The 175,743-nt window shown below is 70.5% G+C and carries 162 protein-coding genes (1 of these 162 cut by a window edge); 75 read left to right on the forward strand and 87 right to left on the reverse strand.

Annotation, left to right across the window (positions count from 1 at the left end):
* The 5 genes from ACFY1U_RS42365 to ACFY1U_RS42385 all read left to right on the forward strand — a co-directional run.
* Positions 1-670, forward strand: partial view of an AIM24 family protein gene (locus ACFY1U_RS42365; RefSeq protein ID WP_390699412.1) — the 3' portion only. Its footprint begins 8 nt before the window's first position; only the last 670 of its 678 coding nucleotides appear in the window; its start codon lies off the left edge, out of view; its stop codon occupies positions 668-670.
* 173 nt (positions 671-843) lie between these two features.
* Positions 844-1,884 (forward strand): tetratricopeptide repeat protein, encoded by a 1,041-nt coding sequence (locus ACFY1U_RS42370; protein WP_390699413.1) that lies wholly within the window; start codon positions 844-846, stop codon positions 1,882-1,884.
* Complete coding sequence (locus ACFY1U_RS42375; protein ID WP_390699414.1) at positions 1,881-2,918, forward strand: polyprenyl synthetase family protein; 1,038 nt, start codon at positions 1,881-1,883, stop codon at positions 2,916-2,918. The genes ACFY1U_RS42370 and ACFY1U_RS42375 overlap by 4 nt, the downstream gene beginning before the upstream one ends.
* Positions 2,919-3,061: 143 nt before the next feature.
* On the forward strand, positions 3,062-4,021 hold the full coding sequence (locus ACFY1U_RS42380; RefSeq protein ID WP_390699415.1) for a threonine/serine dehydratase: 960 nt from the start codon (positions 3,062-3,064) through the stop codon (positions 4,019-4,021).
* Positions 4,022-4,220: 199 nt separating this feature from the next.
* A complete protein-coding gene (locus ACFY1U_RS42385; RefSeq protein WP_390699416.1) occupies positions 4,221-5,867 on the forward strand; it encodes a serine/threonine protein kinase in 1,647 nt (548 codons plus the stop codon).
* Here ACFY1U_RS42385 and ACFY1U_RS42390 read toward each other — a convergent pair.
* Complete coding sequence (locus tag ACFY1U_RS42390; RefSeq protein ID WP_390699417.1) at positions 5,859-7,304, reverse strand: serine hydrolase domain-containing protein; 1,446 nt, start codon at positions 7,302-7,304, stop codon at positions 5,859-5,861. The two genes, ACFY1U_RS42385 and ACFY1U_RS42390, sit on opposite strands and share 9 nt — an antisense overlap.
* A 74-nt stretch (positions 7,305-7,378) precedes the next feature.
* Between ACFY1U_RS42390 and ACFY1U_RS42395 the strand changes: the two genes are divergently transcribed.
* On the forward strand, positions 7,379-8,350 hold the full coding sequence (locus ACFY1U_RS42395; RefSeq protein ID WP_390699418.1) for an LLM class F420-dependent oxidoreductase: 972 nt from the start codon (positions 7,379-7,381) through the stop codon (positions 8,348-8,350).
* Positions 8,351-8,434: 84 nt separating this feature from the next.
* Positions 8,435-9,451: a hypothetical protein gene (locus tag ACFY1U_RS42400; RefSeq protein WP_390699419.1), complete on the forward strand. Its 1,017-nt coding sequence runs from the start codon at positions 8,435-8,437 to the stop codon at positions 9,449-9,451.
* A gap of 80 nt (positions 9,452-9,531) precedes the next feature.
* Here the strand turns inward: ACFY1U_RS42400 and ACFY1U_RS42405 are convergent, their stop codons facing one another.
* Positions 9,532-10,029, reverse strand: a complete 498-nt coding sequence (locus tag ACFY1U_RS42405; protein ID WP_390699420.1) for a DUF6328 family protein — start codon at positions 10,027-10,029, stop codon at positions 9,532-9,534.
* A 161-nt stretch (positions 10,030-10,190) separates the two neighbouring features.
* On the opposite strand from ACFY1U_RS42405, the gene ACFY1U_RS42410 reads away from it, so the two are divergent.
* Positions 10,191-10,535: a hypothetical protein gene (locus ACFY1U_RS42410; RefSeq protein ID WP_390699421.1), complete on the forward strand. Its 345-nt coding sequence runs from the start codon at positions 10,191-10,193 to the stop codon at positions 10,533-10,535.
* A 13-nt stretch (positions 10,536-10,548) separates the two neighbouring features.
* Here ACFY1U_RS42410 and ACFY1U_RS42415 read toward each other — a convergent pair whose 3' ends face one another.
* Positions 10,549-11,532: an aldo/keto reductase gene (locus ACFY1U_RS42415; RefSeq protein ID WP_390699422.1), complete on the reverse strand. Its 984-nt coding sequence runs from the start codon at positions 11,530-11,532 to the stop codon at positions 10,549-10,551.
* A gap of 190 nt (positions 11,533-11,722) precedes the next feature.
* On the opposite strand from ACFY1U_RS42415, the gene ACFY1U_RS42420 reads away from it, so the two are divergent.
* Positions 11,723-13,402 (forward strand): cholesterol oxidase substrate-binding domain-containing protein, encoded by a 1,680-nt coding sequence (locus tag ACFY1U_RS42420; protein WP_390699423.1) that lies wholly within the window; start codon positions 11,723-11,725, stop codon positions 13,400-13,402.
* Positions 13,403-13,671: 269 nt separating this feature from the next.
* Here ACFY1U_RS42420 and ACFY1U_RS42425 read toward each other — a convergent pair whose 3' ends face one another.
* Together ACFY1U_RS42425 and ACFY1U_RS42430 are read right to left on the reverse strand one after the other, a co-directional pair.
* On the reverse strand, positions 13,672-14,274 hold the full coding sequence (locus tag ACFY1U_RS42425) for a TetR family transcriptional regulator (protein WP_390699424.1): 603 nt from the start codon (positions 14,272-14,274) through the stop codon (positions 13,672-13,674).
* Positions 14,271-15,749 carry an MDR family MFS transporter gene (locus tag ACFY1U_RS42430; protein WP_390699425.1) on the reverse strand — a complete coding sequence of 493 codons (1,479 nt, stop codon included), beginning with the start codon at positions 15,747-15,749 and terminating at the stop codon, positions 14,271-14,273. Before ACFY1U_RS42430 ends, ACFY1U_RS42425 begins: the two co-directional genes overlap by 4 nt.
* A 405-nt stretch (positions 15,750-16,154) precedes the next feature.
* Between ACFY1U_RS42430 and ACFY1U_RS42435 the strand changes: the two genes are divergently transcribed.
* The 3 genes from ACFY1U_RS42435 to ACFY1U_RS42445 all read left to right on the forward strand — a co-directional run bounded on the left by ACFY1U_RS42435 (position 16,155) and on the right by ACFY1U_RS42445 (position 17,923).
* Positions 16,155-16,526, forward strand: a complete 372-nt coding sequence (locus tag ACFY1U_RS42435; protein ID WP_390699426.1) for a tyrosinase cofactor — start codon at positions 16,155-16,157, stop codon at positions 16,524-16,526.
* A gap of 34 nt (positions 16,527-16,560) precedes the next feature.
* Positions 16,561-17,385 carry a tyrosinase family protein gene (locus ACFY1U_RS42440; protein WP_390699427.1) on the forward strand — a complete coding sequence of 275 codons (825 nt, stop codon included), beginning with the start codon at positions 16,561-16,563 and terminating at the stop codon, positions 17,383-17,385.
* Between the two features lie 85 nt (positions 17,386-17,470).
* A complete protein-coding gene (locus ACFY1U_RS42445; protein WP_365837715.1) occupies positions 17,471-17,923 on the forward strand; it encodes an SRPBCC family protein in 453 nt (150 codons plus the stop codon).
* 40 nt (positions 17,924-17,963) lie between these two features.
* Here the strand turns inward: ACFY1U_RS42445 and ACFY1U_RS42450 are convergent, their stop codons facing one another.
* Both ACFY1U_RS42450 and ACFY1U_RS42455 read right to left on the reverse strand, forming a co-directional pair.
* A complete protein-coding gene (locus ACFY1U_RS42450; protein WP_390699428.1) occupies positions 17,964-18,662 on the reverse strand; it encodes a ribonuclease H in 699 nt (232 codons plus the stop codon).
* Positions 18,663-18,714: 52 nt separating this feature from the next.
* Complete coding sequence (locus tag ACFY1U_RS42455; protein ID WP_390699429.1) at positions 18,715-19,509, reverse strand: VOC family protein; 795 nt, start codon at positions 19,507-19,509, stop codon at positions 18,715-18,717.
* Positions 19,510-19,671: 162 nt separating this feature from the next.
* On the opposite strand from ACFY1U_RS42455, the gene ACFY1U_RS42460 reads away from it, so the two are divergent.
* The 7 genes from ACFY1U_RS42460 to ACFY1U_RS42490 all read left to right on the forward strand — a co-directional run bounded on the left by ACFY1U_RS42460 (position 19,672) and on the right by ACFY1U_RS42490 (position 27,962).
* Positions 19,672-20,676 (forward strand): zinc-binding alcohol dehydrogenase family protein, encoded by a 1,005-nt coding sequence (locus ACFY1U_RS42460; RefSeq protein WP_390699565.1) that lies wholly within the window; start codon positions 19,672-19,674, stop codon positions 20,674-20,676.
* 255 nt (positions 20,677-20,931) lie between these two features.
* Complete coding sequence (locus tag ACFY1U_RS42465) at positions 20,932-22,374, forward strand: family 2B encapsulin nanocompartment shell protein (protein WP_390699430.1); 1,443 nt, start codon at positions 20,932-20,934, stop codon at positions 22,372-22,374.
* 14 nt (positions 22,375-22,388) lie between these two features.
* Positions 22,389-23,438, forward strand: a complete 1,050-nt coding sequence (locus ACFY1U_RS42470; RefSeq protein ID WP_390699431.1) for a family 2 encapsulin nanocompartment cargo protein terpene cyclase — start codon at positions 22,389-22,391, stop codon at positions 23,436-23,438.
* 47 nt (positions 23,439-23,485) lie between these two features.
* Positions 23,486-24,364: a geranyl diphosphate 2-C-methyltransferase gene (locus tag ACFY1U_RS42475; RefSeq protein WP_390699432.1), complete on the forward strand. Its 879-nt coding sequence runs from the start codon at positions 23,486-23,488 to the stop codon at positions 24,362-24,364.
* A 233-nt stretch (positions 24,365-24,597) separates the two neighbouring features.
* Positions 24,598-25,272: a response regulator transcription factor gene (locus ACFY1U_RS42480; RefSeq protein ID WP_390699433.1), complete on the forward strand. Its 675-nt coding sequence runs from the start codon at positions 24,598-24,600 to the stop codon at positions 25,270-25,272.
* A 28-nt stretch (positions 25,273-25,300) separates the two neighbouring features.
* Positions 25,301-26,971: an ATP-binding protein gene (locus ACFY1U_RS42485; protein WP_390699434.1), complete on the forward strand. Its 1,671-nt coding sequence runs from the start codon at positions 25,301-25,303 to the stop codon at positions 26,969-26,971.
* Between the two features lie 82 nt (positions 26,972-27,053).
* Complete coding sequence (locus tag ACFY1U_RS42490) at positions 27,054-27,962, forward strand: SGNH/GDSL hydrolase family protein (RefSeq protein ID WP_390699435.1); 909 nt, start codon at positions 27,054-27,056, stop codon at positions 27,960-27,962.
* Positions 27,963-27,988: 26 nt separating this feature from the next.
* Here ACFY1U_RS42490 and ACFY1U_RS42495 read toward each other — a convergent pair whose 3' ends face one another.
* Positions 27,989-29,536: a putative glycoside hydrolase gene (locus ACFY1U_RS42495; RefSeq protein ID WP_390699436.1), complete on the reverse strand. Its 1,548-nt coding sequence runs from the start codon at positions 29,534-29,536 to the stop codon at positions 27,989-27,991.
* A 221-nt stretch (positions 29,537-29,757) separates the two neighbouring features.
* On the opposite strand from ACFY1U_RS42495, the gene ACFY1U_RS42500 reads away from it, so the two are divergent.
* On the forward strand, positions 29,758-30,795 hold the full coding sequence (locus ACFY1U_RS42500) for a polysaccharide deacetylase family protein (protein WP_390699437.1): 1,038 nt from the start codon (positions 29,758-29,760) through the stop codon (positions 30,793-30,795).
* 112 nt (positions 30,796-30,907) lie between these two features.
* Positions 30,908-31,084: a LamG-like jellyroll fold domain-containing protein gene (locus ACFY1U_RS42505; RefSeq protein WP_390699438.1), complete on the forward strand. Its 177-nt coding sequence runs from the start codon at positions 30,908-30,910 to the stop codon at positions 31,082-31,084.
* 72 nt (positions 31,085-31,156) lie between these two features.
* Here ACFY1U_RS42505 and ACFY1U_RS42510 read toward each other — a convergent pair whose 3' ends face one another.
* On the reverse strand, positions 31,157-31,639 hold the full coding sequence (locus ACFY1U_RS42510) for a VOC family protein (RefSeq protein WP_390699439.1): 483 nt from the start codon (positions 31,637-31,639) through the stop codon (positions 31,157-31,159).
* A gap of 123 nt (positions 31,640-31,762) precedes the next feature.
* Between ACFY1U_RS42510 and ACFY1U_RS42515 the strand changes: the two genes are divergently transcribed.
* The 3 genes from ACFY1U_RS42515 to ACFY1U_RS42525 all read left to right on the forward strand — a co-directional run bounded on the left by ACFY1U_RS42515 (position 31,763) and on the right by ACFY1U_RS42525 (position 34,322).
* Positions 31,763-32,971, forward strand: a complete 1,209-nt coding sequence (locus ACFY1U_RS42515; RefSeq protein WP_390699440.1) for an epoxide hydrolase family protein — start codon at positions 31,763-31,765, stop codon at positions 32,969-32,971.
* A 108-nt stretch (positions 32,972-33,079) separates the two neighbouring features.
* A complete protein-coding gene (locus ACFY1U_RS42520; RefSeq protein WP_390699441.1) occupies positions 33,080-33,718 on the forward strand; it encodes a ClpP family protease in 639 nt (212 codons plus the stop codon).
* 1 nt (position 33,719) lies between these two features.
* Complete coding sequence (locus ACFY1U_RS42525; RefSeq protein ID WP_390699442.1) at positions 33,720-34,322, forward strand: ClpP family protease; 603 nt, start codon at positions 33,720-33,722, stop codon at positions 34,320-34,322.
* Positions 34,323-34,345: 23 nt separating this feature from the next.
* On the opposite strand, the gene ACFY1U_RS42530 is transcribed toward ACFY1U_RS42525, so the two are convergent.
* Complete coding sequence (locus ACFY1U_RS42530) at positions 34,346-34,735, reverse strand: helix-turn-helix domain-containing protein (protein ID WP_390699443.1); 390 nt, start codon at positions 34,733-34,735, stop codon at positions 34,346-34,348.
* 189 nt (positions 34,736-34,924) lie between these two features.
* Between ACFY1U_RS42530 and ACFY1U_RS42535 the strand changes: the two genes are divergently transcribed.
* Positions 34,925-35,812 carry an RNA polymerase sigma factor SigF gene (locus ACFY1U_RS42535; protein WP_390699444.1) on the forward strand — a complete coding sequence of 296 codons (888 nt, stop codon included), beginning with the start codon at positions 34,925-34,927 and terminating at the stop codon, positions 35,810-35,812.
* Positions 35,813-35,869: 57 nt separating this feature from the next.
* Here ACFY1U_RS42535 and ACFY1U_RS42540 read toward each other — a convergent pair whose 3' ends face one another.
* Positions 35,870-36,325, reverse strand: coding sequence for an ATP-binding protein (locus ACFY1U_RS42540; protein WP_390699445.1), 456 nt, complete (start codon positions 36,323-36,325; stop codon positions 35,870-35,872).
* Between the two features lie 397 nt (positions 36,326-36,722).
* Between ACFY1U_RS42540 and ACFY1U_RS42545 the strand changes: the two genes are divergently transcribed.
* Together ACFY1U_RS42545 and ACFY1U_RS42550 are read left to right on the forward strand one after the other, a co-directional pair.
* Positions 36,723-38,000: a streptophobe family protein gene (locus ACFY1U_RS42545; protein ID WP_390699566.1), complete on the forward strand. Its 1,278-nt coding sequence runs from the start codon at positions 36,723-36,725 to the stop codon at positions 37,998-38,000.
* Positions 38,001-38,053: 53 nt separating this feature from the next.
* Entirely contained in the window at positions 38,054-38,470 is a 417-nt protein-coding gene (locus ACFY1U_RS42550; protein ID WP_390699446.1) for a nuclear transport factor 2 family protein, read from the forward strand.
* A gap of 242 nt (positions 38,471-38,712) precedes the next feature.
* Here the strand turns inward: ACFY1U_RS42550 and ACFY1U_RS42555 are convergent, their stop codons facing one another.
* Both ACFY1U_RS42555 and ACFY1U_RS42560 read right to left on the reverse strand, forming a co-directional pair.
* Entirely contained in the window at positions 38,713-41,052 is a 2,340-nt protein-coding gene (locus ACFY1U_RS42555) for an FHA domain-containing protein (RefSeq protein WP_390699447.1), read from the reverse strand.
* A 59-nt stretch (positions 41,053-41,111) separates the two neighbouring features.
* Positions 41,112-41,522 carry a hypothetical protein gene (locus ACFY1U_RS42560; protein WP_390699448.1) on the reverse strand — a complete coding sequence of 137 codons (411 nt, stop codon included), beginning with the start codon at positions 41,520-41,522 and terminating at the stop codon, positions 41,112-41,114.
* Positions 41,523-41,845: 323 nt separating this feature from the next.
* Here ACFY1U_RS42560 and ACFY1U_RS42565 point away from each other — a divergent pair, with 323 nt between their 5' ends.
* Both ACFY1U_RS42565 and ACFY1U_RS42570 read left to right on the forward strand, forming a co-directional pair.
* The gene (locus ACFY1U_RS42565) at positions 41,846-42,229 is read left to right on the forward strand and encodes a nuclear transport factor 2 family protein (RefSeq protein WP_390699449.1); all 384 of its coding nucleotides are present in this window, start codon (positions 41,846-41,848) and stop codon (positions 42,227-42,229) included.
* Positions 42,230-42,299: 70 nt separating this feature from the next.
* Positions 42,300-42,587, forward strand: a complete 288-nt coding sequence (locus ACFY1U_RS42570; protein ID WP_390699450.1) for a DUF1905 domain-containing protein — start codon at positions 42,300-42,302, stop codon at positions 42,585-42,587.
* Here the strand turns inward: ACFY1U_RS42570 and ACFY1U_RS42575 are convergent.
* Complete coding sequence (locus tag ACFY1U_RS42575) at positions 42,577-43,494, reverse strand: AraC family transcriptional regulator (protein WP_390699451.1); 918 nt, start codon at positions 43,492-43,494, stop codon at positions 42,577-42,579. The two genes, ACFY1U_RS42570 and ACFY1U_RS42575, sit on opposite strands and share 11 nt — an antisense overlap.
* Positions 43,495-43,595: 101 nt before the next feature.
* Between ACFY1U_RS42575 and ACFY1U_RS42580 the strand changes: the two genes are divergently transcribed.
* Complete coding sequence (locus ACFY1U_RS42580; RefSeq protein ID WP_390699452.1) at positions 43,596-44,579, forward strand: oxidoreductase; 984 nt, start codon at positions 43,596-43,598, stop codon at positions 44,577-44,579.
* On the opposite strand, the gene mgrA is transcribed toward ACFY1U_RS42580, so the two are convergent.
* Positions 44,569-45,561, reverse strand: coding sequence for an L-glyceraldehyde 3-phosphate reductase (gene mgrA / locus ACFY1U_RS42585; RefSeq protein WP_390699453.1), 993 nt, complete (start codon positions 45,559-45,561; stop codon positions 44,569-44,571). The two genes, ACFY1U_RS42580 and mgrA, sit on opposite strands and share 11 nt — an antisense overlap.
* A gap of 138 nt (positions 45,562-45,699) precedes the next feature.
* Between mgrA and ACFY1U_RS42590 the strand changes: the two genes are divergently transcribed.
* Both ACFY1U_RS42590 and ACFY1U_RS42595 read left to right on the forward strand, forming a co-directional pair.
* Positions 45,700-46,593 (forward strand): LysR substrate-binding domain-containing protein, encoded by an 894-nt coding sequence (locus tag ACFY1U_RS42590; RefSeq protein ID WP_390699454.1) that lies wholly within the window; start codon positions 45,700-45,702, stop codon positions 46,591-46,593.
* A gap of 17 nt (positions 46,594-46,610) precedes the next feature.
* The gene (locus ACFY1U_RS42595; RefSeq protein ID WP_390699455.1) at positions 46,611-47,126 is read left to right on the forward strand and encodes a DUF664 domain-containing protein; all 516 of its coding nucleotides are present in this window, start codon (positions 46,611-46,613) and stop codon (positions 47,124-47,126) included.
* Here ACFY1U_RS42595 and ACFY1U_RS42600 read toward each other — a convergent pair.
* Complete coding sequence (locus tag ACFY1U_RS42600; protein WP_390699456.1) at positions 47,108-48,178, reverse strand: adenosine deaminase; 1,071 nt, start codon at positions 48,176-48,178, stop codon at positions 47,108-47,110. The genes ACFY1U_RS42595 and ACFY1U_RS42600 overlap by 19 nt on opposite strands.
* 48 nt (positions 48,179-48,226) lie before the next feature.
* The gene (locus tag ACFY1U_RS42605; RefSeq protein WP_390699457.1) at positions 48,227-48,619 is read right to left on the reverse strand and encodes a VOC family protein; all 393 of its coding nucleotides are present in this window, start codon (positions 48,617-48,619) and stop codon (positions 48,227-48,229) included.
* Between the two features lie 289 nt (positions 48,620-48,908).
* Between ACFY1U_RS42605 and ACFY1U_RS42610 the strand changes: the two genes are divergently transcribed.
* Together ACFY1U_RS42610 and ACFY1U_RS42615 are read left to right on the forward strand one after the other, a co-directional pair.
* Positions 48,909-50,006 (forward strand): sodium-dependent transporter, encoded by a 1,098-nt coding sequence (locus tag ACFY1U_RS42610; protein WP_390699458.1) that lies wholly within the window; start codon positions 48,909-48,911, stop codon positions 50,004-50,006.
* A 48-nt stretch (positions 50,007-50,054) separates the two neighbouring features.
* Positions 50,055-50,513 (forward strand): pyridoxamine 5'-phosphate oxidase family protein, encoded by a 459-nt coding sequence (locus ACFY1U_RS42615; RefSeq protein ID WP_390699459.1) that lies wholly within the window; start codon positions 50,055-50,057, stop codon positions 50,511-50,513.
* Between the two features lie 562 nt (positions 50,514-51,075).
* Here ACFY1U_RS42615 and ACFY1U_RS42620 read toward each other — a convergent pair.
* The gene (locus ACFY1U_RS42620) at positions 51,076-51,513 is read right to left on the reverse strand and encodes an Lrp/AsnC family transcriptional regulator (RefSeq protein ID WP_390699460.1); all 438 of its coding nucleotides are present in this window, start codon (positions 51,511-51,513) and stop codon (positions 51,076-51,078) included.
* Between the two features lie 171 nt (positions 51,514-51,684).
* Here ACFY1U_RS42620 and ACFY1U_RS42625 point away from each other — a divergent pair, with 171 nt between their 5' ends.
* Positions 51,685-52,959 (forward strand): ArgE/DapE family deacylase, encoded by a 1,275-nt coding sequence (locus tag ACFY1U_RS42625; RefSeq protein WP_390699461.1) that lies wholly within the window; start codon positions 51,685-51,687, stop codon positions 52,957-52,959.
* Between the two features lie 178 nt (positions 52,960-53,137).
* Here ACFY1U_RS42625 and ACFY1U_RS42630 read toward each other — a convergent pair whose 3' ends face one another.
* From ACFY1U_RS42630 to ACFY1U_RS42655, 6 genes are all read right to left on the reverse strand, one after another.
* A complete protein-coding gene (locus ACFY1U_RS42630) occupies positions 53,138-54,046 on the reverse strand; it encodes an oxidoreductase (RefSeq protein ID WP_390699462.1) in 909 nt (302 codons plus the stop codon).
* Positions 54,047-54,199: 153 nt separating this feature from the next.
* Positions 54,200-54,865 carry an SRPBCC family protein gene (locus ACFY1U_RS42635; RefSeq protein ID WP_390699463.1) on the reverse strand — a complete coding sequence of 222 codons (666 nt, stop codon included), beginning with the start codon at positions 54,863-54,865 and terminating at the stop codon, positions 54,200-54,202.
* A complete protein-coding gene (locus ACFY1U_RS42640; RefSeq protein ID WP_390699464.1) occupies positions 54,846-55,223 on the reverse strand; it encodes an ArsR/SmtB family transcription factor in 378 nt (125 codons plus the stop codon). The genes ACFY1U_RS42635 and ACFY1U_RS42640 overlap by 20 nt, the downstream gene beginning before the upstream one ends.
* Before the next feature lie 101 nt (positions 55,224-55,324).
* Positions 55,325-56,647, reverse strand: coding sequence for an aldehyde dehydrogenase family protein (locus tag ACFY1U_RS42645; RefSeq protein WP_390699465.1), 1,323 nt, complete (start codon positions 56,645-56,647; stop codon positions 55,325-55,327).
* Between the two features lie 121 nt (positions 56,648-56,768).
* Positions 56,769-57,965 carry an RNA polymerase sigma factor gene (locus tag ACFY1U_RS42650; RefSeq protein WP_390699466.1) on the reverse strand — a complete coding sequence of 399 codons (1,197 nt, stop codon included), beginning with the start codon at positions 57,963-57,965 and terminating at the stop codon, positions 56,769-56,771.
* Entirely contained in the window at positions 57,965-58,321 is a 357-nt protein-coding gene (locus tag ACFY1U_RS42655; protein ID WP_390699467.1) for a YciI family protein, read from the reverse strand. Before ACFY1U_RS42655 ends, ACFY1U_RS42650 begins: the two co-directional genes overlap by 1 nt.
* A gap of 98 nt (positions 58,322-58,419) precedes the next feature.
* Here ACFY1U_RS42655 and ACFY1U_RS42660 point away from each other — a divergent pair, with 98 nt between their 5' ends.
* Together ACFY1U_RS42660 and ACFY1U_RS42665 are read left to right on the forward strand one after the other, a co-directional pair.
* Positions 58,420-59,475, forward strand: a complete 1,056-nt coding sequence (locus tag ACFY1U_RS42660) for an acyl-CoA dehydrogenase family protein (RefSeq protein ID WP_390699468.1) — start codon at positions 58,420-58,422, stop codon at positions 59,473-59,475.
* Positions 59,475-59,825, forward strand: a complete 351-nt coding sequence (locus ACFY1U_RS42665; protein WP_390699469.1) for a nuclear transport factor 2 family protein — start codon at positions 59,475-59,477, stop codon at positions 59,823-59,825. Before ACFY1U_RS42660 ends, ACFY1U_RS42665 begins: the two co-directional genes overlap by 1 nt.
* Here the strand turns inward: ACFY1U_RS42665 and ACFY1U_RS42670 are convergent.
* The 6 genes from ACFY1U_RS42670 to ACFY1U_RS42695 all read right to left on the reverse strand — a co-directional run bounded on the left by ACFY1U_RS42670 (position 59,822) and on the right by ACFY1U_RS42695 (position 65,413).
* Positions 59,822-60,967 (reverse strand): LLM class flavin-dependent oxidoreductase, encoded by a 1,146-nt coding sequence (locus ACFY1U_RS42670; protein WP_390699470.1) that lies wholly within the window; start codon positions 60,965-60,967, stop codon positions 59,822-59,824. The two genes, ACFY1U_RS42665 and ACFY1U_RS42670, sit on opposite strands and share 4 nt — an antisense overlap.
* A 43-nt stretch (positions 60,968-61,010) precedes the next feature.
* Complete coding sequence (locus ACFY1U_RS42675; RefSeq protein WP_390699471.1) at positions 61,011-62,195, reverse strand: SfnB family sulfur acquisition oxidoreductase; 1,185 nt, start codon at positions 62,193-62,195, stop codon at positions 61,011-61,013.
* Positions 62,196-62,200: 5 nt separating this feature from the next.
* The gene (ssuE, locus tag ACFY1U_RS42680; RefSeq protein ID WP_390699472.1) at positions 62,201-62,755 is read right to left on the reverse strand and encodes an NADPH-dependent FMN reductase; all 555 of its coding nucleotides are present in this window, start codon (positions 62,753-62,755) and stop codon (positions 62,201-62,203) included.
* 94 nt (positions 62,756-62,849) lie between these two features.
* Positions 62,850-64,067, reverse strand: a complete 1,218-nt coding sequence (locus tag ACFY1U_RS42685) for an acyl-CoA dehydrogenase family protein (protein WP_390699473.1) — start codon at positions 64,065-64,067, stop codon at positions 62,850-62,852.
* A 29-nt stretch (positions 64,068-64,096) separates the two neighbouring features.
* Positions 64,097-65,218 (reverse strand): dimethylsulfone monooxygenase SfnG, encoded by a 1,122-nt coding sequence (gene sfnG, locus ACFY1U_RS42690; protein WP_390699474.1) that lies wholly within the window; start codon positions 65,216-65,218, stop codon positions 64,097-64,099.
* 111 nt (positions 65,219-65,329) lie between these two features.
* Positions 65,330-65,413, reverse strand: coding sequence for a putative leader peptide (locus ACFY1U_RS42695; protein ID WP_350760414.1), 84 nt, complete (start codon positions 65,411-65,413; stop codon positions 65,330-65,332).
* A 138-nt stretch (positions 65,414-65,551) separates the two neighbouring features.
* Between ACFY1U_RS42695 and ACFY1U_RS42700 the strand changes: the two genes are divergently transcribed.
* Entirely contained in the window at positions 65,552-66,469 is a 918-nt protein-coding gene (locus ACFY1U_RS42700) for a LysR family transcriptional regulator (protein WP_390699475.1), read from the forward strand.
* Between the two features lie 12 nt (positions 66,470-66,481).
* On the opposite strand, the gene ACFY1U_RS42705 is transcribed toward ACFY1U_RS42700, so the two are convergent.
* Positions 66,482-66,673, reverse strand: coding sequence for a hypothetical protein (locus tag ACFY1U_RS42705; protein WP_365842278.1), 192 nt, complete (start codon positions 66,671-66,673; stop codon positions 66,482-66,484).
* A gap of 207 nt (positions 66,674-66,880) precedes the next feature.
* Here ACFY1U_RS42705 and ACFY1U_RS42710 point away from each other — a divergent pair, with 207 nt between their 5' ends.
* The gene (locus ACFY1U_RS42710; RefSeq protein WP_390699476.1) at positions 66,881-67,324 is read left to right on the forward strand and encodes an SPW repeat protein; all 444 of its coding nucleotides are present in this window, start codon (positions 66,881-66,883) and stop codon (positions 67,322-67,324) included.
* A gap of 76 nt (positions 67,325-67,400) precedes the next feature.
* On the opposite strand, the gene ACFY1U_RS42715 is transcribed toward ACFY1U_RS42710, so the two are convergent.
* On the reverse strand, positions 67,401-68,171 hold the full coding sequence (locus tag ACFY1U_RS42715) for an ArsR/SmtB family transcription factor (RefSeq protein WP_390699477.1): 771 nt from the start codon (positions 68,169-68,171) through the stop codon (positions 67,401-67,403).
* 169 nt (positions 68,172-68,340) lie between these two features.
* Complete coding sequence (locus ACFY1U_RS42720; RefSeq protein WP_390699478.1) at positions 68,341-69,798, reverse strand: APC family permease; 1,458 nt, start codon at positions 69,796-69,798, stop codon at positions 68,341-68,343.
* Between the two features lie 157 nt (positions 69,799-69,955).
* On the opposite strand from ACFY1U_RS42720, the gene ACFY1U_RS42725 reads away from it, so the two are divergent.
* Both ACFY1U_RS42725 and ACFY1U_RS42730 read left to right on the forward strand, forming a co-directional pair.
* Positions 69,956-71,140, forward strand: a complete 1,185-nt coding sequence (locus ACFY1U_RS42725) for an ROK family protein (protein WP_390699479.1) — start codon at positions 69,956-69,958, stop codon at positions 71,138-71,140.
* A gap of 104 nt (positions 71,141-71,244) precedes the next feature.
* Positions 71,245-73,947: a sugar-binding domain-containing protein gene (locus ACFY1U_RS42730; RefSeq protein WP_390699480.1), complete on the forward strand. Its 2,703-nt coding sequence runs from the start codon at positions 71,245-71,247 to the stop codon at positions 73,945-73,947.
* 39 nt (positions 73,948-73,986) lie between these two features.
* On the opposite strand, the gene ACFY1U_RS42735 is transcribed toward ACFY1U_RS42730, so the two are convergent.
* Positions 73,987-75,447: a hydrolase gene (locus tag ACFY1U_RS42735; protein ID WP_390699481.1), complete on the reverse strand. Its 1,461-nt coding sequence runs from the start codon at positions 75,445-75,447 to the stop codon at positions 73,987-73,989.
* A 284-nt stretch (positions 75,448-75,731) separates the two neighbouring features.
* Here ACFY1U_RS42735 and ACFY1U_RS42740 point away from each other — a divergent pair, with 284 nt between their 5' ends.
* Complete coding sequence (locus ACFY1U_RS42740) at positions 75,732-75,995, forward strand: GlsB/YeaQ/YmgE family stress response membrane protein (protein ID WP_390699482.1); 264 nt, start codon at positions 75,732-75,734, stop codon at positions 75,993-75,995.
* A gap of 362 nt (positions 75,996-76,357) precedes the next feature.
* On the opposite strand, the gene ACFY1U_RS42745 is transcribed toward ACFY1U_RS42740, so the two are convergent.
* From ACFY1U_RS42745 to ACFY1U_RS42755, 3 genes are read right to left on the reverse strand one after another with little or no spacing between them, the layout of a single operon-like run.
* Positions 76,358-77,278 (reverse strand): NAD-dependent epimerase/dehydratase family protein, encoded by a 921-nt coding sequence (locus ACFY1U_RS42745; RefSeq protein ID WP_390699483.1) that lies wholly within the window; start codon positions 77,276-77,278, stop codon positions 76,358-76,360.
* Positions 77,279-77,334: 56 nt separating this feature from the next.
* Positions 77,335-78,111, reverse strand: coding sequence for a GNAT family N-acetyltransferase (locus ACFY1U_RS42750; RefSeq protein WP_390699484.1), 777 nt, complete (start codon positions 78,109-78,111; stop codon positions 77,335-77,337).
* A 40-nt stretch (positions 78,112-78,151) separates the two neighbouring features.
* Positions 78,152-78,526: a MerR family transcriptional regulator gene (locus tag ACFY1U_RS42755; RefSeq protein ID WP_390699485.1), complete on the reverse strand. Its 375-nt coding sequence runs from the start codon at positions 78,524-78,526 to the stop codon at positions 78,152-78,154.
* A gap of 57 nt (positions 78,527-78,583) precedes the next feature.
* Between ACFY1U_RS42755 and ACFY1U_RS42760 the strand changes: the two genes are divergently transcribed.
* From ACFY1U_RS42760 to ACFY1U_RS42770, 3 genes are all read left to right on the forward strand, one after another.
* A complete protein-coding gene (locus ACFY1U_RS42760) occupies positions 78,584-79,876 on the forward strand; it encodes an MFS transporter (RefSeq protein ID WP_390699486.1) in 1,293 nt (430 codons plus the stop codon).
* 175 nt (positions 79,877-80,051) lie between these two features.
* Entirely contained in the window at positions 80,052-84,347 is a 4,296-nt protein-coding gene (locus ACFY1U_RS42765) for an aminotransferase class I/II-fold pyridoxal phosphate-dependent enzyme (RefSeq protein WP_390699567.1), read from the forward strand.
* A gap of 7 nt (positions 84,348-84,354) precedes the next feature.
* Complete coding sequence (locus tag ACFY1U_RS42770) at positions 84,355-85,083, forward strand: class I SAM-dependent methyltransferase (RefSeq protein ID WP_390699487.1); 729 nt, start codon at positions 84,355-84,357, stop codon at positions 85,081-85,083.
* On the opposite strand, the gene ACFY1U_RS42775 is transcribed toward ACFY1U_RS42770, so the two are convergent.
* Positions 85,080-85,934, reverse strand: a complete 855-nt coding sequence (locus tag ACFY1U_RS42775) for a GNAT family N-acetyltransferase (protein WP_390699488.1) — start codon at positions 85,932-85,934, stop codon at positions 85,080-85,082. The two genes, ACFY1U_RS42770 and ACFY1U_RS42775, sit on opposite strands and share 4 nt — an antisense overlap.
* Positions 85,935-86,061: 127 nt before the next feature.
* Positions 86,062-86,709, reverse strand: a complete 648-nt coding sequence (locus ACFY1U_RS42780) for a chaplin (RefSeq protein ID WP_390699489.1) — start codon at positions 86,707-86,709, stop codon at positions 86,062-86,064.
* Between the two features lie 298 nt (positions 86,710-87,007).
* On the opposite strand from ACFY1U_RS42780, the gene ACFY1U_RS42785 reads away from it, so the two are divergent.
* Positions 87,008-88,594 carry an alpha/beta hydrolase gene (locus ACFY1U_RS42785; protein WP_390699490.1) on the forward strand — a complete coding sequence of 529 codons (1,587 nt, stop codon included), beginning with the start codon at positions 87,008-87,010 and terminating at the stop codon, positions 88,592-88,594.
* Between the two features lie 4 nt (positions 88,595-88,598).
* On the opposite strand, the gene ACFY1U_RS42790 is transcribed toward ACFY1U_RS42785, so the two are convergent.
* On the reverse strand, positions 88,599-89,024 hold the full coding sequence (locus ACFY1U_RS42790; protein WP_390699491.1) for a MarR family winged helix-turn-helix transcriptional regulator: 426 nt from the start codon (positions 89,022-89,024) through the stop codon (positions 88,599-88,601).
* A gap of 79 nt (positions 89,025-89,103) precedes the next feature.
* On the opposite strand from ACFY1U_RS42790, the gene ACFY1U_RS42795 reads away from it, so the two are divergent.
* From ACFY1U_RS42795 to ACFY1U_RS42805, 3 genes are all read left to right on the forward strand, one after another.
* Positions 89,104-89,526: a PaaI family thioesterase gene (locus ACFY1U_RS42795; protein WP_390699492.1), complete on the forward strand. Its 423-nt coding sequence runs from the start codon at positions 89,104-89,106 to the stop codon at positions 89,524-89,526.
* A gap of 81 nt (positions 89,527-89,607) precedes the next feature.
* The gene (locus ACFY1U_RS42800; RefSeq protein ID WP_390699493.1) at positions 89,608-90,705 is read left to right on the forward strand and encodes a chemotaxis protein; all 1,098 of its coding nucleotides are present in this window, start codon (positions 89,608-89,610) and stop codon (positions 90,703-90,705) included.
* 452 nt (positions 90,706-91,157) lie between these two features.
* Positions 91,158-91,766: a DJ-1/PfpI family protein gene (locus ACFY1U_RS42805; RefSeq protein WP_390699494.1), complete on the forward strand. Its 609-nt coding sequence runs from the start codon at positions 91,158-91,160 to the stop codon at positions 91,764-91,766.
* An 18-nt stretch (positions 91,767-91,784) separates the two neighbouring features.
* Here ACFY1U_RS42805 and ACFY1U_RS42810 read toward each other — a convergent pair whose 3' ends face one another.
* Positions 91,785-92,198: an SsgA family sporulation/cell division regulator gene (locus ACFY1U_RS42810; RefSeq protein ID WP_390699495.1), complete on the reverse strand. Its 414-nt coding sequence runs from the start codon at positions 92,196-92,198 to the stop codon at positions 91,785-91,787.
* A gap of 396 nt (positions 92,199-92,594) precedes the next feature.
* On the opposite strand from ACFY1U_RS42810, the gene ACFY1U_RS42815 reads away from it, so the two are divergent.
* On the forward strand, positions 92,595-93,989 hold the full coding sequence (locus ACFY1U_RS42815; RefSeq protein ID WP_390699496.1) for a PP2C family protein-serine/threonine phosphatase: 1,395 nt from the start codon (positions 92,595-92,597) through the stop codon (positions 93,987-93,989).
* Positions 93,990-94,039: 50 nt separating this feature from the next.
* Here the strand turns inward: ACFY1U_RS42815 and ACFY1U_RS42820 are convergent, their stop codons facing one another.
* Positions 94,040-95,530 carry a hypothetical protein gene (locus tag ACFY1U_RS42820; protein ID WP_390699497.1) on the reverse strand — a complete coding sequence of 497 codons (1,491 nt, stop codon included), beginning with the start codon at positions 95,528-95,530 and terminating at the stop codon, positions 94,040-94,042.
* A 244-nt stretch (positions 95,531-95,774) separates the two neighbouring features.
* Between ACFY1U_RS42820 and ACFY1U_RS42825 the strand changes: the two genes are divergently transcribed.
* Both ACFY1U_RS42825 and ACFY1U_RS42830 read left to right on the forward strand, forming a co-directional pair.
* Positions 95,775-96,917, forward strand: a complete 1,143-nt coding sequence (locus ACFY1U_RS42825; protein ID WP_390699498.1) for an aminoglycoside phosphotransferase family protein — start codon at positions 95,775-95,777, stop codon at positions 96,915-96,917.
* Positions 96,918-97,207: 290 nt separating this feature from the next.
* Positions 97,208-99,178 carry an N-acetylmuramoyl-L-alanine amidase gene (locus ACFY1U_RS42830; RefSeq protein ID WP_390699499.1) on the forward strand — a complete coding sequence of 657 codons (1,971 nt, stop codon included), beginning with the start codon at positions 97,208-97,210 and terminating at the stop codon, positions 99,176-99,178.
* Between the two features lie 6 nt (positions 99,179-99,184).
* Here the strand turns inward: ACFY1U_RS42830 and ACFY1U_RS42835 are convergent, their stop codons facing one another.
* On the reverse strand, positions 99,185-99,682 hold the full coding sequence (locus ACFY1U_RS42835) for a hypothetical protein (RefSeq protein ID WP_390699500.1): 498 nt from the start codon (positions 99,680-99,682) through the stop codon (positions 99,185-99,187).
* A 234-nt stretch (positions 99,683-99,916) separates the two neighbouring features.
* Between ACFY1U_RS42835 and ACFY1U_RS42840 the strand changes: the two genes are divergently transcribed.
* The gene (locus ACFY1U_RS42840; RefSeq protein WP_390699501.1) at positions 99,917-100,312 is read left to right on the forward strand and encodes a VOC family protein; all 396 of its coding nucleotides are present in this window, start codon (positions 99,917-99,919) and stop codon (positions 100,310-100,312) included.
* On the opposite strand, the gene ACFY1U_RS42845 is transcribed toward ACFY1U_RS42840, so the two are convergent.
* Positions 100,309-103,221, reverse strand: a complete 2,913-nt coding sequence (locus ACFY1U_RS42845) for an AAA family ATPase (protein WP_390699502.1) — start codon at positions 103,219-103,221, stop codon at positions 100,309-100,311. The genes ACFY1U_RS42840 and ACFY1U_RS42845 overlap by 4 nt on opposite strands.
* A gap of 263 nt (positions 103,222-103,484) precedes the next feature.
* Between ACFY1U_RS42845 and ACFY1U_RS42850 the strand changes: the two genes are divergently transcribed.
* Positions 103,485-103,916 carry a plastocyanin/azurin family copper-binding protein gene (locus tag ACFY1U_RS42850; protein WP_390699503.1) on the forward strand — a complete coding sequence of 144 codons (432 nt, stop codon included), beginning with the start codon at positions 103,485-103,487 and terminating at the stop codon, positions 103,914-103,916.
* Between the two features lie 573 nt (positions 103,917-104,489).
* Here the strand turns inward: ACFY1U_RS42850 and ACFY1U_RS42855 are convergent.
* The 7 genes from ACFY1U_RS42855 to ACFY1U_RS42885 form a co-directional block, all read right to left on the reverse strand.
* Positions 104,490-104,672, reverse strand: coding sequence for a hypothetical protein (locus ACFY1U_RS42855; RefSeq protein ID WP_390699504.1), 183 nt, complete (start codon positions 104,670-104,672; stop codon positions 104,490-104,492).
* 43 nt (positions 104,673-104,715) lie between these two features.
* Positions 104,716-105,621, reverse strand: a complete 906-nt coding sequence (locus ACFY1U_RS42860; RefSeq protein WP_390699505.1) for a universal stress protein — start codon at positions 105,619-105,621, stop codon at positions 104,716-104,718.
* Between the two features lie 150 nt (positions 105,622-105,771).
* A complete protein-coding gene (locus tag ACFY1U_RS42865) occupies positions 105,772-106,014 on the reverse strand; it encodes a DUF397 domain-containing protein (protein WP_151478766.1) in 243 nt (80 codons plus the stop codon).
* Between the two features lie 93 nt (positions 106,015-106,107).
* Positions 106,108-107,274, reverse strand: a complete 1,167-nt coding sequence (locus tag ACFY1U_RS42870; RefSeq protein ID WP_390699506.1) for a thiolase domain-containing protein — start codon at positions 107,272-107,274, stop codon at positions 106,108-106,110.
* Positions 107,271-108,317, reverse strand: coding sequence for a thiolase domain-containing protein (locus ACFY1U_RS42875; protein ID WP_390699507.1), 1,047 nt, complete (start codon positions 108,315-108,317; stop codon positions 107,271-107,273). Before ACFY1U_RS42875 ends, ACFY1U_RS42870 begins: the two co-directional genes overlap by 4 nt.
* Positions 108,317-109,258, reverse strand: coding sequence for a Zn-ribbon domain-containing OB-fold protein (locus tag ACFY1U_RS42880; protein ID WP_390699508.1), 942 nt, complete (start codon positions 109,256-109,258; stop codon positions 108,317-108,319). The genes ACFY1U_RS42875 and ACFY1U_RS42880 overlap by 1 nt, the downstream gene beginning before the upstream one ends.
* A gap of 138 nt (positions 109,259-109,396) precedes the next feature.
* Positions 109,397-110,197: a crotonase/enoyl-CoA hydratase family protein gene (locus ACFY1U_RS42885; protein ID WP_390699509.1), complete on the reverse strand. Its 801-nt coding sequence runs from the start codon at positions 110,195-110,197 to the stop codon at positions 109,397-109,399.
* 203 nt (positions 110,198-110,400) lie between these two features.
* Between ACFY1U_RS42885 and ACFY1U_RS42890 the strand changes: the two genes are divergently transcribed.
* Positions 110,401-112,035 (forward strand): acyl-CoA synthetase, encoded by a 1,635-nt coding sequence (locus ACFY1U_RS42890; protein WP_390699510.1) that lies wholly within the window; start codon positions 110,401-110,403, stop codon positions 112,033-112,035.
* A 150-nt stretch (positions 112,036-112,185) separates the two neighbouring features.
* Entirely contained in the window at positions 112,186-114,237 is a 2,052-nt protein-coding gene (locus ACFY1U_RS42895) for a sulfatase (RefSeq protein ID WP_390699511.1), read from the forward strand.
* Positions 114,238-114,268: 31 nt separating this feature from the next.
* Here ACFY1U_RS42895 and ACFY1U_RS42900 read toward each other — a convergent pair whose 3' ends face one another.
* The gene (locus ACFY1U_RS42900; protein ID WP_390699512.1) at positions 114,269-115,060 is read right to left on the reverse strand and encodes a helix-turn-helix domain-containing protein; all 792 of its coding nucleotides are present in this window, start codon (positions 115,058-115,060) and stop codon (positions 114,269-114,271) included.
* Positions 115,057-115,803 carry a peptidoglycan-binding protein gene (locus ACFY1U_RS42905; protein WP_390699513.1) on the reverse strand — a complete coding sequence of 249 codons (747 nt, stop codon included), beginning with the start codon at positions 115,801-115,803 and terminating at the stop codon, positions 115,057-115,059. The genes ACFY1U_RS42900 and ACFY1U_RS42905 overlap by 4 nt, the downstream gene beginning before the upstream one ends.
* A gap of 320 nt (positions 115,804-116,123) precedes the next feature.
* Here ACFY1U_RS42905 and ACFY1U_RS42910 point away from each other — a divergent pair, with 320 nt between their 5' ends.
* Positions 116,124-116,501 (forward strand): peptidoglycan-binding protein, encoded by a 378-nt coding sequence (locus tag ACFY1U_RS42910; protein ID WP_390699514.1) that lies wholly within the window; start codon positions 116,124-116,126, stop codon positions 116,499-116,501.
* Between the two features lie 131 nt (positions 116,502-116,632).
* Here ACFY1U_RS42910 and ACFY1U_RS42915 read toward each other — a convergent pair whose 3' ends face one another.
* Positions 116,633-117,490: an alpha/beta fold hydrolase gene (locus ACFY1U_RS42915; protein ID WP_390699515.1), complete on the reverse strand. Its 858-nt coding sequence runs from the start codon at positions 117,488-117,490 to the stop codon at positions 116,633-116,635.
* A 171-nt stretch (positions 117,491-117,661) separates the two neighbouring features.
* Here ACFY1U_RS42915 and paaK point away from each other — a divergent pair, with 171 nt between their 5' ends.
* Positions 117,662-118,951 carry a phenylacetate--CoA ligase PaaK gene (gene paaK / locus ACFY1U_RS42920; protein ID WP_390699516.1) on the forward strand — a complete coding sequence of 430 codons (1,290 nt, stop codon included), beginning with the start codon at positions 117,662-117,664 and terminating at the stop codon, positions 118,949-118,951.
* 122 nt (positions 118,952-119,073) lie between these two features.
* Here the strand turns inward: paaK and ACFY1U_RS42925 are convergent, their stop codons facing one another.
* Entirely contained in the window at positions 119,074-119,742 is a 669-nt protein-coding gene (locus ACFY1U_RS42925) for a Type 1 glutamine amidotransferase-like domain-containing protein (RefSeq protein WP_390699517.1), read from the reverse strand.
* Between the two features lie 161 nt (positions 119,743-119,903).
* Between ACFY1U_RS42925 and ACFY1U_RS42930 the strand changes: the two genes are divergently transcribed.
* The gene (locus ACFY1U_RS42930; protein ID WP_390699518.1) at positions 119,904-121,115 is read left to right on the forward strand and encodes an RNA-guided endonuclease InsQ/TnpB family protein; all 1,212 of its coding nucleotides are present in this window, start codon (positions 119,904-119,906) and stop codon (positions 121,113-121,115) included.
* A 169-nt stretch (positions 121,116-121,284) separates the two neighbouring features.
* Positions 121,285-121,989 carry a DinB family protein gene (locus tag ACFY1U_RS42935; protein WP_390699519.1) on the forward strand — a complete coding sequence of 235 codons (705 nt, stop codon included), beginning with the start codon at positions 121,285-121,287 and terminating at the stop codon, positions 121,987-121,989.
* On the opposite strand, the gene ACFY1U_RS42940 is transcribed toward ACFY1U_RS42935, so the two are convergent.
* Complete coding sequence (locus tag ACFY1U_RS42940; RefSeq protein ID WP_390699520.1) at positions 121,986-123,482, reverse strand: acyl-CoA synthetase; 1,497 nt, start codon at positions 123,480-123,482, stop codon at positions 121,986-121,988. The two genes, ACFY1U_RS42935 and ACFY1U_RS42940, sit on opposite strands and share 4 nt — an antisense overlap.
* 113 nt (positions 123,483-123,595) lie before the next feature.
* On the opposite strand from ACFY1U_RS42940, the gene ACFY1U_RS42945 reads away from it, so the two are divergent.
* Positions 123,596-126,004, forward strand: a complete 2,409-nt coding sequence (locus ACFY1U_RS42945) for a penicillin acylase family protein (protein WP_390699521.1) — start codon at positions 123,596-123,598, stop codon at positions 126,002-126,004.
* A gap of 274 nt (positions 126,005-126,278) precedes the next feature.
* Here ACFY1U_RS42945 and ACFY1U_RS42950 read toward each other — a convergent pair whose 3' ends face one another.
* Positions 126,279-127,832: an acyl-CoA synthetase gene (locus ACFY1U_RS42950; RefSeq protein WP_390699522.1), complete on the reverse strand. Its 1,554-nt coding sequence runs from the start codon at positions 127,830-127,832 to the stop codon at positions 126,279-126,281.
* On the reverse strand, positions 127,829-128,938 hold the full coding sequence (locus tag ACFY1U_RS42955; protein WP_390699523.1) for an NAD(P)H-dependent flavin oxidoreductase: 1,110 nt from the start codon (positions 128,936-128,938) through the stop codon (positions 127,829-127,831). The genes ACFY1U_RS42950 and ACFY1U_RS42955 overlap by 4 nt, the downstream gene beginning before the upstream one ends.
* A gap of 158 nt (positions 128,939-129,096) precedes the next feature.
* Here ACFY1U_RS42955 and ACFY1U_RS42960 point away from each other — a divergent pair, with 158 nt between their 5' ends.
* Both ACFY1U_RS42960 and ACFY1U_RS42965 read left to right on the forward strand, forming a co-directional pair.
* Positions 129,097-130,848 carry a serine hydrolase gene (locus ACFY1U_RS42960; RefSeq protein ID WP_390699568.1) on the forward strand — a complete coding sequence of 584 codons (1,752 nt, stop codon included), beginning with the start codon at positions 129,097-129,099 and terminating at the stop codon, positions 130,846-130,848.
* Positions 130,849-130,926: 78 nt separating this feature from the next.
* Positions 130,927-131,388 carry a hypothetical protein gene (locus tag ACFY1U_RS42965; protein WP_390699524.1) on the forward strand — a complete coding sequence of 154 codons (462 nt, stop codon included), beginning with the start codon at positions 130,927-130,929 and terminating at the stop codon, positions 131,386-131,388.
* Here ACFY1U_RS42965 and ACFY1U_RS42970 read toward each other — a convergent pair whose 3' ends face one another.
* From ACFY1U_RS42970 to ACFY1U_RS43000, 7 genes are all read right to left on the reverse strand, one after another.
* A complete protein-coding gene (locus ACFY1U_RS42970) occupies positions 131,389-132,513 on the reverse strand; it encodes a hypothetical protein (RefSeq protein WP_390699525.1) in 1,125 nt (374 codons plus the stop codon). It abuts the gene before it with no gap.
* Positions 132,514-132,727: 214 nt separating this feature from the next.
* Positions 132,728-133,762 carry a TAXI family TRAP transporter solute-binding subunit gene (locus tag ACFY1U_RS42975; RefSeq protein WP_390699526.1) on the reverse strand — a complete coding sequence of 345 codons (1,035 nt, stop codon included), beginning with the start codon at positions 133,760-133,762 and terminating at the stop codon, positions 132,728-132,730.
* Positions 133,759-135,159, reverse strand: a complete 1,401-nt coding sequence (locus ACFY1U_RS42980) for an ATP-binding protein (protein WP_390699527.1) — start codon at positions 135,157-135,159, stop codon at positions 133,759-133,761. The genes ACFY1U_RS42975 and ACFY1U_RS42980 overlap by 4 nt, the downstream gene beginning before the upstream one ends.
* A gap of 19 nt (positions 135,160-135,178) precedes the next feature.
* On the reverse strand, positions 135,179-135,838 hold the full coding sequence (locus ACFY1U_RS42985) for a response regulator transcription factor (protein WP_390699528.1): 660 nt from the start codon (positions 135,836-135,838) through the stop codon (positions 135,179-135,181).
* A gap of 26 nt (positions 135,839-135,864) precedes the next feature.
* On the reverse strand, positions 135,865-137,211 hold the full coding sequence (locus tag ACFY1U_RS42990; protein WP_390699529.1) for an MFS transporter: 1,347 nt from the start codon (positions 137,209-137,211) through the stop codon (positions 135,865-135,867).
* A 424-nt stretch (positions 137,212-137,635) separates the two neighbouring features.
* Entirely contained in the window at positions 137,636-137,893 is a 258-nt protein-coding gene (locus tag ACFY1U_RS42995; RefSeq protein WP_390699530.1) for an anti-sigma factor family protein, read from the reverse strand.
* Positions 137,894-138,246: 353 nt separating this feature from the next.
* Positions 138,247-138,720 carry a pentapeptide repeat-containing protein gene (locus ACFY1U_RS43000; protein ID WP_390699531.1) on the reverse strand — a complete coding sequence of 158 codons (474 nt, stop codon included), beginning with the start codon at positions 138,718-138,720 and terminating at the stop codon, positions 138,247-138,249.
* A 383-nt stretch (positions 138,721-139,103) separates the two neighbouring features.
* Here ACFY1U_RS43000 and ACFY1U_RS43005 point away from each other — a divergent pair, with 383 nt between their 5' ends.
* Entirely contained in the window at positions 139,104-139,226 is a 123-nt protein-coding gene (locus ACFY1U_RS43005) for a hypothetical protein (protein WP_390699532.1), read from the forward strand.
* Positions 139,227-139,396: 170 nt separating this feature from the next.
* Here the strand turns inward: ACFY1U_RS43005 and ACFY1U_RS43010 are convergent, their stop codons facing one another.
* The 3 genes from ACFY1U_RS43010 to ACFY1U_RS43020 all read right to left on the reverse strand — a co-directional run bounded on the left by ACFY1U_RS43010 (position 139,397) and on the right by ACFY1U_RS43020 (position 140,932).
* Positions 139,397-139,978 carry a hypothetical protein gene (locus tag ACFY1U_RS43010; RefSeq protein ID WP_390699533.1) on the reverse strand — a complete coding sequence of 194 codons (582 nt, stop codon included), beginning with the start codon at positions 139,976-139,978 and terminating at the stop codon, positions 139,397-139,399.
* 169 nt (positions 139,979-140,147) lie between these two features.
* Positions 140,148-140,450 (reverse strand): anti-sigma factor family protein, encoded by a 303-nt coding sequence (locus ACFY1U_RS43015; RefSeq protein ID WP_390699534.1) that lies wholly within the window; start codon positions 140,448-140,450, stop codon positions 140,148-140,150.
* The gene (locus tag ACFY1U_RS43020; protein WP_390699535.1) at positions 140,447-140,932 is read right to left on the reverse strand and encodes a sigma factor; all 486 of its coding nucleotides are present in this window, start codon (positions 140,930-140,932) and stop codon (positions 140,447-140,449) included. The genes ACFY1U_RS43015 and ACFY1U_RS43020 overlap by 4 nt, the downstream gene beginning before the upstream one ends.
* Positions 140,933-141,359: 427 nt before the next feature.
* On the opposite strand from ACFY1U_RS43020, the gene ACFY1U_RS43025 reads away from it, so the two are divergent.
* Both ACFY1U_RS43025 and ACFY1U_RS43030 read left to right on the forward strand, forming a co-directional pair.
* Positions 141,360-141,926 (forward strand): RNA polymerase sigma factor, encoded by a 567-nt coding sequence (locus tag ACFY1U_RS43025; RefSeq protein ID WP_390699536.1) that lies wholly within the window; start codon positions 141,360-141,362, stop codon positions 141,924-141,926.
* A 475-nt stretch (positions 141,927-142,401) separates the two neighbouring features.
* Entirely contained in the window at positions 142,402-142,977 is a 576-nt protein-coding gene (locus ACFY1U_RS43030) for a hypothetical protein (protein WP_390699537.1), read from the forward strand.
* A 205-nt stretch (positions 142,978-143,182) separates the two neighbouring features.
* On the opposite strand, the gene ACFY1U_RS43035 is transcribed toward ACFY1U_RS43030, so the two are convergent.
* The 5 genes from ACFY1U_RS43035 to ACFY1U_RS43055 form a co-directional block, all read right to left on the reverse strand.
* A complete protein-coding gene (locus tag ACFY1U_RS43035) occupies positions 143,183-143,602 on the reverse strand; it encodes a DUF5133 domain-containing protein (protein WP_390699569.1) in 420 nt (139 codons plus the stop codon).
* The gene (locus ACFY1U_RS43040; protein ID WP_390699538.1) at positions 143,596-143,826 is read right to left on the reverse strand and encodes a hypothetical protein; all 231 of its coding nucleotides are present in this window, start codon (positions 143,824-143,826) and stop codon (positions 143,596-143,598) included. Before ACFY1U_RS43040 ends, ACFY1U_RS43035 begins: the two co-directional genes overlap by 7 nt.
* A 334-nt stretch (positions 143,827-144,160) precedes the next feature.
* Positions 144,161-144,556 (reverse strand): hypothetical protein, encoded by a 396-nt coding sequence (locus tag ACFY1U_RS43045; protein ID WP_390699539.1) that lies wholly within the window; start codon positions 144,554-144,556, stop codon positions 144,161-144,163.
* Between the two features lie 442 nt (positions 144,557-144,998).
* Entirely contained in the window at positions 144,999-145,271 is a 273-nt protein-coding gene (locus ACFY1U_RS43050) for an anti-sigma factor family protein (RefSeq protein ID WP_390699540.1), read from the reverse strand.
* Between the two features lie 32 nt (positions 145,272-145,303).
* The gene (locus ACFY1U_RS43055; RefSeq protein WP_390699541.1) at positions 145,304-145,870 is read right to left on the reverse strand and encodes an RNA polymerase sigma factor; all 567 of its coding nucleotides are present in this window, start codon (positions 145,868-145,870) and stop codon (positions 145,304-145,306) included.
* Between the two features lie 201 nt (positions 145,871-146,071).
* On the opposite strand from ACFY1U_RS43055, the gene ACFY1U_RS43060 reads away from it, so the two are divergent.
* Positions 146,072-146,542 (forward strand): hypothetical protein, encoded by a 471-nt coding sequence (locus ACFY1U_RS43060; RefSeq protein WP_390699542.1) that lies wholly within the window; start codon positions 146,072-146,074, stop codon positions 146,540-146,542.
* 60 nt (positions 146,543-146,602) lie between these two features.
* Here ACFY1U_RS43060 and ACFY1U_RS43065 read toward each other — a convergent pair whose 3' ends face one another.
* The 7 genes from ACFY1U_RS43065 to ACFY1U_RS43095 all read right to left on the reverse strand — a co-directional run bounded on the left by ACFY1U_RS43065 (position 146,603) and on the right by ACFY1U_RS43095 (position 154,520).
* Positions 146,603-147,328, reverse strand: a complete 726-nt coding sequence (locus tag ACFY1U_RS43065) for a response regulator (protein WP_390699543.1) — start codon at positions 147,326-147,328, stop codon at positions 146,603-146,605.
* On the reverse strand, positions 147,325-149,211 hold the full coding sequence (locus ACFY1U_RS43070) for a PAS domain S-box protein (protein ID WP_390699544.1): 1,887 nt from the start codon (positions 149,209-149,211) through the stop codon (positions 147,325-147,327). The genes ACFY1U_RS43065 and ACFY1U_RS43070 overlap by 4 nt, the downstream gene beginning before the upstream one ends.
* A complete protein-coding gene (locus tag ACFY1U_RS43075) occupies positions 149,208-149,645 on the reverse strand; it encodes a hypothetical protein (protein ID WP_390699545.1) in 438 nt (145 codons plus the stop codon). Before ACFY1U_RS43075 ends, ACFY1U_RS43070 begins: the two co-directional genes overlap by 4 nt.
* A 63-nt stretch (positions 149,646-149,708) precedes the next feature.
* Positions 149,709-151,172 (reverse strand): hypothetical protein, encoded by a 1,464-nt coding sequence (locus ACFY1U_RS43080; RefSeq protein ID WP_390699546.1) that lies wholly within the window; start codon positions 151,170-151,172, stop codon positions 149,709-149,711.
* 24 nt (positions 151,173-151,196) lie between these two features.
* Entirely contained in the window at positions 151,197-152,867 is a 1,671-nt protein-coding gene (locus tag ACFY1U_RS43085) for an ArnT family glycosyltransferase (protein ID WP_390699547.1), read from the reverse strand.
* Complete coding sequence (locus ACFY1U_RS43090) at positions 152,857-154,176, reverse strand: glycosyltransferase (RefSeq protein WP_390699548.1); 1,320 nt, start codon at positions 154,174-154,176, stop codon at positions 152,857-152,859. Before ACFY1U_RS43090 ends, ACFY1U_RS43085 begins: the two co-directional genes overlap by 11 nt.
* Positions 154,149-154,520: a GtrA family protein gene (locus ACFY1U_RS43095; protein WP_390699549.1), complete on the reverse strand. Its 372-nt coding sequence runs from the start codon at positions 154,518-154,520 to the stop codon at positions 154,149-154,151. The genes ACFY1U_RS43090 and ACFY1U_RS43095 overlap by 28 nt, the downstream gene beginning before the upstream one ends.
* A 444-nt stretch (positions 154,521-154,964) precedes the next feature.
* On the opposite strand from ACFY1U_RS43095, the gene ACFY1U_RS43100 reads away from it, so the two are divergent.
* From ACFY1U_RS43100 to ACFY1U_RS43115, 4 genes are all read left to right on the forward strand, one after another.
* A complete protein-coding gene (locus ACFY1U_RS43100; RefSeq protein WP_390699550.1) occupies positions 154,965-156,113 on the forward strand; it encodes a S8 family serine peptidase in 1,149 nt (382 codons plus the stop codon).
* A 125-nt stretch (positions 156,114-156,238) separates the two neighbouring features.
* Positions 156,239-157,186, forward strand: coding sequence for a glycoside hydrolase family 6 protein (locus tag ACFY1U_RS43105; RefSeq protein ID WP_390699551.1), 948 nt, complete (start codon positions 156,239-156,241; stop codon positions 157,184-157,186).
* A 205-nt stretch (positions 157,187-157,391) separates the two neighbouring features.
* Positions 157,392-157,745, forward strand: coding sequence for a DNA-binding response regulator (locus ACFY1U_RS43110; protein ID WP_390699552.1), 354 nt, complete (start codon positions 157,392-157,394; stop codon positions 157,743-157,745).
* Positions 157,742-159,010 (forward strand): glycoside hydrolase family 5 protein, encoded by a 1,269-nt coding sequence (locus tag ACFY1U_RS43115; RefSeq protein ID WP_390699553.1) that lies wholly within the window; start codon positions 157,742-157,744, stop codon positions 159,008-159,010. Before ACFY1U_RS43110 ends, ACFY1U_RS43115 begins: the two co-directional genes overlap by 4 nt.
* Before the next feature lie 58 nt (positions 159,011-159,068).
* Here the strand turns inward: ACFY1U_RS43115 and ACFY1U_RS43120 are convergent, their stop codons facing one another.
* From ACFY1U_RS43120 to ACFY1U_RS43150, 7 genes are all read right to left on the reverse strand, one after another.
* Complete coding sequence (locus ACFY1U_RS43120) at positions 159,069-160,922, reverse strand: glycoside hydrolase family 15 protein (protein WP_390699554.1); 1,854 nt, start codon at positions 160,920-160,922, stop codon at positions 159,069-159,071.
* 315 nt (positions 160,923-161,237) lie between these two features.
* Complete coding sequence (locus tag ACFY1U_RS43125) at positions 161,238-161,918, reverse strand: response regulator (protein WP_390699555.1); 681 nt, start codon at positions 161,916-161,918, stop codon at positions 161,238-161,240.
* A 90-nt stretch (positions 161,919-162,008) separates the two neighbouring features.
* The gene (locus tag ACFY1U_RS43130) at positions 162,009-162,932 is read right to left on the reverse strand and encodes a phosphatase PAP2 family protein (RefSeq protein ID WP_390699556.1); all 924 of its coding nucleotides are present in this window, start codon (positions 162,930-162,932) and stop codon (positions 162,009-162,011) included.
* A gap of 293 nt (positions 162,933-163,225) precedes the next feature.
* Positions 163,226-163,990 carry a class I SAM-dependent methyltransferase gene (locus ACFY1U_RS43135; RefSeq protein WP_390699557.1) on the reverse strand — a complete coding sequence of 255 codons (765 nt, stop codon included), beginning with the start codon at positions 163,988-163,990 and terminating at the stop codon, positions 163,226-163,228.
* The gene (locus tag ACFY1U_RS43140) at positions 163,987-165,555 is read right to left on the reverse strand and encodes a phytoene desaturase family protein (RefSeq protein ID WP_390699558.1); all 1,569 of its coding nucleotides are present in this window, start codon (positions 165,553-165,555) and stop codon (positions 163,987-163,989) included. The genes ACFY1U_RS43135 and ACFY1U_RS43140 overlap by 4 nt, the downstream gene beginning before the upstream one ends.
* Before the next feature lie 184 nt (positions 165,556-165,739).
* Positions 165,740-167,980 carry a tetratricopeptide repeat protein gene (locus tag ACFY1U_RS43145; RefSeq protein ID WP_390699559.1) on the reverse strand — a complete coding sequence of 747 codons (2,241 nt, stop codon included), beginning with the start codon at positions 167,978-167,980 and terminating at the stop codon, positions 165,740-165,742.
* 62 nt (positions 167,981-168,042) lie between these two features.
* Positions 168,043-168,840, reverse strand: coding sequence for an oxygenase MpaB family protein (locus tag ACFY1U_RS43150; RefSeq protein WP_390699570.1), 798 nt, complete (start codon positions 168,838-168,840; stop codon positions 168,043-168,045).
* 643 nt (positions 168,841-169,483) lie between these two features.
* Between ACFY1U_RS43150 and ACFY1U_RS43155 the strand changes: the two genes are divergently transcribed.
* The 4 genes from ACFY1U_RS43155 (at position 169,484) to ACFY1U_RS43170 (ending at position 175,682) form a co-directional block, all read left to right on the forward strand.
* Positions 169,484-170,365 carry a TnsA-like heteromeric transposase endonuclease subunit gene (locus ACFY1U_RS43155; protein ID WP_390699560.1) on the forward strand — a complete coding sequence of 294 codons (882 nt, stop codon included), beginning with the start codon at positions 169,484-169,486 and terminating at the stop codon, positions 170,363-170,365.
* A gap of 270 nt (positions 170,366-170,635) precedes the next feature.
* Positions 170,636-172,666, forward strand: a complete 2,031-nt coding sequence (locus ACFY1U_RS43160; protein WP_390699561.1) for a transposase — start codon at positions 170,636-170,638, stop codon at positions 172,664-172,666.
* Positions 172,663-173,925, forward strand: a complete 1,263-nt coding sequence (locus tag ACFY1U_RS43165) for an AAA family ATPase (RefSeq protein ID WP_387861829.1) — start codon at positions 172,663-172,665, stop codon at positions 173,923-173,925. Before ACFY1U_RS43160 ends, ACFY1U_RS43165 begins: the two co-directional genes overlap by 4 nt.
* Complete coding sequence (locus ACFY1U_RS43170) at positions 173,922-175,682, forward strand: TniQ family protein (RefSeq protein ID WP_390699562.1); 1,761 nt, start codon at positions 173,922-173,924, stop codon at positions 175,680-175,682. Before ACFY1U_RS43165 ends, ACFY1U_RS43170 begins: the two co-directional genes overlap by 4 nt.
* The last annotated feature ends 61 nt before the right edge of the window (positions 175,683-175,743 follow it).

A 175,743-nucleotide genomic window follows, 5' to 3' on the forward strand; every position in this document is an offset into this window, starting at 1 on the left:
TTCTCTCTTTTCCAGCGAGCACATGGTCCAGCCGGCCACCGCGCCCGGCATGACGATCGAGAACGCCAAGTGCGTCAAATACGCGGTGAACGGCGAGATGCTCGCCCGCCAGGGCGCGATGGTCGCCTACCGCGGCAACCTCCAGTTCGAGCGCAAGGGCCAGGGCGTGGGCGGCATGCTCAAGCGCGCGGTCACCGGGGAGGGGCTGCCGCTGATGGCGGTGCGCGGGCAGGGCGAGGCCTGGTTCGCGCACGAGGCGCAGAACTGCTTCATCGTCGAGGTCGACCCCGGTGACGAGTTCACCGTCAACGGCCGCAACGTCCTGTGTTTCGACACCTCGTTGTCGTACCGGATCGCGACGGTGAAGGGCGCGGGCATCGCCGGCGGCGGCCTGTTCAACAGTGTCTTCACCGGCCAGGGCCGGCTGGGTCTGGTGTGCGAGGGCAATCCGCTGGTCATCCCGGTCTCGCCGCAGTTCCCTGTGTACGTCGACACGGACGCGGTGGTCGGCTGGACGACCGGTCTGCAGACCTCCCTGCACCGTTCGCAGTCCATCGGATCGATGCTGCGCGGCGGCAGCGGGGAGGCCGTGCAGTTGATGCTGCAGGGCGACGGATACGTGGTCGTACGGCCGAGCGAGGCGACGCCGCAGAAGGCCCAGCAGCACTGAGCCCCATGGAGTGATCTGCGCCTCAGGAGCAACCTCTCCGGCGCCGACGACGTCTTGATCCCCAACAGGTGACGCCCTGACTCACGGGTCAGGGCGCATTTTTCGACCTCTATACACACCATGTATACGCACAATGTATAGATGGGGTGTATACCGGCCACCGAAAGGGATCCATGTACGGCAAGGCATTCGCCCCGGAATACCAGGGCGCCCTGACCACCCTCTCCGTGAACTCCTCACTGACCGACGTACTGGCCGCCGGCACACGGGAGTTGAGAGCGGCCGAGCGAGCCGGGCGGCACGCGGAGGTGGCCCGCTCCGGCCTCGCGGTCGCCGAGGCGCACCGCCGGCTGGGACAGGTCGGGGACGCCGACCGGGCGTGGAAGGCCAGCTACCGCGCGGCCCGGGCGGCCGGGGACACGGCGGCGATGGCGTGGGCGCTGTGGAGCGGCGGCACCCTGGCCCGGCAGCGCGGCGCCTTCCCGCTGGCCTGGCGGCTGCTGGGCCTCGCGGCCGAACTCGGCGAACGCGGCGGCGACGTCGTCGTACGCGGCTACTCCCTCGCGGGACTCGCTGAGACCGGCCGCATCCAGGGCGACTACCAGGCCGTGCGCCGGCTGCACGAACAGCTGCTGGCGGAGGCCCGGCGGCGCGGCGAGGCGCGGCACACGGTGTGGGCTCTGGAGGGCATCGCGCAGATCCACCGCAACACGGGTGAGTACGACACCGCGTACGCGCTGTTCGAGGAGGCGGCCGGGATAGCCGCGCGCGCCGACGACCGGCGCGGGCACGCCTGGGCGCTGCGCGGCCTCGCCGACCTCGTGTCCGTGCGGGACGGGAACGTCGAGCGTGCGCTGACGCTGCTGTCCGAAGCGGAGACGACCTGCCGGACGATGAAGCTGTCCAGCGCGCTGGCCTACAACCACAAGATGCGCGGCAACGTCCTGTACCGGGCGGGGCGCTGGGCCGAGGCCCGGGACCTGTACGAGCAGGCTCTTGCGGAGTTCCGTGCGATGAGCGAGCCGCGCGGCCAGGCGCTGGCGCGGCTGGGGCTGGCCAAGTCCCTGGCCCGGCTGGGCCGCGACCGCGCCGAGACAGCTGCCGAACTCGCCGACCTGGCCGTCGAGTTGGAGCGGATCGGGCTGCGGCATGCGCGGGAGATGGTGGCGCGGGCGCAGCAGGAGTTCGGCGTGACTGCGGAGGTCGTACGGTGACGGCGCTTCCCTCGACCCTGCGGGCGCCGACCGAGGCACCCCAAGTCCTGCGCCGTTGCCGCGAGTTGGTACGCCCCGCGCTGGTGGAGGCCGTGGGGCGCATGCATCCGTGGGTGGGCGAGATGGCCGCCTATTCCTTCGGCTGGTGCGAGGTGGGCGGTGCGCCGACCGGCGGGTCCGGCGGGAAGGGCGTGCGGCAGGCGCTGGCCGTGCTCGGAGCCGAGGCTGCGGGCGCGGACGGGCGGGCCGGGGTGCCCGCGGCGGTCGCCGTGGAGCTGGTGCACACCTTCTCCCTCCTGCACGACGACATCATGGACGGCGACGCGGCCCGGCGCCGCCGCCCCACCGTGTGGAAGGCGTACGGCACCGGGCCGGCCGTCCTCGCGGGCGACGCGCTGTTCGCGCTGGCCGTGGAGACCCTCGCCGCGGCACCCGGCGGGCCGCAGGCGGTGCGGGTGCTGTCGGCGGCGCTGGGTGACCTGGTGCGCGGTCAGGCGGACGACCTGCTGTTCGCCACGCGCCCGTGGGCGGGGCCGCAGCGGGTGCGAGTGGAGGAGTACCGGGCGATGGCCGAGCACAAGACGGGCGCGCTGCTCGGCTGCGCCGCCTCGGTCGGTGCCCTGCTCGGCGGCGCGGCGCCTTCGGTGGTCGAGGCTCTCGACCGTGCCGGGCGGCACCTCGGGATCGCCTTCCAGGCCGTCGACGACGTCCTGGGCATCTGGGGCGACCCCGCGGTCACCGGGAAGCCCGTGCACGGCGATCTGCGGGAACACAAGAAGACGTTCCCGGTGCTGGCCGCACTCGGCTCCGGCGCCCCCGCGTCCCGTCGGCTCGCCGCGCTTCTGGACTCCGGCGGGGAGCCCGGGGAGGCGGCCGCGCTGATCGACACGCTGGGCGGCCGGACGGAGGCGCTGGCCGAGGCGCGAGCGCACATCGCCGCGGTGGAGGCGGCTCTGGCCGACGTGGCCCTGCCGGCACGGCCGGTGGAGGAGCTGCGGTCCTTGCTGGAGTATCTGATGCTGCGGGATCTCTGAGGCGCCGGCGGCGCCCGCTCGCGGTGCGCCGCCGGCCTTCGCCTGCCACGAGACGCCAAAGTGTTTGACCTACGCCGTCTCCGGCGGCAGGGTGCGAAGGGGTGCGGGCCCTCGTCTCCCCCGTACCGGGAAGGGTGACTGTCTTGATCGGGATCTCCGAGGTCGAATCCGCGGCCGAGCTCATCGCCGGGCACGTCGTGCGTACGCCGACGCTGCCGAGCCCGGGCCTGGCCGCCCTGCTCGGAGTCCCGGTCACCGTCAAGCTGGAACTGCTGCAGCGCACCGGTTCGTTCAAGGCGCGCGGGGCCATGGCGAAGCTGCTCTCGCTGAGTGCCGGTGAGCGGGCCGCCGGAGTCGTGGCGGTCAGCGGCGGCAACCACGGGATCGCCCTCGCGGTCATGGCAGCCGCCCTCGATGTGAAGGCCACGGTGGTCATGCCGCGCTCGGCACCCGCCCGCGCGGTCGAGATCGCCGAGGCCGCGGGAGCGTCGGTACGGCTGACGGATGCCATGGACGAGGCGTTCGCGCTGATGAAGCGGCTGCAGGAGGAAGGGCTGACGCTGGTCCATCCCTTCGACGACCCGGTGGTGGTCGCCGGGCAGGGCACCGTCGGCCTCGAGTTCGCCGCCGACGCGGGTGACGTCACCGATGTGCTCGTCAGCATCGGGGGCGGCGGACTGATCTCCGGCGTCGCGACGGCGCTGCGCGACCGCCGGCCCGAGGTGCGGATCTGGGGCGTGGAGACCGAGGGCGCCCAGGCCATGTCGGAGGCGCTGGCGGCCGGCGGCCCGGTGCCCGTCGCCCTGTCGTCCGTCGTGAGCACCCTCAGCGCCCCCTCCGTTTCGCAGCTGACCTACGACCATGTGTCCGCGCTGGTCCACGAGGTGCTCGTGGTTCCGGACCGGGAGGCGGTGCAGGGCACGCTCGACCTCGCCGACCATGCCAAGGTGTGGGCAGAACCCGCGGCCGGCTGTCTGCTGCCCGCGGCCCGGCAGGTCCTGGAGCGGGTCGGTGAGGGCGCACGGCTCGGACTGGTCGTGTGCGGGGGCAACGCGACGACCGGCGATGTCATGGGGTGGGCGGAACGCTTCGGAGTGCGCTGAGTTCGAGTCGTTTCCCGGTGAACGCACCCCACCGAATGGCTTTCTTGAAATCCGGTCGGGGTCAGGGGACTTCCGCGAATTGGGCGAACCGCTCATGAACAAATGGCCGCGGGCGCCGATGATTTGCGGATCCTTTGAACACACCCCGTCGTGCTCCCCGTACCTCTGTGAAAGCTGAGATGCAGGGGTACGACGAGGGATGGCCATGGTCAAGGCGCATGTCTTCACGCACGAGTTGGTCGCCGGAAGGTACCGGCTCGTCGATGTCGTCCACCAGGAGACGAACCGCATCTGCTGGTACGGCAAGGACGTCAACGTCGGGCGGGCCTATCTCCTCACCCAGATCGCGCTCCCGGTCGACCCGGACGCCGAGGCCGCGCCCCGTGCGACCGCCCGTGTCATCCGCATGTCCGAGACCATGGGGCTGATGTGCCCCGGCGCGGTCGCGACGGTCGTCGACGCCGTGGAGCAGGACGGCACGCTGTGGACCGTGACCGAATGGATCGACGGGACGCCCCTGAGCGAACTCGTCGCCCAGCAGGGCACGTTCAACTATGTGCGGGCGGCCCGTATCGGGCTGGAGCTGCTCGATGTGCTGGAGGCGGCGCACAGCGAGGGCATCACGCACGGCGAACTCAGCCCCGGCCAGGTCTATGTACAGGAAAGGGGTGGCGTCGTGGTCGCCGGCTTCGGTCTGGCCGGCGCGACCCTGGCCCCGAGGCTCTCCGCGCCGTCATACGCCTCCCCCGAGCAGGCCCGTGACGAGCGCATCGGGCCGGCGGCCGACCTGTGGGCGCTGGGCGCGATTCTCTACACGATGGTCGAGGGACGCCCTCCGTTCCGGGACCGGGACCGGCCCGAGGCCACCTTGAAGGGCGTGGACCGGCTTCCGCTGCGCACCCCGGTGCACGCCGGCCCCCTCACCCCGACCGTGCAGGGGCTGCTCCGCAAGAACTCCAGGGAGCGGTTGACCCGTTCTGTGGTGCGCGAGGCCCTCACCCGCGTCCTGACCGAGGACCCCGACACGCTCTCGGCCAACGTGGCGCGGCCCCGGCTGCGCGGTGTCTACACCGCCGCCTGCCATGCCGCCCCCGGCTGGAGCAGACGCACCATGGCCCTCGGGACCGCGCTGGCCGTCGTGACCGTGACGGCCGCCGTGCTGGCCGCCACCGATCAACTGCCGGGCACCGGCACGTCCTCGGCCGACACCGCGCCGAAGCCGTCGGTGTCCGCCACCGCGTCCGCCACGCCGCCGGACAGCCGCACCGACGGCAAGAGGTCCAGCCCGCCCGCGACACCCACGCCGACCGCATCACGGACGACCTCCGCGCCCTCGCCCTCGCCCTCCTCCCCCTCCTCCTCCGCGTCGGCCGGCGCGCTGCCGCCGGGTTTCCACCGCTACACCGCACCCGAGGGTTTCTCCGTCGCCCTCCCCAAGGACTGGAAACGGGTGCACACCTCGCGCGTCGGCGACCTCTCGACCCGCGTGACCTTCGGCGCGGACGGCGATCCCCGCACCCTGGCGATCACCTACAGCACCGTCGTGGGCCCCGACCCGGTCGCCGTCTGGCGCGACGACGTCGAACCCCAGCTGGAGAAGGACGGCGGCTTCCAGCGGATCGGCGAGATCAAGGCCACGACCTACCAGGGCCACAAGGCCGCCGACATGGAGTGGCTCTCCGATGCCGACGGCACGCGGGTGCGCACCTTCGGGCGCGGTTTCCTGCTCGGCGGCGGCCGTGGCTTCTCGCTGCGCTGGACGACTCCGGCCGCCGACTGGAACGACGCCGCGAACCGGCAGGCGCTGGACACCTTCCTGCGGACCTTCCGGGTGACGTCAGGCTGAGGTCCGGGACGCGCGCATCGCGCGCAGTGGGGGGCTGTGCAGCGGAGTGGTGTGCCAGCGCGCCGTGAAGGTGCGCTCCGGCAGCGAGCACGTCACGGTCAGCCGGTGCGGGGTCTCCAGGAACACGACGTCCACGGCGAGGGTGTCCGCGTCGGTCCATCCGCCGCTCACGGCGGTCGGCAGCGGCTCGCCGGTGACGGTCCAGTCGCCCTCCCCGACCCGCAGGCCGAGCTCGTGCCCGTCCTCGGTGAGGCGCAGGGTCCAGCCGTCCGCGCTCCTCGTCACCACGGCCCCCGTCAGCCTCGGCTGGTCCGCGCAGACACCGCCGTACGGCGTGAACTCGGCGCCCGCCCAGTCCTGCGTCCGCTCCCGCGGTGCGGGCTTTCCCGCGGCCAGGGGCAGCGCGAGCCGCGTCAGCCGCTCCCGCAGGGCCGTGTCCTCGTGTTCGCGCCCCGGCAGCGCTGCGGGGGCGAAGGCAGGCAGAAGGTGCCGCCAGACAAGATCGAGCAGCTGCTGCATCTGCTCGGTCGCCGCGGTGGTCGCGATCACGGCGTCGTGCTCGGGCAGCACCAGGCAGAACTGCCCGTACGCGCCGTCGCCGCGGTAGCCGTGCCGGGAGGTCCAGAACTGGAAGCCATAGCCCTGCTGCCAGTCGGACCGCGCTCCCGCGGCCGTACCGTCGCCGTTGGCGATGTGCGGGCGCGTGGCCTCGGCCACCCACCCCGCGGGCAGCAGGCGCCGCCCCTCCCACACCCCGTCCTGCAGATACAGCTGGCCGAGCCGGGCGATCGCGTCGGTGCTGGCGTGCAGCCCGCTGAAGCCCAGTTCGCGGCCGGTCCGGTCGCGCAGCCAGGCCGCCTCGCCCACTCCGAGCGGGTCCAGCAGCCGCGGGCGCAGGTACTCGGTCAGCGGCTGACCCGTGACACGCTGCACGATCGCGGAAAGGGTGTAGGTGGTGGGCTGGTTGTAGGCGAAGACGGTCCCCGGCTCCCGCTCGGGCGGCAGCAGCAGGAAGCCGCGCACCAGGTCCGCAGGGTCGGTGGCGAGCGCCCGGTCGAGGGTCTCGGCCTCGTGCCCGCTGGCCATCGACGCCACGTGCGGTACCAGCATCGCGCGGCTGCGCGGATCGGTGATGTCGGCGTCGAACTCGGGAAAGTACGAGATCACCGGGTCGTCGAAGCGCAGCAGGCCCTCACCGGCGGCGATCCCGGCGGCCGTCGCCGTGAAGCTCTTGCTGAGGGAGTACAGCAGCTGCGGTCGTTCCAGGGTGTACGGCGCCCACCAGCCTGAGGCCACGAGCCGGCCGTGCCGCATGATCATCAGGCTGTGCGGTTCGATGTCCGCAGCGGCTTCGAGGGCGTCGAGGAAGGCATGGACACCGGTGGAGTCGACACCTTGGGCGGCGGGGCTGCCGACGGGCAGCGGGCGAGCGCTCATGAGGGCATCCTCCCTGGTGATCGGCGCCCGATCGAGGGCTGTTTTCCGCTGCCCGTACCGGGGACTCGGCGGTCATGGTGCAAATCGGATACACGATGATGACCGAGCAGGCCGGCCCCCGTGACCTTGTCGACCATCTGGTGCGGGCCGAGGGCGCCGGCTACGACTTCTCCGTGACCTCGGACCACTACTTCCCCTGGCTGCGCTCGCAGGGGCACTCGCCGTACGCGTGGAGCGTGCTGGGCGCGGCGGCGCAGGCGACCTCGCGCATTCCGCTGATGACGTATGTGACGTGTCCGAGCGTCCGCTACCACCCGGCGGTGGTGGCGCAGAAGGCGGCCACGATGCAGTTGCTGTCCGAGGGCCGCTTCCGGCTGGGGCTGGGCTCCGGCGAGAACCTCAACGAGCATGTGGTGGGAGGTGGTTGGCCGTCCGTCGACGTGCGCCACGAGATGCTGGAGGAGGCGGTGGAGATCATCCGGGCGCTCTTCAAGGGCGGCCATGTCAACCACCGCGGCACGCACTTCGACGTGGAGTCGGCCCGGCTGTGGGACCTGCCGGACGAACCGCCGCCCATCGGAATCGCCGTCTCCGGCGAGCAGTCCTGCGCCCTCGCGGGCAGGCTCGCCGACCTGGTCATCGCCACCGAGCCCAAGGCGGGCCTGCTGACCGCGTTCGACCAGCACGGCGGTGCGGACAAGCCGCGCGTGGGCCAGCTGCCCGTCTGCTACGACCCGGACCGGGACACGGCGGTGAAGCGTGCGCACGCGCAGTTCCGCTGGTTCGGCAACGGCTGGAAGGTCAACTCCGAGTTGCCGCACCCGGATGCGTTCGAGTCGGCGACCCAGTTCGTCACCCATGACGACGTCGCGTCCGCGATCCCGTGCGGCGACAACCCGGACGACTTCGTCGAGGCCGTACGCCCGTACGCCGAGGCCGGCTTCGGGGAGGTCGCGCTGGTGCAGATCGGCGGCGAGTCCCAGCCGGCGTATCTGGACTGGGCGGAGAAGACGCTGCTGCCGACGCTGCGGGACGCGTTCGGCTGATCGCGAAAGTCCGGCGGACGGGTCCGGATAGGCTGCCGGTCTGCACTTCTGCAGTCCGACCAGCTTTGCACAGGAGAGTCGTCCGTGACCCTAGCGATCGTCCCGTCCGAGTCGTCCCCCGTCCCGCTGTCCGACCTCGTCGCGCGGGACGCGCGCGAGTTCGGGGTGTATGCGCGGACCGGAGGGTGGGCCTTCGGCCTGATGGTGGCGCGCAGCGTACGGCCCGGTGGGCAGGGCGCGGAGGAGACGCCGAAGGTGTCCGCGAAGGAGTTCGCGGAGCTGGCCGGGTGCTCCCCCGAGCGCGTCATGCGCTACTACAAGGCCTGGGACCGGGCGGCCGACGACGGCATGGTTCCGCACTTCGAGGCGCTGGCGCCGGGCCAGGAGGTGGAGCTGCCGGACGCGGACGTGTGGCTGAGCTACTACGTGTCCCGCAACAGCGCGACCTCCGAGCGCGGCACCGCCATCGCGGAGGCGGCCGAGGCGGAGGGCATCCGGCCGACGAAGGCGCTGGAGGTCGCCGAGAACCCCACCGCCCTGCGTGCCGCGATCCTCGCCGACCCCTCCACCGCCCGGGCGGCCCGCCAGGCACTGCTCGACCGGGTCCGTGAGGACCCGGAGCTGCAGGCCGAGCTGGCGCGGGACGTCGTGCGCACGGACGACCTGAAGAAGGCCGTGGCCACCGAGAGCCGGGCCGCCGACCGGATCGGCTATGTGCGGCAGATCGCCGAGTCGGGGCAGGTCAAGACGCCGGCGGGGCAGACCATCGAAGCGCCGGTCGACCTGCGCCAGGAGGCCGAGCGGCATCTGTCGCTCATCGACGAGCTCGAGGACCACGAGGACACCGGCGAGTGGGCCGGCGAGGCCTACGAGACCATGAAGTCCCTCGTCGCCGAAGCGGTGGAGGCCGATCCCGAACTGCGTGTGCAGGAGCGGCGGACGAAGTTCTACAGCAGTCTGCAGAAGGCCACGAAGGCGTTCGAGGAGCTGACGTTCGACGATGTGCAGGACTTCGTCGAGGACGACATGGTCCAGCGCCTGGAGGAGCTCCAGCAGGCCATCGTCATGTGCCTGAGCGCCTTGCGCGGCGACAAGGGCTGAGGATCCGGGCCCGGGCGGGGCTGAGTGGCCGCACTCATGCCTCGCCCACCCGCTCGACCGGCAGCCCGACGCAGTGGATGTCACTCCGTATCGCGGCGCCGGGCCCACAGCGGCACCCCGTACCAGCACAGCGCGTACCACGCGACCACGGCCGTGACGATCCAGGTCACGGACCCGTTGTGGGTGGCGACCCGCAGGATCAGCACCAGTGAGGAGGTCATGGTGGCGAGCAGGAGCGCCAGGCCGACGAAGGTCATCCGGGAGGCCCACTCGACGGCCTGCGGCTTGACCCGCCGCCCGGACACCAGGCGGTGCAGGGAGACGGGCCCGATCAGCGCGCCGGTCGCGGCGGCGCCGAGCACCACGGTCACGATGTAGATGGTCTTGTCGGTGTGTGTCAGCGAGTCGTACTTCTGCTGGAACACCACGGTGAGCAGGAAACCGAACAGGATCTGCACCCCGGTCTGGGCGACCCGGACCTCCTGGATCAGCTCACCCCACTTCCGGTCGGCTCTCTCCTCCTCGGTCTCGTGCCGCCCCCACTCGTTCACTTCTGCTCTGCTGTTTGTGGCCGGCAAGGTTCCTCCCGGCTCGATCGCCCCGGACGTCTGTCCTGCTCCGGGTTCCCTGTTCGCGCGGGATTGACCGGGCGGTGCGCAATCGGCCCCGGTTTGGGCGATCAACGGGCGGTTACACGGAGCGCATGGCGTACGACGACCACCCGAGGAGTCCGACGACCATGTCCGGCACCGAGCTCACGGTCACCGTCAGCGGCGGCACCGCCGCGGACGCACGCGCGGTTCTGCGGGTCCTGGAGCCCGCCTTCGGAATGCCGAAGGAGGAGCTTCCCGCCGACGACGAGGTCACCGTCCACACGGCGAGGTTCGAACACGATCCGGCAGGCCGCCCGTCCGAGGCCGCTCCCGCCGGCCGTCTGTCCGGGGCGGTGACCCTGACCGTGCAGGGCTCCCCGGTGGCGGTCGCGCAGGCGCGCGAGACGCTCACCCAGGCCTTCACCGCCCAGGACCAGGGCTCGGTCTCCGGCGACCAGGAGCAGGAGTGGCAGCTGCTCCTGGAGCCGTGAGCCGATGGCCGCGTTACCAGCGGGCTTCCACCTGGTCCTTGATCCGGCGGTCGTAGAGGTCGCGGATCGCGGTGAGTGTCTCGTCCGTGAGCGGCGGCAGCTTGGCGGCGGCCGCGTTGGCACGGGCCTGCTCGGGTGAGCGGGCGCCGGGGATCACGGTGGTCACGCCGGGCTGCTGCACGATCCAGCGCAGCGCGAGCTGGGCCGGGGTGTACCCCTCGGGTGCGAGCGCGGAGAACTCGGCGGCGGCCTCGACGCCCGTCGTGTAGTCGACGCCGGAGAAGGTCTCGCCGACGTCGAAGGCCTCGCCGTGCCGGTTGTAGGCGCGGTGGTCGTTCTCGGGGAAGACGGTGTCCTTGGTGTACTTGCCCGACAGCAGACCGGAGGCGAGCGGGACACGGGCGATGATGCCGACGCCGGCCTCCTGCGCGGCCGGGAGTACCTCGCGCAGCGGCTTCATGCGGAAGGCGTTGAGGATGATCTGGACGCTCGCCACGTTCGGCCGGGCGATCGCGGTCAGCGCCTCGGCGCAGGTCTCCACGCTGACTCCGTAGGCCGCGATGCGCTCCTCCTCGACCAGGGTGTCCAGGGCGTCGAACACCTCGTCCGTGGAGTACACGGGCGTGGGCGGGCAGTGCAGTTGTACGAGGTCGATGCGGTCGACCCCGAGGTTGCGCCGTGAACGGTCGTTCCAGGCACGGAAGTTGTCGAGGACGTAGTTCTCGGGGATCTGCTCGACGCGCCGGCCCATCTTCGTGGCGACCAGCACATGCAGGTCCGGCCTGCCGCTGAGGAACGCTGCGATGGTCTGCTCGCTGCGCCCGTCGCCGTACACGTCGGCGGTGTCGAAGAAGGTCACCCCCGACTCGGCCGCCGCCTCCAGCACCGCCAGGGCTTCCTTGTCGTCGACGTCTCCCCAGTCGGCGCCCAGTTGCCATGTGCCCAGACCGACGACGGATGCGTGCTGACCCGACCTACCGAATGTGCGCTCGTCCATGGCGTCAGTCTGTCATTCGTCACGCCTGTGCGCGGAACCGGCCACTCCGGAGCGCCACCTAGGAAACATTCACTCGGACGAGTGACGGTGTTGGACAGGAAGCCTGGATGTGTCAACGGCCCCCTAGCGTGAACCCGTGACTGATTGTTCAGCGAGCAACTTATCGTCCGGGCCGTCCGAGAACACGTCGTTGAGCCGTCGCGGCTTCCTGGCGGGCGCGGCGGCGCTGGCCGCCGTCCCCGTGCTGATCGCGGCCGATCCGGCGGTCGCCGCGCAGGAACTGCCGGACTTCCCGGCGGATGTCGCCCTGTACCGCTCGGCGTACCGCAACTGGGTCGGTGAGATCACCGCGGACGGGCTGTGGGCCTGCGCCCCGGCCGACGCGGATCAGGTGGTCGAGGTCGTCAACTGGGCCTGGCGGCACGGCTGGAGGGTACGCGCCCGGGGTTCCGCGCACGGCTGGTCGCCGCTGACGATCACCGAGGGCACCGCCTCGGACGCTCCCGTTCTCCTCGTGGACACCGCCTCTCATCTCACCGGCCTCGCCCTGAAGTCGGCGACCGCGGTACGTGCCGGCACCGGCGTCACGATGGAGGCCCTGCTCACCTACCTGGAGGAGCACGGCCTGGGGGTCACCGCCGCGCCCGCTCCCGGTGATCTCACCCTGGGCGGCGCGCTCGCCATCGACGCGCACGGCACGGCCGTACCGGCGCAGGGCGAGCAGCGACCGCCCGGGCACACCTACGGCTCGCTCAGCAATCTGGTGCTGTCACTGACGGCGGTCGTGTGGGACGAGAGCTCCGGCGCGTATGTGCTGCGGACGTACGAGCGCGACGAGGCGGACTCGGCCGCGCTGCTCACCCACCTGGGCCGGGCGCTGGTGACGGAGGTCGTGCTGCGGGTGGGCGCGAACGCCAATCTGCGGTGTGTGAGCCGTACGGACATCCCGGCCGCCGAACTCTTTGCGGCGCCCGGCACCGAGGGGCGCACTCTCGCGAGTTACCTCGAAACCTCGGGGCGGGTGGAGGCGATCTGGTTCGCCTTCACCGAGTTCCCGTGGTTCAAGGTGTGGAGCGTGGCGCCGACGCGGCCGCTCACCTCGCGGCATGTGACATCGCCGTACAACTATCCGTTCTCCGACAACGTCCCGACCGTGGTGGCGGACCTGGTCGGGCGGATGACCTCGGACGCGGCCTGGTATCTGGCCCCGGTGCTGGGCAAGGCGCAGTACGACGTGGCGGCGCTCGGGCTGGTGGCGACGCTCGCCGCCGACATCTGGGGGCCGTCCAAGAACACCCTGCTCTACATCAAGCCGACGACGCTGCGGGTGACCGCGAACGGCTACGCCGTACTCACCATGCGGGCCCAAGTTCAGCGCGTGGTAGCCGAGTTCACGTCCTTCTACCGCGAGCGGCTCGCCGCGTACGCTGCGCTGGGCCGCTTCCCGGTGAACGGTTCGGTGGAGATCCGGGTGACCGGCCTCGACGACCCGGCCGATGCCGGACTCGACGGTGCCCGCGCCCCGTTGCTGTCGGCGCTGCGGCAGAGCGACACGCACCCGGAGTGGGACACGGCGGTGTGGCTGGACGTTCTGACGCTGCCGGGCACGCCGTACGCGGAGGCCTTCCTGCGCGAGCTCGAGCAGTTCCTGCTGCGCACGTTCGACGGGGAGCACGCGCTCACCCGGGTCGAGTGGTCCAAGGGCTGGGCCTACACGGACGAGGCCGCCTGGAGCGACGAGCAGGTGCTGGGCACGACGGTGCCCGCGTCGCTGGGCGAGGCGGCCTGGGGGCAGGCGGCCGGCATCCTGGACCGCCTCGACCCGCACCGCGTCTTCGGCAACGGGTTCCTGGACCGGTTGCTGCGTTGAGCGGTGCCGTTGCGGGACACCCCTGAGTCGGCAGGAACAGGAGGCCGCACCCTGGGCGCGCTCGGGCCCCGTCCGCGCACCGGCGCCTGATCGTGCCGGGCCTTGGGGGCACCGAGGCGGCTCTCGGCGTCGGCGCCGACGGATGCGGTCGGTTTCGGTTCGCCGCCGGCGGCGGTGTCCGAGTTCGCCGGGCTCTTCCCGTGTGCCGGTCCTGTGGAGCAGCCGGTGGCCGGCCGTGCCCCGGCTCGGTGAGCCCGACCGCTTCGTGGCTACGGCCGCCGGGTTCCGCCCGGTGTGAGGTGCGCCTGGAGCGCGGGTGCGTAACGGTCCACGGTCTCCTCCAGTGCGGCGCCCCGCACATGAGTGCCGCGCGCGATGCCGTACATCACCCCCAGGCCCAGCAGGTGCGCGACGGCCAGCTCGGCGCGCAGGCCCGCTTCGGGGCCGTCGAGGCGTGCGGTGAGTCGGTCGGTGACCTGGGTGCGGAAGTTGGCCCGCAGGATGTCGCCCTGGGCGCCGTGCAGGGGCGCGAACACGATCCGCAGGAGCGGGTCGGCGCCCTGCTGCGACTGGCTGACCAGCACATGGCGGACCATGTGCCGGCCGAGCTCGTCCAGCGGAGCGTCGAGCAGGGCCTCGGCGTCGGTCTCGAAGGACATGACGCGGGCGAAGAGGGCGTCCTTGTTGCCGAAGTACTTCAGGATCAACGGCGCGCTGACACCGGCCCGTTCGGCGACCGCCTTGAGCGTGATGTCGGCGTGGGCGTGGCGGGCCAGCAGGTGGCGGGCCGCCTTGAGGATGGCCGCCTTCGTCGCCTCGGCGTCCCGGCGGGCGGGCGCGGAGGTGGCGGGGGGAGTGCTCACGGCACTCATGCTCCCTCCAGCGCCTCGTCACGGGGATCCTGGGTCCGCCCGCGGGCTCGGGGTGTCCCGCCCGTCGCGTCGCCCGGGATGGTCAGGGCCGCGGCGCCGGCCGTCAGGGCGACCGCGCCTGCGATGCCGAAGGCGAGCAGATAGCCGTGCAGGGTGGGCACGGGGGCTGAGCCCACCAGGCTGGTGTGGTGGACCAGTACGGCGGCGACGGCGGCGCTGGAGACGGCCTGGCCGATGGTGCGCATCAGGACGTTGACGCCGTTGGCGGAGGCGGTCTGCTCGGCCGGTACGGCACGCAGGATCAGGGTGGGCAGGGCCGAGTAGGCGAGGGTGGTGCCGGTCGACACCACCGTCGCGCCCAGGATGATCATCCAGAGGTCGCGGCTGTCGGCGATGCGCACCGCGTAGCCGCAGGCGATGACCGCGGCCCCGAGGGCGAGGGTGATGCGGGGGCCGCGGGCCGCGGAGATGCGGGCCGAGAGGGGGGAGAACAGCAGCATGGTGACGCCGCCGGGCAGCAGACACAGGCCGGTCTGCACGATCGACAGCCCGAGCCCGTACCCGGTGGCCTTGGGCGCCTGCACGAGCTGGGCGGTCACCAGGGAGTTGGCGTAGAAGGCGAACCCGGTGAACAGCGCCGCCACATGCGACAGGCCCACCCGCGGTCTGGACACCAGCCGCAGGTCGACCAGCGGGAGTTCGGTGCGCAGCTGCTGCCACCACCACAGGGCCAGTACGACGACGGCGCCGAGGAAGAGGCCGACGACACGCGCGCTCCCCCACCCCCACTGTCCGCCCTGCGAGACGCCCAGCAGCAGGCACACCAGTCCTGCGGCCAGACCCAGCGTGCCCGGTATGTCGAAGCGGCCGGGCTGCCGCACGGGCGACTCCTTCACCGCCCACCACACCCCCGTCACGCCGAGCGCGCCGAGGGCGCTGGTCAGCCAGAACATGGTGTGCCAGTCGGCGTACTGCACGACCAGCGCGGCCAGCGGCAGGCCCAGGGCGGCGCCGATGCCGACGGTGGAGCTCATCAGCGCCACCGCGGAGCCACGGCGCTCCGGCGGCAGCTCGTCGCGCAGGATGCTGATCGACAACGGCACCACGGAGGCGGCGGCGCCCTGCAGGGCGCGTGCGGCGATCAGGACGACGATGTCGGACGACAGGGCGCACATCACCGAGCCGACGGTCATCAGGACGAGCGCCGAGGTCAGCACCTTGCGCTTGCCGTACATGTCGCCGGCCCGGCCGAGCACCGGGGTGAGCACGGCACCGGACAGCAGGGTCGCCGTGACCATCCAGGAGACCGTGCCGGCCGAGGAGCCCGTCAGGCGCGGCAGATCGGGCAGGAGCGGTACGACGACGGTCTGCATGACGGCCATGAGGATGCCGCCGAACGCCAGCACCGGAATCGTGAGCCGGTCACGCAGGGCTCCCCTTCCGGCGGTGCGGGGTATCGGGCCTGGCTGGTCCATCGGCACTCCAGCGACGCTGCATCGAAAATACGGGTGAATGGCAATTCACCATAGCCGGTGAATTGCCATTCACCCAAGAGGGACGCCGGTCCGCGACGGCGGGTGCCCTTGGTCCGGTTACGGAGGCCGGGCGACCGGATCGCGTCAGCTTCCCGAGGTGAGGCAGGCCACTGACGGCGCGCTCACCCGCCAAGGACCACCCGGAACACCAGGGGCGGCCAGAAGGAATTTCCCCTTCCGGGCGTTGCGGGGCAGCCCCACGGCAAGATCATCTTGGTTCAGCCTTGTACAACATGTCGGCAATTGTCCTGATCACAGCCAACCGCTCTCGACGGATTTCTCCTGCTCTCGGCGGGGCCGATAGGCATTCCGGGTCGTCAACCGAACGCACCCTGGAGATCCCGTATGCCGGCCCTCACCCGACGCCGCGCGCTCACCGCGGCGGCCGCCCTCACCGCGGCCGCCGCCGCCCACACCGCCGCCGCCCCTGCCGCGACCGCCGCGGACCACCAGCACCCCGGCTCCCCCGAACCCTTCGACGAGGTCTACAAAGGCCGCCGGATACAGGGCCGGCCGGCCTCCGGGGGCGGTCACCACCACGGCATGAACTACGCCGTCCTCGTCGACGGGGTCGAACTGCACGTCATGCAGAACGCCGACGGCACCTGGATCAGCATCGTCAGCCACTACGCCCCGGTGCCCACGCCGCACGCGGCCGCACGTGCCGCCGTCGACGAACTGCAGGGCGCCCGGCTCCTCCCCTTCCCCGCCAACTGACCCGTCCCGCAAGCATCTTGGGAGCATCCGCACCATGACCGTCCGCAAGAACCAGGCGAGCCTGACGGCCGACGAGAAGCGGCGCTTCGTCGCCGCCGTCGTCGAACTCAAGCGCAGCGGCCGCTACGACACCTTCGTCACCACCCACAACGCCTTCATCCTCGGCGACACCGACAACGGCGAACGCACCGGGCACCGTTCGCCGTCCTTCCTGCCCTGGCACCGAAGATTCCTGCTGGAGTTCGAGAGCGCACTGCAGTCGGTGGACGCCTCGGTCGCGCTGCCCTACTGGGACTGGAGCACCGACCGCTCGCCGCGTTCCTCGCTGTGGGCACCGGACTTCCTCGGCGGCACCGGGCGCTCCCGTGACGGCCAGGTGATGGACGGCCCCTTCGCCGCGTCCGCGGGCAACTGGCCGATCAACGTGCGGGTCGACGGGCGTACCTTCCTGCGCCGCCAGCTCGGAGCGAACGTACGGGAGTTGCCGACCCGGGCCGAGGTCGAGTCGGTGCTGTCCACGGCGATATACGACATGCCGCCGTGGAACAGCGCCTCGGACGGCTTCCGCAACCATCTGGAGGGCTGGCGCGGCGTGAATCTGCACAACCGGGTCCATGTGTGGGTCGGCGGGCAGATGGCCACAGGGGTCTCCCCCAACGACCCCGTGTTCTGGCTCCACCACGCCTACATCGACAAGCTGTGGGCCGAGTGGCAGCGGCGCCACCCCGGCTCCGGCTATCTGCCGACCGGCGGAACGCCGGACGTGGTCGACCTCGACGAGACGATGAAGCCGTGGAACGACGTTCGGCCCGCCGATCTGCTGGACCACACCGCCCACTACACCTTCGACACCGACTGACGGCCGCGTCCGGGCGGTTTGCTCCGCAGGTCAGGGGTACCCGCGCCGGACGCAACCGATGTCAGAGCGAAGGAGGGGTTCACCCGTGTCGCAGGTCGAGGAATCCATCGAGGTCGGCGTCCCGGTGCACACCGCCTACAACCAGTGGACTCAGTTCGAGACGTTCCCCGAGTTCATGAACGGGGTGGACCGCATCGAACAGCGCACCGACACGCTCACGCACTGGGTGACCAGCGTCAACGGCGTGCACCGGGAGTTCGACGCGGAGATCACCGAGCAGATCCCGGACGAGCGGGTCGCCTGGACGACCGTCGCCGGTCAGGCCCGGCAGGCCGGGGCGGTGACCTTCCACCGCCTCGACGACAACCACACCAAGGTCATGCTGCAGATGGACTTCCATCCCGACACCGTCGCCGAACAGGTCGGCGACAAGCTCGGCTTCGTGAAGCGGCAGACCAAGGGCGACCTGGAGCGCTTCAAGAAGTTCATCGAGGCGCGCGGCCAGGAGACCGGCGAGTGGCGCGGCGTGGTCACCTGACCTGCGCCCGGTCCTGAACGGTGTGCCGTACGGCCCGGCCCTAACCGGCCTCCGCCGTACGGCACTCCGGGTGCCCCCAGCCCTGCCCGTTCTTGGCGATGGGCTCACCGGCCGCATAGGAACGGCCGCACAGGCAGCGGCCCGGGAACTTCGCCTTGATGGTGCGGGACGACGAGCCCGTACGCTGCCGGGACGCGGCCGGCTTGCGGCGCGGGGCGCTCGAGGACGGCGTGTCCGGGGAGGGCGGCGGCGCCGGTGAACCGAGGTCGCTGCCCGCGGGCTCCTGGACCTTGGCGGCCTGGCTGGCGGCGCGGTCGGCGAAGTCGTTGAGCGGGTCGCCGTCGACCTGGTGGGCGGGCACGTAGCGGAACTCGACCGTGCGGCCATCCAGCAGTTCGTCGATGCGGACGACCAGTTCCTGGTTGGCGACCGGCTTGCCGGCGGAGGTCTTCCAGCCGTTGCGCTTCCAGCCGGGCAGCCAGGTGGTGACGGCCTTCATGGCGTACTGCGAGTCCATGCGGACCTCGAGCGGGACGCCTGGGTCGGTCGCCGCCAACAGGCGTTCCAGGGCGGTGAGTTCGGCGACGTTGTTGGTTGCCGTACCGAGCGGCCCCGCCTCCCAGCGGGCCGGGGTCGCGGAGTCGTCGGAGACCACCCATGCCCAGCCCGCCGGTCCCGGATTTCCCTTCGAAGCCCCGTCGCACGCGGCCACCACACGTTCACGCATGGCCTCGATCATGCCACGGGCGGGAGGGGACCTCGACCATCGTCCGGGAGGCGCCTCGTACGCCCTAGACGTCCTTCGTCTTCGGCAGCTCTCCCTCGGTCCTCGTGATGTCGATCACCGAGAAGTTCGCGCCCTGCGGGTCGCTGATCGCCGCGAACCGGCCGTAGGGGCTGTCCATCGGCCCGAAGCGCAGGACGCCGCCGAGCTTGGTGGCCTTGGCGACCGCGTCGTCGCAGTCGGGGACGACGAAGTAGAGATTGATGTAGGACGGCACCTCGGGCGGGAACTCCTCGCCCATCTTCATCCGGCCGAGGACCGTGGTGTCGCCGAGGTTGAACATGCGGAAGTCGACATTGTCGTCGACGATCTGCTGGGCCGTGTACGGGAAGACGGCGCTGAAGAACGCGTCGGCCTTCTCGGGTTCACGGGTGAAGACCTCGGCCCAGCCGTAGGCGCCCGGCTCGGCGGTCGCCTCGAAGCCCTCGTGGGTGCCGCCCTGCCAGACGCCGAAGACGGCGCCGCTGGGTTCGCGGGCGAGGCACATGGTGCCGAAGTCGCCGACCTGCATGGGCTCCATCAGCACCTCGCCGCCGTTCTCCCTGATCCTGGCGGCGGTGGCGGCGGCGTCCGGTGAGGCGAAGTACAGGCACCACTGCGACGAGGCCTCCTGACCCGGCATCGGCGGCACGACGGCGGCGACCGCCTTGCCGTCCGCGTAGGCCTGGGTGTAGTTGCCGTACTCCGACGACGCCTCGCCGAAGGTCCAGCCGAGGACGTCACCGTAGAAGCTCTTCGCTCCCTCCACGTCGCCGAACATCGCGTCGGCCCAACAGGGGGTTCCCTCAGGTTGTACGGCCATGGCTGCGGCCCTCTCCCGAATCGGCGGATGGTCCGTTTCCTCACGCTAGTCATGCGTGCGGCGAAGCGCGCGCCGAACGCCCGGGTCCGTTCCAGACTGGACGAGGAGGGCCTCGGCACACTTTCGACACGGCGGACGGGGTGCGGTATGGCGGACGGGACGATGCGTGCGTGGTCGGTGGTGACACCGGGGCCGGTCGAGAAGAACGGCCTGCGGCTCGTGGAGAAGCCGCTACCCGTGCCGGGCGAGGACGAGCTGCTCGTGCAGGTGCGCGCCTGCGGGGTGTGCCGCACCGACCTGCATGTCAGCGAGGGCGATCTGCCGGTGCGCCGGGCGGGGGTGACACCCGGCCACGAGGTCGTGGGCGTGGTGGCCGGGTCCGGGGCGCAGGTCGCGGGCTTCGCGGCCGGGAACCGCGTGGGGGTGGCGTGGCTGCGGCGCACGGACGGCACCTGCGGGTACTGCGCGCGCGGGGCCGAGAACCTGTGCCCGTCCTCGCGGTACACCGGCTGGGACGCGGACGGCGGCTACGCCGAGTACACGACCGTGCCCGCCGCGTTCGCCCACCGCCTGCCGGAGGCCGTGGACGACGTGGCGCTCGCGCCGCTGCTGTGCGCCGGGATCATCGGCTACCGCGCGCTGCGGCGAGCGGCACTGCCGCCGGGCGGACGGCTCGGTCTGTACGGGTTCGGCGGCAGCGCCCACCTGTGTGCGCAGCTGGCGCTGGCCGAGGGCGCCACCGTGCACGTGATGACCCGCGGGGCGGCGCCGCGGCAGCTCGCGCTCGGCCTGGGCGCCGCCTCCGCGCAGGACGCGTACGCCATGCCACCCGAGCCCCTGGACAGCGCGATCCTGTTCGCCCCTGTCGGCGACCTGGTGCCGGTCGCGCTGCGGGCCCTCGACCGCGGCGGCACCCTCTCGATCGCCGGCATCCACCTCAGCGACACACCACCCCTGCACTACGAGAGCGACCTGTTCTACGAGAAGCAGATCCGCAGCGTCACCTCCAACACCCGCGAGGACGCCCGCGAGTTCCTGGCCCTGGCCGCCCGGCACGGCATCCACGCCACCACCCACACCTATCCCCTGACACGGGCCGACGAGGCCCTGCGGGACCTCAAGGCCGGGCGCTTCGACGGGGCGGCCGTACTGACGAACGACCTGTAGGGACGGGCGCGACGGCGGGGGCGCACGGGATCGAGTGAGGGGCGCGGGAGTGTGGAGGCTCCGGTGCGCTGCCTCGTTCGCGAGGTTTGCGTTACCAGGAGCTGAAACCGCCCCCTTCGCGCCGTACCGGGGCATCCGTGGGGCTGTTTGCCTTGTACATGCGACGCCGAGCTGTCGTCCATCGCGGCGTCGCCTTCATCCCCGACCACTCCGCCCACTCCTGTACATGGCCGTGTATGTCCCCAAGGAGGGAATGTGTCCGCCCCCGAAAGCGCCACCGGACCCGCCACCGACGAACCCGTCCCCGAACCCGTCGGCGAGGGGCAGCTGACCAGTCTCAGCACCCAGGCGGCGCGCCAGCTCGCCACGACGACCAAGTCCGAACCGCAGATGCAGGCCATCAGCTCGCGCTGGCTGCTGCGGACGCTGCCGTGGGTGGACGTCAAGGGCGGCACCTACCGGGTCAACCGGCGTCTGCAGCTGCGGATCGGCCGCGGGCGGGTGCAGTTCGAGCAGAACGGCGCCGACGACATCAAGGTCATCCCCGAGACACTCACCGAGCTGCCGGTGCTGCGCGGCTACTCCGACACCGACGTCCTCAAGGAGGTCGCCAACCGCTTCCGGGTCCGGGAGGTGCGGGCGGGACAGGTGCTGTTCCAGGCCGGGCAGCGGGTCACCGAGGCCTATCTCGTGGTGCACGGCAGGTTCACCCGCTTCACCGAGGGCAAGTACGGCGAGGAGGAGATCATCGGAGTCGTCACCGACGGCGACCAGATGGGCGACGAGGCCATCGGGCAGTCCAGCCCGCTGTGGCTGAGCTCGGTACGGGCGGAGACGGCCGGCGTGCTGCTGGTGCTGCCCTGGGACGTGGTCAGGGAGTTCACCGACCGGGTGCCTTCCCTCGCCGCGCATCTGGAGGCGTTCGCGGCGCGCCAGAAGCTGCCGATGAACCGCAAGGGCGAGGCGGACGTCCCCGTACAGGCCGGCCATGTCGGCGAGCCGACGCTGACCGGCGGCTTCGTGAACTACGACCTGGCGCCGCGCGAGTACGAGCTGTCGCTCACCCAGACCGTGCTGCGGGTGCACACCCGGGTCGCCGACCTCTACAACAACCCGATGAACCAGACCGAGCAGCAGCTGCGCCTGACGGTCGAGGAGATCCGCGAGCGCCAGGAGTGGGAGCTGGTCAACAACCGGGAGTTCGGGCTCCTGCACAACGTCGACTACGGCCAGCGCGTCAGCACCTTCACCGGGCCGCCGACCCCGGACGACATGGACGAACTGCTGGCCATGCGCCGCAAGACCAAGGTGTTCCTCGCCCATCCGAAGGCGATCGCGGCCTTCTTCCGGCAGTGCAACCGGCGCGGCCTGGTGCCGGGCACGGCGAGCGTCGAGGGGCACGAGATCCCGGCCTGGCGGGGGGTCCCGATCTTCCCCTGCAACAAGATCCCGATCAGCCGCGATCACACCAGCAGCATCATCGCGCTGCGCACCGGGGAGTCCGACCAGGGGGTGATCGGGCTCTACCAGACCGGCATCCCCGACGAGTTCCAGCCTGGCCTGAACGTGCGGTTCATGGGCATCGACACGGCCGCGATCATCCGCTACCTGGTGACCGCCTACTACTCGCTGGCCATCCTGGTGCCGGACGCCGCCGGGATCCTGGAGAACGTCCAGATCGGCCGGACGGCCGACTGAGGGTGGAGTACGCAATGAGCACGCCCGCCGCCCCGTCCTCGCTGCCGGGGCCGCCCAATCTGGCCCGCGCCGTGCGCACCCGGCGCGGCGGGGCGATCCCCGGCCTCAAGTACCGGCAGGTCGCCCCCGCCGACCCGGCGAAGGTGGAGGAGGTCGACCGCAGGCTGGAGGCCTGGGCCCACGGCCTCGACCTGTTCCCGAAGGCCTGGTCCGGGGACTTCTCGGGCTTCCAGTTCGGCCGGGCCGTGGTGCTGCAGCATCCGGCGGCGGCCGACCTGGACCGTCTGACCGCCGCCGGCAAGTTCCTGCTGGCGGAGAACCTCGTCGACAGCTGCTACTGCGAGGAGGACGAGGGCAGGGGCGGCGCCCGCCGCGGCCTGGGCGGCCGGCTGATCCTGGCCCAGTCGGCGCTCGACCCCTTCCACAGCACACCCGCGCTGCAGGAGCAGTGGGCGCACGGAGTGCAGGCCGACGGACCGCTGCGCTCCTACCACTGGGCGATGAAGGACTTCGCCGCCGTCGCCACCCCCAGCCAGACCGACCGGTTCGTGCACGACATGGCGCGGCTGCACCTGGGTTATCTCGGCGAGGCCGCATGGGCGGAGATCCGGCACATGCCGCAGGTGTGGGAGTACCTGGTGATGCGGCAGTTCAACAACTTCCGCCCCTGTCTGTCGATCATCGACGCGGTGGACGGATACGAGCTGCCGGAGGCCGTCTACGCCCGCCCGGAGATCCAGCGCATCACCGCACTCGCCTGCAACGCCACCACCATCGTCAACGACCTGTACTCCTTCACCAAGGAGCTGGCGAGCGACCCCACCCACCTCAACCTGCCCCAGGTCCTCGCCGCCAACGAGCGGTGCGGGCTGAAGGCCGCCTATCTGAAGGCCGTCGAGATCCACAACGAGATCATGACCGCGTTCGAGGACGAGTCCGCCCTCCTGTCCGCCACCTCGCCCCTGGTGGAGCGCTACGCGCGGGGCCTGTCCGACTGGGTGGCCGGAAACCACGAGTGGCACGCCACCAACACCCACCGCTACCACCTGCCCAACTACTGGTAACAACCGCTGTGCTGACATCCCGTCAGACGCACCACGAGGAGTCCTAGTTGACCATCGCCCCCCACGCCGACACCAAGGCGGCACCGGTGCCGACCCAGTCCACGTACCAGAACCGCGTCGCGGACTACTGGAACGCCGAGGAGAACCCGGTCAACCTCGAACTGGGCAAGATCGACGACCTCTATCACCACCACTACGGCGTCGGGGACGTCGACTGGACCGTGCTCGACGAGCCCGACCCCGACCTGCGTCGGGGACGGATCACCACCGAACTGCACCGCCTGGAACACGCCCAGGCGGAGCTCCTCGCCGGCCACCTCGGTCCGCTCTCCCCCGCCGACCGCGTCTTCGACGCCGGCTGCGGGCGCGGCGGCGGCAGTGTCGTGGCACATCTGCGCTACGGCTGCCACGCGGACGGTGTGACGATCTCCGCCAAGCAGGCCGCCTTCGCGAACGAGCAGGCCCGCAAGCGGGGCATCGACGCCCAGGTGCGCTACCACCACCGCAACATGCTCGACACCGGCTTCGCGACCGGCGCGTACGCGGCGTCGTGGAACAACGAGTCGACCATGTACGTCGAGTTGGAGCTCCTGTTCGCCGAGCACTCCCGGCTGCTGCGCCGGGGCGGGCGCTATGTGGTGGTCACCGGCTGCTACAACGACACCTACGGGCGGGCGTCCCGCGAGGTGTCCCAGATCAACGCCCACTACATCTGCGACATCCACCCGCGCTCGGAGTACTTCCGGGCGATGGCCCGCCACCGTCTCGTGCCCGTCCACGTACAGGACCTCACGGCCGACGCCATCCCGTACTGGGAGCTGCGCCGGCAGGCGGACCATCTGGTCACGGGCATCGAGGACACGTTTCTGACCGCGTACAAGAACGGCAGTTTCCAGTACCTGCTGATCGCGGCCGACCGGGTGTGATCCCCTCGGTCGCACCGTAGCGGCTCACACGCGCCGGGGCGCACGTGCCGGCACGGGCCTGTGCGATCAATGCGGCATCCCCGCATCGCACAAGCCCGTGCCGGAACCCCCCCGAGCGGCTCCCCCTTGAACCGTGGGCATTTACTGTTCTACCTTCGCCACATGGTCGGGGCATCAACGCCCGCTCATCAGCGGCACAACGGGCGGACGCCAGACGGTCCGGGTGATGCGGTATGCGACCGCACCTCGCTCTGATCGAGGACGACCCCGACTTCGCACTGATGTGCCGTTCCTATCTGGAGCGGGCGGGTTTCACGGTCACCTGGGCCATGGACGCGCGCGCCGGGAAGGCCGCCCTGTACGAGGGCGGTGTCGATCTCGCCGTTCTCGATCTGGGGCTGCCGGACGGCAGCGGCCTGGAGCTGCTGCGGGCGCTGCGGTCCACGAGCCGGCTGCCGGTCATCGTCGTGTCGGGCCGCGGCGCGGAGGCCGACCGGGTGGCGGGCCTGGAGATCGGTGCGGACGACTACCTGGTCAAGCCGTTCTCCCAGCGGGAACTGGTGGCCCGCATCCACGCCGTGCTGCGCCGCTCGCAGCCGCCCGAGATGCCGAGCGTGCTGCAGGTCGGCGTGCTGCGCGTCGACTCCGCCGCCCGCCTGGCGTCCGTCGACGGTGTCCAGCTGATGCTGCGGCCCAAGGAGTACGCGCTGCTGGAGATGCTGGCTGCCGCACCGGGCCGGGTGTTCTCGGCGGAGCAGCTGCTGGAGCGGATCTGGGGCACGTCCTGGCAGCAGGCGGCGACCGTGGTGGAGCACGTGTACCGGCTGCGCGGCAAGCTCGCCGGCCTGCCCGCGCCCGCGCCGCGGATCACCACCGTCCGCGGCTACGGCTACCGCCTCGACCCGTAGTCACCGCTTCGGCCGCGGAGGTCCGACCATGCCCGATGCGCCGGACTTCCGGAGCCTGTTCGACGCGACGCTGTCCCCGCTGCTCATTCTCAGCCCCGACTTCACGATCGTCGAGGTCAACCGCGCCTATCTCACGGCGACCCGCACCGAGCGGAGCATCGTGGGCCGCCCCGTCTTCGACGTGTTCCCCGACAACCCGGACGACCCGTCGGCCGACGGTGTCGCCAATCTGCGCCGTTCGCTGCAGACGGTCGTGGCGAGCGGTCGTACGGACACGATGGCGCTGCAGCGCTACGACATCCTGGCGGGCGAGGAGGGCGGCTTCACCGAGCGGTACTGGAGCCCGGTCAACACACCGGTGCTCGGTGACGACGGGCAGGTGCGCTACATCATCCACCGGGTCGAGGACGTCACGGAGTTCGTGCGTCTGCGGCGGGTGGGACGGGAGCAGCAGCGGGCCGTCGCCGAGGCGGAGATGCGGGCCGAGGGCATGGAGATCGACCTCTTCGTACGGGCGCGGGAGATCCGCGAGGTGAACGAGCAGCTGAGCCGGGCCAATCACGAACTGGACGCGGCAGGCCGCAGGCTGCGGGAGGAGCAGCAGGCCAAGGACCGGTTCATCGCGACGCTCTCGCACGAGCTGCGCAACCCGCTGGCGGCCGCCACCGCGGCCACCGAGCTGCTGGCCCTCGACATGCCCGAGGGTCATCCTGCGCTGTCCGTCCTGGAACGGCAGCTGAGCACGCTGGCACGGATGAGCAACGACCTGCTGGACGGTACGCGCGCGGTGACCGGGCGGCTGGAGCTGGTGTGCGATCCGGTCGACCTGCGGTCCGTCGTGCACGGTGCGTGCGCCGACATCCGGGGACTGTTCGGGCACGAGGGCCGCACGCTGGCGCTCGTGCTGCCCGCGGAGCCGGTCATGGTGGACGGCGACCGGCTGCGGCTGGCCCAGGTGCTGACGAACCTGCTGTCGAACGCGCTGAAGTACACCCGGCCGGGCGGCCGCACCGAGGTGGGTCTGACGTCCGCCGACGGACAGGCCCGGCTGACCGTGCGGGACGACGGCATCGGCTTCTCCCCCGCCCAGGCCGAGGAGCTGTTCGGGGTGTTCATGCGGGCCGCTCCGGCCGGTCCGGACACCCCCGAGGGCCTGGGGCTCGGGCTCGCGGTGGCGCGGACCGTGGTGGAACTGCACGGCGGCCGCATCTCCGCGCACAGCGACGGGCCGGGCAAGGGCGCGATGTTCACGGTGCTGCTGCCGACGACCGACGCCGTGAGCCCGCGCCCGTCACGGCCGCCGGCCGTCCACGGCTCCCCTCGCAGGCTGTCCCTGCTGATCGTCGAGGACAACGCGGACCTGGCCGCCACCTACCGCACCCTGCTGGAACGCCAGGGCCACCGGGTCACGGCGGTGCACACGGGCCGGGACGCGCTCACCGCCACCGAGGCGCACGCCTTCGACGTCGTCCTGTGCGACTTGGGGCTGCCGGACATCGACGGCTACGCGGTCGCACGGGCCCTGCGTACGCGGCCGGACGGCGGCAGGCCGCGTCTGATCGCGGTGTCCGGGTTCAGCCAGGGCAGCGACCGTGCCCAGTCGCGGGCGGCCGGGTTCGACGCCCACCTCGCCAAACCGCTGCCGCTGACCGACCTCCTGGACCTGCTGGAGCGGCTGGAGGGCCCGGACGGCGCCTGAACTCACCCTCGTGTCTTCCGCCTTGGGCCCGGCTGTGCTTGCCTGGGGAGCCGTTTTCGGTTGCCGGGGCTGGAGTTGCCGTATGCGGAAGCCGTGGATCGTGGGGATGCTGCTGACCGGAGTGCTGCTGCTCGGCGCGTGCGGCGACCCGTCGTCCGGCCCGCAGGAGGCACCGCCCTCCCCCGCCGTAACGGGAGCGTCGGCGTCGACGACCCATCAGCAGGCCCCGGCCTCCCCGGGCGCCCCTGCCGTGGCGCCGCGCGTGCTCTATCTCGGGGATTCGCTCGCGATGGAGGCCCAGAACGTGCTCGGGCAGCAGCTGCGCCGGGACCTGAGGGCAAAGTACACGAGTGCTCCGTACTCGGGCACCACCCTGTGCGACTACCTGGAGGGCACCGGGGCGAAGTCGCTGGTGCCGGACGCGGACAAGGCGGCGGCACTGGTCCGTGCGCAGCATCCGGACTATGTGGTCATGCAGTTCTGGGGCAACGCGTGGGGCTACACGTGGTGCATGGACGGCATCACCTACAACGCCTCGCAGCAGAAGTACTTCACCCGCTACCGGGCCGATCTGCGCAGGCTCACCGAGCAGATCGCCGCGGCGGGGGGCAGCAGACGTCCGCGGATCGTGTGGGTGCTGCAGGGCCCGGACCCGATCACGCCCGACCGCGTCCGGCGCGTGAACCGGATGTACGAGCAGCAGGCCGCCGCCTCGGGCGACCTGGTCGCCGACGCGGGCGCGACGGTGAGCCCCGCCGGCGCCCGCTACACCTGGTCCCAGTACCTGCCGTGCACGGCCTACGAGCACGAACACCGCGACTACTGCACCCAGCCGGGCCGCGACCGCACCGCCCTCCACCTCGACCAGGACTATCTGCACTTCTGCCTGGCGCCCACCACCGCCACCCCGAAGCCGTGCCCGGTGCGCTCGCCCGGCATCCTGCGGATCGCCCAGGAGATCACGCGGGTGATCGGGGAACGAGCCCGTTGAGGATCTTCCGATGCGGCAGGCTCTCGTCATCGCAGGGTGGCCAGCGCCGTTTCTTGATACGTGGCTCCGGCGTTCCAGAGAAGGAAGGAGTTCATGCCGTCCCCCGCCGCGGCTCTGATCTGGTCGGCGACTTCGGTGGGGCCGTAGTGGACGCCCAGGGAGAAGTCCTGGAGCCAGGGGACGATCGCGGCCCTGGTGCCCTTGACCTGCTTGGCGAAGTCGGCCAGCGACCGGCTGACGATCTCGTACGGGCTGGCGTTCGGACTGGCGACCCCGTACTCCCCGGCGGCCCAGTGCGAGGGGTAGACCATGGGAGCGATGTAGTCGGCGTGCTGGGCCATGGCGGGGATGTCCTGGGCGATTTCGGTGGGCCGGGTGGCGGCGATGCCGAAGACGGAGACGCCGAGGTACTTGCCTTCGGGCTGGATGCGGCGCTGGGTGTCGGCGACGAACTCGGCGATGGACTCTTCGGGGGTCTCGTCGCCCAGGCCGGGGAAGCGCAGTGTGGAGAGCTTCCCGTCGGGGCGGCGCACGTAGTCGTACAGGATGTCGTCGAAGCCCAGCTTGGCCGCTTCGGTGGCCAGGGCGATGTTGTACTGGCGGACCTCGGGATCGGCGAAGTTCGTGAACGAGAGTGTGCCGTAGTGGCCGCCGTCGTACGGGCTGCCGTCAGGGGCCTGGACCAGGCGGTGGTCCTTGCCCTGGCGGTAGGACGCCTGGGCCAGGATGGGGTCGCGGAAGGCGACGATGCGGCCGATGACGCGGGCTCCCATGCCGTGCAGGGTGTCGATCACCTTGTGTGCGTCGTAGCGGTTCTTCACGGCGCCGATCTCACGGGCCAGCGGCACGGAGGAGTCGTAGCCGACCTCGCCGTTCTCGTCCTTGACGTCGAGTTCGACGGCGTTGAGCTTCTTGTCCTTGACGAGCTGGAGAACCGGGTTGCGGACCTCGGTCGAGGACCAGCCGATGGCGGTCAGGTGCGCGGCCCGGGTGAGGGGGTAGGGCGCTACCGCATTCACGTGCTCACGGGTGACGTTGCCTGCCGCGTCGGTGGCCGCCACCTCGATACGGGTGGGGGGCTTTTCGAACCGGCGGGAGAAGGTGCCGTCGTCGCCGACGGTCACGGGGGCGCCGGCTATGGACACCTTCACCTGGCTGGCGTCCTCGACCCGGCCGCTTACCGTCACCGGTGCGCCGGGCCCGGTGGCCCGGCTGCGGGACAGCCGCAGTTTCGGGGCGGTGGTGTCCACGGTGAACGTCCGGGACATGTCATCCAGGAACGGCAGGCCGTTGCGGGAGGTTGCCGTCAGTTCGTGCTTCCCCTCGGCGAATGAGCGGATGTCGAGTATGAGGCGGCCGCCGGCTTGGTGGGTGTGCACCGGTTTACCGTCGAGCCGCACCTCCAGCCCGGCCAGGTCGGCCCCCTCCTCGGCCGTGATCGCAAGGTGCGGGTTGCGGACGTCGGCTCGGCCCAGCACATCCTTGCCGCCGAGCCCTTCGACCTGGAGCCGGCTGGAGGAGGCCTGCATCGCGAAGGCCCCTACCGCCGCGCAGACCGGGACCAGCAGGGACATGGCTATGACGGTGAATCGCGTTCGGAGTCGTTTTCCGCGCATGTTCACTCTGCCGTTCTCGAAAGAGGGTTCCTTGCGATATGACATAGCCGCCACGCCGTCCACCCGAGAGGTTTCGGGCGGGTAATCATGCATTCGGCCCATCGTGCCGGGGTGTGCGTCGCGCTGTTGCCCGAGGCTGGGAGGCGACGGGAAGCGTCTCGTTCACATCCGGAGGCATCATGCGCCCATCCCGCCGAAGCGGCGGCGCGGTCATCGTCGCATCGGTCATCCTGCTGGCCACGGCCTGCTCGGCAACCCCATCCCCGCCGGAAGGGGGCCAGGACGGGCCGTCAGTACGGGCGCGCAAGGCCGGCGGGCAGGCAGCGGTTGCCGACCCGGCGGCGGTGCAGGCCGACGAACTCGGTGCGGTCCCGGTGCTGATGTACCACCAACTGGTGGCCGAGCCCAGGAGTGTGTACGACCGCACGCCGCAGGATTTCCGCGCCGAGCTGGAACGGCTGGCACGGGAGAGCTACGTACCTGTCACGGCACGGGAGTTCAGCAGCGGGAAGATCGACATTCCCGCCGGTACCCACCCTGTGGTGCTGACCTTCGACGACTCGACCGTCACCCAGTTCCGTCTGGACGCGGATGGCCGGCCCGCGGCCGACACCGCGGTGGGCATCCTGCTGGACGTCGCCCGGACGCACCCCGGATTCCGCCCCGTAGCCACCTTCTTCGTCAACGCCGACCCGTTCAGCGAGCCAGGCGGCCGAAAGTCGCTGGACTGGCTCGTCAAACACGGATTCGAGATCGGCAACCACACCCTGCGGCACACCTCGCTGGGGAAGGTGGACGACGACACCGCCCAGAAGGCCATCGCCGACAACCAGAGGGCGATCACCCAAGCCGTGCCCGGCTTGTCGGTGGTGTCGATGGCCCTTCCCAACGGTTCGATGCCCCACTCCCGGCAACTGGGGCTGCGGGGAACCGCCAACGGCGTGCACTACCAGCATCAGGGCGTCTACCTGGTGGGAGCCGACCCCGCCCCGTCCCCCTTCTCGACCGCCTTCGACCCGGGTGCCATCCCGCGGATCCGCTCCCAGGCGGCGACCGGCCCAGAAGCCCAGTTCACCTCGACGGTCTGGCTGGACAAGCTCCGCGACGGGACGGTCAGGCGTTACACCTCGGACGGAGACCCGAAGAAGATCAGCTTCCCCAGGTCCGAGGCGTCCCGCCTCGCCCCGGCTCACCGGCAGGCCGCCCAGCCGTACTGAACGGGGAAACAGACGTGACTGCGAGCGCGGGCTCCGAGCCCATCGGCAACTCATGTCCCATTAAGCGCTGTTGACATCACACAGCAGGCGCCTAGCGCGTCCATTGCACAGCATGTCGGACAACATTCGGTATTTCGAACCGCGGTGGAGCGGCGGAGGGACGCCGCCGCCCCGATACGTCGGCCGCTCCCAGTACGCCGATCCGTATCTGAAGGGCGCGGTCGACGACTTCCGGGTGTACGGCAGGACGCTGAGCGCCACCGAGGTGGCGGCGCCGGCACAGGCCTAGGTCAGGAGCAGCTGCGGCCGGCCCGCCCCCAACCCCGCGGAGGGCGGACCAGCCGTCGCACAGGGGCGGCCGTCACTCGCCCGCGTAGGCCCGCTCCAGGGCGGCGATGTCGAACTTGCTCATGGCCATGAACGCCTTGGTCGTGCGGGACGCCTTCTCCTGGTCGGCATCACTGATCATGTCGATGAGCCTGTCGGGCACGACCTGCCAGGACAGGCCGTACTTGTCCTTGAGCCAGCCGCAGGGACCGGGCTCGCCGCCGCCCTCGGTGAGCTTGGCCCAGTAGTAGTCGATCTCCTCCTGGTCCTTGCAGAAGATCTGGAAGGAGACCGACTCGTTGAACTTGAACATCGGGCCGCCGTTCAAGGCGACGAACTTCTGGCCGTTGGCCGTGAACTCCACCGCCAGCACCGAGCCGGCGGGGCCCGCGCCTCCCTCGACGTTGCGGCCGATGCGACCGACGCTGGAGTTCTTGAAGATCGACACGTAGTAGTGCGCGGCCTCCTCCGCCTGGCCGTCGAACCAGAGACACGTGGTGAATCCGTCGGTGGTCATGAGCACCTCCTGGGGCGTGGAACGCGGTCGTCTGTGTCGACTGATCCTCGCGCCGGAACTCATCGGTCGGGCGGCCGATTAATCCGGGTGGCCGCATCCCCGTCCGGAACTAGGCTCGCGGCCATGACGTCTTCGCCTGCACAGCCCGCGGACAGCATCCGTCCCTTCCGGATCGACATCCCGCAGAGCGACCTCGACGACCTCCACGAACGCCTGGACCGCACCCGCTGGCCGGACGAGCTGACCGGCACCGGATGGGCCTACGGCGTGCCGGCCGACTATCTGCGCGAGCTCCACCACTACTGGCGCACCTCCTACGACTGGCGAGCCGCCGAGGCGCAGCTCAACGAGTGGCCCCAGTTCATCACCACGATCGACGGATCGACCGTCCACTTCGCCCACGTCCGCTCCCCCGAGCCGAACGCCACACCGCTGATCATCACGCACGGCTGGCCGGGGTCGATCGTCGAGTTCCTGGACGTCGTCGGCCCGCTCGCCGACCCCGCCGCGCACGGCGGCGACCCGGCCGACGCCTTCCACGTCGTCGTACCGAGCATCCCCGGGTTCGGGCTGTCGGGGCCTCCCGCCGACACCGGCTGGGAGGCGGGCCGGGTCGCCGACGCCTGGGCCGAGCTCATGCGACGGCTCGGCTACGAGCAGTTCGGCGCGCAGGGCGGCGACTGGGGCTCCGTCATCTCCCGCGAGCTGGGGCGCGCACACCCGGACCGGGTGATCGGCGTGCATCTGAACCTGCTCCCGGGTGCGCAGCAGGCCACCGAGCCGACGCAGGAGGAGCTGGACGAGCTCGGCACGGAGGAGCAGGAGCGTGCGCTGCTGTCCTGGCGCCGGTGGAGCGAATGGTCGCGCGAGGGCACGGGGTACGCCGTCCTGCACTCCACGCGGCCGCAGACCGTGGCGTACGCGCTCAGCGACTCGCCCGTGGGCCAACTCGCCTGGATCGTGGAGAAGTTCCGGGAGTGGACGGACTCTGGACTGCTGCCCGAGGAGGCCGTGGACCGGGACCGGATGCTCACCAACGTGATGCTGTACTGGCTGCCCGGGACCGCCGGTTCCGCCGCCCGCATCTACTACGAGCGCGCCCACGCCACGGGCCGTGTCGCCCAGCCGGCCGAGCCGTCGACCGTACCGACCGCGCTCGCCCTCTTCCCCGCCGAGCTCCAGATCCCGCTGCGCCACAAGGCGGAGCGCACGGAGAACATCGTGCGCTGGACGGAGTTCGACCGGGGCGGGCACTTCGCCGCGATGGAGGAGCCCGACCTGCTGGTCGAGGACGTGCGGGCGTTCTTCCGGCAGCTGCGCGAGAAGGGCTGAGAGGTTTCTCTGCCCGTGGCGAATCTGCCGCGGGCAGAGAAACCGCGTGCGGGGCCGGTGCAGGGCCAAGAGTGGAGTCGACGGCATCACCGCTCGACGGGAGAGACCATGACTCCACTCACCACGCTCGCGCCCCGCGCCGAGGAGGGCGACACCCCGCCCAGCCGGCACGACGACCATCTCGCGGCCCAACTGCTGGGCCAGCGCATCGTGTTCCTGGGCACCCAGGTCGACGAGGTCTCCGCGAACCGGGTCTGCGCGCAGCTGCTCCTGCTGTCCGCGGAGGACCCGCGCACCGACATCAGCCTGTACATCAACAGCCCGGGCGGCTCCGTGCACGCCGGCCTCGCGATCTACGACACGATGCGCCTGATCCCCAACGACGTCTCGACGCTCGCCATGGGCTTCGCGGCCAGCATGGGCCAGTTCCTGCTGTGCGGCGGCACACCCGGCAAGCGGTACGCCCTGCCGAACGCGCGGATCATGATGCACCAGGGGTCGGCGGGCATCGGCGGCACCACGGCCGACATCGAGATCCAGGCGGAGAACCTGGAGCACACCAAGCGGACCATGGAGCGGCTGATCGCCGAGAACACGGGCCAGAGCCCCGAGACCATCGCCCGGGACGGCGACCGTGACCGCTGGTTCACGGCCGAGGAGGCCAGGGAGTACGGCATGGTGGACCGGGTTCTGGAGTCCCTCGCGGATGTCCGCCCGGCCGCCTCGAAGCGACGGATGGGGCTGTGACATGGGCAACTACACGATTCCGTACGTCGTGGAGCGCACCGCGCACGGCGAGCGCTCCTCCGACGTTTTCAGCCGGCTGCTGTCCGAGCGGATCATCTTCCTCGGCACCGAGATCGACGACGGCGTGGCCAACGTCGTCATCGCGCAACTGCTCCATCTGGAGTCGTCGGCGCCGGAGAACGAGATCTCGGTCTACATCAACTCGCCCGGCGGCTCGTTCACTTCGCTGATGGCGATCTACGACACGATGACCTTCGTGCAGGCGCCGATCTCGACGGTCTGCGTCGGCCAGGCGGCCTCCACGGCGGCCGTACTGCTGGCCGCCGGGGACCCTGGGCGGCGGATCGTGCTGGAGCACGCGCGGGTGCTGCTCGGGCAGCCCGCCGCCGGTGGCAGCCGGGGCATGATCTCCGACCTCACGCTCCAGGCCAAGGAGATGGTGCGGATCCGCTCCCAGGTCGAGCAGGTGCTGGCCCGGCACACCGGGCACGACATCGCGACGCTGCGCGCGGACATGGACCGCGACAAGGTGTTCACCGCCGAGGAGGCGGTGGCCTACGGGCTGGCCGACGAGGTGCTGAGCCGGCGCCTCGCCGCAGTCTGAGGCGCCGGCCCACAACCCGTCCGTCAGGCGGCCAGGCAGAGTCCGTTGTACGGCGACGTGGACGTCCGGCGGCTCCGGTCGGCCTGCCGGCCGGCGATCCGGACGAGCTCGCCCTGCGCCCGTGACAGCAGGTCACCGAGGCCCAGTCCGAGGGCGTGGGCGGCGGCCGCGAGGACCTCGGAGGAGGCCTCCTTGCGGCCGCGCTCCACCTCGGAGAGATAGGGCATGGAGATCCGGGCCTGATCGGCCACGTCCTTCAGGGTGCGCTCCTGGGCGAGGCGTTCGCGCCGCAGGACGTCGCCGACGAGGTCCCGCCACAGGGGCTCCCTGGGCGGCGGAGGCGAGGCGGCGGGCCGGCCCTGCGGGCGGCGCAGCGGAATGACATCGGCTTCGTTCGGCGCTTGGCTGCTCACGGCTTCAGACTAGATTTTCCCGCCTCGATGGGAAGAGATCGGCATTCCGCTCTGGGGGGAATCCCCGAGGCGAGGTCCGCGGTGCAGGTCCGGTCCCGGTCGTGGGCATGTCCCGGCGCAGAGCGGGTACACGCATGCAGAAGGGCGCGACGTAGACGGACGTCGAACCGTGACTTCGTGGGAGAGGACATGGACACCGCCGTGGAACGGTCGGAGGCAGAGGTCGTCGAGAAGACCGCCGGGACCTGCACGGGTGATGGACCACTGCCGGGGATCGCGGAGCCACGCACCGTGGCTCCGCGTGACGCACGGGAGCTTTCTCGTCAGTTCTTCCAGCGCCTCTCGGAGCTCGAGGAGGGCACGCACGAATTCCAGTACGCGCGCAACACGCTCATCGAGATGAACATCTCGCTGGTGCGGTTCGCCGCCGGGCGGTTCCGGGGACGCGGCGACGACATGGAGGACATCGTCCAGACCGGGATGATCGGTCTGATCAAGGCGATCGACCGGTTCGAGCTGTCTCGTGAGGTCGAGTTCACCTCGTTCGCGCTGCCGTACATCGTCGGTGAGATCAAGCGTTTCTTCCGTGACACCACCTGGGCAGTGCATGTGCCCCGCAGGCTGCAGGAGCTGCGTGTCGAGCTGGCCAAGGCACGCGAGGAACTCGCCAGCCGGCTGGACCGGGAGCCGACGGTTCCCGAGCTCGCCACCTTGATGAACATCCCCGAGAACGAGGTGATCGAGGCGCAGATAGCGTCCAACGGCTACAACTCCTCCTCCCTGGACGCGGCGCTCACCGGCGAGGGGCCGGAGGGCGGCGAGGCGGTGCTCGCCGACTTCATCGGGGTGGAGGAGGACGGGCTGCGGCTCGTCGAGGACTTCCAGTCGCTGGCCCCGCTGATGGCGGAGCTCGGCGAGCGGGACCGGCAGATCATCCACATGAGGTTCGTGGAGGAGGCCACCCAGGCGGAGATCGGCGAACGGCTCGGCTGCTCGCAGATGCATGTGTCCCGACTGATCAAGCGGATCATCGCGCAACTGCGCGAGGGAATGCTGGGCGAGCTCGGCTGCGCCTGAGAGGCGGCCGGTCGCATCCTTGACCGCCGCGGTCGCCGATACCGGCGACCGCGGCGGTCACGCGCTGGTCAGGCCCACCACGGCAGACACCCGCTTGCCGACCGGCACCCGCTCCACGGTGACCTGCCTCGCCAGGACATGGACTATTTCCAGGCCGTGCCGACCGACGCGCTCGGGGTCGCGCGGGAAGCGGCGCGGCAGGGCCGCGCTGCTGTCGTAGACACACACCGTGACCGAGGTGTCCGTGCCTTCGAGCTCCAGGATGTACGGCCCGTTGCTGTGCCGGTCCGCGTTGGTGACCAGTTCGCTCACGACCAGCAACACCTCGTCCTCGATGCGGTCGTCGATCTTGGCGCACCATTCGGTGCGGAGCCGGCCCACGAAGTGCGCGGCGAAGGACCGGGCCTCGGCGATGCATCCCGGTTCGCCGGTGTAGTGTGCCGCCCGCCGTAGCGGTTCCACGGGCACGTCGAAACCAGTCGGTATCACTGCCCCGCCCACGTGCTCGATCATGCATGTCTCTCTCGGAAGCCGGCCAGGCCGGACGCTGCTGCATCAGTGCTGCTACCCCGAGCCGCGCCCGGCAGTCCCCGTCCGGACCGATGTGTCCGCCAACACGTGGAACGCCGGTCATGTGGTGCTCGGCCCCGGAGCACTGTACGTCCCGGTCTCCCCTGGTGGCGCCGGTTCCGTCGTGCCCGGCCGGATGGCGGGCGACTCGGAGCTCGGCGACGGGACGGACGGTGAGGTCGAGGTCGACCACGGTCAGGGGCCCGGCGTGCCGGGAGAGGAGGCGCACGTGGACGACGGCGACGAGGGTGCCGTTGCTCCGGTGCGGTGGCGCCCGCAAGCCGACGCGGACGGCCCTCCCGGCGGGCGGGGCGGGCGAGCGCTGCTTAGCGTGGCGAGAGTGAGCCCGCGAACCCCCTCCGACCTGGCCGTCGCCCGCCACGGCTGGGTGCAGGCCCTCGCCGGGGTGCTGGCCACGCTGATCGTCATGGGCATCGTGGCCGGTCTGGGCCTGTGGGCGGCCGGGGCGGCGGATCTCCCGGACGGCGCGTTCCCTCGGGTGGTCGCGGCGACGGTGGTGACGGCCGTCGGCGGGACGATCGAGCTGTCGGGGAACGCCGGAGCGCTGGCCCGGTCCGAGGCCGGCATGACCGTGATCCCGCTGTCGGTGACGCTGGCCGGGGCCCTCGTCCTCGCGGCGGGTTTCCTGCGCCCGTTGCGGCACCGGGCGGTCGCCGGCGCCCCGGAGCTGGCCGGGTGGGCCTCGCGCCTCGCCGTGGTGTGGCTGCTGGCGCTGCTCGGCCTGGCCCTGGGCGCCCGCCAGACCTTCGCGGTCGACCTCGGCAACGGGACCCTCAGCGCCATCGGCGACCTGTTCGGCGTCACGCCGAAGGTCGGCTTCGAGACGGATGTGCCGCTGACCCTGTTCTTCGGTGTGCTGTGGCTGGCGGGTGTGCTGGTGGTGGCGCTGCTGGTCTCGCGCGGGGCGCCGCTGCCGGGGCGGCTGCTGCGCTTCCAGGAGTCGGTGCGCCCGGCCGCGTACGCCATGGTCGTGCTGCTGCTCGCGTACGTCGCCCTGGGTGTCGTCGTCGCGCTGGTCGTCGCGGCGACCCGCGGCCACGCCACGGAGACCCTGGCGGTGATCCTGCTGGGTCTGCCGAACCTGGTCTGGCTGGCGCTCACGCTCGGTCTCGGTGCCACCTGGACGGGGCGGGTGCAGGGGCCCTTCGGGCTGCCCATGCCGCATGTGCTCGACGAGGTGCTGCGGACGAAGGAGGTCTCCACGCTCAACCTCGGCACGCTCGCCGAGCACGACGGAAGGGTGTGGTGGCTGGTGGCCGTCGACGCGGTGCTTCTGCTGGCCGCCGGGTTCGTTTTGGCGGCACGCTCCCCGGCCCGGATGCGGGCCTGGCAGCACGCCCTGCACATGGCCGCCGCCCTCGCGCTGACGGTGCTCATGATCTGCCTGGTGGGCCGGGTCGACGCGCACTACGGGCTGTCCCTGCTCGGCGTCGGGGACCTGGGCGGGGGTCTGTCCGGGGATTTGTTCCTGAAGCCGAAGGTGTGGTCCGCGCTGGGTTTGGCCGTGTTGTGGGGGCTGGTGACCGGTTTCCTCGGCGCGCTGCCGGCGCGGCCGGTGCGGCGGCGGGGGAAGACCGAAAAGGAGTGGGAGACATGATGCCGTCCGTGGCAGTGTCCGGTCAGTCGAGGTGTCGAGGGGAAGGAGACGCCGTGGCGTTGGCTCTCGAAGACCGTCTGGCCGTCACCGAGTTGATCGCCCTGCACGGTCATCTGGTCGACGGCGGAGAACTGGACCGCTGTGACGAGGTGTTCACCTCGGACGTCGTCTACGACCTGTCGGATTTCGGCCAGAGCGAGGTCACCGGGCTGACCGCCTTCAAGGAGGCCGCGCTGGCGCTGGGCCCGAAGAACCCGGTGGCGCATCACGTGACCAACGTGGTGATCGAGGAGGTGGCCGACGGCCGGGTCCATGCCCGGTCCAAGGGGCTGGGGATCATGACGGACGGCTCGTGCGGGTCAGTGACGTACGAGGACGTCGTGGTGCGCGTCGAGGTGGGCTGGCGCATCTGCCGGCGCAAGGTCGTGGCGCGCCGTGTACCGCTGGGCGGGCTCGGTCAGGAGGCCTGAGCCGGTCGCGCCCTGAAGGGGCGCGAGGCTGCGTCGAATATGCGGCTTCCATCGCGTGGGCGCAACCAGCCACGACGTGCCGGAGGGAAAAGCGGGCACGGAACAGCACACACTCCAGGTGGGGGGTGGGTGGCATCCTCCCGCCGGAAGGGCGGGCGGCCCGCCAGGCGGATCCGGGTGCTCCCCGGCGGGCATGCCGTGCGGGGGGATGGCGTGGGTGGGCCGGAAGTCGGGGAGCGCCGTCACGGCTTCCGCAGCACGGCGGGTTCGTGGCGGCGCAGCAGCCGGGAGACGGCGAAGCAGAAGACCGCCGAGAGCACCACCAGCATGGCGATGTTCAGCAGCCACACCCCGGCCGAGTGCTTGAACAGTGGATCGCCGGTCAGGTCGCCGGGCACGATCCGCGCCAGGCCGACGGTGCCGGCCATCGCGCCGAGCGCCCACCGCGAGGGCACCAGCCAGGACAGCTGCTCCAGACCCGGCACTCCGTGGAGCTTCAGGAGGGCGCCGCAGAAGACGACCTGGACGATCGCGAGCAGCACCAGCAGCGGCATCGTCACCTCCTCCTTGCTCACCAGGGCCGACACCAGCAGCCCGAGCGTCATCGCCGTGAACGCCAGCAGGGCGACGGCGACGGTGATTTCGACAAGGGGCGGCATCAACACGCCTTCGCCGCCGGGCGCGTTGAGGTCGACGCCCAGGAGGGCCACGAGGGTGAGCACCACGGCCTGCAGCACGGTGATCGTGCCCAGGACGACTACCTTCGACATCAGGTACGCCGATCTGGACAGGCCCACGGCCCGCTCGCGCCGGTGGATGGTGCGTTCCTTGACGAGTTCGCGCACCGCGTTCGCCGCGCCGGTGAGGAATCCGCCGACGCACAGGATGAGCAGCGCGTTCATCGCGGTCGCCTGCGTGAGCCTGCTGCCGGCCAGGGCGCGGGCCATGGCGCCCATCACGAACGGCAGGGCGATCATGACGGCGAGGAAGGTGTGGTCGGCGCCGAGCGTGGCGGTGTAGCGGCGCACCAGCGTGCCCAGCTGGGCTCCACGGCTGCGGGGCCGTGCGGGCGGAGTGATCACGACCGGGCCCGAGCGGGGTACGCGGGGCTGGGCGGTGGCTTCGGTGACATAGTGCCGGTGGAAGGGCGAGAAGAGGTAGTCGCCGGCCCAGTCGCGGTCGTCGTATTCGAAGGCCTCGAAGGCCTCCGGCCACTGCTCGAAGCCGAAGAAGGCCAGGGCGTCCTCGGGCTGGCCGTAGAAGGCGGTCCTGCCGCCGGGTGCGAGCACCAGGAGCCGGTCGCACACGTCGAGGCTGAGCACGCTGTGGGTGACGACGATGACGGTGCGGCCGTCGTCGGCGAGGCCGCGCAGCATGTGCATCACCGAGCGGTCCATGCCCGGGTCGAGGCCGGAGGTCGGTTCGTCGAGGAAGAGCAGCGACGGCTTGGTCAGCAGCTCAAGGGCCACGCTGACCCGCTTGCGCTGCCCGCCCGAGAGACTGTGCACCGGCTGGTCGGCGCGCTGGCCGAGGCCCAGTTCGCGGATGACCTCGTCGACCCGGGCCCGGCGCTCGGCCTTCGCGGTGTCCTGCGGGAAGCGCAGCTCGGCGGCGTAGGACAGGGCGCTGCGGACGGTCAGCTGGGCGTGCAGGATGTCGTCCTGCGGGACCAGTCCGATGCGCTGGCGCAGCTCGGCGTAGTCGCGGTAGAGGTCGCGGCCGTCGTAGAGCACGGTGCCGTGGTCGGCGGGCCGCTGTCCGGTGAGGGCGTTCAGCAGCGTGGACTTGCCGGCGCCGCTCGGGCCGACGACCGCGAGCAGGCATTTCTCCCCCACCGGGAACGACACATGGTCGAGCAGGGTCTTGCGGCCGTGGTCGACGGCGACGGTGAGGTCCTGCACGTCGAGGGAGATCTCGCCGGTGTCGACGTACTCCTGCAGCTGGTCGCCGATGAGGCAGAAGGCGGAGTGGCCGATGCCGACGATGTCGCCGGGGCCGATCGGGGCGGCGGTGACGGGTGAGCCGTTGAGGAAGGTGCCGTTGTGGCTGCCGAGGTCGGCGATCTCGTAGGTGCCGTCGGGCAGGGCGCGCAGTTCGGCGTGGTGCCGGGAGATCACCAGGTCGTCGATGACCAGGTCGTTGTCGGCTGCGCGGCCGATGCGGACGGTGCGGGTGGGCAGCGGCCGTACGGTGGTGGGCCGCCGGAAGGTGCCGGTCAGGCCGGGCATGGACACCGCGGCGGGACGCCCGGGGGCCGGTGCCGAGGGGCTGAGGAGGACGGCGCACGGGCCGTCGGAGGGGTTGCCGAAGCGGATGACGCTGCCGGGGCCCACGCCCCACTCGTGGATGCGGCGGCCGTCGGCGAAAGTGCCGTTGGTGCTGTTCTCGTCCTCGATGGTCCAGTGGTCGTCCTCCGGGCGCAGCACCGCGTGGTGCCACGAGACCCGGGCGTCGTCGATGACGATGTCGCTCAGCGGGTCGCGTCCCACGTGGTAGTCGCGGCCCGGGCTCATCACCGTGGAACCCGCCTCGGTCTCCAGGACGAGTTCGGGCGCAGTCGGCGCCGTCGGCCGCTCTGCCATGACGAGAATTCTACCGATTCGTGTACATCTGCGCCCGGGGTGACAGGCGCCGACGATGCTCAGCCGACGGGCAGGACGAGCGCCGGAATGGTCCGCTGCATACGCAGGGCGTCGACGGACTCGGCCAGCAACTCGTACTCGGTGGTCTCGTCACTGGTCGCGATCCGCACCAGGTGTCCCGCGGCCAACTCGTCGGCGACCAGCTCCTGTTGGGCGATATTGGCGCACCACGAGCGCAGTACGGCCGGTACGTCGGGTACGGTGTCGGCGACGGGGACGAGCGAGCTCGGCGGGAAGTGCTCCGCTTCCGGCTGGGGGTCGAGACGGTCGGCGATCCAGTTGGCGCGGTCACGCAGCCACCACAGGGCGAGGGCGAGCGTGGGAGCCCGGTAAGTGCCTAAAGGCACACCGATACGCTCGCCTCCGCAGGTCCCGTAAGCCGTGACATGGCATAAGAACTCGTCGTGCACGTTCTCTCCCCCGCTGCTCGCTCGCCTGTCGGCCGGCCTCTCTTTCGGTGCGGCTCAAGTGCTGTGCGTGATGGCGTCTTCGCTCGCCGTGAAGTCCCTCGACTGTTGAGTATGTTCACTACTGAACCACTGTCACCACGACTTTCCGGCCAGTCTCCTGGCATATTCACAGGGGCAGTTGGCCGAAATCCTGCGAGTGCTTCATTACCCGAGGGGTAATCGACGGTCCCGCGCGGGCCGGGCATGGTGGTCGTACCGGGTCGCCGCAACCGCGAACCCGGGCCCTGACCAGCAGCTACGACCTCGATGGAGGCTGATTTCCCATGTCCGCGAACACCGACCGTCACGAGAACGCCGTCGCCCGCTACTTCGAGGCCTGGAACGCGGGCGAACCGGAGGCACTGGCGAAGGCGGTCGCCGCCGCCTGGGCGACGGACGGCACCTACACCGACCCGCTCGCCGCCGTCAGCGGCCACGACGAGATCGCGGCCCTGATCACCGCGGCGCACGGGCAGTTCCCGGGTTTCGCCTTCCGGCTGACCGGCGCCGTGGACGGCCACCACGACACGGCGCGGTTCTCCTGGGAGCTGGTGAGCGAGGCCGACAGCTCGGCGCCCGTGGCCGGCTTCGACGTGATCACGCTGGACGCGGACGGCCGTATCCGCTCGGTGCTCGGTTTCCTGGACCGGGTGCCCGCCGGGGCGTGAGCCGCGCGATGAGTTTCCGCGCTCGCGGCGGTCTCTTCGGTAGGTGACCACCGCGAGCGGAGGAGCAGTCATGACCACGACCACCGAGCTGGACGAGAGGTTCACCGCCGTCCTGCGCAAGAGCCCGAACGACGGCGGCTGGACCTATCTCGTCTGGCCGAAGAGCGTCGAGTTCTTCGGCACCCGCGGGCTCGTCAAGGTCCGCGGCACCATCGACGGGCACCCCTTCCGCAGCTCCTTCATGGCCCTGGGCGACGGCACGCACAAACTGCCGGTGAAGGCCGACCTCCGCAAGGCCATCGGGAAGGGCGAGGGCGACCGGGTGACCGTGCACCTGGAGGAGCGGCTCAGCTCCTGACCGACTCCCGGTAGCGCCGGGGCGCGACGCCGACCGCCCGCTTGAAGGCGTTGCTGAAGGCGCTTTCGGAGGTGTAGCCCACGGAGCGGGCGAGGGCCGCGACCGGAGCCGTGTCCTGGCGCAGGGCGCGGGCAGCCAGGCTCATGCGCCAGTTGAGCAGGTACGTCAGGGGCGGCACCCCGGCCGCCTCCTTGAACCGTACGGCGAAGGTGGTCCGCGACATCGAGACCGCCCTGGCCAGCTCCTCGAGCTGCCAGGGATGTCCGGGGTCGCCGTGCATCAGCCGCAGGGCCGGGGCGAGCCGCTCGTCGGCCAGGGCCCGCAGCCAGCCGGGCGGCAACCCGTCGGACTCGCTGAGGCAGACCCGCAGGACCTGCACGAACATCAGCTGCGCGAGCTGATCCGAAGCGAACTCGACTCCGGCCCGGCGGGTCTTCATCTCCCCCACCAGCTGATCGATCAGCCAGCGCAGCACCGGCGCCTCCGCCGCGTCGGCCCGCACGTGGATCAGCTCGGGCAGGGCCCGGCGCAGCAGTTCTCCGCTGTCCCGGCTCAGGTCGATGTGCCCGGAGACGCAGGCGACCTCCTCGCCGTGGCCGAGGCTCGCCATGCGCGTGCCGGGCTCCATCGAGACGTCGCCGGAGTCCAGCGGCTCGACGCCGAGCGCGCTGCACAGCACGTATGACTGCCGCCCGTCGGAGACGACCACGTCCCCCTCGGACAGCTTCACCGGCTCCCCGCCGCCCTCGCGGACCAGCAGACAGCCGCCCCGCACGACGGCGTTCACCTTGAGCTTGTCGCGTCCGCGCAACCGGATCGCCCAGGCCCCGCCGGCCGTGAAGCCGCCGGAGAACACACTGCGGGCGTCGGCGACTGCGAGGGCGTCGGAGAGCGGATCTGCGGACACGCTCGAACTATCACGCAAGTAATGCCGATTCTCAAGCATTCATCGTACAGATCTCCGACTCTACGTTGGTCTGGACGGCTCACGTTGAGGAGATACGCACCATGGCCACCGCCCAGCATCCCCTGCCTTCCGGCTTCGGCGCCGCGACCACCGCGGAGGAGGTGATCAAGGGGATCGACCTGACCGGCAGGGTCGCGATCGTCACCGGGGGATACTCCGGCATCGGGCTGGAGACGACCCGGGTCCTGCGGGGCGCGGGCGCCGAGGTCGTCGTACCGGCGCGCGACCTGGAGCGGGCCCGGACGGCGCTCAAGCACGTGCCGGGGGCCGAGGTCGAGTACCTGGACCTGCTGGACCCGGCCTCGATCGACGCCTTCGCGGAGAAGTTCCTGGCGTCCGGGCGCCCGCTGCACGTCCTGATCAACAGCGCCGGGATCATGGCGACGCCACTGACCCGGGACGCACGCGGCTACGAGGTGCAGTTCGCCACCAACCACCTGGGGCACTTCCAGCTGGTCGCCCGCCTGTGGCCCGCGCTGGTCGCGGCCGGCGGGGCGCGCGTCGTGGCGGTGTCCTCACGGGGCATCCGCTTCGGCGGCATCGGCTTCGACGACCTGCACTTCGAGCACCGGCCCTACGAGCCGTTCGCCGCCTACGGCCAGTCGAAGACGGCCAACGCGCTGTTCGCCGTGGAGCTGGACCGGCGCGGGCGGGCCGAGGGCGTACGGGCCTTCTCCGTGCACCCGGGGATCATCATCGACACGGGCCTGATCAAGCACATCGACCCGGAGATCGTCCGGGCGTCGGGCACGGTCGACGACGAGGGCAGGCCCATTATCGATCCCGAGCGTCAGTGGAAGACGGTGCAGCAGGGCGCGGCCACCAGCGTCTGGTGTGCGACCAGCCCCCAACTCGCCGACACCGGCGGGGTCTACTGCGAGAACTGCGACATCAGCCCGCTGGTGACCCCCGAGACCGAGGCCGCCTGGTACGAGAGCGAGCAGACGCCCGGCGTCCTGCCGGGTGCCGTCGACCCAGAGGCGGCGGCCCGCCTCTGGGAGGTCAGCGAGCGTCTTACGGCTTGACGATCTCGTCGATGCGGGCCAGTTCGTCGGCGTCGAAGTCCAGGTTGCGGGTGGCCGCGACACTGTCCTCGATCTGCTGCGGGCTGCTCGCACCGACCAGGGCGGAGGTCACCCGGCCGCCGCGCAGCACCCAGGCCAGGGCCAGCTGGGCGAGGGTCTGGCCGCGGCCCTTGGCGATCTCGTCGAGGGCGCGCAGCTTGCCGACCAGGTCAGCGGTGACCGCGTCCGAGTTGAGGAAGGGGCTGTCGCTCGCCGCCCGCGAGTCCTCCGGGATGCCGTCGAGGTAGCGGGAGGAGAGCAGGCCCTGCTCCAGCGGGGAGAAGACGATGGAGCCGACCTGGAGCTCGTCGAGGGCGTCCAGGAGGCCCTCCTCCTCGGGCCGGCGGTCCAGCATCGAGTAGCGCGGCTGGTGGATCAGCAGCGGAGTGCCCAGCTCACCGAGGATGCGGGCGGCCTCGCGGGTCTGCTCCGCCGAGTAGTTGGAGATGCCGACGTACAGCGCCTTGCCCTGCTGGACCGCCGAGTGCAGGGCGCCCATCGTCTCCTCCAGGGGAGTCTCCGGGTCGGGGCGGTGCGAGTAGAAGATGTCGACGTAGTCCAGGCCCATCCGCGCAAGGCTCCGGTCCAGTGAGGACAGCAGGTACTTGCGGGAGCCCCACTCGCCGTACGGGCCGGGCCACATCAGGTAGCCGGCCTTGGTGGAGATGACGAGTTCGTCGCGGTACGCGGCGAAGTCCGCCTTCAGGAACTCGCCGAGCGCGGACTCGGCCGCGCCGGGCGGCGGGCCGTAGTTGTTGGCGAGGTCGAAGTGGGTCACGCCAAGGTCGAAGGCGCGGCGCAGGATGGCCCGCTGGGTCTCGACCGGACGGTCGGGACCGAAGTTGTGCCACAGGCCGAGCGAGATCGCGGGGAGCTTCAGGCCGCTGCGTCCGGTGCGCCGGTAGGGCAGGTCCGCGTAACGGTCGGGGTGTGCGGTGTACAACGCGACTCCAGAGGGGTTGGCACACGGTTTCCCGGTTCCCGGAAGTTCAGAGAAGCCGGCACCCCATATCTTTCGCGACCTGCGGGCAGTGGTCCAACAGGAGAATGCGATGGGATTGAGCGGATAGGCTTCTCAATTATGGAACTGCGCCATCTCCAGCACTTTGTCGCGGTCGCCGAGGACCAGCATTTCACCCGGGCGGCAGAGCGGCTGATGGTGTCCCAGTCGGGGCTGTCGGCCTCGATCCGGGCGCTGGAGCGGGAGTTGCAGACCCCGCTGTTCGTACGGACGACCCGCAGGGTCACGCTCACGGAGGCGGGGCGTGCGCTGCTCGGCGAGGCGGAGCGGATTCTGGCGCAGGTGCGGTCCGCGCACGAGGCGGTCGCCGCGGTGCAGGGCGTGCTGCGCGGCACGCTGGCGCTGGGCACCGAGCAGTGCATCGCGGGGGTGCATGTGGCGGGGCTGCTCGCCGCGTTCCGGCGGCGGCATCCGGATGTGGAGATACGGCTGCGGCAGGCCGGCTCGGGCGCGCTGGCGGAGGAGGTCGCGGCCGGGCGGCTGGACCTGGCCTTCGCCTACCGGACGCAGGCGGACACCGACCAGCTGCGCTCGGTGTCGCTGACCGGTGAGCCGATGACGGTGCTGTGCCATCCCACCCACCGTCTGGCGTCGGGCGGCGCGCCCGTCACACCGGAGGAACTCGGCGGGGAGGTGTTCGTGGACTTCCACCCGGACTGGGGGCCGCGCCGCACCACCGACACGGCCTTCGCGGCGGCGGGTGTACGGCGCACCGTGGCGCTGGAGGTCAACGACGTGCACAGCCTGCTGGACCTGGTCGACGAGAACCTCGGCATCGCGGTCGTGCCCCGGCACTTCCGGCACAAGCGGGAGGCGCTCACCGCCCTGCCGGTGAAGGGCACCGGCGAGGCGGTCTACGAGACAGTCGCCCTGCTCCCGCCGCCGCAGGCGACCAGCCCTGCGGCCCGGGCCCTGATGGCGCTTCTGGAACAGGGCACGCACGAGGGGCCGTAATGCGCGATGGTGGATGCATGCATGCCAAGGACATCCTCATCGACGGGTTCAACCGCATCCAGGAAGAAGTCCACGCAGCCGTCGAGGGCCTCGGCCCCGACGACCTCAACGCCCGCCCCTACAAGGCCGGCAACTCGATTGCCTGGCTCGTCTGGCATCTCACCCGGGTCCAGGACGACCATGTGGCCGACGCCTTCGGGCTCGACCAGGTGTGGCTCGCACAGGAGTGGGAGAAGCGCTTCGGGCTGGACCTCCCGCGCCGCGACACCGGCTACGGGCACAGTCCCGCCAAGGTGGCCAAGGTGCGGGTCGACTCCGGCGACCTGCTGACCGGCTACTACGACGCCGTGCACGAGCAGTCCCTCGGCGCCCTGCGCGAACTGGCCGCCAAGGATCTCGAGCGCATCGTCGACGAGAACTGGGATCCGCCGGTCACCCTGGGCGTGCGGCTGGTGAGCGTCCTGTCCGACGACCTTCAGCACATCGGACAGGCGGCCTACGTACGGGGGCTGCTTCAGAGCGCGGCTTCGTAGCCCGGCAGGACGACGTCCTCGATGAGGGCCCTGCGCTCGTCGAACGGGATGAACGCGCTCTTCAGGGCGTTGACCGTGACGGTGCGCAGGTCCTCGACCCTCCAGCCCGCCTGCTCCACCAGCAGCGACATCTCACGGGTCATCGTGGTGCCCGACACCAGACGGTTGTCGGTGTTCAGCGTGACGCGGAAGCCGAGGTCCTTCAGGGCCGTGATCGGGTGCTCGGCGATCGAGGTGGCGCACCCGGTCTGCAGGTTGGAGGTCGGGCACATCTCCAGGGCGATCCGGCGATCCCGCACCCATCCCGCCAGCCGGCCCAGCTTGCCGTCCACGATGTCCTCGGTCAGACGCACACCGTGGCCGATGCGCTGGGCGCCGCACACCTGCAGCGCCTGATGGATGCTGGGCAGACCGAACGCCTCGCCGGCGTGGATGGTGAACGGGACGCTCTCACGGCGCAGGCGCTCGAAGGCGTCCCGGTGGTCGGCGGCCGGGAAGCCGTCCTCGGCGCCGGCGATGTCGAAGCCCACGACGCCCGCGTCCCGGAAGGCCACCGCCAGGTCGGCGGCCTCCCCGACCCGGTCGAACATCCGCATGCCGCACAGCAGGGTGCCCACCCGCACCGGGGTGCCCGCGGCCGCCGCCTTCGCCATACCGGTCGCGAGGCCCTCCTGGACGGTCTCGACGACCTCGGCCATGGTCAGCCCGCCGTTGGTGTTCAGCTCGGGGGCGTAGCGCACCTCGCCGTAGACGACCCCGTCGGCCGCCAGGTCCAGGACGTACTCCTCGGCGGCGCGCAGCAGGCCCTCGCGGGTCTGCAGCACGGCGAGGGTGTGCTCGAAGGTGGCGATGTAGCGCACCAGGTCACCGGAGTTGGCGGCCTCGACGTACCAGGCGGCGAGCTCGCCGGGGTCGGTGGTGGGCAGGGTGTGGCCCACCTCGGCCGCGAGTTCCACCACGGTGGCGGGGCGCAGACCGCCGTCGAGGTGGTCGTGCAGGACGGCCTTGGGCAGGCGGCGGATCACGTCGGCGTCTACGCGCGTTGCAGTCATGGCGGGTCTTTCCTTGAGCGGTGGTTCGAAGCGGCGGGGAGGGAGTCGTCAGTCGGCGGGCTGGAGCAGGTCCCAGCGGTTGCCGTACAGGTCCTGGAAGACGGCGACCGAGCCGTAGGGCTCGTGGCGCGGTTCCTCCAGGAAGGTCACGCCCGCGGCGAGCATGCGGGCGTGGTCCCGCGCGAAGTCGTCGGTGTGCAGGAAGAAGCCGACGCGCCCGCCGGTCTGGTCCCCGACCCGGGCACCCTGCGCCTCGCCCTTGGCCCGGGCCAGCAGCAGGGCGGTGCCCGCGGCCTCGGCGCCGGGCTGGACGACGACCCAGCGGGAGCCGTCGGGGCGGGCCGTGTCCTCGACGAGCCGGAAGCCGAGGGCCTCGGTGTAGAAGCGGATCGCCTCGTCATGGTCGTCGACGACGAGGGTGACCAGGGCGATGCGTCTCATCGGGGCCTTTCGCGAGGTCGGAGGGTGGTTGACGGGTGAGGTTATACGTAAAACCTCGACTTCGCCAGTCGGCCTCTGTCACCGCCTTCGTCTACAGTTCAGTGGACCGTCTACATGTCTGTAGTCACTCGGCCGCGGCATGCTTCCGCGCCCGCACCGATCACACGAAAGGGGCAGCCCACCATGACCACAGGGCCCCGCACACAAAGGCACGCGAGCACCCCGGTGGGCCGCTTCGCGATACCGGCGCCTCTTCTCCGCCCCAGCCCCACGACGGAAGAGCGCCGCCATGAGCCTTCGACCCGCGAAGACCACCGCCGATCACCAGCCGCGACCGCCCCGGCGGCCCCGCGCGTTCGCCCTGCTCCGGCGCCATCTCGGCGCGGCGATCGTCCTGGCCTACGCGGCCGCGGCGCTGCTGCCCGCTCCTGGCCTGTGGCTGCGGCACCCGCACCCGATCGGCATCCCCGGTCTCGCTGAACTCTCCCTCAGGACACCGCAGTTACTGCTCGCGCTCGTGCTGTTCAGTGCCGGTCTCCAGGTGCCGCTGCGTGAGCTGCGGCTGCTGCTGAGGCGCCCGGCCGCTCTGGTCGCCGGGCTCGTGCTGCACGTGGTGGCGCCGTTGTTGATCGTCCCCGGGGTCGCGTTCGCGCTGCGGCACTCCCCCGACCAGGACGGCGGCAGCGGCATGGTCGCCGCGATGATCCTGATCGTCTCGATGCCGGTGGCGGCCGGGGCCACGGTGTGGACCGCCAAGGGGGACGGCGACCAGCCGACGGCTGTCGGACTGGTCCTCGCCTCCACGCTGGTCAGCCCACTGACGGTGCCGTTGACCCTGGCGGTGCTGTGCCCGCTGCTGCGCGGCGAGTACGCGGGCCGGCTGGCCGACGCGGCGCAGACCGCCGGGCACGCCTTCGCGCTCACCTCGGTCGTGCTGCCCTGCGGCGCGGGGCTGCTGTGCCGACTGCTCCTGCCCCGGCGGGCGTCGGAGGGGCTCGTCGGCGCCGCCGTAGCCGTGGCTCTCCCGGCTTCCCTGCTGTTGACGTATGTGAACGCCAGCGGCGTGCTGGGGCCGTTCCTGCGTCATCCGCGCCCGGCGCTGCTGGCCGGCGCGCTGGCCGTCGCGGCGACGGTGTGCGGGCTGTCCTTCGCGCTGGGGCGGATCGCCGCCCACGCCCTGCGGCTGGATGCGAGAGCCGGCGCGTCCGTGACACTGGCCTGCGGGATGAACAACAGCAGCGCCAGTGCCGTGTTGATCACGACGACGCTGCCCGACCGTCCGCACATCCTGCTGCCCGTGCTGGCGTACGGGCTGCTGCAGAAGATGGCGGCGGGACGGGTGGTGCGCGGGTTCGGTTCCAGGACAGAAGGAGGCCTACGGACCTAGGACTGCGGCCCGAGGTGCGATCCCGGACGCGCCGGTAGCGTCCCGGGCATGAAGATCACCGAGCCGTCCCGCAGCCCCGAACAGCGCAAGCAGGACGTACTGGCCCGACTGACGCGGGAGTTGGACATCTGGGTCGCCACCGCCGACGAAGGCGGGCTGCCGTGCCTGGTGGCGCTGTGGTTCGCCTGGGACGGGGAGGCGGTCTGGATGTCCACGCGGGTCACCAACCCCACGGGCCGCAATCTGCGCGACGGCGGGCGCACCCGGCTGGCGCTCGGCGACACGCGGGACGTGGTGCTCGTCGACGGGGACGTGGAGACGTTCGCCGGGCAGGACGTGCCGGCCGCGGCGGCCGACGCGTTCGTGGCGAAGACGGGGTGGGACCCGCGCAGGGACAGCGCGTCGTACGCCTTCTTCCGGGTGCGGCCGCGTGGCGTGCAGGCCTGGCAAGGAGAACATGAGCTGCCCGGGCGGCATCTGATGCGGGACGGCGTGTGGGCGGTCTGAGGCGACCGGGCGCGGCGGCTGAAAGGCCGCCGCCGATGGCCCCTCGACCTACCGACTTCCTCGGGGTGTTGTCGGGGGTGATCCCTGCGGTGGGCCGGTGGTATGCGGTACACACCGGGTGGCGGGCTGACCGCCGAGAAGCGACGGCTTTGTGAGCGGATCCGCTACGAGACAGGTGAGCGGCTCACCACCCATCGGGCAACCAGGATGCGTGAGTACGCGACCGCACACGAGTGGCTCACTGTCATCCAACTGCCTTCCCGTTCCCGGGACTTGAATCCGGTCGAGGGTGTCTGGTCGCTGTTACGGCGCGGACCGCCGGCCAACACCGCCTTCACCGACGACGAGCACCTCGAACGCACCCTCCGCCGGGGCCTACGTCATATCCGGCTCCGGCCCGACCTCATCGACTGCTGCCTGGCCGGCACCAGACTGACCCTCACCCAGCAGCCGACAACAACCCGAGGAAGTCAGGAGCCACCGAGGCGACCACCGGTCTGCCGCGTCGGCCCGAGGCCGGCGGACGCCGGCCTCGGCACTCGCGGTGGTCCCACGGCGTCGGTCACACACGAGGCCGGTTCAACAGCCGGGAGAGCACGATGGCGCTCTCGGTCCGTTCCACGGGAGCGGTGGCGCGCACGCGTTGGATGGCCTGTTCCAGGTGGGGGATGTCTTTGGCGAGCATGTGGACGACTGCGTCGGCGGCGCCCGAGACGGTACAGGCTTCGACGACCTCGGGGATGGCCCCCAGGGCTTGGCGCAGTTCGGCGGGGGTGGGATTGCCGGTGCAGTAGACCTCGACGAACGCTTCGGTATGCCAGGCCAACGCCTGAGGATCGACGAGAGCGGTGAAACCGCGGATCGCTCCGGCGGCCACGAGGCGGTCGAGACGCCGCTTGGCGGCGGGCGCGGACAGCCCGGACGCCTTGCCGATCTGGGCGTAGGTGGCCCGTGCGTCGTGCAGCACGTACCGGATGATCGCTTGATCGATGGCGTCCATGACCTCACTCCAGACGTCGGAACCTACGGCCCCAGCGCAAGAAAAAGCCACGAGCTCGCCGACATTGCAAGAAAGCGACAGCAGGCAGCAGCAAATGGCGATTGCTTGCGTTGGTCCGCCGAACATAGTCTCCGGCTTGTCCTGATGTCACGTGCGGGGAGCAGTGGTGAGATGACAGCAAGCCTGAGCGATGTGGAAGCCTCGGCTCTGGCCGCGGTGGACGAGGCGGCCATCGCCCGGCTGCTGCTGGAACTTCTCGCTGTTCCGAGCGTGACGGGCAGCGCCGCGGAGTCCGAGGTTCAGCACGTCCTGGCCCGGCATCTGATGCGGATGGACCTCGATGTCGACCTGTGGTCCATGAACCTGCCCGAGCTGCGTGACCATCCCCGTTTTCCCGGCAGCGAGGCCCCGCGCACCGAGGCATGGGGCCTGGTGGGCGGCACGGTACCCCTGGGCGACGGGCCGACCCTGATCCTCCAGGGGCACGTCGACGTCGTCCCGTCCGGAGACCTGGCGCGTTGGGAGGGCGACCCCTTCCGGCCCCGGGTCACCGGGGACGTGGTGCACGCACGAGGAGCGTGCGACATGAAGGCGGGGGTGGTGGCGATACTCGCCGCCCTGGCCGCGATACGGGAGGCGGGCGCAAGGCTCCGCGGCCAGGTGTCCGCGCATTTCGTGGTCAGCGAAGAGGACGGAGGGCTCGGGGCGTTCGGCACCCTGCAACGCGGCCACACCGGCGATGCCTGCATCATCACCGAACCGACCAGCGGCGCGGTCATGACCGCGAACGCCGGCGCCCTCACCTTTCGCATCCAGGTACCCGGCCGCGCCACCCACGGCAGCACCAGATACGTGGGAGTGAGCGCCATCGACGCCTATCTGCCCATCCACCGCGCGCTCGCCCATCTGGAAGCCCGCCGCAACGTCGGCGCCGACCCGCTCATGTCCGAATACCCCATCCCCTACCCGCTGTCCGTCGGTACCGTGCATTCCGGCGACTGGGCCAGCAGCGTGCCCGACCTGCTGGTGGCCGAGGGAAGACTGGGCGTCCGGCTGGGCGAGGATCCGGCCCAGGCACGCATCGAACTGGAGGCGTGCGTGGCCGAAGCCTGCGCGGCCGACCCCTGGCTGCGCTCCCACCCCGCCACGGTGACCTGGCCCGGCGGGCAGTTCGCCAGCGGACGGCTGCCGGCCGGGCATCCGCTCGCGGCCCAGGTCGCCGACGCGCACGCCGACGTCACCGGCGGCCCGCGACCCTCCGAGCGAGGCGCCCCCTACGGCAGCGACCTGCGCCTGTACTCCGGAGCGGGCATCCCCACGCTGCAGTACGGCCCGGGCGACGTACGCCTCGCACACGGTCCACAGGAGCAGGTCCGTCTCAGCGACATCGTCACCGTCACCCGGGCACTGGTGCTCGCCACACTGCGCACGGTCGGCACCAAGTAGCAGCCCCCGGCCCCACCCCCTACCGGCTGCCTGTGCCCCGGCGGAAGTCACTGTTGCGGCGCGCCGGAGGCGGTCGCAGGGGTGGCCGACCGCGGTTCCGACCGTACGGCAGTCCTCGGCCGCCGGCCCACCGCAGGGATCACCACCCGTCACCACCCCCCACAACACCCCGAGGAAGTCAGTGATCGGACTTGCCGTGCAGGGCGTCGAGTCGCTCCAGCTCGTCGGCGGTGAGGCGGAGCGCTCCTGCTGCCACGTTCTCGGCCAGGTGGTCGGGGTTGCCGGTACCGGGGATGGCCAGGACGTGCGGTCCCTGGTGCAGCGTCCAGGCGATGCGGACCTGGCTAGGGCTCGCGTCGTGGGCGCGGGCGACGGCGAGCACTTCCTCGTCGTACGTGGTGCTCGCGCCCTTCTCGCCGCCGTCGCCGGCTACGGCGAAGAACGGTACGAAGGCGATGCCCTGTTCGCCGCAGAGGCGCAGGACTTCGTCGGTGGCGGGGTCGCGGTGCTCGAGCCCGTACCGGTTCTGCACGCACACCACCGGCGCGATGGCCTGCGCCTCGGCAAGGTGCCGGGGCTCCACCCCGGAGATGCCCAGGTGCCGGACGAGTCCCGCCTCGCGCAGCTCGGCCAGCGCGCCGAAGTGCTCGGCGATCGAGTCCTGCTCGGTGCGGCGGAAGTTGACGACGTCAAGGTGGTCGCGGCCGAGCTGGCGCAGGTTCTCCTCCACGTGACCGCGCAGCTGGTCGGGGCGGGCCGGACTGCCCCACTCCCCCCAGTAGTTGCGGTAGGGCCCCACCTTCGTGGTGATGACGAGGTCGTCCGGGTACGGGGCCAGCGCGCTGTTGATGATCTCGTTGGCGGACCGCAGCCGGGAGAAGTAGAAGGCCGCGGTGTCGATGTGGTTCACGCCGAGCTCGATCGCCTGCCGCAGCACGGCGATCGAGCGCCCGCGGTCGCTGGGTGTCCCGTGATGGAAGGCGGCACTGCCCGTCAGCCGCATCGCTCCGAAGCCGATCCGGTTGACGGCCAGGTCACCGAGTTTCCACGTTCCCGCGACGTCCGCGGTGATCGTTTGCGAGGTCATCGGCGGAGTCTCGCACACGCGGGGCTTACCGACGCGGGGACTTTGCGGACACCTGTACGAAGTTGAGGGCGCCGGTCAGCAGGAGAGGTTGTCGCCGGGGGCGACGCCGAGGATGGCGGTGATGCGCGGACAGGCGCCGATGATCCCCTGCGGTCAGCTCGCGTCCCCTTCGCCCGGGTCGCCGCCCTCCGCCGTTCCCGTATAGGCCGCCGTGGTCCGGTCCGCCGCCTCGCGTGCCGTCTTCTCGTCCTCGCCGCCGGCGAGATTCGCCGCGTACCAGGCTTCGCTGCTGGACGCCATGAAGCGACGGCCCTCGTCCGAACCCATCCAGGCCATGAATTTCTTCGGGTCGACGGCCGCGCCACCGCTCGCCAGATGCAGGGAGAGCCCCCGGACCATCAGGTCCCATCCCACACCGACGGCACCCGGGCCGAACTCCGCCCACTTCGTGTCGTCGACATGAGCGATGTGCTCCAGCTGGAAGCGTGTCCCGTCCCCTTCGGAGGTCAGGTGCAGCTCGATCCAGCTGACCTCGCCGCCGTACTCCCAGGTCGCCGAGAAGCTCTTGGGCGGGTCGCAGCGCTCGATCACACCGCCCGCGTTGCCTTCGAGCTGATAGCGGCCTCCCAGGCGCAGTTCTCCCGTCACGGGCAGGAGCCAGCGGGGGATGCGCCCGGGGTTCGTACAGGCGTCCCACACATCATCGAGCGGGGCGTCGTAGGTCCGGGTCACGGTCACCACGCGTGCCTCGCCTGCCTTGAAGGTGCGCCGGCCGACCTGCCGGCGCACGTCGCTGATGTCATGAGTCACGTCGGTCATGGGTGCTCCTCGGGGTTTCGTCGGCATCCCGGAGTCGGCGCGCCCGTTTGCCGCGCGCCAGCTCGGTGGCCAGGGCGTCCAGATGCGGGGTCCAGAAGCGGCGGAAGCGGTCGAGCCAGGCGTCTATGTCCTGCAGCGGCTCGGCATTGACCGCGTACAGGCGCCGGGTTCCTTCGGGGCGGACGGTCGCGAACCCGTTCTCCCGCAGCACCTTCAGATGCTGTGACACTCCGGGCTGCGAGATCCCGAACTCCTCCCCGATGACCTCGCAGACCGCTCCCGAGGTCATCTCACCGTCGGCCAGCAGCTCCAGGATCCGCCGACGCACCGGGTCCCCGAGCACATCGAAGGCGTGCATACGGCCACTGTATCAGCCATCGCTTATATAAGCAGTTGCCGATACTGCGGCTCGAAAAGCGCCCGGCCGTGTCGCACGGCCGGGCGTTCTCCTCGCCGGATTCAGTTCAGCGGCTTGTGCAGCACCGCCTTGCGGTGGCTGAACGTCTCGATCGAATAGCGGCCGTGGTAGCTGCCCATGCCGCTCTCGCCCACTCCGCCGAACGGCAGGTCCGAGACGGTGAGATGGGCCAGCGGCAGGCCGTGGCCGAGAGCGCCGGAGGACGTCTCGGCGGCGATCCGGCCGCGGGTCTCCTCGGACTCGGAGAAGACGTACAGGGCAAGGGGCTTGTCGCGATCGTTGATGAAGTCGATCGCCGCGTCCAGGTCGGGCACCGTGACGATCGGCAGGATCGGGCCGAAGATCTCTTCCTGCATGACGGGCGCCTTGGGGTCGACGTCGGCCAGGACGGTCGGCGCGATGTACTTCCTCGTACGGTCGCTGCTGCCGCCCACGACGACGCGGCCCGAGTCGAGCAGGCCCGAGAGCCGGTCGAAGTGCCGTTCGTTGACGATCCGGCCGTACTCGGTGGATGCGGACGGGTCGCTGCCGTACAGCGCCTTCACGGCGCGGGTGAACGCGGGCTCCAGGGCGGCGGCGGTGCCCGGGTCGGTCAGGACGTAGTCGGGGGCGACGCAGGTCTGCCCGGCGTTGAGGAACTTGCCGCGGGCCAGCCGGTCCGCGACGACGTCGATATCGGTGTCGCGGTCGACGAACGCCGGGGACTTTCCGCCGAGTTCGAGGGTGACCGGGGTGAGGTGCTCGGCGGCGGCGCGCATGACGATGCGGCCGACGGCGCCGTTGCCGGTGTAGAAGATGTGGTCGAAGCGCTCGGCCAGCAGGGCCGTGGTTTCCGGGATGCCGCCCTCGACGACGGCGACCGCGTCGGTGTCGAGGTAGGCGGGCAGCAGACGGGCGAGCGCGGCGGAGGTGGCGGGGGCGAGTTCGCTCGGCTTGGCGACCACCGCGTTGCCCGCGGCGAGGGCGCCGACCAGCGGGGCGAGCAGGAGCTGGGCGGGGTAGTTCCAAGGGGCGATGACGAGGACGACGCCGAGCGGGTCGTACTGCGTCCAGGCGCCGGCGTCCGCGCCGAGGTGGGCCGGGACCGGGGCGGCTTCGGGGCGCAGCCAGTCGGCGAGGTGGTCGAGGGTGTGGTCGATCTCGCGGATCGTGAAGTCGATCTCGGTGCGGTGGGCCTCGGTGGCGCTCTTGCCCAGGTCGGCGTGGAGGGCGGCGGCCAGGTCGGGGCCGTTGTCCGCGAGCAGTTCGCGCAGGCGGCGCAGCTGGGCGGTGCGCCACTCGACAGGCTTGGTGCGGCCGGTGCGGAAGGTGGCGCGCAGCCGGGCCACGACGTCGGCGGACTGCTCGGGGGTGGAGGGGTTCACGATGCCTCGCTGCAGAAACGATCAGGGTCAGGTGTATATGCCAACCTTTCATACACCAAAATAAATCCCGGCGCCGGAGAACTACTTTCCGCAGCGAGCTGGTCACGCGCGGGCGTGCCCGTCACATGTGGCCGAGCTCCTGCCGCCGCCGCTCCAGATAGGCGCGTTCCGCCTGGCTCTGAGAGTGCGCGATGGCCGCCTCGTACGCCCGTACCGCCTCGGTGTCGCGCCCCAGGCGGCGCAACAGGTCGGCGCGAACGGCATGGAAGACGTGGTAGCCGTCGAGATCCAGCGCCTCGACGCCCTCCAGGGCTTGGCGGGGCCCCTCGGTCTCGGCGACGGCGACCGCCCGGTTCAGGCCCACGACGGGGTTCGGCGCGAGGGCCAGAAGCTGGTCGTACAGCTGACGGATCTGGCCCCAGTCGGTGGCATCGGCGTTGGGCGCGTCGCTGTGGACGGCCTGGATGGCGGCCTGGATCTGGTACGGGCCGGGCTGGTTGCGGCGCAGGCAGCGGCGGACCAGCGACTGCCCCTCGGCGATCAGCTCCCTGTCCCAGCGGCTGCGGTCCTGCTCCGGCAGCGGTACCAGCGCGCCGTGCTCGTCCAGCCGGGCAGAGCTGCGGGAGTCGACGAGGAGCATCAGCGCGAGCAGGCCGGTCACCTCGGGCTCGTCGGGCATGAGCTCGGACAGGAGGCGGCCGAGGCGTACGGCCTCCGCGCACAGGTCGGGGCTGCCGCCATACCCCTCGTTGAAGATCAGGTAGACGACCGCCAGAACGCCCTTCAGGCGGTCCGGGAGGTCCGCGTCGCGGGGCACGCGGTAGGGGATGCGGGCGTCGCGGATCTTCGCCTTGGCGCGGACGAGGCGCTGGGCCATCGTCGGCTCGGGTACCAGGAAGGCGCGCGCGATCTGCGGCGTGGTGAGGCCGCCGAGGAGGCGCAGGGTCAGGGCGACCTGCGCCTGGGGGGCGAGCGCCGGGTGGCAGCAGGTGAAGATCAGGCGGAGCCGGTCGTCGCGCACGGGGCCCTCCTCGGCCGGTGCGTCGGGGGTGTGCAGCAGGGCCGCCTCGGCATGGCGGGCCTCGCGGGAGGACTCGCGGCGCAGCCGGTCGATCGCGCGGTTGCGCGCGGTGGTGATGATCCAGCCGGCCGGGCTCGGCGGCACACCGGCCTCCGGCCAGCGCTGCACAGCCGTCGTGAAGGCGTCCTGCACCGCTTCCTCGGCGAGGTCGATGTCGCCGAGGAAGCGGACGAGGACGGCGACGGCGCGGCCGTACTCCGCGCGGAAGACGGCCTCGACGTCGACGGACGGGGACATCACTCCTCGGCCTGGTGCATGAACGGGCGCACCTCGATGGGCAAGGTGGTCGCCCAGGTAGCCTTCCTGCCCCATTCCAGGGCCGCGTCCAGGTCGGGGGCCTTGATCAGGCAGATGCCTCCCAGGTACTCCTTGCCCTCGGCGTACGGCCCGTCGGTGATCAGGACGTCGCCGTCCCGGGGCCGCAGCACGGTGGCCGTCTCGGGCCCGTGCAGCCCGCCGGCGAAGACCCAGGCGCCGGCCTCGCGCAGTTCCGCGTGGAAGGTGTCGAGGTTGCGGACGATCTCCGCCATGGCCTCGGGTCCGGGCGGCGTTCCGTCGGTCGGGGTGATCACGCTGAGCAGGTAGTACTGCATGCCGTCCTCCTTGGCATCGTGTCGTTCTGTCACCTCCTACACGAACGGAACACCCCCGGATCGACACCGCGCACGACGACATCGGGAGAATCTTCCACATGACCGCCGCAGCGCACCCCCTCGTCTCCACCGCCCGCGCCCTCGCCGCCGACCTCCTCGCCCCGAACGCGGCGCGTGTCGACCAGCAGGGGGTGCCCGCGAGCCACATCGAGGCCGTCCGGCGGTCGGGGCTGCTGGGTGTGAGCGCGCCGCGGGAGTACGGCGGGGCGGGCGCTCCCGACCCGGTGGCACGTGAGGTCCAGGAGATCCTGGCCGGGGCGTGCTGCTCGACGTGGTTCGTGCAGACCCAGCACCACACTCCGGTGCGGCTCCTGGCGAGGTCCGAACTCCCCGTGCGGGAGCGGCTGTTGGGTCCGCTGGCCTCCGGTGAGCTGCTGGCCGGGATCGCCTACGCCCATGTCCGGGCCTTTCCCCGGGTGCCCGTGCGGGCCACGGCAAAGCGGGACGGCTGGCGGTTCGACGGCACGGTGCCCTGGTACACGGGCTGGGGGCTGAACGACGTGATGCTGCTCGCGGGCGTGACCGACTCGGCCGAGATCGTCTTCGCGTTCGCCGACGCCCGCGATCAGCCGGGGCTGCGCGCCTCGCAGCCGATGCAGCTGGCGGCGCTCACCGCCGCCCGTACGGTCTCGCTGGAGCTGGACGGCCTGTGGCTGCCGGAGGAGAGCGTGGTGCTGCGCACCCCGCAGGAGAAGTTCGCTCTCATCGACCTGCCCCGGAGCACGAACGCCTCCCCGGCCGTTTTCGGGGTGGCGTACGCCGCACTGCGCGTGCTGGAGGACACCGGCGAGCCGGAGACCGCCCGGGGGCTGCGCGACCGCCTCGACGAGGTGCGGCGGCAGGCGTACGAGCTGGCCGATCACCCCGTTCCGCACGAGCGTGTCGCGGAACGGCTGGCGCTCAAGACGCGGTCCTACGACCTCATGCGTGCGGCCACGACCGCGGCGGTCGTGGCCGGGGGCGGCCGCACCATGGACGTAAGCCATCCCGCCCAGCGACTGGCCCGCGAGGGCCTGTTCCTGCTGGTGCAGGGGCAGACGTCGGTGGTGCGGCGGGCGCACCTCGACGCGCTCACGGAGATCCAGGAGGCCTGATGGTGAAGAGTCCGACCGATGTCGTCCAGGCGGCGTTCCGGTACTACCGGTCGCAGGACCGCGAGGCGGCCCTGGCGCTCTACGCCGAGGACTTCTCCTTCACCAGCCCGCAGGACGACCACCTCGACAGGGCGGCCTTCTTCGAGCGGTGCTTCCCGACTGCGGACCGGTTCGTGGAACAGCGGATGCTGCATGTCGTGCCCGCCGACGAGGAGCTCGTACTCGTCCACTACGAGTACGAGCTCACGACCGGCGACCGGTACCGCAATGTCGAGGCGATCACCGTCCGGGACGGGCTCGTCCGGGAGGTGCAGGTCTTCTTCGGCGGCAGGGTCGGCGCGAGGGGCTAGCTCGCGAACGGCACCTGTGCCGAGGGTGCGGCCGGCTGGGCGAACGGGTGCTGCCACAGCCCCTGTGCGGCCAGGCGCGGCAGCACGCCCTCGCCGAACCAGTACGCCTCCTCCAGGTGCGGGTAGCCGGAGAGCACGAACTCCTCGATGCCGAGGGCCGCGTACTCCTTGATCCGCTCGGCGACCTCGTCGTGGCTGCCGACCAGGGCGGTGCCCGCGCCGCCGCGGACCAGGCCGATGCCCGCCCAGAGGTTGGGGTGGATCTCCAGGCCGTCGCGGTTGCCGCCGCCGTGCAGAGCGAGCATCCGCTGCTGGCCCTCGGACTCGCTGCGGGCGAGGCCGGCCTGGACGGACTCGACGGTCTGCGGGTCGAAGCCGTCGAGGAGCCGGTTCGCCTCCGCCCACGCCTGTTCGGAGGTGTCGCGGGTGATCACGTGCAGCCGGATGCCGAAGCGCAGGGTGCGGCCCTGCTCGGCGGCGAGCCCCCGGATCCAGGCGATCTTCTCGGCGACCTGGGCGGGCGGCTCGCCCCAGGTGAGATAGGTGTCGACGTACTTGGCCGCGACCTCTCCGGCGGCGGGCGAGGACCCGCCGAAGTACACCTCGGGGACCGGGTCGGGCACCCGGGCGAGCTTGGCGTCCGCCACCTGGAGGTGCTCGCCGTGCAGGTCGACGGTCTTGCCCTCCCACAACGCCCGGACGATTTCCAGGAATTCGCCGGTACGGCGGTAGCGGGCGTCCTTGTCCAGGAAGTCGCCGTAGGCCCGCTGCTCGTGGCTCTCGCCGCCCGTGACGACGTTGAGGAGCAGCCGTCCGCCGCTCTGCCGCTGGAAGGTGGACGCCATCTGCGCGGCCAGCGTCGGCGAGACGAAGCCGGGGCGGAAGGCGACCAGGAACTTCAGGCGTTCGGTGTGCTGGCTGACCATGGCGGTGGTCAGCCACGCGTCCTCGCACCAGGCGCCCGTGGGGGTGAGCGCCCCGACGAAGCCCAGGTCCTCCGCGGCCTTGGCGATCTGGCTCAGGTAGGCCACCGTCGGCGGCCGGTCCCGGCCGGAGACGGTGGCGGGGGTGCCGTGGCCGCCGCCCACGACGTGCCGGCTGTCGCCGTTGGTGGGCAGGAACCAGTGGAAGGTGAGGGACACGTGGGGTCTCCGATCAGAGGTGTCGCTGGTGTCGCGGATCGCGCTAGAGGAGTCCGTGGCGGGGTGGCCGGGTGCCGTTCAGCACGTACCGGCCGATGTGCTGGATCTTCCAGCGGGTCGGGTCGTGCAGGGTGTGGGTGCGGGCGTCGCGCCAGTGCCGGTGCAGGTTGAGGGAGTTGAGCGCGGACCGGGTACCGGACACCTCGAACAGGGCGCTCGCCACCTCGACCGCCGTCTGCGCGGCCTGCACCTTCGCCGCGGCGACCGCGATGGACGCCTCGGCCGTCGTGTCGTCGGTGAGGTCGGTGCGCGCCGCGTCGACCGCACGGGCGGCCTCATGGAGGAGGGCCTCGGACGCCCGTACCTGCAAGGCGAGTTCGCCGAACCGCTGGATCAGCAGCGGATCCTCTGCGGCCGTCTCGACGCCGCTCTCGAACCACGGACGGCTCTTCGTCCGTACGAACTCGACGGCTTCCGCGAGGGCGCCCGACGCGATGCCGGCGTCGATCGCGGCGTGCAGCAACTGGGCGACGGCTCCATGGAGTTGGGGTCCCTCGAAGGTGAGGTGGTGGGGCAGGACACGGTCGCCCGGCACCGGGACGCGTTCGAGACGGACCGTGCCGCTGGCGGTGGTGCGCTGTCCCAGGCCGTCCCAGTCGTCGATGACGGTGAGGCCGGGGGCGTCCGCGGGGACGTAGGCGACGTGCAGTTTGTCGTCCTCGGCGCGGGCCAGCACCGGGATCCAGTCGGCGAAGAGGGCCCCGGTGGAGTAGTGCTTGACACCGGTGAGGAGGTAGGAACCGTCCGGCTGCGGTTCGAGGCGGGTGCGGATGTCCTGGACGTGTTTGGTGCCCGCCTCGGACTGGGCGTTGCCGAAGCGGCGGCCGGCGAGCAGCTCGGCGAAGAAGAACTTCCGCTGTTCCTCGGTGCCCTGACGGCGGATCACATTGACGTAGGCGAAGTGGCTCTGGGGGATCTGGGCGAGGCTGCCGTCGGCCGAGGCGAGCAGCCGGAAGATCTCGGCGAGGGTGAGCGCGGTGACGTCCGCGCCGCCGTGCTCGGCGGGGACGGTGACCGCGAGCAGCCCGGAGGCGGACAGCCGGTCCAACTCCTCGCGCGGGAGCCTGCGTTCGGCGTCCCGGGCGGCGGCCCCGGCGCGGAACTCCTCGGCCAGGGCGGCCGCGACGGCGAGGGCCTCCGCGTCGTCGGCGATGACATGGGCGGACACGGCGCTCAGCTCGCCGCGGCCAGGAGCCGGGTGCGACCGAGGGCCGTCGAGAACTGGTCGACGACCTGGGCGAGGGCCTCGGTGGCGGCCGGCGCGACGGTGAGCCGGCCGTCCTCGTGCACGGTGATGTCCTTGTCGAGGGTGAACCAGCCCTGCACGATGTGGCCGGCGCCCATGGAGGACAGGACCGGGCGCAGCGCGTAGTCGATGGCCAGGACGTGGGCGGTGGAGCCGCCGGTGGCCAGTGGCAGCACGGTCTTGCCGGTCAGCGCGTACTGCGGGAGCAGGTCGAGGAGCGCCTTGAGGACCCCGGAGTAGGACGCCTTGTAGACGGGGGTGCCGACGACGACGCCGTCGGCCTGCGCGAACAGTTCGGTGGCCTCGACGATGGCGGGGTGTTTGAAATCCGCGCCGAGCAAAGCCTCGGCGGGAATGGTGCGCACGTCGAGCGGGATCACCTCGTGGCCTTGTGCGATCAGCCTCTTGTCCAGGTGACGCAGCAGGCGGTTGGTGCGGGAGGAGGCGGAGGGGCTGCCGGAGACGGACAGGACGGTGGCCATGGGTCCTCTTTCAGGGATGCACGGGATGCGCCGGGAGGCGTCCTCATGCGAGGAGGCGGGGCGCCCGCGCGCGGCGGGCGCCCCGGGGAAAGGGTCAGGAGTACCAGGTGGGTTCGGGCAGTTCGCCTTCGAGGACCCAGCGGCCGACCTCGCGCCGCTTGTAGGCGACGGGGTCGTGCAGGGTGTGGGTGCGGATGTTGCGCCAGAACCGGTCGAGGCCCTCGGAGGTGGCGGTGGAGCGGGCGCCGGTGACTTCGAAGATGCGGTTCGCGATCTCCAGGGCGACATCCGTGGCGCGTGCCTTGACGGCGGCCACCCGCACCTCGAAGTCGCCGCGGGTCTGCTCCGTGACGGCGTCGGGGTCGTCGTGCAGCTTCTGCCCCTCGACGGCGACGGCGTCGGCGAGCGCCTCGACGGCCCACAACTTGGCGGTGAGGTCGCCGTAGGTGTCGATGACGTAGGGCTCGTCGACCGCGCGCTCGTGGCCGCCGTGCAGCCAGGACCGGGACTTGGTGCGGGTGTAGGTGGCCGCCGTCTCCAGGGCGCCGCCCGCGATGCCCAGGTAGAAGTTGACGAAGACCAGTTGGATGGTGGGGACGTTGAGCGTGTTGTACGTGCGCGGCTGGAACTGCTTGTCGACGTAGCCGGCCGCGGAGGACCAGGGGGTGCGCACTCCGTCGAGGGTGACGCCGCCGCTCTCGGTGAGCCGCTGGCCGATGTTGTCCCAGTCGTCGTGGAAGGTCAGGCCCTCGCTGTCGGAGGGCACGATGGCGAAGACGTGGTTGTCCGTGCCCTCCAGGACGCCTTCGAGGACGGTGACGTCGGAGACCTTGCTGCCGGTGGAGAATGACTTGCGGCCGGTGAAGACGAGGTCGTCGCCGTCCTCGGTGACGATGACGTCCTTGTCGCGGGGGTTGACCGCTCCCCCGAAGAACCAGCGGCCGCGGCTGGCCTCGGCCTCCACCTGCTCCCACTGCTCGCGGGTGCCGACCAGACGGGCGGCCCAGAACCACAGGTAGTGGTAGCCGAGGAGCTGGCCGATGGAGCCGTCGGCCTTGGCGACCTCGCGGACGACGCGGTAGGCGGTGGGCCAGTCCTGGCCTGCGCCGCCGTGCTCGGTGGGGCCGAGCAGGGTGACGAGGCCGGCGTCCTTCAGGAGCTGGACCTCGGCGTAGGGGGTGGCTCCGGCGCGGTCGCGCTCCGCGGCGTCGGTGGCGAGGACGGCGGCGACCTCGGCGGCGCGGGAGATCCAGTCCTGGGCGGTCCGCGGGGCGGGGAGGGTGGTCCAGTCGGTGGGCGTGACGGTGCTCATGCTGATGACCTCTTTCGCGGTGGGGGCGCTCAGGCGTGCACGGGGACGGACTCGGGCTCCGTGTCCGGGAGCCCTGCCTCGAGTTCACGCACGAGCGGCAGCACCCGCTTGCCGAAGTACTCGACCTCCTCGTGGTAGTGCAGGAAGCCGAGGAGCAGGAGGTCCACGCCGAGCTTCTTGTAGGCGACGATGCGCTCCGCGATCTGCTCGGGGGTGCCGATGAGCCCCGTACGGAAGCCGTCGTTGTACTGGACCAGATCCTCGAAGGAGGAGTCCTGCCACATGCCCTTCTTGTCGGCGGTGGACTGTCCCGCCTGCTTCACCGCGGCGCCGAAGCCCTCGACGGCCTCGGTGTCCGCCTTGGCGACGATCTCGCGGAGCGTGTCCCGGGCCTCGGCCTCCGTGTCACGGGCGATGAGGAAGCCGTTGAGGCCGAACTTCGGTGCCCTGCGGCCGACTTCGGCGGCGGACTCGCGTACGTCGTTGATCTGCTCGGTGACTCCGTCGAAGTCCTTGCCGTTGGAGAAGTACCAGTCGGAGACCCGGCCGGCCATGGCGCGGGCCGCGGTGGAGTTGCCGCCCTGGAAGATTTCCGGGTGCGGCCGCTCGGCGGTGTTGAGGGGCTTGGGCTTGAGGGAGAAGTCGCGCAGCCGGTAGAAGTCGCCGGAGAGTTCGGTGTGGTCCTCGGTCCAGATCTGGCGCAGGGCGCGGATGAACTCCTCGGAGCGGCGGTAGCGCTCGTCGTGTTCCAGCCAGGGCTCTCCGAGGGCGGTGAACTCGCCCTTGAACCAGCCGGATACGACGTTGACGGCGAAGCGGCCGTTCGAGAGATGGTCGGCGGTGGCGCCGAGCTTGGCGAGGACGCCGGGGTGCCACAGGCCGGGGTGGACGGCCGCGATGACCTTCAGACGCTGGGTGGCGAGGAGCAGGGCGAGGCTGAAGCTGGTCGACTCGTGCTGGTACTCGGCGCCGTAGCTGGCCATGTAGCGGACCTGGCTGAGCGCGTAGTCGAAGCCGTTGTTCTCGGCGAGGACGGCGAGTTCGCGGTTGTACTCGTATCCCCAGTCGGTGCGCTGCTCGATCTTGCTGGTGACGAGTCCCCCGCTGACGTTGGGGACCCAGTAGGCGAATTTCACGGGCGCGGCAGGCATGCGTGACTCCTGTTGCGGAATGTTTCCGGGCACGCCGAATTCAAGCCGTGCAGTGGCGCGGCGAATTCAGGCGGAGCAGAGGGAAAGAGGCGGCGGATTCAGAGAGGTCGATCAGGCCGCGGCGCAACAGGAGGCGCTGGAGACGCGCGCGAGGTCGACATGGCGTCGCCGCGTGAGGTCCAGTCGCATCTTCATGCCGTCGATCGTGGCAGTCGGCTCCGCGGGCCGTCAAGGAAAACCCGACCGGTCTCGCATCCCGGACCATTGAATTTCACGAACGTGTGACAGGGAAACCCTTGAACACGCCGGGAATCGGGCCGCATTCTGCTGGGTGTGCGGACGGAACAACTGGAATACATCGCGGCCGTGACCCGGCTCGGTTCACTGCGCCGGGCCGCGGAGGAACTCCGTCTTTCCCAGCCCGCGTTGAGCGAGACGGTGCGCAATCTGGAACGTGAACTGGGAGTCGACCTGCTGGAGCGCAAGCGGTCCGGGGCGACGATGAGCGCGGAGGGCCGGGAGCTGCTGCCGCACATCATCGATGTGCTGGACGCGGTGGACCGGCTGCGCAGCGCGGCGGGAGAGCAGCACAGGATCAGCAGGATGGTCCGGGTCGGCACGGTGAACGCCGCCACGGTCCCGCTGCTCATCCCGGCCGTGCAGGCCTTCCGGACGGCTCATCCGATGACACAGGTGGAGGTGGTGGGCGCCCAGCAGTCCGAGATCCACCGGGCGCTCCTTGAGGGCGGTTTCGACCTCGGTCTGGTGAACCACCTGGACGGCGACGATCTGCCCGCCGACTTCGAGAGCACCGAACTGCTGCGTGGGCGTCCGGTGTTGTGTCTGCGCCCGGACAGTCCGCTCGCCGCGTTGTCCGCGGTCACGGTGGACGATGTCCTCGATGGTCCGGAGCCGGTGATCGCGATGCGCTCCGGCTATGTCATGCACCGTTATGCCCACCGGCTGCTGCGGGGCCGCTCCCCCGACTTCTCCTTCTCCACCGACGGCGCCGAGATGGGCAAGCTGATGGTGGCCGAAGGACTGGGTGCCACGCTCCTGCCGGACTTCAGCGTCATCGGCGACCCGCTGGAACGACGGGGCTCGATCACCTACCGCCGGATCTCCGACGACTCCACCCAGGTTCTCCTGATGCTGCAGCGCCGTCGCGCCGTGTCCGTGCCCCGGGCGGCCCAGGACCTCTACGAGGTGTTCGTGCGCCGGGCGCGCGAGTTGGGCGGCTCCCTGACGTGAGTGCGCGCCGGGTCAGTCCTCGTCGGCCGGCACCACGACGAGGAACGCGTCCGACTTGAGATCCATGATCACCGTCGCGGGCCTGCCCTCGGCGCGGCAGCGCGCCGCGTACTCCTCCGCCGGCCACGATCCGCGCGGAGCTCCCGCAGGAAACCGCTCCAACACCTTCGCGCCCATAGCGGCAGCCACCTCCACTTGCGACATACGGTTACGACCCCTCCATGTCCGCATGCCCGCGATCTGCGCAGACATGTGCGGGAGCCGGAGGCGTGTCCCAGAGGCGCCTTCCGCCCCCAGTAACCCGCCAGCCACTACTCATAAAGATGAAATAAGAGCAGAATGGACTTACGCGGCGCTTACCCGCATACCGCACCAGACGCGGTCAGGCCTGCGAGTCAAAGGAGACGAGTCATGGCCAACGTCTCGCCCACCAGCAGGGGGGACATCACCACCCACCCTGATGTTTCCGAAATGCGGGATCGCTATGCCCGCATGCTTGGCGGTCGCGATGTGACGCTCTTGGACGGACCGGTGTTCCTGCTCGGTCTGTACTGCGCCGTATCCCCGTGGATACTTCACTACACGACGAGCCAGCCCCCGCTGGTCACGCACAACCTCGTCGTCGGCATCGCGATCAGCCTGCTGGCCCTCGGGTTCACCCGGGCCCCCGAGCGCATGTACGGCCTCAGCTGGGCGTTCTGCGCGGTGGGCATCTGGATGATCATCGCACCCTGGGTCGTCGGCACCAGCCCGGACACCGGTGTGGTCCTCAACAACATCATCATCGGCGCGCTCGCCGTGATCCTGGGGCTGATGTGCGCCGGTACGGCGGCGAGGAGCGCCCCCAGGCCGTAGGAACGGACCAGGAAAGGACGGCATGGCGGCCGGCCCGCGCTCTGCGCGGGCCGGCCCTCCCGCGTCCCGTCACCGTTCAGTGGCCGGGCACCGACCAGGGCTGCTGCGGCAGCGGACTGCCGGTCTCCAGCAGCGACTTGAGGTTCGACAGCACCGCCGGCCAGCCGCGGGAGACGTCCGACAGCGCGCCCTCGTCCCAGAGGTCCTCGTGGGTGACGGTGAGGCGGACGATGTCCTCGTGCGGCGTGATGTCGAAGGTCACCCGGGAGTGCTTGTCCTCCTGCCCCTCGTTCTGGGGGTCGACCCAGGTGGTGACCAGGCGGGTGGGGGGTTCGCTCTCCACGACGGTGCCGACGACGTCGGCGATGCGGGAGCCGTCCGTACGGACGTGTTCCCAGCGGGAGCCCTCCCGCCAGTCCGATTCGTTGCGGTGACCCCAGTAGGCCGCGGTCAGGTCCGCGTCGGTGAGTGCCTCCCAGACCTTCTCGGGCGTGCTTCGGATGTAGGTGACGTACACGTAACTGGGCTTGTCGGTCATGGTGGCTTCCTCGGCTCGTCGTTTGATGTCGCTCAGCGCGCTCAGGCGCGGCCGCTCGAACTTGTCGATCCACCGCTCCTGGATCTCGTGGAGCGGGACCGGGTTGAGGTAGTGCAGCTTCTCTCTCCCCCGCCGCACCGTGCCGACCAGGTTGGCGTCCTCCAGGACACCCAGATGCTGGGTCACCGACTGACGTGTCATCGCGATGCGCTCGCACAGCTCGCCGAGCGTCTGGCCGTTCTGCTCGTGCAGCCGGTCCAGCAGTCGTCTGCGGGTCTCGTCGGCCAGCGCCTTGAAGACCTTGTCCATCCCGGAGTCGTCATCTGATCGCACACTCAACGTTATGCAGGCAATTACCTGCATGTCAAGCCACGACGAAGCCGGACCGCACTTCTTGCCGTGGAACTCCCGGGTTGGCCCCGCGCCCCTCAGGGGCGCGGGGAACTGCGCGACCAGCCGCTACCGGCCCGCGATTTCATCAAGCGCCCGCGGGCTCCGCGTCCGACACCGCCGAGGCCGCCAGATACTCCTCCGCGATCTCCTTCGGACCGAACGGCCACACCTTCTCGAAGCGCGCCCAGAGCACATACGCGACGCAGCCCAGAGCCAGCCAGGCCAGCGACCACTCGATGGGATGGCGGCCCGGCGAGTTCTTGTCCGCGTAACCGTAGATCACACACCAGCCGACGAACGCGACGATGCTCGGCACCGGGTATAGCCACATGCGGTACGGCCGCCGCAGGGCCGGCTGGCGCCTGCGCAGCACGGTCAGCGCGACGATCTGGGCCAGCGCCTGGACGATCACCATCACCGTCGTCAGCAGCTGGATCAGTGTCGCCAGGTCCGTGTGCCGACCGATCAGGAAGCCCACGGCCGTGATCACGCCCATGGTCGCCAGGCCCAGCATCGGGAACCGGTGCTTGGGATGGAGCTTGGCGTAGGGGCGGAAGAAGACGCGTTCGCGGGCCGCGTCGTACGGCACCCGGGAGCCGCCCAGCAGGCCGGTGAAGACCGAGGCGAAGGCCGTGATCAGGATGAGGACGGTGACCGTGTCCGCCGCACCCTTGCCCCAGGTCTTCTCCAGGACCGCCGAGGCGACCGACGTGGACGCGATGTCGTCCGGGTTGGTCATACGGTGCCAGTCGATCACGCCGAGCGTGCCGATCTGCAGCAGCAGGTAGATCGCCATGATGCCGAGGATGGAGAAGATGATCGAGCGCGGCAGGATGCGTCCGGGGTCCTTGATCTCGGCACCCATGTAGGCCGTGGTGTTGTAGCCGAGGTAGTCGTAGATGCCGATGGTCAGGCCGCCGGCGAAGCCGAGCCAGAAGTGGTTGCTGCCCAGGTCGAAGGCGTGCGCCGGGTAGGTGAAGGCGAGATGCGTGCTGAAGTCCGTGGCGGCGGCCAGGATGACCAGCACCACCGAGGCGATCATGACGGCCCACATCACGGCGGTGATCCGGGCGATGTGCTCGATGCCCCGCCACAGCAGGATGACGACCAGGGCGATGATGCCGAGGCCGATCAGGTCGCCGGTGGTCTGCCCGAGGTGGGGGGCGAGATAGCCGAGGTACTGGACGAAGCCCACCACGCCGGTCGACATGATCAGCGGGATGAACAGCATCGCCGTCCAGACGAACAGGAACGGCATCAGCCGGCCCGTGCGGTACTGGAAGGCCTGGCGCAGATAGACGTAACTCCCGCCGGAGCCGGGCATCGCCGCGCCCAGCTCGGCCCACACCAGCCCGTCGGCGAGGGCGAGCAGCGCGCCGGCGATGAAGCCGATCACGGCCTGCGGGCCGCCGAACGCGGCGACCATGAGCGGGATCGTGACGAACGGGCCGATGCCGCACATCTGGCTCATGTTGATGGCGGTGGCCTGGAACAGGCCGACGCGACGGACGAAACCACCGTTGGGTGGCGGACTACCGGACATGAGGACTCCTGAAGCACCGGGCGCTGGGCTGTCCATGACTGACCTTGGCCGGCCTTGGTTCGCCCGGCGAGGCTGTTGGCCGATAAAGTTAAGGAGCCTAACTTGATGCGTCAAGAGGCTCCATCGAACGGCCCCGCGCATACGTGAGAATGGTGCGATGCCCGCCAGTGACGCCCCAGACCAGCAGGAACAGCCCTGGAACCGCCGGCGGCTGCGCAGCACCAACGAGCGGTTGCTGCTCGACCGGCTGCGCAGCGGCGGCGCCGCGTCGCGCGCCCAACTGGCCCGGGAGACCGGCCTGTCCAAGCCGACCGTCTCCAGCGCGCTCGCCGCACTGGAGACGGCAGGGCTGGTCCACGAGGTCGGCACCCTCGCACCGGAGCGCGGTCGCACCGCCGTGCTGTACGCGCCGGACCCGGCGGCGGGTTACGCCCTCGGCATCGACGTCGGCCGCAGCTGGCTGCGGGTCGCCGTGGCCGACCTGGACGGCACCGTCGTCGCCCGCTCCGACGTGCGCAACCGGGCCCGCAGCTCGGGCGCGATGGCCGACCTGGTGGTGGCAACGGCCCGTCAGGTGGTCGGCGGCTCGGGCGTGGCCGCCCAGGAGGTGGTCCACGCGGTGGTGGGCACTCCGGGCGTGTACGACGAGCAGCAGCGCCGGGTGCGCTATGCGATGCACCTGCCGGGCTGGGGGCGCGCCGGGCTCTTCGACCGGATGCGCGAGCAGCTGGGCGTTCCACTGGAGGTGCACAACGACGCCAATCTGGCGGCGCTCGGCGAGTACACCTACGGCGTCGGCGCGGACAGCCGGCTGTTCGCGTACATCCTGATCGGCACCGGTCTCGGGATGGGCGTGGTCAGCGAGGGGCGGCTGTTCACGGGCGCGCACGGGCTGGCCGGGGAGATCGGGTTCCTGCCGTGGCCCGGGCGGCAGAAGCCGGAGCGGCTGGAGGACGCGGTGTCGGGGGTGGCCGTGGTCGAGGCGGCACGCCGGTTCGGCCTGAGCGGGCAGCTGACCGCGAAGGCGGTCTTCGACGCGGCCCGGCAGGGAAACGACGCGGCGGTCAAGGCGGTTCAGCTGGAGGGCGAGCGGATCGCGCACACGGTGGCGGCGGCCGCGGCCGTGCTGGACCCGGATCTCGTGGTCCTGGGCGGCGGGGTGGGCCACAGCGTGGACCTGCTGCTGCGCCCGGTGCGCGAGCACCTGCGGTCGCTCACCCCGCTGCGGCCCAAGGTGGTGCCCAGCCGGCTCGGCGAGGACGCGGTGCTGCTGGGTGCGGTGGCCACGGCGCTCGGGACGGCGCGGGACGTCGTGTTCGAGCGCCGTTCGGCCGGGTCCTGACCAACTGGGCTATGGGCCGCGGTGATTGACACAGTCCGCTCGGCGCCCCTAGCGTGACCGCCGTTAGTAAAGTTTCCTAACTTTACGAAGGGGCTGGAGACTCCGTGAACAGACACCGTCTCGCCACGGCCGCCGTAGTCCTGGGTCTGTTGGGTTCCCTGACAACCAGCGCCTGGGCCGGACCCCATGGCCGGGGGACCGCCCCGCCGAGGCGGGTCACCCGCGTCTCCTCCGAGCCGGGCAGCACGACCGCGTTGACGGGCTACACGATCCAGTCGACGGCCAAGGTCTCCGACCCGCCGGCCGACATCTCCTCCCCCGGCTACCCGGCGACCGGCTGGTACCCGGCGGGCCCCCGCTCCACCGTCCTGGCAGCCCTGCTCGCGAACGACGTGTACGCGGACCCGTTCTATTCGACGAACCAGCAGAAGATCCCCAAGGCCGACTTCCAGATCCCCTGGTGGTACCGCTCGGACTTCACGGTCGCCGACACCTCCGAGCGCACCTACCTCGACCTCAGCGGCGTGATCTCGGCGGCCGATGTCTATGTCAACGGCCGGCAGGTCGCCACCGCGCAGGACGTCACCGGCGCCTACACCCGCCACGAACTGGACGTCACCTCACTCGTCCGCTCCGGCACGAACACGGTCGCCTTCCGCGTCCGCCCCAACGACCCGGACAAGAACCTGACCATGGGCTGGATCGACTGGCTCCAGCCACCGCCCGACGAGAACATGGGCATCGTCCGCGACGTCCTCGTCCACCGCGGCGGCCCGATCGCCCTGCGCGACGCCCACGTGGTCACCAGGCTGGACGTGCCCTCGCTCGCCTCGGCCGACCTGACGGTGAAGGCGCAGGTCCGCAACGACTCCGGCGCGCCCGTGACCACCACGGTCTCCGGCAGCGTCGGCACGACCACCTTCGAGAAGACCCTCACGCTGGCCGCGCACGAGACGAAACCCATCAGCTTCGTCCCGTCCGACGTCCCTGGCCTGCACCTGACCTCACCGAAGGTGTGGTGGCCGGCCGACATGGGCGGGCAGCCCCTCTACGACCTGAAGCTCACCGCGTCCGTCTCCGGCAGCGTCTCGGACACCACGCGGCAGCCCTTCGGCATCCGCGACGTGCAGGCGCCGCTGAACTCCGACGGCGCCCGCCAGTACCGCGTCAACGGCCGCAGGCTGCTGATCAAGGGCGGCGGCTGGTCTCCGGACGAGTTCCTGCGCTGGGACCGGACGTACGTCGAGGACCGGCTGAAGTACGCCCTCGACCTCGGCCTGAACACCATCCGTCTCGAAGGCCACCTGGAACCGGACGAGTTCTTCGACCTCGCCGACCGCTACGGCATCCTCACGCTGCCCGGCTGGGAGTGCTGCGACAAGTGGGAGGGCCAGGTCAACGGCAGCGAGTCCGGCGACAAGTGGACCGCCGCGGACTACCCGGTCGCCAAGGCGTCGATGGCCGCCGAGGCCGCCCGGCTGCGCGACCACCCGAGCGTGATCTCCTTCCTGATCGGCAGCGACTTCGCACCCGACGCGACGATCGAGAAGAACTACCTCGACGCCCTGAAGGCCGCCGACTGGCCGGTCCCGGTGGTCGCCGCCGCCTCCGCCAACTCCTCCCCGCAACTGGGCAGTTCAGGCATGAAGATGACCGGCCCGTACGACTGGATCCCGCCGGACTACTGGTACGCCAAGCGCGAGGGCGGCGCCACGGGCTTCAACTCCGAGACCAGCGCGGGCCCCGACATGCCCACCCTCGACACCCTGCGCCGCATGATGACCCCGGCCGAACTCGACACCCTCTGGAGGAACCCGGACGCCAAGCAGTACCACCGCTCCCCGTCGTCGACCTTCGGCACCCTCAAGCTCTACGACGACGCCCTCACCGGCCGCTACGGCGCCCCGACGAGCCTGGCCGACTACGTCCGCAAGGCGCAGCTGGCCCAGTACGAGAACGTCCGCGCCCAGTTCGAGGCGTACGAGCGCAATGCCACCGACTCGTCGAAACCGTCGACCGGGGTCGTGTACTGGATGTTCAACAGCGGCTGGACCTCGCTGCACTGGCAGCTGCTGGACCGCTACCTCGACCAGGGCGGCGCCTACTTCGGGGCCAAGAAGGCGAACGAGCCGCTGCACGTCCAGTACTCGTACGACGACCGCTCGGTGGTCGTCGTCGACAACCGGCACTCGCCCGCCTCCGGGCTCACCGCCCGGGCCACACTGTTCAACCCCGACGGGACACAGAAGTACGACAGGACCGTCACCGGGGTGAGGGTGAGCGGGGACGGCGCGCACAGCATCGCACTCACCCTGCCGGCGTCGGTGACCGGGCTGGCGACCACCTATCTGGCGCGTCTGACGCTGAGCGACTCCTCCGGCAAGGAGGTCAGCAGGAACGTGTACTGGCTGTCCAGCAGGCCCGACACCCTCGACTGGGCCCACACCGACTGGTACTACACGCCGACGACGAGCTACGCCGACCTCAAGGGCCTCAGTCCCATGGCGCAGGTGCCGGTGTCGGCGACGGCCTCGACGGATGTGTCGGGGGAAACGGCGACCACGACCGTGACCCTGCGCAACACCGGCAGCGGGAAGACGCCGGCCCTGTTCACCGACGTCCATCTGGTCGACGCGCGGGGGAAGCCGGTGCTGCCCGTCGAGTGGTCGGACAACGAGGTCGGTCTCTGGCCGGGCGAGACGGTCACTCTGACCGCCACCTGCCGGACGGCGGATCTGCACGGGTCGCTGCCGCGGGTGCGGGTCTCCGGGTGGAACACACCGGAGCGGACGGTCCCGGCCGCATGACCGTGCGGGGCCCGGCGCGGGAGCCGGGCCCCACGGGCGTCAGCTGACGTTGAGCGCCGTGTCGTCGATGACGAAGGACGTCTGCAGCGTGGAGCCCTCGGTGCCGGTGAACTTGAGGGTGACGGTCTGGCCTGCGTAGCTCGCCAGACTGAAGCTGCGCTGGGTATAGCCGCCGGCGGCGTTCAGGTTCGAATACGTCGCCAGGGTGCCCAGCACGGTCCCCGAGCTGTTGAGGACCTGAACCTTGAGCGTGTCGTACGCCGTGCTCGTGCTGGTCTCCGCCGTGTCGACATGCAGATAGAAACTCAGGGCGGCGGTGGTGCAGCCGGACGGGATGGTCACCGACTGGGAGAGCGTGTCGGTGGTGGCGGTGCCGTAGCCGTCCAGCCAGGCGTAGTACGAGCCCGTACGGGCCGACTCGCCGCTGGAGTTGGTGATGACGCCGCTGGAGGCGCTCCAGGTGGTGTTGCCCGACTCGAAGCCGTTGTTGCCGAGGAGCTGGGCGGCGGTGCAGGTGCCACCGCCACCGCCGCCACCACCACCGCCGCCACCGCTGGTGCTGCCGTCACCGGCGAGCCAGGCAGTGGCATTGAGGGCGAGGGCGGCGTTGGTGGCGCTGGAGTCGTTCCAGCCGTCGTAGAGGGTGTTGCCCGACTGGCCGGTGCCGTCGTCGATCGGCGAGCTGTCGCCCCAGAAGGCGACCCGCCCGCTGCCGAAGGTGCTGGTGAGGAAGAAGGCGCCGGTGTTGCCGGAATAGCCCGTGCGGTAGAGCAGGCCCTTGACGGAGGAGTTGTCCGAGGGCTTGAGGGTGGCGGTGGTGCCGTTGGCGATGAGGCTCTTGGTGACGGTGCCGAAGGAGCCGTGCAGCACGGGGTTGGTGCTGTCGCTGATGGCGGCCGGGTGGTCGGAGCTGATGTTCAGCGAGTCGATGGAGAAGCCGAACGGGTCGGTCGAGTCGACGCTGTTGTTGGTCATCAGGTCATTGAGGATCTGGACCGCGTCGTAGCCGTCGTTGTTGCGGTCGGCTCCGGTGTGGTCGGAGATCATGAACAGTCCGCCGCCGTTCTTGACGAACGTCATGATCGCCGTCTTCTCGGCGCTGGTGAAGAGGGTGTTGGGCTCCGGCAGGACGAGGGTGTCGAAGTTCGACAGGTCGGTGGCGGACGAACCGCCGTAGGTGAGGGCGCCGGTCGCGGTCTTGAGGCTGTAGCTGCCGGTCTTCTGCAGGGCCACGCCCCATGAGGACAGTGCGCCCGTCCAGTCGGTCTCGGAGGACGGGGACGAGTTCTCGCCCAGCGGGTCGGGCTTGCTGGTGGAGATGATCCAGTCGGCGTTGCCGGCCTCCTCGGCGTGGCCGTCGTCGAACAGTACGCGGTGCGTGGTGGCCGCGTGGGCGGGCGTGGCAATGACGGTGGCCTGGGCGGCCGCGGCCGCGGTGAGCAGGCCGAACGCGGCCAGGGCGGTGGTGAGTCTTCGGCGGGATCGGGTGAGTGCGAGCATCCGGCGTACCTCCGTGTGGGGTGGGGAAGAGCGAGCGGTGCGGGGGCCGGACCTACGCGCGTAGACACAGAGCGTCTGCGCGCGTAGACATTTTGGCCGTGGGACTGGCGTGCGGCCGATCGCTTGAACCGTACATGGCAGAAGTGGGGCTGAACAGGCATCACCGGGCCCATCGCAGGGAGATTGACCCGGCGTTGACCCGTGGTTGAAGCGGAACGGACTGTCCCCCGCGACAGCGGGCATCCGGATAGTGCGGGGGCCTTGACCAAGAGGTAGGGGCGGAGATGGAGATCTCAGGCATCATCAGTGCCATCGTGATCGGCATCATCATCGGTGTGCTCGGCCGGCTGGTCGTCCCGGGGCGGCAGCACATCGGCATCGTGCTGACGATCCTCGTCGGCATCGTGGCCGCACTGATCGGATCGGCGATCGCTCATGCCTTCGGTGTGGCCGACACCAAGGGCATCGACTGGATCGAGTGGCTCATCCAGATCGGCCTCGCCGCGCTCGGCGTCGCCGCCCTGGACCGCTCGAGGGTACGCCGCTGACCCGACAACCGCGGTGACACACCGGCCGTTTCAAGCCCGGGCGGGGCACTGTGCGCCTCGCCCGGGTGTCGCCAGTGCTGCTCGGCGGAGTGCGGAGAGCAGCCGAATCGCGCGTTCCGCATCTTCCGGCCACGTGGCGTGGCGGACAGCGGGAGACCGCGGAGTCAGGCCCGCCGACGCGGCTCCCCTCGGCGATCGGCGGGCCTGCCGCCTCGACCGTGCGCCCTGAGCGGGAGAGTCGGGCGCATCGGGAGGCTGTCCCCCGGGGCGGCTGTTTCCTCCCACGAGGTTTCCAGCCTCAGTGGCCCGCGGGACGGGGCCGTTCGGCCCCGGACAAGGGGCCGAACGGCCCCAGTTGGAACTCACCGTCGGGCCGCCGACGCGGCGAGCCCATCCCGGCTGGACGGGTAGCGGGGCGTCCAGCCCAGTTCCCGCTCCGCCTTCGCCGAGGACACACGCATGCTGGTCAGGAACATCGTGTGCGCGTACGACATCGGCCTGGTGAACCACAGCGGCACCGTCATCGGCTTGGGCAGGCCGAACTGCTCAGCCACACACAGGACATGGGCACGGAACCCGAGCGGGGCGCGGTCGGTGATGTTGTACGCCTGGCCGGGGCGCCCGTGTTCGACGGCGGCGACCACCGCGCGTGCCGCGTCGGTGAGTTCGGTCCACGGCAGGACCCGGCCGTGGTCCTCGGGAACGGGCAGCTGCCGCTTGCGCAGCATGGGCAGGATGGCGTCGGTGCCGCCGGGGCCGTAGAACAGGCCGAAGCGCAGCGAGATGCCCGCCAGTCCGGTGGCCTCGAAGGTGAGTTGTTCCTTGATGCGCATGCCCTCGACGTGCCGTTCCAGTTCCGGCGTGGTGCCGCGCGGGCCGAACGGGTCGTCCTCGGTGATCACGTGCTCGCCGAAGTCCCCGTAGCCGTAGCCGAAGACCATCGACTCGCTCACGAAGCGGTCGGCGCCGGTGGCCTGAGCGGCCTCCACGAGGTGGGCGGTGCCGGCGATGCGCAGCGCGTCGGTGGCATGCATGTCCCGGTGCCGCATGGGCGCCTTGCGCAGGGCCGTCGCGGCGTGGATGACGGTGTCGAAGTGCAGCCCGTCGACGGCGCGCAGCAACGCGTCGCGATCCATGAGGTCGGCCCGGACGCCGTTCGCCGGCCCCCGGCCGAGACCGGTGACCTGGTGGCCGGCCTCGGTCAGGGCGCGGGTGATGTGGCCGCCGAGGATGCCGCTGGCTCCGGCGAGGAGGATGCTCTGGTTCTTCTGGTTCGTCGTCATGACCGTGCGACGGATCGGGCGGCCGCGGATGTGACATCGCGGTGGATGCGCCCCGGCTACGGCACGTAGATGTAGGGCGTCGTCGTGGTCAGGGGCTCGAAACCGAGGCGTTCGAGAATGGGACGGCTCTGGCTGGAGGCGTCGACCTGGAGGTAGCGGTAGCCGCGCTGCGCGGCGGCGTGGGCCCGGTGGGCGACCAGGGCCCGGTAGATGCCACGGCCGCGCCAGGCCTCGACGGTGCCGCCGCCCCACAGGCCCGCGAACCGGGTGCCGGGCACGAGTTCCATACGGGCCGCGCTCACCGGCTCGTCGCCGGCGAGGGCGACGGTGGTGAGAACCGTGTCCGGCTCCCCGGTGAGCTGGGCCAGCAGCTGGTGGCGCAGGCGGGAGCCGTCGGTGCCGAAGGCCTTCTCGTGCACGTCCGCCACCAGGTCGACACCCGCGGCGTCGGTCACCGGCAGCAGACGGATGCCTTCGGGTGGCGCGGCGTCGAGGTCGAGGCCTGCCACCTCGGCGATCATCAGCGTCTCCTCGGGCTCGGGCTGGAATCCGGCGGCCCCGAGCCGCTGTCCCAGATCCACCGGCCGGTCGTGCCCGTACAGCTTCCACTCGAACTCGTGGCCCAGCGCGGAGAAGTACGCGATCTGCTCGGCGATCGCCGCGTCGGCGTCCGTCTCGTCCAGGCCGGACCAGACGACGCCGTTCCAGCCGTGGGCCGAGGAGACATGGCGGACCACGCTGCCGACCCGCTCGACGCGTCCGTCGGGGCCGTCGGGCCTGGCGCCTTCGCGCATGTCACGGTCGAAGAGGGCGAGCACCCCGGCATGATCCATGGGCTCACTCCAGCATTCGGGGGCGGCCGCGGCAACAGGTTTACGGGCTCCCCTGCGGGCGCACTGCCGCCAGGTACGCACTCAGCCGGTCCCGGTTGCGGGCCAGGCAGTCGATGCGCGCCTGGATGCGGTCGAGGTGGGCCTGGAGCAGTGCCGCGGTCTCGGGGGTCAGGCACTCGGCGGGCAGCAGGATCTCGTCCGGGCCGGACAGGTAGGGCAGGATCGCCCGGATCATCTCCGTGGTCAGGCCGGAATCGAGCAGCCCGCGGATCTGCTGGACGTCCTGGACCGCGGGCTCGCCGTAGTCGCGGTAGCCGTTGTCGGTGCGGTCGGGGCTGAGAAGGCGCTGCTCCTCGTAGTAGCGCAGCAGCCTGGTGGGGACGCCGGTGCGCCGGGAGAGTTCGCCGATCTTCATGGCCGCCTCCGGATCGCCCTTGCCTTCACACTGATGTGAAGGTCCGAGCATGGTCGCATGTCCACCACATCCATGACCAACGGCACCGCCATGCCTGTTTCGCTGCCGTGGCCGGGGCTGCTCGCCCTGTCCACGGCCGCCTTCACCGCCGTCCTGACCGAACAGCTCCCGGCGGGTCTGCTGCCCCGGATGGCACCGGCGTTGGGTGTCTCCGAGGCACGCGTCGGGTTACTGGTCACCGGGTACGCCGTCGCCTCCTTCACGGCGGCGATCCCGCTCACCGCGCTGCTGCGGGGGCTGCCCCGGCGACCGGTGCTGACCGGCTCACTGCTGGGGTTCGCGGTGTGCAATGCGGTGGTCGCGCTGTCGTCGTCGTACCTCCTCACCTTTGCGGCACGGCTGTTCGCCGGATGCATGGGCGGCCTGCTGTGGGCGATGCTCGTCGGGTACGCGGCCCGGATGGTGCCGGCCGAGCGGCGGGGACGGGCGATCGCGATCGTGCTGGCCGGGATCACGTCGGCCCTGGCGCTGGGGGTGCCCGCCGGGACCGCGCTGGCGGGGACGCTGGGCTGGCGGGCCACCTTCGGGGTACTGGCCGCCCTGGCGATGCTGCTGGTGGGCTGGGTGCGGTGGCGGGTGCCCGGGTTCGCGGGCGAGGCGCCGGATGCGCGTCTGCCGCTCGCCCGGGTGGCGCTGCTGCCGGGTCTGCCCGCCGTCCTGTCCGTCACGCTGCTGCTGCTCCTCGGACACCAGGTGATGTACACGTACGTCGCCCCCTTCGCGGCGCACGCCGGTTTCGGCCGTACGGATGTGGTGCTGCTGGTGTTCGGGGCAGCCACGCCGGCCGGGATCTGGATCGCCGGGGCGGTCGTCGACCGGCATCTGCGGGCCACCTTGCTCGGCGCACTCGCGCTGTGCGCGGCCGCCATGCCCGCCCTCGCCCTGTGCGCGCACGTGCCCGCCGTGCTGCTCGCCGCGGTCGCCCTGTGGGGCGTGGCGTTCGGCGGTGCGCCCACGCTGATCCAGACCGCGCTGGTCGACGCCTCGGGCCCCGCCCGCGCGGACGTGGCCACCTCTTTGCAGACCACCGTGTACAACGCGGGCATCGCCGCGGGTTCACTGACCGGCGGTGTGACCCTGGAGAAGCTGGGCCCGGGCGCGCTGCCCTGGACCGCACTCCCCCTGATCACGGCGGCCCTCACCACCGTGGCCCTCGCCCGCCGGCATGCCTTCCCGGCCGGGCGGAGCGCGGGGGCCCGGCACCACGGTGGTGACGCCACGGTGCTCGGCGAGGACCACAACCGGGAGCGGACCGGGGTCCTGCCGTCGTTGCAGCAACCACCCACCTGACCGGTTGAGTCGGGAGCACACCGCGCGACTGGCGGTCGTGGCCCGTTCCTCCCGAGATGCACTCGTCCGGCCGCAGTGCCTACGATCTAGAAAGCCAGGACGATCAGACCAGGTGGACGGCCCGGTCTCCTCCAACGGGGGGAGGCGCTTGCCCTTGCTGCCGGCAAAGCGGCTGATGGCCGCACATATGGCGCTGGTGGCCGCCGCCACGGCCGTCTACCTGACGGTGCCCGCCGCGCGCGCCCCCGTGTGGGCCGTCATCGGCCTGTCGGGCACCGCCGCCGTGCTCATCGGCAGCAAGGTCAACCGGCCCGCGCACCGCTGGCCCTGGTGGGTGCTCGCCGCCGCACTGCTCACCTTCATCACGGGCGACACCTACTACAACGTCGTGGAGGAGTACTTCCACGCCTCCAACCCGTTCCCCTCCCCCGCGGACGCCTCGTATCTCGCGACCTATCCGCTCTTCGCCATCGGGCTGTCCGGCCTGGTCCGATACCGCTGGGCGGGCCACGACCTGCCGAGCCTGCTCGACGCGCTGATCATCACCGCGGGTCTGGCGCTGCCCGTGTGGGTGTACCTGGTGCAGCCGCTCGCCACGGTGCAGGGGCTGACCTGGCAGCAGCGGGCCATCAGCATCGCCTATCCGCTCGGCGACGTCCTGGTCCTGGCCCTGCTCGCACGGCTGCTGACGCCGAATCCGGTCGACCGGCACAACCGGTCGGTGCAGTACCTGGTCGTCGGGACGGTGACGCTGCTCGGCTTCGACATCGCGTACGGGATCCTGCAGCTCAACGAGACCTGGCAGGCGGGCACCGTGCTGGATGCGGGCTGGATCGTCTTCTACACCGCCTGGGGCCAGGCCGCTCTTCACCCGGACATGGTGCAGCTGACCGCCGCGCTGCCTCAGCAGGGCTCCCTGTTGCCGCCGCCGCGGCGGCTGGTGATGCTGGCCGTGATCACGCTCATCGCACCGGGAATCCTGCTGTACGAGGGGCTGAGGCGCTCGGCGCACGACGCGTCCGTGATCGCCGCGTTCTCCGGTGTGCTCTTCCTGCTGGTCATTCTGCGGCTGGCGGGGATGGTGGTGGCGCACCGCAAGGCGGTGACGCGGGAACTGGCGCTGCGCAGGGCGGCCGCCTCGCTGGTCTCGGCGGTCCGGCAGCAGGAGGTCGCACGGTCCTGCGAGGCCGCGGTCGACCGGCTCCTGGGCACCATGGTCGGTCACCGGACCCTGCTGCTGCCCGCCGAACGCGCGCCGGATCTGGCCCCGTATCACGCGCAGATCGTGCACGCCCGCGACCTGGGTACGGACACCGGCGGCGAACTGGACGAAGCGGCGACCGTCCTGGTGTGCCTGATGATCCCGCCCGACCGCCCGTACGGAGACGTCCCGGGCGTGCTGCTGGTCGCCGGGCCGGCCCAGACGCTCGCCGAGACGCGAGGCTCGATGGAGATCCTGGCCTCGCACGCGGGGCTGGCCATGGAGCGCATCGCCCTGCGTGAGGAGATCGTCCGCAGGGAGAGCGAGGCGTACTTCCGCACGCTGGTGCGCAACACCTCGGACGTCATCCTCATCGTCGAGGACGACAACACCATCCGGTACGCCAGCCCCTCCGCGGCGACCGTCTTCGGCACCAGCGACGTGGTCGGCGAGTCGCTGCCCGACCTCGTCGATCCGCGGGACCGGCACCGTGCGGCGCGGGAACTGACGGCCGTGCGGGACAACGGGCCGCGGGCCACCCACGACCACTGGTGGGTGCGCCACCGGGCGGGCCGCGTCGAGGTGGAGGTGCGGTGCAGCGACTTCCGGGACGAGCGGACCGTGGCCGGGCTCGTCGTCACCCTGCGCGATGTGACCGAGCAGCGCCGGCTGGCGCACGAGCTGACCCAGCGGGCCTTCCACGACTCGCTGACGGGCCTTCCCAACCGCACCCTGCTGCTCGAACGGATCGAACGCGCCCTGCTGCGCGGCCGCCGCGAGTCGTCCATGACCTGTCTGCTCTTCATCGACCTGGACGACTTCAAGCAGGTCAACGACACGCTCGGGCACTCGGCGGGCGACCACCTGCTGATCGCCGTCGGCGACCGGCTCTCCAAGACGCTGCGGCGCACCGACACCGCGGCCCGGCTGGGCGGCGACGAGTTCGCCGTCCTGATGGAGGACGCCCGTGAACCGCTGGACGCTGAGCTGCTGGCGGCCCAGGTGATCCAGACGCTGACCAGGCCGTTCGCCCTCGCGGATGAGTCCGTGACGGTGTCCGCCAGCGTGGGGGTGGCCACGGCCCGCGACAGCATGGACGCGGAGGAGTTGCTCAGCCACGCCGACCTCGCCCTGTATGCGGCGAAGTCGGCCGGCAAGCGGCAGTGGCGGCGCTTCCAGCCGCTGCTGCACACCCGCATGGTCGAGCGGCACGATCTGCAGAGCCGGCTCGCCCAGGCGGTCGCCGGCCACGAGTTCGCGCTGCGGTACCAGCCGGTCGTGGACATCTCCGCGGGCGACGTCGTCGGCTTCGAGGCGCTGGTGCGCTGGCCGAAGGCACCGCACCGGCCCATCACACCCGAGCAGTTCATCTCGCTGGCCGAGGAGACCGGGCACATCGGGGTGCTGGGGGCGTGGGTCCTGGAGAACGCCGTCAGCGACATCGTGGGGCTGCAGCGGCTGTCCGGCCCCGTCACCCCGCCGTACGTCAGCGTGAACGTGTCCGCCCGCCAGTTCCGCGACGTGGGCTTCCTGGACCAGGTCGGCCAGGCGCTGTGCACTCCGGGCCTGGCCCCCGGCTCACTGCAGCTGGAGCTGACCGAGACGGTACTGCTGCGCCGCGACACCCAGATCCAGTCGGTGCTGCGCTCCCTGAAGGAACTGGGCGTGCACATCGCGGTCGACGACTTCGGGACGGGCTTCTCCTCCCTGCGCTACTTGCGGGACTTCCCCATCGACGCGCTGAAGATCGACAAGACGTTCATCGACGACATCGCGCGCGACGCGCAGCAGGTCGCGCTCGTCGAGGGCATCGTGCGCATCGCCGACACCCTGGGCCTGCAGGTGATCGCCGAGGGGATCGAGGACGCGGCGCAACGCGATGTGCTGGAGGGCATGGGGTGCCGGTTCGGGCAGGGGTATCTGTTTGCGAAGCCGATGACGGTGGAGCAGAGCGAGCGCGTGCTGCGGGAGAGGGAGGGACGCTGCTACGCGCCCGGCATCGGCGCCACCGGGGCGCGGGCCGTACCTGCGGCACGGCCCGCGCCCCGGGAGGGACGGGCGGCACTGTGGGCGGACCTCGAGCACCTGCGGCGGACCAGCCCGATGAGCGACGCCGTGCTGGACGAGGTGCGGGGCCGGCGCATCCGCAGCCGTGGCCACTGGCTGGTCGACTTCGCGTCCTGCAACTACCTCGGCTTCGACTGGGACCCGGAGATCATCGACTCCGTGGACCCCGCCCTACGGCACTGGGGCACGCACCCCAGCTGGTCGCGTCTCCTGGGCAGCCCTCGCCTGTACCCGGAGATCGAGGCACGGCTCGCGGACCTGCTGGGCGCGCCGGACACGCTGCTGCTCCCCACGCTGACCCTGATCCACGCCTCGGCGATCCCGGTGCTGGCCGAGGGCGGCCATGTGTTCGTGGAGGCGACGGCGCACCGGACGGTGTACGACGGCTGCGTGGTGGCCCGCGGTCAGGGCGCCACCTTGCACCGCTTCCACGCGGAGCGCCCCGACGAGCTGGAGACCCTGCTGGCCTCCGTGCCCGCGGGCCTGCCGCGGCTGGTGTGCCTGGACGGCGTGGACAGCATGACCGGCACCATGCCCGACCTGCCCACACTGGCCGCGGTCTGCCGCGCCGGGGGTGCGACGCTCTACGTGGACGACGCACACGGGTTCGGGGTGATCGGGGAGCGCGGCCCGGAGGAGCTGTGCCCCTACGGCTCGCGCGGCAACGGCGTGGTGCGGCACACCGGGGAGTCGTACGACGGGATCATCCTGGTCGCCGGTTTCTCCAAGGCGTACTCCTCGCTGCTCGCCTTCCTCGCCCTGCCCACCGAGCTGAAGAACCGGCTGAAGACAGCCGCGGGGCCCTATCTGTACTCGGGTCCCTCCCCGACGGCCTCCCTGGCCACGGCGCTGGCCGGGCTGGAGGTCAACGACCGCCGCGGGGACGTCCTGCGCGCCGAGCTGTACCGCAGGACCGCGCGGGTGCTGGACCACCTCGACGGACTGGACGTCAGGACGCTGAACACGGACCGTCTGCCGATCATCGAGATCCCGCTGGTGAACGCGGACGACCTCGACGCGGTCGGGGCGTTCCTGTGGGAGGAGGGCATCTATGTGACGCTGGCCGCCTATCCGCTGGTGCCGCGGGACCGGGTGGGTTTCCGGATCCAGATCACGGCGCTGAACTCGGACGAGGACATCGAGCGGCTGAACGGCACCCTGACTCGGCTGGCCGCGCGGTTCCCGCTGCGGGCGAAGGCCTGAGACGGCCATGAAGACACGCAACGACGATGTCGACTGGGACCGTTGGCCGGTCGCGGACTACCTCGCGGAGAACTACCGCGATCTGCACCCCTCCGACGCGGCGGTCATCACCCACCACTCGGCGTTCTACCGCCGCTTCGCGCCGGGCTGCATCGAGCGCTCGGTGGAGTTCGGGGCCGGACCCAACCTGTATCCCCTGATCCTCGCGGCCGCCGCGAGCCGCCGGATCGAGGCCGTCGACGCGGGTGCGGGCAACATCGCCTATCTGGAGCGCCAGATCCAGTGCGGCCCGGACGCCAGCTGGCTGCCGTTCCATGCGCTGTGCCGACGCCTCAACCCCGACCTGCCGGCCACGCTGGCCGGGGCGCTCGCACAGGTCAACGTCGTCCACGCGGACGTCAGGGAGCTGGAGCCCGCCGGGTACGAGCTGGCGTCCATGCACTTCGTCGCCGAGGGCGCCACCGAGGACTACGCGGAGTTCACGGACTTCTGCCGCGCCTTCGTCCGTTGCGTGGTCCCCGGCGGGCACCTGGTGGCCGCCTTCATGGAGAACATGCCCACCTACCGCATCGGGCCCCTGTCGCGCTGGCCGGGCTGCCCGGTGGACCCGTCCATCGTGACCAGGGTGTTCACCCCCATGACCCGCGATCTGTCCGTCTGCCGCATCGACGCCGACCCGACCCTGCCGGACTACGGGGACTCCGGGATGGTGCTGCTCACGGCGGTGGCGCGCTAGCCGAGTTCCAGGGTCGTGACGCCGAAGACGCGGTCCTGGGCGTGGGGGCGGACGGGGCCCGTGTACATGCGGGCCGTCTCGAAAGAGGGGGTGAGGCCTGCCCGTTCGGCCAGGGCGATGCCCGGCCCGTTCGTCTCGGGCACGTCCACGGCGACCTCGCTGCCGGCCGCCTCGGCGGTCAGGGCGGTGAACAGGGCCTGCGCGTCCTCGGGGCTGTCGGCGAAGAGCGGGCCGATGCGGAGCGAGTCGTGGCCGGGGCGGATCACTCCGTAGCCGGTGACGCGGTCGCCGGTGCGGCGCACGAGGGCACGGTGTCCGGTGCCGGTGAGCCAGTGGGCCAGGAAGCGGGGGCGGTCGGCCGGGTGGCAGGCGCTGTCGTAGGCGATGAGGTCGGCGAGGTCGGTCTCCTGCACAGGGTGCACGCCGGCCGGGGCCTCGGCCGCGGGCACGGTTCCGGTGAACCGGACGGTGCGGTGGGCGAGTTCGAAGCCGGAGCGGCGGTAGTTGTCCTGCTGGGCCACCACCCCGTCGAGACCGATGGTGCGGCTGCCCGCGTGGGCCAGCGCGGTCTTCCAGGTGGTGAGGCCGTGACCGCGGCCGCGCAGGTCGGGCCGGACGAGGTAGCAGCCGAGGAAGGCGTAGTCGGAGCCGTAGTTGACGACGGAGATCGCCGACACCGGTTCGCCGTCGATCCGGCCGAGGAAGAAGCCGTCGGGGTCCTGCGCGAAGAACGCCGCTTCGTCGGCCGCTCCCGGGTTCCATCCCTCGTCCGCGGCCCATCCGCTGATCACCGGCCAGTCCTCGGGTCCGGCCTGGGTGACGACGAGGTCTTCGAGGGCAGCGGAGGTCATGCGTGCGCTCCATTCCGTGATGGGTACGGCGGACAAGGGGGCGGTGATCGACCGCGCCCCGCAGCATCCTTGCGGATCTTGCGGGGCGCGTCACGGTGTGATTGAGCCGTTGGCCGTGCGGGTGGGCTCAGCGCACCGAGCGTGGGCGGAACCGGCGGCGCAGGGCGGCTCCGCCCAGTACCAGTGCGGCGCTCGCCACGGCGGCGGGCAGTGTCCGGTCGGTGCCGGTGTGGGCGAGGGATGCCGCCGCCTGCCGTGGTGCGGCGTGCTGGGCGGCCGCGGGCTGCGGATGCGCCCGGGCCGGTGCGGGCTTGGTGCAGTGGCGGGTGTGGCCGCCGGAGGTGTTCGTGGACCTGTTGCCGTCGGCCGCGTTGCCGACGCCGACCACGTCGGCCGTGTTCCCGCTGACGTTGACCGGGACGTGCACCGGGAGCTGGACGGTGTTGCCGGAGATCACGCCCGGCGAATCCTTTCCGCTGCCGTGGGCCGTGCTGCCGCCGGTGGAGGAGCCGCCCGCGGTGTGCTTGCCGCCCGCGCTCTTGTTGCTGCAGCTGTTGCCCGCGGCCGGGTTGAGGAGCCCCACCACGTTCACGGTGTTCCCGCACACGTTGACCGGGACGTGCACCGGGAGCTGGACGGTGTTGCCGGAGATCACGCCCGGCGAGTCGGCGGACGCGCCGTCCGCCGTGGCTCCGGCATACGCCGGAACCGTCAAGGCCATCGCTCCCGAGGCAGCGGCGACGGCGATCACACCGTTTCGGGTAACCCTTCTCATAGGTTCCCTGCCTTCCAGACATGGTCGCGGGCACCTACCCGCGCCGGAGAAGCGGGCACTGGCCCGCACCGGATAAAACGTCAGGGAAACCATCCGAGTTATGGCTTATCGGGCTTTCACTCCATCGAGCGGCACGGCGGTCGAACGGTCGGCAAAACCGACGTATCCGCGGGGAAGGCGCACACGATAAGGCATCCTGCGCAGTCCCGCTCGCCCGGAGGCGCGCCCTGCGGCATCCGCTTATCGTGATCGAGGGCGCCGTTCTCCCGGTCCCCGGCGGGCGCCCCGGGAGGCATTGATGCTGCTCAAGCTGTCAACGCGGCCCGCTGTCCGACGCTTCGCCGTCACCGGAGCCGTAGGCCTGTCCCTGCTGGCCGCAGGGCTGCCCACGGCGGCCTCGGACGGCACCGGGCCCGACCTGTCGCGGTTCTACCGGCAGAACCTCACCTGGTCCGGATGCACGGGCGAGGACATGCCCAAGGACCTTCAGTGCGCCAAGGTCACCGTTCCCCTCGACTACGCCAGCCCGAAAGCCGGCACGCTCGACCTGGCCCTGGCCCGCTACCGGGCGACGGGGAAGAAGCGGGGTTCGGTGCTGCTGAACTTCGGCGGCCCGGGCGCCGGGGGCGTCCGCCAACTCGCGTCCGGTGGCGACGACTTCATGAGGCTCACGAACGGCTACGACGTGGTGACCTTCGACCCGCGCGGCGTCGGCAGATCCTCGCCGGTCAGCTGCGGAGACGGCTCCACGGAGACCTCGGGCGCGACCGGCGGGATCGCCGAGAACACCGATCCTCGGGCCGCGCTGCGGCAGTTGAAGAAGGTGGCCACCCAGTGCGCGCAGCACTCGGGTCCGGTACTCCCCCACATCGGCACGGTGAACGCCGCACGCGACCTGGACGTGATGCGTGCGGCGCTCGGCGACAAGAAGCTCAACTACCTCGGTTTCTCCTACGGAACCCGGCTCGGCGCCGTGTACGCGGCCCAGTTCCCCAAGAAGGTCGGGCGCTTGGTCCTCGACGGAGTGGACACCCTGACCGAGCCGATGTCCGAGCAGGGAGTGGCGGGCGCCGAGGGGCAGCAGACGGCCCTGGACGACTTCATCACCTGGTGCACCAAGGACATCGCCTGTCCGTTCGGCCAGGATCCGCGCGACGCCCGGGAGCAGGTCGTCCAGCTCGTCGGCTCCCTCGACAAGGACCCGGTGCCGACGGACTTCGGCCCGGACTTCACCGGGCAGGATCTCGTGGGGGCGATCAGCCAGGCGCTCTACAGCAAGGAGCTGTGGCCGTCGCTGGAGCGTGCGATCGCCGAGCTGGTCGAGGACGGCGACGCGCGCGGGGTGCTGGGTTTCTCGTCCGGTGGGGCCGCACTTCCCTTCCGGCAGCACGCCGGGGGCGGCCTGGTCGACGAGAACGACGTCCCGCTCGACAATCTTCCGGCGGCGCTGATGGCGATCAACTGCGCGGACGATCCCGATCGCCCCGGCGCCGACCAGATCGTCAAGGACCTCGGCCGGCTGCGCGCCGAGTACGAGCAGGCCTCCCCGGTCTTCGGCCGCTACCGCCTCACCGAGCTCCTGATGTGCTACGGCCGCGCCAAGGGCACCGACTTCATCCGCGACCGTGTGCACGACGTCCCCACCCCGAAGATGCTGCTCGTCGGCACCCGCGGCGATCCGGCGACACCGTACCGCTGGACCGTGGAGACGGCGAAGCGGCTGGGCTCCTCGGCCGTGGTGCTCGACAACAAGGGTGAGGGCCACACCGGTTACGCGTCCTCCAAGTGCGTGCGAGGCAAGGTCGACGACTTCCTGCTCTACGGCAGCCTGCCGCCGACCGGCAGCTCGTGCGGCCCGGAGGACGACGAGACCCCGGCCACCTGACCCGTCACCTCTCCCACCCGGCGAGCTGCTGCAGTGCCCCCGCCGTCCGTACGAACCCGTCCTCGCCGAGCAGCGCCCGCAGTTCCGCGTTCAGACGGTCGACCTCCGGCTGTGCGGCGCGCAGGGCGGCGGCGCCCGCCTCGGTCAACTCCAGCCTCACGGCCCGGTGTTCATGGAGATGCTGCTGCTTGAGCAGGAGACCCGCCGCGGTCAGCCGTCCGGCGAGGGCGGTGACGGCGGATTCCCTCAGGCCGAGGGTGCGGGCCAACTCCTGCTGGGTGAGCCCGGGCTGGTCCCGCACGGCGAACAGCGCGCCGAGCTGCGCGGTGGTGACGCCGGCGGCGGCCAGGCAGCGGCGGTCGACCGTCGTGCGCAGCTGGTGCGCCGCCCGCTGCAGCAGGAAGTAAAGACGCTGATCGGGCTCGGACATGGGCCGATCTTGACAGACGGCACCAGCCCGCGCCACCCTCACTTCACTGGTGAAGTGAACTGAAGAGGTGAGCAGGACGATGGATCTGGACCTGGCTCGCAAGGCCCTGTCGGAGCAGCCTTTCAGCAGGCTGCTGGGCGCCCGGGTGACGGAGTTCGGAGACGGAGAGGCCACCCTCGAGCTGGACATCCGCGAGGAACTGCTCCAGCAGTACGGCTTCGTGCACGGCGGGGTGCTCTCCTACGCGGCCGACAACACGCTGACGCTCGCCGCGGGCACCGTTGCGGGGGCGGGGCTGATCACGTCCGGGTTCACCATCGACTACCTGCGCCCTGCCACCGGCGAGATCCTGCGCGCGCACGGCCACGTGGTGCGGGCCGGCCGCACCCGTGTCGTCACCCGCTGCGACCTGATCACGATCGACGCCGCCGGGGCGCAGACTCTGTGCGCCGTGGCGCAGGGGAACATCGCGGTGATCGAGCCGAACGGCGAGCAGCGATAGGCCGAAGGCCGGGATTGTCCTGAATACCTGGTGCATCCGCCCCTAATGCCCTTTGGGCGAAACGGCCCTATGGTGCTTGGTATGGAGCACGACCTGAGTCCCTCAACCCTCTCCGAGCTCCGGCGCCCGCGCGCCTATCCGGCCGTGTCGGTGCTGACGCCCACACACCGCCGGGAGCCCGAAAACGCCCAGGATCCGGTCCGGCTGCGCAATGTGGTGGCCGAGGCCAAGAAGCAGCTGGAGTCCGATCCCGCGGTGACCCGCGAACGGCGCTCCGAGGTGGTCCGTCAGCTCGACCAGGCCCTTCAGGAGGTGGATCTGGCGCATGCCGAGGACGGCCTGGTGATCTTCGCCGCCCCGGGTGAGCACCAGGTGTGGTCGCTCGGCCGCACGGTGCCGGAGCGCGTGGTGCTCTCGGACACCTTCCTGACCCGCAACCTCGTCTCCGCGCACGCGGCCGAACGGCCGTTCTGGGTGCTGTCGGTCTCCTCCGACCAGGTCACCCTGTGGAGCGGCGGCACCGACCGCGTCACGGAGGACCGGACCGGTGGATTCCCCCTGACCAGGCGCCCGGTGAACTTCGACGCGGAGCGGCAGGAGCAGATCGGCGACATGCCGAGCACCTTCCGCGACGAGGGCACCCGCCACTTCCTGCGGGAGGCCGACGCCGCGATGGGCATGGTCCTGCGCGAGCAGCCGCGGCCGCTGTACGTCACGGGCGAGCAGGCGGCCCTGTCGGCCATGGACGAGGTCGGCAGCGTCACCAAGGAGGCGGTGCACGTGCCGCACGGGGGTCTCGCACACGGCACGCCCGACGCCGTGTGGCAGGCGGTACGGCCGAAGGTCGCCGCCGAGGCCCGCCGCAGCACCGAAGCCGTGGCCCGGGAGCTCGAATCCGCCCGTGGCCGCAAGGCGTTCGCCGCCGGTGTGGACGAGGTCTGGCAGAGCGCCCGCGAGGGCCGCGTACGGCTGCTCGCGGTCGAGGAGAACTACCGCGTGACGGTGCGCGACGTCCTCGGCGGCCATCTGATCCCGGCCGAGAGCGGCGACCTCGACTCCCGCGAGGACATCGTGGACGAGATCGTCGAACAGTGCCTGGAGACGGGCGCGGACGTCCGCTTCGTCCCGGACGGGATGCTGGGCGACGCCCACGGGATCGCGGGAATCCTGCGCTACTGAACCTGGGGTTTCAACGTACACGCTGCGGTCCAGGCGGCCGAGTTCCATGGCGGCCGCCGGCTCCGCCACGATCTCCGGCAGCGCGGGGTGGTCGACGACCGTCAGGGGCACGGCCGGGGGCTTGGGGCCGTGGCGGGCCGGTCCGACCGGCGCCGGGGCGCCGGCGAGCATCCACCCCAGGTCGTCAGCGAGATCCGGAAGACGACACCCCCCCGGGCGCGCGGCACCCGCAAAGCGCTCCACGGCCCGAGTTCGGTCACTGATTCGATCGTCACGTCCGCCCCGCCTCCCAGTTCCGGCGCGCGGAATTATCGCTCCGTCGGCATATCGCCCTGTTGGCTCCCCACCTCACCCACCTCGGGCGGGCCACCGTTCGCCGATTGGCCCGCGACCCGGGAACGGCACCGCTGGGAGACTGCGAGCCCCTGATGCCGCGCCTCGAGGAGATGTTCATGCAGGTCGCCGTGGTCACCTTCGACGGATTCAACGAGCTGGACAGTTTCATCGCCTCCGCACTGATCAACCGCTGCCGCAAGGACGGCCTGGAGGCGTTCATCACGACGCCCGCACCGGTCGTGGCCTCGATGAACGGCGTGGAGGTGACCGGGCAGCGCCCCATGGAGTTCGTGACCGAAGCCGACGTGGTGCTGATCGGCAGCGGGGTGAAGACGCGGGACGTGGTCGCCGACGACCGGCTGATCTCCCGGCTGCCGCTCGACCCCGCACGCCAGTTGATCGGTGCGCAGTGTTCGGGCGCCCTGGTGCTCGCCCGGCTCGGGCTGCTGCATTCCATGCCCGCCTGCACGGACAGGAAGAGCCGGCCCTTCGTCGAGGAGTGCGGCGTCACCGTGCTGGACGCGCCGTTCCACGCCGAGGGGAACATCGCCACGGCGGGCGGCTGTCTGGCCTCGCAGTATCTCGCCACCTGGGTCATCACCCGGACGCTGGGAGAGGACGCCGCGCGCGACGTCCTCGACTACGTGGCCCCGGTCGGCGAGAACCGGCAGAGCGTCGAGCGCGCCCTGCGTGCCGTCCGCGCGGGCGAGGCCGCACTGCGCTGACGCTCCGCGAAAGGGCCCTCAGACGTTGCCGAACAGCGAGCTCAGCCCCTCCTCGACGGCCTCCCCGATATCCTCCTGCCCGGCCGCCACCACGGCATAGGTGCGCAGCAGGAACCGGCGCAGGGCCGCGGTGTCGAACTGGAGCAGGGCCAGGCCGTAGGGAGAATGCAGTTCCATGACGGTACAGGCCTGTCCGCACGGCCAGATGTGCACGTCACCGTTCCCGGCGGGACGGCGCAGTCCCTCTTCCAGCAGGGCCCGGCCGAAGGTCCAGGTCACTCCTGTGCCGTCCAGGGAGACCTCCGGCGGGAAATCGAGGTGCACGGCCAGCGGGTCCGTGGCGGCGTAGCGCAGCGTGGCGGGAACCGGGAGCTCCCACTCGTCGGCGGTGATCAGACGGCCGCGGGCGGGCTGCTCGAGGGTGAGGTCCATGGTCGGTCTCCACTGCGGTCGGAGGTCGGCCGGATTGCCGGCGTGCTTGTACGACCCCGCAGGAGGCGTTTGCATTACGTGGAAGCGCTTGCGATTTTATGTGACCTGCGTCACCCTGCGGGACCTAGAACAAATGGCCGTCGAACGCGCGACTGAACGCGCATCGGAAATTCACAACAACCCTTCAAATCGCGTACGCTGCCTACGACTTGACCCGGCCCGCGACTACGCCATTCGCACCGCACGACCACTCCGTGAAGACTGTGGCATATGCCAGAAGCACCACCGTATCGTGTGTTGCCAAATCCCTTACAGGGCGTCGCGGGCTGTGCAACAGTCGTAACGGTCCTTCAAGCCGCCTGCCCCGGTCGAACCGTCCCCGCATCGGAGTGCGTCATGCCGTCCCACCTCTCTGCGGATCACCCAGCCGCCCAGCCGCCAGGACGCGGCTCGGTCGAGGCGCTGATATCGCAGACGCGGCGACTCAAGGGCGACGTGGACGCCGTACGACGGGACGCCCGCGGCGACGGCTCGGACCCGCAGGAGCGCTGGCAGCGCGCACTGTGCGACCTGGCGCTGCACCAACTCAGCGACCTCGACACCCACTTGGGGCAGCTGAGGGACGGACCACCGCCCGTGCCCTCCGCGCCCCGGCACGACTCGCTGCTCAGCCGGGTCGGCAGCGCCGAGTGGAACCTGCTGACGGACGAGGCGACCTGGTCCGGCGAGCTCTACCAGATCCTGGGCCGCGACCCCGCCACCCCCGCACTCACCCTCGACGAACTGCCCTCCCTGGTACTGGACGAGGACCGCGCGAAGCTGACGGCGATGGTCACGGACTGCCTCGTCGACGCCAAGCCCATCGACGGCGAGTTCCGTGTCGTCCGCCCGGACGACGAGGTGCGCACGGTGCACATGATGGGCGAGCCCGTGCTCGACACTGACGGCAGCACCGCCTCGATGTGGGCCGTACTGCGGGACGTCAGCGAACTGCGCCGCAGCCAGAAGGTGGTGAGCGAGACCCGTGACTCGCTGCAGCGCCACCAGCACCGCGCGCAGACCGAGCACCGGCTCGCGGTCGAGCTGCAGGAGGCCGTGCTGCCGCCGTGGCGTGGCTCCCTGCGGCTCCCGCAGCAACGGCCCGAGACACTCGACCTGGCGGCACACCATCTGCCGTCCTCGACCAGTGGCCTGATCGGCGGCGACTGGTACGACGCGCTCGAACTGCCCGACGGCCAGACCCTGCTGGGCGTCGGCGACCTCACCGGACACGGCATGGCCGTCGCCTCGGGCATGGCGACGCTGCTGGGCGCCGTGCGCGGCATGGCGATGGCCGGCACCGAGCCCGGGCAACTGATGTCCTGGCTGAACCAGTTACTCGACGCCACCGTGCAACCCGCCCTCGGCACCGCCGTCTGCTGCCGGTACCGCCCCGAGACCCGTACGCTGACCTGGGCACAGGCAGCACACCCCGCCCCGCTGTTGTTCCGCAACGGGACGGGGCGCAGGCTGCACGCACCGAACGGCGTTCTGCTCGGTGCGACCTCGCAGGCCTCCTACCAGCAGGCGGAGGAGACCCTCGAGCCGGGCGATCTGCTCCTGCTGCACACCGACGGGCTGGTGCCCGGGCGCAGCAGTACGGAGACCGCGACCGGGGAGCAACTCCTCGATCTGGCCCCCCGCTTCGGCGAGGCAGCGACCGCGCAGGACTGCGTACGGATGGTCGTGGAGGAGTACGGCGAGGCCGACCGCGAGAACGACGCGTGCCTGCTCGTCGCCAAGGTGAGGTGAACCGCCCGGGTGACCCGGTGAGATGAAGCAGCGACAGCTGCACAGGCCCCCTATGCCCGTGCGCTGTTGCCGCCCTTCGCCGTCTTGGGCAACGCGAGTTTGATCTCCTCCCGCAGCTCGTGGATCTTCGGGTAGCTGGAGTACTCGGCGGTGAGCCGGTACATCTGGCGCAGCCGGTCCCAGGTGCGGTGGGAGGAGTTGGATCCCATCGACATCAGAGCGAGGCGTGCATAGCGGTCGGCCTGTTCGGGGTCGTCGGCGATGAAGCACGCCGATGCCATGGACAGGAAGTCGAAGATCTTCGACCGCTGCCGTCCGTCGACCCTGAGGGCCAGCGCCTTCTCCGCGTAGTGCTGGGCATGCACGGCCGCTCCCGGCTCGTGCTCGGCCAGGGTGCGGTAGGCCAGGGCCTGCATGCCGTACAGGTCCTCCTCCTTGAACATCTGCATCCAGCTCGGCGGCGGCACATCGCCCCGGTCGGAGACGAAGAGGTCCTCCGCCCGGCCGAGGGTGCGGCGCATCGCCTGGCCCTTGCCCATCGAGGCCTGCGCCCAGGCCTCGATGGTGTAGAGCATCGCCCTGGTGCGCGGCAGCACCTCGTCACCGGAGCCGGACTGGGCGAGCTTCATCAGGTCCAGCGCGTCGTCGGGCCGGCCCAGGTGCACCATCTGGCGCGCCGCCCGGGAGAGTGCCTCTCCGGCGCGGGGCCGGTCGCCGCCCTCTCTCGCGGCATGCGCGGCGATGACGAAGTACTTCTGTGCCGTGGGCTCCAGGCCTACGTCGTGCGACATCCAGCCCGCGAGGACGGCGAGGTTGGCGGCGACGCCCCACAGGCGCCGCTGGAGATGGTCGGGGTGACGGTAGGCGAGCATGCCGCCCACCTCGTTGAGCTGGCCCACGACTGCCTTGCGCTGCAGCCCGCCGCCGCGGGCGGCGTCCCAGGCCCTGAACACCTCGACCGAGCGCTCCAGTTCCTCGATCTCCTGCGACCCGATGGGGGCGGCCTCGTAGCGGTCGAACCCGGCGGGATCGGCATGCAGGGGATGGTCGAAGTCGGGAGCGTCGGCGGAGAGGGTCGGATCGGTGTGCAGCCAGTCGTACATGGCGCTGCTGAGTGCGGATCCTGCGGTGAGCGCGACACCCGCGCCCACCAAGCCGCGTCGGTTGAGCATGAGGTCCATTCCCGTGAATTCGGTGAGGACCGCCGCGGTCCGCTCGGGCGCCCACGGCACACCGTCGGGATGTTCCACACTCCCGGCGTCCTGCCGTTTCCCCGCACGCCCGTGCCGGACCAGACCGAGGTCCTCGATGGTCACGACACGGCCGAGACGCTCGGTGAACAGAGCCGCCAGCACCCGTGGCACCGGATCGCGCGGGATCTCTCCCATGTCGATCCAACGCCGCACGCGGGAGGTGTCGGTCGACAGCTGGGGGTGGCCCATGGCCGCCGCCTGCCGGTTGACCAGCCTCGCGAGTTCACCCTTGGACCAGCCGGCCAGGCCGAACAGGTCCGCAAGGCGGGTGTTGGGTTGTCCGCTCACGTCAAGCCCCCAGGTTCTCGGCTGAGTTGACAGTAGCCCGGTGCAAGTTGCCGGGCGACTATTCGCCAGGGTTCGCCAGGGTTCGCCAGATGGTGTGCCACTGGGCATCGGGTGTCAGGTAGGAAAGCGCCACCCCGACCCGGTCGCCTTCTGGAACAAGGGATGCATTCCCCAGGGTGCACCCGGGGCGCCGGGCCGGGTAGCGCACTGTCGTCGCAGGCACACGAAGGGATCTGTTTCGCCCATGTACGCAGCATCGTCCTCCGTGTCCGCCCCGCCCCGGTCGCTGCATTCCCGCCCGGCGGGCAGCGGCCCCTACCTCGATCCCGCCGCGCGTCCGGCGGCCCCCGCGCTCGGCGCGGCCCGTACGCGGCGCGCGCCGGGTCTCGGCACTCAACCGCTCAGCGGGAGACTCGACTTGTCCGGCCCTCAGGGCGCCCAGCTGCGGACGGCGATCGCGTCGGTGCACCGGATCTGTCCCGAGTTCGCTCCGGTGCAGGTGCTGCGCCGCAGCGGCCGGTCCGTACTCCTGGTCGGTACGACCGGGCGCAGCACGGCCGTCGCCAAGTGTTTACTCGACCAGTCCCCCGCATGGGCCGAGCGGATCCGCCATGAAATAGCGGCATACCGCTCGTTCGTCCGGCACCGCCCTCCCGTGCGGGTGCCGAGGCTGATCGCGGCGGACCCGGACAACTGCACACTGGTCATCGAGCGGATGCCGGGACGGGTCGCGGCACTGCAGCGGCACCCGGTCGAGGCGCCACCGCGCGCGGACATCAGGGCGGCCCTCGGCGCGATCTGCCGGCTGAACGCGTGGCGGCCACCGGCGGGCACCTTCGACGCCCCGCTCGACTACGCGGCCCGTATCTCCCGCTACCACGAACTGGGGCTGCTCACCGACCGCGACATGGGCGACCTGCAGAAGCTGCTGCACGGCATCGCGCACTCAGCGGGCCGGCACGGCATGGGCCAGTTCTGCCACGGTGACGCGCTGCTCTCGAACATCCTCCTCTCACCGGCCGGTCCAGTGCTGGTGGACTGGGAGCACGCGGGCTGGTACCTGCCGGGCTACGACCTGGCGACGCTGTGGTCGGTGCTCGGCGACGCGCCGGTGGCCCGCCGCCAGATCAGCCAGATCGCGCAGTCGGCGGGCCCTGCCTCGCGGGACGCGTTCCTGGTGAACCTGATGCTGGTACTGACCCGTGAGATCCGTACCTACGAAACAGCCGTGCAGCGTTCGATGCACGACACGACCCCGGCGGCACCGGGGGTGGCCCACCCGAGTGCTGCGCCGTCCGGCGAGGAACAGCGGCTGCTGCTCAGGCGGCTGCACGACGACTGCCAGCTGGCCCGACGGGCCGTGCGCGCGGCGGTCGGCACTCGCTGACGGGGACGGAGGTCCGCGGTGCGCCCAGGACAGCGGCGTACCGCGGGCCTCCGTATGTGCGGACCTGCGCGGCAGATGTTTCCGAAAAGGCTTCGCCGGGGGCCATTGGTGTATGCCACTGACGCCCCGCAGGCCCGCGCACTGCCGCCGGGAAACTCCTCCACCCTCGTGTTGACATGGGAAATCTCCTGCCTCTGGGCATGATTGACGGATCGTCGGCCAGCGGGTACCACTGACCCACCGCTCGGCCCTGCACGCCCCGCCACGCTCGTTCGTCCCAGGAGGCTGCATTGCGAGGATCTGCCACCGACCCCACTCCCGCACCCGGCCACAGACGCGCCCGCGGAGCCGCCGGCGCCCTCGCCGCGGCGGCCCTGCTGCTGCCGCTGCTCGGCGCGGCCCCGTCCGACGCCCGGCCCGCCGAGGACCGGCTGCAACAGGCGTTCGCCTCGGCGTCCGCCGAGTACCACGTCCCGCAGAGCGTGCTGCTGGGCGTGTCGTATCTGCAGTCCCGGTGGGACACGCACGGGGGCGCGCCGAGCGTGTCGGGCGGTTACGGCCCGATGCACCTCACCGATGCCCATACCGCGATCGCCCGCACCGCGCGCCACAGCGACGGCACGGGGGACGCCCGCGGGGACACGGCCCGCGCCGCCCTGCACCCGGACACCAAGGTGCCGGAGAACTCCGAACTCCCGCCCCGGCTCAAGACATTGCCGAAGGCAGCCGGCCTGACCGGGCTGGGCGCCGATCGGCTCCGTACGGACCCGGCCGCCAATGTGGCGGGTGGTGCCGCGCTGCTGGCCGCCGAGCAGAAAGAGCTGGGCGAGCCGCTCAGCGCGGACCCGGCTCAGTGGTACGGGGCGGTGGCCCGTTTCTCGGGCGCCGACGACACCGCGACGGCGGCGGCCTACGCGAACGACGTGTACGAGGTGATGCGCACCGGCGAGCAGCGCACGACGGACGCCGGAGAGCACGTCGTCCTGACCGCCCAGCCGGACCTCGCCCCCGACACCGCGCAGCTGGAGAAGGCCGGCCTGCGCACCGTCTCCGCGGACGGCGCGGAATGCCCGAAGTCCGTGTCCTGCCAGTGGATCCCGGCGCCGTACGAGGAGTTCGGGAACAACGACTACGGCAACCACGACCTGGGCGACCGCCCCGCCTCGCAGAGCATCAGGTACATCGTCATCCACGACACCGAAGGCACCTGGGACGGGGTCCTGAAGCTGGTCCAGGACCCCACCTATGTGTCGTGGAACTACACCCTGCGTTCCACGGACGGCCTGATCGCCCAGCACGTCAAGGCCAAGGACGTCGCCTGGCACGCGGGCAACTGGTACATCAACGCCAAGTCGATCGGCCTGGAGCACGAGGGCTTCCTCGCCGCGCCCGACGCCTGGTACACGGAGGCGATGTACCGAGCCTCGGCGCGCCTGGTGCGGTATCTCGCCGCGAAGTACCGCATCCCGCTGAACCGGCAGCACATCCTCGGCCACGACAATGTGCCGGGCCCGACGACGTCGTCCATCCCGGGCATGCACACCGACCCCGGCCCGTTCTGGGACTGGCGGCACTACTTCGAGCTGCTGGGCCGTCCCTTCCGGAAAACCGCGGGCAAGAGCGGCGGTCTGGTGACGATCCGGCCCGACTACGAGGCGAACCAGCCGCAGTACACGGGCTGCGTCACCAAGGACGAACCCTGCGCGGCGCACGGCTCCAGCGAGGTGCGGCTGTACTCCGATCACGACGAGCACTCGGCCCTGGTCAAGGACGTGGGTCTGCACAAGAACGCCGACTCGACGATCGACGTCAATGACGTGGGCTCCCGGGCCTCCACCGGCCAGCAGTTCGCGGTGGCCGACCAGTACCGCGACTGGACGGCGATCTGGTACCTGGGCCAGAAGGCCTGGTTCAAGAACCCGAAGAAGCACCCGGCTGCGGTGGACGCGTCGGGTTACGTGGTCACCCCGAAGCCGGGTCTGGACAGCGTCCCGGTGTACGGGCGGGCCTACCCGGAGGCCTCGGCCTATCCGGCCGAGGTGCCCGCGCAGGCGGTGTCGCCGCTGCCGTACACGCTGCCGAAGGGCCAGAAGTACGTCGTCGGCGACAAGGTGCCGGGCGAGTACTACTACGCGGTCACCTTCACCACCGACTCGCACCGGGTCGTGGTCGGCGAGGACCTGTACTACGAGATCCAGTTCGGACACCGGGTGGCGTTCGTTCGCGCCGCGGACGTGCAGATGGTGCGGTCCCGCCGGTAGCCGGTGTCAGCCCTGCTGGAACAGCTCCGCCGGGAGCGGCTTCAGCAGGGCGTACAGGTCGTCGGTGATGGGGCGGTCCCAGGCGGCGATGGTCACCAGGACGTTGTCACTGCGGTCGAACTGCACGCAGGAGATGCGGGTCTCGGAGAGCTTGAGGCGGCGCACGATCAGGAGGTTGTCGCCCTGCATGACCGGCATGTCCTCGACGCCGACGACGCTCACCTCCTCGTCGTTCTCCAGCGCGAGCAGCAGCTGGGCCACCTCGAAGGGGATCTCGCCATCGGCGGTCTCGCGGGCCGGGGAGCCCTCGGGGAGGTTGCCGATGATCATCGCGGGGCCGCGGCCGCCGAACAGGTCGTAGCGAAGGAAGACGCCCTGACAGGTGCCGTCGGGGGCGGGCAGCAGACCGGCTCCCAGATTGCCGGGCCAGTCGCCCGGGTCCATGGCCAGGACGTCGAAGTCGGGCCCGGCGGGGGTGGCGCTGCGGCGGCGGAGGAACGACATGTCGCCCATGGTACGTGGACCCTGCTGGTTGGTGGGGCGGGGGAGGTCGTCGTTCGGGTGCGGGTTTGTGGGGGTTGATCGCGCCCACGCGGCGGAGCCGCATGGCGATACAGCCGCGCGCCCCTGGACGGTTTCCTCCAGATCAAGCCCCCTCGATGCCCATGGTCAATAGGATTTCGGATCTGTCGGGCGGGCGACCACCGCTGAGCCCCCTCCACACTGACTGGGAGAAGCATGACCAGCAGGTTCACCGAGTTGACCGTCGACTGCCATGATCCGGAGCGGCTCGCGGCCTTCTGGTGCGAGGCCCTGGACTTCAAGGTGATCGACCGGAGCGAAGGCAAGGTCGAGATCGGCTCCTGGGTGCCGACCGTCGAGGAGATCCGGGCCCGCCAGATGCCTCCTACCCTGATGTTCATCCGTGTGCCCGAGGGCAAGACCGTCAAGAACCGGCTTCACCTCGACATCAGCCCGATCGACGGCAGCACTGCGGACGAGGTGACCAGATTGCTCGCTCTCGGCGCGGTCAAGGTGGACGTGGGCCAGGGCCCGGACCGGAACTGGGTGGTCATGGCTGACCCTGAGGGAAACGAGTTCGACGTTCTGCGTACCTTGGCACCGCAGGACTAGCCCTGAGGCGTTGCCCCCGGCGTCGACTGTCCAGGGCCCAGCGCTGCGCCCAAGCCCGTGATCTCTGTGCCCATCTTTCGGTAGACGGCGGAGAGGAGCCGGACGACCGTTGGCATGTCCAGGTGCAGTTGCTTGGCGATCTCCGCCTCGGTGCAGCCCTCGGCGGCCAGGGTCGCGACCGTGCGTTCTCGGGACGTCAAGGTGTCCGTCTCGGTGCTGTGGAGGCGGCGGGGGCGAAGGCCTGCCGCGGCCAGTTCGTCTCGGGCTGTTTCGGCCAGGCCGTCGGCGCTGCACTGGACGGCGGCGTCGAGGCCCCGGTAGAGGTGCTCGGCGGCGTCCCGGGGGCGGCCGGTGCGGCGGAGTTCGGTGCCTAGCGCTACGAGTGCGCAGGCGAGTTCGTAGGCGGCCGGGGAGCGCTCCAGGTGGGCGACGGACTCCTCCAGGTATTTGATGCGGGCCGAGCCGGAGGAGACGTCGGCGGCCGTCCGCAAAGCCTGGCCGATGGCGGACGGGGTGCCGAACTGGCGGGCGCGGGCGAGCGCTTCGAGGGCGGTGGCGAGGGCCCGTTCGGGGGTGTCGTGGCTCTCGGCGCGGGCGAGGTGGAGCTGCCAGGGGCACCAGGCGGGGTTGCGCATGCCGCGCGGTTCCAGGCGGCGGCCGGCTGCGGCCAGCTCCTCGGCGGCTTCCTTGGTGAGGCCGCGGGCGAGCAGGAGTTCGCCGTGCACGGTCTGGGCGTCGGGGAAGACGACGGCGGCCGGGAAGGGCGCCCCGAAGGAGTAGTCCTCGGCGACCTGAGCGGCCTCGGTGACCCGGCCGCGGGCGAGGAGCACCTCGATGAGGATGCCCACGGCGTACCAGTGGGCGGGAGTGCCGGGGCCGACGCGCTCGGCCAGCCGGAGTCCCGCCATGACGAAGTCCTGGGCCTCGGAGAGCCGGCCGCGGCGGTAGCGGACGTAGGCGAGGAGCGTGTAGGCGAAGGAGAGGTGGGCGCCGCGCCAGCCCTGGCGTTCGAAGTCGGCGATGCCGGTCGCGAACAGCTCTTCGGTCCGCCCGGGCCGGTCGGCGTACATGAAGGCGAGTGCGACGAGGACGGGCACCTCGAAGCCGCGGTCGGGTTCGGCCCAGCCGAGGCCGCCGGCCAGGGCGCGTTCGGCGTGGTGGAGGGCGACGCGGGCGGGTTCGCCGCGCAGGACGGCGTCCCAGGTGCGCAGGCCGATGATGTAGCGCTCGGTGAGGTCGCGGCCGCTGAGGCGGTCGGCGAGCCTGGTCAGGCGGCGGGAGCGGGAAGGGTGGTCGGGTTCGTCGGCGCGGAAGGCGTCCCACATGAACTGTTCGGCGGTCATGCGCAGCTTCACGCGGGCGTCGTCGGTGACGCGGATCTCGCGGGCCAGGGTGTCGGAGGCCTCGGCGAGCCGGTCGCTGTGGGCGAGGACCTGGGAGAGCCGGTAGACGATGTGCTGGCGCAGACGGGCGTCGGCGATGGGTTCCTCGAGGGCCGCACGCAGGTGGTTGACGGTGGTGGCGGGCTCGGTGAGCAGGGAGGCGGAGCCCAGTTCGTAGAGGACGGCGGCGCGGTCCTCGTAGGGCGGGGGTTCGCGCAGGGCGCGGGCGAGGTAGCTGCGGGCGGCGTCGGGGGCGCCGGCGCGGAGGGTCTCGTCGGCTGCGGCGCGCAGTTGCTGGACGACCCAGTTGTCGCCGTCGGGATGGGTCTCCAGGAGGTGGCGGGCGGCGGCCGAGGGCCCGTGTCCTTCGTTGATCACACACCAGGCGGCCTGGCCGTGCAGGGCGACGCGGACGCCGGGCGGGATGGCCCGGTAGACGGCGGTGGCGATCAGGGGGTGGACGAACTCGAGGGTCTCGGCGCCGGTGAGGATGCGGGCGCCGCGCAGGGCGTCGGCGGCGTCGGCGGCCTCCTCGTGGCCGAGTCCCGCGACGGCGGCGGCGAGCAGCGGATGGATCTCGGTGCCGAGGACGGCGCAGGCCCAGGCGAAGCGCACGGTGGAGGTGCCCAGGCGTTCGAGGCGGGCGATGAGGCCGCTGCCCTTGACGGCGGCGGCGAGGCCGCGCAGCAGATGGGCGCCGGTCTCGGTCGGCGTGAGGTCGCGGTCGCGCACCTTGGCGACGAGTTCGACCGTCTCGAACGGGTTGCCGGCGGTGACGGCCCAGCACTCGCGGCAGAACGCGTCGTCGGCGTGCGCACCGAGCGTCTCCCGTACGAGGCGGGCGACGGCGGCGGCGCTCAGCGGTTCCAGGTCGAGGGGGCGGCCGCCCGCGCGCCCCGGCAATCCCTTGAACGACTCGGCGTGGTCGGGGAGTTCGTCCGGCCGGTAGGCGACGACGACCAGCAGCGGGAGTTGTTCGGCGCGGGGTGCGAACGCGGCGAGCCAGCGCAGTGATTCGGAGTCGGCCCAGTGGGCGTCGTCGAGGACGAGGACCATCGGGGCGCGCAGCACGGCGAGATGGGTGAGCACCCAGTCGAGGCCGTCGCGCAGGCCCTGCTGGTCGGGCGGGGCGCCGTCGGTCGGGGCGCACAGGCCGAGGGCGGGGCCGACGATGTCGTACCAACTGCCCAGCGAGGCCCGCAGATCGGTCTGAGCGGACCCGGCCAGTTGGGGCTGCAGCAGCTGGCGGGCGACATGGAAGGCGACGCGCTGTTCCTGGTCGCCACCGCGGGCCGACAGCACGGTGCAGCCGCGGGCGGCGGCGCGCCGGCGGACCTCGGCGAGGAGGGTGGTCTTGCCGATGCCGGCGCGACCGGCGAAGGCGAGGAGTGCGCCGCGGGGGCGGTCGGACGGTTCGGCTCCGTCCCTGCGCAGCCCGGTGAGCTCTCCCAACGCCTCGTCCACTGCGGCGAGTTCACTCTCGCGTTCGAAAATGGTGCGGCTGTTCCGCACGCTGCGCTGCCCCATGGCGTACCCCCTGCCACGGTGGTGCGCCCGCGCGGGGAGCGGGCGCGCTCCGTGACCTACAGGCACCTCAGCGTACGCCTCGCGGGGGTCGCGCGCCCCGGTCTGTGGATTACTGACCGAACCGTTCCAGGGCTGATTCCCCCGCGGTGGAGTCTGTCCTGAACACCGGGGCATCTCCGTGCGTATCCCCCATAGAGGGTCTCCCGTGGCAGACGCGGACAAGCCCGACGGGTGGCGGGCAGACCCAGAAGGGGATGAGCCACATGGCACTCACGGCACGCAAGGCCCGTACGACGCATACGGCACTCGGGGTCACGGCGTCGGCCTTCGCCGCCGCTCTCGTTCTGGCCGCCTGCTCCAGCGGGGGTGGTGGCGGTGGAAGCGGCTCGGCCTCCTCCGGGGCGAGCAAGGCCTCGGGGACCCGGGTGACGGTCACCGAGACCGAATACGGGCTGAAGCTGTCCCGGTCGTCGTTCACACCCGGCACCTACACCTTCGTCGCCGACAACAAGGGCAAGATCACGCATGCCCTGTCCATCGACGGCCCCGGCGTGAAGGACGCCACGACCAAGAACATCCAGGGCGGCCAGGAGGCGAATCTGACGGTGACCTTCAAGAAGGGTTCGTACGACCTGTACTGCCCGATCCCGGGCCACAAGCAACTCGGGATGAACAAGAACATCCAGGTCGGCTGAGCCCTCACGCCCCGTGTCGCCCGCCACCACGACCGGCACAAGACCGTCCAGGCGCAGCCGCTGCCGGTCGGGGCGGGCGAGGAAGACGATCGCGGCCTGTGCGAGGGCCTCCGAGAGTTCTGCGGGGTTCGCCAGGTCGTTGGCGACGCCGCCGTGTCCGTCGTGCCGGATGGTGAGGGCGAGGTCCCGCGCGAGCGATCCTGTATGCGGCCAATGATGGGTTCGCCGGATCCATTGGCGCCGTCCAAGTTGTTCACCGAGTGGCTGCTCATGGCGGTGGAGGCGGGGGTGCGCGAGCCGCATGCGATGTCCCTCTCGACGGCCGGCGCGGACTCCGACGGCTCGGACGCTGATCCTCAGGAGCGTGGGGCCCGAGGGCCGGCAGTTCGCGTCGGACGGCGGCAGCGTCAAGGCGCGCGACCTCGCCGTGCGGTTCTTCGCGCCCTCACCATCTACTGGCTGCGGCAGGCCCGTCAGGTCCGGGTCCGCGGCAGTGCCGTGGGCCGCGAGCCGCGAGAACAGTGCGGCCGGCTTCCTCGCCCGGGCGCGGGTAGGCGCTGCTGGGGTTGCCGGTCACAGCCGCTCGCGGACCTCGCCGAGCGCGACACGGCGGTGACGGAGTCGCCGGCCCGGCTGGAGGCTGAGCCGGATCTCGTCGCTCCGGGCCGGACGCTGCACACCGTGCAGCCCGAGTCTGTCGCGTTCTCGCAGGGCGACCGGTGGCACCGGCACACTCGGCTCGTCTGTCTGCGGCACGACACGGGCCGGCGCCACACTGCTGTGGCCGTGAACACGGTCCTCACTCCTCCCCCATGACCGGCGGTACCACCGCCACCGGGGCCGCCGCGTGCAGCAGGACCGCCTGGGCGACCGAGCCCATCATGCGGGCGGGGGCCAGCAGACGGCGGCGGTGGCGGCCCACGACGACCAGGCAGGCGTCCTTGGAGGCCGCGACCAGCTGGCCTGCCGCGTCTCCGGGCATCGCGTAGGTGTCGACGGGGACGTCGGGGTGTCTTGAGCGGTGTGGGGTGAGGAAGCCCTCGGCGAGGGCCCAGGTCTGGTTCTCGATGGCGTTCTGGTCGATCATCGGCGGGGCGAGTTCGCCGGGAGTGGTCCAGGTCTGCACGGGCCACATGTAGGCGGCGACCACATGCAGGCGGGCGCCGCGCAGCCCGGCCTCGGTGAAGGCGAAGGCCAGGGTCGCCTCGTCGGGGCTGTCCACCTGCAGGCCGACGACCACGCGCGGGCCGGGCTCGACCGGCAGGTCGCCGTGTACCTCACGGCCGGGCCGTGGCACCACCACGACGGGGCACTCGGCGTCGCGGGCGGCGGCCATGCCGTTGGAGCCGAGCAGCAGACTGGCGAAGCCGCCGCGCCCCCGGGAGCCGAGCACCAACAGCTGGGCCCCGGCGCCGAGTTCCGGCAGGAGGGCGCCCGGCACCCCCTCCAGGCCGTGGTACTCCACGGCCGGCAGGTCGGTCCGCCCCTTCAGATGCGTGCGCACCTGGCCGAGCACCGGGTCGTCGCCCGGCTCCGGCGGCCCGGCGGCAAGGATGTCGGGCTGGGCCCAGGCGGCGTACTGCCGTACATGGACCACCCGCAGCGGCACAGCGCGTCGGCGGGCGTCGTCGAGGGCCCAGTCCAGGGCGCGCAGGCTGTCGTCGGAACCGTCGACCGCCGCGATGACCGGCAGGGTGCTGCTCATGGGTTCCTCATCTCCGGGAGACGACCTTCCCTTCCCGGGGCCAGCCTCGCTCAGGCATCGGCCCGGGAAGGGCGCTCAAGGTCGCGTGTCCGCAAAGACGGGTGGAACACCCCCGGATCGGCCCGTCGGTCCAGCCGCACGGCCGCCGGGTCAGGTCAGGTCGAACTCTCCTTCCCGCGCCCCCGACACGAACGCGCCCCATTCCGCGGGCGTGAAGATCAGGGAAGGGCTTTCCGGGCGGCCGCTGTTGCGCATCGCGATGAATCCCTCGACAAAAGCGATCTGGACATCCCCCAGGCCACGGCTGCTCGAGTGCCAATCGGCGTTGCTCAGGTCCAGCTCAGGCTTGTCCCAGCCCGCAAGCGGGTGCTGCTGGATGGTGCTCTCGGCCACGTCCGTGCTCCTCCCGATTCGTCGTCCGCGGCCAGCCTAGCGATCGGTTTCTGATGCCGACAGGCCACGTGAGGGGGACCTTTCCGGAGTCTTCTACGACTCCGGCGGTTCGCTCCCCACGAGCCACATCGAGAAGAACTGCGATCCGCCCCCATAGGCGTGCCCGAGAACCCTCCGGGCCCCTTCCACCTGGTGTTCTCCGGCCTGCCCGCGCACCTGGAGCGCTGCCTCGGCAAAGCGGATCATGCCGGAGGCGCCGATGGGATTGGTCGACAGAACGCCGCCCGACATGTTGACGGGCAGATCCCCGTCCAGCTCGGTCACCCCGGATTCCGTGAGCTTCCAGCCCTCCCCCTCGTCGGCGAAGCCGAGGTTCTCCAGCCACATGGGCTCGTACCAGGAGAACGGCACATACATCTCCACGGCGTCGATGTCCCGGCGCGGGTCGGCGATCTGGGCCTGCCGGTACACGTCGGCGGCACAGTCCTTGCCGGCCTGCGGCGACACCGCGTCCTTGCCGGCGAAGAGGGTGGGCTCGCTGCGCATGGCACCGCCCAGCATCCACGCGGGCGGCCGGGGCGCGCGTGCCGCGCCGGCCCGGTCCGTCAGCACCATGGCGCAGGCGCCGTCGGAGGAGGGGCAGGTCTCGGAGTAGCGGATCGGGTCCCACAGCATGGGCGAGGCCTGGACCTTCTCCAGGGTGATGTCGTGTTCATGGAGGTGGGCGTAGGGGTTCTTCAGGGCGTTGCGCCGGTCCTTGTACGCCACCAGGGAGCCGACCGTGTCGGGCGCGCCGGTGCGTCGCATGTACGCGCGCACATGCGGGGCGAAGAAGCCGCCGGCCCCGGCGAGCAGCGGCTGCTGGAAGGGGATCGGCAGGGACAGACCCCACATGGCGTTGGACTCGGACTGCTTCTCGAAGGCCAGCGTCAGCACGGTGCCGTGGACGCGCGCCGCGACCAGATTGGCGGCGACGAGTGCCGTCGAGCCGCCGACGGATCCGGCGGTGTGCACCCGCAGCATCGGTTTGCCCACCGCGCCGAGCGCGTCGGCGAGGTACAGCTCGGGCATCATCACGCCCTCGAAGAAGTCGGGCGCCTTGCCGATGACGACGGCGTCGATGTCGGCCCAGGCCAACTCGGCGTCCTCGAGGGCACGTCGGGCGGCCTCTCGCACAAGTCCGGCGATCGACACGTCCCGCCTCGCCGCCACGTGCTTGGTCTGGCCGATCCCTACGACGGCCACGGGCTCCTTGCTCATCGTGGATCCCCTTCGAGTACGGCGACCAGGTTCTGCTGCAGACAGGGCCCGGAGGTGGCGTGGGCGAGGGCCCGGCCGGACTCGCCCCGGTGGATGCCGGCGGCGGCCTCACCGATGCGGATCAGCCCGGCGGCCATGATCGGGTTGGCGGAGAGGGCCCCGCCGGACGGGTTGACCCGTACGTCGTCGCCGAGCCGCAGCGCCTTGCGCAGCACGACCTCCTGCGAGGTGAAGGGTGCGTGCAACTCGGCGGTGTCGACGGGCCGTTCGAAGGCGCCTGCCTTCTCGGCGGCAAGGCGGGTGGAGGGCGAATCGGTCAGGTCGCGCACGCCCAGGCCGTGGGCTTCGATGCGGTGGTCGATGCCGCGGATCCAGGCGGGCCGTTCGCACAGTTCCCGGGCCCGCTCCCCCGCCGCGAGGATCACGGCGGCCGCGCCGTCGCCGATCGGCGGGCAGTCGCCGGTGCGCAGGGGCCGTACGAGGTAGTCCCCTTGCGGCACCGAACCCCGCAGCTGGGCATGGGAGTTGGCGGCGGCGTCAGCACGGCTGCGGGCGGCGACGGCGGCGAGGGCGGACTCATCGGTGTCGCCCGCGTCGATCAGGGCCTGCGCCTGAAGGGCGGCCAGAGCGACGGAGTCGGGCCACAGGGGGGCCACGTAGTACGGGTCGAGCTGCCGGGTCAGGACGTCGCGCACGGAGCCGGGCGAGGACTTGCCGTACGAGTACACGAGGGCGGTGTCGGCGTCCCCGGTGAGGAGTTTCGTCCACGCCTCGTACAGGGCCCAGGCGCCGTCCATCTCCACGTGCGACTCGGAGATCGGCGGCCAGGCGCCGACGCCGTCCAGGGCGAGGGTGAAGGAGAACGCGCGCCCGGCCAGGTAGTCGCTGGAGCCGGAGCAGGTGAAGCCGATGTCGGCGGTCTTCAGACCGGTCTGGTCGAGGACCTCGTGCAGCACCGGCATGAGCATCTCCACCTCGGAGAGCTCCTCGCTGGTGCGCCGGTGGTCGGTCTGGGCGAAGGCCACCAGTGCTACGTCACGCATCACAGCAGCTCCTTGTACGTCTCGTACTCCGCGTCAGGTTCACCGGTGGGCCGGTAGTGGTCGGGGTAGCGGGCCCCTTCGGTCCACACCGGTTCGACGCGCAGGCCCATGCGCACCTGGTCGTAGGGGATGCCGCCGATACGGCCGTGCAGCGCGAGGCCGGCGCCGTCGAGGGCGATGTGGGCATAGACGTACGGGACTTCGATGTCCAGGTTCTTCGCCTTGATGTTGACGATGCAGAAGGTGGTGACCGTGCCGCGCGTCCCCACCTCGACCTGCTCCGAGGTGGGGACGCCGCAGGTGGGGCAGGCACCCCTGGGCGGCACGTACACCTTCCGGCAGGAGGGGCAGCGTTCGCCGACCGTCCGCCGCTCGGAGAGGGCGTTGATGTACGCGGTCTGGGCTCGGCCCGGCGAGTAGGTGTAGTCGAGGCGGGCGTGGGCGACGATGCCGCTGATCGCGTCCTCGAACTCGCCGCTGTGGCCGGTGGTTCGGGCCGGTTCGCCGTCGTACGGCTCGAAGCAGGCGATGTCGGTGATGGCGCCCTGGCGCGCTTCGGCCCAGCGGACGCGGACGCGCATGCCGGTGTGTACGAGGTCCGGTCCGGGGACGTCGAGGGCGTGCAGCAGGGCGGTGTCGGCCCCGTCGAGACGGACCAGAACCCAGGCGAAGGCGGTGTCCAGGGGCTGGCCGCGGCGGGGCTCGTGGTTCCAGGCCCAGGTGGTGACCGTGCCGGTGGGGGCGACCTCGACCAGGTCGCGGATCTCCTCGGCGGTGACGGGGTCGTACTCGACGGGCGGAACGAGGACGCGCCCGTCCCCGGTCCTCACCCCGAGAACGACACGCTCACGCAGGCCGGTCAGAAAGGCACTCTGCACAGGCCCGAGGGATCGAGTGAAGGGAAATTCAACAGCGAGGGGCGCCTTGAGGACTTCGGCCACCGGGCCTACCTCCTTGAGAGAACGACGGTCAGAAGCGCCCCGGAAGGGGCGCGGGGCTGTGACATGTGCGGCTCCGCCGCGTGGGCGCGACCAGCCACATACGGCCTGCGGCATCCAACCGGCGGGGGCAGCGCAGCGCTACGCGCGCCTATAGACGGGCGGCCGTTTCTCCGCGAAGGCACGCGCCCCCTCCTTGGCATCGGCCGTATCGAAGATCGGCCACCCCCGCTTGAGTTCGGAGGCGAGACCGTCCGTCTCCGTCATCTCGGCGGTCTCGTAGACGGACGCCTTGACGGCCTCCACGGCGAGCGGGCCGCAGGCGTTGATCTGTTCGGCGATCTCCAGGGCCTTGGTGAGGGCGGTGCCGTCGGGCACGACATGGCCGATCAGACCGATGCCGGCGGCCTCCCGGGCGGTGTAGGGGCGCCCCGTGAGCAGCATCTCCAGCGCATGGGTGCGCGGGATCTGCCGCTGCAGGCGCACCGTCGAGCCGCCGATCGGGAACAGCCCCCGCCTGACCTCGAAGAGCCCGAACGTCGCCGACTCCCCCGCCACGCGGATGTCGGTGCCCTGGAGGATCTCCGTGCCGCCCGCCACGCAGTAGCCCTCGACGGCGGCGATCACCGGCTTGCGGGGGCGGTGGTGGCGCAGCATCGCCTTCCAGTGCAGGTCCGGGTCGGCCTTGAGGCGGTCGCGGTACTGCTCGCCCTCCATGCCCTTGCCGGCGAGGGCCTTGAGGTCCATGCCGGCGCAGAACGCGGCGCCCGCACCGGTCAGCACGACCGAGCGGACGGCGTCGTCCTCGTCGGCCTCGATCCAGCCGTCGTACAGGCCGACCAGCATGGACAGCGAGAGCGCGTTCTTGGCGTCCGGCCTGTTGAGCGTGAGCACCAGTGTGGCGCCTTCGCGCTGCACGGTGAGGTGTTCGGTCCCACCCATGACCCATCTCCCCTCTCAAAGAACGAGAACAGGTTGCAGTAGGCGGGGAGCCACTTCAAGGGTTTTCTGACAGACAGTCAGATTTCTTCGCGCGGACCCTTCACAGTTGTCGCCCCCTTTGCTCTGATGACCGGCGAACCGACGGATGCGCCTTTCTTCGTCATGACTGTTCTTCGTCATGGCTGCCGGGGTCAGGAGGAGCGGTGGAGTACAACCTTGCCGACCTGTTCGAGTCGGTCGTCGACGTGGTGCCGGAGCGAGAGGCCCTGGTCTACGTCGACCACCCGGGCACGGGCGCGGAGCGGCGTCTGACGTACGAGGAGCTGGACGCGGCGGCGAACCGTATCGGCCACCATCTGATAGACGCCGGGATCCGCCCCGGCGAGCACCTCGGGCTGCACCTCTACAACGGCATCGAGTATCTGCAGACGGTGTTCGGGTGCCTGAAGGCGCGGATCGTGCCGGTCAACGTCAACTACCGTTACGTAGAGGACGAGTTGGTGTATCTGTACCGGGACGCAGATCTGGTGGCGCTGGTCTTCGACGCGGAGTTCGACGGGCGGGTGGCGGCGGCGCTGCCGCAGTGCCCGAAGCTGCGGCATCTGCTGCGGGTGGGCGGGGCGCCGGACGGGGTCGCCGCCGTGTCGTTCGCCGAGGCCGAGGCGGGCGGGTCGCCTGAGCGCGGCTTCCCGGCGCGCTCGGGCGACGACCAGTTCATCATCTACACCGGCGGCACCACCGGGATGCCCAAGGGTGTGATGTGGCGTCAGGAGGACCTGTTCTTCTCCGGTCTGGGCGGGGGCGCGCCCACCGGTGAGCCGGTCAGGAAGCCGCAGGAGCTCGCCGAGCGGGTCGCCGCCGGCGGCTCCGGGATCACCTTCTTCCCCACTCCCCCGTTGATGCACGGCACCTCCACCCTCACCTCCTTCATCGGCTTCAACTTCGGGCAACGGGTCGTGATCCACCGCAAGTTCGTGCCCGAGGAGGTGCTGCGGACCATCGAGAAGGAGAAGGTCACCAGCATCTCGCTGGTCGGCGACGCGATGCTGCGGCCGCTGATCGACGCCCTGGCCGGGCCCATGAAGGGCACGGACTGCTCGTCGGTGTTCAGCGTGTCCTCGTCCGGCGCGGTGCTCTCCGAGACGGTGCGCCGGCAGTTCCAGGAGCTGCTTCCGAACGCGATGCTGCTGAACAACTACGGCTCGTCCGAGTCCGGCTTCAACGGCACGGCGACGGCCGACTCCGGGGCCGGGCAGTCCTTCCGTATCCGCGTCAACTCCCGTACGCAGGTGGTCGATCCCGCCACCCACGAGCCGGTCGCCGCGGGCGAGGTGGGCCGGGTCGCGCAATGCGGCCATGTGCCGCTCGGCTACTACAACGACCCGAAGAAAACCGCCGAGACCTTCTTCGAGAAGGACGGCGAGCGGTGGGTGCTGCTCGGCGACATGGGGACGGTGGACGAGCAGGGCGTGGTCACGGTCCTCGGCCGTGGCTCGCAGTGCATCAACACCGGGGGCGAGAAGGTGTACCCGGAGGAGGTCGAGCAGGCCCTGAAGTCCCATCCCGACGTGTACGACGCGCTGGTGGCCGGGGTGCCGGACGCGAAGTGGGGCCATCACGTGGCGGCGGTGGTGCAACTGCGCGAGGGCGCCCCCCGGCCTTCGCTTCAGGACGTGCAGTCCTACTGCCGTACCCAGCTCGCCGGTTACAAGATCCCCCGGCAGCTGGTGATCACCGAGGCGATACGGCGGTCGCCCAGCGGCAAGGCCGACTACCGGTGGGCCCGGGAGGCGGCGGTCGCGGCGGACCGCCAGGCGGAAAGCCGGGGCCCGCAGTGAGCCGGCCCGGGCGGCGGGCGTAACCTTTGCGCGCGGTTGACCCGGGTGTTTGAACGGAGGGTGACGTAGGGCCGTACGCGAGGTTGGCGGCTCGGCCCTGCGGGCCCGGTCCGCCGTGCCATCAGCGGTTTCGCACGGAAGGACCCACGGGTGTCGCACCTCACGCCCCCTCGTCAACTGCCGGAGACGGACGCGGACGCACCGGACAGGACCAGAGCCGAGGAGGCCTCGACCGCTCCCGCGGCGACCGGGACCGAGCCGGGCACCTCCCCGGACGGGGAGCCGGCGGAGGTGGTCGCGGCCGGCGCGGCGGACGAGACGCCCGGGCGGACGACGACGCCGGCGGCGAAGGAAGCCGACGAGCCTGGCGGAGACTCAGCAGCACCGGAGACGGGCGGCGGCGCGGAGGACGGGAAGGGGTCCGCCGAGGCCGTCATACCGGACGCGGCTTCGACCGGCGAAGGTTCCGCCGACGAGGAAGCGGACGCCGCCCCGTCCACCACCACCGACGCGCCCCACCCGACGGGCGCCGCCGCCTCCCCCGCCCGCCCCGGCTGGTTCGGCTGGCGCCGTCGCTACCCCCGCACGGCAGTTGCCGTCCAGGTGGGCACGACCGTCCTGGCCGCTGCGCTGGTGTTCGTCGTGCTCCTCGTGCCCAACCGCCTGGACTGGATCACTGTCCAGTCCTTCTTCCGCCTCCCCGTCGAGGCGATCTTCCTCGCGGCCGTCCTGCTCGTGCTGCCGTCGAGGGGACGGCGGATCACGGCCGTCGTCCTGGGGGCGTTCGTCGGACTGTCCGGCGTTCTGAAGTGCCTCGACATGGGGTTCCGCCAGACCCTGGCCCGGCCGTTCGACCTGGTCTTCGACTGGGTGCTGCTGAGCGACGGGGCGGACTGGGTGAAGGACTCCTTCGGGCGCTCGGGTGAGGTACTCGCGGTGGTCGGTGTGATCGTCCTGGTCATCGCCGTGCTCACGTTGAGCGCACTGGCCATGGTGCGGCTTGCCGACGTGCTGGCCCGGCACCGTCCCGTCGCCGTACGCTCCACGCTGGTCCTCGGCGTCGTGTGGATCATCTGCTTCACGCTCGGCGTGCAGTTCGGCGGTGTCACCGTCGCCACCAAGGGCTACGCCGAGTACCTCGCCAACCGTGTGCAGTACGTCCGGGACGGCCTCGGTGACGCCGACGTCTTCAAGAAGCAGATGGCGGTCGACGCCTACGCCAAGACACCGCCCGGCCAGCTGCTGACCGGGCTGCGCGGCAAGGACGTCATGTTCACCTTCATCGAGAGCTACGGCCGGGTGGCGATCGACGATCCGACGATGGGACCGGAGGTCGACGCGACGCTCAAGGCGGGCGACGCCCGGCTCAAGGCGGCGGGTTTCGCGGCGCGCAGCGGCTGGCTCAGGTCACCCGTGACGGGCGCCGGCAGCTGGCTGGCCCACTCGACGTTCCTGTCCGGCCTGTGGATCAAGAACCAGCAGCGGTACCGGACCCTGACCACCAGCGACCGCGCGACCCTGACCAGCTACTTCCAGAAGACCGGCGCCTGGCGCACGGTCGGCATCGTCCCGGGCGTGCGCAAGGCCTGGCCCGAGGGCAAGTACTTCGGCCTCGACCACATCTACGACTCCACGCACCTCGGCTACCAGGGCCCGTACTTCAGCTGGACGCCGGTGCCGGACCAGTTCAGCCTGGAGGCCTTCCAGAAGCTGGAGCACGGCAAGAAGAACCGCGACCCGATCATGGCGGAGATCATCCTGGCCTCCAGCCACAACCCCTGGTCGCCCATCGCCCACATGATCCCCTGGACCGACCTCGGGGACGGCAAGGTCTTCTACAAGATCAAGAAGGAGGGCACGAACCCGACGGAGGTCTGGAAGAGCGCCTCGCGTGTGCGCACCGAGTACCGCAAGGCCATCCAGTACTCCCTGGACAGCCTCACCGAGTGGATGCAGCGCTACGGCGACGACAAGACCGTCCTCGTCTTCCTCGGCGACCACCAGCCCGTCCCGACCGTCACCGGGGGCACCAGCAACCGGGACGTACCGGTCACCATCGTCGCCCGCGACCCGAAGGTCCTGGACCGCGTCTCGAACTGGGGCTGGACGGACGGGATCAAGCCCGCGGACAACGCCCCGGAGTGGACCATGAACAAGTTCCGGGACCGCTTCATGACGGCCTACGGACCGCAGGGCGGGTGAGCCACCGGCCACCGCCAAGCCGCTGCGTGTCTCACCTGCCGCCGGGTCGGCCGGTGAAACAGACGCGCCTTCCGTCGGCCGGGATCAGGCACACACGGGCGTCGCCCGGGTCATGCGGTGGTGTCAAGGCCGTCATCGGGGTCGCCAGATAGGCGTTGCGCTCCTTCTCGGTGCCGACGTGGATCTCCTTGCGGGAGGTGCCCGGCAGGGTGAGTTCGACCCGGTCGCCGAGGTGGAGACGGGTGGCGCGGGCCCAGAGGGCATGGCATGCCGCGCTGTCGCGCAGCTGCACGCTGCGTCCGTCGGCGGCGGTGCGCGCCGCCAGGGTCCTGACCATCTGCTGGCCGCCGCATCCCATGTCGAGCGGGTTCCTCCCTTCACAGGTACGACCCGAGCAGCCGGGGCCGGGGGTGAACGTCGCCGGCGCGGTGCCGGTGGTCGCCGATGACGACCCGTACGGCCCGGACAGCAGTACGGCGACGGCTGCCACCGTGGCCGCCGCCAGCCCGGCGGCCACGCCCCACACGTACGGCGCCCTGCGGACGTTCGGGCGCTCGGGACGCGGCTCGGGTGCCGCCCGGGCCCGGCCGCTCCAGCGGGCGTCGGCCAGCTCCCACAACGCCAGCAGCCGTTCGGGGCGTACGCCCGCCACCTCGCACAAGGCCTCCACCGCGCGGCGGGGCACCGGCTGCGTACCCGCCAGATAGCGTGCCCAGGAGGACTTGCTGTATGACGTGCTCCGGGCCAGCTGGGCCAGGCTCAGCCCGGCCGCGGCACGCACCTCGCGCATGCTCCCGGCCAGTTGTGCGGTCTCCGGGCTCATGTGCGCAGCTTCTTCCAGGTGTCGGGGCCGACGATGCCGTCCGGTGCGAGTCCGTACCGTTTCTGGAAGGCGAGCGCGGCACGTCCGGTCTTCTCGCCGTACACCCCGTCGACCCGCCCGCTGTCGAACCCGTGCCGTCGCAGCAGGCACTGTGCCTCCACCACGTCCCAGCCTGTGCTGCCCCGGTCCAGGAGCACGTCACGGCTGGTGGAGTAGCCCGCGGTGACGACGCCGCGCTCGCGCCGGACCCGGTCGCAGCCGTACGTGTGACTGCGGGGGAAGGCCGAGGGGCCGGACGCGGCGTTCTGCCTCGCCCCGCTGCCGTCGTCCCGGTGCCAGGCGGCACCGCTCAGGAATCCGGCGCCGAACGCCACCAGGACGGCTGCGACGGCGACGGCCGGCAGCGCGTGAGCGGTGCGCCGTGATCGGGGCGTAGCGCGTGGGGGCCTGGGCCCGTCGTCGACGGCCGCCGTTCGCTGTGCACGCGCCGTCTCGGCGACCTCGTGCAACACCAGCAGCCGCTCCGCCGGCGCCCCGCAGGCTTCGGCGAGCTCCTCGGCCGCGGCGCGCGGCACCGGCTTCTTCCCGTTGAGATAGCGCTCCCAGGACGAGGAGCTGTACGACGTCTTGTTCGCGAGCGCTGCCAGGCTCAGGCCCGCCCGGTCCTTCAACCGCCGCAGCTGTGCGACGAGTTGCCGCTCCGCGTCGTCCAGCCCGGCGGGCAGTTCCTTCCAGCGCGTCATGTCACTTCCCCGTACGCGGTCGCCGTCGTGGAGGAGGACGCGGTTCCGCCGGGGCCGCGGTTGCGGCTCCTGTCCACTGTGACCCCTTCCCTACCCCGCCCACCGTCCCACGGTTTTGTCAGGGGACCCGGCGTCCCAGCAGGTCAGCGCGTGGGCCGTGCCACGTGCCACCGGGCCTGCCGCTTGCCCTGGCCCCTACCGGATCCGGCCGGGCAACGTCGGTGGTGCCACCGAGGGGCACGGCCCGGGAGCCTCCTCCCGTGCCCTCGCATTCCACCGGAAGCGATACGGCCCCTCAACTCACCGGAAAGGAATCGGCCATGACCATGCGCAGGACCCTCGCGCTCGCGACCGTCACCGGAGCGCTCGGCGCCGGCCTGGTGCTGGGCTCGGTCGGCAGCGCCTCCGCGCGGCCCGACGTGCCGAACATCAGCCGTGGCGACACGGGCGTACCCGTGCTGTGCGTCCAGCACGGGTACAACGACTGGGCCAAGCGGACCCGTCACCACACGATCGGCGAGGACCGGGTCTTCGGCTCCGGCACCTACAGCGCCGTCCGGCTCTTCCAGCAGAAGTCCGGCCTGCACGTCGACGGCGTCGTCGGCAAGGACACCGGCAACAGCCTCCTGGACAACCTCCAGGGCGACGGCGGCTGGCGCTCCGGCTGCTACGAGCACCTGCCCAGTTCGCACCGCTGACCGAAGCGGACGTGCGTGGGGCCCTGTCCTCTCGGGGGAGAACAGGGCCCCTCGCACTCTTCACTCCACCTCAAATGTCACGGCGGCCGGAACATCCTGCAACTCGGGCGGCGCGCTTTCGGGCCGATCTCCTACTCTGCCGGCGACACCAAGACCTCGTCCCGGTCCAAGAACCCGGCGACCCGGCGTGCGAACCACTCGGGGTCGTCCACCCACGGATAGTGCCCCGCACCTGGCTGGACGGTGAATTCGGCGTGGGGAAACACATCGGCGGCGGCGCGCGCCAGCTCGGGGCGGGGGCCGCCGTCGAGCTCACCGGCGAGGACGAGGACCGGTGCGGCCACTCGGGCGAGCGCGGCGGTGGTCGCCGGCGGGTCGTAGGCGCCGTCGGAGCCGTAGATGTCGGCGGCCTCGTCGTTGAACTCGGCGCGGGCATCGTGCTCCGCCGCCGCGTCGTCCCAGCGGCCGTAGAAGAAGGGCGCGAACGCCGGGTCGAAGTCGCTCTTCCCCGCCAGCCACTCCTCGAACGCCGGGAACACGTCCTCGAACCACGGCTCGGCGCTTCTCAGCCGCGCCGCGGCCAGCCGGTCCTCGGCGCTGGGCCGCATCCCCAGCGCCCACGGGGTGCAGGTGACCAGGATCAGCCGCGCCACCCGCTCCGGGTGCCGGGCGGCGTACAGCATCGCCAGGCTGCCACCGGCCGAATGGGCGAGCAGGTCCATCCGCTCAAGGCCCAGGTGGACGCGGAGCGCCTCCACGTCGTCCACGAGACGGTCGCACCGGTAGGTGGCCGGGTCCGCCGGTACCGCCGAGTCGCCGGTGCCGCGCAGGTCGAGCAGGACCAGCCGGCGGTGCGCCGCGAGCCCGCCCAGGTCTCCGAGGTAGGAGGAGGCCTGCATCGGGCCTCCCGGCAGCACGACGAGCGGCTCGCCTTCACCCCGGAGGTGGTAGGCAAGCTGGGTCCCGTCGGCTGCGGTGAAGATCGGCATGCGCCGATCTTCCTGTCCCAGGAGCCGGTGGCGCAACGCAGTTGTGGGAGCGCCGCAGAAAATGGAAGCCGACCTCTTGCCTGCTCCGACATGGCCTGGATTACTGATCCCGAACAGATCGACCGAATGATCGGTCGCCCGTATTGATGTGGTTGGCGGAGGAGACGTCCCATGGCGGATGCGACGGAGCTGCTGGACGCGGGGGAACGGCTCGACGGCGGGGCGCTGCGGGCGCTGCAGCTGGAACGGCTGCGGGCCTCTCTGCGGCACGCGTACGAGCGCGTCTCCTTCTACCGGGAGTCCTTCGACAAGGCCGGCGTCCACCCGGACGACTGCCGGTCCCTGGCCGACCTGGCCCGTTTCCCGTTCACCACGAAGGCGGACCTGCGCGAGAACTACCCGTACGGCATGTTCGCCGTGGAGCAGGACCGCATCCGCCGCATCCACGCCTCCAGCGGCACCACCGGGCGCCCCACGGTCGTCGGGTACACGGACAACGATCTCTCCCTGTGGGCCGACATGGTGGCCCGCTCGATCCGTGCGGCGGGTGGCCGGCCCGGCGACAAGGTGCACGTGGCGTACGGCTACGGGCTGTTCACCGGCGGCCTCGGCGCACACTACGGGGCCGAACGGCTCGGCTGTACGGTCATCCCCGCCTCCGGCGGTATGACGGCCCGCCAGGTGCAGCTGATCCAGGACCTCGAGCCGCAGATCATCATGGTGACGCCGTCGTACATGCTCACGCTCCTCGACGAGTTCGAGCGCCAGGGCGTCGATCCGCGCGGCACCTCCCTGCGCGTGGGGATCTTCGGTGCCGAGCCGTGGACCGAGGAGATGCGGCGGGAGATCGAGGAGCGGTTCGCGATCGACGCGGTGGACATATACGGGCTGTCCGAGGTGATCGGCCCGGGTGTGGCGCAGGAGTGCGTGGAGACCAAGGACGGACTGCACATCTGGGAGGACCACTTCTTCCCGGAGGTCGTCGATCCGATCACCGGCGAGGTGCTGCCGGACGGCGAGGAGGGCGAGCTCGTGTTCACCTCGCTGACCAAGGAGGCGATGCCGGTCGTGCGGTACCGCACGCGTGATCTGACGCGGCTGCTGCCGGGCACGGCGCGGGTGTTCCGGCGGATGGAGAAGGTCACCGGGCGCAGTGACGACATGGTGATCCTGCGGGGCGTCAATCTCTTCCCGACGCAGATCGAGGAGATCGTGCTGCGCACGCCCGGGGTCGCACCGCACTTCCAGCTGCGACTGACCCGGGAGGGGCGCCTGGACGCCCTCACTGTGCGGGCGGAGGCCCGGCCCGACGCCGGACCCGAGGTGCAGAAGGCCGCCGCGCACGCGATCGCGGCGGCGGTGAAGGACGGTATCGGGGTGTCGGTCGCGGTGGAGATCGTCGAGCCGGAGTCGCTGGAGCGGTCGGTGGGGAAGATCCGGCGGATCGTGGACCTGCGATAGCGCTCCGCCGGCTGTGCCGATACACGGCTCGCCGCGGGCCACGACGGGGCCGGGCGTCTGCGGCGGCGTCGTGGCGAGGGCCCCGGCACGGACCTGTCCGGGGCTCCCCGCCACGCGTTGCATCACGGATGGAATCGCCACCGGCCTTCAGAGATGACATCCACCTTGCCGTCCCTGACGCGAACGGCCGTCTCGTCGTCGATGAAGTAGATCGGGAAGTCCGCGCGCGCAGCGATGCGATCAGCCCAGGCGTCGTCCCGCTCGGGGAAATACGGCGAGTACAGGTGGGGCTTGAGGTACCAGTCGAAGAGGCCGAACGGTGGCTCCACGGTCGTCGCGCCGAGCACGTGGAGGTCCGTGGTGTCCCCGATGACGTCAGCGGAGTGTGCGGTGAGATTGCGGCTGAAGATCATTGATCCGGCGCTGACCCCCACATGGACCCGGCTCTCCAACGCCTCCAGGAAGCCGGCGGCCAGGCCGTTGCCGGTGATGCTGCGCGCGAGGTGGTAGTGGTTGCCGCCCTCGACATAAATGACGTCGGCGTGGAGCAGCCGGTCGAGCACCATCCGCCGGGGCAGGCCGTTCAGCTCCAGGACGTCGAACTCCCGCCAGCCGAGGCCGTGCAACCGGTTCATGCCCTCGACGAACCAGCCGTGGTCCCCGGGCTCGGCGACTGATGCCGTGGGCACGTACACGACGTTCGCCGATCCGAACGGCTTTCCCAGCATGTCCCGCAGCGCCTCCCGCAGTGTCTCGTTGCGCAGGCCACTTGCCGTCAGCAGAAGGTTCATCGGGTCTCTCCTTTGTGGATACCCCCGGCTTCAGCCGGGGGAGGAAACGAAGTTCCTGCGGAGCAGGGCAGGAAGAGCCGGTTCGCTGCCAGGGCGGACCGGTGTTCGCCAGCAGCCGGCCAACAACCATGGCTCACACAGGAGCTGATACCGCGTGAGGTATGGCGCGGCAGGTCAAGCGGGCGTTCAAGTACCGCTTTTACCCCACAGGCGAGCAGACGGCGGAGCTGTCGCGCACGTTCGGCTGCGTCCGCCTCGTCTACAACAAGGCGCTGGAGGAACGCACCCGGGCCTGGTACGGCGAGCAGCGCCGCATCTCCTACGTGCAGTCCTCCGCCGCACTCACGCAGTGGAAGAAGACCGAGGAGCTGGCCTTCCTGGCCGAGGTGTCCTCCGTGCCGCTCCAGCAGGCGCTGCGTCATCTGCAGACGGCGTTCGCCCACTTCTTCGCCAAGCGCGCCAAGTACCCGCGCTACAAAAGCCGGAAGAAGTCCCGTGCGTCGGCCGAGTACACCCGCAGCGCCTTCGCCTGGCGCGACGGACAGCTGACGCTGGCGAAGATGGCGGAGCCTTTGCACATCCGCTGGTCGCGCCCCCTGCCGCAGGGTGTGGAGCCGACCACGGTGACCGTCTCCCGCGATGCGGCGGGCCGCTGGTTCGTGTCCCTGCTGTGCGAGGACACCATCACGCCCGCGCTCGCCACCACGAACACGGTCGGCCTGGACGCCGGGATCACCTCGCTGGTGACCCTGTCCACCGGGGAGAAGATCACCAACCCCCGGCACGAACGCCAGGACCGCGCCCGTCTCGCCAGGGCGCAGCGGGAGCTGTCGCGCAAGGCGAAGGGCTCCGCGAACCGGGCCAAGGCCCGACGTCGTGTCGCCAAGGTCCATGCGCGGATCGCCGACCGGCGTCGGGACTTCCTGCACAAGCTGACCTCGCGTCTCGTCCACGAGAACCAAGTGGTCGTGATCGAGGACCTCACCGTCCGCAACCTGCTCAAGAACGGGCGCCTGGCGCGCGCCGTCTCGGATGCGGCCTGGACGGACCTGCGCATGATGCTGGAGTACAAGTGTGCCTGGTACGGGCGCGAACTCGTCGTGATCGACCGCTTCTTTCCCTCCAGCAAGCTGTGTGGGGCCTGCGGCACGCTCGCAGCGAAGCTGCCTTTGAACGTCCGCGAGTGGACGTGCGAGCACTGCGGTGCCGTGCACGACCGGGACGTGAACGCGGCACGCAACATCCTGGCCGCCGGGCTGGCGGCAGCAGCCTGTGGAGACGGTGTAAGACCTCAACGGGAGTCCTCCCGCACGGGGCGGTCGTCGGTGAAGCAGGAACCCCAGCGGGCGACCGCTGGAATCCCCCGCCTTTAGGCGGGGGAGGAAGTCAACGGGCGAGCCAACCACGGCTGACGGGCGGGCACAACGCACCGGGGAGGGGCGCTGCCGGACCGCGGCGTAAATCGTTCGCCCGCCCTGAGCCGCGTCGTTAGGATCCGGCCGCACGGCAAAGGCGCGACATGCGACGGCGAGGGGAGCCGGTATGCAGATCCCGGGGGTGCGGACCGACCGTTTGGGCCTGCTCATCGACCAGTTCGACCGCGCCGTCGAGATGGCGCGGGTGCGGCTGACGGGGCTCGGCGACGAGGAGTACCTGTGGGAGCCCGCGCCCGGCGGCTGGTCGATCCGGCGCCGGGGCGAGGCGACGACACCCAGGGCGTTCGGGCCCGGCGAGTGGGTGCTCGACCAGGGTGCCCCGGAGATCCCGGCGAACGAGTACGACGAGGTGGCCCGGCAGGCCGCCGCCGGCATGTCCGTCGCCAAGATCGCCGAGGACTGGAGTGTGAGCGTCGAGCGGGTCGAGCAGATCCTCCGCCACACCGGCCCGCCGGAGCCCGACGAGGTGCCGGTGCCCACCATCGCCTGGCGGCTGGGGCACCTGCACTTCTGCTTCGCCGGCCAATGGGAGTGGACCTTCGGTGAGCGGCGGCAGGACCCGAAACTGCTGGTCGACTTCACCCCTTCCGCCGCGTCGGCCCTGGAGCGGTTCTGGGCGCTGATGGACCGTTGGCGGGACAGCGTCGCCGCGTTGACCGACGCGCAACTCGACACGGTCGGCCTCTCGCAGTATCCGTACGGCTCCGACGCCGACGAACCGTTCATCAGCGTGCTGTGGGGGTCCAACCTCGAGTTCATCCACCACATGGCCGAGATCGCCCTGCTGCGTGACCTGTGGCGGTCGCGCTAGCCGGAGAAGCGGTCCCGCAGTTCCCTCTTGAGGATCTTCCCGCTGGCGTTGCGCGGCAGTTCCGTGACGAACTCCACCCGCTTCGGTGCCTTGAAGTGCGGGAGCTTCTCCCGGGCGTGGGCGATCAGTTGCTCCTGGGTGACCTCGCCGCGCGGGACGACGACCGCGGTGACCGCCTCGATCCAGTGTTCGTCGGGCAGGCCGACCACGGCGACCTCGGCGACGGACTCGTGGGTGTAGAGGGCGTCCTCGACCTGCCGTGAAGCGACCAGTACGCCACCGGAGTTGATGACGTCCTTCACGCGGTCGACGATCGTGTAGTAGCCGTAGGCGTCCCGTACCGCCAGGTCCCCGGAGTGGAACCAGCCGTCGCGGAAGGCGTCTGCGGTCTCCTCGGGTTTGTCCCAGTAGCCCTCGCACAACTGCGGGGAACGGTAGACGATTTCGCCGGGTGTGCCGTCGGGGACGTCCTTGCCGTCCTCGTCGACCACGCGCGCGTCGACGAAGAGGACGGGGCGGCCGCAGGAGTCCATGCGGCCTTTGTGTTCGTCGGGTGCCAGGACGGTGGCCAGGGGGCCGATCTCGCTCTGTCCGAAGCAGTTGTAGAAGGCGAGCTTGGGGAGACGTTCGCGCAGCCGCTCCAGGACGGGCACCGGCATGATCGAGGCGCCGTAGTACGCCTTGCGGAGTCCGCCGAGGTCGCGGGTGGTGAAGTCGGGGCGGTTGGACAGACCGATCCAGACCGTGGGCGGGGCGAACAGGCTGTCCGCGCGGCCGTTCTCGATGAGGTCGAAGAGCCGGTCGCCGTCGGGGGCGTCGAGGATGATGTTCGTGGCGCCGACCGCGAGGTACGGCAGCAGGAACACATGCATCTGCGCGGAATGGTAGAGCGGGAGGGAGTGCACGGGGCGGTCGCCGGCGCTGAGGTCGAGGGCGGTGATCGCGCTCAGGTACTCGTGCACCAGGGCGCGGTGGGTCATCATCGCGCCCTTGGGCAGGGCCGTCGTACCGGAGGTGTACAGGAGCTGTACCAGGTCCTCGGTACGCGGTTCGGGCCCGTCGTGGGCGGGGGCCGCAGCGAGGCGGGCCAGCAGTGAATCGTCGGCGTCCCGCAGGGGCAACGTCCTTACGTCGTCGGCGAGTCGACCGGCCAGGTCGGGGTCGGTGAGGACCAGCGAGCTGCCGGACTGGCCGACGATGTAGGCAAGGTCGTCGCCGGTCAGGTTCTGGTTCACCGGCACATGGACCAGGCCCGCGCGGGCGCAGGCGAGGAAGCCGATCAGATAGGCGTCCGAGTTGTGGCCGTAGGCGCCGACCCGGTCGCCGGGGGCGAGTCCCTGCTCGAGCAGGACGCTCGCCGCGCGGGAGACGGCCTCGTCCAGTTCCTCGTACGTCCACCTGCGGTCGCCGTACTCCACCGCGATACGCGCGGGGGTACGTCGGGCGCTGCGCCGCAGCACCCCGTCAACCGTGCTGCCGTGTCCCTGCGTCATGACTGATGATCCTCGGTGCGTGGCCGGGGCAGGTCAAGCACCCGGGAGGCACACGCACCCGCCCGCCGGCACCCTCAACCGCCTTCTTCCCCCACTCACCTCGGGAGGCACCTTTGCGCACCCGTTCCAGACGACTGGTCGTCGCGGCCGTCGCGTTACTCACCGCCTCGTCCGCGCTGCAGGCCACCGCGGCCGAGCGCCCGAGCCGCCAGGACCATCCCTCGCACGGCGATCTGTCCGCCGTCATCCGCTACACCGAGTACGGAATTCCGCACATCGTCGCGAAGAACTACGCGGACCTCGGCTTCGGCACCGGCTGGGCGCAGGCCTCCGACCAGGTGTGTCTGCTCGCCGACGGTTTCGTGACCGTGCGCGGCGAGCGCTCTCGCTTCTTCGGCCCGCACGCGGCGACCGACCGCTCGCTGTCGTCGGCCTCCGACAATCTCTCCAGTGACCTGTACTTCCGCGGCGTACGGCAGACCCGGACGGTGGAGAAGCTCCTCGCCGAACCGGCGCCGCGGGGCCCGAGCCGCCAGGTGAAGGACATGCTGCGGGGCTTCGCGGCCGGGTACAACGCCTGGCTGGCGCAGAACCGGATCACCGACCCGGCGTGCGAGGGCAAGGCCTGGGTGCGGCCGGTCTCCACGACGGACGTGGCCGCCCGCTTCTACGCCATCGTGATCCTCGGCGGCCAGGGCGGTTCCGTGGACGAGATCACCGGGGCACAGCCTCCCACCGGCTCCACCGCACCGGGCACGAAGGTCGACGCCAAGGCCCTGATCAGGGTGGTGCGGGAACGGTCCGCGAGCGCGGACATGGGCTCGAACGCGGTCGCCTTCAGCGGTGCCACGACGGCGAACGGCCGCGGTCTGCTGCTGGGCAACCCGCACTACCCGTGGCAGGGCGGGCGCCGCTTCTGGCAGTCGCAGCAGACCATCCCGGGCGAGCTGGACGTCGCGGGCGGCTCCCTCCTCGGCTCGCCGACCGTCTCGATCGGCTACAACTCCCGTGTGGCATGGAGCCACACCGTCGCGACCGGCGTCCCGTTCAGCCTGACCCGGCTGACCCTCGACCCCGCCGACCCCACCGTCTACCTGGTGGACGGCAGGCGGGAGCGGATGACGAAGCGGACCGTGACCGTGGCGGTCCAGGACGGCGCGCCGGTGACACGCACCCAGTGGTGGACGCGCTACGGCCCGGTGGTGGCCGACCCCGACGGTGATCCGCCGCTGCCGTGGACGGCCACGACGGCCTACGTGCTCAACGACCCGAACGCCGCCAACTTCCGCTTCGCCGACACCTCGCTCGGCTTCGCGAAGGCGCGCTCCACGGCGGACATCCTGACCTCCCTGGCCCTGCATCAGGGCCTGCCGTGGGTGAACACCATCGCCGCGGACTCCGCCGGGCACTCCCTCTACACCCAGTCGCAGGTGCTGCCCCGGATCACCGACGACCTGGCGGCCCGCTGCTCCACCGACCTCGGCAGACTCACCTACCCGCAGGCGGGTGTCGCGGTCCTCGACGGCTCGCGCGGCGACTGCGCGATCGGCAGCGACCCCGACGCCGTGCAGCCCGGTATCTTCGGGCCCGCCCGCATGCCCACGCTCAAGGACGCCCCGTACGCGGAGAACTCCAACGACAGCGCCTGGCTGGCCAACACCGACCGGCCGCTCACCGGCTACGAGCGGATCTTCGGCGACGTCGGCACACCGCGCTCGCTGCGGACCAGGGGCGCGATCGAGGACGTGGCGGCGATGGCCGAGCGCGGTGGACTGACCATCCGCGACCTGCAGAAGCAGCAGTTCGCGAACCGGGTGCCCGCCGGTGTTCTGGGCGCGGCCGACGCGGCGAGGGCGTGTGCCGCGCTGCCCGGTGGCACGGCGACCGCGAGCGACGGGAAGTCGGTCGACGTCACCGAGGCCTGCAAGGTGCTCGCCGCCTGGGACCTGACCATGGACACCGGCAGCCGCGGTGCCCTCTTCTTCGACCGCTTCTGGCGGAAGCTGACCGCGGCGGTGCCCGCGGGCCGGCTCTGGAAGGTGCCCTTCTCGGCCGCGGACCCCGTCCGCACGCCGAACACGCTCGACACCGCCGCGCCCGGCTTCGCGACGGCCCTCGCCGACACGGTGGCGGAACTGCACGGCTCGGGTACGCCCTTGGACGCCCGGCTCGGTGACCACCAGTACGTCGTGCGAGGCGGCGAACGCATCGCGATACCGGGCGGCTCGAACCGGCTCGGGGTGTGGAACGTGATCGAGCCGACGTGGGACGCGGCGAGTGGGGCGTACACGCAGGTGCCGTTCGGATCGAGCCATCTGCAGGCCGTGGGCTGGGACGGCAGCGGCTGCCCGGTGGCCCGCACCCTGCTGACGTACTCCCAGTCGTCGAACCCGAACTCGCCGCACTACAGCGACCAGACCCGGTTGCTGTCCGGTGAGCAGTGGGTGACCGCCCGCTTCTGCGAGAAGGACATCCTGTCCTCGCCCGCCCTACGGGTCATCCGGGTCGGCGAACACCGCTGACCGCGCGGCCCTGTCCCGCGCATCCCGCGTGGGACAGGGCCGGCCCAGCTTCACCCTCTTCTCCACGCCCGGCAACCGGGCAGTGCAGGGGCCGCGGCTGGTGGCCACGGGAGTCTCGCCCAGCCTGGCGCCGGTCACGGTGAGGTGCGGACCGTCGTCCCTGCGCATGGGTGCCTCTCCCAGGGCCATGGTGACGGTGACGAACGCGGTGCCGTTGCTGTGACGCGCCGGCACCGCGTCGCGTTCACCCTGCCCGCCGCCAGTGGTTCCGGGGTCACACCGGCCGGGTGCGCCCCTCCCAGTACGGGTCCCGCAGCCGGCGCTTGTACAGCTTCCCGTTGGGGTCCCGGGGCATTTCGGCGATGAAGTCGACGCTCTTGGGCCGCTTGTAGCCGGCGAGTTGCTCGGCGCAGTGGTCGAGGATCGAGGCGGCGAGGGCCGGGCCCGGCTCGTGCCCCGGGGCCGGTTCGACGACGGCCTTGACCTCCTCGCCCCAGTCGTCGTGCGGGATGCCGAAGACGGCGGCGTCGGCGACGGCGGGGTGGGCGAGCAGGGCCGACTCGATCTCGGCCGGGTAGATGTTGACCCCGCCCGAGATGATCATGTCGATCTTGCGGTCGCGGAGGAAGAGGTAGCCGTCCTCGTCGAGGTAGCCGAGATCGCCGACGGTGAAGTAGTCGCCGATGCGGTTCTTCTTCGTCTTGGCCTCGTCCTTGTGGTAGGCGAAGCCTCCGGTGTGCATCTTCATGTAGACGGTGCCGAGTTCGCCGGGCGGCAGCCGGTTTCCCTCGTCGTCGAAGACCGCGAGCTCACTGATGGGCCAGGCCTTGCCGACGGTCCCGGGCTTCTTCAGCCAGTCCTCTGCGGTGGCGAAGGCCCCGCCGCCCTCGCTGGCCGCGTAGTACTCCTCCACGCTGTGGCCCCACCAGTCGATCATCGCCCGCTTCACGTGGTCGGGGCAGGGGGCGGCGCCGTGGATGGCGTGCCGCATGGACGAGACGTCGTACGAGCGACGCACGTCCTCCGGGAGCGCGAGCAGACGGTGGAACTGGGTCGGGACCATGTGGGTGTGCGTGCATTTCTCCCGGTCGATCAGCCGCAGCATCTCCTCGGGCGTCCACTTGTCCATCAGAACGAGGCGGTGGCCGATGTGCAGGGACGCGCCCGCGAACTGGAGTACGGCCGTGTGGTAGAGCGGGGAGCAGACGAGGTGGACGTTGTCGTCGTACGGTTTGATGCCGAAGATGCCGAGGAAGCCGCCGAGATAGGCCTCCTCGGGGGTCTTGCCGGGCAGCGGGCGGCGGATGCCGCGGGGGCGGCCGGTGGTGCCCGACGTGTAGTTCATGACCCAGCCGAGCTCGCGGCCCGAGGGCGCCGACTCCGGTTGTCCGTCGAGGAGTTCGGGGTACGGGCGGAAGCCCTCGACCGCGCCGACGGCGTACCGGTGGGTGCCCGGCAGGCCGGCCTCGTCGGCCGCGTGTCGGGCGGGCCCCGCGAACCGTTCGTGGGAGATGAGCACCTTGGCTCCGGAGTCGGCGACGATCCAGCCGATCTCGGGGCCGACGAAGTGGTGGTTGACCGGGACGAGATAGAAACCGGCCTGGCTGGCGGCCAGATACGCGGTGAAGAACTCGACGCCGTTGGGCAGGACGACCGCGAAGGCGTCGCCGCGTTCCAGGCCGGCGGCGCGCAGTCCGTGCACCAGGCGGTTGGCGGCCGAGTGCAGGCGTCCGGCGGTCCACTGCTCGCCGTCGGGTGCGACGAGGACCGTGCGGTCGGGATCGGCGGCGGCCTGGGCCCAGAATCCGGCGGGGGGCGTACTCGTCACTTGCCGCTCCTTCCGGCGATGCGGTTGATGCGGTCGACGGCCTGCTCGAAGCCGCGGGTGAGGTCGTCGAAGACGGCCTGGACGGAGCGTTCGCTCTTCATGCGGCCCACGATCTGGCCGACGGGGGTGCCGAGCAGGGGTGCGACCTCGTACTTCTGGATGCGGGTGAGGGCCTCGGCGACCAACAGGCCCTGCAGGGGCATGGGGAGGGTGCCGGGTCCGGCCGGGTCGTCCCATGCGTCGGTCCACTCGGTACGGAGCTGGCGTGCGGGTTTCCCGGTCAGCGCGCGGGAGCGGACGGTGTCGCCGGAGCCGGCGGCGAGCAGTTTCCGCGTCACCGCGGGCGAGGACATGTCGGCCTCGGTGCAGGTCAGCCACAGGGAGCCCAGCCAGACGCCCTGGGCGCCCAGGGCGAGCGCGGCGGCCACCTGCTGCCCGCTGCCGATGCCGCCGGCCGCGAGGACGGGCAGTGGATCGACGGCGTCGACGACCTCCGGGGTGAGCACCATGGAGGCGATCTCGCCGGTGTGCCCGCCGGCCTCGTAGCCCTGCGCGACGACGATGTCGATGCCGGCTTCCTGGTGCTTGACGGCGTGCCGGGCGCTGCCCGCGAGGGCCGCGACGAGCACGTTGTGCTCGTGGGCCCGGGCGACCACGTCCGCGGGTGGGGAGCCGAGGGCGTTGGCGAGCAGCCGGATCGGGTAGTCGAAGGCGACGTCGAGCTGGCCCCGGGCGACCTGCTCCATCCATCCGGTGATGCGCCAGCCGGAGGTCTCGCCCTCGGCCAGCTCCGGAACGCTGTACTTGGCGAGGGTGTCCTTGACGAACTGCCGGTGCCCCTCGGGGATCATCGCCTCGACATCGGCCTCGGTCACGCCCTCCACCTTCTTGGCGGGCATGACGACATCGAGACCGTACGGCCTGCCGTCGACGTGGGCCTCGACCCAGTCGAGGTCGCGCTTGAGCTCGTCGGGGGCGGTGTAGCGGACCGCGCCGAGCACTCCGAACCCGCCGGCCCGGCTGATGGCCGCGGCGACGGCGGGGAACGGCGTGAAGCCGAAAATGGCGTGCTCGACTCCCAGTTTCTTGCTCAGCTCCGTCTGCATGGCCGCAGAATGCCGTAGTCCTCCGGCCGACGGAAGAGCTTTTCTGATACCCCGTCAGATTTCTTGGACGGCATGCCTTGTTGACATGCTTCACAACCGACACGAGGGTTTCTCAGGTGACCGACGACGCAGCGGAAAGAGACGCGAGCGACCGCCGGATGCCGACGCGTCGCCAGATCGGACGAGCCGCCCTGGCCCTGGGCGGCGCCCTGACCATCGCCCCCTTCCCCGCGGGACCGGCCGCGGCGGCCACGGCCTCCAGGCACCCCACACTGCGCCACGGCAGCCCGGAACGCGCCGGGCTGGTCCCCGCCCATCTGCGTCGACTGGTCGTGGACGCCGAGTCGTTCCTCGGCCCCTCCCCCAAGCACCCCTGGTACGCGGGCGCCGTGCTGCTCGCCGGGCGGGGCGGCACCGTGGCACTGCACCGGCCCATCGGGATGGCGGTGCGCTATGCGGCGTACGACGAGAAGACCGACACCGGTGTCGAGTTCCCGCCCGACCGGCAGATCCCCATGGCCGAGGACACCGTCTTCGACCTGGCCTCGGTGTCCAAGCTGTTCACCTCGCTGCTGGTCGTGCAGCAGCTGGAACGGGGTGCGCTGGAGCTGGAGGGAACAGTCGCCTCGTACCTGCCGGAGTTCGGGGCGGCGGGCAAGCAGGACATCACGATCCGTCAGCTCCTGACCCACACCTCGGGGTTCCGTGACTGGATCCCGCTGTACAAGGCGCCGACGCACGAGGCGAGAATTCAACTCGTCCTCGACGAAGCCCCGATCAATCCGCCCGGCACCAAGTACCTCTACTCCGATCTGAATCTGATCTCACTCCAGCTGGTCCTGGAGAGGATCACCGGTCGCACGCTCGACGCCCTCCTCCACGACGAGATCACAGGGCCGCTCGGCCTCGACCGCACCCGCTACAACCCGCCCGCCTCCTGGAAGCCGGAGATCGCCGCCACGGAGGACGAGCGCGGCCCCTGGTCCGGCCTGGAGCGGGGGCTCGTATGGGGCGAGGTGCACGACGAGAACGCCTACAGCCTCGGCGGGGTCGCCGGGCACGCCGGGGTGTTCTCCTGCGCCTGGGACCTGGCCGTGCTCGGCCGGACGCTGCTCAACGGCGGCTGCTACGGCCGGGCTCGCATCCTGCGGCCGGAGTCCGTGGAGCTGATGTTCACCGACTTCAACACCGCGTTCCCCGGCCACGAGCACGGCCTGGGCTTCGAGCTCTACCAGCACTGGTACATGGGCGCGATGGCCACCCCGCGCACCGCCGGGCACACCGGTTTCACCGGCACCTCCCTGGTGCTCGACCCGACCACCGACTCCTTCCTCGTCGTACTCGGCAACTCGGTCCACCCGGTGCGCACTTGGCGCTCCGGCTCCGCACCCCGGGTCGCCGCCGGCAACAACCTGGCACGCGCCGTGCCGGTACGCCCGGCCCACGGACGTACGGCATGGTTCTCGGGCATGGCGAACGCCACGACCGCCACGCTCACACTGCCCCAGCTCGACACGACGGACGCCGGGGTACGGCTGACCTCCGCCCTGTGGTGGGACATCGAACCCGCGTCGGACGCCCTCGTCCTGGAGGCCACGACGGACGGCGGCACGACCTGGCAGCCGCTCCCCTTCACGACCGGGCGCCACGGCGAGGAGCCGCAGGAGCACCCGTCGGGCTCGGTCACCGGCTGGTCGGGCCGCGTCTGGCGCCGGATGGCAGCCGACCTGCCGGCGCACAGGCAGCTGACCCTGCGCTGGCGGTACACGACCGACAGGCTCTACGTCGGCCGCGGTGCGTACGTCGACGGAGTCCGCGTCGAGGCGCCGGACGCCGTCCTCTTCGACGAGTCGCGCCCGGCGGACTCGGCGCGGATCGTGGCGGTGGGATGGGTTCAGTCGGCCGACTGACGGCGCCCCTCACGGGGAATCCCACACCACCCCGCTACCGTGAGTGTCGATCAACGCACGGAACGTGGGAGGCGTCGGATGGCCGGAAGGGTGGCGACCGCACTCGCGGTCGGCGCAGTGGTGATGTGCGCAACCGGGCCGGCGGCCGCGCCCTCGAACTCCGACCTGGAGGTGGTCCGGCTCGACCCGGCCGCCGCGCCGCCCGGCGGCCGTACCGTGGTGCACGCCTTCGTGGCCAACAGGGGGCCGGAGCAGACCGCGTCGCCCTTCACCGTGGTCGTGAGGCTGCCGTCGGGCTTCACCGCTCAGGGGCCGTACTTCCCCGAGGACTGCCGTGCCGAGGCGGGCGGCCGCCTGGTGCGCTGCAGCTTCGGGCCGGGGCTTGCGCGGCTGCGGACGGCCACCGCGCTGGTTCCGGTCCGGGTGGACGCGGACGTGCCCCCCGGCGCCAGGGCCGAGGGGCACGTTCAGGTGGTGAGCGCCGACGACCGCGATCCGCGCAACGACGGTACGCAGTTCACACTCGCCGTCGGCTGCTGATCAGCGGTACACCTTCACGTAGTCCGCCTGCATGGTCAGCGGCGTCGAGCCGGAGGGCGCGGGGTGGTACTCGCCGGCGCTGACCGACAGGTTGAGGATCAGATACGCGGAGAAGTTGCTGCCCACTCCGTGGCCGTCCGAATAGACCTTCTTGCCGTTGACGTACCAGTCCACCGAGCTCGCGCCGTAGTGGGTGCCGATGGTGACCCACTGGCCGGGCGCGACCGCGGCGGAGTCGGTGTAGTAATCGGAGCCGGTGGTGACGTGGTTGGTCAGCTCCAGCAGGTTCGGGTTGTCCGGGTGGTACTCGAAGGAGTCGATCTCGCCGTTGCCGTCCTTCCAGGTCCACAGGGCCGGCCAGGCGCCGGAGCCGGAGGGCAGTTTGACCCGGGTCTCCGCGTAGTCACCGGTCTTCACCTGGAAGCCGCCGCTGGAGCCCTCGGTGGTGAGCAGGCCCGTGTTCCAGGCCTGCTTGCCGTTCTCCAGGATGTGCGAGGAGGGCTGGGCGGTGAAGGTCGCGATGCCGCCCGAGGCGGTGACCTTGCTCTGGTCCAGCCAGTCGAGCTTGTTGTCGTCCGGGTTGTGGTTGCCGTAGGCGTAGGACGTGCTGTTGTCGCCGACCCACTTGGAACCCCAGGCGATGCCGCCCGAGAAGTCGTCGGACCAGACCACGGACTGACCGGAGACCGGCGAGCCACCGCTGCTCGACGTCGTGGTCGGGGCTTTGTTGACGGTCAGCTTGTGCGAGGGCAGGTCGTGCCAGGCGCCGCCGGACTCCTGCCAGAAGCCGAAGATCGTGTACGTGCCTGCGGGCAGGGTGCGCGAGCCGCTGGTGAACTTCACACCGCTCGGGCATATCCGGACATTCGAGGCGTTCCCGGGGAAGTCCAGGTTCTTTCCCGCCGCGTCCCGGACGCCGACACCGAGGGTCTTGGCCGTGAAGCAGCTGGAGGAGTGCACGGTCAGCCTGGCCGACGCGGCGACGCCCGCGGTCATGGTGGACGGCGTCAGACTGTCCTGGGTGACGGAGGCGGCCGCGAAGGCCTGGGGGGCGACCGGCAGGAGCAACAGCGCGGCTGCTGCTCCGGCTATGCCCAGGCGGGCAGGAGAGATGGAGTGGCGCATGGTGGGGGCTTCCTCGACGGCGCCTGCGAGGTGGGCTGTCCTGGGCGGATGGCTGTTGTGTTTCGCAGGACTCGGCGTTCCGGCGGCGAAGGCCGCCCGGGACGGACCCCCGGAGCCTAGGCAGATCCGCTGTCCACGAACAACGAGATCTCACTCACACGCTCATGATCAACAGCCCATCGGGGCGGGCGCTCCCCCTGCTGGTCATGACGCGCTAACCGTGCAGTTCCCGGTAGGCGGCGACGGCCCCGGGGTGCAGGGGGACGACGCCGGTGGAGATCAGGCTGCGGACGTCGAGGAACTGGGTGCCGAGCGCCGTGGTGGGGACGAGGCGCGTGGCCCGCTGGACCAGTACGCGGGTGAGGGCGGCGGCGACGGGCTCGGGCAGGTCGGGGCGGCACAGAAGCAAGTTGGCCACGCCGATGGTGGCCACCTCGGGCGTTCCCCGATACGCGCCCGCCGGCACCGTCACCGCTTCCAGCACCGAGCCGGCCCGTCCCGGGCCGGTGCGCAGTCGGGGCAGCAGGTCGGCCAGCGGCAGCAGGCGGATGCCGGGAAGTGTGCCGAGGCGGGTCAGCACAGGCAGTGGTACGCCGCCTGCGACCAGCAGGGCGTCGACGACGCCGTCCCGCATCGCGCGCGCCGCCTGCGGCATCAGCAGGTGGCGGACCTGTACGTCGCTGCCCGGGACGAGGCCCGCCGCGCGCAGCAGGCGGTCGCCGAGCACGGCACCGCCCGATGCGGGCGCACCCAGGGAGACGGTGCGCCCCGCCAGCTCGGCGACGCTGCGGACGCTCGCGTCGGCGCGCACGGCGAGCTGGACGTAGTTCTCGTAGACCCGGCCGATCGCGCGCAGCGGGACACGGCGGCCGAACGGAGCGGAGCCGCCGTACGCGGCCCACGCGATGTCGGCCAGGGCCAGCGCCACTTCGGTGCGGCGCGCCTGGAGCAGCCGCACGTTGGCGACACTGCCCTGGCTCTGGATCACCTCGCAGGTCAGCCGGGGGAAGACCGCCGTGACCTGCTCGCCGAGCAGTCGGCCGAAGGCCGCGTAGAACCCGTCCGCCTCGCCGGTCGCGATCCGCACGACGCCTTCCGCGCCGCGGTCGGCGTGCCGTGCGTCGGCTGCCGCGGAGCCTGCCAGCAGTCCGGTGCATGCCGTGCCGAGCGCGGCCCGCAGGGCGGTGCGGCGGGCCGTGCGGCCGTATGCCTGCGCGCCGGGTATGCCGTGCGCTCGCTCTCCGCTCATGTCGCGGCCCCCTTCTGCTCCTTGGGGACCACGACCCGGACCAGCAGGCCGCGCGGTTCGGCCGCCGCGCACTCGACGTGTCCGCCGCGGCCGCTCACCAGTTGCCCGGCGATCGCCAGGCCGAGGCCGCTGCCGCGTACGCCGCGGTGGCGCTCCGAGCGCCAGAAGCGGGTGCCCGCCCGGGCGAATTCCCCGTCGGCGAGGCCCGGCCCGTCGTCCCGTACCTCGAACACCGCGCCCGGACCCTGGGTGAAGCAGCGCGTCTCGACGCGGGCGCCCTCTCCGGCGTACTTGATCGCGTTGTCGAGGAGGATGTCGGCCACCTGGGCCAGTTCGCCCTCCGTGCAGGCCATGAGGACGGACGGCCCGTGGGTGAACTCCAGGCGGACTCCGGCCTGTTCGGCCACCGGCTGCCACAGCCTGGCCTGGGCCGCGGCGACCGCCGTCGCGTCGCAGCATGCTCCCCGCACGTCCGTGACGGACAGTTCACCGGCGCGGTGTTCGGCGTTCGCGAGCGCCAGCAGGTCGTCGAGGAGGTGCTCCATGCGTTCGAGTTCGGCCGTGACGCCGCTGTAGGTACGGGTGGCGGAGGCGGGCAGGCGAGACTCGAGCGAGTCGATCCGCAGGCGTAGTGCGGCGAGCGGATTGCGCAGCTGGTGCGAGGTGTCGGCCACCAGACGGCGCTGCTGTTCCAGTGCCGTGGTCACTGCGTCGGCCATGCGGTTGAAGCCGGTGGCCAGTTGGCGCAGTTCCGGTGGGCCGCCGGTCCGTGCGTGCTCGGCGGGGAGCCCGGCCGCCAGCGCCCCGACCGCACGGTCGAGGCGGTGCAGGGGGCGTACGACCCACCGCGTGGCGGCGCGGGCGAGCAGCACGCAGGCCGCGGCGAACAGGCCCGCGCCCGCGAGGACCAGCGCCCAGCGCAGGGCGATGTCGTCGGCGGCGGCCCGGACCGAGGCGCGCAGGACGACGGCCCCGGACACCCGGGTGCCGGTGCCCACCGGGCGAGCCAGCAGGTCGGGGCCGTGGGACCAGGGGCGCAGCGTGCGCCCCGGCGAGACGCGTTGGTTGCGCAGCGCCGCGTCGACCAGCCGGGCGACGGCGGGGTCGGCCGCACGCATGCCGCCCGTCTGCACCACCGGGGCTCGGCGGGCGTCGACGACCACCACCGCCTCGCCGTACAGCTCGGTGTAGCGGGTCACCTCGGCCCTCAGCGCGCCGGTGTCGCCGGCCTCGGCGGCCTGTTCGGCCAGCGAGGCGAAGCGGTCGAGATCGGCGGTGCGCGCCGCGACGAGCTGCTGGGTGCGCTGGGACGCCGTCGCGCCCAGCAGCGGCAGGGCAAAGCCGGCCACCGCGAGCACGGCGAAGGCCAGGACGACGGTCAGCACCCGGGTACGCATGGCAGGGGTTCCGGCCGGCTCAGCCGCCGAACCGGTAGCCGAAGCCCCGGATGGTGGTCAGCACCTCGGGACGGCCGAGTTTGGCCCGCAGCTGGGTGAGGTGGACGTCGAGGGAGCGGGACACGGCGAGGTAGGCGTCACCCCACACCTCGTCCAGCAGCTGCTGACGGCTGACCGCGGTACCGGGCCGGGCCGCCAGCGCGGCGAGGACCGCGAACTCCTTCGTGGTCAGCCGCACCTCGGCGCCACCGACCGTCACCCGGCGCGCGTCGAGGTCGACCTCGACGTCGGCGGCGCGGACCGTGCGCGGCGCCGGAACGGCCGGTGTCGAGGCGCGGCGGGTGACGGCCTCGATACGGGCCAGCAGCTCGGCCAGCCGTACCGGCTTGACCAGGTAGTCGTCGGCGCCCAGCCGCAGACCGCGCACCACCGACCGCTCGTCGCCCCGCGCGGTGAGGACCACGACCGGGAGGCCGCTCACGGTGCGCAGCCTGCGCAGCACCTCCAAACCGTCGAGATCGGGCAGGCCGAGGTCGAGCAGCAGCAGGTCGGCCTGGCGGTGGCGGACGAGGACCTCCTCGCCGCGCCGCACCCGGGTGGGCAGGTGACCGTGCTCGTACAGGGCCTCGGTCAGCGCACCGGCCACACCGTCGTCGTCCTCGGCCAGCAGCACGCGCACGGTCACCTCCTTCCGTCCCGTCGGCCCTACGACCGGGAGACATCCTCGTCCAGCGGCGATCCGTCCGACGTCTCGCGCATCCGAATGTAGACGAGCAGCGAGATCAGGACGCAGGCGGTGACGTAGGAGAAGTACCAGCTCTCGTGCCCGGCGTTCTTGAACCACAGGGCGACGTACTCGGCGCTGCCGCCGAACACGGCCACGGTCAGCGCGTAGGGCAGGCCTACACCGAGCGCCCGGATCGAGGTGGGGAACAGCTCGGCCTTCACCACGGCGCTGATCGAGGTGTACAGCGAGCTGACGGCCAGCGGCACGACCATGAGCAGGAACGCGTACACGGGATCGCTGGTGTGGGAGAGGAGGGTGAGCGAGGGCACCACCACGGCGGCGCCCAGCACCCCGAAGGCGATCAGCATCGGACGGCGCCCCACCCGATCGGACAGCAGACCCACGACCGGCTGCAGCACGACGAACACGAGCAGCGCGAAGAAGTTGATCCAGGCCGCCGTCGGCTTGGCGATGCCGCTGGTGTTGACCATGAACTTCTGCAGGTACGTGGTGTACGTGTAGAAGAACAATGTGCCGCCCATGGTCAGCCCGACGACGACCAGGCACTGCCGCGGGTAGGACAGCAGCAGCCGCACGCTGCCCCGCGCCGGACCGTCGTTCTCCTTCTCCTCGCCCCCGGCGGCGGCGCGCTCGAAGCTCTCCGACTCGTCCATGCCGCGCCGCAGCCAGAGCACGACGACCGCTCCCGCGGCGCCGACGACGAACGCGACCCGCCAGCCCCAGGCCTCCAGCTGCGCGGTGCTGAGCACCTGCTGGAGGATGATCTGCAGGCCCAGGGCCGTCAGCTGGCCGGCGATGAGGGTGACGTACTGGAAGCTGGAGTAGTAGCCGCGGCGGCCGGGCGAGGCGACCTCGGACATGTAGGTGGCCGAGGTCGAGTACTCACCGCCGACCGAGAGGCCCTGCAGCAGCCGCGCGGTCACCAGCAACACCGGCGCGACGGCCCCGATCGAGCCGTACGACGGGGTCAGTGCGACGATCAGCGAACCGGCGGCCATCAGGGTCACCGACAGGGTCAGGGCCGCACGCCGGCCACGGCGGTCCGCGTAGCGGCCGAGCACCCAGCCGCCGATCGGCCGCATCAGGAAGCCGACGGCGAACACCGCGGCGGTGTTCAGCAGCTGGGCGGTCTGGTCGCCCGCGGGGAAGAAGACGGCCGCGAAGTAGACGCTGAACGCGGTGTACGCGTACCAGTCGTACCACTCGATCAGGTTGCCGATCGATCCCCGCAGGATGTTGCTGACGACCCTGCGTTCGTCGCCTCGCGGCTTTCGCGCGCGCTCGGTCATGCTCTGTGTGGCCATCGGAACTCCCTTGTCTGCGGCCCGGGAGCTCACAGGTTCGACGGCGACACAGGGCCGCTCAATATCGGGAGCCAACTCCTAACAGTCCCTTAAGAGTCATACGCCGGGATCGGCGCCTTTCGCCAACGCGGCACCGGCGGCCACAGCTGCTCGCCAGTCCACATCCCCCAGGCAGGAGAAAACGCCCATGCTCCGTACATCCCGCCTGCACGCCACCGAGATCCTCGACTCCCGGGCCCGCCCCACCCTCGCCGTCACCCTGGAAACCGCCGGCGCGCTACGGCGGGCAGGGCTTCACGCGGGCTCACGCGAGCCCGACACCGAGGCCGGACGTCCGGCCCACCCCCCTTTCCGAGGAACCTCGCCGCCACTCGTCTCGCGGGCTCACCCCACCCTCGCACCAAGCGACGAGGCACCGCGGCTGTCAGAGTCGGCCATCAGCCGCCGGGTGGCGTTCATGCCCGTCGGCCGGGCCGGTCTGCAGCAGAGTCTCGCCGAACGCGCGTAGCCCTGCCACCGCCCAGTCGTCGGGCCGCTGCTGCCGGACCAGTGACTTCTTGATCTCGCGGTACAGGTCGGCCTCCAGGCCACAGGCACGACAGTCGGCAAGGTGTTCGACTACTCCCCGGGCGGTGGCTTCGTCCACCTCCCCGTCGAGATAGGCCTGCAGGACGCGGATCACCTCCGCGCAGCCCGTCCTACGCTGCGCTGCGTTCCTTCGTCTCGGCCACAGCCTCATCGTCCACCTCGCCTCGGGTCTAGGAGGCATCCATCCCATACGCCTGGGCTGTCGGGCAGCAGGCCCACCAATCGACGGATGACGCCGTCACTCGTGAGCCGTCGTTCCGTACTGGGGAACCCGTCGACGGCGCCTTCGCATTCCCTTTGGCCCGCTCACGAACTGCAGGGTCACTCTGCGCGGCGAGAAGCGCGCTTGGCCGGCGCTGTTGCACGACGGCCGCCCGGGCCACGCGGTGACTGGATGACGACAGGCGCCTGAGACCTGCGGGCCACCGGCTCGACGGAGGCTCCCGATCAGGAAGCCGGGGTCAGATGCTCCGTGCACGAGTGGGTACCGATGGACTTGGTGCCGTCGGGGCACACGACGTTCTCCCAGCTCGTGCGTGACAGACCGGCCCCGTCCAGCCTCGCCCCGCGCAGCGTGGAGCCGGACAGTGTGGCACCCGTCAGATCCGCGTCCCGCAGGTCCGCGTCGCTGAGGTCGACGTTGCTGAGGGAGACGAACCGCAGTCTCGCACCCTTGAGCCGGGCTCCTGCGAAGCTGACGTTGGTGAGCAGGCTCTTGTCCAGGACTGTCGTCCCGAGATCCGCGCCGCGCAGGTCGACGTCTTCGAGCGTGCTGGAGGTGAGCCGGGCGCGGCGGAGATCCGCGTCCCGGAGATTCACATTTTCCAAGGACACGTCCGCGAGCCGCGCTCCGAACAGGTTGCCCCGGCTCAGGTTGGCCTCGGAGACCGATCCTGTCAGTGCCGAGCGCTCCAGGTTCACGCACCGGAGGGTCTTCTGCCACAGCTCCACTCCCGCGACATCACGCCCGGAAATGTCCTTGCCCCTGCCACCGGGACAGGTCCGGCCGTGCGCTTCCTGCTCGCAGCCGACCATGAGAACAGCGGTGGCGAACAGGAAGAGCACAGCCGCGCACAACCGAACACGAGACCCGGACATCACCACGAAGCACCCCTGACGTATCCATCGCGGTGCACACGAGTGCCCGCAGGCGAACGACGATCGGCCCTGTCCATGATCCGGTCCGACGCAGCGGTGGCCTCGTGCACACGCGGGAGAGCATGGCCGCAATACCTCGCGCAGGCGCCGACCGCAGTCGTATCCCCACCGAACGAGAGACGCCGCGCGAGGAAAGGATCCGACCTGTGGGGGCGACGCTGCCCGCGGGACTGGCCGGCCCCGTGGTGGTGACCGTAGTGATGATGACGGGCCGGGCGACGGGCATGACGAGCCTGGACATCGCCGCTCTGCTGTACGCCCGAGAATGAGATCCCCCAGTGATCTGCTGCCCTGGCGTCGCCGCGGGTGAGGCAAGGCCGGCCCGGGTGAGCGTGCCTCGGCACCGTGCCCGGACCTTGCAGAGCCGGTCCGGATCCACAACCGGGATGGGCAGACGAGACCTCGTCCACCGTCGCTCACCCGTGTCGGCCCGCCTTGTTCAGCCGGTCTTCCGGCCCCCACAGGGGTTGGCTCGCTCCCATTCCTCCGCCCACTGCCGCAGGCGGCGGCGGTCCAGGGCGACGCGTATGGCACCAGTGCCGACCAGCACGGCACCGGCCGCGCCCGCCGCCACCAGCACACCCGTCGAGGCGGCCTGGGCCGCCATGGCCGAGGACCCGAGCGGCGCCGATGTCTGACGGCCCTGCCCGTCCGTCCACACCCTGACCCGGGTCCCCGCCGAAGCGCTGGACGGCATCAGAGCCCTGTCGGTGTGTACTGCCCCGTCCGGTGCTCTCCAGCGCACGGTGGCCCACGTCCATGTGCCGTGCGCCCCCTTGCCCCTGGCCGTCACGGAATCGGAGACCACGGCCTCAACGGCATGGCGCCCGGAATTCTCCCGGACGAGTGCCTGCCAGGTCGCACCGCCTGTCACCAGCCCGGCCGCCGGGCCGCCCAGCACGGCGAACACCCAGGCAAGCAGGAGGACCCAGGCCTCGGCGATGTCGCTGCCGCGCCGGAGCGGATTGCGCCTCCACCGCCACATCCTCGGCCGCATCGCCGTACGGTGTGTCTTCGCCATCGGACGACACCCCCTGCGAGCGCCGGTCATGTCCCGGCGCTCCAGGAAAGCTTCGGAGCGACCCTCCTCGTCGGCAGCCGCCACGTACGCACCACCGATCACTGCGCTGCTCGTTCACGCGCTATGAGGAAACCCGACGGCTGCCTGCGTGCATTCCACCGCAGGCACATCAGGGTCCCGGCGGCCTCTCCTGTCCTTCTGCGCATCCGTGCCACGGAAGTCCCTCGGCGAACCCCCGCAGCCGCTCGACTGCGTCAGCATCAGGTTCCGACCGGCGGGTGAGCGCGTTCTTGATCTCCTGATAGGTCTCGGCGTTCAGGCCGCATCGGCGGCAGTCCTCGAGGTGCGCCGCCACCCGGCGGGCGGTGACCTCGTCGGTCGCACCGTCCAGGTACGCCTGCAGGACCCGGGTCACCCGCATGCAGCTCATCCGGCGCACGGCCGCGTCCCGTCGCCACGACAACGCGCTCATCGGACACCTCGCCCCGGCACCAGCCTGGCCGCCGCCAGGTGGACCGCATACGACAGCCGGTCGATGTCGGCCAGCCGTACCACCTGCCGGTACTTGAGCGGATGCGTGTCGAGGGCGGAATCCGCCCCGTCGTGGAACGCGTCACCGACCACTACAGGTTGCAACTGCCTCCCGGTACCCGCCATCGTCAGCAGGCCTGAGCCGGTGGCGCCGCAACCGCCGAGGCGAGAGGATGCGCCGACTCGGCGCCGGTCCACCCCGGCCTGGCTCATGAGCGTCAGCAGCCGGCCACGCGGCTGCTTTGCGTCACACCGGTCGATCGCCCGGCGGGTACGCAGCAATGTGTCCCGAACAAGGTCCTCGGCGTCCGCGGGCCGCGCCGTGAGGGTCATCGCCACCCTCAGCGCCTCCACCTCGGGCAGCCCCGACTCCGCGAAGGCCGTCTCCCGCACCACTTCGGCACACGGCAGTCGCTCTTCCACGACCACGAAACCCTGCGGCCGCGACTCCGTATTCCGCTCTTCTGGTCCAGACGCGGGCAGGCCCGGTCCGGTGTGATCCGGAGGACTTCGCGGCGGAGAATTTCGAGCCGTTCACGTAGGCGGACCGGCGCTGATCGGGCGGGGGCGCGGCGCAGGCTGGTGGCTTCGATGGTCGGCGCAGCGGCGGGCACCGCGCTGATCGGCGTGGGTGGCCGGGCGTACGGCAACCTTGGCGGCAGTAGACGCCTCATGCCCACGGCCGTCGGGGCGTCGCTGCGGCCCCCGGCCGAGCCGAACCGCGGCGGGAGCCCGTTGGCATGACCTCGCAAAACAGCAGGCCGCGCACAGTGTTTGCGAGAAAGTGGCGAGAGATGCGATGTGGTGTCAGTGTGGAAAAGGATGCGGGCTCCGAAGGAGGTGGCGGGCCATGCATCAGGCAGCGGCGCGGGAGCAGGCCTTCACGGCCCACGTGCTGCCCGAGGTGGAGATGCTGTTGCGGGCCGCAGCGGCGCTGAGCGCACAGCCCGCCGACGCCGAGGACTTGGTACGGGACACGCTGCTGCGCGCCTACGCCGCCATGGACCGGTTCGACGGTGAACATCCGCGCGCCTGGCTGCTGACTCTCATGCGCCGAGCCGTACTCGACCGGCAGCGCTCGCGCATGGCCCTGGACACCGGTCCTGTATGGCCCTCGCCACCACAGGCCGTGGGACCCGGCGGGGGCTTCGACGAGGCGGTCGGCTCAGCTCTCAACTCACTGCCGGGCAGGCAACGGCTGGTGGCACAGCTGGTGGACTCGAGCGGGCTGAGCTACGCGGAGGCCGCCGGGCTGCTCGGCGTGTCGGAGAGGATCGTGGCGCACCGCGCGCACCGGGCCCGTAGGCGGATGAGGACCCGGCTGGCCGCGGAGGGAGCCATTCCGCGGAAGGCGGCCGACGGATACTGGGGTCCCCCGGACCGACCAACCGGCGCACCGGACAAACCGCAGCAGTGACCAACAGCTCAACCGTCGGGGCCCCGCACACCATCACGCTCATCCGGATACGGATGGATCCCGCGACGAAGACGTACCTCGCCCCGAGTCGCAGAAGACAGGACGACCGACCGGCCTTCGCATACGCAGGGTTGCCGTTCGAATGCTCTCCGTTTGTGGGACCCATGAGTGGAGCCGACAATCGGAGAGACAGCTACCGATGGTCTCGGAAGGCAGTCCGGTGGCACGTACACCCGCGGCTCACCCCGTGCACAAGGCCACCGTCGTCGCGACGCCGGCCGTTCCCGACCGACTTCTCTCCCCGGCCGACAGCGACGCCCGGGAAGCGCCCTCCTGCCAAGCCGTTCGTCCACCGTCCCGTCAGAGGCCGGACCGATGGACGTCCTGAGGAGCCGCAGAGGAACCAGTAGCTGAACCAGTAGCTCCCCCACCACGCCCTGCCGGCCCGTAGGACCAGGTAACCGAGGAGAAACGAATGAAGATACAAGCAAACGCGCTCCTCCGCGGCGGCGCGATGCTTGCCACTGCCGCGGCGACCGTCGCCCTGCTGGCTGCCCCCGTCGAGACTGCCGAAGCCGAAACCCATGGCGCGAGGCCAGCGGGCGGGAAGGCCGCCGAGACCAGACAGATCGCGTCCTCGGTCCTCGACGCGGACGAGAACGTCAAATTCACCCTGACTGCGATCCGGTCCACCAGCGATCCCCTCGCGGCCTCCGTCCGCCTGAAGGCCTTCGTTCGCAAGGACGGCCGGTTCGTGCTGACGGACTCGGTGCGGGTCGGCGCCGTGGACGGATGGTTCTGGTTCCCGCTCACCGGGCGGGGCGCGATCTGTGAGTTCTCCACGGCCAGCACCGACCCCGCGCCCATCACCGTGAGCTTGCTGATCACCCCCTCGGTCGGCTGCTCACTCGGCGAGCGCTTCGAATTGCGGCTCGGGCGGTTCGCGTCCCAGGGCCACAGAGCGCAGGCCCCACGCGGCGGAGTGAGCGCCGGCGGTGGCGGCTTGGCCGGACGGACCGCCGGACGGGGGGCCGGCCAACGTGAGAACTGATCAGGGGCGTGAGAACTGATCAGGGGCCACCTGGCCGTGGGCCCATGGCCAGGCTCCCGTCAGGCAGCGTCTCGCTCGGAGTGTCAGCCGGGTACGCGTGACAGCACTGCGATCATGTCGTCGACCGTGTGGAGGAGTCGAGGCCGTTCACCGAACGCCGCGGTCGGGTCCGGGACCCGGGTTCTGTGCGTACCTGGTGCTCGTGTCAAGGAGCGTCGTGATGGTCTTCTCGGTATCTCATCCGGCCCATCGAAGCGTGTTTTCGCGATCTTGGATGAGGTCCACGACTCGAAGCGAGAGGTGGCGTTTGGGGTACGGCCTGGATACCTGCGTGCCAGCTGACCGAGCCGTCGGCCGCAGACTCGGAATCGACGTCAGCGGATGGCGGTCTCACCTGCCCGGCCCGGCGCCTTCGCTCCCCGGCTGAGGCACTGGCGAGAAGGCTCTCTGCCTCTGCCACGGCGTCGGCGGCGTTGCGTTGGCCCATGAGGACGCTGAGTGTGTAGGCGGCGTCGTCGAGCCGACGGTAGCTGAGCGGGCATGCCGGATCGCGCAGCACACCGGTCCATGCGGACCGGTAGGCGTGAAGTGCTGCAGCGACGGTTCTGACGTGAGGCATCAGCATCTTCGTGTCCACACCTCCCGGGGTCGCCCGATATGCCGTCGCACCCGCACATCGGCCGCCGGCGACCAAGCCGGCGCGGCGGGACTGGTGGCGACGCCTTGCAGCAGCCGGTTCCTGCGCTCGAACAGCTCGTCGAACTCGGCGGCGACCGCGTCACCCCGTCCGAAGCCGGGAAACGACCTCTCCATCAGGCTGCCGGCCGGGCGTCCTACAGGCAGCGTCATCGCGGTTCACCTCCGCGAGAGCGGGTCGTTCCGGTCACTTCCATATTGCGCGTCCCCGCCGGGCCAGGCGACTCAGCCGCCCGTGCGAGCCCGCTCATGCTGCCTTCGTTCTCGGCGACGCCAAGTCGCCCCATAAGTGCCGGCTCACTGCGGGCCAGTACATGCCGCAGTTGCTCCCGCAACTCCGCATACCGCACCCCTGTTCCAGGTCGTTGCGCTGCCACGCCAACACAACGGCATGAGCCCGGCGCATGATGTGCGCCGGATGAGTGGTGTCACCTCAGAGGGCGGTCCAGGTGCACCTCCACCCCAGCGAACTGGTCGGTCCGCCCTGTCACGGACGGCTGCGCCGGCTCGACCTCAGCGACTGCGTCCACCCTGCCGGTCCCCCAGGCAAGGCGGTCGTAGCACCGCCGCCGGCCCGCTCTGCGCACCGGTCACGGATGACAACGGTGCCCGCGACGACGTCTCCCAGCCGCTGGTATCGCAGGGACAGGCGCATGGCGATCAGTGCTGGACCCCACCAGAACAAGGTGAGCAGCCCGCACAGGAGCGCGGCGAGTACCGCCCAGGCGGTCGAGCCGCTGTCGCTGCTCGCGCCAATAGCGACAAACGCGGCCAAGGGCAACGCGATCAACGTGGAGATCAGGGTGTCCAGCGCGTACTGCACGACGCGCCGCCCCACGACCTCGGTGTCGAGCTCGTCACGGGTGGACACAGCCGCCGCCATCACCGACCTCCTGACCGGTGAGTTGTCCTCGGGTCCCAGCGTGCATGCCGTCGGCGTCCCCCGCATGCTGAACCGTCGCACAGGTGAGACCGGGCGGTGAGCACCGCTGTCGGCAGAGCGCCGGGTCGACGAGCGGCCTCAGTGGACGCGCCGACGCAGCCGTCCCGGGTCGAGCAGGGCGACGCATCAGTCCACCCGTACGAGTCCGTCCTGCTCGAAGCCCTTCAGGACCCGGCTCAGGGCGGGGCGGCGCAGACCGGGCGCGGCGACCGGGATCGACTGCGGACCCGCGATCGTCCGGGTCGTTCACCTCGCGCAGCAACGGCGACGCGCTGCGGCTCTCGGCGCTGTCGGCCATCGGCGCCTCGGTTGTGACCGCTGCCACGGCGCCTCGTTCTGGTGCCCCGATCCACCGCCGTGGCGACCGGCATCGGCTGCGCGGTCACCGGGCGCCGCCGAATTCGGCCGCCTCGTCGCACGCCTCGCGCGGTCCCGACGTAAGCAGGGCGGTGCCGAAGTCGCGCAGCCGGACCATGCTGGTCTCGTCCGGTACCTCCTGGCGGGCCAGTGAGTTCTTGATTTCCTGGTAGACGGCCGTCTCCAGACCACAGCGGCGGCAGTCCTCCACATGCGCGGCGACCCGGCGTGCGGTGTCCTCGTCGGTCTCGCCGTCCAGCCAGGCCTGCAGCACTCCTGCCACTTCCCTGCAGCTCATGCCGCGATGTGCAGCGCCGGCGCGGTGCCCGATCACATCATGCTCCTCTTCGGCTTCGGTGCGAGTCCGGCGGCCGCGAGCTGGGTCCTTATGCGCTTACGGGCCCGGTGCAGGCGGCTCATCACGGTTCCCTCCGGTACGTCGAGCACCTCGGCTGCCTCCCCGTAGCTGAGCCCTCCGATGTCCACAAGGCGCACGACCTCCCAGTGCTTGTCCGGCAGCGCGGCCAGCGCGGCAGCGACCACCTCGTCGAAGCTCTCACCGACCACCACGTCCTCCGGCGAGGCCTCCGCGCCGACCGCGGTCAGCCGGTCCAGGTCGGCATCCGGATCGTCCAGGAGGTGGGGCCTGCGCCGACGGTGCCGGTTGATCTCGGCGTGGCGCATGATGGTCAGCAGCCAGGCCCGCGAATGCTCGCCGTCGAACCGGTCGATCGCCCGGTACGCACGCAGCAGCGTGTCCTGCACCAGATCCTCGGCATCGGCGGGCTGCGCGGTCAACGTCATCGCGACCCGCAGCAGGACCTCCACCTCGGGCAGCACGAACTCCGCGAACGCCTTGTCCCGCGTCTTCGGCGGCTGCGCCACTGTGTCTCCCATGGCCTAGAAGCCCCCCGGACAAATCGAGCATTCCACGGAATAAGGCAGGTCTTAACGCGGGTTTCCGGTACGTGCCGAAGCTGAGCGTCCCCCATGGCGTGCCGGTAACGGGCGGAGTGCGGCGAGAGGCTGCGCCATCTGTGGCTACGCTGTGCGGGTCGGAGCCTATGTGGACAAGGATCTCATGAGAGCGCGGCGCACGTGGCCCGCGGCTGGGCGTGCAGCGGCGAACTGCTCGCTCTGCAGCTCACGAAGGCATCGATACGCGGCTGTCCACACCGGACACCCGCCCCGCTGATCGAAGTGCGGATACGCCGTGTCGTCGGCCCCGTCGCCCGCACGTCCACGCCACCCGGCCGCATCGCCACGCAGCCGGCGGGCGGTGGCGTACCCGGCAAGGAGCTGCTGCACGGCCTGGCCGCCGTCTCGGGTCCGGTGGACAGGCCGAGGAGCGCCGATCCAGAAGTCATGCCGGCCGGAGAGGCCGAAGCAACCTTGGTGCTCCCCCGAGTGCGTCCCCCGTCGGAACAGATCCGTCCGACCATCGATGCCGAGGCTGCCGAGGCGTCGGACGTCCAGAACTCCGGCAGGGCTCCAAGGGCGACGACGGCATCCGGCTCGTCGTCGACGGATCCGAAGGTCACCCAGGCTCGGTGCGGTAGCCGCCGGTAGGTCAGGGCTACCACAGGGCGCCGACGCCAGCGGCACCCTCACACCTGGTCCCGGTTCGGTTCACGATACGTCCGCCGCCGACGCCGCTCCGGGCTCGGGCGGGCCGGCCTGATCGGGCGTCACCGGGTGGAAGTCCCAGTCGGCGGCCTTGGCGACCGCCTCCAGCTGGGAACGTGCATCGAGCTTCTCGAGAATGCCGCGTACGTGGGTGCGTACGGTGGCGTAGCTGATGGTGAGACGGTCGGCGATGGCCCGGTTGTCCAGGCCCTGGGTCATCAGGGCGAGGATCTCCTGTTCCCGGCCGGTGAGGCTCTCCAGCCGCTCCGTCTGCTGCGCTGAGCGGCGGGCGCTCTCGCGGTGCCGGGCGAGGACCTCCATCAGGGTGCGGGCGGGGATCAAGGTCTCGCCGGCGGCCGCCGCGCGGATGGCTGTGGCGATCTCGTCCCCGCCGGCCGACTTGAGCAGGTATCCACTCGCACCCGCCTCGACCGCGGCCAGCAGGGCGGCATCGCTGGTGTCGGCGCTCAGGAAGACGACCACGACAGCCGGGTCCTGGGAGCGGATGCGGGCCGCCGCCTCGGCTCCCGTGCCGTCCGGCAGCCGGTAGTCGATGAGTGCCACCTGCGGGGAGAGTTCGACCGTCATCGGCACGGCTTCGGCGACCGAGTCGGCCCAGCCGACCACGGTCAGGTCGTCGTAATCGTCGAGCAGCGCCCACAGCCCCTCGGCGACGGCCCGGTGGTCCTCGACGAGCAATACGTTGATGAGCTCGGGCGGGCTGATCACGGCTCGGCATCCTTCAATGCGGACTCACCGCTGTTGTCCTCCGCCACGGACACCGTGAGCGGGACCCAGAACTCGACGGTGGTGCCGACCCCCGGTTGGCTCTCGACGCGGCTCCAGCCTCCCGCCATCTGGGCGCGTTCGTGGATGAGGGTGAGACCGAGGTGGCCCGGGCGGGACTCCACCTCCAGGGGGTCGTAGCCCACGCCGTCGTCGACGATCCGCATCAGGCAGCCGTCCTCCACGCCCAGCAGCTGCACGCGCACCATCTTGGCCTGGGCGTGTTTGCGCACGTTCATCAGGGCTTCCTGCGCCGTCCGGTAGACCAGCACCATGGTCTCGACGGGCAGGGTCTGCTCCAAGTGGTCCTCGAACTTGTAGTGCGTGCCGATCTCGGCGCGCATCCGGTCGAGGAAGGTCTGCAGTGCGGTGGCCAGGCTGCCGTGCTCCAGGCTGGAGGGCCGCAGGTCGAAGATGAGCTGACGCAGGCGGCTGAGGGAGAGTTTGAGAGTCTCGTCCAGCTTGTCCATCACCTGAACGTCCTTGGGGTCCGTGAGACGTTTGCGCAGCTGCTGCAGGCGCAGTCCTACGGCGGTGATGACCTGGATGGTGTCGTCGTGGATGTCGGCGGCGATGCGTTTGCGTTCTTCTTCCTGGGCGTGGATGAGGTGGCTGAGCAGAGCCTGCCGGTCCCGGTCGGTGCCCTCCAGCTGTTCCAGGCTGCGTTCCAGGACGAATTGGGCGCGTTGTACTTCGGTGATGTCCCTGACGGTCAGGACCGTGAACACGCCTTCGGTGCTGCGCAGCGGGCTGACGCTCACGTCAGCCGGGAACTGCTTGCCGTCCTGGCGTCGGCCGACCAGCTCCATGGTGTGTCCGGACGGCTCCTGGCGCGGGTCGCTCCAGTCCCGCAGTGAGACGGTCAGCGGCTGGTCGGGCAGCAGCGTCTCGAGTCGCAGGCTGAGCAACTGCTCGCGGCTGTAGCCGAACAGGGACTCGGCGCGAGCGCTGACCTGACGGATGCGGCCCTCGGGGTCCACGACCATCATCGCGTCCGGGGACGACTCGACGAGCTGACGCAGCCGGTCCCCGGTGGCGCCCGCCTCGCTGAGATCCATCACATACACCACGTACCGCGCGCGACCACCGCGCAGTCGGCCGCCGCCGACCTGGACAGGGAACTCGGAACCGTCCCTGCGCAGCCCCGCCGTCCGCCTGCCCGGAGTGAGCAACTGCTCGATGAGCCCTGTCTGTTCGGGCAGCAGGTCCGGCAGCCGCTTACCGCGCAGCTCGGTGGTGCTGTAGCCGAACATGCGTCGGGCCTGGGTGTTGGCAAGTTCAACGCGGTCCTGCGCCCCAGTGACCAGCACACCGCACGGCGCTTGCTCGAGCAGATGCAGACATGCGTTCTCATCGATGGGCACGACCGGACGCTCCGCCGGCATGTGCGGCAGCGGGAGGCGTCTGAGGGGCTTCAGGCAGACTTCGGCGAGCTCGGCCGACATGCTGAACTGGCCGCGGGCCGCACGGGTGATCGCCTCCAGGATCTCCGACGCCGGTGCGCCCTTGACCAGGTAGCCTGCGGCCCCGGCGGCCAGTATGCCCGTGACCGTCTCCCGGTCGGCGTACGCGGACAGTGCCAGAACTCTTGTCTCCGGTGCCCGTTCACGAAGGGTACGTACCGTCGTGGCGGCATCCCCTCTGGGCATCTGCACATCGAGGACCAGCACCCGGGGGCGCGTCTGAGTCGCCACCGAGACGGTCTGTGCGTGGTCGACGGCCAGACCTGCCAACTCGAAGGACGGCTGCGACTCGACCAGGTCCGCGAGCGCCTCCCGGACCCTCGCGTCGTTGTCGGCCACCATCACGGGGATACCGTGGTTCATGGCTGCCCGCTCCCTCCGAACACGGCGTCCGGCAGGTGGCGGGTGCGGAGCTGGTCGCGCCGGTGCACTCCCAGGAACGGCATGACGTCGGCAACGGGGGCGATCAGGACGTCGTAGTGGCCGCCGATCCGGTCACAGACCGCTATCGCCATCACCGCGTCCCACACGGCCGCCCAGAACGCCCAGTCGTGCCGATGGTGGGTCTGGGCCGCGTCCAGGGCGGCCCGGCGGGCCACTGACGCCGCCACGAGGATGCGGTAGCGCTCCTCGTCGGTAGTGGTGCGCCGAACCTCCGCCCAGGCCTCGGCACGGGTCTGACTGGAGGTCTGTCGCCACAGCGCGGCCACCCGGTCGATCTGCTCCGGCGTCAGGTCCTCGATGTGGGTGAGAAACTGCAGGACCCGTCGGCTGTTAGGGCCGAAGACGACGCTCATGACCTTCTCCTCGCATCTTCGTCACTGTGCGGGGCTCGGAGGACCGCTCCGTTCCGCCCGGCCTTACTGCCCCTGCCCCTGTCCCTGCCCCTGTCCTTGTCCTTGTCCCTGTCCCTGTCCCTGTTGGGCCTGGTTGACGCCCGCCTTGGCCTTGCCACCGCTCTTGTCCCCGACGAGCAGGAAGGCCACGCCGCCCTCGTCCGCCTTGGTGATCGGGTAGGAGCCGACAGCCTCCGCCGCTCCTTGGCCGTCGACCTTGAAGGTCGTGATCTTCTTCGCGTTGCCGTTCGGGCCGCCGGCGTAGAGGGTCACGGTCTCGTTCGGGGCGAACCCGGCGACGTAGAAGCTCACCGACGTACCGGCCTTGCCCGAGTACGTGCTCGGCTCGGCGGTCGGCGTGTAGGGCAGTACGTCGAAGCCCGCACGGACCACGGACCGGGTCCGGTCGCCGATCGCGGCGAGGCTCTGCGCACCCTCCAGACCGAACGGGACGTTGAAGGACACGGCCCCGACATTGCCGTTGGCGTCGGCGTTCGCGGTGAACGCCGGGACTCCGCTGGCGGCGTTGACGTAGAAGAGTACGCGCTCGTCCGGGGCGAATCCGCTGGCCGACACGCTGATCTGCTGCCCCGCTTTCAGTGCATACGGCGAGGACTTGAGCGTCGGGTACAAGCCCAGTATCTGGAAGGGGGCGGTGGCCGTGGTCTTGCTCTTCTCACCGACCAGGATCAGGGTGCTGGCGCCGGTCGGGGCGACGCCGACCTTGACGTCCGCGCGGCCGATGCCGCCGGAGCCGTCGGCGGTCAGAACGGCGTCCGGGGTACCGCCCACCCGGCCCCAGAACACGTCGATCCGCTCCCCGGCCCCGAAGCCCTGGACGCTGAGCGACACCGAGGCGCCGGGCTTGCCGACCCCCTTGCTGATCTTCACGGAGCCGACCACGCCACCCGAGACCAGCTGGGCCTCGGCCGCCTTGTCGCCGCCGCGCTGCTGCGCGACCAGAGTGGCGCCCTTGTTGACGTCCTCCGGCACGGTGATCTGCGCATTGATCGACCCGGTCTTGTCTGTCTTCGCCGTCCCCACGGACTTGCCCTCGGTCTGCTTCGGCGCGGTCTTCAGCAGCAGGTCCACGGCGGACCCGGCGTCGAAGCCGGTGCCCTCGACCGTGGCCTTGCCGCCCGGGGTGACCAGGCCGGGGTTGACCACGATGATCGGCCCGGACGCGCGGGGGATCTTCTGCTGCCCCAGGTGGACCGTCTTCGGCTTCTGGGTGGGCGTCTCTATTTCCTTCGGTGCGCTCTTCTTGTTCTCGGACTTGCCGCCGGTGGTGTTCAGCGCGCCGCCGAATCCGCCGCTCTTCGCGATCACTTGGACGAGGGAGCCGACGACCACGAAGGCTATGGCGATCATCAGGACCTTCTTCCAGGTGAATCGCCTCTTCTGCTGCTCGCCCTCGGGACGGGACTGCCCGGTGTTCGTGGAGCTCTCGGGTATGTCCTTTCCCCCCTTCTCAGGGTTCACGGGCATGTCGGTCACCTCCTTCGCCCGGGACTAACCGACCCGGTAGATCTGCAGCTTGATGTCGCCCTGGCTGGTCTCCCAGACCTTCGTCGAGTGCTTCAGGGCGGTCAGGATCCAGTTCTCGCGGCCGTCGCCGTTGTTGCCCTCCATGGATTGCAGCATCTTGTTCGACATGACGATGTAGTCGACGTTCTGCCAGTTCTTGCCGAAGAGCTTGTCGCGCACGTCCGGGTCGGAGGATGCGTTCCAGTGGGAGTGCGCGTACGGGTAGAAGGGGCGGACGTCGTGGAGGTCGCTCCACAGGTCGTCGTCCATGATGATCCGCGCGTCGGCCGGGACGTTCTTCCGTATCCAGGCGACCTGCTGCTCTTGCATGCGCGTCAGGTTCAGCCTGGGCTGGTACTGGTCCGCGATCGCCACGTGTCCCTCTGTGTTGACCGTCAGGAGGTAGTGGGTCGCCGGTATGAGCAGGAGCATGGCTCCGGCCGTGGCGAGCACCACGATCCTCAGCCGGGTCCGTAGCCGGTCGAGCAGCCGATCGCCCACCATGCCGATACTCATCGCGAGCAGCGGGACCATCGGAGCGATGTAGAAGTCCAGCAGCACGCTGCCGCGCACGATATAGAAGGCGTAGGCGAGCGCCATCGTGCCGACGACCAGGAAGCCGATGTTTTTCTGCCGGTCTTTGAAACCCCAGTACAGGGCGGCCACCATGGCGAGCAGACCGAACAGCAGGAACAGCCCGTCCTTGGGGATCCAGCTGGTGTACAGGAAGCTGCCCGAGCTGAGCGGGGAGCCCTGGTTGCGGTTGAGCTGCCACCAGAGGGTATACAGCAGTGACACGTGGTCGGCCGGTGGGTTGCTCAGGTCGAAGTCGAAGCCAGTGGGCAGCAACTCGTTCTTCAGCACTGCGTACAGGACATAGGCACCCACCGGGATCGCCGTCGCAAACGGCCACAGTGATGTGGCGAACCGGCGCTGGGTGGAGCCCTTCACCCTCCGCTGCAGCAGATACACCAGGCTGGGCACGAAGAACAACGCGTTCTCCTTGGTGATCAGGGCGATCCCCAACGCCGCACCGGCCCCCAGCGCATGACGGACCCTCAAATCCCGGCAGAGCAGCAGGTACAGGCTCAGCAGCACCCAGAACATCATCAAGTTGTCCAGCAGGACCTGCCGCTGGTAGTAGACGGCGAGCGGCGAGACGTTGTAGAAGAACGCCGCCACCGAGGCGGCCAGGACGCTGCCGGACAGCCTCCGCACGATCTCGAAGAGCAGCGCCACGCTGGCCAGGTGCACCAGCAGCATCAGAAACCGGCCGGTGTTGACCGCGTTGCCGAAGGTCTCGAACTGGTTCGGCAGCGGGAAGGCCCAGCCGGCGAGCTGGATCCAGCCGCCCGGTGCGTGGTCGTAGTCATAGGTGTACGGCGACAGGCTGGTCCGCCGGACCAGCGACCACGCCCGCTGCATGTAGATGCCTTCGTCGGTGAGGTACAGCGGGTACTGGAACAGGTGCCAGCCGTGCGTGAGGAGCCCCGTGAGCACGGCGGCACCCAACGCGCTGCCTCCGCGTCGCCCCAGCCGGGGGAACTCCCCCGCCGTGGCGGCCGACTGCGGTTTCGGCTCGACGGGCGACGGGGACTGTCCGGCCGGCTCCTCGTCGTGGATCACCACCAGCCGCGGCCTCGTCTCACGCGACATGGGAGTTCGCCTCCGACGCCTGGGTCCGGTGGGCGCCGACGTGCTGGGTCTTCTCCCAGTCGTTGCGGCCGGTCATCTGACGCCGCATGGCGCGAAGCGCGGCATAGGCAAGGACGAGTTGGAACGGGTACCAGGCGATGGCCATGCGCAGGACAGCCTTCGGGCTGGCTTGCAGTCCGTGGGCGTCGGTGAACTCGTACAGGCCCACCGCCTGTGTCACGAAGTGCGCCATCAGCATGAGCACGGGCAGCCAGGAGATGAGCGCAACCAGCACCGGCACCTTGAGGAAGAACATCATGCCCAGGGAGACCAGAAGATACATGCCCAGCAGCGCCTGTCCATGCGGGAACGCCAGCACGTAGAAGGCCAGCCACCGCTGCTTGCGGGTGGGCATCTGCTTCCAGGTGCCCTTGCTCAGAGTCTGCATGAACCCCTGGCTCCAGCGGGTGCGCTGCCGCATGAAGTGTCCGAGCGTCGGCGGGGTCTCCTCCTTTGTCACGTACCGGTCGTCGTAGACCACCCGCACCCGCTCCCCCGCGGCCGACACCCGAAGACCGAGGTCCGCGTCCTCGGTGAGATTGTGCTCGTCCCAGCCACCCAGGCGCACCAGCAACTCACGCTTGAAGAACACCGTGTTGCCGCCGAGCGGGATGGCCCCCTCAAGGGCGTGGTAATGCAGACGGCTCTTGAACCAGAAGAAGTACTCCAGGACGTTCAGCGCGGAATACCAGGTGGACTGGTAGTTCATCAACTGCACGCCGGACTGGACCACGTTGACCTCGTCCTGGACCATCACCGTGTTCACCAGATCAAAGATCGCGGGATGGATGTCGTCCTCCGCGTCGAAGATGGTCACCACATCACAACTGGTGTGCGGCAGAGCGGCGTTCAGCCCGTGCGGTTTGTTGATGGGCTTGTCGTCGAAGACGACGACCTCGACGTTGTGCATGCCCTCATGGGCGAGTTCGGCGATCTTCTCGTCGGCCTTGGCGATCGTGCCGGCATCGTCCGCCGAGCAGATCACGAAGACCTCCAGCAGCTCAGGGGGGTAGTCGGCGCGCACCACACGCTCGATGGTGGTCTGGATGACGTCCTCTTCGTGCCGGGCCGGCAGCATCACACTGAAGGACAGCTGCGGCGGCAGGAAGGCGTCGGGCGCCTTCGCCTTCCGTTCGGCGTCCGGCTGGTCCCAGGTGTAGAGCATCAGATACAGCACGTGTGCCGACTGGGCGCTGAGCAGAAGGGACACCAGGACCAGTCCGGCGTACAGGAGGAGCGCCATCAGCTGCTCCTCGGGTTCCAGCCCCACACCCACAGTGCACTGGAGGCGTAGTTGACCGCGAAGGCGGCACCGATGGCGAGGAGGTTCGCCACCACGAAGGCGACTCCGCCGCGCACCAGGACCCACAGCAGCAGCACGTTGACCACAAGACCGCCGAGCATGGACACGTTGAATTTCACGAACCGCCGCATCGACAGGGCGTGCGTGGCGAAGGTAAACCGGTCGTTGAGTACGTAATTGTTGACCACAGCCAGTTCCACGGCCATGGCCGAGGCCGCCATGAGCGGCACCCGCAGGAGTAGGTGCAGGACGGACAGAGCCGCCGTGTTCACGACCACGCCCGTCGCCCCGACTGCCGCGAACAGCAGCATCCGGCCGGCAAGGTGTCCTCTCGCCCAGTCACCGCGCGCTGTGAATGTGGCAGGATGCCCTGAGGACTGCGGGGGGTCCTGCGGGCTCTCGCCGCGTACGGGTGCCGTCCGAATTCGGTGCATCGCGGATCCTCCCAGCGCGAGAAACGCCCCGGCCCTGTCAACAGGACCTCACCGTTCAGACTGCGCTTGTTGGTAGCCGCAGACATCACGCGAATTCGTGAGCGCGGCTCCCACCTTCGGGGGAGGTCTCCTGCACCCCCAAATGGGGGATAGCCCCTCCGCTGGGCCGATGCGCGGGGCGCCTCCCCCGAAGGGGGGATCCCCCTCTCCCCTATTGGCGGGTACTACGCCCTGCACGGCCAGCAGAGCATGAGGAGTCCGGGCCTCTTCCCGTAGAGGCGGCTCACGTCGCATCCAACCAAGGGGTTAGGAGGCGTCACCATGCCAGGTCCCACCACTGCGGGCGTGTTCGCCGGGCGCGCCCTCGTCGGCGCTGCGGCCCTCGCGCTCACTGTCGCGGCGTCGGTCACCACGCATCCGGCCGGCTACCGCGCGGCTCCTGCCGGTTCGGGGTCGCTGCGGGGGTCGGAGTGGGCGCTGTCCGCGCTCAGGGCCGACCAGGACTGGGAGAGCAGCCAGGGGCAGGGCGTGACCGTCGCGGTGATCGGCACCGGAGTCGACGCCTCCCATCCCGACCTCAAGGGACGCGTCGTCAAGGGCGCAGATCTCGCGGACTACGCGACCGGCAACGGCACCCGCGATCAGGGCATGGCGGAAGTACAGGGCACCCACGTGGCCGGCATCATCGCCGGAACCGGCCGCAACTACAGCGGCGACGGCATGTACGGCCTGGCTCCTCAGGCTCGGATACTTCCCGTGCGGGTCTACCGGAACGACGCCCCGGTGGCCGCGGCGACCGCTGCGGGAATCAGATACGCGGCCCGCCAGGGAGCGAAGGTCATCGACGTCGCCGTGTCCTTTCCCCGGCCCAGCGAGGAGCTCAGGTCGGCGATCGAGTACGCGGCCCAGAGCGACGCCCTGGTAGTGGCCGGCGCGGGCGACGACGGCAGGACCGGGAACGCCGCGTCCTACCCCGCCGCCTACCCCGGAGTGGTCGCGGTCGCGGCCAGCGACAAGCGGGGCGACGTCTGGCCGGATTCCCACTACGGCCGGGATGTGGCCCTGACCGCACCGGGCGTCGACATCCTCACCACGGCCCGGAACGAGGACTACTGGACGGGCTCCAGCTCGGCGTACGCGGCGTCCTGGGTCGCTGCCTCCGCCGCGCTGGTGCGCGGCGAACATCCTCGCTGGAACGTGGCCCAGGTCATCCAGAGACTGACCGACACGGCGGACCGAAAGGCACCTCCCCGCTACGACGTCCACCACGGCTACGGGGTTGTCGACCCGGCGAAGGCACTGGCCGGCCGCGCTTCCTCGCAGGCGGACACCCAGAACCGCATCACCACCCGGTCCTCGGACACCGGCCCGGCGTTGGTGGTGGCGGCCGTGACCGGCACACTCCTTGTGCTGACCGTCATCGCATGGCTCCTGATCCGACGCCGCATCACCCCGTCGGACGACGACTGACGGCGGGCCGCTTGAACGCCCCCGCCCCTGATCGCGCGCGCCCCGAAACACCGGCCCCGGGGCGCGCGCAGCCGCGTCCATGGAGACTGCGCCTGGCGGCGCTGCTGTCCGCTCTCGGGCTTCTCATGGCCGTCGGCACGGGGGTGACGAACGCCCGGTTTCTCGCGGACGTGAATCACCGCAGCGCCGCGCCTCTGGCGGACCCACCTTTCCCCGCCACAACCGTCCTGTACACCGCCCCCGACGCCCCGGCCGCCCTGTGGGTACGCGACCACCCCCGGGCCTCCTGGGCAGCGGTCATCGCCGGGCGCATCGCCTCGCGGCCGCAGGCGGTCTGGTTCACCGACCCCGATCCGATGAAGGTCGCGGGCCAGGTGCACACTTTGGTCGACGCCGCGCGGGCGCAGCACACGCTGCCCGTGCTCGTCACATACGCCGTACCCCGCCGCGACTGCTCCGGACACAGCACGGGCGGCACCGGCGACCTCGCCACCTACCGCACCTGGATCGAGAGCTTCGCCCGGGGCATCGGCCCGGCTCAGGCACTGGTGATCCTCGAACCGGACGCCCTTGGGCTCGCCGACTGCCTCAGCCCCCCGGAGCGGCGCGACCGCTTCACGGCCCTCTCCGAAGCGGGCCGTGCACTGCGCCTGGACGCCCCCCATTCCCGGGTCTACTACGACGCGGGCAATTCCGGCTGGCACCCCGCCGGGACCATGGCGGATCGCCTCCGGCGCGCCGGTGCCACCCGGTACGCGGACGGCATCGCCCTGAACGTGTCCAACTTCAACAGGACCCATGACGAGGTCCGCTACGGCCGCTCCGTCATCCGGAAGCTGGGCAACTCCCGACTGGGCATGGTGATCGACACCAGCCGAAACGGCGCCGGCCCGGCCCGGGGCCACCGTGCCTGCGATCCACCGGGCCGACGGCTGGGACACACCCCGACCCTCGACACGGGCGTCTACGGCGTCGATGCCTATCTGTGGGTGAAGCCGCCCGGCCAGGCCGACGGCTGTGCAGCGACAGCGGGGACCTTCGACGCGCAGTACGCCTACCGCCTGACCCGATGACGCCGCTGCAGCCTCATCTCCTTACGCACTCCATATAAGGGAAATAACCTACCAAACGGCCGAATTCGGTCTACCTCAATCGAGGTAGACCGAATTCGGCCGTTTGGTGTGCGCGGAATTCGGTCGCCCGTACGACGATTCGATCGCGGCTCCTTTTCTAATCTCGTGGGCACGGCAGCAAAAAGCCCTAAGGAGTCCGCCGCCCATGAAAAGAGTTCTCGTCGTGGAGCCACACCCGCAGGTACGGGCGGCTCTCGCTGACCTCGTAGAGGACGAGCCCGGTTATGAACTCGCGGGCGCCGTGGCCACCGCAGCCGAAGCGACATTGCTGGTCGGCGCGGTGATCCCGGACGTGGTTCTGATCGACGCGGACACACCGGACCGGCGGTCCGGACAGTTCGGCCGTCAGCTCGGCGAACTCCTTCCCATGGCTCTGCTCGTCCTTCTCTTCGCAGCAACCGAACCACAAATGGAGTGCCCGGAATCGCCGGCGAAAACACCCCACATCAGCATCCTCAAGACCGCCGCACTCGAATTCCTCAGGAGTCTCAGCGCATGAATTCCACCTTTGAGAACCACCCGGACTCGACCCCGTCCACGCCTGCCAAGAGGCGAGGCCTCAGCCGACGTCGGCTGGTGCTCGGTGCCGCAGGAGCGGCCGTCGCGATCGCCGCGGTCGGCGGTGCCGTCACCGCGCTCACGGTGAACAACGCGGACGCCTCCGACAAGGGCAGTGCCGTACGCGGCCCGCTGCACACCCAGGGTGGCGACATCGTGGATGCGAGCGGCAGGAAGGTGGTCATGACCGGCGTCAACTGGTTCGGCATGGAGACCGGCACCTTCGCACCGCACGGCCTGTGGAAGCGCAACCTCGACTCCATGGTCGAGCAGATGGTCGACACCGGGTTCAACACGCTCCGGCTCCCGTACTCGAACGAATTGTTCGACGCGAGCAGCAAGCCGAATGGCATCGACTACAAGAAGAACCCCGACCTCAAGGGCCTCAACGGCCTCCAGATCATGGACAAGGTCGTCCAGAGCGCCACCAAGCACGGACTGATGGTCATCCTCGACCAGCACCGCCCTGACCAGTACGGGCAGAGTGAGCTCTGGTACACCGAGAAGCTTCCCGAGAGCAAGTGGCTGTCGGACTGGAAGATGCTCGCCGAGCGGTACAAGGGAAACAACAAGGTCATCGGCGCCGACCTGCACAACGAGCCGCGCGGCCAGGCCACCTGGGGCGACGGAAATGCCAAGACCGACTGGAAGATGGCCGCTGAGAAGGCCGGCAACACCATTCACTCGGTCAACAAGAACTGGCTGATCTTCGTCGAGGGCAACGACAAGTACAAGGACGAGTCGACCTGGTGGGGCGGCGAGCTGCGGGGCGCCAAGGAGCACCCGGTCAAGCTCAAGGAGGCCAACAAGGTCGTGTACTCCGCGCACGACTACGGGCCCGGTGTCTACAACCAGAACTGGTTCATGGACAAGAACTTCCCCAACAACATGCCCGCCTTCTGGGACAAGCACTGGGGCTACCTGAAGAAGTCCGGCACGGCTCCCGTGTGGCTCGGTGAGTTCGGCGGCAAGCACAGCACCGGCAACAACACCGAGGCCGTGTGGCAGAAGAGCCTGATGCAGTACCTGAAGAAGAACGGCATCAGCTACACCTACTGGTGCTGGAACCCCGACTCCGGTGACACCGGCGGCGTCCTCAAGAACGACTGGACGACCGTGGACCAGGGCAAGAAGGCTCTGGTCTCGATGTACCAGGCCCCGCTGCCGGGGGCGAAGAACAAGGGGACGCAAGAGGCAGCGAAGTAGTCCCACGGACCGCGACGAGCGGCACCCGGAGGCCGCGGACGACGACGTCCGCGGCCTCTCAGCCGTGCACCGCGGCCTCCGCACGCCCGATCGCCCAGGCCGCGTTGACCAGGCCGATGTGGCTGAGTGCCTGCGGGAAGTTGCCCAGCAACCGGCCTCCCATCGGGTCCACTTCCTCCGCCAGCAGCCCGACGTCGTTGGCACACGCGGCTGTCCTCTCGAAGACTTCCCGGGCCTCGCTGACCTCCCCCATCAGGGCAAGCGCGTGGGCGAGCCAGAAGGAGCACATGAGGAAGGCGCCCTCCTCGCCCACCAGTCCGTCATCGACCCGCTCATAGCGGTGGACCAGGCCGCTCGGACCGGTCAGCCGCTCCCGTACGGCGACGACCGTGGCCCGCGCCCGGGGATCGTCCGGCGCGGTGAACCCGGTGATCGGCAGCATCAGCGCGGAGGCATCCAGCAGATCGGACCCGAACGTCTGGCTGTAGGCCCCTGCGCGCCTGCTCCAGCCCTGTTCCTCGATCGCCGCCCGGATCACGGCGCGGGCAGACCTCCAGGCGGGCACCTGGGCGGCGGCATCAAGCTCGTCCGCCAGCGCGATGGCCCGATCCAGCGCCACCCAGCACATGAGCTTGGAGTAGACGAAGTGCTGCGGGCGTCCGCGGACTTCCCAGATACTGTGATCCGGTTCTGACCAGTGGGCCGCTGCGGCGTCGGCCAGACTGATCAGGAACCGCCGGCTGTGCCCGTCCAGCCGGCTCAACCGGCCGCGCAGCAGATGCGCGGCGTCCAGCAACTCACCGTAGATGTCGAGTTGGCGCTGCCGCCACGCGTCGTTGCCTATGCGCACGGGCCAGCTGCCGCCCCACCCGGTCAGATGGCCCAGCGTGTGCTCGGTCAGCTCCCGCTCGCCGCCCACCCCGTAGAGCACCTGCAGCTGCTGGCCGTCGGCAGGCCCCTCGGCGGAGACGGTCCGCGCCATCCAGGAGAAGAACGCCTCCGCCTCACCCGGGCAGGCGGCGACCGACAGGGCGTGCAGGGTGAAGGAGGCGTCCCGCACCCACGAGAACCGGTAGTCCCAGTTGCGCTCGCCGCCCACGGCCTCCGGCAGTGATGTCGTGGGCGCCGCCACCACAGCGCCGGTCGGCGCGAACGTCAGCGCCTGAAGCACCCGGCCGCTGAGGTGCACCGCGTCCCGCCAGGGCCCTTCGTACCGCTGGTTCAACGCCGCCCAGGACTGCCAGGCATCCAAGGTGGTGGACAGGGCCGCCTCGATGTCAGCCTGTGTCCACGCGTGGGGGTGGCTGCCGACCGGCACGTACTGCAGAGCGAAACCCACCCGCTCCCCGGCGCTCAGCACCACCTGCCCGCGGGCCGTGGCCCGCCCCTCGATGCGCACCGGTGAGGACAACAGCAGCGATCCGGAGCCGAACGGGCACAGCAGCCCTCCATCGGACGGCACCAGCGTCGACCGGATCGAACCGTATTCCGGTCTCGGGGCGTACTCCACCGCCACCCTGGCCGATCCCTGCGTGCACTCCACCACACGCAACAGGGCGTGGGGCACCTCGCGACCGAGGACCCGGCCGGTCACGTTCGGGCCCACCGCCAGCGCGTCGGTCAGCTGCACGGTTCCCGTGTCGGTGCGGAACTCGGTGCGCAGCACCATCGTCGTGTCCATGTACGCCCGGTGCGCGCTGAAGACACCGGCCGGTCGGATCCACCAGTGCCCGGCGGAACCGTCCAGCAGCCGCGCGAACACGGAGGCAGAGTCGAAGCGGGGAAAACACAGCCAGTCCACCGACCCGTCTCGGGCCACGAGCGCGGAGCCCTGGCAGTCCGACAGGAGCGCGTAGTCCGCTATCGGCCGGGCCTCACTACCCACCGCCGCAACGGGGATGGGCGAGCGCACAGGATGACCGTTCATCACGGGGCTCGGTGAGACTACTGCGGGAGCGGGGACCCACGCCCGTCCGGGGATCTCAGTCACGGCATCTCCCTGAATGCGAAGTGACACCGGCCCGAACGAATGGGAAACCCGTTCCATAGCGAGCGCATTCCATCGCCTGAGCCCCGACAGGGACACGTGAGCAACGGCTTCCGGAGATCTTTGCGGTGCGGACACGCCGAGTCGTGACGGCTGTCGTGGGCAGTGCCGTGCCGGGAGGAGAAGGTGTCCCGACGGCGATGGTCCGACGGCCGAGGTGCGCTCAAAGAAGGGAAGTCGTCACGCCGACCACTGGTACTCGTCACTCGAGACGATGCCACTGGCGAGTTCACCGGACGGCACCAATCCCAGCCGCAGGGCATGCGCGACCGCCTGCGTGCGGCTGTGCACCCCGAGCTTGTCGAAGATGTGGCTCACGTACGTCTTCACTGTCTGCTGCCCGATGCGCAGCTCGCGCGCGATTTCCTTGTTCGCCTTGCCATGGGTGAGCATGACAAGGACCTCCGACTCGCGTTCGGTGAGCCGCTCCGGCCGGGTCCGGTCCGTGACCTGGTCGACCAGCCGGGCCACGGCAACGCTGGAGACGTACGTCCGCCCGGCGGCCGCGGCCTTGACCGCGTGACGCAACTCGTCGGCCTCCGCGTTCTTCAGCAGAAAGCCCGTCGCGCCCGCCTGCACCGCGGCCATCACCGCGCCCCCGTCGCACGCGCTCGTCAGTGCCACGACCCTGACCTCGGGCAGCTCTCTGCGGATCTGCTCCGTGGCCTCGATGCCGTCCATGACCGGCATCATCAGGTCCATCAGCACCACATCCGGGTTGATTTCCCGGGCCAGCCGCACGGCCTCCCGGCCGTTGGTCGTCTCACCAGCCACCGCGATATCGCCGTCAACGCTCAGGAAGTCACGCAGGCCTTGCCGGACCACCGCGTGGTCCTCCGCAATCAGAACATGCACTACCACGGGTGATCTCCGTTGTCGAGCACCAGCTAGGCGCCCACCGATGCGCGGTACGCACCTCAAGGCCGATGCAGGCGGCATCGCCCCAGGTGTTCATTCCATGACCTCAGGTCGCAGGGAACATAAAGGGGCATTCTGTGACAAACAGGGAACCCGCGGCGGCCCTCGCTCATTCCATACTCTCGGATGGAAACCGTTCGCTGTCGTCACGGGGTTCACCTGCGGCGACATGGACGCACGGAGCACTGATCGCGACGTGACCGCCCCGAGGGCGCAGGGCGACCCTGCAATCGTCGACCCGCACCGCCCGTGACGCCGACGGCGCCCCGGCACCCCGCTGACGCCACCGGTCCGCAGGTGCCCACACAGCCCCCGGCCCCATACGGTCACCCGCTCGGCGAACCGCTCGCAGCTCGGCAGAGCCAACAGCACCAGCGCCCCGGCAGCCCAGCCGCCCAGCGCGTCGGTGAACCAGTGATAGCCCAGGTAGACGGTGGTCAGGCCGACCACCAGCGCGGCCAGGGCGGCCAGCACCCCCGCCGCCCGGCGGTGACGAGGGGCGAGGTGCGCGAGCGTCCCCCAGATGACGACGCTGTTGGCCGCGTGACCGGACGGGAAGATGTCACCGCCCCGGAACAGCTCGGCGGACCCGATGGTGTCCGCGTAGCTGGGCCCCAGACGGCCGGCGCCCAGCTTGACCGCACCCACGCTCACGTTGAGCAGCGCCAGCGCCGCGAGGAAGACCAGCAGGGGGCGCGGATCGCGGCCGCGCCAGGAGCGCCACCCCAGCCATGACAACGCCACCGCCACGGTCGGCCCCCGCTGCCCCGCGACAACCAGGACGTCCAGCGCCCCCTGCAGCTGCGGCCACTGCCTGGACGGCCGCCACATGGCCACCCGCCAGTCGAAATCCAGCAGAGGGGAACGGGTGAGCACCATGGTGAAGACGGCCACGTATGCCCCGGCCACCAGAACGACGAGACTCGCTCGCCTCGTCGGTAGAGCCATGATGCTCATGTCGCACTCCCGGCTCCCTCGGGAACTCTGACCGCGCGACCTCGACCCGGTTCAGAATTGCGACGTCTCCCGACGCAGCCGCATACCGAGGGGAAACCCGAACCGTTTCGCCCAAGATTCCTTGTGCGTCAAATATGCTCCCACGAGTTCGGGCTGCCCTCACCCCGAGGCTGCGGTGCCAAGTGCGGCGCCGGCCTGCCTGGACGGCGGCGTCGACCGGCTGTGCCTGTGCTGCTCGTCGCCCGGTTCGCGGACCGCTGGGGGACACGCCGTCGCCTCGCTCGTCGAGTTGCCTATGCCCTCGCAGCCAGGACCGGTTGATAGAAACCGCTGGTGTCCGGCATGCGCCACGCGATGTCGGTGAAGCCGGCTGCTGTCGCGGCATCGGTCACCTCTTCCCGGCTCAGCGCCCAGGAGGTGGTGCGGCGGACCCGCACCTCCCATCCCGCTTCTTCGGGCAGGAGCTGGAAGTACTCCTGGTCGTAGCGCTCGCCGTCGTCGTGCCAGTGCCACAGCTGGAAGGTGATCGACCGGCCGTCCGAACCGTGCGAGACCTGGGGAGGCTGGGAGGCGGGTCGGGTCCGGCGGAGGTCGTCGTAGTCCCGGAGGGTGAGCAGGAGCAGGCCGCCGTCCCTCAGCACCCGCCGCATCTCGCGCAGGGCCACCGCCACATCCCCGGCCGTGAGCAGGTGGGCGAGCGAGTTGTCGGCGCACACGACCACGTCGAAGGCGGCCGGCCGGAAGGGGAGTCGACGCATGTCGGCCGCCATCGCGGGCAGGGCGACGTCGCGGGCGGCGGCCTCGACCGCGGCCCGCGCCGCCGCGACGGGGCTCGCATCACTGCCGACCACCCGGTGTCCGGCGCGGGCCAGCCCGATCGCCTGGGTGCCGATGCCGCAGGCGCAGTCGAGCAACCGGTGGGGGCCGGTGCCGAGTTCGCTGCGGACGAGAGCGTCCAGGGTCGCGGCCTGGCGGGTCATGCTCGCATCCCAGTCCGGGAAGATGCGGTGGTAGTCGGCGGCGAGTGAGTCGTAGAAGTCGCGTGCCGAATCCTTCACTCGCCCGTCGCCTCCAGCATCGCCATCGCCGCGTTGTGCCCCGGCACTCCGCTCACTCCCCCGCCCCGCACCGCGCCCGCCCCGCACAGCAGCACGTTGGCGTGCCGGGTCTCCACGCCCCACCGGCCCGTGTCGTCCTGGGCATAGGGCCAGGCGAGTTCGCGGTGGAAGATGTTGCCGCCGGGCAGGCGCAGGTCGTGCTCCAGGTCGAGCGGGGTCTTCGCCTCGATGCAGGGGCGGCCGTCCGCGTCGGTCGCCAGGCAGTCGGCGAGAGGCTCGGCGAGGTGGGCGTCGAGCCCGGCGAGGGTGGTTTTCAGGAGTTCCTCGCGTACGGAGTCGTTGTCGCGTTCGAAGAGCCGCGCGGGGGTGTGCAGGCCGAAGAGGGTGAGGGTCTGGTAGCCCCGGTCGACGAGGTCCGGGCCGAGGATCGTCGGGTCGGTGAGGGAGTGGCAGTAGATCTCCGAGGGCGGCGCGGCGGGGAGCCGGCCGGAGGCAGCCTGGGCATGGGCGGCCGCGAGTTGCTGGTAGCCCTCGGCGATGTGGAAGGTGCCGGAGAACGCCTCACGGGGGTCGACGGAGCTGTCGCGCAGTCTCGGCAGCCGCTTGAGGAGCATGTTCACCTTGAGCTGGGCCCCCTCGGCGGGGGCCGGAGGCGTGTCGCCGGTCAGCTCGGCGAGGGCCTGAGGGGAGGCGCCCACGAGAACGTGCCGGGCGGCCACGAGGCCTTCTCCGTCCGCCGTGCGGTAGGTGATCTCGGCACTCCGGCCGTCGGTGTCGATGCGTACGGCCTCGTGTCCGGTGGCGATGACGGCGCCCGCGTCCCGGGCCGCGGTGGCCAGGGCGTCGGTCAGGGCGCCCATGCCGCCGACGGGAACGTCCCAGGCGCCGGTGCCGCCGCCGATCACGTGGTAGAGGAAGCAGCGGTTCTGGGCCAGTGAGGGGTCGTGGGCGTCGGCGAAGGTGCCGATGAGGGCGTCGGTGAGGACGACGCCCCGCACGAGGTCGTCGGCGAAGCGGTCCTCGATCGCGGTGCCGATGGGCTCCTCGAACAGCGTCCGCCAGGCCTCCTCGTCGTCGATGCGGCGGCGCAGTTCGTCGCGGGCGGGCAGCGGTTCGGTGAGCGTCGGGAAGACCCGCTCGGCGACGCGGCCGGTCATGCCGTAGAAGCGCTGCCAGGCCTCGTACTCGCGGTCGGAGCCGGTGAGCCGGGCGAAGGCCTCCCGGGTGCGGCGCTCACCGCCGCCGACCAGGAGCCCGGTGGAGCGGCCGTCCCGTTCCACGGGGGTGTACGAGGAGATGGTGCGGGCGCGGATGCGGAAGTCGAGGCCGAGGTCGCGCACGATCTTCTTCGGCAGCAGGCTGACCAGGTAGGAGTAGCGCGACAGCCGCGCGTCGACGCCGGCGAAGGGGCGGGTGGAGACGGCGGCACCCCCGGTGTGGTCCAGCCGCTCCAGGACCAGTACGGACCGTCCGGCGCGGGCCAGGTAAGCGGCGGCGACCAGGCCGTTGTGGCCCCCGCCGACGATCACGGCGTCGTATGTCCGGTGTCCCTCGTGTGCAGCCATGGTTCTTGGTAACACGCGATGATCGTCAGCGGCCAGAGGATTGCGGCGACGGAGTCAGGGCCCAGCGGACGCCCACTGCTGCCAGCACCGCCACCCGGCGGCCTCCGCGCCACGGCCGAGCTGCTCCAGGCAGTTCGCCTCGTCGTTGCGGCCGGCCGGCATGCGGGGCGACCGGGCCCCCGCCTCAGCCCCCACCCGACGCCCGCTGCTGGCGCATTACCGCCACCCGGCGGTACAGCTCGACAGCCTCGGCTCCGCGGCCGAGTTGTTCCAGGCAGTGGGCCTCGTCGTTGCGGCTGGCGAGGGTGTCGGGGTGGTCGGGGCCCAGGACGCGTTCGCGGGCGGCGGCCGCGCGGCGGTACTCGGTGAGGGCGTCGGACCAGCGGCCCAGCCAGCCGAGGCCGACGGCGACCTCGCGACGGCTGACCAGGGTGTCGGGGTGGTCGGGGCCCAGGACGCGTTCGCGGATCGCGCAGACGTCGCGCGACTCGGCGAGGGCCTCCTCCCAGCGGCCCAGACGGCCGAGGTTGACGCCGAGGCCGTGGCGGGCGCGCAGGGTCTCGGGGTGGGTGGGGCCCTGGACGCGGGTGCGGTCGTCGATCAGGTCGCGGTAGAGGGTGAGCGCCTCCGCGCTGCGGCCGAGGCGGCCGAGGCTGATGCCGACCTCGTAGCGGGCGGCGAGGGTGTCGGCGTGGTCGGGGCCGAGCGCCTGGGCGCGGGCCTCGGCGACGGCGCGGTAGGTCTGCAGGGCCTCCGGCCAGCGCCCCAACTGCCCGAGCGCATAGGCGACTTCGTAGCGGGTCACGAGGGTGTCGGGATGCTCGGGCCCCAGCACGCGGGCGCGGGCGGCGGCCACCTCGCAGGCCATGCGGTACGAGTCCTCCAGGCGGCCGAGGCGGGAGAGGTTGAAGGCGAGGTTGTGGCGGCAGCGCAGGGTGTCCGGGTGGTCGGGGCCCATGCCGCGCTCCCGGGCCGCGAGGACGGCGGTGTACACCTGGTGGGCGTCGAAGTGGCGGCCCAACTGGCCCAGCACGTACGCCATTTCCTGGCGGGCGGCGAGAGTGTCGGGGTGGTCGGCACCCAGGGCGCGGGTTCTCGCGGCGGCCACGAACTTGTACTCCTGCAGGGCGTCGGCGGCGCGGCCGGTGCGGCTGAGGGTGAAGGCGACCTCGTAGCGGCTGGCGAGGGTGTCGGGGTGATCGGGGCCGAGCAGATGGGCGCGTTCGGCGGCGACCGCGCGGTGCACCTCGCCGGCCTCCGCCCAGCGGCCGAGGCGTCCCAGGCTGAGGCCGGCGTTGTGCCGTCCGGCAAGGGCGGTGAGGGTCTGCGGGGAGGGGGCGGGAGGCCGGTCGGGGGCGGGGTCCTCGCTCCGTCCGTTCGCGGGCCGCGGAATCCATTCGCCGGTGAGGCCCGCCGAGGCGTCCGGAGGCGTGCTGCCGAGGCCGGCGCCGGTGGCCTTGTGGCCGGTGGTCATACCGCGGGTCCAGGACGGCAGCCGGGGCTCGCGGGAGGGGACCTGCTCGGGCGGCCGCAGCGCCGGCTGCGGGGTCACGACGGTCGGTACGTACGTCGGTGTGGCCCGGCCCAGGCCGATACGCCGACCCAACTCACGGGCGTCGTGCGGGCGTTGCTCGGGGAGCTTGGCCAGCAGGTCCAGGATGATCTTCTCGAGGTACTCGGGGAGCTCGGCCCGCCGGCTTCGCGGCGGGCGGGGCGGGGTGTCGCGGTGGCCGACGAGGATCGCCCAGGCGTCGTCGAGGTCGAACGGCGGTGCGCCGGTGGCGATCTCGTACAGCACGCAGCCCAGCGAGTACAGGTCGCTGCGCTGGTCGACCTCGCCGCCGCCGATCTGCTCCGGCGACATGTAGTGCGGGGTGCCCATGGCGATGCCGGTACCGGTCAGCCGTGAGGTGAAGCCGATGTCGTGGCCGAGGCGGGCGATGCCGAAGTCGCAGATCTTCACCGTGCCGTCGGTGAGCCGCATGATGTTGGCGGGTTTCAGATCGCGGTGCACGATGCCCTGCTGATGGGTGTAGGCAAGGGCGGAGGCGACCTGGTCGGCGATCTCGACCACGTCGCCCACCGGCAGCGGGTGGTGCTTGTTGTCCTCCAGGAGCTGCGAGAGGTTGCGGCCCTCCAGCAGTTCCATCACCAGGTAGAGGATGCCGTCGTACTCCCCGAAGTCGTGCACGACGGTGATCCCGCGATGCTGGAGGGCGGCGGCCACGCGGGCCTCGCGGCGAAAGCGTTCCCTGAGGACGCGGGTGAAGGACTGGTCGTGGTGCGGGCCGAGGGGCTTGAGGCACTTCACGGCGACATGACGGCCCAGCGACTCGTCGCGCGATCGCCACACCTCGCCCATGCCGCCACGCCCGATCAGGTCGAGCAGCCGGTACCGGCCCTGGATCAGCCTGCTGTCCCCCATCTGCTGCGATCGCCCCCGTAACTTTTCGTCCCGACCACCCCTGGCTCGTCCAGTATGGCGAGCTATCGTCCGAGTTTGTACGGTGCCGGGCGGGAGCCGGGGCCGAGCCGTGACATGGCGCGAAGGATGTGTTTGGGCGGGAGTTGCCAGCGCAGACGTGCGGGAATGCAGCGAAGCAGGTTGCCAGTGACACGGAGTTGCAGGGTGACGGTGTCGGGTTTCGGGGCGGGTCGGCCGTACAGTTCGTGGGCGTACGGCGGCAGGGCGGCGTACGCCAGTCGGGCCACGCGCCGCCACAGCACCTCGCGCGCGGGGACGAGCAGGGGGTGCGTCGGCGGGCGGAGCAGGAAGTCGTCCACTTCGCGTGCCCCGGGTCCGACGGCGAGTTCGGGCCGCACCTTCTCGAAGTAGGCGGCCATCTCCGCCTGATTGGCGGGTACGGCGTCGGGGTCGAGGCCCACCAGGCGGGCGCTCGCGCGCTGTTCGCCGATGTAGCGGTCGGCCTGCGCGTCGGTGAGCGGGAAGCCGGAGCGGCGCGCGACCTGGAGGTAGGAGTCGATCTCGGCGCAGTGCACCCACAGCAGTAGTTCCGGTTCGTCGACGCCATACCGCTCCCCCGTGTCCGGGTCGGTCGCCGACAGCATGGTGTGGATCTTCCGTACGCGGGCGCCGGCGCGTTCCGCGGCCTCCGTGGTGCCGTAGGTGATGGTGCCGACGAAGTTCGCTGTCCGCATCAGACGACCCCAGGCGTCCTTGCGGAAGTCGGAGTTCTGCATGACGCCGCGCACCGCGCGTGGATGCAGGGCCTGGAGGTAGAGCGCGCGGACTCCGGCGACCCACATCATCGGGTCGCCGTGCATCTGCCAGGTCACCGAGGAGGGTCCGAACAGCCCGGGGTCACCTGCTTGGATGTCCGTCACCACTGCAGGTGTGACCACAGACGCTAGGTGTCTCCGGAGCACTACGCTGACCTGCACTTTTGCCAACCACATTCAGCAGTATGGGGAGCTGTCTGCCGAGGATTCTTGGCACATCGGTACAGATTCGAAGGCCTCCCTGCCTGCACCGACGACGCCCCTTCCTCCTCCGGTTGCCTCCAATGGCCCATCCCCAACCACGACGTCACGTCGGCATCCTTCCCAGAGGGCCGCTGGATCACTCCCTCGAAAACGGGGCGGCGGTCTTCTATCTGCCGACGACGCTGCTCGGGTGAGCGTGTCGCGGAGGCCTCCGCTCTTCCCCGCTCAGATCACTGCCATATGGCGACTCACCTCCGGCCTACGCGCCCCCTGGTTGGACCGTCAGCCTTTGCTGGACTTGATCAGTGGGGGGCTCAGCACCTCGGGACATCTCCCTGAGACCGCCCAGCAAGGGTGCTGCGTGATGACCGTGGGAGGCGCACCCCTGGTATCCCGGTGCGATGAGGCGGCGTTACGAAGATCCAGAGGCCCTTAAGATGATCTTCGTAATTTCCATCGCACTCTTGGCATGTAAGGCGGAGACGTGGCTCCCCAGCCCCCGCTGCTCGATCACTCGCCAGTTGGCGCATCGAGCGCTACTGTCCCCTGGTCGGACACATCGACATTGCACGATCTCGCCCGAATGCATGCCATCTCAGCTGACGCCGTCAGTCAACTGGCCATGCCGTCGGACTGGACTGCCCGGTGGACTACGGCGTGGCGTTTCGGACGGACGCTCGTCGGTTGCACCGTCAGGAACCTGGGCGAGGTCTACGTGCTCTCAAGTGTTCCTGTGCGCCGCTTCACTTGGCGTACCGATCAGTGGCATCGCCCCGGCCTTGGATATCTGGTCAGTACCGACCGTCACCACGGTTTCGAGAGTTTCGAGGAGGAACTCCTCCTTCTGGCAGCTGACTTCTCAGGATCTCTTGTGGAGGCGCTGACTCAACCGTTCCGTCTGCGCTTCCAGAGCGTCAACGGCAGCGTCGAGCACATCCCGGACTATCTTCTGCTGACCGACGACACGCCGTGGCTCATCGATGTGCGGCCTTCAGCACGGATAGAACCTGAGGACGAGGTCAAGTTCGCCGCTGCGGCCGAGGTCGCCCTGGTTGCTGGGTGGAACTACGCGGTGGTTGCTGGTTGGCACGACCATGTAGTAGGCCTGATCGATACGCTGTCCGCCGGACGAAGGCACTTGACCGACCCACTGCGGCTACAGGAGCAGCTGCTTCTGGCGGCAGAAGACGGTCCACAGCCGTTCGGGACCCTGGTAAGGCGCTGCAGCCTGGAAGCCGTTGCCCGGGCTCATGCGATCCATCTGTTGTGGCATCGCCAATTGGGCCTGCAGATTTCTGGCCCTCTGACCGACGCGAGCACGATCCGCCTGTCCCTCTCTCGCCGCCCGGCGAGTGGGAGTTGGTGACAGTGACCGCTGCAGTTGCCTGGGACCTCTCGCCGGGAAACGAGTTCGTCGTGAACGGCGTGCCGTGGACAGTGGAGGCATTTCAACCCCAAGTCGGAAAGGTGGTGCTGGTCCGGCCCGAGCATGAGGCTTGGAAGACGTCGGTGCGGCAGTTGATGCACCATCCGAACATCAGGCCGTCGACACGAACGAGGAAGGAACCTTCCGGCCGCCAGCCGCGGGCGGCAGCCAAAGGGCGTTCTCGATCTGCCGCCGAGCAAGCGGCCACTCGTGATGTTGCGGGTGGACCATTTGCGGGAGGTGGAGACCGGGTTTCGCAGCGGTGATCCGCTGAACGCGCTCCCCGGAGAGCCGAAGCCGCAATACGATCCGAACTCCACCACGTTGACCGAGCGCCGTCATGCCAAGGTGCGGGAGCTGCGGCAGGACACGATACGCAACCCGGATCTGGCCGCCGCCCACTGCTTGGACAAGGTCAGCTACCGCACTCTGATCCGCTGGGATCTGGACCGCCGCCGCTTCGGGCCGGTGGGATGTGCGGACGACCGGTGGCTGCGGGAGGCGACCGGCCGTCAGATCTCAGCCGCGGTACGTGAGGCGATCTTTGCGGTACGCCACGAGACCCTGCACCGCTCCAAGCTGACAGCAAAAGACCGTGAACGGCTGATCCATCAGTACGTACGCGAGGAGTTCGGGAAGGACGAGCCGGTACCCAGTTACGAAACCCTCCGGGTCGTGTGGAAGGAGTGGTTCGGATCAACCGGAGCCCGTCAGCGCTATGCCGTTTCAGCTGCACGGGCTCAAGCGGTGGCGACAGGTAGGCACGTGGTGGTCAGTCGGCCCGGGCAAGTAGTGGCGCTCGACACGACGGTACTCCCGGTCAAAGTCCGTGAGCAGGTCTTTGGCGACCCGGTGTCAGTGCATCTGACGCTGGCTCTGGACGTATACACGCATTCGATCGTGGCTTTCCGACTCACGTTGGTCTCGGACACCTCAGTAGACGTCGCCATGATCTTGCGGGACGTCATGATGCCGCTGCCCATGCGCCCGGACTGGGGCGAGGAGATGGAGTGGGCCTATCCCGGGGTCCCCGGCAGCGTGATCGCGGAATTCACTGATGGCAAGGTCGCTGGGCTACCGTTCTTCGCCCCGGAGACCGTGACCACCGACCACGGCTCGGTGTACAAGAATCACCACCTGATCGAGGTTCAGCGGGTGATCGGCGCGACGATCCGGCCGAGTCGGGTGCTGCGGCCGACCGACAAGCAGGCGGTGGAGCGAGCCTTCGGCGCGATCCAGTCCCTGCTGTTCCGGATTCTTCCGGGCTACCAGGGCGTCGACAGCTCAGATCGCGGCATCGATCCGGAAAGTGACGCATGCATCACCGTGGCGGAGATGGAGCACTTGATTGCCACCTGGGTCGTCAGGATCTGGCAGAACCGCAGGTTCGGTTCCTACGCACCCAGTTGGGATCCTGCTGGTGATCACAGTCCGAATACCCTGTTCGCGGCGTCCATGGCCCAGGGCGGCTTTGCACTGCAGATCCCGCCGGCGGAGTTGTACTACCAACTGCTTCCTACTCATCGGGTGATGATTCACGGCCGACGCGGCGTAAAAATCAGAAATCTCTGGTACGACGGGGAGGCACTGAACGAGTGGCGTTTCCGTCCGTCTGGCCGGGGCGGGGCGGCGAAGAACAAGTACGTGTTCCACCGGGATCCACGTGATCCATGTTTCGTTTTCTTCCAAGATCCGCTCACTCATGAATGGCATCAGTTGCGTTGGGTGGGCCTTCCGGACGAGGGCCGAATGCCCGCGTTCAGTGACGCCCGTGTACGGCAGGTAATGCGCGAGCTGCGCAATCAGGGGCTGAAGCCGAAGTCCGACAAAGATCTGCTGCCCCTGTTGCTGGACTTGATCGGGAGCAATGTCCCCGTGGACCAATGGCCCACCCGTATGACCAAGGCCCAGCGAACCGAGCACGCCCGCGAAGAGGCCCAGGCCACAGCGGCGGCAGCCGACCGACCGAAGCCCTCCCCTGCCCCTGCCTGCGCCGACGAGGTGGCACCGTTTGTGCCACGCCAAGGCGGTGAGGTCGACAATGTCGTCACGTTGCGATGGCGTGAGCGGGCCGAGCAGGGCCGGGCTGCGATCGACGGCGAGCGCCGACGCCGACGGGAGGCAGTCTCCGAGGAACCGGCTGCGACGTCCACCCTTGGCCAGCGGTTGCGGGGGCGCAGCCTGATGGACCTGCTCGACGATGAGGACGAATCCGCCGCTGAGCCTGGAGGCCAGCCGTGAGCGAGCCCACCAAGCCGCCCGCCCGGGCCGTCACTTCGTTCCTGCCTGGGCCGCCGATCGACCGGACCCGGGTGGAGGGCTGGCACCGGTGGGTCCGTACCCGCGAGCTTTTCGTGCCGGCACCCATACTGAGCACGGAGCAATATCTGCAGTTGACGCCCCGCCGACGGCGAATTCACGACCTGCACCGTCTGGCCACCCACAGCAGCCTGCCAGTGCAGTCCACCCCAATGGGCGATGCCGTGGCGTGGCTGGTGAAAGCACGGATCGAGGACGGCGCCTACAGCCACAAGGCCGGAATCCGGACCGGGGTCATGGTCAACGGGGGTGGCGCCCAGGGAAAGACCGAAACGGTCTGCGCGGCGATCGCGGCCTTCGAGGAAGAATGGCTGGAGGTGAACGAGTACATGAATCCGGAGGCCATGGCCGGCACCAGGGATCTCCTCGCTCCTGTTGCGTATGTGCGCTGCCCGGTCAAGGCAACCCCCGTCTCCACCTGCCAGCGCATCCTCGACTTCTACGGCGAGGATTACAAGAACATGCGCCAGGAAGACTTGATCCGGACGGTGAACGCCGCCATCGCCGCGCACGCCACCAAGGCACTCGTGATCGACGACATCACGCGACTCAAACTGCATCGCGAGAGCGACCAGGACGTCTTGGACCTTCTCTTGGAGGTGATGAGCATGTCCGTCACCCTCATTCTGGTGGGTGTCGGTATCCCCACTTCCGGACTATTGCGCCGCGGCAGCTTCGATCCGGTTGCCAAGCAGTGGGTCATTCCTCCAGTGAAAGACCGCGGGCGCAGCCCAAATCCGGACGCTGCGACCCAGCATGAGCGGCGCTTCGAAATGGTCAATTTGCAGCCGTTCGACTACGACACTCCCGGGCAAATCAAGGCCTGGGTCGACCACCTGGCGGCGCTCGAGAAGAGCTTGCGGCTCCTGCACGACACCGAGGGCATGCTCACATCCGGATCCATGCCTGAGTATCTGTTCCAGCGAACGAATGGGGTCGTCGGGCTCCTGGAGAAGCTGGTGCAGCGAGGCTGCCGAGTCGCGATCGAGGACGGCAGCGAGCGGCTGAGCAAAGAGCTACTCAACCGCTGTGCCGTCCTCCCGACCGATTTGCCCGACCTGGACGCCGATTCCGGTGAACAGCCACTGATCCCGCCGGTCGAGTCTCGGCCCCGGAAGAAGCCGAAGGGCAGGAACACCGTGTTCGACGACTCGGGACCGGCAGCGGAGTCCGCCGGATGATCCAACCGACTCTTCGTCCGCTTGCACGCAGCCTCGATCCGCTGCCCGGTGAATCTTTGGCCGGTTTCGTCCTGCGCCTGTCCTATCGAATGGGATGCACCCCTCACCGCGTGGCAACCCTGTGTGGCCTGACCTGCCGAAGCGACAGCATCCCCCAGGACCAACTTCGCGGACTGAACCCGGAAACCGCCGAACAACTGGCCCGGGCCGCGCACCTGACCATGTCCGAGGTTCAGGCCCTGACCTTGCAGGATCTCGCCACAACCTACACACCGCTTGCCAAGCTTCGTGCCGGCAAGGCAGACGTCGGATCCAAGTCCCACATCAACTGGGCCACGAATCCCGACAGCCGTTACTGCCCCCACTGCCTGCGAGGGGACGGCAGTCCCGTGCAGCAGGCCTTCGGCGGTGCCTGGCAACTGCGCTGGCATCTGCCCGTCACGTTCGCCTGCACGCAGCACTTGTGCCTCCTCGAAAACACCTGTCCCCGATGCACTCAGCCGCTCAGCGGACGCGTTATCCGGCGATACAGCCTTGTCCAGATTCCCCACGTCTCCGGACTACACCCGAGCCAGTGCCGCAACCGGGCTCCCAGACCACTGCCCAAACCGCGGGCCCGCGCCGTGCCGTGCGGCGCACGGCTGGACGCCCCGCGAGACGTTGCCGCCGCGCTGTCGCCACTGGACATGCAGCGCATCCTTGACCTCCAGCACAACCTGAACCTGCGGCTGGATCCAGGTCAACTGGTGCGTACTGCCGACAGAAGGACACCGCACACCTACTTTCCCGACCTGATCACGACCGCGCGCCTGATCACGCTGAGCTGGCCGAAGGGCGCCTCGTTCCTCCCCTCCACAGCACTGGCGGACCTCGTGGACGAGTACGCCACACCCTATCTGCACAATCCGTCTCAACGCGGACTTCAGATCCGGCGTAGCGCACCCCGCAGAACGGCCGAAACCTCGGCCCTTCTGCTCGCAGCCGCGACTGCGCTCGGCGATCGGGCTCTTGTCCCTCTGCGTGAGCGTATCGAGCCCCTCGCTCGCGAGGCGTACCGCCGGTCGGCCTCCATCGGCGACAAGCTCTTCAAGGACAGCAACGTCTCGGCTATCTTGCTGCGCGCCACCGCACAGCGCGTCTACGGATTCCAGAAGCGCTCCATATTGCGTGTCGCCCCGAATTTCTACCGTTTCAGCACTGCCGAAATCCCTCCTCTCCTCCCAAGGGAATGGTTCGACGCGTACTTCCAGCCTCTCGTGCATCGCCTGCCGAAGATGACCACGCTCTTGGAGCGCCATCTGCGTTGGGCTGCCTCATTGAGGCTCGCCGAGTTGGTCTGTGATCAGACATGGCCAGCGTGCGCGGAGGCTCTGGGGATCCCTCAGAATAGCGCTCGCCGGACGATGAATGTGCTGGGTAAGCAGCTGACAACTCCTGGCCTCTGGCCTGTATTTGAGGACGCGGTCGACCTGGTTGCACATCAACTGCATGAACAGGACCGCCGAGTCAACTACGCCCACCGCCGCCGTTCCACAGCCGACTGGTGTCTTTCGCTCGCAGATTGGAAAGCATTGTGCGAGGGAATACCCGGTCTTGAGCAGCGCCAGGCAACGGGGGACCCCCGAGTCGGCGAGGCCGTCGTTTGGTGCATGGTCAACCAGGCCAGCTACCTTCACAGCCCGACGGTGACCCATCGCCGCTCCGCTTCGTACTCTCCTCGCCGACTGAGCTTTTTCAGCGGTGCCTCTCCAGGGTGAGGATGGCGGCTGCGATTGACGACAGTCGGTTCGGGCTGCACCGGGCTTTGCGGAAGATCCG

This window comes from Streptomyces sp. NPDC001351, assembly GCF_042896045.1.
Lineage (GTDB): Bacteria > Actinomycetota > Actinomycetes > Streptomycetales > Streptomycetaceae > Streptomyces.

What these genes read in the sequence shown, in the direction of transcription:
- ACFY1U_RS42495 (WP_390699436.1), bottom strand. Translation starts at nt 29,536, where the DNA reads ATGTCCCTGCTGGTCCCGGTCTGCGCGGCGGTAGGGGCCTTCGCGATG.
- ACFY1U_RS42555 (WP_390699447.1), bottom strand. Translation starts at nt 41,052, where the DNA reads ATGGCAGAGCGGCCGACGGCGCCGACTGCGCCCGAACTCGTCCTGGAG.
- ACFY1U_RS42930 (WP_390699518.1), top strand. Translation starts at nt 119,904, where the DNA reads ATGGCGCGGCAGGTCAAGCGGGCGTTCAAGTACCGCTTTTACCCCACA.
- ACFY1U_RS43150 (WP_390699570.1), bottom strand. Translation starts at nt 168,840, where the DNA reads ATGCACGGCGACCCGATGATGTGGGTCGCCGGAGTCCGCGCGCTCTAC.
- ACFY1U_RS43170 (WP_390699562.1), top strand. Translation starts at nt 173,922, where the DNA reads ATGATCCAACCGACTCTTCGTCCGCTTGCACGCAGCCTCGATCCGCTG.
- ACFY1U_RS42590 (WP_390699454.1), top strand. Translation starts at nt 45,700, where the DNA reads ATGGAACTGCGCCATCTCCAGCACTTTGTCGCGGTCGCCGAGGACCAG.
- ACFY1U_RS43110 (WP_390699552.1), top strand. Translation starts at nt 157,392, where the DNA reads ATGAAAAGAGTTCTCGTCGTGGAGCCACACCCGCAGGTACGGGCGGCT.
- ACFY1U_RS43070 (WP_390699544.1), bottom strand. Translation starts at nt 149,211, where the DNA reads ATGAACCACGGTATCCCCGTGATGGTGGCCGACAACGACGCGAGGGTC.
- ACFY1U_RS42370 (WP_390699413.1), top strand. Translation starts at nt 844, where the DNA reads ATGTACGGCAAGGCATTCGCCCCGGAATACCAGGGCGCCCTGACCACC.
- ACFY1U_RS42795 (WP_390699492.1), top strand. Translation starts at nt 89,104, where the DNA reads ATGGATCTGGACCTGGCTCGCAAGGCCCTGTCGGAGCAGCCTTTCAGC.
- ACFY1U_RS42805 (WP_390699494.1), top strand. Translation starts at nt 91,158, where the DNA reads ATGCAGGTCGCCGTGGTCACCTTCGACGGATTCAACGAGCTGGACAGT.
- ACFY1U_RS42660 (WP_390699468.1), top strand. Translation starts at nt 58,420, where the DNA reads ATGACCGCCGCAGCGCACCCCCTCGTCTCCACCGCCCGCGCCCTCGCC.
- ACFY1U_RS42905 (WP_390699513.1), bottom strand. Translation starts at nt 115,803, where the DNA reads ATGACGCGCTGGAAGGAACTGCCCGCCGGGCTGGACGACGCGGAGCGG.
- ACFY1U_RS42860 (WP_390699505.1), bottom strand. Translation starts at nt 105,621, where the DNA reads ATGAGCAGCACCCTGCCGGTCATCGCGGCGGTCGACGGTTCCGACGAC.
- ACFY1U_RS42485 (WP_390699434.1), top strand. Translation starts at nt 25,301, where the DNA reads ATGCCCGATGCGCCGGACTTCCGGAGCCTGTTCGACGCGACGCTGTCC.
- ACFY1U_RS42395 (WP_390699418.1), top strand. Translation starts at nt 7,379, where the DNA reads ATGGTGCAAATCGGATACACGATGATGACCGAGCAGGCCGGCCCCCGT.
- ACFY1U_RS42900 (WP_390699512.1), bottom strand. Translation starts at nt 115,060, where the DNA reads ATGAGCCCGGAGACCGCACAACTGGCCGGGAGCATGCGCGAGGTGCGT.
- ACFY1U_RS42885 (WP_390699509.1), bottom strand. Translation starts at nt 110,197, where the DNA reads ATGGGTGGGACCGAACACCTCACCGTGCAGCGCGAAGGCGCCACACTG.
- ACFY1U_RS42765 (WP_390699567.1), top strand. Translation starts at nt 80,052, where the DNA reads ATGGCCGCACATATGGCGCTGGTGGCCGCCGCCACGGCCGTCTACCTG.
- ACFY1U_RS42450 (WP_390699428.1), bottom strand. Translation starts at nt 18,662, where the DNA reads ATGATCGAGGCCATGCGTGAACGTGTGGTGGCCGCGTGCGACGGGGCT.
- ACFY1U_RS42525 (WP_390699442.1), top strand. Translation starts at nt 33,720, where the DNA reads ATGGGCAACTACACGATTCCGTACGTCGTGGAGCGCACCGCGCACGGC.
- ACFY1U_RS42490 (WP_390699435.1), top strand. Translation starts at nt 27,054, where the DNA reads ATGCGGAAGCCGTGGATCGTGGGGATGCTGCTGACCGGAGTGCTGCTG.
- ACFY1U_RS42510 (WP_390699439.1), bottom strand. Translation starts at nt 31,639, where the DNA reads ATGACCACCGACGGATTCACCACGTGTCTCTGGTTCGACGGCCAGGCG.
- ACFY1U_RS42745 (WP_390699483.1), bottom strand. Translation starts at nt 77,278, where the DNA reads ATGACGACGAACCAGAAGAACCAGAGCATCCTCCTCGCCGGAGCCAGC.
- ACFY1U_RS42975 (WP_390699526.1), bottom strand. Translation starts at nt 133,762, where the DNA reads ATGAGCGGAGAGCGAGCGCACGGCATACCCGGCGCGCAGGCATACGGC.
- ACFY1U_RS42500 (WP_390699437.1), top strand. Translation starts at nt 29,758, where the DNA reads ATGCGCCCATCCCGCCGAAGCGGCGGCGCGGTCATCGTCGCATCGGTC.
- ACFY1U_RS43085 (WP_390699547.1), bottom strand. Translation starts at nt 152,867, where the DNA reads ATGTCGCGTGAGACGAGGCCGCGGCTGGTGGTGATCCACGACGAGGAG.
- ACFY1U_RS43045 (WP_390699539.1), bottom strand. Translation starts at nt 144,556, where the DNA reads ATGGCGGCGGCTGTGTCCACCCGTGACGAGCTCGACACCGAGGTCGTG.
- ACFY1U_RS43095 (WP_390699549.1), bottom strand. Translation starts at nt 154,520, where the DNA reads ATGCTGCTGTTCGCGGCAGTCGGGGCGACGGGCGTGGTCGTGAACACG.
- ACFY1U_RS42910 (WP_390699514.1), top strand. Translation starts at nt 116,124, where the DNA reads ATGACCATGCGCAGGACCCTCGCGCTCGCGACCGTCACCGGAGCGCTC.
- ACFY1U_RS42875 (WP_390699507.1), bottom strand. Translation starts at nt 108,317, where the DNA reads ATGCGTGACGTAGCACTGGTGGCCTTCGCCCAGACCGACCACCGGCGC.
- ACFY1U_RS42635 (WP_390699463.1), bottom strand. Translation starts at nt 54,865, where the DNA reads ATGACCGACGTGACTCATGACATCAGCGACGTGCGCCGGCAGGTCGGC.
- ACFY1U_RS42390 (WP_390699417.1), bottom strand. Translation starts at nt 7,304, where the DNA reads ATGAGCGCTCGCCCGCTGCCCGTCGGCAGCCCCGCCGCCCAAGGTGTC.
- ACFY1U_RS42535 (WP_390699444.1), top strand. Translation starts at nt 34,925, where the DNA reads ATGGACACCGCCGTGGAACGGTCGGAGGCAGAGGTCGTCGAGAAGACC.
- ACFY1U_RS43100 (WP_390699550.1), top strand. Translation starts at nt 154,965, where the DNA reads ATGCCAGGTCCCACCACTGCGGGCGTGTTCGCCGGGCGCGCCCTCGTC.
- ACFY1U_RS42580 (WP_390699452.1), top strand. Translation starts at nt 43,596, where the DNA reads ATGGCCACCGCCCAGCATCCCCTGCCTTCCGGCTTCGGCGCCGCGACC.
- ACFY1U_RS42515 (WP_390699440.1), top strand. Translation starts at nt 31,763, where the DNA reads ATGACGTCTTCGCCTGCACAGCCCGCGGACAGCATCCGTCCCTTCCGG.
- ACFY1U_RS42655 (WP_390699467.1), bottom strand. Translation starts at nt 58,321, where the DNA reads ATGCAGTACTACCTGCTCAGCGTGATCACCCCGACCGACGGAACGCCG.
- ACFY1U_RS42480 (WP_390699433.1), top strand. Translation starts at nt 24,598, where the DNA reads ATGCGACCGCACCTCGCTCTGATCGAGGACGACCCCGACTTCGCACTG.
- ACFY1U_RS42460 (WP_390699565.1), top strand. Translation starts at nt 19,672, where the DNA reads ATGCGTGCGTGGTCGGTGGTGACACCGGGGCCGGTCGAGAAGAACGGC.
- ACFY1U_RS42540 (WP_390699445.1), bottom strand. Translation starts at nt 36,325, where the DNA reads ATGATCGAGCACGTGGGCGGGGCAGTGATACCGACTGGTTTCGACGTG.
- ACFY1U_RS42735 (WP_390699481.1), bottom strand. Translation starts at nt 75,447, where the DNA reads ATGCTCGCACTCACCCGATCCCGCCGAAGACTCACCACCGCCCTGGCC.
- ACFY1U_RS42430 (WP_390699425.1), bottom strand. Translation starts at nt 15,749, where the DNA reads ATGGACCAGCCAGGCCCGATACCCCGCACCGCCGGAAGGGGAGCCCTG.
- ACFY1U_RS43080 (WP_390699546.1), bottom strand. Translation starts at nt 151,172, where the DNA reads ATGCCCGTGAACCCTGAGAAGGGGGGAAAGGACATACCCGAGAGCTCC.
- ACFY1U_RS42810 (WP_390699495.1), bottom strand. Translation starts at nt 92,198, where the DNA reads ATGGACCTCACCCTCGAGCAGCCCGCCCGCGGCCGTCTGATCACCGCC.
- ACFY1U_RS42705 (WP_365842278.1), bottom strand. Translation starts at nt 66,673, where the DNA reads ATGTCGCAAGTGGAGGTGGCTGCCGCTATGGGCGCGAAGGTGTTGGAG.
- ACFY1U_RS42505 (WP_390699438.1), top strand. Translation starts at nt 30,908, where the DNA reads ATGTCGGACAACATTCGGTATTTCGAACCGCGGTGGAGCGGCGGAGGG.
- ACFY1U_RS43130 (WP_390699556.1), bottom strand. Translation starts at nt 162,932, where the DNA reads ATGAGCATCATGGCTCTACCGACGAGGCGAGCGAGTCTCGTCGTTCTG.
- ACFY1U_RS43140 (WP_390699558.1), bottom strand. Translation starts at nt 165,555, where the DNA reads ATGGCTGCACACGAGGGACACCGGACATACGACGCCGTGATCGTCGGC.
- ACFY1U_RS42640 (WP_390699464.1), bottom strand. Translation starts at nt 55,223, where the DNA reads ATGCACGCCTTCGATGTGCTCGGGGACCCGGTGCGTCGGCGGATCCTG.
- ACFY1U_RS42780 (WP_390699489.1), bottom strand. Translation starts at nt 86,709, where the DNA reads ATGAGAAGGGTTACCCGAAACGGTGTGATCGCCGTCGCCGCTGCCTCG.
- ACFY1U_RS42615 (WP_390699459.1), top strand. Translation starts at nt 50,055, where the DNA reads ATGAAGATCACCGAGCCGTCCCGCAGCCCCGAACAGCGCAAGCAGGAC.
- sfnG (WP_390699474.1), bottom strand. Translation starts at nt 65,218, where the DNA reads ATGCCTGCCGCGCCCGTGAAATTCGCCTACTGGGTCCCCAACGTCAGC.
- ACFY1U_RS42770 (WP_390699487.1), top strand. Translation starts at nt 84,355, where the DNA reads ATGAAGACACGCAACGACGATGTCGACTGGGACCGTTGGCCGGTCGCG.
- ACFY1U_RS42740 (WP_390699482.1), top strand. Translation starts at nt 75,732, where the DNA reads ATGGAGATCTCAGGCATCATCAGTGCCATCGTGATCGGCATCATCATC.
- ACFY1U_RS42435 (WP_390699426.1), top strand. Translation starts at nt 16,155, where the DNA reads ATGCCGGCCCTCACCCGACGCCGCGCGCTCACCGCGGCGGCCGCCCTC.
- ACFY1U_RS42710 (WP_390699476.1), top strand. Translation starts at nt 66,881, where the DNA reads ATGGCCAACGTCTCGCCCACCAGCAGGGGGGACATCACCACCCACCCT.
- ACFY1U_RS42935 (WP_390699519.1), top strand. Translation starts at nt 121,285, where the DNA reads ATGCAGATCCCGGGGGTGCGGACCGACCGTTTGGGCCTGCTCATCGAC.
- ACFY1U_RS42960 (WP_390699568.1), top strand. Translation starts at nt 129,097, where the DNA reads ATGCCGACGCGTCGCCAGATCGGACGAGCCGCCCTGGCCCTGGGCGGC.
- ACFY1U_RS42800 (WP_390699493.1), top strand. Translation starts at nt 89,608, where the DNA reads ATGGAGCACGACCTGAGTCCCTCAACCCTCTCCGAGCTCCGGCGCCCG.
- ACFY1U_RS42625 (WP_390699461.1), top strand. Translation starts at nt 51,685, where the DNA reads ATGACAGCAAGCCTGAGCGATGTGGAAGCCTCGGCTCTGGCCGCGGTG.
- ACFY1U_RS42760 (WP_390699486.1), top strand. Translation starts at nt 78,584, where the DNA reads ATGTCCACCACATCCATGACCAACGGCACCGCCATGCCTGTTTCGCTG.
- ACFY1U_RS42570 (WP_390699450.1), top strand. Translation starts at nt 42,300, where the DNA reads ATGACCACGACCACCGAGCTGGACGAGAGGTTCACCGCCGTCCTGCGC.
- ACFY1U_RS43115 (WP_390699553.1), top strand. Translation starts at nt 157,742, where the DNA reads ATGAATTCCACCTTTGAGAACCACCCGGACTCGACCCCGTCCACGCCT.
- ACFY1U_RS43105 (WP_390699551.1), top strand. Translation starts at nt 156,239, where the DNA reads ATGGCCGTCGGCACGGGGGTGACGAACGCCCGGTTTCTCGCGGACGTG.
- ACFY1U_RS43010 (WP_390699533.1), bottom strand. Translation starts at nt 139,978, where the DNA reads ATGGCGAAGACACACCGTACGGCGATGCGGCCGAGGATGTGGCGGTGG.
- ACFY1U_RS42415 (WP_390699422.1), bottom strand. Translation starts at nt 11,532, where the DNA reads ATGGACGAGCGCACATTCGGTAGGTCGGGTCAGCACGCATCCGTCGTC.
- ACFY1U_RS42610 (WP_390699458.1), top strand. Translation starts at nt 48,909, where the DNA reads ATGAGCCTTCGACCCGCGAAGACCACCGCCGATCACCAGCCGCGACCG.
- ACFY1U_RS42470 (WP_390699431.1), top strand. Translation starts at nt 22,389, where the DNA reads ATGAGCACGCCCGCCGCCCCGTCCTCGCTGCCGGGGCCGCCCAATCTG.
- ACFY1U_RS42750 (WP_390699484.1), bottom strand. Translation starts at nt 78,111, where the DNA reads ATGGATCATGCCGGGGTGCTCGCCCTCTTCGACCGTGACATGCGCGAA.
- ACFY1U_RS42440 (WP_390699427.1), top strand. Translation starts at nt 16,561, where the DNA reads ATGACCGTCCGCAAGAACCAGGCGAGCCTGACGGCCGACGAGAAGCGG.
- ACFY1U_RS43075 (WP_390699545.1), bottom strand. Translation starts at nt 149,645, where the DNA reads ATGAGCGTCGTCTTCGGCCCTAACAGCCGACGGGTCCTGCAGTTTCTC.
- ACFY1U_RS42940 (WP_390699520.1), bottom strand. Translation starts at nt 123,482, where the DNA reads ATGACGCAGGGACACGGCAGCACGGTTGACGGGGTGCTGCGGCGCAGC.
- ACFY1U_RS43030 (WP_390699537.1), top strand. Translation starts at nt 142,402, where the DNA reads ATGAAGATACAAGCAAACGCGCTCCTCCGCGGCGGCGCGATGCTTGCC.
- ACFY1U_RS42605 (WP_390699457.1), bottom strand. Translation starts at nt 48,619, where the DNA reads ATGAGACGCATCGCCCTGGTCACCCTCGTCGTCGACGACCATGACGAG.
- ACFY1U_RS42565 (WP_390699449.1), top strand. Translation starts at nt 41,846, where the DNA reads ATGTCCGCGAACACCGACCGTCACGAGAACGCCGTCGCCCGCTACTTC.
- ACFY1U_RS42815 (WP_390699496.1), top strand. Translation starts at nt 92,595, where the DNA reads ATGCCGTCCCACCTCTCTGCGGATCACCCAGCCGCCCAGCCGCCAGGA.
- ACFY1U_RS42410 (WP_390699421.1), top strand. Translation starts at nt 10,191, where the DNA reads ATGTCCGGCACCGAGCTCACGGTCACCGTCAGCGGCGGCACCGCCGCG.
- ACFY1U_RS43025 (WP_390699536.1), top strand. Translation starts at nt 141,360, where the DNA reads ATGCATCAGGCAGCGGCGCGGGAGCAGGCCTTCACGGCCCACGTGCTG.
- ACFY1U_RS42725 (WP_390699479.1), top strand. Translation starts at nt 69,956, where the DNA reads ATGCCCGCCAGTGACGCCCCAGACCAGCAGGAACAGCCCTGGAACCGC.
- ACFY1U_RS42600 (WP_390699456.1), bottom strand. Translation starts at nt 48,178, where the DNA reads ATGACTGCAACGCGCGTAGACGCCGACGTGATCCGCCGCCTGCCCAAG.
- ACFY1U_RS42845 (WP_390699502.1), bottom strand. Translation starts at nt 103,221, where the DNA reads ATGGGGCAGCGCAGCGTGCGGAACAGCCGCACCATTTTCGAACGCGAG.
- ACFY1U_RS43050 (WP_390699540.1), bottom strand. Translation starts at nt 145,271, where the DNA reads ATGAGCTGCAGGGAAGTGGCAGGAGTGCTGCAGGCCTGGCTGGACGGC.
- ACFY1U_RS42825 (WP_390699498.1), top strand. Translation starts at nt 95,775, where the DNA reads ATGTACGCAGCATCGTCCTCCGTGTCCGCCCCGCCCCGGTCGCTGCAT.
- ACFY1U_RS42665 (WP_390699469.1), top strand. Translation starts at nt 59,475, where the DNA reads ATGGTGAAGAGTCCGACCGATGTCGTCCAGGCGGCGTTCCGGTACTAC.
- ACFY1U_RS42850 (WP_390699503.1), top strand. Translation starts at nt 103,485, where the DNA reads ATGGCACTCACGGCACGCAAGGCCCGTACGACGCATACGGCACTCGGG.
- ACFY1U_RS43040 (WP_390699538.1), bottom strand. Translation starts at nt 143,826, where the DNA reads ATGACGCTGCCTGTAGGACGCCCGGCCGGCAGCCTGATGGAGAGGTCG.
- ACFY1U_RS42425 (WP_390699424.1), bottom strand. Translation starts at nt 14,274, where the DNA reads ATGAGTGCCGTGAGCACTCCCCCCGCCACCTCCGCGCCCGCCCGCCGG.
- ACFY1U_RS42775 (WP_390699488.1), bottom strand. Translation starts at nt 85,934, where the DNA reads ATGACCTCCGCTGCCCTCGAAGACCTCGTCGTCACCCAGGCCGGACCC.
- ACFY1U_RS42970 (WP_390699525.1), bottom strand. Translation starts at nt 132,513, where the DNA reads ATGCGCCACTCCATCTCTCCTGCCCGCCTGGGCATAGCCGGAGCAGCA.
- ACFY1U_RS42990 (WP_390699529.1), bottom strand. Translation starts at nt 137,211, where the DNA reads ATGGCCACACAGAGCATGACCGAGCGCGCGCGAAAGCCGCGAGGCGAC.
- ACFY1U_RS43035 (WP_390699569.1), bottom strand. Translation starts at nt 143,602, where the DNA reads ATGCTGATGCCTCACGTCAGAACCGTCGCTGCAGCACTTCACGCCTAC.
- ACFY1U_RS42755 (WP_390699485.1), bottom strand. Translation starts at nt 78,526, where the DNA reads ATGAAGATCGGCGAACTCTCCCGGCGCACCGGCGTCCCCACCAGGCTG.
- ACFY1U_RS42650 (WP_390699466.1), bottom strand. Translation starts at nt 57,965, where the DNA reads ATGTCCCCGTCCGTCGACGTCGAGGCCGTCTTCCGCGCGGAGTACGGC.
- ACFY1U_RS42695 (WP_350760414.1), bottom strand. Translation starts at nt 65,413, where the DNA reads ATGAAGATGCGACTGGACCTCACGCGGCGACGCCATGTCGACCTCGCG.
- ACFY1U_RS42520 (WP_390699441.1), top strand. Translation starts at nt 33,080, where the DNA reads ATGACTCCACTCACCACGCTCGCGCCCCGCGCCGAGGAGGGCGACACC.
- ACFY1U_RS43015 (WP_390699534.1), bottom strand. Translation starts at nt 140,450, where the DNA reads ATGAGCGCGTTGTCGTGGCGACGGGACGCGGCCGTGCGCCGGATGAGC.
- ssuE (WP_390699472.1), bottom strand. Translation starts at nt 62,755, where the DNA reads ATGGCCACCGTCCTGTCCGTCTCCGGCAGCCCCTCCGCCTCCTCCCGC.
- ACFY1U_RS42925 (WP_390699517.1), bottom strand. Translation starts at nt 119,742, where the DNA reads ATGAACCTTCTGCTGACGGCAAGTGGCCTGCGCAACGAGACACTGCGG.
- ACFY1U_RS42455 (WP_390699429.1), bottom strand. Translation starts at nt 19,509, where the DNA reads ATGGCCGTACAACCTGAGGGAACCCCCTGTTGGGCCGACGCGATGTTC.
- ACFY1U_RS42955 (WP_390699523.1), bottom strand. Translation starts at nt 128,938, where the DNA reads ATGCAGACGGAGCTGAGCAAGAAACTGGGAGTCGAGCACGCCATTTTC.
- ACFY1U_RS43055 (WP_390699541.1), bottom strand. Translation starts at nt 145,870, where the DNA reads ATGGGAGACACAGTGGCGCAGCCGCCGAAGACGCGGGACAAGGCGTTC.
- ACFY1U_RS42595 (WP_390699455.1), top strand. Translation starts at nt 46,611, where the DNA reads ATGCATGCCAAGGACATCCTCATCGACGGGTTCAACCGCATCCAGGAA.
- ACFY1U_RS42840 (WP_390699501.1), top strand. Translation starts at nt 99,917, where the DNA reads ATGACCAGCAGGTTCACCGAGTTGACCGTCGACTGCCATGATCCGGAG.
- ACFY1U_RS43145 (WP_390699559.1), bottom strand. Translation starts at nt 167,980, where the DNA reads ATGGGGGACAGCAGGCTGATCCAGGGCCGGTACCGGCTGCTCGACCTG.
- ACFY1U_RS42620 (WP_390699460.1), bottom strand. Translation starts at nt 51,513, where the DNA reads ATGGACGCCATCGATCAAGCGATCATCCGGTACGTGCTGCACGACGCA.
- ACFY1U_RS42790 (WP_390699491.1), bottom strand. Translation starts at nt 89,024, where the DNA reads ATGTCCGAGCCCGATCAGCGTCTTTACTTCCTGCTGCAGCGGGCGGCG.
- ACFY1U_RS42385 (WP_390699416.1), top strand. Translation starts at nt 4,221, where the DNA reads ATGGCCATGGTCAAGGCGCATGTCTTCACGCACGAGTTGGTCGCCGGA.
- ACFY1U_RS42715 (WP_390699477.1), bottom strand. Translation starts at nt 68,171, where the DNA reads ATGGACAAGGTCTTCAAGGCGCTGGCCGACGAGACCCGCAGACGACTG.
- ACFY1U_RS42980 (WP_390699527.1), bottom strand. Translation starts at nt 135,159, where the DNA reads ATGCGTACCCGGGTGCTGACCGTCGTCCTGGCCTTCGCCGTGCTCGCG.
- ACFY1U_RS42965 (WP_390699524.1), top strand. Translation starts at nt 130,927, where the DNA reads ATGGCCGGAAGGGTGGCGACCGCACTCGCGGTCGGCGCAGTGGTGATG.
- ACFY1U_RS42870 (WP_390699506.1), bottom strand. Translation starts at nt 107,274, where the DNA reads ATGAGCAAGGAGCCCGTGGCCGTCGTAGGGATCGGCCAGACCAAGCAC.
- ACFY1U_RS42685 (WP_390699473.1), bottom strand. Translation starts at nt 64,067, where the DNA reads ATGAGCACCGTCACGCCCACCGACTGGACCACCCTCCCCGCCCCGCGG.
- paaK (WP_390699516.1), top strand. Translation starts at nt 117,662, where the DNA reads ATGGCGGATGCGACGGAGCTGCTGGACGCGGGGGAACGGCTCGACGGC.
- ACFY1U_RS42915 (WP_390699515.1), bottom strand. Translation starts at nt 117,490, where the DNA reads ATGCCGATCTTCACCGCAGCCGACGGGACCCAGCTTGCCTACCACCTC.
- ACFY1U_RS42785 (WP_390699490.1), top strand. Translation starts at nt 87,008, where the DNA reads ATGCTGCTCAAGCTGTCAACGCGGCCCGCTGTCCGACGCTTCGCCGTC.
- ACFY1U_RS42720 (WP_390699478.1), bottom strand. Translation starts at nt 69,798, where the DNA reads ATGTCCGGTAGTCCGCCACCCAACGGTGGTTTCGTCCGTCGCGTCGGC.
- ACFY1U_RS42835 (WP_390699500.1), bottom strand. Translation starts at nt 99,682, where the DNA reads ATGTCGTTCCTCCGCCGCCGCAGCGCCACCCCCGCCGGGCCCGACTTC.
- ACFY1U_RS42630 (WP_390699462.1), bottom strand. Translation starts at nt 54,046, where the DNA reads ATGACCTCGCAAACGATCACCGCGGACGTCGCGGGAACGTGGAAACTC.